Here is a 230,686-nt window from a genome sequence, read left to right on the forward strand (position 1 = left end):
GGGTGTCCACCGCGAGGTGGAATCCAAAGGAAGCTGGAGGCAAACTTCCGGCCCAAGGAACACGAACATCATCAGGCATAGGATACGGGATGAGTCTGCTAAACAAGACGAAGTCCAATTAACTACACGGACGTACCAATGTAAATGATGTGGGTATATGGAAGGAAAGTGAATCGTCTTACCGTGGGAGGTCTCATGGACGTGAGGAGATGCACTTCGAATCACGGTTGAAACAAGATTTATCATGAGAAGTCAGCAGACGCCATAGTACCGCGAACAGTCGACGGTTCGAGGGAAGGGCTGAACCTTAGGAGGTGAAGTCAATGAAAGTTACCGAAACAGGAGCCAAGGGCAGCCAACTTCTAACGGAAGACTCTTTGCAAAAGAATAGTGCGGAACACGAAGGATATGCGGGAGTGCACAGTCCTGCGAGGATAACCGAAACCGACGACACCAACGCAACCGAGTCGAAGGACCGGTTGCTTGAGAAAATCGTTAGCAGGGACAACTTGAACGAAGCATTCAAGAGAGTCAAAGCGAACAAGGGATCGCACGGAATCGACGGGATGGGAGTAGATGAACTTCTACAATATCTCAGAGACAACGGCGAGACCATCAAGCAACTGATCTTGGGCGGCAAGTACCGCCCGAATCCCGTTCGAAGGGTAGAGATTCCCAAAGAGAACGGAAAGAAGAGAAACCTTGGCATCCCAACAGTGGTTGACCGAGTCATCCAGCAGGCAATCGCCCAAGTGCTTACGCCAATTTATGAGAGGCAGTTTTCAGACAACAGCTACGGATTCCGACCCAAACGGAGCGCACACCACGCGATGAAACGAAGCCAACAATACGTGCAAGAGGGATATCGTTACGTGGTGGATATGGACTTGGAGAAATACTTTGACACCGTCAACCAAAGCAAGCTTATCGAGGTGCTTTCAAGAACGATCAAAGACGGACGAGTGATCTCGCTCATCCATAAGTATCTCCGGGCGGGAGTCGTCGTGAAGCATAAGTTTGAGGACACGGAAATCGGCGTACCGCAGGGAGGGAACCTAAGTCCGATTCTCAGCAATATCATGCTGAATGAATTGGACAAGGAACTGGAAGCAAGAGGACATCGATTCGTGCGATACGCAGACGATATGCTCATATTCTGCCGGAGCAGGAGGAGTGCGGAGCGTACCCTGACGAAAATTCTCCCTTACATCGAGAAGAAGTTGTTTCTCAAGGTAAACCGGGAGAAAACGATTGTGGACGATGCGACAAAAGTTAAATTTCTTGGCTTCTCATTCTACCAGAGCAAAGGGGAAACGCGGGTCAGAATCCATCCCAAATCCGTATCCAAGATGAAAGCTAAAGTGAAAGAGCTAACGTCGAGAAGCAACGGAATGGGCAACACCGACCGGGCGCTGAAGCTTAGGCGTTACATCATGGGATGGGTAAATTATTTCAAGCTTGCTGACATGAAACAACTACTCCAAACCACTGATAAATGGATGAGAAGGCGTATCCGAATGGTCTTCTGGAAGCAATGGAAACGAGTGAGGACGAAACTCGAAAGGCTTATATCGCTCGGAATTCATGAACAGAAGGCGTGGGAATACGCAAACACAAGAAAGGGCTATTGGAGAATCTCCAATAGCCCAATCCTCTCGAAGTCCCTCGGTAACAATAGGCTGAAGAACCTCGGATTCCTTTTCTTTTCTGATTATTATCGACAAGTTACTGCGCATTCCTAATGGAACCGCCGTATACCGAACGGTACGTACGGTGGTGTGGGAGGTCGGCTGCCCAATTAATGGGTAGCCTCCTACCCGATTTATCCGAAGGAAAAAGCTCGTTTGGCATCCAGCAGACAGTAGGGGGTACGGATGATGAAGAAGACAGATAAGCATACAGATAAGAATAAAGAGAAAGAGACGAAGAACGAGGACAAGAATGAGAAGGGCGTTAATGAGCGGCGGAAAAACAGACCCGAACGCCATCTTGGCGTCCATTCGGTAGGAGCCAGGCTGTTTGCCGTGTTGTTTGCGGCGATGGTAGCGGTTTCGACGATTCTGGGCGTCGTCTCCTATCAGACGGCTAAGGGAATCATCAAAAGCCAGGTCAGCAGCGCTTCCCGACAGGCGGTGAGCCAGGCGGCAGACAAGCTAGACTTCCTGTTCGCCGAATACGAAACGTCCTCCCGGCAGTTGGCTGTAGACCAGATGCTGAAAGCTGATCTGGAGACGGTTGCCCTGCCGGAAGAAGAGACCGGAACCGTACGGAGGACGGAAGCGGAGAAACGGATCAAGCAAAAGCTTGATGGACTCGCCGGTTCGGACGACCGGCTGGCTGGCGTCAGGCTGGTCTCTGTCCAGGGAAGGACAGCTTACCAATCTTCGGGTTCGCCGGCTTACCGGGCAGACGAAGCCGTTGCCAGCCGGCTGAAGCAAGTCGATCAAAGCGGAGGGCAGCCGGTTTGGTTCCCGACGATGGTGCAAGGTTTCTTTGACAACAGCACGGAGCCGGTGTTCGCCATGGGCAGGCTGCTGAAAAATCTGCAGAAGCCGGAGGCAGCTTTTATCCTGCTGTACGAGTTCAAAGCTGCTTCGCTGGACAAGGTATTGTCCGGTCTCGGCATTGGAACGAGCGGGGAGACGCGGCTTCTGTCCCCGGACGGCGGCATCGTTTATGCCGCGGAAGACAAGCTGCTCGCAACCAGCTCCGATATCCGGCCCGGGAATACCGAAGGGAGCAACGCGGTTAAAGGGCAAGGGCAGCAAGCCAAACAGCAGGAAGGATTCACGATTCAACAGGATAAGAAGGGCAGGGCGCAGTGGGTTGTTTACCGCCAGCTCGGAACCAACGGTTGGACCCTGGTTGGGTTTGCGCCGGAGCGTGATTTCCTCAGCGCAGCCAACCGTCTGCTGCTGATTACGCTGGCGGTTACGCTGGGGGCGGCTGCGATGGCTGCCGGGGTTGGCTTTTATGTGGCGCGTATGGTCCGCAAACCGCTGGGCCAGCTCTACGGTTTGATGGAAGAGGCTGAACAAGGTGATCTGCAGGTCCGAACCTCCTTTAAGTCCCGGGACGAATTCGGCTTGCTGGGACAAAGCTTCAACCGGATGATGGAGCGCATTTCCGGTCTGGTTGGACAAGCACACGGGTCATCGGAAGGGGTGCTGCGCACCTCCGAGGAGCTGGCTCAGGCAGCGCGCCGGACCTCTGAAACGGCGGGGGAGGTGGCTGGCGTTACGCGGGAAATCGCGGTTGGCGCAGCCTGCCTGGCCGAAGACGCCGATAAAGGCGGCGAGGTGGTCGAAGCCGTCGGCGAAGGCATGGAGCGGATGAGCGAAGCCAATCGCAGGATGGAGGGAGCAGCCCGCAGGGTATCCGCTATCAGCGGCGAAGGCTCCGGCTACATGCGCGAGCTGGTTGAGAAGACGGAAGCCGCCTCCTCCATGGCCGGCGAATTGAACCTTACGGCTGACAAGCTGCGCAGAAATACGGAGCTGATCCGGTCCATCCTGGCGCCTATGTCGGAGATGACCAAGCAGACGCAGATTCTGGCGCTGAATGCCTCTATCGAAGCGGCCAGGGCCGGCGAAGCAGGCCGGGGGTTCAAGGTGATTGCGGAGGAAATCCGCAGGTTGTCCGAGCAGTCCGAGGCTTCCATTAGCCATGTAGCGCAAATGATCGAGGAAATCGGGAGCGACACGGAACAAACAGCCGGCGTCGTTTCCAAGATTTCCCCGCTATTTGCAGGGCAGCTCGGCTCTGTGCGGGAAGCTGCCGGTATATTCGGCAGCGTGGCCGAGGAGATGGAGCAGTTCCTGGCGCATATAGGCCGTTCATCGGCGGCGCTGGAAGAGCTGACCTCTGCGCAGGAGGTTTTGCAGCGCACGATGTTCAGCGTCGGGGCTTCGGTGCAGCAGACGAGCGCGGCTACGGAAGAGGCAGCGTCCATGTCCGCGCTTCAGTTTAAGGTCAGCGAGCAGCTGGTCGAGCTTTCCGCGCGGCTGGAGGGGCTGGCTGGTTCGATGCAGCGGTCGCTGGTGCATTTCCGCAAAGAAACCTAAAAAAAAGGCGGTCCCAAAGTCTATAGAGACTAGGGATCGTCTTTTTTCTGAAGGGGGGAGAAGCTGATTTAATCCCTGCGGGGCTGGTCAGTCTTCCTTCGCTGGACCCAGCACGGCGAAACCGAATGCGGGAAGCCGCACCATCTCCTGGCCGTTCTCTTCTTGAAGCTGTACGGAACCAGAAGCAAAGAGGGTTCTCCAGCAGGCGGCAGCAGAAGGCGGAGCAGAGCATTTGCCCGCCTCCAGGCTTCGCCCTGTCCGCTTAGGCAGTTGAAAGGCCTGAGCTTGATCAGCCTTGTTGATCAGCACCAGCACACGGTCACGGTTCAGCCGGCGTTCGTACGCCAGCAGGGTACCCTCCCCGCCGGTCTCCTTAAAGTGGATGCTCCCCGTCCTTAAAGCCGGGTGGGCCTTGCGTAGCGCGATCAGCGTCTTGTAAAAAGCAAACAGCTCCTGGTCCTGCTGCTCCGGCTCCCAAGGCATACATTTCCGGCAGTCCGGGTCGGCCCCGCCGTCCAGACCGTATTCGTCGCCATAGTAGATGCACGGCGTTCCGCTGTAAGTAAACTGGATCACGGCCGCCAGCTTCATCTTATCCTTGCTGCCTTCGCACAAGGTAAGCAGACGCGGCGTATCGTGGCTGTCCAGCAGGTTGAACAGCACCTCGCTGGCCTGACGGGGATACCGGGACAGCTGCATTTGAATCGCGTTCGCAAGCTCGCTGGCGTTCAGCGTGCCGCGCGCCACAAAATCCAGCACCGCATCGGTGAACGGATAATTCATCACGGCGTCGAACTGGTCGCCCTGCAGCCAAGGCGAGGCTTCATGCCAGATTTCGCCTAGAATGTAGGCGTCCGGGTTGATCGCTTTAACCCGGCTGCGGAATTCCCGCCAGAAGTGGTGGTCCACTTCATTGGCGATATCCAGCCGCCAGCCGTCGATGCCGATTTCGCGGATCCAGTATTCGGCGGTGCCCAGCAGGTACTCCTTCACCTCCGGATTTTCGGTGTTCAGCTTTGGCATATGCGGCTCGAAGCTGAACGTATCGTAGTTGGGGCGGCCGTCCTTATCGGTCAGAGGGAATTCATGAATATGGAACCAGTTCTTATATTTGGATTGTTCGCCTTTCTCAAGTACGTCCACGAACGGGGCGAAGGTCCGCCCGGCATGATTAAACACCGCATCCAGCAGCACGCGGATGCCGCGGTCGTGGCAAAGCTGGACCAGCTCCTTGAGCTTTTCGCCGTCGCCGAAGTGAGGATCAATTTTCCGGTAGTCCTCGGTGTCGTATTTATGGTTGGTTGCAGCCGCAAAAACCGGCGTGAAATAAATGGCCGTAATGCCCAGCTCGGACAAATGGTCCAGGTGGTCGATGACGCCCTGAAGGTCCCCGCCGAAATAATTGTCGGCCTCCGGTTTGCCGCCCCAAGGCTGCACGTCCTCCGGATCGTTGTTCGGGTCGCCGTTGGCAAACCGCTCCGGAAAGATTTGATAGAACACGGCATCCCTTACCCAGGCCGGTGTCCTGAAGACGTCAACCGGGTTGATAAACGGGAAATCAAATAACCGGTCAGGTTTACCCGGCCGTTCGTCGTGGAAATCATTTTCCGTCATCCACACGGACTCATGGCCATTCTGGAGCAGAAATCCGTATTTTAATCGGCGGAAGGGCGGCTGGACTTCACATTCCCAATAGTCGAATCTCTTGTCGGACAGAACAAGCTTCATCGGCACAAGCTCCTCCGTTTGATCCCAGGCATATTTATCGCCGACCCAGGCGTGGACTTCAGTCATATCGCCTTTTTTGGCGCGGAGCCGCAGATGGAGCGTATAGTCGTCATAAGCATAAGCCCAGTTCATTTTTGGACGGTGATAGACAGCTTCAAGCAGCATCGAATTCCTCCCAGCATGGATTTAAATAAGGACTTGCGCAGCAAAAAAACATAAACGGACGAAGGATAGGATTTCCAAACCATCCTTCGCAAATTCCACAGATCTGCGTGCAATCCGCAGAAAAACACAACAATTACAAGAAATGTGATACCTAAACCTTTGTTATCCGTATATACTTAATATAATGCTGAATAAAGGTGGTGAATCTGCCCTATGCATATGTGGACGATCTGGTTGATCGCAGCAGGCGTTCTGTTCGTTCTGGAAATGTTTACGCTTACGTTCTATTTGCTGTGGATTTGTCTGGGGGCGGTCGCGGCGCTGCTGATTTCGTTAGTGCTGCCCGATGCGATTCTTTTGCAGGTGCTTGTCGGCTGTATAGTGGCTCTTGTGTTAACCGTCTTTACCAAACCGTTGTCCCGCAGACTCCGGACTTCCCGGGGATTTCAGGATGCGGGCACCGAGCTCATCGGACGGCAGGGCATTGTCGTTGAACCGATCGAGCCGGGACATTACGGCATCGTCAAAATCGGCGGCGATACATGGAGCGCTACGGCTCCGGTTTCTCTGGGGAAAGATGAACGCGTGAGGGTTATGAAGATGAGCAGTACAAGAATTGAAGTGGAGAAATGGGAGGAGATTCTTTAATGCAGTGGATTGTTATCGTAGTTATTCTGGTTGTCGTCATCGCTTTCATCGCGCTGACGGTGAAGGTTGTCCCGCAGCAGCGGGTAGGCGTTGTGGAACGTCTCGGTAAATTCAACCGTTTGCTGAATCCGGGCCTTAATATCCTTATTCCGGTTATTGATCAAGTAAGGATCTATCACGATTTGCGGATCCAGCAGGCCAACGTGCCGCCGCAGACGGTTATCACGAAAGATAATGTTCAGGTGCAGATCGACTCGATTATTTTCTATCAGGTCGTGAATCCGGAGCAGGCAACTTATGGCATTTCCGATTATGTCTACGGGGTGCGCAATATCTCCACGGCTACCATGCGTCAAATCATCGGTAAGCTGGAGCTGGACGAAACGTTGTCCGGCCGGGAGAAAATCTCCAACGAAATCCGTATCGCCCTGGACGAAGCCACCGAGAAGTGGGGCGTTCGCATCGAACGGGTGGAGGTTATCGACATCCAGCCGCCAACCGACATTCAGGAAGCCATGGACAAACAGATGAAGGCCGAGCGGAACAAACGGGCGATTGTGCTGGAGGCGGAAGCAGCCAAGCAGGATATGATCCTTCGCGCAGAAGGGGATAAGCAAAGTAAAATCCTCAAGGCTGAAGGCGACAAGGAAGCGCGCATCCGCGAAGCGGAAGGTCTGCGTCAGGCACAGGAGCTGGAAGCGCTCGGTCAGGCGAAGGCAATCGAAGCTGTAGCGGCCGCCGAGAAGCAGCGGATCGAGCTGATCCGCAGCGCAGGTCTGGACGAAACGGTGCTGGCCTACCGCTCCTTCGAAGCGCTTGAGGAAGTGGCCAAAGGTCCGGCCAACAAAGTATTCATTCCGTCCAACGCGGTGGAAACGCTGGGCAGCCTTGGCGCTGTAGGCGAGCTGTTTAAAGAGAAGAAAGCTTGAGTATCGACAGCATTTGATTGGACTAAGGGCCCCACACCTTCGAAAATCCTCCTGTACTCCAGAACGGAGTGCAAGGAGGATTTTCTTTTTTGCGGCTAAGGGGACAACAAATAGCATCCCGAAATCGGGGAACAGCCAACAGCAAGCGGCAAGCGGCGAATGGCGAATGGCAAGCGGTGAACGGCGAACGGAAAAAGCCCGGTCAAGGGGGTTCTTGACCGGGCTTTTGTTAGGCTGCCAAAACGGAAGTTTGATTCCGGCTGACAGCAATCTTGTTATAGCTAAGGTTGGCAGCTTAGCGTTTATTAGCGTTTAGTTACACGGTGTGTTACTCTGCGGTTTTCCCGCTGTTGTCAGCTTCTTTGGCCTGAGTCCGGCCCTGCAGCCGGGCCAGCTCTTCATCAACCTGGCTGGAGTATGCCGGGTTGCCGCTGTAAGAACTGCTGGAACCGCTGGCGGCAGCCGAAGCTTCCCAGCCGTTGATCTTCTCTTCCATGCGCTCGAAGCCGCGCGCGGCCGAACCTGTATCCAGGCCCCGGCTGAATTGCGGGTGAGCGGAGGCTTTCAGCTCGGAGGCTTTGCGGGCACGTTCCGCAAGCTCCTCACGTTTCTTTTTGAGGCGTTCCAGCTCCTCTTTGCCCATTTCGAGCTGCGTTTCCAGCTCAGCAATCCGCTGGCTGACGGCATCCGCTTCTGCGGCCAGGCGGGAAACCTGCTCCGTATAATGAAGTTTGGCTTCAACCGCTCTGCGTGCGGCCAGCTCATCGCCATCGGCAATAGCCTGGAGAGCCAGCTGCTCTTTCAAGGTGATTTGACGTTCGGCATCCTCGCGTTTGGCCTGCAGGATACGGGCGGAGGTTTTGGCGGCGTTCAGCTCGCTGCTCGCGTCATCCAGCTCTTCCTCCAGGTTGCGCAAATACTGGCCGGTCATGACGACCGGGTCCTCCAGCTTGTTCAGGGCTTCATGCAAAGTGGCTTTTGTAATATTGGCAATTCGTTCAAATAAACTCATGTTCATCTCTCCTTGGAAGGGATTTTTGTGAAGCAGCTCATTTTTAATATTTCGATGAGTAGGAATCGTCGATGTCATACCAGCCGACAGGCTCATCCGGCACAATCAGGCTGGCGATCAGGTAAATGGCCACGACTGCGCCGAAGCTGCAGAAGGCAGCAATGACAACGGCTAGCCGAATAATCGTAGCGTCAAACCCGAGCCACTGGGCAAGTCCGCCGCACAAACCCGAGATTTTCTTATCTTTTCTGGAACGGTATAATTTACTCATTCCTGCATCCACTCGCTTTCTCGTTCATTTGTTATGTCTTTATCTTAGTCTGTTCAGACCTTCTTCAAAACGGCCCGCAGACGGTTTGTGGACTGGACCTTGGTCGGGGAGCGGCTCGGTCCCGGAGACGGGGGGACATCCTGAAGGCCCGGACTATTTGCGGAAATATAGTCTGAAAAAAAGGAATTTACCGTATAACTGTAAAAGAAGATTGGCAGAGTAAGTCAGATAAGGAAAAGGTAGAGAAGGTTAACCTGAGAGTGGGTTAGAAATAGGGAATGAAAAAGGAGTGACTTTCATGAGTATAGTGGTCATTAACGGCAGCGGCAGGGAGGGAGGAAATACGGAGGAGCTAACCCGGCTTGCGCTTCAAGGGCTTGAATATAAGGAGATTGTTCTGCGCGAGAAACAGATTCTGCCGATTGTCGACCAGCGTCATACGCCAGGCGGGTTCGACCCGGTGAATGATGATTATGATGCGGTGATTCAGGAAATGCTCGCGGCCGATGTGCTTGTTTTTGTATCTCCCGTGTATTGGTACAGCGTGTCGGGCCTGATGAAAAATGTGTTCGACCGCTGGTCCCAATCCCTGCGCGATCCGAGATTTGTTGATTTTAAAACGAAGATGGCGGAGAAGAAGGCTTATGCCATTGTGGTGGGCGGGGACAACCCGCGCATTAAAGCCCTGCCGATGATTCAGCAGCTGAAATACACGTTTGATTTTGTCGGTTTGCCGTTTGAAGGGTATGTGCTGGGGCAGGCTTCCAAACCCGGCGATATCCAGAATGACCGGCGAGCTTTGGCTGAAGCCGCTTGGCTGAACGACCAGCTGAAGGCTCAGGTCAACGTCTAAGCAGTTAATTCGATATAGCGAAAAAAGAAAGGCAGACCCGGGAACGGAGCAGCGAAAGGAATCGCTCTCCTGCTTCCGGGTCTGCCTTGTTTAGTTATGTTTTGCGGCGGCCGTTCTGAACGGCAAACCATAAAGCGGCCAGCGATACGATCAGGGCTACGATCGTAATGATCAGCGTCACCGTCTGCATGACGTTGTTTGAGGAACCGCTTGCGGCAGTTGTGCTGTCTGCGCCGGCCTTGGCGCTTGCGTTGTCCCCGGAAGCGGCGGTTCCGGCATTGGTGTCCCCGCTGCCTGCATTGCCGGAATCTCCGGCTGCTGCATCATGGCCGTGACCGGCGTCAGCAGAGGCTGCACCGGCAGCAGCCGAAGTGATTTTGGTGATGGAATGCGGGTTGTCGCCGCCTTCCTCGCCCGTCCACTCGACGACCGTACCGTCGCTGTAGTATTGGAAAGCATCCCAGGCCAAGTCGCTTTCATTAGCCGGATTCTTGGCTACAAAGCTGAATTGCTGAAATTGTCCGGGTTCGATGCCGCTTCCGGCGTCGGCTTCCCAGGTAATCGTCTTGATTTTGCCGCTGTCATCCTTATCCGTTGTTGTCTTCCAGCCTGGAACCGGCTGATATTGCTCGAGTTCGGCCTGCTCGGGCACCTTGAGGGCAACCTTGACCGTAGGCAGATCTTTTTCAGTAGGTACTTTCATGGTGTAGGTTTCCCAGGCGTCCGGAGCGGACTCGGCCGGTTTGACGGTAACGTGGGCGCTGGCAATCCCAGCGAACAGCAGGGCCCCGGTCAGAGCGGTCGACAGGATGGAGGCGAAGCGCAATGATTTTTTGAATGCCATGTCAGAAACTCCCCTTTAAGAACGGAATATGGATATCTATAGATCATCTGATTAGCGGCGGCTTATGGAGCGCCAGCCTTAAACGTGAAGCTGCCGTCATACGTATCCAGCGATTTCAACAGCACATGATATTCGGCGCGCCAGCGGCCCGGCATAAGGAGCGAAGCGTTGCCTTCAAGCTGGCTGGCATCGGTTAAAGTAACCTCTTCTTCCATGTTGGACATTTCCAAACAAATTAATCTAATCGTAATCTGCTGGACCTCGGCGGGCTGGCCGTTGACGTCGGTAACCGTTGCTTTGAAATGATTATTGCCTACTTTGGCAGGTGCAACATCAATTAAAGTGGTATAGCCGGATTTGGCCGTCTCCGAATGCTCGTAAGGTCCGCCTTTTGGCGCTCCCGGAGACAGGTTGGTCAATACGGCCGCAAGTATCAGGGCGGCAATCCCGGCAGCCCATTCAAGCTTAACCGCCCGTCCAAGGCGGCGTTTGGCCCGTCCCCTGAGGAAGTTCGTCAGGGCGAAGGAGAGCATCGCCAGCATAATTGCTGCTTTAGCGATCAGAATCCAGCCGTAAGTCGTATTGAACAAGGCATTCAGATCGGGCAAATAAATGATGCTGCCGTAAAGCCCGCTGAATAGCAGCACGACCGCGCTGATCGACCCGGTATCAGTAAAACGTCTTACCGTATCCGGATAAAGCGTGCCGCTCTCATCTTGGGCGGCGGCTTTGGGAAGCATAAAAGCCATCACCAGCAGTCCGCCGACCCAAACCGCAGCCGCGCTCAGATGCAGGAAGTCCGCCGCGCTGGCGGCCAGGCGGGACGGAGCGGTTGCCGGATGCCCGATCATGGCTTTCATAGCGGCTATAGCTGCCGCATTAAGCAAAGCCAGGAAACCATACATCCGGCGGCGTTTCACGTAGTCGCGCGACCATAACGCATAAACCAGAAAGGCAAGCGGGAGCAGCAGCAGGGTCTGCACCCACCAGAGGGTACCGAACAAGCCCTCCTTCAGCGTCTCTCGGAACCATTCCCCCTGCCACAGCGTAAGCCAGTTCGCTCCGGTCTCAAGCCGGATTTGCAGAGGCAGGCTGAACAGGATGCCCAAAACGGTCAGAATTGAGCCGGTCAGCAGGAGCAGACGGAATCGGCCCATTTCGAACGCTTCGGCGCGGAAGGCACGCGGGAACAGCCACAGCGGAAAAGCCAGGCCGCCCGCAAGCAGCATAAGCCCGCCGTACAGGAGCCAGCGGATGATCACCTGATCGGCGCCGGGAGCCCCCCCTGCGGACAAGTCCCCGGCCGCCAAAGCGGCAGCGGCGGCACCCGCCGCGTCGCCGACGGCGAAAGGAACGGTGCCCGAGATCGGATGGCCGTCACCGGAGATTACTCTCCATCTGGCGACGTAGACCCCTTCGGGCAGGTCCTTCTCGAGCTTCACCGACAAACCGGCGGGATTATCCGCGTCGATGACCGGCTCCCCGCTGCTCACCTTCTGTCCTTTGTTATTCAGGACGCTGAGTGCAAAAAAGGAAGGGTCGAAGGCTTCATTAAACAGCAAGTGCACCTCGGTTGGCGCTGTCTGCAAAGCCTGTCCGGAAGCCGGCTCGGATTTGATGATATAAGCATGGGCAAAGCTGGCCGCCGGAACGAGCAGCTGGAACAGGAAAAATAGAAGAAAGGCGGCAAACGCGCCGGTTACATACTTTTTGGGCATAAAATTACCTACTCTCTCGGAACTCGTGTTTGTTCAATTTAACACGGAGCGCCAGACAAATCATGACCAAATCGGGCTATGAACTATTTAAAATTTGAAAAGACCTGTGTCTATCCTGTGAAAGATGGGCGGGGCATTGCTGCTGCTGGGCATACGGATGATAAAAACTAACCTTATTTCTGTATGCCCTAACAGATAGCGGGTTTAAACCAAGTATTTTTAAACTTGTTTTATATAGGGGGTGGGGGTATAATGGAAAGCGTAGCAGGGAGATCACAGAACAAACTGAAGTGAATAGTTCATTTTTTTAATAAGGAAGTGAAGTCCGTGGCGCAAAGTAGCGGAGGCCATCCGCATGTAGAACAGCAAAGCTGCCATAACGGAGCGGACAAGAAGCCGGCCGAGCGGCGCAGCCACCATTCGGAAGAGATGAAGGGCAAGCTTGTGGCCCGCTTGAACCGGATCGAAGGCCAGATACGCGGCGTGAAAGGCATGATCGAGAAGGATACGTACTGCGATGATGTGCTGAACCAAATTGCGGCGATTCAATCCGCGCTGAATGGCGTTGGCAAACTTTTGCTGGAAGGCCATATGAAGAGCTGTATCGTGGAACGCATTCAGGATGGCGAAACCGAGGTTTTGGATGAGCTGATTGTAACAATTAATAAATTGATGAAATAACAATATTTTGGGAGGTTTTTTGACTATGAAGACAGTTACTCTGCAAGTAGAAGGCATGTCCTGCAATCACTGCGTGAAAGCGGTAGAAGGCGCGGTTCAAGAGGCTGGAGCGACAGGCAAAGTGGATCTGGCAGCTAAAAAAGTCGACGTTACTTATGATGACAGCAAGCTGGATCTGGCTAAAATCAAGGAAGCCATCGAAGACCAGGGCTACGATGTCGTGAACGGCTAACCGCATGTGATCGGATGCCTTGACTGTAAGACTCCCGTTGCTCCCTGTTTTTAGGGGGATACGGGAGTTTGTCCTATTGACTATGGACAACGTTTTGACGATATGATTATAATATGGGTTGTATAACCCGCAATTTCATAGACATGGGGAGCTGGATGAAGGCCGGCTGAGAGTGCGTCCCAAGCAAGACGCTGACCCTTATACCTGATCTGGATAATGCCAGCGTAGGAAGAGCTATTGTCAATTTGTAAGACTTTCATTCATTTGACAGGATGCAGGCGCCCCGACCGGGCGCCTTTTTTGGCGTTAAATCCTAAGTTTCAGGAGCGGGAACCCAAATCAAGAGGGAGCGAACAAGAAGTGAAAGCAAACAAGCTAGGAGCTTTGCTGCTGTCCGGGATACTGCTGCTGGCAGCAGCGGGCTGCGGTTCAAACGGAGCAAGCAACGTGGCAGGCAATACCGCCGGGAGCAATGCGGAAAGTGCGGCGCCGTCTACGGACGCCAAGGATTTGAAGGACATTAAGGTGGTGCTCGACTGGACGCCAAACACCAACCATACCGGCTTGTATGTAGCCCAGGAGCTTGGCTACTACAAAGAGGAAGGCCTGAACGTGCAAATCGTGCAGCCGGATGAAGGCGGAGCCGATGCGATGATCGCCTCCGATGCTGTTCCGTTTGGCATCAGCTATCAGGAAAGCATTACGCAGGCTCAAACGCAGGGTGTGCCGCTGGTTTCGATTGCGGCAGTGATCCAGCATAACACCTCCGGTTTTGCCGCCCCGGCGGACCGGAACATCAAATCGCCGAAGGATTTTGAAGGCAAACGTTATGGCGGCTGGGGTTCCCCTGTGGAAGAGGCGGTTATGAAATCCATCATGGATTTGCAGAACGCCGACGTCAGCAAGGTGAAGAACATCAACATCGGCGACGCGGATTATTTCACGGCCGTGAAGCGTGATGTTGATTTCGCCTGGATTTATTATGCCTGGACCGGTATTGAAGCCGAGCTGCGCGGCGAGAAACTGGATATGCTGTATGTGAAGGACTACTCGAAGGATCTGGATTATTACACGCCGGTCATCGCTACGAATGAGAAAGAGATTCAGCAAAACCCGGAGTTGGTCAAAGCTTTTATGAAAGCCACTTCCAAAGGCTATGAATATGCCATCGCCCATCCGGCCGAAGCGGCCGACATCTTGATCAAGGCTGTGCCCGACCTCGATCCGAAGCTGGTCAAGGCCAGCCAGGAATGGCTGAGCCCTCGCTACCAGGACGATGCCGCAAGATGGGGCGAGCAGAAGGAATCTGTCTGGACCGGCTACGCCAACTGGATGTACGAGCGCAAGCTGCTCGACAAACCGCTCGACGCTTCCAAAGCGTTCACGAACGACTTCCTGCCTGAATCTTAATTGAGGATGAGGAGCTTAGAGGAGTCACTTAGTCTGGGCCTGGTAGTCAGTGGATAGACGAAAGCCGCTCCAATGGGTGCGCAGGATCAGGAATTAACAGGGTTAAGGGTTAATTGGATTAAAGAACAAAGGGCAACCCAACTTAGAAGTAGAATTTAAGCAGTATGTGTTAAAAAATTAAAACAGGATCGAATTCAAACGATCCTGTTCCATTTTTACCAATCTCACAAAAAAGGGACAAATGAAGCCTATAACAGCACGGCGGGAACTTAGGAGATGTCCATGACAAAATAATGAGTCCAGCCAAACGTAACTGGCGGAGAGCTGAATGATTCCGAAGAAGCGTAAGCGCCCGTCTGAAAGCTTTCCGAAGGAAAGCTGCATCGTAAGCATAGACTGTTCCCGGATTTTATCGTATTAATAAAATTTTGAAGGAATCCGGGAACAACAGCGGTCGTAGGAACATTCGGATCGCAGCCCCGCGCCAGGGCGTAACTTATTATTTTCCACTAGCTATCTCAAATGATCCGCACAGCTCCAACCCTTCATTTGTCCATTTTTCCCACTCCCACCTGAAAGCGAGGAATCCCTCATGGCCAACGCACTTGTAAGCATTCAAATCATTCCGAAGACCCCGAACGGGGAAAGTGTCATCCCTTATGTGGACCGCGCCATTGAAGTCATTCAACAGTCCGGCGTCAAACATCAGGTCAATGCGCTTGATACGACGATGGAAGGCGAACTGACCGAGCTGCTGGACATCGTGCGCCAAATGAACGAAGCGGTTCATGAATTCGGCAGCGACAGCATCATTTCGCAGATCAAAATCCTGTACGGGCCGGACGGCGTCAGCATGGACCAATTAACGGAGAAGTATCGTCCATGACCTCGGTTCGAGCCGTTTGGAAAAGCGTGTGGCCGCCCCTCGTGGCGGTCCTCTTGTTTTTACTGGTGTGGGAGGCAGCGGTTGACGTCTTTCATGTGGAAAAATGGATCCTTCCCAGCCCGTCCGATATCGGCCATGAGGCGGCGACCGGCGCTTCCGGCTTGTGGGAGCACACTAAAGCTACGCTTGCCCTGACGCTGGAAGGCTTTGCGGTAGGGTCGATTATTGGTCTGATGGTGGCCGTGCTGCTGCACCGGATTCCTTTTGTGAAATCGGCGCTTTATCCGCTGCTGATCCTCAGCCAGAACGTGCCGACGATCGCGCTTGGCCCGCTGCTGATGATCTGGTTCGGGTTCGGCGTGCTGCCGAAGCTGATCCTGATTACGCTGGTCTGCTTTTTCCCGGTTGCTGTCGCGGCTATGGACGGGCTTGCCCGAACCGATCATGTGATGCGCAATTACATGGAGATGGCCGGGGCGACCAAGGGACAGATTTTTCGGAAGCTGGAGTTTCCTTATGCGATTCCGTCCATGCTCTCGGGCCTTAAAATTTCGGCTACTTATAGCGTCATGGGCGCAATCATTTCCGAATGGCTCGGCGCGGAGAAGGGCATTGGCTACTATATGAAAATGCAGAAATCCACGTTCCGGACGGACCGCGTATTTGTAGCGATTCTGATCATTGTGGTGATCAGCTTGGCGATGTTTGTGGCCGTGGCGATCGTGGAGCGCCTGCTGTCGCGATACAGCCCGCCGCGCCGGAAGGGCGGCTGATTTATGGGGCCTTTACCGGGACAGACAAGAATTGAGCCCAGGCGATGGATATTACTTCTTTTAACTTCTCCATTAGCGGTGATTCCGGAGGAATAAGTTCTGCTCAACCAAGGAGTATTTATTGTTAAGGATTCATAAGCGGGAGGAGGGGAATTAAACGAAATGTATTATGATGACGATGGAAGTTATTTGGAGGCTCTTCCGGATAAATTAAAAAATAGTAAATTACCCAAGGGTATTACGTGGTTTGAAGACCATGTACATTTCGATACATTAAGAGAAGCCTCTGAATGGGTACTATCTGATTCTTACAATAAAATAGGTCATGATTACAATGGATACATCTCAACTGATCCTAAGTTAGTCCATGCCCTTGTTTATGAATTAGTCAGACATAGAAGATACGAAGGGAAAGTACGCGTTTGGGAATATGGCCTTAATGGAAAATACTATCATCTCTTATGGATAGAGCAATAAGTGTTAAATTAGCTATCAGTAAGTTAGGGGAGGAGGAGGCCAGGATGGCAGTAGAAAAACAAGAGGGGAAAGCCGCTTTGGATGAACCGGGCACAGCCGGGGGAGCAGCCGGAACAACCGCAGCAGGCAGCAATACATCAGGCACGACCGGCCCCCAGACCGTATTGGAGGTGACCGGTTTAAGCAAAACCTACCGGGAAGGCAAATCGGCGGTGCAGGTGCTGGACAACATTAACCTGACAGTGGCTGAGGGCGAATTTGTATCCATCGTCGGACCCTCCGGCAGCGGAAAAAGCACGCTCTTCCACCTCATCGGCGGACTGACGCAGCCGGACGCAGGCCGGATCGCTCTGCGCGGCCGGGAGATCACGGGCGAACGCGGACATATCGCGTACGTTCCGCAGCAGCCCGCGTTGTTCCCCTGGCGCACCACCCTGGACAATGTAGCGCTGGGGCTGGAGGTCGCGGGCACGCCGCTGCGGGAAGCGCGGGCGCAGACGCGGGAATGGCTGGCCAAAGCCGGGCTTGCCGGCTATGAAGAGGCCTACCCGCATATGCTGTCCGGCGGCATGCAGCAGCGGGCGGCATTCCTGCGGGGGCTGCTCAGCCCGCAGGAGCTGATGGCGCTGGACGAACCGTTCAGCGCCCTGGACGCCTTGACGCGCAGCGACATGCAGCATTGGCTGCTGGAGCTGTGGGAGAAGAACCGCCGTTCGGTGCTGTTCATCACCCACAGCATTGAAGAGGCGCTGCTGCTGTCGGACCGGATTGTTTTGCTGTCCGGCCGGCCGGCCAGGGTACTGCATGAATTGACGGTTCCGTTCCCTCGTCCTCGCCAGGCCGAGATGGCCGAAGAACCCGAATTTCTGCGCCTCCGCCGCGAGATGACGGAGCTGATGCGAAGCGAGCAGCGGATCATGCAGGAGGGGAAGGCGGGCTCATGAAAGCAGAGAAAGCAGAGGTGTATAACAGACGGATTCCTATGTTCGATGCGCATATTCACCTGGAGCAGTACAGCGGCGAGGACGCTGCATCCATGCTTGCTGGAGCGGAAGGGGACGCCATAAAAGGACTCGTGGCCGTATCCATGAACCTGGAATCCTGTCTCCGCACGAAGGAGCTGGCCGCCAAATACCCGGCCCTGGTGAAGCCGGCCTACGGCTTTCATCCCGAACAGCCGGTTCCTTCGGAGGAGGAGCTGGACCGGCTGCTGGCCTGGATCCGGCTCCATGCCGATGAGATGACGGCGGTAGGGGAAATCGGCCTCCCGTATTATCTGCGCAGCGAGAAAGAACAGACGGGGGATGCCTTTGATCTTCAGCCTTACATAGAGGTACTGGAGCGGTTTCTGGCTTTGGCCGCGGAGCTGGACAAGCCTGTGGTGCTGCATGCCGTTTATGAGGACGCGGACCTGGTTTGCGACCTGCTGGAGAAATACGGCATCAAGCAGGCCCATTTTCACTGGTTCAAAGGGGCAGAGAAAACCGTTCGCCGTATGGCGGACAGCGGCTATTTCATTTCCTTTACCCCGGATATCCTGTATGAGCAGGAAATCCGCCAATTGGCGCTGCTTTATCCTCCGGACCAGATCATGGCTGAAACGGATGGTCCCTGGCCTTTTGAAGGGCCTTTTGAAGGACAGCAGACGCATCCGCGGATGATTCATGACGTTGCCTCGGCTTTAGCCGAGCTGTACGGATGGACGTATGAGGCAGCCGGATTAAAGCTGCTGGAGAATACCCGGTGTTTCTATCGGATATAAGAAATCCAATGTCCTGAATAGGAAAATAAAAACCCGTATAAGCTACCCGGAGCAGGCAAATCCTTGTCTAGCTCCTTTTTGGCTTATGGGGGTTTCTTTTTGTTAAAGTAGAAGGATAAATTACATTCTTGACAATATCATAGAAACCCGATAGGATTTAATCAATAACCGACTGACTAGTCAATCAGGTGGGGGTGAGCACACATTGAGCGCAGACAAAGAAGCTCAAATCAGCAATGAACGCAGGGATCAAATCCTGCAAAGCGCCCTGCGCCGGTTCGCTAAGGACGGCTACCATGCGACCAAGATTTCCGATATTGTAGCAGAGGTTGGCGTGGCACAGGGGACCTTCTACTGGTATTTCAAGAGCAAGGAAGCCATTGCGCTGGAGATTGTGAAGGAAGGGCGCGAGCAGCTGCTGGAGGTCATCGCCCAAGGGTACCGGCGGAAAGCGGGAACGGTACAGGACATGGTGCATGCTTCCGAAGCCCTGCTGGACAGGCTGTTTCAATTTGCCGAATCCAACCGCTATCTCATGGAGCTGTTTTTCGGCGGAGGAGGAACGATCGAACCGATCCGCAAAGCCATCGGAGAAACCCGGGCGGCGATGGAGAATGCTTTTCTCCAGAATATCCGCAGAGCTATTGAGCTCGGCATGCTCCCGGCTACCATAGATGCCGAATTCCGCGCAGCGCTGATCATGAGCTTGATCGAAGGCGTCATTTCGCGCTGGCTGTTCGGGTTTGCCCTTCCAGACAGCGGCATCGCCTCAAAGACAGCTCAAGAGCTGGCGGCTGAAACGGCCCGGTTTGAGTTTTTCGGGCTGCTCGGTGTTTAGCGGGGAGCTGCCGCAGGATTTTTTTTCGAGAAACCTCCTGTCGTTGCTGGTTCCCTATTACACACGAAGCACGCCTAAATTGTATTGATGTTTTTAATCGATGCTTTTGATCCCCACCAGGATCACTTATAACAAAGATAATAGGAGAGAAAACCCATGTTGAACAAAAAGAAAACCAGAAAACCTATGTTTCTGACTTTATCCGTTCTTCTGCTTGTTGTTCTGGCGCTTGCAGGCTGCGGCTCCAACAATAAGAGCAACAACGCTCAAAGTGCGGCCAGCGAAGCTCCGGCCAGTGCATCTGCCGACAGTTCGGCTAACAGCAGCAGCGATGACAACCTTTTGAACCAGATCAAAACAGCGGGTGTCATGAAGGTGGGTTTGATGGGCACTTATGCGCCTTACAACTTTCTGAACGATAACAAGGAAATCGACGGTTTTGACGCTGATATCGCGAAAGAAGTAGCTAAACGCATCGGCGTTAAAGTGGAATTTGCTCCGCAGGAATTCTCCGGCTTGATCCCAAGCCTTCAGGCAGGCAAAATCGACGCGATCATCAGCCAGGTAACCATTACGGATGAACGTAAACAGCAGATCGATTTCTCCCAGCCTTATATTACGAACCAGGTAAAAATTATCGTTAAAGAGGACAACAACTCCATTACGAAGCTGGAAGACTTCAAAGGAAAAAATATCGGCGTAGGCCTCGGAACAAACGACGAGTCTTATCTGCGGAATGAAGTTTTGCCGAAAGTGGGCAAGTTCAACATCAAAACTTACGACGACGTCATTACTTCCCTTCAGGATCTGAATGCAGGCCGGATTGATGCTACGATCAACAACCTGTATGCCCTGAAACCGATTGTCGACAAAAACGGATTTAAAATTAAAGCGGTAGGCGACGCCATTAAATCCGACCAGGCCGGCATTGCAGTCCGCAAGGACAACCCGGAATTCCTGGCCGCCCTGGATCAGGCGCTGACAGACATGAAAGCTGACGGCACTTATAATACCATCTTCAAAAAATGGTTTGGCGAAGAACCGCCGGCTGAGTAAGAAAAGTGAAAAGGGACAAGGTCATGAGGAATGTTTATTCTGACATGGCCTTGTCGTCTTAACCAAGGAAACAAAAGGGGATTTAAGAGACAATGAACCTGGTATGGGATAACTTGCCTTTTTTGTTCAAAGGCGCTTATTATACGCTGCTGGTTACCATCGTATCCATGTTTTTCGGACTCATTATCGGTTTGGTGGTCGCTATCGCCCGATTAAAAGGAAACCGCCTGATCCGAGGAATCGCGCGTGTCTACGTTTCCATCATCCGCGGTACGCCGCTTCTCGTCCAAATCTTTATCGTTTATTACGGCCTTGTAGATTATGGCCTTACACTAGGGCCGTTAACAGCGGCTTATGTGGCGTTAAGTGTGAATGTAGGCGCCTACTTGTCTGAAACCTTCAGGGGGGCCATTCAGTCTATCCCCAAAGGACAGACCGAGGCGGCTTATGCGACAGGCATGACGGGCTGGCAGACGATGAGAAGAATCATTCTTCCTCAGGCCGCCCGGGTGGCTATCGCACCTATGGGCAATACGTTTATAGGGATGCTGAAAGAGACGGCGCTGGTTTCAGCAATTACCGTAACCGAGCTGCTGCGTTCCGCACAGCTGCTGGTTGCCCAATATTATGTCAATATGCCTTTTTATATAGGGATAGCTATTATGTATTGGGTGATGAGCACCGTCTTTTCGGCCATCCTGAATGCGGCCGAGAAGCGGCTGTCCAAAGTTTATTGAGGCCGGAGGTAGAGTGACCTATGATTCAAACTACAGGACTGTCCAAGTCTTTTAACGGATTAGAAGTTTTAAAAAGCATTGATCTCCGCGTGGCCCCCAAAGAGATCGTGGTCCTGCTCGGTCCGAGCGGCTCCGGCAAAAGTACGCTGCTGCGGAGCTTGAACGGACTTGAGGAGCTGGACGGCGGATCGCTGGAGGTGAACGGGGTGCGGGTGGAGGCGTCCATGCCATCCAAGAAGAAACAGGCAAACTTCCGGGAGATCCGCCGTCACACGGGCATGGTTTTCCAGCAGTTTAACCTGTATCCGCACAAAACGGCGCTGGGCAATGTCATTGAGTCGCTGCTCACGGTGAAGAAGATGAAGAAAGAGGAAGCGGTGAAGATCGGCGAACAGCTGCTGGGCCGGGTTGGCCTGCTGGCCAAGAAGGATGAATATCCGTCCCGGCTGTCCGGCGGCCAGCAGCAGCGGGTGGCTATTGCCCGCGCGCTGGCGATGGAGCCGGCGCTGATGCTGTTTGACGAACCGACCTCTGCGCTGGATCCGGAGCTTGTCGGCGAGGTGCTGGAGGTTATGCGGCAGCTGGCGCGGGAAGGGATGACGATGGTTATCGTCACCCATGAAATGAAGTTTGCCCGTCAGGTCGCAAACCGGATCGTGTTTATGGACGGCGGCGTGATTGTGGAAGAACAGGAGCCGGAGATCTTTTTCCAGCATCCGGAGTCCGAAAGAGCCAGAAAATTTATCAACCAGCTGCAGGAGCACTAGAAATACAGAAAGTACTAAAAAATACAGAAAGCAGGTAATCATCATGAAAGTCATGACAACTTGGAATGGAAAACGTTTGTTTACTTCAGTCGGGGATTCCGGCTATCCGGTCGGTATGGACGCTACGCCGAAATACGGCGGGGACGGCAAAGGGGCAACCCCTATGGAGCTGCTGCTCGCGGGACTCGCCGGCTGTATCGGCATTGATGTCACCATGATTCTGGACCAGTTCCTCGGACAGATCACATCGCTGGAAATCGAGGCCGACGGCACACGTAAAGAGCAGAACCCCACGGGCTTTACTGCCATTGAGCTGATCTTCTGCGTCGAAGGGGAAATTCCGGATTACCGGATTTGGAAAGCCATCGAGATGGGCAAAGAGAAATACTGCGCCGTATCCGATTCCTTAAAAGCCGATATCAGCTTTAAACTGATCCTGAACGGTCAGGAAATTGCCCGGCCTTAAAGGGAATTCAAAACCTCAAATCCTCAAATCCTACCTTTATCAAAGTTGAAGTGGTGGACCCAGGATTTAAGGAACTCGCCAACAAAGCGGAAATGGCTTTAGGCACCGGCAGCGTCGATCAGGATTGGGTTACCGCCAAAGATCTGAAGAAGGCGTTCGAGGACCTGAACACAAAATGGGCTAAAGCAAGAAGAGAGCTTGGTTATTAAATGTGAAATTAAAAGTGGAACACATAAAAACAGCGCCGCCCGATGACCGGGCGGCGCTGTTTCTATTAAGGAATTAAATAAACGGGATTTTGAAAGCAGCCGTCAATCAGCTTGAGGCCGTCTCCGACATCACGATCCGTTTTCTCCGTTTCGCCTGCCGCCGTTTGTGATTCCGGTTGTGGAAGAACGTAATCACATAATAGGAGATGACCATGGACAATATGCCGAAGATCGACATGCCGATCAAAATATGCAGTCCCCCGTGCAAAACAGCTTTGACGGCCGAGAAGTCTCCCTGGAAGACATCCATAATGGAAGCTTCCTTGATCGTGCCTGAGGCGGAAGAAGACGGATAAATCCATTCACCTAGCTTCTTCGCAAAAGGCATTAAAATAATGGGCAGGAAAGTCAGCTTCCCGACTACATTGCCAATAATCGCGGCCGGAACGGAACCTCCGGCAAGCTTAACGGCAGGATAAAAAATCAAGTACACCAGACATGCGCTTGAAATGACGATCATTTCAAGGCCGAAGCCGATGGAGAAGCCCAGCGATATTTTCTTCACGCCGCCCGGCGTACGGAACAGGCGCAGAAAATTCAGTTTAAAGGCTCTATATAGACGGTTTGGAAAACTTCTTTTGTTTCTCATCACTTCAAAACTCCTGTCCCCGATCCTTGTGAGATCCTGTATGTCTAGATCTATTATATCACAAGCAACGGGTACACGTTAGCGGACGCTTATTCCATTTTGAAGCCGCGGTTGTACAAATACTCGCGCATGTGCGGCCGGGACAACGCGGTGATTTTGTCCGCCATCAGCCGCGTCCAGGCCGTATCGCGGGCGCCATGGGTCCGTTCGGAGATGTACTGGACCATCGTATCGTCATAGGCGTCCAGATGGCTGTCTGCTTTCTCCTTATCGAAACGGTCGATGTGCAGCACAGCTTCAAGCGGCAGCCGCGGGCGAACCACCGGCGTCTGATCGGGATAGCCCAGGCACATGCCAAAGACCGGGTAGACCAGTTCGGGCAGCTCCAAAAGCTCGCTGACCTCGGCAATCCGGTTGCGGATGCCGCCGATATAAACGATGCCCAGACCCAGCGATTCAGCAGCAACGGCCGCATTTTGGGCTGCCAGGGCAGCGTCGACAGTCGCGATAATGAAATTCTCCGTGAGGCCTTCGTGGGATTCCAGCTCCGGTGTATATTTGTCGGCCGCGTCCTTCAGACGGTGCAGGTCAGCGCACCATACGAGAAATACCGGGCATTCTTCCACGTAGGCCTGCCCGCCGCAGAGCTCGGCCAGCTTGCGTTTGCGCTCCGGGTCTTTAACGGCGACCACGCTGTAAGCCTGAACGTGGCTGGAGCTGGAGGCCATTTGCCCGGCTGAAACGATTTGTTCAAGCGTGGAGCGTTCGACGGACTGGTCGGTATATTTCCGGATAGACCGGTGGCGCATTAAAAGTTCAATGGTCGGATTGGGTGCATTCATTAGAATTAACCTCCACTCAGTTCAGAATCAGTTTCTAAAGGGATCAACTTTCCCGCTTATAAGTCCATTAAACGAAAGGCACTGGCCCGGTCCGGCGTACCCGGGAACGGCGTACCTAGTCTTCTTTAGCTTGCACTTGACCGGTCTTGCGTATGCAAAAAGCTGGCAAAGACAGCCCGGTTCCTCATCCGGTACAGGTAAGTCCAAAGCGCTGCCCCTCCAATGAAGATATACAAGCAGGGGCCGGACAAGGCCAGCACGGCAGCGGGCTTGAGGCAGAAGACGAGAAGAACTCTCAGAAGAGCTTCTACTAGCAGTAAGATCCCCCAAACGGCGGTCATACATCTAAACATGGCTCTAAGCCGAGGATGGCCCCAATGCTCAGCGAGACGGGCAGACACCGGTTTGGCCAAGAACCTTCCAGCCAGCCAGAAGAGAAGCGGTTTGTCCAGGCTAAGAGATCCGATAAAAAGCAATCCGATAACTCCCGTAACCAGGGATTCCCGCACCAGGATAAGCCGTTCGTTTCCGCCCAGCAGGGCTGCCAAGGCGCTCAGCACCAGGCTGACCAGCATCAGAAAGCCGAAGGCATCCAGTCTCCGGTGCCGGACTAAATGCCAGACGTTGTCCAGCAAAGGGATCAAAGAAGCCGCCAGCAGCGCGGCAAAAGAAGAGTAGTGCCTGATTAGGATGGAGTACACCAGAAACGGACAGACCGCATTGATGCATAAGGTTGCAGTTAGGACTGCCATTTGGGAGTAGCTTCGTACGTTAGCAATAGACAAAGGAATCACCTATCAACAGGAATATTTATCCCATTGATTATAGGCCCTATTGCAGGGATTTGAACAGTAGCCCAAAGATGTCCTCCATTTTAAGGGTGGGATCGGACTCATTTGCAACCACCTTCTGAACACGAAGCCCATAGGAAAAAACGATGAAGGATGCCGCCAATCTTCCGGCGTCCAGTTCGGCAGGGATCGCGCCAGCCTGCTGGCCGATGGCAATCCACCGCTCGGCAAGCTCTACAGAATGACGATAGAGCTCATTCAAAATAGCCGTTACTTTCGGTTGGTCCGATTGGGCAAGCAGGTAGGTAAAGATTTTGTTGCTCACGCTGTCTTTGCTTGCACCGTTCATTAGGCCTTCGGCAAGCGCCCGTGTGGGCGTAGCGGCATCTCGTTCTCCGGCTGCCTCGACGGCCTTCTCGAAGCTGGCGTTCATGGATTCCATACGGGAACGGAGAATAAGGCCAAAAAGCTCATCTTTGCCGGATACATAATGGTAAATGGCGCCTTTAGACAGCCCGGAGCGGTCGATAATATCTTGAAGAGTTGTTTTGCGGCAGCCTTTTTCCCCGATCAGTGTCTCCGCTGTATCGAGGATGAGTTTAAAGCTGCCGGTAACGGCAGGTTGTTCATTCATCAGGAAGCCTCCTCGGCATTTTGAACGTATTGGACAACCCTATTATATACCAACGGTCGGTTTGCAACAAATAAACGCCTCGACCTGCTTATTTGGCCTGCAGGTTTAATTTCCCCCCGCCGGTGCTGGCCACGCCAAGCTCGGGATTGCCTACGGACTGCTTAAGCAAACGACGGTAGCTGATAAACATGGATAAACGCCATACAAACGTGAAAATAACAAGCACTGCGATGTATTCCGCGAGCATTAACTCGATATCCGGCCGATGCTGCGGAGTTAGCAGCGGATGGCTGTGAAACACATAGTTCCGAAGTTCATAACGCACATACGGTAAGCCGAACAGGAACAAATAGAACAGAAGGTTGGGTTTCATTTTAATTTCGCCCAGGCGGTCACGGCTGAAACGGCTAGTTAACATATAGGGTATCGCTACGATCATACCGAGGGCAACCACCCACAGCAGCTGAAGGAAGCTTCCTCTGGACGCCATACAGTAAGCAATCCAGGGGACAGGAGCAAACAGCATCCAATCGCCAAAGAGCAGTTTATAACCTTTTCCCGCCACTGGCCTTCTCGTTTGCAGAAACTGACGCAGCGTCATCCAAATAATCATCATCCAAACGCCATAACCAATCAAATCCCATTGATGTTGTGTCATTTTAAATCTTCTCCTTAAACTGTATTTTCAGTGTTTAATCTCAAGCATACCGCAAGTCGGTTTGTTAGATTTGATTATAGGTACCGACCGTCGGTCTGTCAAGCAAATGTTGTGCGAGGAAACGAAATATTTTTTTCAGGCAATCGCAGAAGAGGATCAAAGGGGATTTGCCCAAATCGTAATTATCCGGGGCAAACCCTGCGAACCTAGGATTTGGAAACCGCAGAACGGCTGTCCCCCTCTAAAAATATTCCGCCCGGTTCTTTCCCGGGCATATTTTTTCCTTTCCTGCATAATCTATAGAGGATGAAGAAAATTTGGATAGCCGGAGTTGTTTGCTTTTTTCTGGCAAAGGGGGTATAATGAATGTAATTGATAACGGTTTTAAAGGGATATTCACGTATTGAAAAGAGTGTCACTTTGAATGGAACTTTTTTCAATGTGTGAATTTTTTTTTGCATCGTCAGATGAATTTTTTGGCTCCCTCCGGGGGGATTGGGGTTCACTGCGGGGAATGAAAAGGAACATATTAATTTACTTTAGGAGGAATTCACCCATGGAAACTGGAACAGTTAAATGGTTTAACGCTGAGAAAGGCTTTGGTTTCATCGAAGTTGAAGGCGGAAGCGACGTATTCGTACACTTCAGCGCAATCACAGGCGAAGGCTTTAAAACGCTTGACGAAGGTCAACGCGTTCAATTCGATATCGTTCAAGGCAACCGCGGTCCACAAGCCGACAACGTTGTTAAACTGTAAGAATGCTGCAGGACTCTGCCCTTAACAGACCAGTTAAGGGCAGTTTTCTTTTTTTTATTCTGAACTAGGAGGGAAAACATGAACTACCGTAAAAAAACGTTAGAAGAAATACCCCAGGAGCTTACGTCCATTTGGTCCTGTACGAGCGATGGCTGCAACGGCTGGATGAGGGATAACTTTGCGTTTGACTACACTCCCGTTTGTCCTTTATGCTCGGCATCCATGGAAAAGGGAACTAAGATGCTTCCCCTTCTGGTCAATAACAACGGTAACATTAAGGATTTGAAAAAAGGGGTCAACATCCAGAATTCTTAATGACAGAGGGCTTTAAATGAAAAACCGCGGGCACCTGATGGATGCTCTGCGGCTTTTTTTTGCCTTTGTTCAGTTGTACAAGGTTCTGCGTATATACATAAAATCAGTTTGTCTGCGATGCGGGCGGGTTAATGATATGGTATTCTTTCAACATGTACAGCCGCCAGCGGGTAATCATGCCGAACGCCAGCAGGAAGAAGAGGCCTGCCGTCTGCGGGATGGAGACGTATTCTTGAATGAATTCATGCAGAATAAGGCGCAGCACCAGCAGTCCCAGCAGGATGAAGGCAAAACCGGCGGAGCGCTGCACATAAACTTCGCTGCCGCGCATTTCGAATTTGGTCGTTTTGATCAGCGGGTAAGAGAAGACCAGCCAGCCTGCGGCAAAAGCGATCAGCCCCCACCAGAACGGAATCCGGGTGGCCGGATAGAGGAACATAAGAGCGCCGGTGGCCATGCCAAGCGGCGGAATGATGATTTTTCGAACGGTGACGGGACGGCTGCTTGCTTTGAGACGTACAAAAATCACCGACAGGGCAAAGACTGCGGTAACCAGGGTTACAAGGATGCGGAGCGTATTTGGACCAAAAATAGTGGTGACGTCCATAAGGGTCTTCCTCTCTATATAAGTTTGGTTTCAGGGCAATCCATTATTCGGAATAGAACGCAACCATTATAGCATATCCGGTTAGCAACTTCCCATTTGGATAGTGGAGGGGCTGCTGTTCTTGACCCGGAAGAGATGATATATTCATAAGAAAAAGGAGTGTAATCCTTCATGGTAGATCAAAGCAAGTCGGAGCAAGGCAATTGGCTGTTCTACATAGGTTCTTATTCGGAAGCGGATCAACCGGGCATTCACCTGGCTTCACTGAATCAAGCAACCGGGGAGATGAAGATCCTCGGCAGTACAGACGGCGTGGAGAATCCGTCTTTCCTGGCGGTGCATCCGGGAGGCCACCGTTTGTATGCGGTTACGGAGACGGATGAAGGCGAGCTGGTGGGCTACGATATTCTGGAGGATGGCTCCCTGAAGGAGCACAAACGTCTGCAGACGGGAGGGGAGCATCCTTGTCATGTGGCTTTTGCGCCGGAGGCCTATCTGGTGACGGTCAATTATACGGGTGCCCAGGTGAGCAGCTATAAGCTGGACGGGGAAGGCCGTTTGGAGGAAGTCCAGTCCAGGGTTCAGCATACCGGCAGCGGCCCGAACAAAGAGCGGCAGGAGAAAGCCCATACGCACTCGGCGATTCCCGACAAGAAGGGTAAGTTCGTCTACGTTTCTGATTTGGGCAAAGATCAGGTAGTCGTGTACGGCCTGGATCAGGGCAAGCTGGCGCACCGCGGGGCGGTTATGCTGCCGGCCGGCAGCGGGCCAAGACATTTTATCATCGATTCATCGCAAAAATACGCCTACGGCATCGACGAGCTCAGCAACACGTTTACCGTTTATAACTATAATGCCGAGGAGGGCGGGCTCGTGCCTGTTCAGCAGGTTTCGACGCTGCCGCCGTCTATTGATCCTGCGAACTGTACAGCAGCGGATCTTCATCTTTCCGCTTGCGGAGGTTATTTATATGGCTCCAATCGCGGAGCTTCCGATACGCTTGTCCGCTTTGTGGTCAACCGCGAAAACGGCCAGCTCAGCGATCCCGAGTGGTTCGATTGCGGCGGCAAGGTTCCACGCAACTTTGCACTGGTCGACAACCGCCTGCTGCTGTGCGCCAACCAGGACAGCGACAATATCGTATCGTTCCTTATTGATCCGGAGAACGGCAAGCTGAAGGAGACCGGTCATTCGCTGAAGGTGGGCAAACCTGTTTGCATAGCGGCATGGCACATTTCGAAAAGTGTGGACTAGTGGTGGATTCCATTGTTGGGACAGGTGGCTTAAATTTGCGAGTAAACTCAATTAGTATTTTGTAAAAAAGTAACTACCCCTCTATTTAATTAAGAGGGGTAGTTACTTTTTTTATGTCTATGACAAATGAAAAAAGTGCAATGTTATTAACATAAATATAGCCGCCTATTTCCGCTTGCCGTCCTTCATATATTCCTCCTAGGTAGTAATCGTAATAATCATATTGGGTAACCGTAATATTATAAAGATCCTAATCAATTTCAGCATAATAATCCCGTGTATTATAGGAAGAGACTTCTGGTGGATTTAACCAAATTTAATGCATTTTGGGTATAAGTACCAGATAGTTGTAATGTTCCGGTTACGGTTGTTGTTATTGTGGTATGGGATGTATGCCCTTTTGCGACACTGCAAAGGAAGGTTTGATTATTAATTGGGCCCACATTGTATCCTGCAATTTTAAGTGCTCCGATAGCGTATTCGCTTTTTACATAAACACGTCTTTCCCCTGCTTGAGGGGTGATTTCGCTAGGGGGTACCTTATTTTGTGAAGCTAATTTTGGATCAATAAATTCAATCTTTGCATCAAGATTAAGCCCAGTATCATAAGACTTATAACTGGAAACATTCTCAATCGTGGAAAGCGAAGCAGGGAAAGATTCTTGTGAAACTTTAGGAAGAGAAGTATCCTCCGCAAATGCTGATGGCATAACTGAGGAAAGTCCAAGCGTAATAGCAAAAGCATAACTTAAAAAACTTTTTTCATAATAATACCTACAATGTTTTTTTATCCTATAAATAGTAAATTTCTCAAAAACATATTTGGTAGTAATATATAAAAAAACAAAGGAGGAGGTATAAATTTGAATAAAGGTTGGACTTACCTGATATCCGTTATCCTATTATGCGGGACGCTAATCGTATGTACCTTTTTATACGGAAACTATAAGAAGGTGGATGATTTAACTTCAGGGGATGCTAAGGATTCAATTTCTGAGAATTCGGTATTAAATCTTGATGAAGCTGCTAATTATTTACGAATTTCCACCGATGATTTAAAGCAAGTTATTAAACAAGATGAGGAAAAAAGAAATGCAAGAGGACCTACCCATGCGTATGATCTTATTCCCTACGTCGATCTTAATGGCAATTTGATTTTTTATCGTCCCAACTTAGATAAATGGATTGATTTCAATACCTTAAATAAATAAGGCAGAATTGCGGGTTGAAAGCAGGATCGATCAAAATAACGATCCTGCTTTTTTCTTTTTATAATGGATCTGTTTCTTAAAAAAATCGTGATTTTTCTCTAAGAAAAAGGTTTGACAAGAGTTGGAAACTCTATATAATAGGCATATATACAACTAAACAGGTAGGTTTTAAGTGAATAAGGCTTTAGGCAGGATGAGGGAACGGTGCTCGGCAGACACGGGCTAACCCGGTTTGACCGGAGGGGCAGCAGGGAACTTATTCTCTTTTTTCTATAACCATTATTTAACGCTTTAGAGGGGTGAAACTTATGAAGAGAAATTTAAAGAAAGCGGTAATCGCAAGCGTAGTCCTCAGTCTGACGGTGGCTCTGACAGCCTGCGGCTCTAATGAAGACCAAGCCAGTGCGGACAGCAAAAAGATTGAACTGCTTAACGTTTCTTACGACCCCACGAGAGAGCTTTATGAAAGCTACAACAAAGCGTTTGCCGCTTATTGGAAAGAAAAAACAGGGCAGGAGGTAACCATCAAGCAGTCTCACGGCGGCTCCGGCAAGCAAAGCCGTTCTGTCATTGACGGTTTGAATGCGGATGTGGTCACCCTGGCGCTGGGTTATGATATTGACGCGATTCAGGAGGCTGGCCTGATCAACGAAGGCTGGCAGAGCAAATACGAGCATAACAGTTCGCCTTATACCTCAACGATCCTCCTGCTCGTTCGCAAAGGCAATCCAAAAGGGATTAAAGACTGGGACGATTTGATCAAAGACGGTGTTGAGGTTATTACGCCCAACCCTCAGACCTCCGGCGGTGCAAGATGGAATTATCTGGCCGCGTGGGAATATGCCATGCATCATAACAATGGGGATGAGGAGCAGACGAAGGAATTTATGAGAAAGCTGTTCGCCAACGTCCCGGTGCTTGATACCGGCGCACGCGGAGCTACAACAACGTTTGTGGAACGCGGCATCGGGGATGTGCTGATCGCCTGGGAGAACGAAGCGATGTTGTCTATGAAGGAGCTGGGCCAGGATAAGTTCGACATTGTCTACCCTTCCGAGAGTATTTTAGCGGAACCGCCGGTAGCCGTTGTGGACGACAATGTAGATAAAAGGGGAACACGGGATGCAGCCGAGGCCTACCTGCAATACCTCTATTCGGAGGAAGGGCAGACCATAGCAGCCGAGAACTATTACCGCCCTACACTGGAAAGTGTGAAGGAGAAATACAAGGACAAATTCAAGGATATCAAGCTGTATACGATTGACGAAGAATTTGGCGGATGGGCCAAAGCCCAGAAGGAACACTTCAGTGATGGCGGCATTTTTGATCAAATTTATACGCCGGGCAAATGAGGCCGAATAAATAGAGTTTATCGATGAGAGAACACAGTCTCATCAATTTTCTCAGGGAGGGATGGACAATGAAAGCCGCGGCTGTCCCGAATCGGGGCATTTTACCCGGATTCGGATTAACCTTAGGAATTACTATCTTTTATTTGAGCCTTGTGGTGCTGATCCCGATTTCGGCGCTGCTGTTTAATTCAACAGGCCTGACCTGGGGGAAATTTGCGGAGGTGGCCACAGATCCGCGGGTTATCGCCTCTTACAAAGTCAGCTTTCTGACGGCGGGGGCGGCAGCGTTAGTGGATGCAGTGCTGGGCCTGCTGCTGGCCTGGGTGCTGGTGCGGTATGATTTTCCCGGCAAAAATATATTCGACTCGCTGGTCGATCTGCCGTTCGCGCTGCCAACGGCTGTCGCCGGCGTCGCTTTGACCTCGATTTATGCCAAAACAGGCTGGATGGGCTCCTGGCTGGCCCAACTGGGGATTGAAGTAGCGTTTACACCGCTTGGTATCATCATCGCCTTGATGTTTATCGGCATTCCTTTTGTGGTCCGGACGCTGCAGCCTGTGCTGCAGGAGCTGGAAGCCGATGTGGAGGAAGCCGCTGCGACCCTGGGCTCGGGCCGGGTTCGGACTTTCTTCTCGGTCATTCTGCCGCAGCTTGCCCCGCCGCTCGTTACCGGATTTGCGCTTGCTTTTGCCCGCGGGATCGGCGAATACGGCTCGGTGGTGTTCATCTCCGGCAATATGCCGCTGAAGACGGAAATCGCCCCGCTGCTGATTATGTCTAAGCTGGAGAGGTTCGATTATGCCGGAGCTACGGCGGTAGCCATTATCCTGCTGCTGATTTCCTTCCTGCTGCTGCTGGGCACCAACCTGCTGCAGCGCTGGATGCGCAGAAATGCTGGATAAAAACGCAGAGTAATGTGAAGGTGAAATCAACAGGGAGGGAGAGAAGAATATGGCAGGAACGGTACCTGCATTGCAGGGCAAACCGCGGGTTTCGGCTGAACGAAATAAGAATACGGTTTCTTCCGGAGCCGTCAAGTGGAGTCTGATCGGCCTGGCTGCTTTAGTGATGTTATGGCTGATCGTGCTTCCGCTTGTGTCTGTCCTGTACGAGGCATTGAAGCAGGGCTTTGGCGTCTACGTTGCGGCGATCACCGACCCGGATGCGCTGTCAGCGCTTCGCCTGACACTGCTTGTTGCTTTGATCACAGTTCCTTTAAATACGCTGTTCGGGGTGACGGCTGCCTGGGCCATTACGAAATTTCGTTTTAAAGGCAAAGGGCTGCTGACCACACTTATAGATCTGCCTTTTTCGGTTTCTCCGGTCATCGGCGGTCTGATTTATGTGCTGATTTATGGAAAAAGAGGCTGGTTCGGCCCCTGGCTGGACGACCATAATATCCAGATTGTCTTTGCGCTTCCGGGAATCGTGCTGGCCACGCTGTTCATTACCTTCCCCTTCGTCGCGAGGGAACTGATTCCGCTGATGGAGGACCAGGGGCAGCAGGAGGAGGAAGCCGCTGTAACCTTGGGGGCGAAGGGCTGGAAGGTATTCTGGCATATCACTTTGCCGAATATCAAATGGGGCCTGCTGTACGGCATCATTTTGTGCAACGCAAGGGCGATGGGCGAATTTGGCGCTGTTTCGGTAGTGTCCGGCCACATCCGGGGCGAAACCAATACGCTTCCGCTGCATGTCGAGATTTTATACAATGAATATCAGTTTTCAGCATCGTTTGCCGTGGCTTCACTGCTGCTCCTGCTGGCGCTGGTGACTCTGGTGTTGAAGGCGTGGTTTACACGCAGGCATGCCCAGTAGAAGGATATCCCTTCAAAGGGACATTCTAAAGCGGGATGGCTGCAAGCTTCAAATGGCAAAAGAGAGAGCCTAAGACGGAAATCCGCTTAGGCTCTCTTCTTGTTTAGGCTTCTCAAAATTACAGCTATTATCGTTGCTTCCTTATTAGCTTGCATTCTAAATCTGCTACTAGGTTCTGCTAGGATGCTTCTAAGATTTTGTTTGTCTTAAAGCTTTGTTTTGCGGGTTTGCTCTATGGTCTGGTCTGGCTAAGGCCGCTCAGCCTTTAACGGCTCCGGCGGTCAACCCGCTGACGATGTATTTCTGACAGAACAGGTATAGAATGAACACCGGCAGGGAGGTCAGCACCAGATCGGCGAAGATAAGGTTCCAGTCCCGGCTGAATTTGCCATAGAAGTTGTAGACCGAAAGCGGCATCGTCCAGTTCGAGCTGTCGGTCAGGAAATAGAGCGGGATGGTAATGTCGTTCCAGACAGACATGAAGACCATGATGGCTACGGTCGCGTTAACCGGCAGGATAAGCGGCGTCACGATTTTGAAGAACACGCTGAGCGTATTTGCGCCTTCCAGGAAGGCTACTTCGTCGAGCGCTTTCGGAATGGAGCGGATAAAACCGCTGTACAGAAAAACACTGAACGCGGTATTCAGAGAAGCATAGATAAAGATAACGCTAGTTATGCTGCCGTAAAATCCCAGCCACTGCACGACACGGATCGTTGTAATTGTGGACATAGGAGCAATGAGTCCCATAAAGAAAAACATGTACAGGAAATTAGCCGTTTTGGTTTCTCGGCGGACCAGAATGAAGGCGGCGGCAGAGGAAGTGAAAATATTAAGAATGGAAGATACGCCTGTGATCAGTATCCCGTTCAGGAAGGCCCGGCCCAGTCCGCCCTCCTTAAATACAGTTGTATAGTTGGAGAAAATCCATTCTTTCGGAAGACGAAGCGAAAATTTCAGTACCTCCGAGTTGTTCATAAAGCTGCCGAAGATCATGATCAGCAGCGGCAGAATGATGAGGAGGGAAGCCAGAATCAGAAGCCCTTCCACCAGATAGCGGCGCCAGGCGAGTTTGCTTGAATAGCTCATTATTCCGATACCTCCTTGCGGCGCATAAAGATCAGCAGCGGAATGGCAATGACGGTAACCGCGGCGAACAAAAGGGTGTTAACCGCTGTTCCGAGGCCCCAGCTGCCTTCGCCGAATGAACGCAATATGATGGTGCCGACAACCTGCGAGGCGTTGCCCGGGCCTCCGCCGGTCAGCACAAACACCTCCGAGAACACCTTGAGCCCGCCGATCAGCGTCAGCATCAGGTTGATATTGATGGCGGGGGTCAGAAGCGGAAGCGTAATGCTGCGGAAGCTTCGCCAAGCGCCCGCGCCGTCGATCGTAGCGGCTTCATAATAATCTTTGGAAATGGATTGAAGGCCGGCGAGATAAATCGCCATTTGGAAGCCTGCCTGCTGCCAAATGGATACCAAAGCAATAGTCCAGATGACCACCGAAGGATCGGTCAGCCAGTTCTGCGTCAGAAAGTGAAGCCCGACTGCGTCTAAAATCCGGTTGATCGTACCGTCCGCCCGCAGCATGGGAGTAAACACGATACTGATAACAAGAATACTCAGGATCGATGGAGAATAAAAAATAGCCCGCAAAATATTGCGCGTCTTGAGCCGCATATTTAAGCCAATGGCAAGGGCCATCCCGACGATGTTTTTGCCGATGACCGTGGCGACGGCGAAGATCAGCGTATTTTTTACAGCTAACAGCAGCGTTTTGTCGGTGAAGATCCGTTCAAAGTTGTCCCAGCCGATAAACTGAATGCTCGTCCGGTCCAGACGCCAGTCTGTAAAGGAGTAATAAAGACCGGCAATGGCGGGAATGACGAAAAATATGGAATAAATCAAAAGTGCGGGCCAAACCAGGTAATATGAGTATAGTCTTCTCGATATTTTCATCTCTGTTCTCACACCCCATCCTTTTTGCAGTAGGGAACAGGGGCCTTAGCGGCCCCCGCCACAACTTTGTAGTTTGTTCGGACAAGCTTCTCAGGAGCCTCAGAAGCCGTCGATGCCTTTATCCTTCATCAGCTGCTGGAATTTGTCGTCCCAAGCGGCGAGAACACCCTTCGGATCAAGTCCGCCGGCGAATTCATCCTGGAGCAGACGGTACAGCTCACTGCGGTCCACAAGCATATAAGCATCCGTAGTCAATACCGTTTTCTTAGGCGTGATGTAGTTATCCACGATTTCCTGTTTGTATTCCGGCAGCTCCGGCGTTTGAACGTCGTTAAAGTTGGAGACGAAACGCTGATCGTCTACGATCTTCTGAGCCACGTCTTTGGAGGCGAGGTAATCAAGGAATTTTTTCGCTTCCGCCATATGTTTGGCTTTCTTCGGAATGAACAGCTGACCGCCGAGCGGACTGGCGCCGAGCTTGGCATTAGCAGCATAAGGGATCGGGAACAGTCCCATATGCATATTTGGATCTTTGGCAATAACGTCCTGGATCAGCCAATCGCCCATAAACATCATGGCTACTTCCTTGCCCAGGAATTTACCTACAGCCATATCATAGCTGTCGCTGAGAATATCGGCGTTGGTATAGCCCTTTTGATAGATTTCATACTGCTGCTGCAGAATGTTCTGGAATTCCGGAACGTCGGACCATTTTTTCTTATTGGCGTTAATGTCGTCGAACAATGTAGGTTCATTTTTGTCCGCATAGTCTGCAAAAGCAGCCGCCGGCCAGATGTTAGCGGCCCAGTTGTCTTTATAAGGCATAAATACCGGCGTAATGCCTGCCGCTTTGATTTTTTCACAGACAGCGAGGAACTCCTCAAAGCTGTTTGGAATCGAGAGCCCCAGCTCTTTGAAAATGTCCTTGTTATAGACAACCCCCTGCATCCCGGTGTCTTGGCTTAATTGAAAGCTGTAGACATGGCCGTAGGCGGAGAGCACGTCTTTATTTAAAATGCGGCTGACCCACGGTTCATTGTCGAGAATTTCGAAGTTTCTTTCCAGATTGAGGTCCGTTGTAGCACTTGCAAGATTGTATTGCACAATATCCGGGGTCTCATCCACTGCCAGCTTGGTTTGAAGAACAGTAGCCGTTTGTTCAGCCGGCAGAAGCTGCAGATTGACTTTAATGCCGGTTTCCTTCTCAAAGGCATCAAGCAGATCCTGCTGGACAAATGCTGAGTCCTGTGAGCTTTTGGAAATGGCCAGCTCAATTTTCACTTTATCTCCGCTCCCGGCGGCTGCGTTTGAGCTTCCTGAATTGGAGCCGCAGGCTGCCAGCGTTAAAGTCATGAAGCCGGCGAGCACCCCTGCACCGAGCTTCTTCATTTTGTTGTACATGTAATCTCCCCCTGAGAATAAAGATAAATGACGATACGAGAATCCAGATTTTCATAACAATTGAATCCGCTTACATGGATTGATTATAGAGGGGAAGCGGAGGAAGGTACATGTTCCTGCTTTACTCTTTGTGTGTAATATTCTGAACCTACATCCTTACTTGTCCGTTCCCCGATTTATATTGTACAGTAGGAGAATCTAAAGAGGCGGGGAGGGGTAACGTTGATGGCTGGTAAAATCAAAGCAGGGGCCGGTGGCCGTCAGGCCAGCCTCCAGACCAAATTTTTGTTAGCGTTTACTTTCCTTCTGCTCATAGTGCTAGGCTGCTTCTCGGTGTATGTCAATCTTGTCGTTGTCCGGCCCTTGAAGGAGAAATCGGAAGCAGAAATGCAGCAATCGGCTGCCAAAATCAGCGATCAGCTGAATCTGTATGTCAACAGCCAAAACCAGCTATCCCAGCGGATTCTGGCGACACAACAGGTGTTCACGCTGCTGCCGCAGGATGAATATAGCCTGATGTCGCCGGAGTGGCTGAGCCGCAGCCGCAAGCTTAGGGAAATCATGTTTCAAGCAATCGGACCGAGCATGGATATCGAGGATATGGCCGTTTATGATAGGCGCGGAAATCTTTATACTTCCTATCTGGGAGCATCGTGAAGCATGGATGTCGTGCGGCCGTTCCTGAAGGAAAGTTGGGAATATCCCAGCTGGATCGAAAGCGCTTATGCCCTGTACCGCACGCCGGAGGGACCTGTCTTTTTTATAAGAGCGATCATGGATCAGAACGGTCATGTATTTGGTTACCTGGCTATTCAGCTGAAGCAGGAATACCTGAGCAGGGCAGCGGCCGGCAGCACCGGAAGCGAGGTTTATGTTCTGAGTCAGGACGGCCAGCTCATTTACAGCTCGGTGGAAGAGGAAGGGCGTGGGACGGCGGAGCTGCTCAAAACGCCGGATTTCACGAAGCCGGACCAAGCGGCGGGCGTGTACCTCAGCGGCGGTACCCACTATGTAGCCTACAACCAATCTTCTACTACAGGCTGGACCGCTTATACCCTTACACCGAAAAAGGTTATTTTAGGACCGGTAAACTCGGTTTTATATATCTCGATGCTGCTGATAACTTCATTGCTGCTGTTCTCGTCGGTTTATATTTATTTGTCAGCACGGAATCTGCTGCTTCCGATCCGGAAGCTGCGCAGTCAAATTTTGCGAATTGATTACAGCAATCTGAATATGAAGGTAGAAACGCGTTCCTCCAACAATGAGCTGCTGCAGCTGAACGAGGCTTTTCGTGAGCTGCTTGACCGGCTGCAGGCTTCCAGGGAGCGGGAGAAGCTGGCTGTACAAGAAGAAGCCAAAGCGCGGAATTCCGCGCTCCAGGCCCAGATCGCTCCGCATTTTATCCACAATACGCTTTATTTGATCAGTATTGCGGCAATGGAAGGGAGAAATGAGGTGGTTTCCGAAATGTGCAAGCATTTGTCCGAAAGTCTGAGGTATATCGTGTCTGCCCCTTACCAGCATGTAAGCCTCACGCAGGAGCTGGAGCACGCCAAACATTACCTGATGCTGGTCCAGCCAAATTTTGAAGATGATCTGGTATGGCATGTGGACGAAGAGGCGGCCTTCGAGCAGGTTCGCCTGCCCCGGCTCGTCATTCAGCCGTTCGTGGAGAACTGCATCGAGCATGCCTTTAAAACAGCCGATCCTCCGTGGAGAATCGAGGTTAAAGTGAAGCTGTATAACGGGCTGTGGGCCGTAGAAATCAAGGATAACGGAAGAGGATTTGAGCCGGACAAAATCCGTGAAATTTTGGACAAGGTGAATCGGACCGGCAGCGGGGAAGAGCGGGAAAGCCTGGGTTCAGGGACGGCCGGGGACATTGCCGGACTTGGCAATATGGGGATTGTCAACACGGTACACCGCTTGAAGCTGATGTATAAGAACCGGCTTTTCTTTAATTTGTATAACCACTCAGACTATGGAGGAGGAGCGGTCATTCAAATTATCGGGTCCTTGTCCAAAGACTTTTATTGAAAGCGGTTGAATGGAAGAGCTGCCAAGCAAGAGTGAGGCTAGAAAGCGGTATAGGGTTGAAGGAGGACTTTGTTGGATGTACAGCATTATGATCGCAGAGGACAGCAAACCGATATTACGTCACATTCAGCGGATGGTTCAAGCTATGGAACTCCCCGTACGGGTTGCCGCTACAGCTTCCAACGGCCTTGAAGCACTGGAAAAACTCAAGTCCCAGCCCGCCGATATCCTGCTGACGGATATCCGCATGCCCAAGCTTGACGGACTGGAGCTGATCGAGCATAGCAAGCAGGCGAATCCAAGGCTGCTTGCTGTGCTGATTACCGGCTACAGCGACTTTGAGTATGCCCGGAAAGCGGTCAACCTTCAGGCTTTTGATTACCTGCTGAAGCCCGTGGAGGAGCAGCAGCTGACGGAGGTTTTGCAGCGTCTGGTAGAGAAGCTTGAGGAGCGGCAGCAAAGCGACCGCAGATTGTGGGAGGGGGCTGTGGAGCCCCGTTTCCTCGCCTCTATGGTATTTGGCGCTGACTTGTATGCCGGAGACAAATTTATGCTGCTGCTTGGCCGCCGGCCGTTTGCGCTTGCGGCTGCATGGACTGAAGCGCGTATCCGCACGGCCTTGGAGAAGGCTTATGATTCCGGCAGCTTTTGGCTGCTGCCTGCGGCTCGGCCGGAGCAGTTCCTGCTGCTGGGAGACGAAGCTGACCTGAAAGCGGAAGGTTCCGCAGAGCTTTGGGCGGAACAGGTATCCGGCATTCTGGAGGCTGACGGTTTGCCGGCTGTGGTTCTGGCTGAACCGAGTCCTGCCGGGATTCTGTTGTTGAATACGATCTACGGCAAGCTGGATCGTTTGATGCGGGAGCAGCTGACCGTATCGGGCACGTTCGCCGAAACGTCTTGCAGCTCAAAGGCGGAAGAGCATCTGCTGACCGGAGGAGAAGCAGATAAGCTGACGGTCTATACTCAGCTTGCCGACCTGCTTGCGAACCGGCAGAAGGACAGATTTCTGCTGCTGCTCCGTCAGCAGCTGCCGAACTTGCAGGGCGGACAGGTCCGGCTGGCGGAGCTTGAACGGTTTGTCCGATTCCTGGCGGATGCCTTCAGCGTTGCGCTGGAACGCGAGCGGCCGGAAGAGACGGAGGCCGATCCGGGGGAAGAAGTACGCAGGATGCTGGCAAGCGAAAGCCTGGAAGCCTTTGAGGACGAGCTTCTCGTTTGGGAGGCCGGCAAATTCGAGCTGCTGCTGGAGCCAAACCGCAAAAGCGGAGAAGAACTGTTCGCCCAGCTCGACGCCTACCTAAAGAGTCATCTGTATGCCCAGCTCACCATATCGGATGCAGCCAGTCATTTCTACGTAAGTCCATCCTATATCAGCCGGATCGTCAAGCGGTATTCAAACAGCACATTCGTGCATTATTACATGGATCTCAAAATGGCTGAGGCCCGGCGCCTGCTGGTGACCGGCCAGAATGCGAAAATCAAGGATGTGGCGGAATTGCTGGGATTTGAGGATCAGCATTATTTTTCAAAGGTGTTTAAGGAGTATTCGGGCTGCAGCCCTACGGAATACAAGGACAAAGGAACCTCCGCGGATTTGTAGGCATCCGTCTGCCAAGGTCTTCTTGCAACACGGGGCGGAGACATGAAGGATAGGTTAGGCATTGGTAGAAGGACAGCAAAGGACAGCAAGAAACGGCAAGAGACGGCAAGAGACAGCAAGAGACAGCAAGAGACAGCCAAAAGGCCCTTTCGGTTTGCATAAGCAGCCCGAAGGGCCTTTTGTTGCCTTGGCCATAAATGGATCGCTCAGACAGAGCCGTTGTCCTCTTCTTTTAGCTCGCTGCCGGAAGAAATCAGGGGAGCAGACGAAGAAGTACCGCCGTCCGTTCTTGCCAGCTCATAATGCCCGGCAAACGGGCGGGATCTCCGTGATCTGCCCTGATTCCAGAAGCCGAGCGGGAAGATCAGGATCTGCAGAGCAAGCGCATAAGGCGCGGCGGCCAGCCCGGCGCTGTGTACGGCGAACAGGGCAGCGATGATAAGCGCCAGCAAGATCCGCAGTCCGCCGTTGCGAGAGGGTCTGCGGTTCACCAGCAGCACCTGCCCGAGCATAAGCAGCGAGAACAGACCGGAAACCGTTCGTGCTATCAGACAAGTGACAGTCCAGCCGTATTCATCGGTAGTATCAGGGGCAAGCATAGACAGATCCCGGGCAAGCCAGATGCCGAGTGCAATACCTGCGGAGAGCAGGACAAACGGCAGAGCCGGACGGATCAGCCGGATCAGGGAGCTGCCCCAGCCGGGCTGTTCGGCGTTGTGCAGCAGCGCTTCATATTCATCCGTGAGCTGTCCTGATTCACGGGTCATAACGCGAAGGATCGGCTCCAGCCGGGAGGAGTCTCTTCTTCTCATATAAACGCCGATCTGCTCCCGCAGGCCGGGCGAAACGTAAGGCGCAGCCTGACAAGCTAGCAGGCGGCCTGCCAGCTCCGTATCCTCTTCCGGCATGACGTCCAGGGAATGCGAAGAACCCGCATGCTCTTGGTTCAGCTTTCGTCTGATTTCATATTCAGCATCCGCGTACCGTTCGAGGCTCTCACGCAGCCTGTCCAGCCGGGTTTCGTCGCTTCGCCGCCAAATCCGCTGGGCCGCCACATACAACCAAGCGAACAAAATGATGGCGGCAAGCAGCACGGCGGCCCGCAGCGGGTAATGGTCAATCCAGTACAGTCCATCCGTAAGGAACACCAAGCTCACTCCTCTTGACCTCTAATATTTCCACTATTGCACAACAAAGCATACAAATTCAAGCCAAGCGGGTATATAAGTTACATATTTAAGACAATCCCTGGTCTTGTCCAGATATGGAGGCGGCTGTTATGGCGATCGGCGAAATTACATTAAAGCTAGTCATTGGTTTTGTGGGGCTGTGGGTGATGACGAGATGGCTAGGCAAAAAGGAGATTTCACAGCTGACCCCCTTTGACTTCATATCCTCCATCATGCTGAGCGAGCTGGTGGGCAATACTATCTACGACGAAGAAACCGGGATCATGAAGCTGCTGTATTCGCTGCTGCTGTGGGCACTGCTTTCCTTCCTGTTTGAAAAAGTAACCCAGCATTTCCGGAAATGGCGGCAGGTCATGGACGGCAGGCCATCCATTCTCATCCGGCACGGAAAAGTCGATTTGAAGGAAATGCGGCGCAATAGCGTGGACTTTGACCAGCTGCGGATGCTGCTGCGGCAGCAGAATGTTTTTTATATCGGAGACGTCGATTATGCCATCTTCGAAGCTGGCGGTACCTTGAGCGTCATGAAGAAATCCGGTTCAGAAACCGTAACGCGCAGCGATTTGAACCTGCCTGACAAACCTGGAGAGCTTTCTTACAATTTAATTGAGGATGGAGAAATCGTTGAGGAGAATCTGGAACTGATCGGACGCACCAGGGAGTGGCTTGTGAAGCAGCTGGAGCAGCAGGGGTACAAGGAACTGGACGAAATCGCTTATGCCGAATGGCAGCGGAGCGGAGGGCTTTATGTGCTGGAATATAAAGAAGGCTCGCTGAAGCAGCCGGAGGGCGAACTTTAACACGGGGAGCTTGGTCGAAACAAAATTTGAAAATTTGGTTTCGAAATGAAGTAAATTGATGGTAAAAATATTTTTAGCGAAATATAAACTTATCATTTCCTTTCGTGTTATAATCCTTATTGGAAATAAAGAGAACGTTTTGTACGGATTTGGAGGCGGAGGAGGACTTAGGTTGACTGCTGATGTAATTGAAATTTTCCTGATTGCCATCCTTGCGGGGGTGGTCGGATCCATTCTGGGCCTCGGGGGCGGCATTATCGTGACGCCTGCGCTGACGCTGCTGTTCGGTGTAGACATCAATCATGCCATCGGGGCCAGCATTATTTCCGTCATCGCCACGTCCAGCGGTTCGGCGGTTGCTTACATTCGCGACAAAATTACGAATTTGCGGGTAGGCATGTTTCTGGAGGTGGCCACGACGGTCGGGGCTATAACCGGTGCTTTTTTGGGGGCGCTTATCGCTCCGAAATTTTTGTACGTCATTTTTGCCCTGCTGCTGCTCTATTCGGCTTATGCGATGATCAAGAAGACAAACCAGGAAGTGCCGCAGAACGTGCGTCAGCATCCGCTGGCAGTTAAACTCCAGCTGCAGGGAGAATATTATGACAAGGCCATGGGCCAGACGGTGGCTTATAACGTAGATCGCGTGCCGCAAGGCTTTGGCGTGATGTACGGGGCGGGAGTTATCTCCGGTCTGCTGGGCATTGGCAGTGGGAGCTTTAAGGTCATGGCGCTTGATGTGTTCATGAAAATGCCGCTCAAGGTGTCCACAGCAACCAGCAACTTCATGATGGGCGTAACGGCTGCGGCCAGTGCGGTTATTTATTTGTTCAGAGGCGATATTAATCCCGTGATCTCGGCTCCGGTTGCTTTGGGCGTCCTGATCGGTGCTACGGTGGGATCGCGCCTGATGCAGCGCATGAAGAGCAAAACCATCCGCAAATTGTTTATTCCGGTCATGATTTATGTGGCGGCGCAAATGCTTTATACAGGCTGGAGGGGTTAAGCGATGGATGGGTCCAAAGTAAAAACAGAAGCCGCAGCTGCGCAGAACACCAGCCGGATCGCCGCTGTTGAGCTTGCGGTCAGCAAAATGCTGCGCATCGGTATTTATGTCGCTGCAGCAGTTATCATTATTGGCCTGCTCTGGCTGCTGATTACCGGAGAGGGCGGTTATCCCAAGGATACGTACCCGACCAGCTTTATGGGCATTATTAACGGCGTTGCGGATTGGAAACCTGTAGCGGTAATAGAGGCTGGTCTGCTGCTGCTGATTCTGACGCCGGTGCTGCGCGTGTTCGTCTCCCTCTTTGTGTTCCTTCAGGAAAAAGACTACCGCTTTGTCGCCATAACGGCGCTGGTGCTGGTAATTCTGATTATCAGCTTTGCGCTGGGCAAAGCCGGCTGAGAAGAAGGCCGAGACAAGCAGAGCCAGACGCTCATGAGTGGCGGACACCAAATACGGAGCGCTGCTCCATAAGCGAAGAAAGCAGGAGTCTTGGACTATCTGCTTTTTTCTTTTTCATGAAAGGAAGTTCCGCCCCCGACAGAAACTTGTGTTTGAGACTAGAGTGTGTTCATAATTATGGGTAAATTAGGGTAGTGGAATAGTACAAGCGGCTGCAGGCGCATAAGCCGGGCCGAGGAAGAGGGATAAGAATGAAAATCGCTATATTTGGTGCTACGGGCACAATAGGGAGCCGGATCTTGAAAGAAGCTTTACGCCGCGAGCATGAGGTGACGATGGTCGTCAGGGACCCGTCCAAGCTGGCTGAAGCCACGCCGAACGAACGGCTGCATGTGAAGAGAGGGGACTTGCTGATGCCGCAGTCGGTAGCGGAAGCCGCTGCCGGTCATGAGGTGGTGATCAGCGCTTACGGTCCGCGTTTTGGGGCGGAGGACGAGCTGCTGGAGGTAGCGCGTTCCCTGGTCGAAGGGGTGAAGAAAGCCCATGTCCACCGGCTGTTGGTGGTCGGCGGAGCGGGAAGCCTTGAGGCCTCGCCGGGCGTTCTGCTGATGGATACGCCGGCTTTCCCGGAGGAGATTAAACCGCTGGCCAGAGCCCACGCGAAAGCGTTGGAAATCTATCAGGCTTCGGATATCGATTGGACCTATTTGAGTCCGCCGGCAGCGATCGAGCCGGGAGACCGGACGGGCATGTTCCGGATCGGCACAACCCGCGTGATTCTGGACGAGCTGGACAACAGCCGGATTTCGGCGGAGGATTATGCGGTTGCCCTGCTGGATGAAATTGAGGATGCCCAGTTTATCCGGGAGCGGTTCACGGTCGCTTATTAGGCAGCTGCAGCTGGAGAGTTCCAGCATCAAAGGGAATGAAAGGAATAAAGGTTGGGGGAATCGCCATGCGGATTGTAAGCAGGGAACAAATGCGGGCGCTCGACAAGGCCGCGATCGAAGGTTTGGGCATTCCGGCGCTCGTACTAATGGAAAATGCCGGGCGGGCGATCGCGGAGGAAGTGATCGCTTTCTGCCGGAAGCGGGGAAGCTCCGCAGCGGCAGGGAACGATGAGCCGGCAGGGGGGTGGACCGCTGCCGGCGGATACGGTTCGCCCGTGATCAGAGCCCAAAGACGGCTGGGGGGCGGCGATGCCGCAGTTAGGCCGGAAAGGTGGCTGATCCTGGCCGGGAAAGGTAATAACGGCGGAGACGGGATTGTCTGCGCCCGGCATTTAAGGGCCGCCGGGATTGAAGCGGACCTGCTGTACGCCGACGAGCCGCAGCGGCTTTCGGGCGAGGCGGCGGTGCAGCACGGCATTGCCGAAAGGCTGAACCTGCCTTTCGAAGTTTATGAGCCGGGGCGGACGGATTTCACGTCCTATACCGGCATCGTGGATGCGCTGCTCGGTACCGGGAGCAGCGGGGCGCCGCGCGGACGGTATGCGGCGCTGATCGGGGAAGCGGCCGGAAGCGGCCTGCCCGTGGTGGCGGCGGATATCCCGAGCGGAATCGACAGCGATTCCGGCGAGGTTCCCGGCGCGTGCATCCGGGCGGACGTGACGGTCGCGCTGGGGTATTTGAAGGCCGGATTAACGCAGTATCCGGCCGCCGGGTACGCCGGCGAGGTGGTTGTCCGGGATATCGGCATCCCGGACGAGCTGGCCGAGCAGGCGGGCGGGGACGCTTTCCTGCTGACGGAAAGCGTGCTGCGCAGCAGGCTGGGTGCCGATCCGGCGGGAGCAAGGCATAGGCAGCCGGATGCGCACAAGGGCAGCTACGGCCATGTGCTGCTGGCCGGAGGAAGCATGGCCATGACCGGCGCGTGTCTGCTCGCCGGGCGGGCCGCTTTGCGCGGCGGCTGCGGCCTCGCGACCTGGGCGCTGCCTGAAGGCACGCTGCCGTATGTGCTCGGGGCCGTGCCCGAGCTGATGCTGGCCCCGGTCGGCCAGGGCGGCGACCGGCATTGGAGCGCGCCTGCAGCCGCCGATGTGCTGCGGCTGCTGCAGACGCGTGACGTGCTTGCCGCCGGACCTGGTCTGGGCCGGTTCGCCGGCGACACGGACTGGCTCCGCGCCTTATGGGAAGGCGCGGACAAGCCGCTTGTCCTCGACGCGGACGCGCTGAACATCCTGGCGGCGGCGGACGGCCTCCATGCCTGGCCGCGCCGGGATGCGCCGACGATCCTGACGCCGCATCCCGGCGAAATGGCCCGCCTCGCCGGCATGCCCACGGCCGAGGTCCAGCGGGACCGCCTCGGCCTGGCCCGCCGCTTCGCGGCCGAGCACGGGGTCACCCTCGTGCTCAAAGGCGCCCGCACCGTCGTCGCGGCGGCGGACGGCCGCGTCTTCGTCAACGCGACCGGCAATCCCGGCATGGCGACCGGCGGCACGGGCGACGTGCTCACCGGCCTCATCGCCAGCCTGCTCGCCCAAGGACACGATGACGTCGCGGCGGCCTGCCTCGGCGTCTACCTGCACGGCGCCGCCGGGGACAAGGCGGCTGCCGCGCGCGGCAGCGCAGCTTCGCTGCTGGCCGGCGACCTGATCGACGCGCTGTGACCCGCCGCGATGTGCTGTGGCGCGTTGTGACTGACCGAGTGCCACAGGAATAAAATCACTGCATTCTGGCCATGTTGGGGATAGAATTGGATCTGCCGTCGGCTATCTGCAACTTCCCCATTGACGGAAACGGCGGTTAGCGGTAAATTAGGCTATATTGAGGTTGTTTGTGTTTCCTATTTATGAACATCGAATCAGCTGTGACCAAGCCATGAGTGTTAAACCCGGGTCGTTCAGAGAATAAGCCAGTTATTGCTGAGAGGCTTTACGACACGATTAATTCTCCCTACTTGCGAGCTGCGCCTGCTGCTTGTGCGGCCTGTGCGCCGGTTCATCCCCGTTATCGGATTTTGAGAAAATGCCTTTGCTGTTAACCGGTGGCCGATTAAGGGCCGGGCATTTGAATTAGGGTGGTACCACGAACGCATTCGTCCCTAGGGAGATGCGTTCTTTTTTATTTTCAGAAGGAGGAATTCAGAGATGAGACAAGACAAATTATTGGTCCCTACGCTAAGGGAAGCGCCAGGGGACGCGGAGGCGAACAGCCATAAGCTGCTGCTTCGCGGCGGTTACATCCGCCAGCTGGCGGCGGGGGTTTATACGTATTTGCCGCTCGGCTGGAGAGTGCTGAGAAAGGTATCCAATATCGTACGCGAGGAAATGGACCGCACAGGCGCCCAGGAGCTGCTGATGCCTGCGATGCAGCCTGCCGAGCTCTGGCAGGAGTCTGGCCGCTACCATGTATACGGCCCTGAGCTGATCCGCCTGAAGGACCGCAACGACCGTGAATTTGCCCTTGGACCTACCCATGAGGAAGTCATTACGACCCTGGTTCGCAATGAGGTTACCTCCTACCGCAAGCTGCCTATGAATCTGTACCAGATTCAGACGAAATACCGCGACGAACGCCGTCCGCGTTTCGGCCTGCTGCGCGGCCGGGAGTTTATGATGAAGGATGCTTATTCCTTCGACGTGAACTGGGAAGGACTGGACAAGGTTTATAAAGAGATGTATAACGCCTACAGCCGGATCTTTACCCGTGTTGGCCTGGATTTCCGCGCGGTGGAAGCAAATGCCGGTTCCATCGGCGGCGAAGGCGAGAACCACGAGTTCATGGCGCTAGCCGACATCGGCGAAGATACCATCGTAAGCTGCACAGCCTGCGATTATGCGGCGAACCTGGAGAAAGCCGAAGCGGGCTTTACGGAGGTTCCGCGCAGGGATGAAGGAGCGCCTGCCTTTGAAAGAATCCACACACCGGGCTCCGCTTCCATCGCCCAGCTGTCTGAGGCTTTGGGCGTACCTGCGAATCAGCTGGTGAAGACGATGATCTATGTAGCCGATGGCAAAATCGCAGCCGTATTGATCCGCGGCGATCATGAAGTTAATGAGCTGAAGCTGCAGGAGGTGCTGGGCTTTGAAGACATCCGTCCGGCTGAAAGCGAAGAAGTGGCGGCGGCCGGCTTTGTTCCCGGTTTTGCCAGCCCTGTGGGCCTTGATGTGACGGTGATCGCAGATCGTGAAGTCATGAACGTGGCCAGCTGGATCGTGGGTGCCAACGAGAAGGACTACCATTTGAAACATGTCATTCCAGGACGTGATGTGAAGATCACGAAGGTAGCTGATGTCCGCAATGCGACCGAAGGCGATGTTTGTCCTCGCTGCGGCAAGCCGCTTCAATTCCACAGAGGCATCGAAGTCGGTCACGTCTTCAAGCTGGGCACCAAATACAGCCAGGCGCTGGGCGCTACCTTCCTCGATCAGGAAGGCAAATCGCAGACGATGATTATGGGCTGCTACGGTATCGGCATTTCCCGGATTCTGTCCGCCATTACCGAACAGCGTTCGGACGGCGGCAGCATGGTCTGGCCGGTCAGCATTGCGCCGTTCCATGTTCACCTTATTCAAATTGCGGCGAAGGATGAAGCGCAGCGCCAGCTGGCTGAACAGCTTTACGAGCAGCTCCAGGCCGCAGGCATCGAAGTGCTGTATGATGACCGTGACGAACGTGCGGGCGTGAAGTTTAAAGATGCCGATCTGATGGGCATGCCAATCCGTGTAACGGTCGGCAAACAGGCCGGTGAAGGTCTGGTTGAGTTCAAGAACCGCGCCGAGGACCGGAATGAGGTTTATACGGCCGAGCAGGTGATGGCTGAGGTTCTGCGTTTCGTTAAGCCTTAACGCAGACTTAAAGTCAGCTCCTGTTCCTGGACCTCAGACAATGTTTAATGAGATTAATTAAATCAAGGACAAGAAGACCCTGAGGGAGAATGCCTCAGGGTCTTCTTTCTCTTTCTTTGGATTGGAGACACCCGGTTCAGCTGAGAAAGAGACGGTTTTGCCGGCCTTCTCTTTCGTTAAGCGGCGGCGGCCCTTCCGTTAAGTCGTTACCATCTGTCCGCCGTTCACGTGCAGCACCTCGCCGGTGACGAAGGAGGAGCACAGCTCGCTGGCCAGGAAGACGTAAGCAGGAGCTAACTCATAGGGCTGTCCGGCCCGTTTCATGGCAGACTCTGTACCGAAGGTTTTGACCGTCTCGGCATCATAGCTGGATACGATAAGCGGCGTCCAGACCGGGCCGGGAGCTACCGCGTTGACGCGAATGCCCTTGTCTACGAGCTGCAGGGCCAAAGAGCGGGTGAAGCTGACGACGGCTCCTTTGGTCGAAGAATAGTCGACCAGGTCTTTGTTTCCCTTATAGGCCGTGACAGAGGTGGTGTTGATGATAGAAGCCCCGGGCTTTAAGGAAGGCAGCGCAGCCTGCACTAAATAGAAATAGGACAAGATATTGGTTTGATAAGTCTTGTATAACTGTTCCTCGGAAATGTCGGCGATGCTGTCCTGGGGGAATTGAACGCCATGATTGTTGACGAGGACATCAAGTTTGCCGAAGGCGGCCAGGGTTCTGCGAACGACCTCCTCGCAGTTGGCTTTGACGCGAAGATCCGTTTCAAGCAGCAGGCAGCGCTGGCCGTGCTGCTCAATCGCCTTTTTCGTGACCATGGCGTCGGATCTTTCATACAGGTAAGCGATAGCTACATCCGCGCCTTCTTTGGCAAAAGCAACGGCTGCAGCGCGTCCGATGCCGCTGTCTCCGCCTGTGACCAAAGCGATTTTGCCTTCCAGCTTGCCGCTGCCTTTGTAGTGCGGATTATCCCAGATCGGCAGGGGCACCATTTTGCTTTCAATGCCGGGCTGGCGGTCCTGATGCTGGGGAGGGAAGGTTAGAATCTGTTCCTGGCAGACCATTTCGGTTCCATAATGAGGGTATTTCTGATTCATGTGAGAGGGGGAACTCCTTTCTGGGCGTTTATACTATGGGATAGGGTATGCAGCCAAGGCGGAAGGGGTGCTTGCCGTATTGGGATGTAAAAGTCCCGGATTTGCAACTGCAGGTTCGGATGCTCTTTAGTCCTGCCGGGAAGGCCTTTCCCTTCGACTTTCCCCTTTTTATCGCTTATGATAATAACCAAATCTTATTTCTTTTAAATGATGCTGGGAGGGTAAGGGATGATTCAATTTCCAAAACCGGATGTGGAGCAGTTTTTCCAAACTTATGTCATTCGGGATTTCACGGTAACACCGGATGAGCAGCGGCTGATCTTCAGCAGCAACCTGAACGGCAAACCTAATTTATGGGGAATGAACCTGCCGGACACGTATCCTTTTCCGCTGACTTACAACAACCAGAACGTTAGCGACATCAAAGCCGATCCTAAGGGGCGGTTTATACTGGCCGGCTTCGACCGGGACGGGGATGAGAATTACCACGTGTATGCGCTCCCTCCGGAGGGCGGACAGCTAATGAAGCTGATCGAAGGCGAACCGGCGGATAAATTTTATATCGCGCATTTGACTGAAGACGGCGAACGGCTGTATTACGTGACTTCCCGGGAGAATCCAAACTTTATGAACTCCAGGCTGCTTCATCTTGAGACCAGGGAAGACAAGCTGCTGTATGCGGGAAAAGAGAAAGCGACCTTTCTGGCGGCGGTCAGCCCCGATGAGAGCAGGCTTGTCCTGACCCAAATGTATGCCAACACGCACCAGCTGGCGTTTGTGCTGGAAGACGGGGAAGAGACTTATTTATCCCCGAACCCTGAGGCGGTGCAGGTCAGTCACAGTTTCGAGTTTATCGACAATGACACGCTGGTGTACATAACCAACTTTGAAAGCGAATATGCCTACGTGATGAAATACAGCCTGAGCAGCCGCGAATTTGAAATTGTATGCCAAATCAGCGGCGAATCAGTAAACGATATCAAGTGGCATAAGGAATCCGGCCGCTTGTATATCTGGACGGAGCGGGGGACCGAACACCGCATGTATATGAAGCCGCTGGAAGGCGGTGCAGCCGAGCCGGTTGAGCTGCCGGTTGACGTAGTAGAGAAAGCGATCGTGGCGAAGTCCGGCACGGTATATATCCTGGGGCGCGGAGCGGTTCAGCCTTTTAACATTTACAGCTATACAGATGGTAAATGGACGGCGCTTACGCACAACCGGGTCACCGGGCTGACGCAGGAGGATCTGGTTTATCCGGAGGTAGTCCGGTACACGTCTTATGACGGACTTGAAATCGAAGCTTTGCTGTTCAGGGCGAAACCCGAAGCGGCGAATGGCTATACGATTTTCTGGCCGCACGGCGGGCCTCAGGCCTCGGAGGGCAAATTTTTCAGGGCGATGTTCCAGTTCATGCTGGCCTATGGCTACAATATCTTTGCCCCTAACTTCCGCGGCAGCACGGGCTACGGCTCTGAATTCGTCAAGATGGTCGAAGGGGACTGGGGCGAAGGACCGCGTCTCGACTGCGTGGCGGGCATGGAGTGGCTGTTCGACCATGGCATTTCGAGCAGGGAGAAGCTGTTTGTTGTCGGAGGCAGCTACGGCGGTTATATGACGCTGCTGCTGGCCGGACGGCATCCGGAATACTTCCGGGCGGCCGTGGATATTTTTGGCCCCAGCAATCTGTTTACGTTCATTAACTCCGTGCCTGAGAACTGGAAGCCGATGATGGAACGCTGGCTGGGCGATCCGGAGCGGGACAAAGAGCGTCTGACCAAGGACTCGCCGATTACTTATTTGAAGCAGATGGTCAAGCCGATGCTGGTCATTCAGGGGGCCAACGACCCGCGTGTGGTCAAAGCGGAATCTGATCAAATCGTGGCTGCGCTGAAAGAACAGGGCACCGATATTGAATATCTGGTGCTGGACGATGAGGGCCATGGCTTCTCCAAACGTGAAAATGAAATCGCGGTATATCGGCGGATGCTGGAATTCCTGAATAAACACCGGGAAGGCAGCGGCGCATAAAAGCTGGAGGGGCGGCCAATTTATGCCGGAGTATTTGACTTCATAACCGGATGGAGACGGTATTTGGCGATGGGAGCGGCAGTTCGGGCAACGGTGTGGCTGGCAAGCTGATGGGAGCAGGCAGCCGGCTGCTCACCGGAACGAGCCTGTTTATGACGGTGTTCACCCATGCTGGTTATGGCGGCCGCCGGTCCGTCACGTTTGCAGCCCCTTATTCCGGAAAAATCATCCCGCTCGACCTGCGCCGCTACGGCAGGAAAGTGATCTGCCAGAAGGATTCTTAACTGTGCTCGGCCAAAGGCGTTTGATCGGGATAGAATTTCAGCGCAAGCTGGGCACAGGATTCTTTGGCGGCGAAGGGTTGCTCTTTGCTACGCTTCGCGGCCCGGGCAGGGTTTGGGTACAGTCCTTGCCGTTTAACCGTACGGCGGACCGGGTGATCTCGGCCTCCCGGGTCGGAAGGATCGGCGGTTTGTTTAACGTGAAGTAGGAACATAAAGGGAGGTTTGTGACAAAATTTATAATTTGTCATTTGATACCCGGTGTGCTATGCTTAAGGAAGCTGAAGGACAGGAGGTGTTATACAGGATGAATAAAAAGGCAGCGACTCTCACCAAAACAGATATCTTGGACGCGGCGGAGACAGCCTTGCGCAAATATGGTCCGGATAAAACCTCCGTAACCGATGTAGCCAAACTGCTGGGTGTGAGCCATGGTACGCTGTATCGGCATTACGAAAGCAAAGCCGCGCTGAAAGAAGCGGTCACGGAACGCTGGCTGGATCAAATGATCAGTCAACCTCTGCTGCAGCTAAGTCAAGACCGGGCGCAGGTGGTTTATATTCCGGATCTGCTTAAAGCTTATATTCAGCGGCTGTTTCAGATGAAACGCGAGTTCTCCCTGCATGATTCCGAAATGTTCAAAATGTACGCCGAAGTGACGGAAGCGGCGGTGGACTTGATTGCCGAGCATATCTCCCAGATCTGTGGACATTTGGCCGCTATTGTACAGGCCGGAATCGACAAGGGGCAAATCAGGCCGGGAGAACCGGACAAGCTGGCACGGGCCTTGTTCCACGCTACGGCAAGATTTCATCATCCGGCGCATGCTTATGAATGGAAGGAACCGGGAATAGACAACGATTTCGAGCAGGTTTGGGGACTGCTTGCAGAAGGCTTTAAACGATAAAGCATCATGACTCTGGTTGATAACCGGAGCCATGATGCTTTTTAGGTTTGTTGGACGGAATAGGCCGGAGTTAGAAGGTAATGGCGGGCTGCCACAGCACCACCTGGCCGGAAGCCAGACTGGCCGGGATATCAATCAATCTTTGATTGGAGCTGCCGCAGTAGCGGAGGGAAGTATCCCGCAGCGTTTCTTCGAAACGTCCATCCACCAGCACGTGACAGCGGCGGAGCAGGGCATATTCGGCTGCCAAAGGGTCCGCAGTAAGCTCCTCGTAGGTGTAGCCTGTATAAATCCAGGTGTTAACTTCCCCTGCCTGCTCGTAGAGCCGGTCAAGAAAGCTGCCGACTTCGGCAGCGGAGAAAAAGGGATCGCCGCCCAGCAGGCTGATGCCGCTAAGCAGCGGATTTCCGGCAATCTCGCTGATGATTTCGTTCTGCCTCTGCAAGGTAAACGGCTCCCCATAGTTGAAATTCCAGGTGGCCGGGCTGAAGCAGCCTTTGCACCGGTGCCGGCAGCCGCTGATGAAGATCGAAGCCCGCAGGCCTTCGCCTTCATTGATCGATTCCGGGTAATAGCCGCATAAATTCATGGCGTATGTTTGACCCGGTCCCGCACCTCGGCTTGCTTAGCACTGTTAAACCGGGTCTGGAAATCCCCGGTCAAATAACCGGTCACCCGGCGCAGGCGGCGGATGTGCACATCTTCCTCATGGCTGCCGCAGGACGGGCAGATGGAGCCGATAATGCCCTCATAACCGCAGGCCGAGCAGCGGTCGATCGGGTGGTTGATGCTGAAGTAGCTGACCTGCTGGGACAGCGCATACTGCACGATGCTCAGGAACGCGGCCGGATTGCTGCGGGCGTTGCCGTTCAGCTCGATATAGGAGATGGCCCCGGCATTGCACAGGTCATGGAAACGCGCTTCGAGCTCGATTTTCCGGGCGGCCTGGATTTCGTAATAAACCGGAATATGGAACGAATTCGTGTAATATTCCCGGTCAGTAATGCCGGGCAGAGAACCGTAATACTGGCGGTCGCGTTTCGTGAATTTGCCGGATAATCCTTCGGCGGGAGTAGCGAACAACGTGATGTTCAAATCGAGCTCATCGCTTTTTCGGTCGCAATAAGCTCTCATGTAAGAGATCAGCTGCAAGGCTTTCCCGTACACCTGCTCGTCTTCGCCGTGATGCCGGCCGTACAGGGCTTTCATACATTCGGCAACGCCGATGAAGCCCAGCGACAGGCTGCCGTGCTTCAGCAGATCGCCTACCGGTTCATCCGGAGCAAGCTGCTCGCCGCCTTCCCAGACGCCTTCCCGCATCATGAAGTCGGAGGCTTTCGCCTTCTGCCTACGCTGGATATCAAAGCGGTGCAACAGGCCGTCCAGCGCGATGTCCAGATAATGATCGAGGGCGTGGTAGAAGCCTTGTTCATCGGCTTTTTTTCGCTTGCCTAACGCGGTTCCGTATTCGATGCCCAGCTTGACCAGGTTCAAGGTGTTAAAGGACAAATTGCCTTTGCCGGACAGCTTGTTCCGTCCGAAGCGGTCGCTGAGCACCCGGGTCCGGCAGCCCATCGTCGCAAATTCGGAGTCCGGATCGGATGGGTTGTAATACTGCAGGTTCAGCGGCGCATCCAGGTTGGCGAAGTTCGGATACAGCCGTTTGGCCGAGCATTCGGCCGCTTTGAGGAACAGCGCGTAATTGGGATCTTTAGGCGACTGGTTGACGCCTTGCTTGCATTTGAAGATCTGAATGGGGAAGATCGGCGTCTCCCCGCTGCCCAGTCCCTGCATCGTTGTTGTGAGCAGGGCGTCGATGACCATTTGTCCCTCCGGCGATGTGCAGGTTCCATAGTTGATGCTTGTAAACGGAATTTGTCCGCCAGCGCGGCTGGACATCGTGTTCAGGTTGTGGATCAGGCTTTCCGCGCCCTGCAGCGTTTCGATTTCGGTCTCCTTCAGGGCATAACGGTAAGATTTCGGATAACGGAGCTGGAGCTCGAAGTTGGACATGCGGATATCCTCCGGCTGCACGCCGTCTTCCTCTTCGAAATAGGCTAACCCTTTGCGAAAATATTTGCTGAACGACTTGGCCACGTAAGGCGCGAGGTCGTGGTCGATTTTGCTGGCGGAGACGCCGCCGTATTGGGCATTTTGCTGGGATTGGAAAATAATCGCGACCAGCGCCATGGCCGTCATGATCGAATTCGGCGGTCTGACGCTGCCGTTTCCGGTGTTAAAGCCGCCGCCCAGCAGCTTGTCGAACGGAATGAAAATGCAGTTGGTTGTGCCGATTGCGTATTGGTCCAGATCATGGACATAGACATAGTTGTCCTCGATTGCCCGGACGACAGACTTCGGCATAATAAAATGTTTGGCATACCATTTGGCGTATTCACTGCCAAGCTTGCTCATTTTTCCGGAAAAGCTCTCTCCGTTAAGGTTCGCATTCTCCCGGATCAGATCCAGATCTTTGCTGTCGATGATGTCCTCTCCCACCGCGATCATTTCGCGCAGCAGATGTTCGTTCGCTTCGTAAGTAGGTTGAAGTAGTGCCATATTTGCTTGTATCTCCCTTCCGAAAATGGTTGTCAAATTCGCTCTATGCGCATATTGGCATATAAGGTTGAAATGCCCGGCTGCGGCCGGTTTATGTAAGATGCCGCAGGGTAGCGGCACTTTGGAATAAGAGCATGTGTGGTTAACTTTTCACACTGTCCACACTATATATCGTTGATTCCGAATGATCATACAACAACATCTAGTGTTCGGCAATGATAAATATGTCACAATAGACAGTTTGGAAGCCCGGACGTCCTGTCCTGACTGGTCCGCGGGCAAATGTGAATTTTTTGCAAATTGGATTGTGGAGATTTTGGTAATTTCGGACGGGGACTGTTACAATATAGGCGACAAACAACGAACGAAGGAGTGGTCAAACGTGGCAATTGCAGAGGTAACGGTGCTTCCGGTGGGGACAGGTTCGACGAGCTTGAGTGCTTACGTGGCGGACATGCAGCGGGTGCTGGAGAGCCAGGAGGGGGTTCAGTTCACCCTCACCTCCATGAGCACGATTATCGAAGGGCCGCTGGACAAAGTATTCACCGCTATTCAGGCTTTGCATGAATCGCCTTTTGCGCAGGGGGTACAGCGGGTGTCGACCTCGATCAAAATCGACGACCGCCGCGACAAAGAATCCTCCTCCGAGCAGAAGCTGCGTTCGGTCCGGGAGAAGCTGTAAAGCCGAAACACAAAGAAGCGGCATTGGATAGCGCAGAAGCTATTGTGGGAGAACGGGCAAGCGAGCAAGCAGGAGAAAAGGGGCGCTACCGGGAGAATAGGAAAGAAAACCGGGGATAAAATAAGTAAGAACCGGCTGCTTGCTGGCGTCCCGCTTTGTTTGTCCGTTGAAAATGGGATGCCTGAACTATATAATAATTTATACGGCTGTTCTAATTATGCTGGTGTAGCTCAGTTGGTAGAGCAACGCACTCGTAACGCGTAGGTCGGGGGTTCGAGCCCCTTCACCAGCATTCCATAAAGGCAGTCAGGACGCGGCTTTCCGGGATTTCGGAGGGCCGCGTTTTTTAGCGCGATAACATGCAGTCTGGATGCATACCACGTAATAAACTTTATCCAAAACTGGAAACCATTAAGCGGACTCCTGTAGCATAGTGTGTCTCTCTTTTTATCAAAATGAAGGGGAGAAAAAAATTACAACATCTATGGTGATGTAAGGAGGAGTTCCTTTGTATTTCTATAAAGAGGATTTAATCAATATTATTGTTCCGGACAAACCGGACCCGGAGGCGGCAAAGGTTCTTCAGGAAACACTCGGCGGCCGGTTCGGCGAGATGCGTACGATGATGCAGTTTTTCTTCCAAAGCAGCAATTTTCGGGGGAATGCTTTGCAATACCGGGATTTGATTAGAGGTGTGTTCCTGGAGGAAATCAGCCATGTTGAGCTGGTTCAGCACACGATTAATCAGCTGCTGACAGGCTCTGGGGAAGAACCGCCTGGAAATGGCGGCCCAAATGGGGCTCCGCTTCAGGAGGCCATTAAACATGCCAACCCTCACCATTTTATTATGGGAGCTCAAAGCTCTCTGCCGGTGGATGCTGCAGGCAATCCGTGGAACGGGAACTATGTATACAGTCATGGCAATCTGATCAGTGATTTGCTGGATAACCTGGTGCTTGAATCTACGGGGGTGCTGCAGAAATCCCGAATTTATGAGATGAGCTCCAATAAGACCTTCCGGGAAACCCTCGCCTTTCTGATCGTCCGTGACAATGCGCATCAAAATGCGTTTGCCAAGGCGCTTGAAACGCTTGGAGTAGAGTGGGGCAAACTGTTCCCTGTGCCTAACTATGACATTAACAAATACCCCGAATGCCAGAAGTATGTGGATATGGGCTTTCATAATGCGCAGTTTAATTTCCGGCTTGATCAGACGCGCATCGGGGAGATCTTCAGCGGGCAAACGCCGAGCCGTAACGGCGGCACCTTGAAGGTGATTGATCCTCCGCAAGGGTTTCCGGTTCCCGTCATGCCTGAAATGCCTAACGAACACAGCCCGGGATTATACGATCTTAACGCTTAATCCAGGGAGTATCCCTATTACAAACATGAAAAATAAAAAGCCCGTCTGACCTGATCAGGTTAGGCGGGCTGTTTCAATTTGACACTTACTGATTCGGCACTTATAACCGATTTGCTTGCCAGAAATTACGAACGCTCCGAACTTCTTCTGCGGAGTCCGGCCAAGCCGAGTAATCCCAGAAGTCCGAGCCAACCCCAATCGGTATGGTTATTACCGTCCGTTGCATAGGTTCTGACATTATTGGCTTGCATATGGCCATTTGTGTTGTTGGCGTTGACGGTGTCATTTGTTCCGTAAGCAGCGGCAGGAATAGCCATTAAGGCAGATACTACTGCGGCTAACAGCAGGGCTGTTAATTTCTTTTTCACCAAGATTCACCTCCAATGTTTGTGTCACCCATAACTTTTGCTAATGAATGCTGTTATATACATTGGATTTGAGGAATTTGGAGCAGATACTCTTCTTCTAATTGCCTTTAACCAAAAGCACCGCGAAAATCATCGACAATAAAAGAACAACCACCAGACTGATCAACTGAACGATATTATCGTACGGGGAGGGAAGATTAACGTAATTAAAGATCCAATTTCTCAGCACATAGAAGAATAGCTGGAACAACCCCCAGAAGACCAACGCTAAAAGGAGACTTCTTTTAAATTTTTTTATAAGTCACCGCATTTCGGACCGCTGACGCCAAGCGGATGATGCCCGGTTCAATGTCATACGCACCAGGACGGGCGTATGTGAGCCGCATGTATCCAGCTTCGGCGCCGTACACGCTGCCGGGTACAAAAGCGACGCCCTGCCGGAGCGCTTCGTCCAGCAGCCGGCTGTCGGTTACTTCGGGCACAATTTTGCACCATAAATGCAGGCCGCCCTGCGGCACGGTGAATTCAACCAGATCGCCGAGATGTTTGCGCAGCGCTTCGGCCGCCTTATCCCGTTTCCGGATAAGCTCCTGCCGCAGCTTATCCATATGCGGATCGAAATACCGCGACTCCATGAACTCGGCGGCAATTTGCTGGGGGATTACACTGAAGCCAAGATCCATCTGCCGCCTGGCGTCGGCCAGCCGCTTGATGACGGAAGACGGGGCCACGATCCAGCCGATCCGCAGGCCGGAGGCGGCGATTTTGGAGAAGGAGCCGATATACAGCGTGTTCACCGCGTCCGATTCCGCTTTTAAGGGGGCCGGTGAGTTTATGTCATAGGCCGTAAGGCTAAATTGGTCATCTTCAACGATCGGCAGACGGAGTTTGCCTGCGGTCTCGAGCAGCAGCCTTTTTCGTTCCTGTTGAAGCAGCGTTCCGGTCGGATTCTGAAAGTTGGGGTTGACGAACAGCATTTGAATCCGATATTTCTTCTGCAGGGTGCGCAGCCCCTCCGGTCTGACGCCATGCTCGTCCACAGGCAGGCGGTACATCCGCAGGCCGGCCGATTGGAACATAGATAAGGACAAGGCATAAGAAGGAGATTCAACGGCGACGGCGTCCCCTGGCGACAGCAGGCATTGGGTAATCAGGTACAAGGCCTGCTGCGACCCGCTTGTAATGAGAATAGAATCGGGTGAGGCATCGATCCCTCTATACTTCCTAAGGAAGGCTGACAGAGCCCTGCGGAGAGGAGGAAAACCCAGGATGCTGTCATTTTCAGGTTCAGGCTGGTAAATACAGTTCCTCATGATTTCATTGATCTCCTGAACCGGGGATAAATTCAGCGACAGCTTGCCGCTTGCAAAATCGATGATCGACGGGTTCTGAGCCAGCGCTTCCCGAATATGGCGCAGAAACGGCGTGTTGGGCAGAAAAATGCCATTCTCGGCATACCGGTGCCACTCCGGCGGAAGCGTTTGATCCTTCCGGCCGCGATGGAGGCTGACCCGCGTTTTGCTGCCGGGCCGGCTTTCGATGAAACCGTGCGCCCGGAGTTCGGTATAAGCCTGGACGATCGTGCTGCGGTTCACGCCGTACAATTCGGCAAGCTTCCGTTCGGAGGGGAGAGGGCTTCCCGGTGAATATTCGCCCTGGTTAATTAAATGCTGCAGCCGGTCCGCAATCTGGAGATAGATCGGCGTTGGACTCCGGCGGTCGGGTTTCCACACAATAAACACCTGCTTTACAAGTCCTGGTCCTTTTTGTCCCATCGTATCACAAGAGGCCGGAGCCGAACAGCAGTCCGAATACAAATTGGGTGGCGTTATCTTTTGGAAACTGGCTGGTGCAAAAGAGAAGACGCTCCACTATAATCTGTAATTGATAATAATAATCATTCACAATTAAGAAGGAGATCAAGATGAAGAACAACATTGCAACCCTTATTCTTGCTCTATCCCTGTTAAGTCTTGTGGTAGCCGGATGCGGCTCTGCTAACGATAAGACAAATGCCGCCCAGGCTGGGGGCGCATCAAATGCGGCCGAGGCCATGAACGCGGCGAACACGGCTTCTGCTGCTCCGAATAATGCTTCAAATACCGGAGCAGGAGCACCTGCAGTCGGGAATACGTCAATCGAGGTGCCTAACGAGTGGAACACGTTAAAAGTTACCGAAACGCCGCAGCAAATCGTCACGCTGGACTTCTCATTTATTGATACGCTGACCAGTCTGGGGATAACGCCGGCAGGGAATGCCGGAGTAGGCACAACCAAAATCCCTGAATATCTGGACGGGATGCTGAAGTCCGGGGTAGCTGACGTTGGGGAAAGAAAAGCGCCGAATCTGGAGGTCATTCAGTCCCTGAAGCCGGATTTGATCATTGCCAGCGTAGACCGGCACAGCATGATCCGCAAGGAGCTGGAGGAGATCGGGCCGACGGTTGCTTTTGATGATGCGAGCTACGACCAGATTATCGGCAATTTACATAACATCGCCAAAATCGTTGGTAAAGAACAGGAAGCTGATAAGGTGGAGGCGGACTTGAATGCCAAAATGGAACAGGTCAAGCAGCAGTTGACCGGAAGCCCTTCGATTATTGTGGCGGGATTTTTTGATGATGAATTTACGGTATGGGTCAAAGATTCTTTCGTGGGTTCGCTGCTGAGCCGCATCGGGCTTGATTACGCCTATAACGGCGGGGTCTCTAATCTGGAGGGGAAAGGCGAAGGAACGAAGATGACGCTCGAACGGGTTCATGATCTTAATCCGGACTATATCATGGTCTACGGGGATAAGACGGACAAGCTGAAGTCCAATCCGTTATTCAAAGATTTGAAGGCGGTAAAAGAAAATCATCTGATCGAGGTGGACCGCAACCTCTGGTCACGCGGACGCGGGCCGATTGCCGCAAGCAAAATTATGGATGAGGCGCTTGCCCATCTGAGTGCGGCGAACAACGACTAAATAAGGAAAGTTTCAATTAAGGAGAGTTTCTAAAATGGGCCGTCTGCAGCACAAGTACACAGCGCGATCGAAATCCCGGCTGTGGAATTCGCCGCTAAGCATGTTTATGATCATGGGCCTGCTGCTGCTGGCAGTGGCAGCCCTGAGTTTAACGTACCGGGTAAGCGGTCTCGCTTGGAGGCCGCTCTTTTTCCCTTCCGGAAGCTCTGAGGATGTACTGCTTGGTTATACGATCTGGCAGGTCCGGCTTCCCCGTCTGCTGCTGGCTGTCTCGCTTGGAGCGGTGCTGGCCGTGGCCGGCTGTCTCCTGCAGGTGATGACCCGCAACAAGCTGGCCGATCCGGAGATCATGGGGTTTAATCAGGGGGCTTCCTTCCTGGCTGCGGTCTCCCTGTTGTTTGCCGGCGGGGCTGATTCTACCGGCATAGTTCTGCCTGCCGCTTTAATCGGGGCTGGGATCTGCGGACTGCTGGTGTTATTGATTTCGGGCTACAGCAACAAATACAGCGGGAGCGACCCTTCAAGGCTGGTGCTGGCAGGGGTGGCGATCAGCGCGTTTATGGGTTCGCTTACGACAGGTACGATCCTGCTGTTTGAAACGCAGTTGAACGAAATTTTATACTGGATGGCCGGAAAGCTGTCAGGTGCGGCATGGAGAGATAATTATCTGGTATGGCTGCTGGATATCCCGGTCGCAGCGGGCGCTTACCTGTTGGCAGGCAGAATGAACGTGCTCGAGCAGGGGGACGAGGTGGCCTCGGGCCTGGGCATTCACGTCGAGCGGACCCGGATGCTGCTGGGATTTCTGGTGATTGTGCTGTCCGGGAGCGCGGTCGCTGTCGCCGGGCCTATCGGTTTTGTGGGCCTTATGGTTCCGCATATGGCAAGGCGGATGGGCGGCGTGAACCATAGGGTGCTGCTGCCGCTGTCAGCGGTGATGGGGGCGCTGCTTCTGTCCCTTGCCGATTTTGCCGCCCAGTGGGTGGACTATCCGTCCGATATCCCGGTAGGGATTATTACGGCGCTTTTGGGCGTGCCGTTTTTTCTTTATTTATTGCGGAGGAGAAAGGGAGGACGGGCATGAGAATCAGACGTTTTACCGGCCTGGCAGCCGGGCTCCTCTTGCTTCTGCTGGCTTCGGCCTTGTTGAGTCTGCGGTTCGGCGCTGTCAATACGCCGGTTTCCGCTATTCTTCAAGAACTTAGCAGCGGCGACTGGATGGTGCTGAAATACCGCCTGCCGCGGCTGATTCTTGCCGTGCTGGTAGGCATCAACATGGCCGTATCCGGTTCGATCCTGCAGGGCATAACGCGCAATCCGCTCGCTTCTCCTGAAATTGTCGGCGTGTCGGCCGGGGGCGGGCTTGCAGCCGTCGTGGTCCTGCTTGGCTTCCCGGCCTTTGGTGCATCGGCGCTGCCGCCGGCGGCTTTCGCAGGCGCGCTTATTGCGGCGGTTATTGTCTATTTGGCCGCTTATCAGAAAGGCGGCATCCAGCCGATGCGGCTGGCTTTGACCGGCGTGGCGATTTCGACGGGATTTCAAGCGCTGATCACTTACATGATCGTGAAATACGCCCTCGATTCGTCCCAGGCGCTTGTCTGGCTGAAAGGCAGCCTGTATGCCCGTTCCTGGCAGCATGTAGAGCTGCTGTGGCCCTGGACGGCTGCGGGACTTATCGTTGCCGGAATCTATGTCCGCAGCTTAAATGCGCTCCAGTTGGACGAAGAAACGGTCAAAGGACTGGGCCTGCGGCTTCCGTTCTTGCGTTTGATCCTCTTGGCGGCCGCAGTAGGCCTCGCGGCAAGCGCGGTCGCTGTTGCAGGGACGATTGGATTCGTCGGCTTGGTCATTCCGCCGCTGTCCAGGCTGCTGGCGGGACCGGACAGCCGTTATTCGCTGCCGGTTGCCGCCCTTTTGGGAGCACTGCTGGTCACCTTGGCGGATTTGGCCGGGCGGGTCATTTATCCGCCGCTGGAGATTCCGGCCGGACTGATCACTGCTTTGATCGGTGCGCCTTATTTCATCTATGTGCTGCTTAGACGGCCAACGAGGTAAGGTGTGTATTGGACTTCTCATCTTTCATAAAATTTCCCCTCTTGGAAAAGCTATGATCCAAGGAGGGAGAAAACTTGGGAATTTGGTTCGGCTATATCAGCTTGTTTGTTTTTCTTATGGTCATTGTTTTTATGCCCAAAATTCTGTCACTCAGGGAGATATATCTCACTTGGGGGTGGATGTCATTTTTGACGCTGTTTACGGACCTGATCTTTGGGGCTGTGCTGGATCTTTATGACTTTGTTGGGCCTGGGATAAGCTTTGCCGATCTCTTCCTGGAAGCCGCACTTCCCGCTTCTTATGGCATTATTACAGCTAATTTTCTCCCTGAGAAGAACTCCAACTTCATCTGGTATCTGCTGGGGGTCATCGTTACCGCCTTGCTCTATGAATGGCTTTCCCTGGAGGCCGGGTATCTGGTTTATAAAGGCTGGAAACTGATCTATTCCATTCCGGTTTACATTTTGGGGACGCTGTTCCTGCGATGGCATTTGCGGTTTATCCGCAGCGGGAATTGACTACTTTGTTCCATTTACGTAAAAAAGCAAAAGGCAAAGCAGAAGGTGCGGGACACCTTGCTTTGCCTTTTTGTTGCGGGATCAGGAAGTGCAGCCCGTCAGACCTGCCGGACTTCCTTCTCCTGCAGCTCGGGACTGCTGTCGTAGAAAGTCTTCAACGTCCGCAGCACCGGGAACATGTACATCCACAGAACCGCTACAACCAGCGTTCCGAAACCGCCGATAATCGTCGCCGCCACCGGACCGACCAGTTTAGCCATCGTGCCGGACTCGAATTCGCCTAGCTGGTTCGAGGTGCCGATAAACAGCATGTTGACGGCGTTCACCCGGCCCTGCATTTCCTGTGGTGTATTGAGCTGTACCAGCGTAGAGCGGATAACCACGCTCACCACGTCCGATGCGCCGATCAGGAACAAGGCGAACAGGGAGAGGGCAAGGCTCTTGGAGACCGCGAACAGAACCGTGGCCAGACCAAAGACGGCCAGCGAGCTGAACAGATATTTACCGATTGCATGCTGGATCGAATAGCGGGTCAGCACAAGGGACATCAGCAATGCCCCCACTGCCGGCGCAGTCCGCAGCAGTCCCAGCCCCCAGCTCCCGGTGTGCAGAACATCTTCGGAGAAGATCGGCAGCAGCGCCGTGGCGCCGCCCAGCAGGACGGCGAACAGGTCCAGTGAAATGGTGCCCAAAATGATTTTGCGCTTGAAGACAAAACGTAGCCCGTTCAGCAGCGAGTCGATGCTGATGGCTTCAGCTTTGCGGACGGTCCGTTTGGCCTTGATGGACAAAATCAGGAAAGCCGAAATCAGCAAGGCGGCTATGGACGTAAAATAAACGGTGGACGGCCCCCAGTACAGCAGCAGCCCCCCTAAGGATGGGCCCACGATGGAGGCGGTTTGACCGGCCGATGCTGACCAGGCCGCGGCCTGCGGCAGCTCTTCTCTATCCACCAGATCGGGAACCATCGCGGAGTTGGTTGGATTCTCAAACGAGCGGGAGGCTCCTAAAATGGCGGCGGCAATCAGAATATGATAGCTCTGAATCCAGTCGCCGAGGGTCGAGATGACAAGCATAGCTACGACGCCGCATTCGATAAGCTGGCAGATAAAAATGATTTTGCGCCGCTCGAAGCGGTCCGCTACCTGTCCGGCGATCAGCGTTAAGAGCAGCATCGGGATAAATTCGGCCAGTCCGACCAGCCCCAGGCTGAAAGCATCATGGGTTAAGGCATACATCTGCCAGCTGATTACGACGGTTAACATCTGAAACGACGTGGTGGTAAAAATCCGCGCCAGCCACAAATGGCGGTAGGAGCGGTTGGTTCTTAGTACGGATGGATTCGAAGCGGCTATGATAAACTCCTCCTGCTAGGTTTGTAATGATGGATCTCGGGATGCTCCTGCTTGATCTTCTGATAGTCTTCCCCATACTTCAAGGTCAGCTCGGGCCCAAAGTCCTGCTCAATGCGCAACATAATGACATCATGCCGATAGGCATTGCTGAGCAGGTCTACGATGCTGGGGTGGTTGCTTTCAAGCACGGACTTCTCAGCATCCGCTCCAAAGCTTCCGACCAGGGCGCCTTGGTTGTCGGCCAGCAAAGTAAAGTGGCGGATTGAGCCGGTCGCGCCTTTTGGTATGCTATGAATCGTAATATTCTGAAGAGCGGTATGGCATTCTCCCATGACGATCAGATGAACGGATACCTTTCTTTGCTCCGCTTCCAGCAGCGCGGTCTCGAACTGATGCAGATCTTCGGCCCACACATCTACCCAAATACTGTGCTCCGCATTGGCAATCAAACGCCGGATCGTCTGCCGGATCAGCTTGTCCCCTTTCCAGTTGGCGAAAAAAGGAGGAGCGCTTGGCGGAGCCTCCAATTCGCTGACGAGTGTCCGCGCGGTCCGGTCAAAGTCGGACTGCAGCAGCTTTACGACCTGCTTGATCGGCACGGCCTCGAACAGTACGGGATCGCCTTCGAGCATTCGGCAGAGGCCTTTCTCATGAAGAAGGCGCAGGGCGGCATATACATTGCTCCGCGATACCGAGACATGCTTGGAGACTTCATAACCGGAGCAGCGGGATTTCTGATGCAGAACCAGATAACATTTCGCTTCAAGTTCGGAGAGGCCCAGCTTTCGCAATTGTTCGATCATATACATCTTCCATTCCGGGATTTTATAGTGTTATATTAGAATACTACTATTAAGCTGTCAATAAAATTTTAAGTAAATTTCTGATCAGGGGAAGGGAACAGCTTGTTTGATAATATACCCTATATGGGTATACTATTGCTGACCGCATGGAACCTAAACCATAGAAGACAGGAGTGTCAGAGATGAAAAAATATTTCGTATTGCTGGCGGCCGCTGCGCTGCTTCTGAGCGGTTGCCAGAATCAGAAGGATAACGGTGTGAACGGCACGGCTTCGGCACCTGACGCAGCCGTATCAGCGGCCCAGCAGGATTCCGGAGGGCATGACTCCGACATGCATCATTCCGGGAGCAGTCTGCCGGAGGGGCTGAAGACGAAAGCGAATCCGACTTATCCGGCCGGGACCAAGGTCATCCTGGAAGCGGATCATATGCCAGGGATGAAGGGAGCGGAAGCTACGGTCGTCGGCGCTTATGATACAACGGCTTATGCCGTGACTTATACGCCGACTACCGGAGGGGAGCCCGTTAAGAATCATAAGTGGGTGATCCAGGAGGAAATTAAGGATGCCGGCAGCGCCGTGCTGGAACCAGGCACTCAAGTGACGATTGAAGCCGATCATATGAAAGGAATGAAAGGCGCCAAAGGAGTCATTGAATCGGCTGAACCTACGACTGTATATATGGTGGATTATAAACCGACAACGGGCGGGCCTGAGGTTAAAAACCATAAGTGGGTGGTCGAAAGCGAATTGAAGGCCGTGTCCAAGTAACCGGGTGCTTTTGAGAGTCTGAGATGAAACAGTCCTGAAGGGGAATATATTATTGAGGAAGCGAATCTGTTACGTTCGAAGACGGGATACGGGCCATGCTGCTCACCGTCTTCGTTCATTCATCAATTGTCCCCAAATATGAACAATCTTGCACAATTTGTCCTTGACGTGTTTATTGCGGCTCAATTTCAGACAAATTTATAAGGGTGAACTGGCGCTAGGCGTAAACTTTTACTGCCGTTCGCTCAAATCAAAGGAGGTTCTTGCATGAGACTTCACAATAAAGTAGCAGTCGTAACCGGCGCAGCTTCCGGCATGGGCAAGCAAATCGCTCTATTATTCGCCAAGGAAGGAGCCAAGGTGGTCGTCTCGGATCTGAACGTAGAGGGAGCCGAAAGCGTAGCCAAGGAAATTACGTCCAACGGTGGAACGGCGACAGCCATCAAAACCAACGTAGCTCTGGAAGAGGACATTCAGCAGCTGGTTGATAAGACGGTCAGCACGTATGGTACGGTCGACATCCTGATTAACAACGCTGGAATCATGGACAATTTCGAGCCGGCAGGCGACATTGTGGACGCCAATTGGGAGCGGGTATTTGCGGTGAACACGACCAGCGTGATGCGGGCTACCCGCAAGGTGCTGCCGATTTTTCTGGAGAAGCAGAGCGGAGTGATCGTGAATGTCGCTTCCGTAGGCGGATTGTATGGCGCACGGGCCGGAGCCACCTATACAGCTTCCAAACATGCCGTGATTGGCTTTACGAAAAATACCGGCTTCATGTATGCCCAAAACGGCATCCGCTGCAACGCGATTGCGCCGGGCGGCGTGGAGACGAATATCGGCTCGAGCATGACGAATATCAATCCGTTCGGCGCTTCCAGGCAAGGTCTTGGCATGGCTCTGAACCCGCGCACCGGCAAGCCGGAGGAAATTGCACAGGTGGCGTTATTCCTGGCCTCGGACGAATCCAGCTTCGTGAACGGAACGGTCATTACGGCAGATGCCGGCTGGACAGCTTATTAACCGGTTAACCCAAGGAGGGGCATTTATTATCCCGCCCTGTTTAAGAAAAGTGCCCAGAGGGGCGCTTTTTTTATGTTTTCAGGAGAATGGGGCTCGGATCAACCAGGATTGAAAAGGGAACTCTAGTTCGTATATAATAAGAACAAATGTTCTTATTTAAGGTGGTGATTAAATGCTTCCGGATCTGCAGCGCAAGCTGCTCAGGATTCTGTTTAATTTCTCTACACAGCAGAGGAGGATGCCGAACTGGCCGGAGCTGGAGCGGAAGACGGGGCGCAGAAAGCAGGAGCTTGCGGCCGCGCTGGGACAGCTGCAGGAGAAAGGTTTTATTGCGTGGACGTGGAGCGCGGAGACCGTGCGTTCGCTAAAGCGGATCGCCGGACAGGAGCCGGATCCGCAGGATATTGTCCTGCTGCAAAGCCGGGAACCCGAGGAGAGAAAGCCGGAAGCCCGGCAGTCTTTTTCGAAAGGGAATGCGGAGAGCCGGACCCGCTACTGGACTCAATATTAAGCAAGGGATAGGCGGATGAGAATAGAGAATTTTTTAGGAAAATTTAAGGTTTCTATCATGTCAATTTCAGCTTGCCGTCTTATTCTTAACACATCCCCTTTTGAATAATAGCCTTTGAGTGGCTATTCTTTTGTTTAGAACGGCATGTCTGGCCTTAAGGCACCAGCCATGATCCGAACATCTTCCCGTCCTGAAGGAGGGCGGAGGATGTTCTTTTTTTTGTCCAAATTCGGCATAAATCGCTTTCCAAGTTCCGGTATAAGAGATTAAAGCAAGCAAAGGCCGGGTAAACATGTTGCACAGTGACTAATCCGAATTGAGGTGATGAGGATGAATCGGAGAAGGGCTTCCGAGCTGGTGCAGCAATTCATCTTTGTGGGACCTGCAGCTGTCTTTTTTGCAGTGATTGTAGCGGTTCCGTTCCTGCTGGGGCTGTATTATTCCTTTACGAGCTGGAACGGCATTGCGAAGCATGCGGATTGGGCGGGCATACGCAATTATGTCCACATCTTCACGAAGGACCCGTCCTTTCTGAACGCGTTCTGGTTCACCGTCAGATTTACGGTGCTGGGGCTGATTCTGACGAATCTGCTCGGGTTTGTGCTGGCTTATGTGCTGACGCGCAAGCTTTTTACGCGCAATGTGATGCGTACCGTGTTTTTTATGCCCCACGTAATCGGCGGCTTGCTGCTGGGTTTTATTTGGCAGTTTATTTTTGTGCGGGGGTTCGCCTCCATCGGCCAGGCCACGGGCTGGTCGTTCTTCAACCTGCCTTGGCTGGGAACGGAAAGCACCTCGTTCTGGTCGATCGTTATCGTATTCGTCTGGCAGAATGCCGGATATTTGATGGTCATTTACATTTCGGCCCTTAATAATGTGCCTAAAGGTCTGACGGAAGCGGCCCGCGTTGATGGGGCGGGCAGATGGCAGGTGCTGCGGCATGTGCTGATCCCGATGGTGATGCCTGCGGTGACGGTTTGTTTGTTCCTTTCGATTTCGTGGTCATTCAAGCTGTTCGATCTGAACTTGTCGCTGACCAAAGGCGGACCGTTTAAGGCTACCGAATCAGTGGCATTGAACATATATAATGAAGCCTACACCCTGAGCCGTTATGGCATGGGTTCGGCTAAAGCGATCATTTTCTTCATCGTGGTTGCTTTGGTTTCCGTCCTTCAGGTATGGGCCACAAAACGGAAGGAGGTAGAGGTATGAGAAACATGAGAACCCAATCTTTGCGCAGCGGCTATAGCGTGCCCATGGTGGTCGTGGAGATCCTTATCGTGCTGCTGGGTCTGCTGTTTCTGGTGCCGTTCTACTTCCTGCTCGTCAATTCTGTTAAGGAATACGGCAGCATTCTGACGGACTCGGCCGGCTGGCCGGCGGCGTTCCATTGGAGCAATTACCGGGAGGCCTGGAAAGCAACAGAGTTCCCTAAGGCGTTCCTGAACTCGTTAATCGTGACCGTAGTCAGCAATTTGCTGCTGTCGCTGATCTGTGCGATGGCCGCTTATAAAATGGTTCGCAGACCAACCCGCTTCAACAAGCTCCTTTATTTGGCTTTTGTCGCGGCGATGGTGATTCCGTTCCAGGCGATCATGATTCCTCTTGTGAAGGTGCTGAGCGGCCTGTCCCTCATGGACAGCACGGCAGGCCTGATTCTTGCTTATCTCGGCTTCGGGGCACCCATCACGGTGTTCCTGTTCCACGGATTCGTTAAATCCGTTCCGGTGGATATCGAGGAGGCGGGCAAGGTGGACGGGAGTTCGCCTTACGGGATCTTTTTCCGGATTGTTCTGCCTCTTATGCAGCCGATTATTGTAACCGTCATTATCCTGAACACACTCTGGATCTGGAACGACTACCTGATGCCTTACCTCATTCTGCAAAGTCCGAACCTGGCGACGATTCCGATTGCGACCTATGCTTTCTTCGGCCAATATACCAAGCAGTGGGATTTGGCGCTTCCGGCACTGACGCTGGGTATTGCGCCGGTGGTGATCTTTTTCCTCGCGATGCAGAAGTACATTATTGAAGGGGTGTCGGCCGGCTCGGTAAAAGGGTGAAGAGGCTGGCGTTCAATGACCCGGTTGGCTGATTAAGGGAATAAGGGATTCAGGTGATAAACGATTAAAGGGATTAAGAGATTAAGCGATTAAAAGGATAAACCAGCCCGTCTGAAGGCCTTGGCAGGCTCGGATAACGGTAGACGGGATGGAGCGAACGGAGGGATTTGCGGTGCAGGTGAATCACAAGGTGCGCAGAGTGTTTCAAATAGGTGGACTGCTGCTGGCGACGGTGCTTGCTGCGGCCGGCTGCAGCAGCGGCGGGAAAGCGGGTTCGGCTGACAGCGGTGGCACGAAGACGATTCATATTTTCCAGTTCAAGGTGGAAATTGCAGACGCTTTGGACAAGCTCAAAGCCGATTACGAGAAAGAGCATCCCGGCATCAAGCTGGATATTCAGACCGTCGGCGGGGGCAGCGATTACGGGGCTTCGTTGAAGGCAAAGTTTGCTTCAGGCGAACAGCCGGATATTTTTAACGTTGGGGGTTATGTGGAGCGTGACATGTGGTTTGATTATCTGGAGGACTTGAGCGACCAGCCTTGGGTCAAGGATGTCAAGGACGTGGCCAGAGAGCCGATGACCCGGGAAGGGAAGCTGTACGGCATGCCGATGAACCTGGAGGGTTACGGGTTTATGTACAACAAGGACCTGTTTGCCAAAGCAGGGATCACCAAGCCGCCGATGACTATCGATGAGCTGAAGGAAGCCTGCGAGAAACTCCAGGCCATAGGCGTTACGCCATTTGCCAACGGTTATCAGGAATGGTTTGTGCTCGGCAACCACAATGTGAACGTGGCGTTTGCGCAGCAGAAGGACCCGGGCGCTTTCATTCAAGGGCTTACGGACGGCACGGAGAAATTTGCCGGAAACCAGGTGTTTGAGGAATGGGCCAATCTGCTTGATTTGACGCTGAAATACGGCAATAAGAACCCGCTTTCGACCGACTACAACACCCAGGTGACGATGTTCGCGAGCGGCCAGGCCGCTATGATGCAGCAGGGCAACTGGACCCAGGTTCAGCTCGACGGCATCAACCCGGATCTCAAGCTTGGTTTTCTGCCGATGCCTATTGACAACACGCCGGGCGACAACGACAAGCTGTATGTAGGCGTGCCGAACAATTGGGTGATCAACAAGGAATCTCCGGTGAAGCAGGAGGCCAAGGATTTCTTGAACTGGCTGGTCACTTCCGATACCGGGAAAAAATATATCACCAAGGAATTCAAATTTATTCCCGCTTTTAACAGCATTAAGGGCACCGAAGAGGACCTCGGTCCGCTTGGCGCTGAAATTCTCAAATACACGGATGCGGGCAAGACGCTGACCTGGAACTGGGCCCGGATGCCGAACGGCATGCCGCAGGAGCTTTCAAACACGATCCAGGCTTATATCGGAGGCAAAATCGACAAGCAGGAAATGTTTGAGCAGTTCCAGACGAACTGGGATAACTTGAGTGTGCAGTGAGTAAGCCTAAAGTTCGAGAGAGAGGAACAACAGTTGGCTCCATCCGATAAGGATTTTGAAAAAAAGATAAACGGCAAATTTTTATTGATAAAGCACGCCGAAGTAGCTGGAAGACGCGGGATGGAGTATGGGGTCCGGCGTCTTTCAGCTATTTCTGGAAAGTTCAGAATTTGTTTAGATCTCTCCGCTAATATGGTTACTTGAAGTGACCAATTTTATGGAGAGAGGGGTAAAGCGCTTAAAATGAAGAAAAAAGTCGTGCTGCTGCTGAGTGCAGTGCTGCTGCTGGCGCAAATTTCTCAGATGCTGGGAATTATAAGCCGTGTGCAGGCTGAGGACATTCAGCAGAACCTTATCACAAACGTAGCTCTGACGGTGCTGGACGAATCGGGCCAAACGGTGACTGGCACCGTTTATGAGCAAGGGGCCCCCGTGCAGCTTGATTTTGATTGGGAGCTGCCGAATGCCAGCGGATATGGGGACGGGGCTACGTTTACATTTGACCTGCTCCCGGAGAATGTTTTTGCCATCCTTAACGATATTGAAGGCGAGCTGCCGCTGGAGGACGGCGAAAGCGTGGGCACCTTTAAAGTGGACTGGGATACCAACAAGATAACCATGACATTTAACGACTTCATTTCGCTTTATGACGACGTCCACGGGAAAATTACGATTAAAACCAAGTTCGATAAAGACAAAATGGCTGGAAGCACTCATCAGGTAATTAATTTCCCGGTTCAAAGCGGGGAACAAACGGTTGAACTTGATTTTAAACCGGATGTCAGTTCGACAATCGATAAGTCGGGAACGCCGGACAAAGCGCTTAATGCGCAAAATATCAATTGGACCGTGAACGTTAATAAAAAGCTTGAAACGGTACAGCATGCCGTGGTCACCGATCCGATCCCCTACGGTTTAACGCTGGATACCGACTCAGTGAAGGTTTATAACCTGGCCGTCAACCTCGATGGCTCCGTAAGCGTTACAGATGCCGTCGATAGCGGTCGTTTCCAAGTGGGGAAAACGGAGGACGGCAATGATTTTCAAATCCTATTTACGGATGAAAACATCAGTACGGCCTATCAGATTCAGTACTCCACCCATATTGACGGGGGGGCAAGCTTTACCAACACGGCCGTATTAAGCGGAGATGGATATACGCCTGAATCGGCGAGCGCAACGGTTAACGTAAGCCGGGGGGCTGAGCTTGCCAAGACGGCAGGCAACTATGACAAAGTTACCCAAACGGTAAACTGGCAGATCCAGTTTAACTACGGCGAGGAGAATGTTGCCAAGGAGGATGCGCGGCTGACCGATTATTTTAATGATACTCAGCAGCTTGTGCCGGGATCATTAAAGGTTTATAACGTGACTTTTGGAAGCGGAGGCGATCCGGTTAAGGGCAGCGAATATTCGGGTTTCGTGGTTGAGGATCCTGCCCCTGAGGAGGGGAAAGAAGGGTTCTCCCTGCAGTTTAACTCCGATATTCATTCGGCTTTTATAATTGAATACCAAACGAAAGCAAAGGAGCCCGTCTTTCAAAACACGAACGTAAATAATACCGTGACTTGGGGAACTTATGAAGCTTCAGCCAGTAAAGGGCTGGAGCAGGTATTTGGCATCAAATATTTTGATAAAGCCAATTATGCGGCTCAAACGGCTGACTGGCATATAGACATTAACGGGAACAACGTCTTAATGAACAATGCCACAATCAAAGATGAGTTCACAGGGGGCGGGCTGGAGCTGGATCCGACAACACTGGAAGTCAGAAATGCTTCCGGCGATTTGGTAGATCCTAGTGCCTATACCGTAACCTATACAGGAGATCCTGCCGATTATACGCAAGGGTTTGAGCTGAGCTTCGCAAACGCTATTAACGAAAAATATTCGATCAGCTATACAACCAAGTATACGTTCGCGAATCTTACTTCCGGGGATACCTTCCCTAATAAGGCAGTCCTGACCTGGACGGACGCCAAAGGTGAACAGAGCTTGACCACAACAGCTGGTTTTAATCCCAACCCTTATACGAAAAGCAATGGTTACAAGAGCGGCGCTTATAATCCGCTAACCAAAGAAATTACCTGGACAATTGGCGTGAATTATAACCGGAAGCAGCTTTCGGAAGCGTCAGTAGTAGACGAGCTGGAAGCTAATCAGAAATATATTCCCGGTTCAATCGCTGTATACGAGATGAATATTGCTGAAGACGGTAAGGTTACTCAGGGAAGCCCTGTTGAAGACGGCAGTTATACTGTGAATTATAATCCCTCTTCCAACAAGCTGACCGTCGGTTTTAATTCTACAATCAACAGCGCATATATCCTGGTATTTAAGACAAGCCTCGCAGGGAACCTGATTAACACTAAAGTGGACAATACAGCCATTCTCATGAATGGCAATGTTCAGGAGTCCAAAGGATTGGATAGTTCGGTCAATATCCCTCACGGCGGGGAATATGTAAGCAAAACGGGCAAACAAAACGGAGAAGTGGTCGATTGGCAGGTGGATATCAACCGCAACCAGTCGACTGTCAGCGATGCTCAATTAATTGACACGCCTAGCACTAACCAGATTCTGCTTCAAGACTCATTCCATTTGTATTCCGCCTCGGTTGATGAAAATGGCGAGATCGGTAAGGATGAGGAAATGGCCAAGGGTACCGATTACGCCCTGACGTTTGAGAATAATGAACAAGGGGTCCCTTCTTTTACCTTGAGCTTTATGAAAGAAATTTCAGAACCCTATATATTGGAGTATCAGTCCCTGATTAACGCCAATGATGGGGAGAGTCTGACCAACAGCGTTAAATTCAAAGGCAACAATACGGAGACGATTGATAAGGAAAGCAATCAGTCCATCATCGTAGGTGTCTCCTCAGGTTCCGGCAGCGGAAGCGGAGTTCGGGGATCGCTTACAGTCATTAAAGTGGACAAGGAGGATGCCAATCTTGTATTGCCGGGTGCTGAATTCAAGCTGGAGCGGAAGCTGAACGGCAAACGGATCCTTATCGGCACCCAAACTACCGACGAAGAGGGCAAGGTAACTTTCACTAAGCTCCTTGCGGGAGATTATGTGCTGACGGAACTGACGGCACCTTCGGGTTACACCATTGATACACCTGATTACGACCTGACGATCAGTTCTTCAAATCTTAATCCAGTTCAGCAAGTAAGCGATACAAAGATTCCGGATCCAACACCAACACCAACACCGACACCAGCGCCATCAACCGGCGGGGGCGGTTCCACGCCTGAACCGACACCTACGCCGACACCGGCACCAAGCGGAGATCCGTCTCAGGCTCCTGGGGAAGCAAGCCCGACACCGGTGCCAACGCCAGTGCCGAGCGAAGGCCCGGCACCGTCTAATGACACAGTCGTCACCATTAAAGGTACGCCAATCAGCGGGGTTATCCCAGTGCCCGACGGAGCTGCGCCAAGAATCGGCATGCAGCCGAAGCATGGGCAGGCAGCTGTTAAGCCTGACGGTCGCTGGACTTATACGCCAGATGGAGAATTTACCGGCAAAGATAAGTTCTCTGTTGTTATTCAGCTGCCGAACGGAGAAGAAGAGATTACAATTGCGGTGGACGTAGTGCCGAAAGGCGGGGTTACCCTTTCCGCTGGAGGCGGAGGAGGCACAGGGACTCAACCTCTGCTGCCGCAAACGGGGGAAGGGAGCCATTTGGGGATTCAACTGGCTGGTTTGTTCTTCGTCCTGCTGGGTGTGACAGGCATTTGGGTTATTCGAAGAAAAAGAATGAAAGTAAACAAGGCAACGAATTAGCGAATAAAAATAACAAAGAGCCTGCCCGGATATAGGCAGGCTCTTTGGATTGTATCGGAAGCGACCTCCGGCAGCTCACGATTTCGGGACCAAAGCGGATAGGCCGCCGCTGGTGTTGCCGTCATCGAGCCGCGCCTTTACGATAAGGCGGTGCGTCGGATTGACAAGGGGATCACAAGTAATCAGCGTCAGCGTCCGTTCCTGATCGCTGCCCTCAAGTACCGAAACCTCGGTTGGTTCAACGATGGAAATGTCATAAACCGTATAGGTTTCGGTTTGTCCGTTTCGGAGTTTTATTTCAATCTTATCTCCTGCGGTTATTTCATTTAGGCGGTTGAACAACCGTCCTTTCGTGTGAGCCCGGTGTGCCGCAATCGCTGCATTTCCGTTTTGTCCCAGCGGCGCCGTTTCCGTCAGATGGGCTGCGGCGTATTTCATGTTTTTTTTGGTTGCCCCTTCAAGGATAGGCAGCTTTACATCTATTTTATCAATCGTAATAATACCGAGAGCATTTTGGTCCTCGAGCAGCTTGGCATCTACGTTCCCGGCAGGACTGACGTCCGACTCGTCCTCTCCTTCATCCAGAAGACGGTTCAAACGGTTAAAGCTGTTAAGCAGTAACTTCTCATGTTCGGCATTGCTGCTCTGTGCGGATAGATCCGCCGGCCCCTCCATCTGCCTGAGAAGCTGATCCTGTTTCCAATCGTAATAGGATTCCCGTCCCATAGGAAAGAGGATTAGCAGAACGCCTACAAGAATCAGCAAATAAGATAGCTTTTTCATCGCTTTTTGACAGGCCCCCCGCCTAGTATTGAATGCGAAGAGTATAGCCGGAACGTATAGACAAAAAATAAACAAGAGCCAGCCTCCAGCCGGCAACAAACAGTAGAGGTTAAATGGAACTGGTCCATCCCGGATTCTGAAGACGCCATTCTTTGAACCAGGAGGCTGCTTTGGCAGGAACGTTAATTCCCAGATCCTGCTCAAATAGCAGGGACAATTTATTGTACTGATCTTCCACCGCCTGAAGTTCCCCCAAGCGGCTGAAGATCTTCATCAGTCCAAGATGCCCCTCCTCGGAATAGGGGTTGATAATAACAATTTTTTGGAACAGCTTCAAAGCCTCCGCATATTTCCTTCGTGCGGCGTAGAAGTCGGCCAGCTCTATAGCGTGATTCATCCATAAAGCGCGAAGCCTCTGTTGCTCGCCCGCTGCCCAAGGATAATCGTATTCGCCAAAATAGTCGCCTGTATACCAATCGGACCAGCCTTGATGGTCCGCAGCATTTTGATCCTTAATTTCAGGAGCACTAAGAATTCCGTTCTCTAGTACATCCACATCTACCGCGATATTCCCCAATTGAAGGACATAACCTTCATTGCCGGGTTTATTGATGATTTCCGCTTGAATGCGGGCTTGCTTCAAACATTGGCGTACATGATAAATAGTGGTGTATAAATGAGTCGAAGCCTTTTTGAAATCATATTCCGGCCAAAACTGCTGGAGCAGAGCATCCTTACTGACGAACCGGTTGCGGTTATGCAGCAGATAAGCGAATAACTCCTGCGCTTTACTCGTCCGCCACCGGAGAGGAATTTCGGAGCGGGCCGAGGGATCTTGAGCAGCCGAAATTAGGCGCAGGCTGTGGAAGCAGCAAAATATCCGTTCTTCAGCCCCGGCTTCCTGCTGCTCCTGTTGCGAATGAAGGGACAGTCTATCAGCTAGTCTTTGGATCGTTTTCTCCAAACGGGATTTCTGGACCGGCTTCAATACATAGTCCAGCGCGTTCAGTTCAAAGGCTTCAATCGCATAGGCATCGTAGGCCGTGACAAAAACAACATTCGCTTCAGGGCAAGCTTGCTGCAGCATTTCCGCGGCCTGCATACCATTTAGCCCGGGCATGGCAATATCCAGGAAAATGACGTTTGGATTATATTCGGATGCGATTGTAATGGCTTGAACAGGATCTGTATAACTTTCAATGGATTCTATATCCGGAAGCTGCCATAACAGATTCTCCAGGTGCCTAAGCGCCAGGTTCTCGTCATCAATCAGTAGCGCGCGAATCATGCGAGTATCACTCTCCGTGACTTATAACAGTAGACAATCAACAGGATAATTGCTCCAATAGTTTAATAGTATAACATGTTTAAAAATTTAATCATCTTTTTCCTTTCGTTTTGGAACTGAGAAGGAAACCCGGGTGCCCTGCCCCTTCGCGCTGGAGATGGACAGGCCATGTCCAAACAGCTTTTGGAGTCTCCGGTTTGTATTACGAAGCCCAATTCCCCTTCCAGGACTGTTAGGCGATGAGGCAAGCAGCTCTTTCACCTCGAATTCCTCCATGCCGACCCCATCATCCGAGACGACAAAAAGGGTATATTCTGCATGTTCAGTAATTACGATGTCCACACTGCCTCCGCTGGAGCGGGCCAAAACGCCGTGCCTCAGGGCATTCTCAACCAAAGGCTGAAGTGAGAGCGGCGGCAGCTTCAGAAGTGGATCGACTGCCGGGTCTATGGAAAAGGAGACGTTGAGCCGGCCCTCAAAACGTTCGCTCTGAATATAGGCATATGAGCGGACCAGTTCCAATTCATACTCCAGCGGAACAAGTTCTTCTACATTCCAGAAATCAAAGCTGATTCTCAAATAAGAGCTGAAAGCATCAATCAGCCTGTTCATTCTATCCGTATCAATGCTGCTTAATGCCGTAATTGAATTTAGCGTATTAAACAGGAAATGCGGTTCGATCTGCGCCTGCAGATAGGCAGCTTCCATGTGTAGATGCTCTTCAATGCTTCTCTTCAAATCGCTTAAGGCTTTGACCCGGTATTTCAGTTCCAGCGCATCCACCGGCTTGGACACATAGTCGTTTGCGCCAGCGGTAAAGCCGGAATAAATATCTTCCGGACGATTCCGGGCAGTCAGCAAGAGAACGGGCAGCTCGGATAAGGAAAATCGTTGACGTATGATCCTCACCAGCTCATAGCCCGACATGTGGGGCATCATGACATCGGCGATCACGAGATCCCACTTGGTTTCATTCAGCTTGGTTAGCGCTTCGCTTCCGCTTAAGACGGAGGTTATATGATAATGGTCCGGCGAAAGAATTTTCTCCAGAATTCTTAAATTAACAGGATCGTCGTCTACAGCAAGAATTCGGTATTTGGCCGAGAAAGTCTCAGCGGAGTTCCCGTTTTGATAAAATTCAGACGCCGCCGCGGTTTCCTCGCTTGTCCCAAGCGTTGCTTCCTGTTTGGGTGTTCCGGGCAACAGGAACAAAGAGGACTGAAACGGCCTTGTCTGTTCTCCGGCCATTTCGTAATCTCTAGCGTTGGAGGAAGTGTCTCGCTCCACTGAAATAGGCAGGGAGAAGCTGAAGGTGGAGCCTATTCCGGGGGAGGATTGAAGGCGTAAAGCCCCTCCGTGCAGCTTGACCAGCATTTGGCTGATGCTCAGGCCAAGACCAATTCCGCCATGTATTTCAGAAAGCTCCTGCTCTCCTTGAGCATAGGCATCAAAAATCCGGAACTGTTCAGATTCCCCGATTCCGGGGCCGGTATCGGCTACGTGAATGAAGGCTGTTGTCCCTTCTTCATCTTGAGTAGCGTATATGCGAATAATCCCTTCTTGAGTGAATTTAATGGCATTATGGACCAAGTTAAAAAGAACCTGGGTCAGCCTTTTTTCATCCCCGAACACTTTGGGGAAATCATCGCTGATCTCCATCCGTAGTTCGACGGATTTTCCGGCAGTTAAATAGTGCAGCATATCCATAACGCCGGAAGCCAGAGATTGCATACTGACTGCGGCTGGATGCAGCTTGATCCGCTGCTCGCGGAGCTGGACCAGGTCGAGCAGATCGTTAACGAGCAGCGCCATTCGCCGTCCTACCTGGGTAAGCAGCGTCAACTCTTTCCTGTCCTCGCCGGTCAGCATGCTTTGCTTGCTGTTTAACACGGATTCCGCGATATTGATCATTCCGTGCAGCGGGGTGCGCAGCTCATGAGAGGTGTTGGCAAGGAATTGGTCTTTGGTTTTATCGGCCTCCTGAAGCTGATGTGCAAGCTCCTCCGTTTTCCTAACAGACTTGAAATATCTCACAAACCAGTAAGTACCCAGTCCAAGAAAGGCGAACAGGATGTCAAACGGGTAAAAAGCCAGGGGTGCCATATTATGACCTTTAAGTACTCCCCATATCGAACTTGAGGTCAGGCTGCATGCCGCGAGCAGCAGAAAAATAGCGCTGCTGTCCGTTCGAATGACGTAACGGAACAAAGGAACAGGAAGTCCCAAAATGGTGCCGGAGATGAAAATAGTAAATAACAGTCTGTCCAGGTTAGTAGGATTAAAGGGCGATAGCAGCGTAAACAGCATAAATATTCCAGCAGGAATAATATATAGGAGAAAAAACTTCCTCCACTTGAGTTCAACAAACCAGAACGCAGTAATGAAGACCAGCATTAAAGAAGTGCCCGTATAAGAGATGATCCTGAGCTTCTGAAACCAAAAATAATTAATAGGCAGCCATATTAAGAGCAGTTTATCATCATCAAGAGAAATGCCTAGGGTTGAAAAAAGCATCAAAAGGATAAAAAACAGCAGCAGAGTCTGCTTCCGGTTAAATATATAAATAATAGCCATATATAAGGTATGCAGAATCATGACCACAAGGATGACAAGCTCGAAACCTACAGAATACAAACGTTCGGAATCCGCCTTGGACTGGGTTCCAAGCTTGATGGAATGAATAATTCCTCCTTCTGCCGGCGAGTCGAAATTGCTGGCGAGAATCAGCAGATCGATCTGATGATCGAGTGGTTCGAGCACTGCAGAATAAGTAATGTCTTTGGGTGTATACTGTTCAGGCGTTTCGGCCGGGTGTCCAAATTTAGCGATCTGCTCCCCGTTGGCATAGACCTCCGAGGAAGCCTTAATGCTGTTAATCAAAATTTCGTAAGGCTCTTTAAGTTCCTCCGATGTCAAAATTTTTAGATGATAGGTTCCGTAACCGTAAGCCGAATCTCCATCAAAGGAAGAAGCCCAATTGCCGGGAACTTCAATGAGTTCCGGGTTATCCGGAATTTGAATTTGGCCATTCTGCGGCCGCAGAAGCTGATTGGGGAAGAAGTCCCACTCCCCGTCAAGAGTGATGGTTGGCCGGTCCTTAAGCGGCCAATTTCGAAGATCCAGGACGCCATTTGTGACATGCGGCTGGTCGCCCGGATTGTGGGCGGCGTTCCATAACAAATGAAATCCGGTAAGAACAAGAAGAAAAGTGACAAGAATCAGACAAGTTTTTTTTATTGACATCATAACAGCCAATTATTTCGACAATAAGAGTGTAATTCCTGCATAGGATAGAAATCGTCCTAGACAAAATAAAAAGACAATTCCACGTTGATCCGCAGGAACTGTCTAGATGAAAGGCCTAACACCGCTTTCACGCTTTTACCGCTACCAGTGTAAATGTCTTGGGAATGCCTTTGTCGAAGACGTCGGACGACAGGTTCGGAAGTTCTTCCAGGAGGCGGAGATACAGGCCGGCTGAAGCCACAGCGGTCACGATTTCGCCGAGATTCCAGTGGCGGAGCATCACTTTTTGCACCTCCGGCTGTTTGCTGTCGTCCGGCAGGAATTTAAAGAAGGAAATTTCAGTTTCCTTTAAAGAGGAATCAAAATAATCGCCGTCCACCTTATGTTTGCGGATGTTGGCTGTTGTCCCTCGGGAGGAGATCAGTTTGGTCGATACGGGATGGAAGTCCTGTAGCACCAGCTTGCCACCTTCGCCCAGCAGAACGCGTACGACTTCAAACAACGGAACCAGATCGGTGAAATAATGCAGGATGCCAAACTCCATAAAAACGATGTCATAGTCGCCGGTGAGCGTTTCTTCCGGAAGGTCAAGCACATCAGAGACAACGTATTGCAGGGGAACGCCTGCAGCTGCAGCGAGCTCTAAAGCGTAGTGTTTGTTCTCCTCCGAGAAATCGGCGACGGTAACGTCTGCGCCGAGCAGGGCAAGGGCTACGGCTTTATTGCCGCCTGAACCCATCAGGTTGATGATTTTTTTGCCGGAGACCTCGCCCATGTAATCCAGCACCTTGCCCAGCCGTTTCTCCGGCGCGCTGCGCAGCTTGGCTGCGGCCTCCTCCGGAGTGCCGAAACGCTGTGACCAGGCGGCGTAAGTACCGGTGTTCCAGGCTTTATGATTCTGCTGATATTGCTGCTCCTCCACGTAAATCCTCCTTAAAATGGACGTAAGCGCCAACCAATAACTGCTTGGCTGACGCTTACTGTTTGTATGGTTAACCGTACCTTCTGTACACGTAAAAAGGCACCTGGTTCCTTCCAAGGCTAAAACCTTCAATCTCAAACTTCTAAAACAACAAAAGCCCTACCTCTCTTCTGTCCTTGCGGCTCCGATGACCGCGCCAGTGTGAATCAGAAACTGCTTAAATTCATACTCTTAGGGTTCATCAAATAGGAATTTATATACCGGAAACGGTATTCAAGGAGGGTTGAAGCCAAATGAGGAATTCAAACTAACGTTAACATACTAAATATAAATTATACATTCTGGGATGAAATAAGTCAAGAGTTATATGTGTGTAAAAAATGTTTACTGCATAGGCCAAACCGGTTAATGGTAATAATAGGAGTAAATCGAAATTAGGGTCTGATGAACAAGGAGGCGAGCGGATATGAATGAACATTTTTGGTACATTGTAATTCTGGGCCTGGTTGGTGTGATCGGCATTGTAGGTGTAGGCTGGTTTATGGTGATGCTGGGCCGTGAAGAACGCGGGGCGCGCTAATGGGTAAGTCAGATCGAACCTTATAGCATCGGAAGGCTGTTGTTCTCTGAGGAGAGCGGCGGCCTTTTTATTTGGTCGATTTTCGGACGGGGAGGAGAGAAACTGGGATAAGCCGGATAAATGTGATCGGCTGTGAGCCTCGCCAGGTACGTTTGCGGGAAAGCAGAAGATCAAACGAATGGAAGGGGAAAGTTGATCACGGAAATAAAGGACTGCAGGTGTGGGGCGAAGAAATATTAAGATGCACAAGGGTTCGTGAATATGCGGGATACGGTGACAATTATGAAGTTCGGGGATAAGGCATTAAGAGCCATTTATGCGAAGTTCGGATAAATGGTGTTAGGTGAAACCAATGCAAGATCATAATTAAGGAGCAGAGCCTACAATGATTGAACCAACTATCGAATCAGTAAATGTTCTATTTCAGGAACATCAAATGAATGATGAAATTGTAAGTTTTCAAAGACTATCAGGAACAACTTCTGGATTAGTTTTAAGATTGGAATCAAAGCACGGAAGTAAATACATCCTGAAATTTGATAATCCAAATCAAATTGAATTAGTTAAGCAACTGATTGATACCTATAAGAACTCAGTATTATTACCGAAAGTCCTTTTATCAGCCAAAGACAGTTCATATTTTGTTTATACATTCCTCGATGGAACAACTCATTTTAATCGTGGTCCCAAGAGTAATTGGATGAAAATCTTAGTTGTGGATTTACTCAACAAATACGTAGAACATAATGAAATAAATACATGGGGAAGAATAGAATACCCACGAGAGACATGGAAAGAATTTAATGAAATAAGTATTGAAGAAACAAGGATGAATCTAGGGAATGTATTATCAATTGAAGACTATAATTACGTTAAATTAAAAGCAAGAAAACTATTTTATGATGATTCAAAGCAAGGAAATAAATATTTGCTACACGGGGATACAGGTGTTCATAACTTTGTCTATAATGATGAAACATTAATTGGAGTAATTGATCCATCACCAATGGTGGGACCAATTACTTACGATTTTCTATATGCGTTTTGTTCTTCTCCTGATGATATTAATTCTGAAACATTGTTTGCAGCATCGGATTTACTTGAACATGGCAATAAGGAAAGAACTAGATTGATTGAAGAAACTCTGATCCATCTATATTGTCGAATAGGGCTCAGTGTACGTCATCATCCGAATGATTTGACCGATTATTTACAAGCCTGGGGATATTGGAAACAATTATGTAAGCAAATCGAAGAGGGCATTGGCATCATCTAACACCATGTTCACGCATCGGGGCATGCGCCCCTCGGTCCGGCCGGAGTTAGAAGCGGAATCGGAGAGGCAATTTCAGTAGCAGGGAAGCGAATTCAGCCGGACACATCCTTCTACCTAACCGCATCGCGGCCGCCCCTCCGGGGCTTAAGGTGGAAGGACGTCGTGAACACAAGAACGTTATAGGAAATATCCGCAAACACAATAAAACCATCCTGGGGTGAAGCATGGAAGATTGTATCTACTGCAATATTACTCAAGAAAGTAATCATGAAATTCTATTAGAAAATGATTTGTGTATTTACTCATTAATGAAAGATCAGGAAATACAAGGGGCTGGGATAATTGTGCCTCGAAGCCACAAGGAAACAGTATTTGATTTGAGCCAGGAAGAGTGGAATGCGACTTATCTGTTACTTCATGAGGTCAAATTCTATATAGACAATAAATATAAACCAGATGGATATAATGTGGGTTGGAACTGTGGGTCAGTAGGAGGACAACATATATTTCATTCTCATTTACACGTCATACCAAGATATTCGGATGAACCTTATGCAGGCAAAGGAATCCGATATCTATTTAAGAGTGAAATAAATAAAAGGAATGGAAACAGTTAGACACTTTGTGGGCAATTCAAGAAGGCGGATACATCTTATAACAATGTGTTCACGCATCGGGCGTCCGCCCTCGATCTGCAGAAGTGGATCCGAAGAAGTAGATGCTGCAGACACATCCATTCCCCTAAGATAAGAGCTATCTAAGGGGAATGGACGTCGAGAACACAAGAACGTTAGACGAAATACTTGCTGTTTAAAACCATAATCAGTTTGTTAATCTGATTGAAATAAAGGCTCCGTAATTGAAAGCGGGGTCGATGGAGTAAGGATAAAGGGCATATTGTGAAGGCAATTTCGATGAGGTTGTATAAAGGCTGTATTATACATGTGAGTTCGAAGAAGCTGTATAAAGAGCCGTAACATACAAGCGAGTTCGATGAAGTTGTATTAAGTTGTATTAAGCAAGCAGATTCAATGAAGTTGTATAAGGAGCCGTATAATGCAGGCAGATTCGATGAAGCTGTATGAAGGGCGGTATCATGCAAGCAAAGTCAATGAAGCTGTATAAAAGAAGATAGTATTGAAAGTAAACCACGGAAGATGAATGTAGCTCCTCAGGAGGGCAAGTACATCGTCTAACACCGTATTCACGCGTCGGGGCTATCGCCCCTCGGTTGTCCAGATGTATAATCATGGAAGATGCTCAGACAACAAATGACCCAGCCTAAGATAAGAGCTATCTAAGGCTGGGTCATTTCGTGAATACAAGAACGTTATAAGAAATTGGCGCAAATCGGAGGAACAATAAATGAATACATACGCACATTTCGTATCAAAAAAGACAACTCAAGGAATTAAAATTTTTAGACATCATACTGAATTTCATTCATTTAACGGTCCTGGAAAAGCGATTGGTCTGATTGTAATGATGAATCCAGGGGATGCAAGACCAATTGATGAAATAGAATTTAATAAATTGCAGAATAGTGAGTATGAAATTCCAAAGCCAATCTTAACAAAACCAGACAATACAATGGCTAAAGTCATGAGAATGGTCCCACAAGCCTATGAATATAATAAGATTTCTCTTCCTAATAAATATACAATTCATGTTGAGAATATCTTCAATATTAGAGAAAAGAATAATAAGAAAGCAAAGTTGCTTGCAAGAGATTTAGTTCAAGTAAACGATCTAATGTTTAAACGAAGAGAATTGAATAATGACTACAATTTTGTTTTTTTCGCTTGGGGGAAGCTGAATGTTGGAATCGATCGTCAACAAGAATTACTGAATAGCTTTCCAAATGCAATTATTGTTAATACTTTGAATCACAAAGGAAATATTCTGAATGTAGAGTATCCTGTACACCCTCTATATATGAAAACTGAGTATTTCTTGGAAGCTACCAAAGGTAAAATAGATAGTCTCTTGGGTTGATCGAAGAAGGCGCCAACATCTTATAACATAGTATTCACGCTTCGGGCCTGACGGCCCTTGGATCGCCAGAAGATAAGAAGCAAGGAAGCGGATCAGGCGATCAACTCCTGCGAGGCTAAGTCTTCGACCCGGCGCTTTCGCGCCTTAAGCCTCTCGGGTTCGTGAATACGGGAACGTTAGGCGAAATTAATTCTTGCAAGGATGATGATAATGATGTTCTGGAAATCCCCAGAAGTAATAAATGAAGAGCAATTAAAATCGACAAAAGATATGGTAGATAAGTGGCTAATATTAATTGACAAGATTAGGGAGAATCTTCTTCAAAACTCTACTATTCTTGAAAACAATAAAGACTATGCAAATCAAAGACATATAATATTGTCAGAGTTAAGTATGGCCCAATTTTTTACTTTCAGTTCAATATCAACATTAATTTCGAATGCACATTATTCGGATGCATTCACGTTGTTAAGAGTATTATACGAAGGACATTTACATTTATGGAATTTGTGGAATTGTGATGACGAAGAGTTTCAAAAATACGTAGCCTTAGTGGTAATGCATGAATGGGGAGTAGCCAACGAAGTTCTATCTATAAAAGATACTATACTTAAAGAAGAATACTACAGTAACGAGAGGTTAAATACCTTAAAACAACGTTATGATGAGGCAAGACTGTTATTCAATTGCAGGGAAGGCAAGATCCCAAAGAACTATACAACCAAGACGATATTAAAGCTAGCTCAAGAAGTTGATGAATCAGAAGGTGGTAAACCTTTTAGGCAATTAATGCATAGCAGGTTATACTCGTCTGGGTCGGAATATGTGCATCGCAGTTTCTATGGATTGCGAGAAGGATATGCAGTAGTAGAACACAATGGAAAACATGTATTGTTGCCAAATCCGCGTAGAGGGATAGAGACTTGTTGGTGGGCGACCTCCATAGAATTAGATACAGTAATATGGCAATCAATTTTTTTGGGAGTAGAGGATGTTACTAAGATAATGAAAGAACTTAGAAATGAAGTAAGAGAGTTAGCTAAAGAATGGTTGTTATGAGGGAGGAATTAACTTCGCCTAACAATGTGTTCACGCATCGGCGGACAAGCCGCCTCGTTCCCGGAAGATAAGTCGTAGAAGCATATGCCGGGACACATCCATTCACCCAACCGCATCGCGGCCGGCTGAGATCGTGCTAGTCGCACGACTCTGGCAGCTTAGGGTGAATAGACGTCGTGAACACGGAAACGTTATAGGAAATTCCGGCAAACAAGATATAAACCATAAAACCCGAACAAACATTCTATCGAGAACTAGCTATGTGTGGTAGAATAAGGGAGTACAATTGAATCTTGGGTGGGCATGGTTTCCCTTCGAAAGGAGGTGAGGCCATGGAAGTTAAAGATGCAATTCAGATTATGTTCCTGTTTGGAATGTTTATCCTTGCACTTTTAACATACATCGGGAATAACAACAAGAGAAAGTAAAAACCCACCCATAGGTTGACCGCCGACGGTGGGTTTTATTACCTGTAGCTTAGAAGGGAATAAACCATCCAAGCCAATTGTATAGCCGAGTGTTAGCCGCACTCGGTTTTCTTATACAAATGATACCATATCTACAAGACGATGAAAACCCGTAATAAAAAAACTGAATGAAAGACCTGATTAAAGATTATAACCCTTTCAAAGGAGATTTTATAAGTATTTCGAAGAGGGCCGGAACATCCTATAACACAGTATTCACGCTGCGGGCCATACGGCCCTTGGTCTGCATGAGGATTTTCGAGGAAGTTAAATCAGCAGACAACCCTGCACTGGCTAAGTCCGTCGGACCCGGCAGCTTTCGCTGCCTTAAGCCAGCGAGGGTTCGTGAATACAAGAACGTTATCGGAAATTCGATTTTTCAACAAAACATAGCAATTTATGGAGGTTGATGAATTGCTTTGTAGAATAAAACATATTATGAAATACTTCATCAAGAAGAGAGAAGGTTCGTCGGAATGCAGACAGAACGTTTTAGTAAATTAAGAAAATCAGAACTCGCAAAAATATTTGAAAAAAAAGATATAGTAGAGATTTGGAGGAAAATTGTAAAAAATCAACTTCGAAGTATTGATCTTAAAGATCTTTTTGATCATTATGATTTCAATTACAATATTGATGAAAGAGCTACATCTATACGCAATGATATCTTAAGTGGAAACTATAAAGTATCTCAAGCACTTACCTATAGAATTGAAAAGAAGTTTGGTGTTTGCAGACATCTAGTTACTCCGCAACCTTCTGATGCATTAGTTTTTCAAGTGTTAGTTGAAAAACTATCAAAAGAAATATTAATTAATCAACCCTCCGAGAATGCCTTTTATTCAAGAGACAGACATAGTATCTCAAAACCACATACTACTGATGAGTATAAATTTAACTGGCGGCAGCAGTGGAAGAATTTACAAAAGAAAATTTATAATTTCACTGAGGACAAGGAATTCATCCTTGTCACAGATCTCTCAAATTACTACGACAGCATCGACATAAGGGAACTAAGAAAAGTATTTTCCAGTTACTCTAAGATAAATGAAGTAGTAATCGACCTTGTTTTTCGAATAATTGAAGATATCTCTTGGAAGCCAGATTATCTCCCTTATTCCTCAAGAGGATTACCTACCACCAATATTGAAGGTGTTAGGTTGCTTGCTCACTCTTTTTTATTTGAAATTGATGAAGTTATCAAACAGAAAACAAACAATAGCTTTGCACGTTGGATGGATGATATTACAATTGGTGTCGATTCACGTAAACAGGCTATAGAAATAATCAGCGCAGTATCTGACATGCTAAAAAGTAGAGGGCTAGCATTAAACCTTTCCAAGACAAATATTTATAATGAAAAAGAAGGGTATTATCATTTTCAAATTGAGGAAAATAGGTATCTTGATAGTATTGAAAAGGTTAAAAAAACCGACTCCAACTATAAAGAAATATGCAAAGAGCTTCATAAAAAATTTAAAGCTCATTTTAAAGACCAAGGAGCAAAATACTGGGATAAAGTCACTAAACGATATATAACTGCATACGGGCGGCTAGGATCCCCAAAATTACTAACAGAGTTAACCAAGCTATATGTTGAATATCCGAATTTAAGAGAGAATCTTCTAATATACTTGCAAAATTTAGGATATAACAAAGTTACTTCTTCGAAGGTTTTAGAGATAGTGGAATTAATTGATATTTTCGATGATATATCTTTGTATCAATTATGTTATTTGCTAACCCAATGGGAAATACCAACTAATGATGAGGCTCGGAAATTTTTAAGAGGATTTGAAGAGCATATTACTAAGTTTTCTTTTGAAAGAAAAATTCCTTCGGATTTTTATTGTTTGTTATGGTTTAAAACAAAATACAATCACCCAGAAGAATTGTTAAAATTTGTTGTTAAGTATAAGAATCTATGGCAAACGGATACCTTCTTACGTAGGCAAGTAACTGCAACCATATCTAGGTTACTAATAACCAATAGCAAAATTTCTGAAGAACTTTTATCAAGTCAGATTTCATCGGGTGTTCCCAATACAGTAACATTAGCGAGTCAGATAATGATGTTTAATGATTTAGAAAAGTTAGACAACAAACTCATATTTTATTTATTTCCAAAATCAACACAAAGGCCATATCCCCTCAGTAAGTTTCTTGTGTTGTGTTCGGTATTAAATTCGGAAAAAATTCGAAATGATAAAGTGGTTAAAGAAAAAATAAAAGCTCATATAAAGGATCCATATTATCTTGAGCGTTTTGCAGTAATCTGAGGCCTTGAGCCGTAAGGATTTTCGGACATAAAAAAGGGACTTCACCCCAACTTGGAGAAGTTTTCAAGTGACCAAACCCAAAAACCTCAAGGATGGAGGAAGTCACTTTGTATATTCTCCAAGAATGTCTGTTTTCCTTCGAAGAACTTTTAAAAATTCAACCCAAGGAGAGATTGCCGATCTTCTTCAGCTCTCTCGATCTGAGACCGTATGCCAAGGAACTGAGAAGCCGTTCACCCCGAGGCGCTGAGGGATACTGCAGACAAGGTATTCTACGAGCACTCTTGGCTGCGCCGCTTGAAGGAATAAGTACCTTTTCAGGGTTGCATAAGCGTTTGGATACGGATCTCCGGTTTCGTTATCAGTGTGGTCTTCCGCTGGATCGAGAAGCTCCTTCCATATCCACATTAAGCCGAGTTTTCTCAGAACTGACGAGAAAGGACTTGGCAAAACGGCTTTTTGAGGATTTGGTCACACGCTGTCAGCAGGAAGGTATCATAGAAGGCAGTAACGTCGCCATAGACAGCGCCGCTCTCCGCGCTTACGAGAAAAAGCAGCCCAAACGCAAAAGCGAGCAAACGGGTAATGCGAACTGGGGCGCAAAAATTGATTCCTTCGGCAATAAAATCACATGGTTTGGTTACAAAATTCATCTGGCGGTCGATACGAAAAGTGAATTGCCGATCGCCTTGGAAGTAACGCCGGCGCATGTCAATGATGGAGAAATGGCGCCGGGCCTGATCGAGAAAACAGCGTCCAGGACGAGCACACGATTTTTCATACTCGATGCGGGCTACGACCAAATGAAAGTTTATGAGGCCGCCCGCAACGTCAAGGCACAAGCCATCATTCCCCTTAATCTTCGGGGGGAGAAGGAACCGCCTGCTGGCATGACCTCGAACGGAACACCGTGCTGTTCCATGGGTTATGCGATGACATACTGGGGAGTTGACGGCGATATGCATAAATTTCGCTGCCCGCATGCCACGGGTAAAGTCGACTGTCCGCTTGGCATGGCTGCCTGCTCGTCTTCAAACTATGGAATGGTCGTCAAAGTAAATGCGAAGGATGATCTCCGGCGATACAGCATCCCTCATCGGGATACAAAGCGTTGGAAGGAACTTTACAATGAACGAACCAGCGTAGAACGCTGCAACTCCCGATTGAAAACCTATTTGACGGCAGACGCCGCACATGTCCGGGGCATTCAGAAAGTCACAACTCACCAGTATTTGAATGCCATTGTTCTGCTTGCATCTGCGCTCGCCGTTTCTCATCATTCAAAACGGGCTGCCGCTTAAAAAACGAGCTGTTCTAAAATTCTGCAAGTCTGCCCTTTTCTTCATCCATATAATACCATTTTCGAAAATTACCCCTTAACGACAGTGAATATGCTATCGCTTCTTCTCTGAAACGGAATTATGCAAAACACTCATCTTAAATGGTTAGATACTCAATTTAATGTTAATTAACTTCTTTTGCAACTCAATGATGAATCGAACTTCCGATAACAATGTATTCACGTTTCGGGGCCCTACGGCCCCTCGGTCCGGCGGGAGTAAGATGTAGATTCGAAGATGCAATTGGCAGTGGCGAAGAAGCGGAATCAGCCGGACACACCCGCACCACCTAACCGCATCGCGGCCGCCACTTCGTGGCTTAAGGTGGTGGGGCGTCATGAATACAACAACGTTATAGGAAATTCCGGCAAACTGTATAAATGCGAACGAACATTCTGTTAATGAATGGGTATATACGGTAGAATGGGGAAGTACAATTGAATCTTGGGTTGGCATGGTTTCCCTTCGAAAGGAGGTGAAGCCATGGAGGTTAAAGATGCGTTGACAATAATGTTCCTTTTCGGAACGTTTATCCTTGCCCTCTTAACATACATTAATTCCAACAACAAGAGAAAGTAAAAACCCACCCCAAGGTTGACGGCCGAAGGTGGGTTTTGTTCCTTAAATGACTTAGAGGGGAATAAACCATCCAAGCCAATTGTATAGCCGAGTGTTGACGCACTCGGTTTTCTTATAACGATCATAACATATACGGAATTGACTGAAAACCAAGAAAATGAAGTGTATAAAAAAACTGTATAAAACCTGTATAAAACCTGTATAAAAAAAGGGATTACTTGTACTGTCTTTTTATTAACAAATCTAAACTAACTGAGAACGATAGTTGAATGTTGTGAGAGAACATACTTGCAGGTATTCGCATCTTATAACACAGTACTAACGCATCAGGGCGTATGCCCCTCGGTCAGCAGAAGTTATTGACAAAGAAGCAGATGCTGCTGACAACCCTGCGAGCCTAAGTCTAACGACCCGCTGCGCTATTGCTCCAACTTAAGGCTCTCGGGTTCATGAATATAGGAACGTTATATGAAATTCCATCAAGTGCTAATAAAAAACCTAACGAACGGATCATTGACGATGTGGCTGTCATAGGACCAATTAATGAAGAAGATGCAACGGGAAATGATCAATTCAAAAAGATCAAAGATTCTTCACTGTAGCTAATCTACTTCGCATAACATAATATTTAGGGAGATCATCTATGAAGGGTAAGATCCTCTTATTAATTTTTATTACGATAGTAATTTCATCTTGTCAAAATATGAGTCAATCGACTGCCTTGAACAGCAAAACTAAATCAAATATTGAATTCTGAACAGCCTCCTGATGTGGCGAGTAGCGTTGGGAACTATGATTTGACTGGAGAATTTTACGATCAAATGCTTACTAATTGAATCTCAGAAAGACTGGTTACAGTATCACTTAAAGGAAACCAAATTTGTAGAGAAGGCATTTATTAATAAGGGTGACCTTGGATCACAAGGATCGATAAGCTTAGCGAAGGTTATAAGGGAGAGGATTAGGGAAAGAACCATGCAATTATTTGAATATCGATATTTGCTAGATGGTGAAGTTGAGTTTTTATACCAAAGTAAAAAATAGTTGGATTCTTGATGAAAGGTTTTTAGTCATTTCGTAGAATATATATGTGTTAATTAAGGAAGCTTACCCGTGCAAGTCAATCGGATCATGACAAACATCCATACAGATTAAATTGAAAAAGCAAAGTGGTTTTACCCTGATTTATTGGGACTTCATATTGGCAAACAATCTGGCGGACGCCCCAGCCGTTCTTTGGATGACAAGGAAACGAACATGATGTTGCGAAAATGATAGGCCTCTCTATCGTTACGGGATTATTTATTTCGGCATAGTCAGTAATAAAATGATCATTTCTCACTCGTATGGAATATTAGGGTACAATGGGGAAGGTTATTGAATTTTCCGCTTGTATAAATCGGAGGGAATTGTTATGGCAGAAATAACAACGAATACTGATCATTTTGAGAACATCATTTTTTTTAATAATTTTTTAGTATTTGGCCTTTTAGCGATTCTAATTATAGTCATTGTATGGTTGTTTATAAAAAGATCTGTGGAAAAAAGCGAAAACAGGGATTAAACATACTGCTTTGGTACATAGGAAACAGGATTGGAGGGGGATTAAGGAATGTCTGGATTTATAATAAAACCTCTTGATGAAGGTACATGGGATGATTTTGCCCGGCTGGTAGAGAAGAATAATGGGGTGTGGGGCGGCTGTTGGTGTATGGCGTTCCATGAGGAGGGAGTCGGACGCAATAAATCTGCTTCTCAAAATCGTGCTGAGAAAGAATGCCGGGTCCGGGAAGGACGAGCTCATGCTACTTTGGTTTACGATGGACCGGACGTGGTGGGCTGGTGTCAGTTTGGGACTTCCGACGAGCTTCCGAGAATTAAACATAAGCGGGAGTATCTTAAAGGTCTTACCGAAGCACCGTGTTGGAGAATTACCTGTCTCTTTGTAGATCGAAATTATAGAGGACGCGGCGTAGCTTCAGCTGCCCTGGAGGGTGCTTTGAACGAAATAGCCAGGCTCGGAGGCGGGACGGTTGAAAGCTATCCGGAGGACGCCGAAGGCCGAACGGTTTCAGGGTCTTTTCTATACAACGGAACAACAACGTTATTCGAACGTCAAGGATTCCATCGGACGCGGCGTCTCGGGAAAAATCATTGGGTCATGAGCAAAATGATAGATTATAGCCTTTTTACGAATGATAATTGAAGGCAGGAAAGGGATTGGGGTGCCGGTAATAATCACTAAAGCCGACCCTTTTAGCCTTGCGATTGGAGCTGATCATCTGCTAATGTACATCGTTCTATCCATTGGATTTCTATTCTCATTAGCCGCAAACTTCAGGCACAAGGAAGAAGAATATTTGAATAGCATTCTACTAACAATTATGGCGTATAGTTTCTTATTTATGATCGTAAGGCTGAATAATACATTAATGCCTCACTACAGTAAAACTCCAATAACCGTTCTGGCGTTGATTTCCCTAATTACTTTATTGATCTATCAATTTAGGCAATCGGATTTGAACAGATAATCTTAACCCTCCAGGAGATGATCATGAAACGGCTTCTTTTCATATTGTTCATGCTGGTAACTATGCTGTGCGCAGGGTGTTCTGACTTGAAAGTTGGACACGGCTTGAAATCTATTGCCCTTGACTGTGTAGAAAGTCCGAGTCTGAGCAATAGGGATTGCAAGAACCAGTTTTATGATGACGATCAGACATTGAAGAAATTTAAAGCCGCGATCGAGAAGGCGAACAGGATTCCAGGTGCGTTGGATTATCAATCCGAATATACAATGACCCTTGCTTATAAAAATGGCAATCAAAGCGTTTTTTATTTCTCGCTGACCTCTAATCGGGATTATAACGGATTAATAGTGGAGCAATCCAATTCGGAGAACGGTTATTCGATCCCTAAAGATAAGGCCAATGAATTAAGGGACATTGTTTATAGATAAAATGAACAACGCCTACTCCCTGCCTCACGCCTTTTTCTTCCTATGAAAAAATACAGCCATTTAAAATGAAGCTTTCTGCCGCTCACCAGCCGGCAGGTATGGCTTCTCTTTTTTTATGTCCGAGCAAAACCGGTTCTCTTCCCCGCTTATCCGGCGTTTGTCTCTCAACCCAACACCATGAAATATAAAAAATATGCAAGTACCTTAGTAGTTTTGTCCACTCCATCTATAAGAGTTATCAATATACTAACTTAGAAAATACTTGGAGGTGAATTACTAATGAGTACTTTTTTGGATTCTAGAAGCTCAATGAACTCCAATACCGTTGGAGCGCCAGGAGTGGCATTGACCCCTACGCCTGCTTTATTCGGCATTATCGGTCTTCAAACGCAGGGTGTAGCCAATCCGCTTGTTACGCTGTCAGGCTCTGTTGGGATCAGCGGGGACTTCGGAGACACGTATACCGTTCAAATCGTTCGGGGAGCAAGCTTTTCGCCGGCGAATGTTATTTTTACGGCTTCAGGAGTAGTAACAGCCATGGCAACTACACAGGTTGTTTCTTTCGCAGCACAGGATCTTCTTGCTCCTGCTGCACTGGAAACGGTGTATACCGCATTTGTTTCTGGCGTTACTACGGCCATCCGCAATGGTCCGGAAGTATTTATGGGTACTGCTACTGCACTGTAAGGCAGTTCACTAAACAAAGGGGCAGGAAGCCATTCCTGCCTCTTTTTATAGTGTGCCACGCATGGCGATTAACTAGGTGGTGAAAGTCCACTGTGGGGGTTTGTAGTTACCAACCACTAGCCAAGAGCAAGGGTGTCCACCGCGAGGTGGAATCCAAAGGAAGCTGGAGGCAAAAGCACGAGCCAAGGTACACGAACTGGATTTGAGGCAGGAGCAGTCGGATGAGTTGCCCATACACAACGAAATCCAAAGCCGCCAAGGGCTAATCCTGTAGACTCCAGTGGTTGCGGGCGGAAAGATGACGTTCTTATCTGGGGAGGCCTGCCGGATAGGCAAGAAAAAAAAAAACTTGTAACCGTAGCCGAGAGGCTACGCTGAACCGGCAGGAGTCAGCAGAGGCCATAGTACGTAAGCTGTTGCAACAGCCTACGGAAGGGCTGAACCGAAAGGAGAGAGGAAACCGATGCGTTCGTACGAAGAGCAACGACAGCAGAATATCTCGCCAGAGAGCTTGCGGCAAAGAGAAGCGGTGAAGCCGCCAGGGTATGCCGGAGCGCCGAGTTCTTTGTCGGCACAAGTCGCCCCTTCCTCTCGCGAAGCAAAGAACAACTTGCTGGAGCGAATGCTCGAAGGAGATAACCTTCGGCTCGCCTATAAACGAGTGGTAGAGAACGGAGGAGCGCCCGGTGTGGACCAAGTAACGGTAGCGAATCTACAAGCTTACTTGAAAACACACTGGGAATCGGCGAAAGCTAAACTTCTAGCAGGTACCTACAGACCTGCGCCAGTCAAACGGGTGGAAATCCCCAAACCCGGAGGCGATGTACGGCTGTTAGGCATCCCGACCGTGATGGACCGCTTTCTCCAGCAAGCCCTTTTACAAGTCATGAACCCGATCTTTGACACGCAATTCTCGTGGTATAGCTATGGCTTTCGACCGGGAAAGAGTGCCCACGACGCCGTGAAACAAGCCCAAAGATATATCCAAAGCGGCCTGAGATGGGTCGTGGATCTCGATCTGGAGAAATTCTTTGACCGGGTAAACCACGACATACTGATGGCAAGAGTGGCGCGGAAAGTGGAGGACAAAAGAGTGCTGACACTGATCCGTGCCTACCTGAACGCTGGAGTGATGGTAGATGGAAAGCTGGAGCGCAGCCGAGAAGGAACGCCGCAGGGTGGGCCCCTGAGTCCGCTTTTAGCGAACATATTGCTGGATGACTTGGACAAGGAGCTAATGGAACGAGGACTGCGATTTGTCCGCTATGCGGACGACTGCAACATCTTCGTCGCCAGCAAACGTGCGGGCGAACGCGTCATGGAGTCGGTAACACGCTTTGTAGAAGGAAAGCTGAAACTGAAAGTGAATCGAGAGAAAAGTGCGGTAGACCGCCCGTGGAACCGAAAGTTCCTCGGCTTTAGTTTCCTGAGGGACAAGAAAGCGACAATTTGTTTAGCCCCACAAACCATCTCGCGATTCAAGGAGAAGGTACGGGAGCTGACGAGCCGAACGCGGTCGATGTCCATGGAAAACAGGATTATGCAATTAAACCGCTACCTCATCGGCTGGATTGGATATTTCCGAATCGCATCGGCGAAGAGCCACTGTGAAAGATTCGACCAATGGATTCGCAGGAGATTACGCATGTGCCTCTGGAAACAGTGGAAACGGGTGGGAACCCGAATCCGCGAACTGCGAAATCTAGGCGTTCCAGAGTGGGCTTGCTTTGCGATGGGCAACTCTAGACGAGGTGCATGGGAAATGTCCCGAAACACAAACAACGCCCTTCCGACTTCCTACTGGGAAGCGAAAGGGCTGAAAAGTTTGCTTTCTCGTTATTTGGAGCTTTGTTAACCTTTTGGAACCGCCGTATGCGGACCCGCATGTACGGTGGTGTGAGAGGACGGGGGTTAGTCACCCCCTCCTACTCGATCAGATGAACGGAGGCGGGATTCAATGAGGAAGCTTAAATTGCTGTTGATTACGCGGGACTTCAGCCGGCATATGGAACGGAGCTTCCATTACTTTTATCAGGAGCTGCTGCCTTATGCAGATATTGCGCTTCATTTCGAGGACGGCGACATTTCAGTCATTCTCAAACAGCTGCCCTTTACGCCTGACTTTATCCTTCTTAACGATTATCGAAATACCCACTGCCCGAGAATAGAAGGCCTTTCTCGTCTGTCCATCCCCTGGGGCATTATCATGCATGACCTCCACTTTGATGTTAAAGGGCGCAAAGCCTTCATCCAGCAGAATCAAGTGCCTGTCATCTTCACGATGTACCGCAGCGCTTTTATTGACAGGTATCCTGAACTCGTTTCAAAAATGAGATGGCTGCCGCATTTCGCTCATGCTCCCATTTTTCATGATTACAATCAAGCAAAAAGCATTGACCTGCTGCTCATGGGATTCGTAGAACAAAAATATTATCCGCTGCGCTATCAGATGCTCAATCATTTCCAAGGCCGTCCGGGGTTTGTTTATCACGAGCACCCTGGTTATCTGCAATTCCCCTGCGGCACGGATGCCTGGATCGGCGAGAACTATGCCAAAGAAATCAACAGGAGCCGGATTTTCCTTTCATGTGACTCGATTCTTCATTATCCGCTGCGCAAATATTTTGAGGTGCTTGCCTGCAATACGCTGCTGCTCGCGCCCTGCAATGAAGACCTCTTGGCCTTGGGCTTTGAACCGGGAAAACATTTTGTTTCCATAACGGAAGAAGATTTCAGGGAGCAAGCCGATTTCTACAGTGCCCGGCGGAACCAGGCGGCGGTGCTGAAGATAGCGCGGCAAGGTTACGAATTTGTCCATAAACGGCATACTTCCGCTATTCGTGCGGCGGAGTTTATACAAATGGTGCGCTCGATGATCCGCACCGGAGCATAAATATCCTGTAGTCTTTCAGCCATACGATAAAGGACCGTTTTCCTCTCTCTTGAGCAGATCGTCCATACCTTTTCTTGTATTCTTTCATAAATTATATAGAAGTTTAGCACCGGCTATGCAAACTACATGTGGCCTCAACAAGAGGATCGAACATCGCCGCATCGGTTTCCTAGACAAATTTACAGGTGGGGATCTGCGTTTGAACTATCTATCAGACTCCGCGAATGATAGATCTGCACCCAAGGAGGAGGAAGTATGTTTCGTAACAAAACTATCCTGATTACAGGAGGAACGGGGTCGTGGGGGCGAAAGCTGGCGGAAGCCCTATTAGAAGAGCATCCCAAAGAGCTCAGAATCCTGTCCCGCAACGAATATGCGCAGGTTCTGATGAAGAGGGAACTTCATCAGGATCCTCGTCTGCGGTTCGTTATCGGAGACATACGAGATTATGAGGCCGTTGAAGAGGCGTGTCATAAAGTTGATTATCTGTTCCATTTAGCGGCGCTCAAGCATGTCGATATTTGTGAGGAACAGCCGAGCGAAGCGCTTAAGACAAATGTGCTTGGAACTGAAAATATCATTCGTGCGAGTATTAAGCAGCGGGTCAAGAAGGTCATTAATGTCTCTACGGACAAAGCCGTCGATCCTATGAACACATATGGTTTAACCAAGGCTCTTGGGGAGAAGTTAATGATCCGTGCTAATCTGCTTACTGACCGTACCCGGTTTGTTTGTGTGCGGGGAGGCAATGTGCTGGGAACGAGCGGCAGTGTTGTGCCGTTATTTTTGGATCAGATTCGTAAGGGCAAAGAAGTAACGATTACCCACCATGAAATGACCCGTTTCTTTCTTACCATTACAGAAGCGATCCGGCTGTTAGTGATTGTGGCCAAAGAATCAGTAGGTGGGGAGACCTTTGTCATGAAGATGAAGGCTTGCCGGATTGTCGATCTTGCCAAGGTTTTAATGAAGCTTTCGGGAGGCAAGTCATTGCCTTTCCAAGAGATCGGCATGCGCCCCGGAGAAAGACTGGATGAGCTGCTTATTTCCAAAAACGAAGTGCCTTATACCCGCCAGTTCTCCGAACAATATTATATGATTCTTCCTTCTTCCAGCGTATATGGCAAATATGAACGGTATGCCCATTTAAACAAGGTAGCTTTTGAAGAGTATCACTCCAACACGGAATTAATGGATGAAGAAGCGATCGCAGAGTTATTAAGAGAGGGGGGATATAAGTGGGAAATCGTCTAAAAAAAGTTGCCGTTGTCGGGCTTGGTTATGTTGGGCTGCCGCTGGCGCTTGCATTCAGTAAACAAGGATATAAAGTGACCGGCATTGATTTGGATGAGAGGAAACTTCAGCTCCTGAAAGAAGGAAGAAGCTACATTCAGGATATACCAGATCAACAAGTGAAAGAGTCCGCCCAAAGACGGCAGTTTTCTGCAACGAGGGAAATGCACCGTTTAAGAGAAGCCGATGTTATTATCATTTGCGTTCCGACGCCGTTAAACGGGGATGATGAGCCGGACCTGACTTATTTGATGCAGGCGGCAGCCAGCATCCGTGATCATCTTCGCCGCGGACAGATCATCGTGCTTGAGAGCTCTACCTACCCCGGAACGACTAGAGAAGTTTTGAAACCCCTGCTGGAGCAAAGCGGTTTAAGCGTAGGAACAGATGTATTTCTGGGATATTCGCCAGAGCGTGTTGATCCGGGCAACCGGCACTATCCGCTTGAAGTCATTCCCAAGGTAGTCAGCGGAATAACGGATAAGTGCGCCAGAGCAGTTGAGGACGTATATAAGACAGTCTTTCAAACGGTGGTAAGGATTTCATCCACGGATGCCGCCGAAATGACTAAGCTGCTGGAGAATACGTATCGTTTCGTCAATATCTCCTTTATTAATGAAATCGCTCAGCTCTGCAACAGCATGGGCATAGATGTCTGGGAGGTTATTGAAGCGGCCCGCTCCAAGCCGTTTGGCTTCTCGGCTTTCTTTCCAAGTCCCGGGGCGGGCGGACATTGTATTCCCGTCGATCCGCTGTACCTGCAATGGAGAGCTAAGCAATTCGGAGCAACGAGTTCCTTTATTGCCGCTTCAAGAGAAATCAACCATAGAATGCCCCGATATATCGTGGAACGGATCAAGGAAGCTTTATCCCGAGAGTCCTTATCGGGTGTGAAGATTCTGGTAGTAGGAGTCGCATTCAAGCCGAATATTGATGATACCCGGGAATCCAGTGCCATTCAATTGATTGAATGCCTTCAACAGGACGGAGCGGCAGTGTCTTATTATGATCCTTATGTGCATGAGGTAAGGGTGCAAGGGAAGCTGCTGACCAGTGTCCATATTTCCGGGAATCCAGTCAGTCAGTCCGAATATGACTGTGCGATTATTGCCGTGAACCATGAGGGTCTCCCGCTCCAGCAGCTTATAGATCAAATACCGCTTGTCTATGATACCCGGAATGCTTTGAAAGGCATGCAAGGGACAGCAAAAGTTATACGGCTTGGCGGGGGAACCCCGGATTCGGAGGGGAATGCCGGGATTCCGCTTCGTGATTAACTGTTCTAATCAAAGAGAACAAGAGAAAGAAAGCCACCGGCCTGACAGCCGGTGGCTTATGACTATAAAGGACGAGTAACTCGACGTGTATAATAAGCTGATCAGAGTGAATATTTAACTGAACCAAAGGGGGGGCCATGCTTCCATCCTGCGGATATTCCTTTCAAAACTTCTCTTTTAACAGGAGGTTTCGTCCCTTCCCAAAATCAATGCCGATTTTGCCGGTCAGATCCCGGACCATCTGCGCCAGAACGACGGCATTAACCCCGCAGGATATAAGGGCAATGTCAAAAGAGTCGGGATAGGCCATTAACCATTTTTGAATCCTTGCCATATCTTTATAATGCGAGAAGGGCAGGGCATTAACAATGTGAAGTCCATAAGGCTTGCTCTCCAGCACCTTGCGGAATTCGCTGGCTTTGGAGGTAATGATAAGCACTCTATGTTTGCGGAGCATATCCCAGAATCCGGGATAAATGGCCAGCTTGCGGTTAAGGCTTGCATGGCAGATGCTGCGAGGACGAATGTTGAAGTAGGTGAACACCTGATCCGTCAATTCTCTTTTTAAATATTCACGGACTCCGATCGTTTGGTCGCCTGGGGGGAGAATGCCGACGATATCGGCTTTTTTCAGCACAGCTACCATTTCATCCCTCAAGGCGATATTAGGCAGAGTTACACCTTTCTTCCCCATATTGGCTTTTTTTGCCCATTCCTCTTGAAGCACCTGTTCTATCGTCCAAACGGAATTTTGAGCCAAAATCAGATTTTCCCCGTCCCCGATTCTCACGAAGGATAAAGGTTGTTTATGATCAAGTGCCGTCCGAATCCTTTCGAGCATATCGTTAAAATGGAGCATACCAGGGATCATTCCTCCTAAACGGTAGTGTTTTGAATATATCCTATGGCTGCCCGGACCAGAGCGATTGGACGGACACAAGCAAGAAGTCGAGAAGGAGGACTGTCATTGATAACAGTCAGTTTGTGTATGATTGTCAAAGATGAAGCAAAGGTGCTCAGCCGCTGCCTTGATTCTGTACGCGACTTGGTGGATGAGATTATCATTGTTGATACCGGTTCCTCAGACCGTACAAAAGAGATTGCGGCCGGTTATACGGACCGTGTACTGGATTGGGAATGGACGGATGATTTTGCGGCTGCCCGCAACTATTCGTTTGAGCAGGCAACGAGGGATTATATCATGTGGCTTGACGCCGATGACGTGCTCTACGAGAAAGACCGCGCCAAGTTCGCGGAATTAAAGCAGTCGTTGTCCTGGGAACCGGATGCTATTATTTTTAATTACGATCTGGCGTTTGACCCGAATGGCAATGCGATTGCCAGCTCACGCCGGTACCGTTTGGTCAAACGGAGCCAAGGTTACCGCTGGTTTAACCCGGTGCATGAATATTTGAATGTGAAGGGCGGTAAAGTGCTGGACACGGACATCGCTGTATCCCATCACCGCGAAGGCGACCATTCGGCAAGAAACATGGCGATTTTTCAAAAATGGATCGAAAAGAGCGGCAAGCTGGAAGGCCGTACTTTGTTTTTTTATGCAAATGAGCTGCTCGATCAGAAGCGGTATCCGGAGGCTGCGGCTTGTTACGAGACGTATTTCGGGGAGCCGATCGGTTACCGGGAGGACCGGATTGCCGCGTGCGCGAAGCTTGCCGAATGCTACCACCATCTTGGACAGAAGGATAAGCAGCTGGATATGCTGCTTAAATCGTTCCAATATGACGTTCCACACGCCGATATTTCCTGCGCGATAGCCGGGTGTTTCGAGGCAAAGGAGGAGTGGGGGCTTGCGGTCTACTGGTATAACCGGGCGCTGGAGTCCCGGCTGCCGGAAGGCTATATGGGGGTAGTGAACGCAGCCTATCAGACATGGGTGCCCCATGTTCAGCTTTGTTTCTGTTATGCACGGCTTGGTCTCCTGCAGCAGGCGTTAGAGCATAACAATCACGCCCTTTCGTATCTGCCGGGCGAAGCCAATCTGCTGGAGAACAAGAAGCGGCTGGAGCAGGCCCTCGGCTTTACAGCGTCTACGAACCTTTCCGAAGGCACAAATACTGAAACCCCCGACAAGGAATAAATGAAAACAGAAAGACGCCCCGCTAAATACGCGAGGGCGTCTTTCCATTAAATCGGGTTGTGGCGGTCAGTCCAGCTATAACAACGATTTAAAAAAGGCCTCCCACTCTCTCTTGCAGACATCCCAAGACCACTGATGAACAACCGTGTTTCTCACATTCCGCCCCAGCTTCTCGCATTCGCTAGGATAGCTCATTAATTTCATGACCTCTTTCCTGATCGCATTTGCCGTCCGGGGGATGATGATTCCGTTCACTTTGTTGCGGATCAGCTCGGGCACAATTCCGACTTGGGTCGAAATAATAGGCACTCCGCAGGAGGCAGCCTCCAATACGGGAAAGGGAATGCTTTCCGTCCGGCTGGAACAAATCAGGCAGTCGAGCCGTTGGTAATATCCGATCATTTGTTCACGCGGAACATATTGTTCCTTATAGGTTCGGATATCAAGTTCGACCTTCAAGCCTTGTAATGCGGACCGAACCAGATCATATCCCTTCAACTCGCGGCGGGAAGGGAGATCAATTCTTCCTACCCAGCCTACTCTAAAAGAGTTGTTCTTCCTGCTGGCGGCCGGTTTGAAAAGAGCTGTATCAATGCCTACCCTTGTCCTGCGAACAGGCAGGTAGGGCTTGAACAAACGGATGATTTCTTCTGAATAAGTGTTCACACCACGCATGCTGCGGATAAAACGCAAAAGCTCCCCCGGGAATCTGCCGCTGGCAAGATAGGACTCATAGGGGACCAGTGAGCTTATGCCGGTTGCCATTTTCTCCAAGGGGATTCCGGCTTGATGCAGTCTCTGGGCAATCGAAACCGCCATCGGGTAGATGAGGTCATATTTAGCTGTATGGGCAGCCGTCACATTCGAATAATAGTCGATTTCAAATTGAATTCCATTTAAGCGGAGAGCGGATAAGTCTTTGGCAATATGATCAAATGCCCAACCGGGATAATCGGCGACCAACAGGATTTTCATGTTATCGCGTCCTTCCTTATCTATGGATCTACGTTCCTAATAATTTATGAAAACTACCATGAACTTGAATGGGTAAAGAGAAAAATATTCATCCCGAGCAAGTAGAAAGGCCGTTCCTTCCTGCATGACCCTACATATTCTGTAGGGAATGGTTTTCTGGAAAATGCTTCGAAGGAGGATTAGTAGTGCATATTCTTGTAACCGGCTGTGCCGGATTTATCGGGTTTCATGTTTCCAAGCGACTGCTAGAGGACGGCCACGTCGTCGCCGGGTTTGATAATTTGAATGATTATTATGAGGTTTCACTTAAGAGAGATAGATTGAAGCAGCTGGATCACCCCAATTTCCTATTCGTACAAGGAAGCCTGGAGGATCAGGGGGCCCTGAAGCGGTTATTCGAACAGTTTCGTCCCCAAACCGTTGTTCATTTTGCAGCTCAGGCAGGAGTGCGGCACAGCCTGGATCACCCTCATACTTACATTCAGTCCAATGTCGTAGGGTTCCTGAACGTGCTGGAGAACTGCCGTCATCTGGGCATTCGCCATCTCATCTACGCCTCTACAAGTTCCGTGTACGGTCTCAATAAGACTATGCCGTTCTCGACGGAACAGCCGGTTGATCATCCCATCAGCCTGTATGCCGCGACCAAAAAATCCAACGAACTTATGGCGCATGCTTACAGCCATCTGTTTGGACTGCCCACAACGGGGCTGCGTTTCTTTACGGTTTATGGCCCTTGGGGAAGACCGGATATGGCTTTATTTCGCTTCACCCAAGCTATATTGGAGGGCAAACCGATTCAATTGTTCAATTACGGCAGAATGAAAAGGGATTTTACTTATATAGACGACATTGTGGAAAGCATTGTCCGGCTCATTCCGCTTCCGCCTAAACCGGACTCCAATTGGAGCGGCGAGCTTCCGATTCCCGGAGCCAGCTCAGCTCCCTACAAAATTTACAATATCGGCAACCATAACCCGGTTCCTCTGATGGATTTCATCATGGCTTTAGAAGAGAAACTCGGCTTAACCGCTTCAATAGAACTGCTGCCGCTCCAACCCGGCGATGTAACCGAGACCTATGCAGACGTGACGGACTTGTTTAAAGTGACGGGTTTTAAACCGCGGACCTCCATTCGGGAAGGGATTGGCCGGTTCGTGGATTGGTATACCGATTATTACGGCAAAGACGGGGGGCCGAAGAAATGAGGATTTTGTACGTTGCCCCCAGCTCCCGCGAAGGTGGATTGCAGACCACTCTGCGGAACCGGATCCGTGCTCTTAGGGCTCAAGGAGTCCAGTCCGAAGTTGTTTTTCTGGAGAAAAGTGAAGGGGAGTATATTTTTAAAGATATCGTTCATTATTATTTGCGGAGCCCAGGTGAGTTTCAGAAAAAGATAATAACCGGAAATTACGATGTGATCTCCTTTATTTATACGCTTCATTTTCTTCCATGCGTTCCGAGAACTTATAAAGGTAAGGTTCTCTACGAAGTTAGAGGATGGAACCGGGAAATTGCCGCTACCTTGCAATCCATCAGCCGCCATAGAAGGGTTCATGCTGTCATGTGTATTGCCAAATATTTAAAGCCGCTGGTCATGGCTCATGTACCGCCTTATGTTCAGGTTCTTGTAGATGGAAACGCCGTTGATCCTATGTTTCATATGATTGCTCCCGGGGAACGGAAATGGAAGGACTGCCCCAGCCCGGCAGGAGGGCGTAAAGTTGTTGCGTTTGCAGCCAGAATGGAAAGAAGCAAGAACTGGTTTGAATTTGCGCGGATTTGCGGCCAGCTAAACAAGATAGACAAAATAGAGCCTTGGTTCATCTGCAATCCTACCAATAGAGAGGAACTGGCGAAGGTTCAGCAGGAGTGTATGAGGAATGGTTTGAAGGATATCAGCCGTTTTATGTACAACATCCCGAATCATTATATGCCGGAGGTTTTCTCGGAAGTCAGACGCTCCGGCGGCATTATCCTCTCGCCTTCTCTCCGCGAAGGGCTCGGCAATCATATTCTTGAGCCCATGGCTGTCGGCGTGCCCATCGTTAGCTCAGACGTCCCCGGGAAAAATGAAATCATTACGCATAGGGTAAACGGCTTGTTGTATAAACCCGGCAACATTGCGCTGGCTGTACAATATGCAGCTGGGGCCATGGGGGATGAGAAGCAGCGGGCTGCTTTGATCGCCAATGGATTAACTACGATCAGGGAGGAGTACAGCCCTTCCGTATACGCGAAACGATATTTGGGGTTATTGGCCCGAATCTAGCCGATCAAGCTATCCCCTAAGGTCATCGCACTTGCATGTTCACCGAAAGCACCCTAAAGGAAAATAAGACAGTGAAACCCCCTCTTCCGACAGAAAGAGGGGGTTGTCTATTCCCCAAATTACGGCGTTGGTGTTCCGCCATTGGCATTCAGCGTCTCGCCACTTACGTAACTCGATTCCGGACTAGCGAGGAACACGTAAGCAGGCGCCATCTCGGCAGGTTGGCCTGGACGGCCAAGCGGTGTTTGGCTGCCAAATTCCTTCAGCACCTCTTGCGGCTGGCCGCCAGTAATTTGCAGCGGAGTCCAAACCGGTCCCGGGGCGACGGCATTAACGCGGATGCCTTTGCTGGCAACCTGCTGAGCCAGGGACTTGGTGAACGTATTGATCGCCGCTTTGGTGGTCGCGTAGTCCAGCAGAATCGGCGACGGCTTATAGGCTTGAATGGACGTTGTATTGATGATGCTGCTTCCCGGTTTCATCTGTTTCAGGGCTGCTTTGCAGATCCAGAACAGGGAATAGACATTGGTTTTGAACGTCTCGTCGAACTGCTCGTCGGTCAAGTCGGCGATGTCCTTTACGAACTGCTGCTTGCCTGCCACATTCGCCAGAATGTCCAGACCTCCGAACTCCTGAACGGCTGTAGAGACAAGCTTCTCACAATAAGTTTTGTCCTTCAGATCTCCCGGCAAAGCGACCGTTTTGCGTCCGGCTTCCTCTATGAGCGCTACCACCTGCTTGGCATCCGCTTCTTCTTCCGGCAAATAGGAGAGGAGAACGTCGGCGCCTTCACGGGCAAAAGCAATGGCCACTGCGCGCCCGATCCCGCTGTCCGCCCCGGTTACAATCGCTTTGCGTCCGGCCAGCCGGCCTGTGCCGCGGTAGCTTTCCTCGCCGCAATCCGGAACAGGCGTCATTTCCTTTTGCAGTCCAGGCGCCTTTTGCTGCTGCTCAAACTCCGGTCCAGCCTTGGGATATTGTGTTGTCGGGTCCTGCAGGGTATATGGATCAGTCATGGTGGTACCTCCTTTAAGAATAGAAAGTTTCAACTTTCGTTATAGAGCCTTGGCATAGTCTGTCTGTGCAAACCCACAAGTATGTAACCGGGAAGCTGCTCTTTTAAACATAAAGCATGCTTCCCTACAGCAGATCGCCCGGATGTGTCTTCCTTCACTGAAAGCCTCTGGACAGCCAAGGTATAATAATATTCGCTCAAGTCGCCTAAGATTTAGGCAATTAAAAAGTAAGAAATTTCTCTGGAAAATGTGATCTTTTTAACAGTTCAAGTGAAAAAAATCACAAATAATAGAGATATAGATTTTCATGAGAGAGGAGTGACGGTGATGCCGTCATTGCAGCATGAAGAAACCGGGCTGGCGCTCAGGAGAACGGTGATTATCGCTATTTTTGCCGCTGTAGCCGTTGTGCTCAGTTTGCTTGAAACGCTGGTTCCGATCAATGTTTCGGTGCCGGGAGCCAAGCTGGGACTCGCTAATATTATGGTGCTGACTTGTCTTTATTTTATGCGGGGCAGAGATGCCTTTGTTGTGGTGGTTCTAAAAACTCTGCTTACTTCCTTTATCTTTGGCACGTTCTCCAGCTTCCTGTTCAGCTTTCTTGGAGCACTGTTCAGCTTTGGCGTCATGTGGCTGTTGCTTAAGCTTGGCAGGGGCAGGCTCAGCCTGATCGGCATCAGCGTGGCGGGCGGAATCGCCCATAACTTCGGGCAGCTTGCGGCGGCATCCATCGTCATTCGCTCCTCGGTAGTGTTCTATTATCTGCCCATGCTGGTGCTGCTGGGACTCGGTACAGGGATTGTGGTGGGAATTGCGGTCAGGGTGCTGGTGCCTGCGCTGGCTAAGCTGTCTTTATTTGAAGGTTTTCTGGGAGTGGATGCGTGATGGAGACCAACCGTGCAGGCCAAGAAACAGCTCCTGTTTCCGGCACTACGGAGCCTGTCCTGAAGTTTGAGCAATTGTCTTACGCTTATGGGAAAAAACGTGAATATCCCGTTCTGCTGAACGCGGCGGGCAGCCTGGAGGCTGGAAGCTGGGTCAGCCTGGTCGGCCCCAACGGGTGCGGCAAATCAACCCTGGCCAAGCTGCTCGGCGGGCTGCTCAGACCGCAGGCCGGGCAGATCTGGATCGAAGGGGAAGTTTTGACGCCGCTGTCGGCTCACCGGCTGTGTCGTAAAGTCAAAATGGTGTTCCAGAATCCGGAGAACCAGTTTATTGGATCCACAGTGGAGGAAGACATAGCTTTTGGGCTGGAAGGCCAATGTCTGCCGCGCTGTGAAATGCGGAGCCGGGTGGCCGAATATGCCCGGAAGCTGGGGATTGAGGCCCTGCTGCACAAGCATCCGGGAGAGCTGTCAGGCGGGCAGAAGCAGCGGGTGGCTATCGCTTCGGTGCTGGCGATGCAGCCAAAGCTGGTGATTTTTGACGAGGCCTCCTCCATGCTGGACGAGAAATCCCGCAAAGAACTGCTTCAGGTGCTGAAGGATTTAAGGGCATCGGGGAATTATACCCTCCTCTCCATTACACATGATCCCGATGAAGTGCTTCAGAGCGACCGTGTGCTTGTGTTGGACAACGGCGGCATCCGGGAGGACCTGCGGCCGGAAGGGCTGTTTGCCAGGGAGGATTTGCTTGCGGCCTGCCGGCTGTCGCGTCCATTCCGGATACAGATGCAGCAGGCGCTTGGCGATTATGGAATCCGGCTTTCAAACTCTTTGAAGGACGGATCGCTGGAGGAGATCCTATGTCCGCTACTTTCGAGAATGTAAGTTTCGCTTATGATGATAAGACGCTGCTTCGCCAGCAGGCGCTGAGTGAGGTGAATCTGCAGATCGAACCGGGCAGCTTTACGGCGGTAGCTGGGCCTACAGGCTGCGGCAAATCAACGCTGCTGCAGATGTTCGGCGGACTGCTGGAGCCGTCGGCAGGCCGCATCCAGGTGTTGGACACCGTGCTTCAAGCCGGAACCAAATCCCCGAAGCTCAAGGAGCTTAGGCGCCGGGTGGGGCTGGTCTTCCAGTTCCCCGAGCATCAGCTGTTTGCAGAGACGGTGGAACAGGATTTGTGTTTTGCCCCCTTAAACTTCGGGCTGCCGCTTGCAGAAGCCAAGCAGCGAGCCGTGAGGGCGCTGCGGCAGATCGGGCTGCCGGAAGAGCTGCTCAGCCGAAGCCCTTTTGAATTAAGCGGCGGTCAGATGCGCAAAGCGGCTATCGCTGCGGTGCTGGTGATGGACCCGGACATCCTGGTCTTGGATGAACCGGGGGCTTCGCTGGACCCGGCCAGCCGCGGCGAGCTGACCGAGCTGCTGCTGAAGCTCTGCCGGGAGCAGGGCAAAACGGTGATCGTTGTGACGCACCGGATGGATGAACTGCTGCCCTATGCAGACCGCTGGATTCTGATGAAGGAAGGCAGCAGCTTGTTTCAGGGCACGGCGGCAGAAATGGTGCGTAAGCTGCCGGTGCTGGAGGCGGAGGGTTTAGAGCTGCCGGAGTGTATGCATTGGTGGCATCGGCTGGATGAGCATTTTGATCTGCGTAACGAACAGCCGGTCTTTACGGCCGCTGCGCTGGCTGAGCTGACGGCGAAACTGCTGAAACCAAAGGGACAGAGGCAGGAGAAGGCCGATGCAGAGAAGGTCGAATCTGGCAGTGGCGTAGAGGTTAACGATATGAACAACATGAACGGCAAGAACATTAACGGTATTAATGAATTTGGCGGTAATAGCACCGGCGGCGTCAATAAAGCTGATGGAGTGGGCCGATCCCTCAAGCTTAAGCCCCATCTTGCTGCTATTCCAATTCCAATAGAGATTTCGGGAGGTGCAGGAGGATGAGAAGCAAGCTGCTGATCGGCCGAACGATAGATACGGGATCTTGGATTCACGGTCTGGACCCGCGGGCCAAGCTGACCGCGATGCTGGTCTATGCCGCAGCGATCATCGCGCTTCGCTCCTGGGCAGCACTGCTGCTGGCCGCCTTGTTCTCCTTGATCCTTATGGCGGCTACACGTATCCCTTATAAATATTACGCCAAGGCGGCCAAACCGCTGAGGCTGCTGATGGTGTTTATTTTCATCCTGCAGGTATTGACCGTCTCGCAGGGCAAGGTGCTGCTTCAGGCCGGACCGCTTTTGGTGTCCGGAGGAGGGCTCAGCGCGGGCGGGCTGTCGGTGCTGCGAATGGCGCTGTTTATTTCCTTCACCGCACTGCTTACTTTCACAACTACGCCGGGCAGGCTTAACCAGGGACTGGACGGCATGCTTAAGCCGTTCGCCCGGCTGAAGCTGCCGGTCCGGCGGCTGACGCTGATGGCGGGCCTTGCGCTGCGCTTCATTCCGACCATTCTGGAGGAAAGCCAGAGGATTCTGAAAGCGCAGGCGGCCCGGGGCGCCGATCTTAGAGAGCTGCCGCTGCGTGAGAAAGCGAAAATGCTGATTTCGCTGCTTGTTCCAGTAACCGTTGGAGCCTTTAGACGGGCGGAGGAGCTGGTCATTTCCATGGAGGCACGCGGATTCGTCCTAGATGCGCCGCGGACGGAATATTACGAGCCATCATGGGGCGCAAGAGAAAGTGGATTTGTTGCCCTTCACGTTCTGTTGCTGGCCGTTGTGCTGTTGGTATAAAAGGAAGCCCGGAAGAAAACGAAACAAGAAGATGACATGAGAACATGAGATATGGGGGAGATCGGAATGGCAAGATTTTTTAACGGCAGGGAAGTGGAGCTTCTGGCTCCGGCAGGGACCTTTGAAATATTCAAGCAGATCATCCAAGAAAGCTGCGACGCCGTCTATTTCGGCGGACCTTCATTAAATATGCGGCTGATGAGGAAGGGCTACAATTTCACGCTGGAGGAAATGGCGGAAGCCATTCAAATTGCCCATTCTCTCGGCAAAAAAGTCTACGTCACCGTCAACAATATGCTGAACGAACAAGAAATGCAGGAGACCGCCGATTACCTGAAGTATTTGGACGAAATCGGACCCGATGCCTTGATTGTGCAGGATTTTGCCGTGTTGTCCCTGATCCGCAAGCTGGGTCTCAAGCTGAAAGTCCACTCCTCGGTGATGATGAACGCCCACAATATCGAAATGGTGCTTGCCCTGAAAGAGCTGGGCGTAACACGTGTGGTGACCTCCCGCGAAATGGACCTGCATACGACCCGGGAGCTGTTGCTGGCTACGGATATGGAGCTTGAATATTTCATCCACGGCGATATGTGCAGTGTGCATGGGGCGAACTGTTATTTCAGCTCCGCCATCTTCGGCAACAGCTCGAACCGGGGACGCTGCCTGAAGCCGTGCCGGTGGGAATACCGCGTGAAAAAGGACGGCAACGTGTATCCAACCGAATACCCGCTGGCGGCCAAAGATATGTTTATGTACGAGCATATTCCCGAATTGATACAGGGCGGAATCACCTCCTTCAAAATCGAAGGCCGGATGCGGGACGCCGAATTTGTGCAGATGCTCGTCCGCAGCTACAGCGATGCGATCGACCGCTATCTCGACGATCCTGTCGGCTTCGAACGCAGTGTAGACACGCCTTCCTTGTTCGAGCATCGCAAACGGGACTTCTCGACGGCTTATGCCTTTGGGCGTCCGGGCCTGGATTTCATCAACCGGCGGTATGAGGGAACCGGAAAATTTTACAGCACGGGTAAAGTATTCAGCACGCCAACAGCCGAACGCGAGCTGGAGGAGGAGCGGATCAGCCAGATTCGCAGCCGTCTGGCGGAGGAGAAACGGGAGATAACGGGCGCCTTGCGCGGCGAATTGTCCGTGCATGTGAACAACATGGAGCAGGCTAAAGCCGCTTTGGCTGCCGGCGCTGATCATATCTACCTGTCCGGCGATGTGTTTGAGCCTGACCGTCCTTTTACGAAAGCCCAAATCAAGGAGCTGGGAGCGCTGAAAGGCGCAGCCAAGCTGTACCTGGGTCTGCCCCGCATGATGCGGGAGCTGCATTTTGCCCAATATGATGCGCTGCTGAGAGGGGAGCGGCTGCCGATCGACGGCATCCTGGTGACGAATATCGGGGCTATCCGCCGCTTCGCTTCCGCAGGATATCCGATGATCGGGGATTACAACCTCAACATTTTGAATCAGACGTCCGGCGACTTTTACCGGGACAGAGGGCTGGAGCGCTTCACCCTGTCCATGGAAGCCCCGCTTGAGGAGCTGGCCGAGCTGCTGCGCAGCAGCCGGGGACCGATAGAGGCCATTGTGCACGGTTCTCCGGCGCTGATGTACATGGAACATGATCTGTATGAAAATGCCGAGGTCTTCCAGCCGATGGCTCAGGAAGATAATGAATACGTGCCAAATGATGTGCTTGTGCTGATGACGGATAAAGGGGAAAATCCCGTGTACCGCGACACGCACGGCCGCTGTCATCTGATGATGGCGAAGGAGCTGTGCCTGCTTCCGGCCGTCAAGGAGCTGCTGGAAGCCGGGTTAACCCACTTCCGGATTGAAGGGGCCGCTTACCGCAATATCGGACATTTGTCCGAGGTCGTTGCTGCTTACCGGCGTGCGCTGGATCGTCCGGATACCGCCGGCGAGGAGTTTGCGGCGCTTAAGCCGATCTATGCGGGTTATACCGCGGGAGCGCTGCATTTTAACGGTACGACCAGAGGAGCAGAAGCAAGAACGGAGGTGCTGGCATGACTGCATTTATTGGACCTGAAGCGATCGTTAAGAAGAGACAGAAGTATTTCTATCCCTGCACCAGTCATTTCTACCGCAAGCCGCCGCAGCTGGTCAGAGGTTCGATGCAGTATTTGTACGGCCATGACGGCGTCCGTTACACCGACTTCTACGCCGGGGTTTCGGTCGCGTCCTGCGGTCACTGCAACCCTTACGTTGCGGCCAAAACGGCGGCTCAGCTGCGCGAGCTGCAGCATACGTGCACGATTTATTTGACCGAGCAAAATGTTGAGCTCGCCGAGCGGCTGGCGGCTGTCCTGCCGGGGGACATCAGCCGCAGCTTTTTCTGCAACAGCGGCTCGGAGGCCAACGAAGGCGCGCTGCTGCTGGCCCGGATGCACACGGGCCGCCGCAAGTTCATTGCGCTCGAGAACGGCCTGCACGGCCGGACGTACCTGACGATGAGCGTAACGGGTATGGCCATGTGGCGGACGGATCCGGAGCTGGCGAAGGATCAGGATGTGGCTTTTATCCCGCGCCCGTTTGAGCAGGGCGGGGACAACGAGGCAGCGGCGCGGCGTTCGCTGGCGGCGCTGGAGGCGCTGCTCGCGGAGCGGGGCGGCGAGTTCGCCGCCATGATCGCGGAGCCGATCCAGGGCAACGGCGGCATCGTGGTGCCGCCGGCGTGGTATTTCCCCGAGGTGAAACGTCTGCTCGGGCAGTACGGCGTGCTGCTGATCGCGGACGAAATCCAGACGGGGTTCGGCCGGACCGGCCGCATGTTTGCGATGGACCGCTGGAGTGTCACCGCCGACATTGTTACGGTCGCCAAAGGGCTGGGCAGCGGCATCCCGGTCGCGGCATTCTGCACGACCAGCGAAATCGCGGCCAGCCTGGACCGTCCGTCCGCGTCGACATTCGGCGGCAACCCTGTGTCGTCGGCGACCGCCATCGCGGTGCTGGACTTTATCGAAGGCCACCGGCTGGTACAGCGTTCGGAGGAGCTTGGCGCACAGCTGCGCGAAGGACTCGAACGGCTGGCCGCCGAGTTTCCAGAGATCATAACGGATGTCCGGGGCGAAGGCCTGATGATGGGGCTTGGCATCGCCGAAGACCGGCCGGAGTTGGGAGCCCGGCTGACCGACGATCTGCTGGAAGGCATGAAGAACCAAGGCTATCTGATCGGCAAAAACGGCGTCGGCCGCAACGTGCTGGCCTTCCAGCCGCCGCTCGTCATATCGGCGGCGGACATTGCGGGCATGCTGACCGCGCTGGCCGCGGAGCTTGCCGCTCTGGAGGAGCAGGGAGTGGAATCGGGAGCGAAGGAAGCGGCTGCCGGCGAATCATCCGGGCCATTCCCTACCTCTGCAGCTCCAGCCAATCGAGAAGGGCGGTGACGGCATGTCCACCCTGTCGCTTGTCTACCGCAAGGCAAAGCTGTTCGGCGAGCTGGTCATGTTTTCCCATACCTTGTTCTCCCTGCCGTTTGCGGTGATCTCCATGGTATGGGCGGCCCACGGCATCCCGTCCGGGCGGACGATGTTATGGGGGCTCATTGCACTGGTGGCGGCCCGGAACGGGGCCAACGCCTTTAACCGGGTCGCCGATCAAACCTTCGACGCCATGAACCCGCGCACCGCCGGGCGTCACATGCCGCGCAAGCAGCTGCGCTCGAAGGAAGTGCTGATATTTGTAGCCGTCAATTACGCGATCTTTATCGGCGCATCCGCCATGCTGAACACGCTTTGCCTGGCGCTTTCGCCCGTGGCCATCTTTCTGATTTCGTCGTATTCCTATACGAAACGGTTTACGTATCTCAGCCATCTGTACCTGGGCTTTGTCATTGCCTCTGCGCCAATCGGCGCCTGGTTCGCTGTTACGGGACATTTTGCGTTCACGCCGTTTGTGCTCGGCACCGTGGTCATGCTTTGGATCGCCGGTTTTGACGTCATCTACGGCACCCAGGACATCGAATTTGACCGTTCGATCGGCTTGTGGTCGATACCGAGTTATTTCGGCCTGCACAACGCTCTTTGGATCGCCAAAGGCATGCATGCCATCATGGTGTTCCTGCTGCTGTTCCTTTATGTCTGGCAAGGACTGGGCTGGCTTTACCTGATCGGCATCGCAATCGCCGTGCTGCTGCTCCTGACGGAGCATAACCTGATCAAACCAACCAATCCGAAGCTGATGAAAATCGCCTCCTACAACCTGAACCAGGTCATCAGCATGACGATTCTGGCTTTCACTCTGGTGGATTATTTTATCTCTTAAAGCCGGATAAGAAACAACAAAGAAGAGTGCGGCATCTGCTGCACTTTTTCTTTTGGGAACGCTATTTTCGTAAAAATTGCTGCTACTTAGTTAGATGAGGTAAAATAGAATTTACTGTTACTTCAACAAACTATTTGGACAGGTTAGTAGAAGGGTGTTGTTTTCATTTACCTTTAATAAAGGGGAGTATCTATGAAACAAGGCAGAATTATTATCATTACGGGTTCACCAGGGACTGGTAAAAGTACAACGGCATCCATTGTTGCTAAAGCGTCTATTTTACTAAAGTCGGTACATATGCACACGGATGATTTCTATCACTATATTCAAAAGGGGGCAATACCTCCATTTTTACCAGAATCACAAGAACAAAACTTAATTGTTATTGAAGCTTTTTTGGAGGCTGCAAAACGTTTTGCACGTGGTGGATTCGATGTGATTATAGATGGAATTGTTGGTCCCTGGTTCTTAGAGCCGTGGTTAAAAGCCGTACACGACAATTATGAAGTACATTACATTATCTTAAGAGCAGCTAAAGAAGAAACAATGAAACGAGCAATCAATCGTTCTAAATTGGACGAAGATGCCAACATTGAATTGGTAGAAAAAATGTGGGAGCAATTTAATAATTTGGGTCCCTATGAATCCAATATTATTGACACAACAAATCAATCAATAGAACAAAGTGTTTCAACAATAAAAGCTGTGATTGAAAAGAAATCTTCTTTACTCACATTATGATGTGAAACAAAAGTTAAACAGACGCGGAACGATAGTTGAATCCCAGCCTATAAGGCCCCTCGTCAATTCGTTCATACCAGGGAATCCATAAAGACAATAATGGCGCCAGTAAACTGATTGCCGGGATGATGAATCTCGCGGACCGGGTTGTCATGATTGGATAGTTTACTCCCATTTTCACGAGTGTAGAAGTTCGTTCAACAAGGATGGGCTTGCATAACCCTTTACCTCTATACTCTATCCCTACACTATACCCCAGTTGGTCTGCTCTGCATCCTGTTCGATCCTATGCAAAAAAAACAAAGCCAAAGTCCCGCATCCGCGGAAACTTCGGCTTTCATTTGGTGCCGGGAGGAGAGCCTCCATAGCGGCTCCGTCCCCCGATTCTGCTGCCTGCTGCCGTGCCTGATTTGACCTTAATTAACCTGAATTAACTCTGGACACGGACAGCCGCGCATTCACTCAGCCGCTGCTAATGGCTCCGGCAGCCAAAATAATCGAGCAGCGTGAACAGGTCCCTCTGCGCCTCAAAGCTCTCCAGCCCGGCGGCAATCTGCCGGGCTTCCTCGAGCAGCCGAACGCTGTACGCTTCGGCTCGCTCCAGACTGCCGCTGCTCTTGATCGCAGCGACCACGCCTTCGACTTCGCTCTGCGGCGTCTCCGGCCCGATCCGCCGGATGCGCGGCGCAAGCTCTGCATCCTCCAGCGCAAACAGCACCGGCAGCGTGACCTGGCCGCTGCGGAGGTCGCTGCCCGCCGGTTTGCCGAGCTGCTCCTCCGTTCCCGTGAAGTCCAGCAGGTCGTCACGGATCTGGAACGACAGGCCGAGCTTGTCGCCGAACTCGTACAGCTTGCCTGCAGCGGCTTCGTCCGCGCCTGCCGCCTGGGCACCGATGCGCAGGCAGGCCGCCATAAGCAGGGAGGTTTTATTGCGCGACTTCTCCAGATATTGATCGAGTGTCAAGTCATAGTCATAAGCGTGTTTCAGCTGCTGGTATTCCCCGAGACAAAGCTTGCTGGTCGCCACCGAAGAGAGGTCGAACACATAACGTTTGCGGTCGGCCGAATACTCGGCAATCAGCTCGACCACCCGGGCAGACATGTAGCTGCCGATATGCACGGCCGGATAAATGCCGGTCTGCGTATGGGTGGCCGGACGCCCGCGGCGGAGAGGGGAATTGTCGAGCATATCGTCATGAATCAGCGAAGCCGCATGAATGAACTCGGCCGCCGCGGCCAGCCGCCAGATTTTCTTCTTGTCGGAAGACGGTCCGAACCGGCTGCCGACAATGACCATCAGCGGACGGAGCCGTTTGCCGCCTGAAGCGATCAGCGAAGTGATGGCTTCAGCTACAACAGAGGAGCGGCTGACGTCGGGATCATGCTTCACGATGTTAACAATCTCCCGGTCGACGGATGGCAGGTGGATCTGAAGGGCTTCATTGAGCTTCATAACGTTTCTCTCCTTTCAAGATTGCGAGAGCCTTCAACTGAAGGGCTTCTGCTGCATGGCTTCCGCTACATGGCTTCGGCTACATGGCTTCGGCGGCCAGCGGCTGGGCTGCTTCCTGCAGCATTTTGTTTTCAGTACGGACAAAACGGGACAAACCTTGAACCAGCAGTTCATCTTGTGGCCGCCCTTCAGCCCGGCCGATCTGCACCTTTTTGATAGCCGGAGCCAGCAGGGCCACAAAATCATATTCCTCCCATTTCAGGGCCAAATCCAGGTACAAGCTATATAGATAATCGCCATCCAGCAGATTCCGGGCCAGCCGGCTTTCTGCATTCGCGCATTCCTCGTGGTATTTCATAGCCAGCCGTACGGCTAAATAAAGGGCGAGAATCCGTGCCGAGCGAAGGGGAGGCAGCGGGCTGGCCGCCAAAATCCGGGCGGCATCACTAAGCAGCTGTGAGACCTCCGAGGCCTCCGGGGCAATGCCGGATTCCGGCGCCAACTGGGTTTGCAGGAGCCTTGAGGCGTCCTGGATAAGACTGTTATTCATCGTTAGTCGCTCCTTTCCTTCGCGGGACACGGGCCTTTCGGACCCGAACCTATTAACAGGGGTTCCATCTAATTCATATTACGTAAATCAAGATCACCGTGTTTCAGGATCCATCAAAATCGCTCGGCCCGAATATAGAAAGAGCCGTGCGGAGTTCCGCACGGCTCCGGCTTTTTCCTACTCATTTGGCAGCCTGCCCGATTATTTCGATTGTCCAGCTGAAGCGGATTTGCTTCCCGATGCTGGAAGCGCCGGTTTGCGCAGGGCGCCGAGCTCCGGACCTTCTTCGGTATAGAGATACCATTTCCGGACAAGCGGAATGCCTTTCCAGTGTTTCTTCAGCCAAGGCAGTACATAGTAATCCAGGCCGAATACGCTGCCGGATCCGCCGATCAGGGCAATGCCTGCGGCCAGGTACCACAGCATTTCCGTCGAGGCCATGCTGGAGGACCAGATCATGACGCCGAGGCCAACGGTAGCAATAGAACTGATAGCCGTGAACAGGCCGACGATCAGCAGAACGCCGATGGCGAGCTCTGCAAGCACCATGCAGAACTGGAACACGCTGGCGAGAGCGGTAAAGCTGCCGTCTGAATGATAGAAAAAGATATCCATAAACCCGTTTACCATATTGGTGATGAAATGCGGAACAGGCATGGCTTCAACCGCTTCCTTGGCGCTTCCGACAGCGGAAGCGGCGCTTTGGGCATCAACGGTTGTTGAGACAGCACCGGCGGCTTCACTGGCTGCGGAAGTGGCGTCAGCGGCTTTGGAAGATGCCGGGATCAGGAAGATCGTGTTCGGATGATTCCAGACTTTAGGCAGCTTATCCAAACCTTCCGAAAGCCATTTGTAGCCGACGAACAGACGAAGCGGCAACAGCCAGAAGTTCGGGGAGCGTTTCGAGAAATGCCCGCCCACAAAACTTCTGCGGTTGTTCACATGGAAGAACTCGTGCATCATGTAAGTCCAAACCTTGTTGAAGCCGGCTACGGTGAACAGATAATATAGGTTGATCATATGTTTGAAGAACATGGCCAGGAAGCCGCTGACCTGGAACATTTTGTTCGGCATGCCTACATTGGCTACGCCGTAACGGCTGCCGATGCTGACCATCGTGCCGTGGAAGCCAGGCTTGTAAGATTTCTTCGGCTGGCCGGTAATTTCCGCATGAATGTTATGGGCGATAATCGGTCCGGCCTGCTCGGCATTTTCAACCATTTGCGGCACGGGGCGGGTTTCGCCTTCCGGAATGAAAAAGATATTGTCGCCGACGATATAAACGTTATCATGATCAACGCTTTGCAGCTTGTCGTTGGTGACGATCCGTTTGCGTCCTTGCTGCTGGACATCCAGATTGCCGACCAGATCCGAGCCTTCGACGCCTGCAGTCCAGACGATCGTGTCCGCTTCCAGCTCTTGTTCGCCCAGCACAACACTGCCTTTGTTTACGCCGGTAATTTTGGCGCTGGTAATGATCTCGACGCCGCGTTTCTCCAGATAACGGGCCGATTTCTCAATCAGCTTATCCGGCAGAATCGGCAGAATTTTTGGCGCCATATCGGCAACCACCAAACGAACGTCCGCCCGGTTGAAGTTGTATTCCCGGCAAAGCTCGTCGCGGTATTCGGACAGCTCGCCGATCAGCTCAATGCCTGTAAAGCCCGCACCTACGACAACAAAGCTAAGCATTTTGCGGCGTTTACCTGCGTCGGTTTCTTTGGAAGCCAGGCCAAACATCGTGCGGACCTGCTCCTTGAGGCGGATGGCATCTTCGTAAGACCAAAGCGTCAAAGCATTTTCCTCTGCACCCGGAATCCCGAAGAAGGATGGTTTACAGCCGGTACCGATAACAAGATAATCGTAATCGTAGGTGACTTCGGCAGAGCGCAGCTGGTTCGCCTTAAAGTCGATGGATTCAATATTATCAAGCACGACATCTACGTTTCGTCCTTCGAACATCTTTTTCAGTTCGATCCGGATGGCGTCTTCCGGTGTCCGGTTCGCAGCAACCTCATGCAGCTCGGTCAGCAGGGTATGATAAGGGTTGCGGTCAATCAGCTGAATTTGTACATCACGGTTTTTCTTGAACTTTTTGGCCAGGTGCTTGCCGGTTACGACACCGCCGTAGCCGCCGCCAAGAATTACGATTTTCTTCATTATACTCACCTTTTCTATTTGAGCTGGTCTCTCCAATCAATCCGGACTTCCCCGGAAAAACCCTTTATTTTGCTTGTTCCAGCAGCTTGGCTGCCATATCAAAATAATCTTTCAAGTGGATCGAAGCGCCGGAGATGGCATCCGTCGTTCCGTCATCCTTGAAGGTAACGGCTGCCGGATCCTGTTTCTCCACCAGGAAAGCTTCTGCTTTCTCGGCTTCCTCATGCCATTCGGCAGCGGCGCCTCCAGCTTTCATGCCATATTTGCCAGCGATGGAATAGGCTTTTTTGTCTTCGCCTTTCTCGTTAACACCGCTGAAGTTGGCATGAATGATATTTCCTCCGGCGATGACAAGGTCGGTTGTTTCCTTCCAGCCGGTTTCAGGGTCAAAGCTGTCGCCTTCGGCATGGTAAGTGCCGTCTTTATAGGGGCCCATTTGGATAGGACCGGCACTGAGCGCTTTTTCAGCCAGATTCACGAGGTCTCCGACATGGATGGATACACCGGAAATAGCGTCCGTTGTTCCATCGTCTTTAACGGTGATCGCCTTGGGATCCTGCTTCTCGATCAGGAACTGATCGGCTTTCTCGGCTTGTTCGTGCCATTCCGAGGAGGCGCCTCCGGCTTTCATGCCGTATTTGCCTTCTTTGGAATAAGTCACCTTGTCCGGACCGATGTCTTTGTTGATACCATTCCAGTTGACGTCTGTAATTTTGCCTCCGCTGACGTTAAGGAGCACGTAATATTGCCAGCCGGTTTCAGTATCAGGCTCGCCGATGGCATAATAAGTGCCGTCTTTGTATTGCCCCTGGTCAACGCTTGCGCTTGCATTTGAGCTGTTAGCGGCGTTTTGGGAAGCATCGGCAGAAGCGGAAGGGGCCGCATTATTGCTCGCCGAATTGCTGTTGTTGTCGCCGCAGCCTGCGAGCAGGCCAATCAGCAGCGCACTGCTGATCACTACGGATGTTTTCTTCATGTTCATAAGTCTTGACCTCCAACATATTGAAATATAAGGCTGATGACGGATCATTCAGCCTCTGGAGGCCGTATAATCCGGTATACTGATTGCAAAGGCACAGCCTTTTCTACTTGTTCGATGGCATCTTATCATATCAAATTGTAATAAATATGTGAAATAAATCACATGTGATGTGATAAATGGAACCCTGCCGCTTGCGGACAGGGTTCTCCCATTAAATAATGGTGAGTCAAATGGAGATGTTTGCCTTATTTCTTGAGCCTTTCCAGCGGTGGGTCCTGGGTTTGCGGCTCATCCGTCTCCAGTTCCTTCTCCTTCTCCTTCTCTGTCTCCGTTTCCGTCCCGGCCCTTGGCCATTCCACGTTCTCCTTGGCGGCTTTGGGCGTCGGGTCCGGAATCAATTCGGGCTCCGGGGAGACCGGGCTGAGCGAGGTATCTTGGAAGCTGAAGACCTTCTTGATGCTGGCCCGTTCGGCTTTTGGGCCTAAAATGTACAGCGTATCTCCTTCCTGAATAACCGTTTCGCCCAGTGGAGTAACGATTTGTTCCCCGCGGATGATGGCTGTAACCAAGACATTTTGGGGCAGCCCAAGCTCGCGGATCGGCCGGCCGACCGCCTTCATCCCGGCATGAATGTGGATATGGTTAATCTCCGAGCGCGTTTTCCCCAGAGAGACCAGCTCCAGCAGGGAATGCCCGTGCCCGCTCCCTTCCTCGGAAAGGCCAAGCCTGCGGGCCAGAGGGGAGATGGTAGGGCCTTGAACGGCTGCCGATGTCAGAATAACAAAGAAAACCACGTTAAAAAATAACTGGCCGTGCTCAAGGCCGGCAAGCAGCGGGTAAGTAGCCAGCACGATGGGCACGGCGCCCCTTAGCCCGGCCCAGGATAACAGCAATTGTTCCCGAAACTTGAATTTGGAGAACAGCAGGGCGGCGAGCACACCTGCCGGTCTGGCTATAAGCATGAGGGTCAGGGACAAGACCAGTCCGGGCAGAAAGATGCCGAGCAGATCTGCAGGGAAGACAAGAAGTCCCAGCAGGGTGAACATCGTAATCTGCATAATCCAGGCGAAACCTTTGTTGAATTGTAAAATGGATTGCCGGTAAGTCAGGTCGCTGTTTCCCAGCACGAGGGCCATGACGTAGACGGCAAGCAGTCCGCTGCCGTGGGCAACGGAGGTCAGCCCGTAAGTAAGGACAGCGAAGGCAACCGCCATGACAGGGTATAGGCCGGAGGAGTCAAAGTTGATCAGGTTGATGCTTTTGACGGCAATCCAGCCAAGCAGCAGGCCGGCAGCCAGACCGATCCCCATTTCCAGGACGAAGGACAACAGCAGCTCCCATATTTCTTGTTCCGGATTCTGAATCCAGCTGATCAAAGTAACGGTGAGAAAAACGGCCATCGGATCGTTGCTGCCAGACTCGGCTTCCAACGTCGAAGTAATCCGTTCTTTGATGTTCCTGCCGCTCAATACGGAGAATACGGCAGCGGCATCCGTAGAACCGACAATGGCCCCAAACAGCATTCCTTCTGCCAGAGATACATTCAGGATATAATGGGCAGCAAATCCGATAAGCACAGTGGTAACGACGACGCCGGCCGTGGCCAGCGAAAGCGCCGAACCGATGATCGGCTTGATGGTCACGAATTTGGTCTGCATCCCGCCGTCCAGCAGAATCACAACCAGCGCCAGGGTGCCGACAAGCTGGGTCAGGAAGGGATTGTCAAAATATACAAAACGGCTGAGGATCATGCCTGCCGCAATAAAAAAGACCAGAGCGGGCAGTCCGAATTTGCTGGAGAATTTGGTCGCTACTACCCCGACTAGCAGCAAAACAGCCAAAAGGATCACGATTTGTTCAGTTAATATGGTCAATTCCATAGAAGCAGCCCCTTATCTTATGGCTTTCCTATCTCAATCTATATACGTAATTAGACGAAACAGGAGAGGGGCGAAACAAGCAACCCGGATCGCAAGGGGGGGGGAAGGTTTTACCTGTCAAAAGAAAGGGCTTTTTTGTCAATAAAAACGGGCTCTAAACCGATAATAGTTATAGTAGCGGCTTCATTATTACTAGACTGCGGAAAGAAGGAACGTGCCTTTGGAAGTCTACCGGAAATTTATGCAAAGACTCTATATAACTTACCTAATAGGCTCATTCCTGTTTATGGTCAGTCTTGGAGGCCTTCTTGTTTTTAGCAGTCTGCACATTCCGCGTAGTCAGTTAGCTTGGCTGTCTTCGGTTTTTTTGGTTTCTGCCGTGATTATGACGATTCTGGATATTCTGGTATTTATAAGAGATACGAAACCGGCAAGCCGGCTATTTAAGAAGGAGCCTCTTCCTTGGCCGGAATTCCGCGAAATCTACATGCAGATTCACCGTCTCCCGTTTCTGACGGTCAAACGTATTGCCGGTCCCCGAATGGCTGGTTTCTCTTTTCCGGTGATCGCTCTTACGTTTTGGCTTATCTATAAGAAATTCCTTGCCCTTCCGGTTTGTTTCCTAGTAATCGGCGGAATATGCGCCGTATTCATGGCCTTTCTGCAGGCACTCATCGAATATTATTTGATCTCATGGGCTTCGAGGCCGCTGATTATCGAAGCGTTTCAGATCAGTGAACGAAATTACGGGCGCCGAATTTCACTTGAAGGACAGGTGATGATGTCCATCCGCTACAAGTTCCAGCTTGGGGCATTTATGATCGGCATTTTCCCGCTTTTGCTCTATGGGATTGTCATCCAGATCGGGTTTGGCGGCTGGGAACAAGCGGGCAGCGTTTACTGGCAGCTGGCCGCAATGACTTTAGCCGCAGGACTGGCTTTCTCCTACATCGGTTCCAGGCTGCTTGCCAGGGAAATGGAACGTCCGATTCTACATCTATATGAGATGATGGACAAGGTGAAGTCCGGTGATATGAATATTCAGGCGAAGGACTTGTTTGCGGATGAATTTGCCAAACTCATCTCAGGGTTTAATCATATGCTTGAGGGGATCAAGCTGCAAAATGCCCGGAGCGAACAACTGATTGAAAGTTATTTCTCTACGCTTGCGGCAGCGCTCGACGCCCGGGATCCCTATACAGCCGGCCATTCGCAAAGAGTAGCTGAATATGCGGTGCATATCGGCATGCTGGCGAGGCTGCCTGAACAGATGATGGATGAACTCCGGAAATCGGCTCTGCTGCATGATATCGGCAAGATTGGTACACGCGACGCCGTGCTGCTCAAGGATGGTGTTCTGACAGAGGATGAGTTTCATCAAATTCAGCAGCATCCGGTGCAGGGCGAAATGATTTTGCAGCGGATCGAACCGGTGGATGCTATGGCCCCGATCCTGCCGGGAGTAAGATCCCATCATGAACGGTATGACGGGCTTGGATACCCGGATCATCTCAAAGGGGACGAAATTCCGCTGTTTGGCCGGATAATTGCCGTAGCCGATGCCTTTGACGCCATGACTTCCGACAGGCCGTACCGCAAAGGGATGGATACGGACACCGCAATCGGCATTTTGGAGAAAGGCCGGGGAACGCAGTGGGATCCCTATTTTGCAGGGCTTTTTGTAGAGGATTACAGGCAGAAGAGAAATAATGATTAATGGAGTCCGTCCGAATGTGCGGGTTCCTTAAGACGCGGAGCACTTCCGAAGACAACCTGAGCCGGCTGCGGAAGTGCTCCGCATTTCTTTTATGTGAGGCTGATCGGTCGATCTCAAGGAAACAAAGGAGCAGGGGCTCAGGTTCAGGGGAAAATCAGCGGGTTAATAAAGAAATAGAAAGCTGGCTGATCTTGCAATCTGCTGATAAACAAAGGAGTGACTGGACATGGATCACAACGTGTTGAAAGGCAAATGGAACCAGTTGAAAGGTGAAGCCAAGAAGCAATGGGGAGATCTGACCGACGATGATCTGGATGTTATCGCCGGTGAGAAAGACAAACTGGTTGGCAAACTCCAGGAGCGGTATGGGCACAGCAAGGAAACTGCTGAGAAGGAATTTGACAACTGGGTGCGGAGCCGGGGATAAAGCCCCCGGGAACATCAGCGAATAGAGGCGATTTCGCATGTACAAGTCCCATGTGGCAGAAGGCAGATTATTGGAGCTGCATAATGATTATGTAGTAACGGTTCAAGGGGATATGATCAGCACCTATCACCGCAGGTATTATATGCTGCCTGAAGAGGAGCTTTCAGCGGAGGCGCCGGCCGACCCGTCAGATGAGAAGCTGGAGGAAGCCGCCTTTGACAGGCGGACTGAACGTAAAAGCAGAAGGGAACGGAAAATAAGGTGGCCGCATTTGTCGCTGCCGGCCTTTCTAAGCAAAGACGCGAATCGGGCTTAAAGATTCGCGTCTTTTTGATCTGTTCCGAGGCACGGCTTCATGATATGATAGGATAAATGTAATATGTTACAAATTGTTACTTTTTGTTTTTTTTAGCCGTATTCTCGGAAATCTAGCTGCAATTTGGATTAAATATAAGGTGCAGAAACTAAGTTCGCTGGCATAACAGGCAGCGGTATTCTTAGCAGCTTCTGCATGCAGCCGGGAGTGATAGGATGAATGAATAATGACATGGGAAACGCGTTTGCTATAAATTTAAGTATTCTGGTCACTATCGCCTACCTGGCTAATCTGGTTTATAAGTACGTCTTGATAGTTGCTCCGGGCAAAATCAAATATGTCGTTTCCTTGCTGCTGATTTTCTTCTCCGCATACGCATCCATGTATTTCGGCTTTGAGCTTGGGGAGGATGTGATCTTTGATCTTCGGTTTGTTCCGCTGATCATCGCCGCGCTCAGCTACAAGAAACCTTACACGATTGTGTTTGTCGGAGCGGGAGTTGGGCTGTGCCGCTTGTTATTCGGTATCAATGCTGCCTCCTTGGCAGGATGCACGAATATGATCATTTTGGGGGTTGTGGCGGCGCTGCTGAAATTGTGGTTTATACGTCATCGGACAGGCTACAGCATTCAGGCTTTTGTTTTTATTGTTATTATCAACGTAGTCAATCAGCTGAACATTGCGGTTCTAGGAGTCATTCCTTTCAATTTCTATATGGTTCATATCGTTCCAGGGACCCTGCTTATGGGCACAGCTCTCAGCACCGGGTTTGTCTTTATGTTCCGAGATTCGCAGCTGGAACGAAGACGCAATCAGGAGCTGAAGGAAACCAACACCTTGATGATGCGGCAGACAGAGGAGCTCCATAAAGCCAAAATTGTACTTGAGGAGCGGGCCAAGCAGCTGATGCTGGCCTCCCAGTATAAGTCGGAATTTCTAGCCAACATGTCTCATGAGCTCAGAACGCCGCTGAACAGCATTATTAATTTGGCGCAGCTGATTTCAGAGAACGGAACAAGCAAGGACGGCGAGCGGGATCAACAGGCGGATGAGGAAACAGCTCTATACGGCGAAATTATATACAAGTCCGGACAAGAGCTGCTTCAGCTGATCAATGATATTCTGGATCTGTCGAAGGTGGAAGCGGGCCGTCTGGAAATTACACAGGAAGAGATCAGCATTTGCGAGATTCCCGATCTGGTCTATCTGCCTTTTGAGCTGCTGGCCCAGCGGAAGGGGATTCAATTTCGGGTTCATCGCGATGAGAGCCTGCCGAAGACGATGTATACCGATGGCCAAAGGGTACAGCAGATTCTGCGGAATTTGCTGTCGAACGCCTTTAAATTCACCTCCCAAGGCGAAGTCAGCCTGACGATGCGGAGGTCGGAGCAGCGCGATCAGGTCCGGGGAGACTGGATTGTGTTTGAAGTTCAAGATACCGGGATTGGAATTCCGGAGGACAAGCATCATACCATCTTTGAAGCCTTTCAGCAGGCAGATGGAACGATCAGCCGCAAATATGGGGGAACCGGCCTCGGGTTGTCCATCAGCCGGGATCTGGCCCGCTTGCTGGGCGGATTTATCCGTATGGACAGCAAGCAGGGACTGGGCAGTACCTTCTCGCTTTTCCTGCCGCTGAAATGATACAATAACCCTGTCTATAGTTTGAATAATCGTTAAGTAAAGGATGGGATCTTAGCCATGAAGAAATCAGTTATCGCCACAACAAACGCCCCTGGAGCGATCGGCCCGTATTCGCAAGGGGTTTCCATCGGGGATTTGGTTTATACCTCAGGTCAATTGGGCATGGATCCTGCAACCGGTGCGTTGGCTGATGGAGTTGCCGCACAAACGGCTCAATCCCTGCGTAATGTACAAGCTATTTTGGAAGCTGCCGGAAGCGGGCTGGACCAGGTTGTGAAGACAACCGTTTTCCTGAAAGACATGAATGACTTCGTGAACATGAACGAGGTCTACAGCACCTTCTTCACCGAGCCTTACCCGGCGCGCAGCGCCGTTGAGGTCGCCCGTCTTCCGAAAGATGCGCTGGTGGAGATCGAAGTTATCGCACTCAAGAAATAAGTCCGTCCCGGAACACTAAACGGGGATACCGAAACCTTTCATTGTAAGCTGACCTCCGATTTCTGTCGGGGGTCAGCTTATTTTTCGGACTATATACCTATCTCTGACGGACTCATTTGCCTTGAGTTTTGTTGAAACCTGTTTTTAAACGAGCAGCTTAATGTATAATATAATATTAAGTTCTCAAACGGAGATAGACAGGAGAAAGCAATGAATCAATGTCTATATGGAATTTGGCTTGGCGATGTGTTCTTCAGCTTCTCTGGAGAAATATCGGAATCAAAAGTAGATGCCTGGGTGATGACGATGCGCCGTCTTCAAACGGAAGCCGGTGAGAAGCCGTTTCAGCAGGCTGCGCTGCGGCTGGCCGAGCTCAGATGGCCGGCGGCCGTGCTGAGAGGGGAGGCCCGGCGCGGCGAACGGCGGCTGCTGACCGGACGAAGCCTCGAGGGTCTGGCCCTGTCGCCGAGGGATACCTGGAAGATGCTGTTTGCCTGGGAAGACAGCGGGCTGGAAGCGCAGGGAATAACGCCGGGCGGTGAAATGGCCTACTGGCGTGAAGCGGCCCGTTTTGCCGAGGAGCTCCTTCAGCGGGGACGGATTACGCCGGGCTCCAGGCCGGCAGTTCCTCCGGGCGGCCGCAGAAGAGGGACTCTTTCGGCGATCCGCGCCGTCTGGTGTCCGCTGCTGGAGCAGCCGGAGGATGAGGAGCGCTTTCGGCTGCTCGCCGCTGCGATGCCTCCGATCGGCTTGGCCCAGATCAGGCCTACGGCGGAGGAAGAGACGCAGTCGATTGAACAGCGCCAATTGACAGTGCTGCATTCTTTTATGACTGCGCTGATTGATGTGAAGGTGCAGGAGGCGGTGCAGGAGCTTGGCAAAGAGCTCAGAAACGCCCGTGCTAATTATAGAAGAGGAACTTCCCCGCTTATTGAGCTGTGGTGGAACAATTTGACGGGTTCCGGTTATCCGGCTGAAATTCAGGGAAGTACGTCCGAAATCGCTGAGTTGGAACAGGTAATAGCGGAGGCGGGAGGCGGACAGCCGCCGGAACTTGGCGAAGAGGGCGCGGAGGCCCGTCCCGTTCTCGGGCTCTGCCTGCGTCTGGAGCCACCGGAGATCTGGGAGGATCATCCTTACTGGATGTTGTCTTTCTGGGCGGAGAGCAAGGAAGATCCATCCCTGCGGCTTGCGGCGGATGGCATCTGGAATCATCCGGAGCCCGATCTGTCCTTCGGCGGCAAGCTGTACAAGGACGTGCAGACCGAGCTGCTGCTTTGTTTGTACAAAGCGGCGGAATGGTCACCCGAGATTCGTGAGGCGCTGCAGAATCCCCGCCCTGAAGGGACGGAGCTGAATCAGGAAGAGGTGTACCAGTTCCTGACCCGGTCGGTGCCGCTGCTGAGACGTGGCGGAGTCACGGTGCAAATGCCGTCTAGATGGACCAAAGAAGGCAAGAAACGCGCCGGCGTAAAGCTGCGGACGGGCAGCTGGGAACCAAAGGAAGCGGACCGGGGACTGAAAGCCGGAGTAGGCATGCAGCAGCTGGTTACCTTTAAGCTGGAAGCGGTGCTTGGCGACCGGCTGCTGAGCCAGAAGGAGCTCGAGGAGCTGGCTGCCTCCAAGGTGCCGCTGGTCTTTTTCCAGGGAGAATGGATTGAAATTGACGTTAAGGAAATCCGCCAGGTCCTTAAATATATGAAGAAACAGGAAGACGGCAGCATGACCTTTGCCGAGCTGATGCATCTTGCGGCGGATCCGGAGCTCGATGGACAGTGGGAAGGCATGTATATCGCCGGGTTTGAAATGGAGGGCCTGTTAAAGGCTCTGGTGCAGGGGGAAACGGCAGCCAACCTGGAGACGCGGCCGGTGCCCAAATCGCTGCAGGGAACGCTGCGCCCTTATCAGGAAAGGGGATTCCAGTGGCTGTCTTTAATGAGAAAGCTGGGGTTCGGGGCGCTGCTTGCGGATGATATGGGCCTTGGCAAGACGATTCAAGTGATTACTGCTATGCTGGACGGCGATCGGGAGGAAGGAGCCTACCTGATTATTTGCCCGACATCTTTGCTTGGGAATTGGCAGCGGGAGCTCAGCCGTTTTGCGCCTGAGCTGACCGTTTATATTCACCATGGAGGCAAAAGGCTGCACGGGGAGGCGTTTATCCGCGCCTGCAAAACCTATGATGTGGTACTGACGACCTACCAGCTGGCGGGACGGGATTCAGCTGAGATGAAAGAGCTGTACTGGTCGGCGATCGTGCTGGATGAGGCGCAGTACATTAAAAATTTCGGTACGAAACAGGCGCAGAGCGTCATGAAGCTCAGGGCGCCTCAGCGCATCGCCATGACGGGAACGCCGGTCGAGAACCGGCTTGGCGAGTTATGGTCGATCTTTCAGTTCCTGAATCCCGGTTATCTGGGGACGGCTGCCGCCTTCCGGCGCCAATTCACGGCCGGTGCAGACGAGCATCCCGAGGAGCTGGCGCGGCTGCGCCGGCTGGTAGCGCCTTTCCTTCTGCGGCGGCTGAAGAGCGATCCGGACATATCCAAGGATCTGCCGCAGAAGATCGAGATGAAATCCTACTGCAGCCTGACCGCAGAGCAGGCATCGTTATATAAGAACGTGACCGATGAACTGATGTCCAGAATTCATGACAGCCAGGGGATCGCCCGCAAAGGGCTGGTCTTGTCATCGCTTACCCGGCTTAAGCAGATTTGCGATCATCCGGGCCTACAGTCGGAGGGGATAGCAGCCGCTGCGGCCAGATCAGGGGCTGCAGGGCGTTCCGGCAAGCTGGAACGGCTGCTGGAGCTGGCGGATACGGTAACGGAGAACGGCGAGGCTGCGCTTATTTTCACGCAGTATGTGCGGATGGGTGAGCTGCTTGTCCGGCAGATTGGCAGCCGCTACGGGTTTGAGCCTTATTTCCTGCATGGCAGCGTACCGAAAAAGGAACGCGATGAAATGGTGCGCACGTTCCAGGAAGGCTCGGGACCCCCGCTGTTTATCCTTTCCTTGAAAGCGGGCGGTGTAGGCCTGAATCTGACGCGTGCCAACCACGTCATCCATTATGACAGATGGTGGAATCCGGCCGTGGAGAATCAGGCGACCGACCGAGTCTTCCGGATAGGCCAGGAGAAAAATGTAGAGGTTCATAAGCTGATCTGCCAAGGCACGCTTGAGGAAAGAATTGACGAGCTGATTGAACGGAAAAAGATGTTATCCGAGCAGGTTGTAGGCTCCGGCGAACAATGGCTGACGGAAATGTCGGCAGAGGAGCTGCAGGATCTGATCACGCTGCAGACCGTGGAGTGGTCGTAGTTCTAACAAAAAGGGGCAATCATCTATGGCGAAGGAAAAGGCGGCAGCCGGCAAGATTCAGTTAACGGCCGCGCCGGGGGAATGGAAAGCGGAATGGATCGCTTCAGGCTCTCCGCAAGGGCAGAGATCGGCCGAACAGGCGGAGGAGTCTGCGCAGGCAGGCGGCTGCTCGCTAGTGCTGCCGATCCGGCGGGCCGATGAAGGTCTGACAGGCCGGGTTCTGGGCTTGCTCAAAGAGAAGCCAATGCTGTTAGCGGCATTGCTGGCGGGCCCTGCTGCGGCCCTGTCAGAGGAATTGGCGCAGCTGCTTCCAGCAGAGCCGCCTTTGGCTTCGCCGCCCCCTGCAGGCGGGACGGGGGAAGGCGCACAGCCAGCGGCAGAGCCTGGCTGCGCCTGCGGCAGCGGCGGCTGCAAGTATGCCGCCGCGCTGCGTGAGGCGGCGCTGTCCGGCTGGGGCACGGACATGCGCCTCGCCCTTACGGCGCTGGATCTCGCGCCGGAGAAGCTGGCCCGCGCGGTGTTTGCCGCATGGGCCGAAGAAGGTGCGCCCGAACCCGGCGCGCCTGCGGAGCCGGCCGCAGCGCAGCGCGCGGCCGGCAGTGCGGCCCCCCGCCCGGCGGGCTCGGGGCCCGGCATCGCCGAATGGCTCAGCACAGCCGCCGCCAAAGGCGCGCTGCATGAGCCGGGCCCCGGCTTTGCCGAAGCCCGCGGTCTGCCTGAGCCTCAGGCAGACCCGGGCGGCGGGGCCGCGGCCAGCGTGCGCAGCTGGCTGGCCGGCAGGCTTCCGGCCGTCCCGGCGGCGGACGGCCTGGATTTGATCGTGCGCCGGGCCGCTCAGCGGGCGGCCGGCCTGCACGCAACGACGAAACGCCCGGGGAGATAACCCCGGGCGTTTCGTCATCCCGCAAGCTCGCAGCGTCATCCCGCAAGCTCGCAGCGTCATCCCGCAAGCTCGCAGCGTCATCCCGCAAGCTCGCAGCGTCATCCCGCAAGCTCGCCTACAGCAGGCATAACAAAACAACGCGCTGCTCCCGGCAGCGCGTTGTTGCAGCCGGCTTAATCCCTGCCGGCAGGCCCTTCAGACAGCGCAATGATTTCCTTGCGCAGGCCAAGCATTTTTTTGTCAAGTTCGTCTGCCGCGCGGGCGGCTTCGGTCAGTTCCTTGATGACGTGGGCTGGAACCTGTTTGTCGTATTTGTAGAACAGAATGTGCTCCATGCTGGCCCAGAAATCCATGGCTAAAGTCCTAAGCTGGATTTCAACCTTGATCCATTCCGGGCCTTCCATCAGAATGAGGGGAACGGCAACGATCAGATGCAGGCTTTGGTATCCGTTTGGTTTGGGATTCGCGATGTAATCCTTAATTTCCAGCACCTTAAGATCGTCACGGGTCTGCAAATGATCGACCAGGCTGTATATATCTTTTACAAAAGCGCACACAATGCGCATACCCGCAATGTCATGTATTTCACGGACCAGGTTGTCAGTGGTCAGAGCCAGGCCTTTTCGCTGCATTTTACCAAGGATGCTCTTTGGCTCCTTGATGCGGGTTTTGATATGTTCGATTGGGTTGTAGCCTTGGCGGTGCTTCCATTCCGACTGGAGCAGTTTGATTTTGTTATGGAGCTCTTCCAGTGCCATTTGGTACATCATCGGAAGCTGTTTCCAGTCTTCAAGCCCGGCGAGATGTTCGCCGCCCGCTTCCCAAAACTCTTTGATTGCTGCGGGGTTCAAAGTCAGTTCTTTGCCCGGTTCTTTCGATATGCTCAAGGTATCTACTCCTAATAATGAGCATCTTGCATGACTCCGCATGAAACGCTCTGCCCAAGCCGAGCCCGGAGAAGGGCTGAAACCGTCTGCGGCCTGAACCTTCGGGCGTCATAACTTCGAATGATGCAAAATGCAGAATGATAAAAATAACGCCACCCGGCTTTTTTATTGTACCCCGATTCCTTCTCCAAATCAAAAAGATTAAGCTGTCGGAAACGCTGGTCGGCAAGGTTTTCACAGAACGCTTCAAATCTGGTATGATAGTTAACGTTAACGGGGCCGTGGCTGTTTGGGCCATGTGATTTACCGTCTAAATTAGTGTAGAGCATCATACCTTGAATGAGAGACTAACGATGCGGCCTGGATCGGAGGATGAAAAAAATGAGTTTCTTGGATCGAATAAAAAATGGAGCTAATAAAGCGAGTGAACGCGCCCAGCATGTAGTTGAAATAAACAAATTAAACGGACAAATTTCTAATATTGAACGTGAAATGGGCATTTATTATCAACAAATGGGGCAGGTATTCTACGAAGGCTACCGTGCAAAGGACATGTCCCTTGCCGAGAAAGAAATGATGGACCTGGCCAAAACCTGCGATCTGCTTGCAGAAGAGCGGGATGAGCTGCGTCAGCGTATTGCCGCGCTGAGAAACGAACGTTTGTGTGAATGCGGGAAAGTGGTGCCTCAGGAGGCGATCTATTGCCCGTTCTGCGGCAGAAAGCTGAAGTCCCGCAGCGAGAGCCATAGCGGTGCCCGTTACCAGGCTGATGAAGAACCGGCAAGAGAGCCTGAGGAAGCGATGAGCGAGGCCGGAGCAGCTATGGAGACTATGGTCTATCGCGGGCCTTTGGTGAAGGAGGAGTCGGATTACGCGGGAGAACCGGTTTCGCGTGAAGAAGAGAAACGCCGTCAGCTGGAGCTTGAACGGGAGCGTGAGCGCCAGCTGGAGCTGGACCGCAGAATCCAGACCTGGAAGGAAAACATGATTCCGCCGAAGCCTGCTGCCGAGTCCAGAACCACCGAACCGAGAATAGACGAAACAAGAAGAGCTGAATCGAGAACGGACGAATCGTCTGATGGGGTTCTGAAATGCCAGATCTGTTCCACTACCCTGGCCAAAGGCACGCGGTGGTGTCCGCACTGCGGATCGGAGCAAATCTAGGCATGATCAGCGCAAACCGCAGCCGATCTTTCAGTTCCTTGAGTTCATAAAATCGCCTTAATTAAACGGTGTTTTTCCGGCGTTTGTTCCGTATTACTAAGTAAGTTAGCTCCTTCCGGATGGTTTACGCTTCGGATGGAAAAGCTGAAACAAGAGATCCTGGTTAGGGAGTGTGAAGGAACGTGGAATGCATCGTTTATTTTGATGTCGTCTATGAGAATGAGATCAAGGAGCTGCGCGGACTGATTTTTCTTGACGAAGACCGGCTGCCTGCCGAGCAGGATTACCTGAACATGTTTACGGACATGGGATATCAACTTCGGTTAGAGAAACAGGAGCCGCTGACCTTTGTCCCGGCAGGTCCTGGCGCTGAATACAAGGAGATTCGGATTCGCCGCCTGGATACGGGGAAAGAGGAGGACCATTACGAGGACCCGAACCTCAAAAATATGGTAGCCAACCTGCTGCCGAACAAACCCAAATCCATTTAACCCAGAAACCTGAAGCCTGTTTCCCTGTATCGGGAGGCGGGCTTTTTGCGATAGAATAGAAGCTGGAGGCAAGTATTGGACTGCTGTATTTTGTAAGAGACAAGAGAGCCGGAGGAGAATACCATGAAGCTGTTGATAGATAAAGTCATGCAGGAAGGAATTGTGCTGGATAACGAGGTTTTGAAGGTCGATTCTTTCCTGAACCACCAGATGGATCCGGTATTAATGCAGGAGATCGGGCGTGAATTTGCCCGGCTGTTCGCCGGACAATCCATAACCAAGGTATTGACCATTGAGTCGTCAGGCATCGCCCCCGGGATTATGACCGCGTTGGCACTGAATGTACGGCTGATTTTTGCACGCAAACGGAAGTCATTGACCTTGACCGAGGATATTTTTGTGGAGAAGGTTTATTCCTTTACCAAACAGGAGACGAATGAAATTACCGTGTCCAGGAAGTTTCTGGCGCCTGGCGATAAAGTGCTGATCGTGGATGATTTTTTGGCTAATGGAGAAGCTGCGTTTGGATTGGCGCGGATTGTGGAGCAGGCTGGCGCGGAGGTGGCAGGCATCGGCATCGTTATCGAAAAATCATTCCAGCCGGGCCGGCGTGTGCTCACCAAAGCGGGCTACCGCGTAGAGTCGCTGGTCCGCGTCGCTTCTCTGGCCGGTGGCAAGATCGAGCTGGTGTAGGTGGCGATATGACGGGAAAAAGAGTAACCAGTATGGACGTGGCCCGGCGGGCCGGCGTCTCCCGCAGCGTAGTATCCGCTGTCATTAACGGCACCCAGGGCATCGGCGTGAGCCGTGTGAAGCGGGAGGCGGTGCTGAAGGCCATGCGGGAACTGAATTACCATGTGGATGCGGGAGCCCGGGCTATGAAGACCGGCCGCAGCTCTTGTGTAGCCGTCTTCGGCGACACCTCCAACGCGTTGTTCCTGCAGCTGCTTGAAGGTTTGCAGCAGGCTTCCCTGCGTCATGGCTACCATGTGCTGCTGGTTGGTCAAGGCAGCGGCAGCACAAGCCGGGACGAACTGATCTCGCTTTATTTCCAGCGGCGTGTGGACGGAATTGTCACTTTGGATCACCTGGGATATGCGGATGAAGCGTGGGCGTCCAGCATACGGGAGCATCAGATTCCGTTTGTATCGGTTGAAGGCTATGCAGGGGTTGAAAATATTTATTCGGTAATAGCCGATTATTACGGCAGCGTCCGTACAGCCATGGCGTTTATGGAGAGCAAAGGAAGGGCAGGCGTCACTTATCTGCAAATGGAGGACGGGCATGGGCCCGAGAATTGGGCGGAAAGAGCCCGCCGGGAAGCTTATGCCGCTTTCTGCGCGGAGAGAGGCTGGGCGTACAGGGTGGAGAAAGTGCAACGTCAGGAGCCGGCGCAGATTCAGGCCGTTTTGGAGCATGACCGCTTGGCGGGTACTCCGATGGTATATCTCACAAACTGGATTGATGCTTCGCTTGAGGTCTACAGAGCTGCAGCCCGGCTTGACCTGAAGATCGGCCGCGATATTGCCGTCATGTCCTCCGATAATACCTATCGGGTCAGCTCGCGATTGGTTCCGGCGTTGACCGTTATGGCGGTGCCTTACAAGGAAATGGGCGAAAAGGCAATAGAGCTGCTGCTGGAACAGATTGAAGGCCAAGAACAGCTAAAAAGCCAAGCTGGCGAACAGGAACGCACGGCTGCCTCGTTACGGAAACATTGGCTGCCTGCCCGTCTGCTGGAGGGGGAAAGCGTATAGCCTGCCGGCCTAAGCCGTGCTGCGGCCCTCTGCCACCTACATGCCTATCTGGGAGGCAGCTAAGCAGCTTTCATTCCAGGCAGCGGCAGCTCACCAGTTGCGGATCTGCTTCTCGGCAAAGTCGCCGATCCAGGGCAGCTTTAGCCACTTACTCTGGAGGGAAGCGATGATCAGCGCCACCCAGAACAGGACACCTGCAATACTGAGCAGCGCAGCCAGGGCGATGCCCAGGATGGGGATAAAGCCGGCTACGGTATGGCTGACGATTAGACCGCCGAACAGCAGCACGGACTGCAGGGCATGGAACAGGACAAACCGGCTTCTTTTTTCAATAACGAGAAAAATAATCCCGCCAACAAACGGAAATAAGTGGCACAGAAAGGCGGCTAAGCTTTCAGGCAAGCCTGTAGAGGAGCGGAAAGGGGTCAAGGGCATACACCTTCTTGAGTCAAAGGATAAAGGGGACAGGACATGCGTACGATCCCCCTCTCCCTTTTAGTGTATGACAAGCTGCCCCATGTAAGAACGGTGGGGAAGACCGGCGGAGAAGGGGAGCCGATCAAGCCCCTCACCCTTCCTTCACCAGACGTTCCATCGTACACGTCACGCTCCCCGTGCTTCCGAGATCAAGACGGCGCTGCGGCGGCGATGACGGCGATCTTCTCCGGGCTGATGAAATGCCGGATCACGTCTTCAACAATCGCTCTGGCGGCGTCCGGCCGCCGCAGGCTCTCCAGCTCCCGGTAAAGCTCGCCTTCCGGCTGCCGGCTGAAGAACTGCTCGATCTGGCGGACCAGATCGGAGGGGCGGTGGGAAATAAAGGCGATGCCTTTCTTTTTCAAATAAAGGGCGTTGTTCAATTCCTGGCCCGGAACGGGCCGGAACAGAAACATCGGCAGGCGGCTTACCAGCGCCTCGGATAAGGTGATTCCGCCGGGTTTGGTGATGATGCAGTCGCTGACAGCCATAAGGCTGGCAATGTCGTTGACGAAACCGCAGACCTGCACCTCCTCCTGACCGGCGAAACGTTCCTGCAGCTGGGAGAACAGCTCTTTGTTTTTCCCGCAGACGGCGATGACGCGGCGCTCCCCGCCGGCGGTCAGGCGGCGGCAGATATCGGCGATATTCGGCATAACGCCGTAAGCCCCGGCCATCAGCAGGATTACGGGTTTCCCGTCCTGGCGTAGACGGGCTGCAAGCTGTTTGGCCGAACGCGCATCCGTAAGGGCGTCCTTATCATGTTTCGCTTCCGCGTTTATGTCCGCATGCAGATTAACATCCACTTCCAGAACCATATCCGCATCTTCGCTCCCGCCGTCCTGCTCCTGAGGCTCAAGAGCTCCGGAGAAGCCGGGACGCAGCGGAATACCGCTGGCCACTACACGTTCTTCCGGAATGCCTCGGGCTACCATTTCGTTCTTCAAATCCTGAGTCGCCACATAATAGCGGTTAACGGCAGGATGGAACCACCGGGCATGGATGTCAAAATCGGTAATGACATTAATGATCGGAATCGTCTGACCGGTTCGTTTCAGCAGCTTCGGCATCGTCAATTGGGGAAAAGTATGAATAACCAGATCCGGACTGATGCCGCCGACGATCTTGGCCAGCTTGCTGAGGCCTATGGAATGCAGCAGGCTGTAGAACGGCCGGTTCGGCGGGATTCGCCGCGTTGTGTTGTAGACCCATCCGTACAGGTAAGGGATGGTTTTGAAGCTTTGCATGTATACGAATTTGGTTAATCCGTTAAGCAGCGGATGCGCTTCTGCCATCAGATCGAGCAGAACCACATCGGTAATGCCTTGCTCATGAAAAGAAGATTCCATTGCTTTGGAGACCTGATAATGGCCGTCTCCGTAGCTTGCATATACAATCAAAACTTTGGGCTTTCGCATCAGCCGTCTCCTCCCGGGTAGCCTGATAAGGAAATCAATGGACTTTGCTAGGCGAATTCACCTGTTATAAGTATATACGCTAAAGGCGCCTATAGAAGAATTTGCCGATGAGGCGGACAATTCCTTCTCCCTTATTTTAACCCGAACCCAAACCGATAAATATATTATTGAGGATTGAAATATAAATCCGTAAAAGGTGAAAGCTGAAACACCGTAATGAATATGTTACAATATAGAGAGATAGGAGGCCGTTCCATTTTATCCGGATAAACATAAAGTGTTATCGGGTACCTGATCATCACCTGAGTTTGACAGCAAGCATTGATTCAGGCTTCACCTTGCCGGGTATGTAAATGTCAGATGCCTGCCGGTGGCAGGACAAACTAACCACTTCTAGATGAATACTTGCAGGATCTTTTCGGCGTTCTCATTTACGGAAGCAGTACCATTAGCGTTCTGGGAGGGAATCATATGGCAACGAAAGGTCATAATGAAGTAAAGGAAAGTTTGCGGGAGATGACAAGAATTTTCAGGCCGAAGGATCCCAAAAAATTTGTCAGGGAGTATGTTCGCAAGTACCGCATCATGGGCGGATATGAAGAAGAATTGACTCACCTTGTGGAAACGGAAATGGGTAAGCTGAACTCTTCAGTTTCCTGATGCGATCCTCTGACGGTCGGCCGCTATCACATTTGATATAGGACACTTTCAAACCGTCTCTCCGCTTTTATGCGGGGGGCGGTTTTTTTCTTCCATTCGTTAACATATATTAGAGCATTCAGGCCAGGCACAAGTCCGGCAGATATGAGATACACTAGTCGTATAGATGAAAAAGGAGGCGTTTCCCATGCCGAAAGTGGCTACGAAGAACGCTCAGCAGATTGAGCTGATCCGGGCAGCGGGACGCATATTGGCGGATTGTCATCGCGTGTTGAGAAAAGCCATTGCTCCGGGCATTTCCACGCAGCAGATCGACGAGTTTGTTGAACGGTTTATCACGGAACGCGGCGGCACAGCCGCGCAGAAGGGATATAGAGGGTTCCCCTTTGCGACATGCGCTTCGGTAAACGACGTGGTGTGCCACGGCTTTCCTACGAGAGAGCTGCTGCGCAGCGGGGACATCGTGACGATCGACATTGTGGTCGAGAAGGATGGGTGGATGGCCGATTCCGGCTGGACCTATCTGGTGGGTCAGCCTTCCCCGGAGGTTGAAAGATTGTATAAGGTGACCAAGCTGGCGCTTGAACGGGGGATCGCTGCTGCCGTTCCCGGCAACCGGATTGGAGACATCAGCTACGCGATCCAGCGGACGGCGGATGAGGCGGGCATCGGGATCGTGAAGCCGCTGGTCGGGCACGGGATTGGACAAATGATGCATGAACCGCCTGATGTTCCCAATTACGGACGTCCCGGAACCGGACTCAAGCTGCGAAAAGGCATGGTGATTACCATCGAGCCGGTGTTTACGCTGGGGGACACCGGCGCTGTGCTTTGGGAATCGGACGGCTGGACGATCCGCTCGGCGGACGGAACGCCGGGTGCCCAGTTCGAGCATACCCTTGCGGTTACCGACAAGGGACCAGATCTGTTAACCGAGCAGTCGTATAAATGACGGATTTTTATGATGGTTTTTAAAGGATGGAATCCATAATTGATCAGATCAATCAGCCGGTGCTTTGCGCCGGTTTTTTATGCCCAGAAACGGAAGGGAAGCTGGATAGGGTTTGGCCCGGGAATTTTCACCTCCTAAATGTTTGACAAATAAGAAGTGTGCTCATATACTGTGTATAAAGATATACACAGTATAACAGTGGAGCATGATTAAAAAATACAGCTAAGAGTAGAAACCAGGGGAAGGTGGCACTGCATGAGCGAGTTTTGGAGGGACAGTTTGTTTCTGTTCAGGAGAGAGTGGAGAAAAGACCGCAGACTTCTGCTCTGGAGCCTGTTTTTTATGGTCTATACCGGGGGCTGCATCAGTTTGCTGGTCTATTCAAGCCAGGAACGCGAAGCAGTGAAGTCGATGAATGTCCTGCTCGATTTCTTGTTTCTAATGATGGCTCCGATGACTGGATTCTGTTTCTCCCGCGGCCATCTTCATTATTTTAGGGATGATTCCTACACGCAGAAGCTGTATTACCTCAAAACGCTGCCGATTCGGCCTAACGTGATCATCAGCGCACGTTTGCTGCAACTGTTGGTCTACATCCTCATAAACAGCGTGCTGATGTATGGCACTCTTTATATCCTTACAGACGGATTGGATTCCAGCCTTGGATTTGCTGATTATATAGCCTTTGTCCTGACCTGGACAGGATACAGCTTTGCCGCAAGCGCTTATTACCTTTATTTCGAGTTTCTCCGCAGCGGCAAGGTGTATATGTGGATGAGTTTTGTCCTGATGGGATTGTGCGCATTGGCTGCGGTGGTGATCCTGCTGCTGGATGGAGGATTGGTCAATTATACGATTGATATGTCCGCTCGTTACAGATTGCTGTCACCACTCATGTGGGCAAGTTTGCTAATAGGCGCCGCGATTTTATACCTGTCAGGGAGACATATAGCCCAAAAAATAGAAACGAGAGACCTGGTTTAATCATAATGATTTACAGATAGGAGAGCAGGACAGGAGGTGCCACGGAGTGTGGATTCCCATACAGATTAATGAGAGCAGCGCAGAGCCGCTTTATCATCAGATCGAAACGCAGCTGCGTTCGATGATAGTCGGCGGACAGCTGGGCGAAGGCACCCTTCTTCCTTCCATACGCGAGCTGGCGGCTAGTCTTAACTGCAGTGCGATCACGGTCCGCCGGGTCTACCAGGACCTGGAGAGCGAAGGACTGCTGCGGACCAAGCAGGGGACAGGCACTTTTGTTGGCAAAGTGGAAGATGAGCAGCGCGGTACCTATAAACAAACGTTTGTTAAGGAGGCGCTGGAGGCTGCCATTGACAGTGCCCGGTCGGTTCAATACAGCAAAGAAGAATTAAAGCTGTTGTTTCTGGAAGTGCTGGAGAAGAAGTTTGAGGATACGGAGAAAGGCGGGGAGGCAAAATGACGGATTTGGCCATAAAGCTCAGCGGCATTGTCAAAAGCGGAAGGAGAAAGACGCTTGGTCCCATCGACCTTGATATTCCTTTGGGCCATGTGGTTGCAGTGGTGGGGCCTAACGGCTCCGGAAAAAGCACGCTTCTTCATTTGATGATGATGACGCTCCAGCCGGACGGGGGAACCTTGGAATGGTTTGGTCAGCGATATGAACGAACCCTGCCGATCGAACTGAAGCGTAAGATCGCTTATGTCCCAGAGGCTCCGATGTACGAGGAGAATCAGGCGACGGCAGAGGAGGCGGGAGGCTTCCGGGCGCACTGGTACCCCGAATGGGATGGAACAAGGTTCGAGGAGCTGCTGAACCGTTTTGGTGTGCCTCGCGGAATCAAACTTTCGAAGATGTCCAAGGGAGAACGCCGCAAGTTCGAGATCGCTGCAGCGTTAGCCTGCCGTCCCAAACTGCTGCTCCTGGACGAACCTTCTTCCGGGCTGGACCCTTTCGCCTGGCGGGAAATGATCGGCGGACTGCAGACCCTGCTGGCCGAAGAAGAGATCACGATTCTCATCTGCACCCATATCGTGGATGAGATCAAGCGGCTGGCTGATTATGTTGTCCTGATGCGGGATGGCCGGAGTTATGGGATGGTCGAGAAGGATGCACTGCAGGAATGTTTTCAGGAATGGTGGATTAGAGGCGGACACGAGGAGGTGAGGCAGCTTGGCGCTCTGGAGCTGGAGCAGGGACCGGATCTGATGAAAGTGCTGGTCAACTCGTCCGAAGCTGAAGGATTGGCGCATGAACTGCCAATTGAGGTGCTGAGAAGAAGGAGCATTGAGCTGGAAGAGGCTTTGGAGCTTTGGATGAAAGGGCATTTGCCCGAAGAACTGAAATGGAAGAGGGGGACGTTGTAATGGCAAAACCACTGGTTCTGAATCAGGTATTCAAGCAATTTGGAGACAAGACGGCCGTTAACGGAATTTCACTTGAGGTAGAGGAAGGGGAAATCTACGGCTTGCTCGGCGCGAACGGGGCTGGGAAAACAACGACGATGCGGATGGTGCTTGGGGTTATTTTTCCGGATGGGGGGAACATCTCTTATTTCGGCAAACCTTATGGCCCGGATCAACGTCATGAAATGGGTTATCTGCCTGAAGAACGCGGCCTGTACCCCAAGATCAAGGTCAGCGAGCAGATCACTTACCTGGCCCAGCTTCGCGGCATGTCGGCGAAGGAAGCTGACCAGAGTCTGAAGTATTGGCTGGATCGTTTCGAGGTGCCCGAGTATTACGATAAACGGATTGAAGAGCTGTCCAAGGGCAACCAGCAGAAGATGGGTTTTATTGCGGCCGTTGTGCATAAACCAAAGATTCTGATTCTCGACGAAGCATTCAGCGGCCTCGACCCGGTCAATGTGGAATTGCTGAAAGCCAATGTGAAGCAGCTGCGCAATGAAGGCACGAGCATCTTGTTCTCGACGCACCGGATGGAGCATGTGGAAGAGCTGTGCCGCAACATTACGATTTTGCACCGCTCGAACCCGGTCATCCAGGGGGATTTGCAGGAAATCAAGAAACGTTATCCGCGTGAATCGGTGATCCTGCGGACGACAGGCGCTGTGGAAGGGCTGGACCGGATCGGCGGCGTGACGCAGGTTGAACGCAAAGAGCGGGGGTACCAATTATCGATTTCAGATATTTCGGCGGCTAAGGCGATTTTGTCTACCGCTATGGCGCAGAGCGAAGTGGAGCATTTTGAAATCCAGGAGCCTACGCTCAACCAAATCTTCATCAAGGAAGTGGGGGAGTCCAATGAATAAGCTGGGTACCGTTATCCGTTTCTCTTTCATGAGCAAGATTCGCAAGAAATCTTTCCTGATTACGATGCTGGTCATTGCTATCCTGATTACGATTCTGGCCAATGTTCCGTTCCTGATTGATAAGTTTATGAACAAAGATGACAAGCCGCTGAATATCGGCCTGGTCTACGAACCGCAGCCGGCCATCGCCGAGAAATTCCGCCAGGTTTCGGAGCAATTGCAGAGTCCGGGCTACACCCTCGTTGACTATAAAGGCGAGGTCAAAGATGAGCAGCTCCAGCAGGATATAACCTCCAAGAAGCTGGATGCTTATCTGAAATTCAGCCAGGACCGCAGCGGCGGCTTTCCGGAAGTGACCTATGTATCCAAATCCGGGGACAATCCGGGTCAAGGTCTGTCAGCTTCTCTGCAGAGCGCCCTTCAAACGGTGAAAATGCAGACGATTGCCGGAGGTTCGCTCAGCGACAGCCAACTGGCAGAACTGGCATCGCCCGTTCAACTGAATGCGGAAAAGGCTGGCAGTGCAAATACGGCGGGGGGAGATCAAGACGGAAAATCCTCCGACAGCGCGAAGGTAGCTAATTATATTTACGTATACGTTCTGATCATCCTGTTCCTGATGATTAATACAACAACCGGAAGTATGATTGCCTCCGAAGTAACCGCTGAGAAAAGCTCGCGAATCATGGAGATCCTCATCACCAGCGTCTCACCGCTGGTTCAGATGTTCGGCAAGATCATTGCCATGTTCCTGCTTGGCTTAATGCAGATCGTGTTCTTCGCCGTGGTCGTGGTGGCGAATATCTCGATGCCGCATAACCGCGAAGCGATCAAAGGCCTTGGCGTCGATATTTCGCAGATTAGTGCGGACGTCTTCCTGTATGGGCTGGTGTTCTATATTCTGGGTTACTTCCTGTATGCGACTCTGTTTGCAGCGATCGGTTCCCTGGTCAGCCGGACAGAGGAACTGGGACAGGCGATCATGCCGATTACACTGCTGTTAATGGTTTCCTTCTATATCGGCATCTTCAGTATTGCAACGCCAAATACGATGCTGATCAAAATCGCCTCATTTATCCCGTTCACCTCGCCGATCTCCATGCTGGTGAGAGTAGGAGTAGGGGAGGTAGCCACATGGGAAATCGCCGTTTCGCTTGTGATTCTGCTGATCGCTACCTTCTTCTTCGGCTGGCTGTCGGCGAAGATCTACCGCACCGGCGTGCTCCTGTACGGCAAACGCCCTTCGCTCAAAGAGCTGGGCAAAGCGATGCGGGCTTATAAGATGTGAGGGGTAAGCGGGTTTATGTGTGATGTCATTATTAATGAGAATTGCATAAATATTCACATGTACAATGATATGTAATATTTTTCGGTTATTAAAAAGGTTGCTCCTAATTCCTAGGGCAACCTTTTTAATTGAATTTCAAGTAATATAGTTATTTATTCTCAAGCGAAAAACCTTTTAAGATAAATTTTTGAAGTAGATATAATCACAAGATATTGCTACCAGTCCCCTTTACCACTCGATAATCTAATCGGCATGGATAGTTGAATATAAAGAAAGTTACGCGAGTTAAATATAACTGATTGATTATATTCGTTATTGATTATATAATCTGTTATGAATTATAAGAGCATTTAAAGTGCCAGAGAGGAGGAATGTTAGTGAGCACTATTGATGAAATGTCAGATCATATGAAATTGCTCGCTGATAAAACAAGACTGACCATTATGGCTCTTTTAAAGGAACGGGAAATGTGCGTTTGCGACATCGTGGATATTTTGGAGACAAGTCAGCCTAATGTAAGCCAACATTTAAAAAAATTGAAATTAGGTGGATTGGTTCATGAAACCAAAAAAAGCCAGTGGGTTTATTATTCCTTGAACGTAGAAGATAAACCTTATCTGGAAAGTGTAATGAACCAGCTTCCTTGTATGAAATCTCAGCTTGAAGGCCGAACCGGCTTATCATGTGATTAACTTCCGGAGGTCCTATGCTAATTGTTGCTATTGTTATTTTTCTCGTTACGCTAACCTTCGTCATTTGGCAGCCAAGGGGGTTAAGCATTGGGTGGTCAGCAGCAGGGGGAGCCATTCTGGCTCTATGTTTTGGGGTTGTTCAACTTTCTGACGTATGGGACGTAACCCAAATTGTATGGAACGCTACTCTGACCTTTGTGGCCATAATTCTGATTTCACTCATCTTAGATGAAATTGGCTTCTTTGAATGGGCAGCCTTACACGTAGCCAGGTTTGCCAGGGGGAACGGCCGGCTGATGTTTGTCTACGTGATTTTGCTCGGAGCTGCCGTATCTGCTTTGTTTGCCAATGATGGAGCAGCCCTGATCCTGACTCCTATTGTACTTGCAATGGTGCGAGGTCTTAACTTTAATGAGCGAATGATTTTGCCGTTTATCATGGCAAGCGGTTTTATTTCAGACACGGCTTCTTTGCCGCTCATAATCAGTAACTTGGTGAACATCGTTTCGTCTGATTTTTTTGGCATTTCCTTTGTAGATTATGCCAGCAGGATGATTATCCCTACCCTGTTTTCAATCGCAGGAAGCCTGTTCATGCTGTTTTTAATGTTCAGAAAACGTATCCCTGTTCACTATGAAGTAGAGCAGCTTAAAGTCCCTTCTTCAGCAATCAAAGATCGACGATTGTTCCGCTTATCCTGGGTCATTCTTGCTGTTTTGCTTATCGCCTATATGTGCAGTCAGTTTATAAATATTCCAGTTTCCGTCATCGCTGGAATTGTCGCTGTGGTCTTTATCCTTTTTGCTCAAAGTAGTCCTCAAATCCATACTTGGAAACTTATTAAAGAGGCTCCTTGGGCCGTTGTAGTATTCTCCATCGGTATGTATGTCGTCGTGTATGGATTAAGAAATGTGGGTCTGACAGATGAATTAGGCAAATTATTTGAAGCCGTAAGCCAGCATGGATTGTTTATTTCTACAATAGCTTCCGGCTTTATAGCAGCTATTTTGTCGTCCATCATGAACAACATGCCTACGGTTATGATTGATGCGCTTGCGATTAAAGCAGCCTCAACAGAAGGCTTTATACGAGAGTCGCTTATTTATGCAAATGTGATCGGATCAGATTTGGGACCTAAAATTACGCCGATTGGTTCATTAGCTACTTTGCTTTGGCTTCATGTCTTGGCTCAGAAAGGAGTCAAAATTGGTTGGGGAACTTATTTTAAAATTGGCTTAATCTTAACCGTTCCGACACTGTTCATCACTTTGACCGGCCTTTACTTATGGCTATTCTTTATTAGTTCCACTTCGGTCAATTTATGGCTTGTCATTGCTGGAATTTTTGTTTGTCTCATAGCTGTTTGGTGGGGAGTACGGAAACTTTTGAATAGAAAAAGCCAACAGGGTATCAACTAAACAATACCTATCAAAATCAAGAGTAAAAGGGGAATTTAATTATGGAAAAGAAACCACTTGTTTATTTCTTGTGCACAGGGAATTCTTGCCGGAGTCAAATCGCAGATGGCTTTTTAAAAGCACTTGGTGGAGATAGATATGAAGTGAAAAGTGCGGGCTTGGAAGCTCATGGATTAAATCCACGGGCTGTACAAACGATGAGAGAAGCTGGTATTGATATCAGCAGCCATACCTCGGATGTAATCGATCCGGAAATCCTGAATCGCGCAGATTATGTGATTACGCTGTGCGGCCATGCGGATGAACATTGCCCAGTAATTTCTAATCCTAACGCTACAAAGTGGCATTGGGGTTTTGATGATCCTGCTAAAGCCACGGGTACGGATGAAGAGATTACGGCTCAATTCAATCAAGTTCGTGATGCCATTAAAAACCGGATTGCCCAGTTTGTTGAGACTGGAAAATGATTCTACTCAAGACCTTTAAGGAGAAGATCCATTATGGTTAAAAATTATCAGGCACTTATAGAAGATAAAATTTTTTTCGGTGGGGCAGCCGATGTTGAAGACATGTTTTACAACGAAGGCATTGAAGTAGTCGTTGACTTGCGTGGTGAAGCCTCAGAGCCGGCTTTGGCAAATGAGAAGCTTCAATGGGTCCAAGTCCCTTTAGAGGACCATGCTACAGGCCCTCAGGATGAGCTTTACCGTGAGGCGATAGACAATGTGCTGAAAGCTTATCATAGTGGGAAGAAAGTAGGATTCCATTGTGGTGGAGGTAGAGGCAGAACGGGAACTGTAGCAATCGGTACTCTTATTGAATTAGGCATAAGTAAAGACTTGCAGGAAGCGGAAGTCCTGGCGAAAACCATTCGTCCAAGCATCAACATTAAATCCTCCCATCGTCAATCCCTTGAAAAAATGTATTGATAAACGGAAAAAGAAGAGGTCTCCATAAAGGGCCTCTTCTTCATTTCTCCGAAGTGTAATATTACGAGCAACTCTTTGGTCCACATCCTGAGTCCTGAACCACAGGACCACAACATCCCGTTTCTTCTTGAGCTGCAAGATTATGTTTAGAGATCGAGCATACTCCAGTCTCAGGAAGTTTCAGTTTGACCTCACGAGCAGCCTCAAAATCACCGGCAATGGCAGCAACAACGCTTCTTACCTGCTCATAACCGGTTGCAAGCAAAAAGGTTGGAGCACGGCCATAACTTTTAGCCCCTACGATGTACAGATCCTTCTCAGGTTGCTGCAGTTCGGTTTCACCATGTGGCCGAACCGTCCCACAGCTATGAATATTAGGATCAATGAGGTTCGCTAACTGAGGAACACATTCAATTGCCGGATCAAAGGTATATCTTAGTTCACTCAGAAATGAGAAGTCCGGCCGTGATCCGGTGGCGACAATAATTTCGTCCAGGTTAAGAATTTGAGTTTGATCGCCGTTCTGTTTGCCGATAAGGGCAAGCTGCCTGGATTCCTGATCCTCTTTAATTTCCTGAACAAGAAAAGGTGTATGAACTTCCACGTTCCCCTCTTGAACAAATCGATACGCCTTCATTCCGAGTTCACCGCGTGCCGGAAGACCATCATTTTCGCCGCCTCCAAAGGCTTCATCTACTTGCTGTTTTCTCAAAATCCAATGGATCTTAGTCTGTTTCTCCTGCAACTGCAGCTGATGAAGAAGAGTAAGGGACTGTATAGCAGAATGACCGCTGCCGATGACAGCTACATTTTTGCCAGCATATTTTTTATACTCCATACCCAAAATATCTGGTATGCCATAACGAATATGTTCGCCATGTTTAAGCTCCCCATCAGAAACCTTTCCGTTTGCTGTCATGGAATTTGGAGATAGCCAAGTACCAGTAGCGTCGATGACTGCTGAAGCTTCGACTATTCCCGTTCGGCCTTCTTGAGTGTATTCCAAAATAAAAGGAGCTTTTTCTCTGCCCAGTGTCTTCATTTTGTCTATGTCTTTCCGGTAAACAGCCGTGACTTCTGTATTCAGAGAAACATTAGGCTTAATGGAGCTTAATTGGGATAAAGGGTTAAGATAGAGTTCCACCAAATCCTTTCCCGTCGGTAGATCATTTGAATTAGGTGCCTGCCAGTCGCTTTGCAAGAGCAATTCCCTGGCAACCGGATCTATATTAAACTCCCAGGTGGAGAACATGCGGACGTGTTTCCAGCTTAAGACCGAGGCTCCAACGGTTGATCCTTTTTCAAATAAAACAAATGGTAAATTTCTTTTTACAAGCTGTGCTGCAGCAGCAAGAGCCACTGGGCCACCGCCAATAATAGCTACAGGTAATTGTTTATTCATAATGTGTTCCTCCATAACTTTAAATTTTATTTGCACATTGCAAGTTTTTGTTTAAATAGTTCCCTACCAAATAGGGTAAGGGCTCTACTATATTTAGTTAAGTAATTAACTGCCCATAAACAGCTTCTCCATAATCATGACATCAATAAATTGACCGTCTAGGACGCCCTGGTTTTGAAAAACTCCAACTTCTCTATAACCTAATTTTCGATATAGACCTTGACCGCCTTGATTCGAGGGGAACGTAAAGAGAACAATTTTATAAAACTGATTCGCCTTAGCTTGTTCCTCTAACTCGGTAAGAAGAGCACTTCCCACGCCTTTCCCTCTATGGTCACGATCAATGTAAATAGACAAATCGGCTACCCCTGCATAAGCACAACGGAGGGAATAGGGGTTTAAGGAGGCCCAGCCAACCACCTTGCCTTGTTCTTCGGCAACAAGGATGACAAAACGATCCCTGTGCGAATCGTACCACTGCTGCATATAGGCCATATCTTTAGTTTCGTTTTCTAGAGTTGCGATTCGGTCCTCAATTCCTTGATTATAGATGCGCCGAATACTTTCCAAGTCTAAAGGTTGAGCTTGGCGTATCTTCATTGTTGTAGTTGACATTTTCTGGGACTCATGCATAAAGTACACTCCTTTTATTTGCATTTTGCAAGTATTATTTAAAAGCTATCACCCCTTGACGGGGCGGCAGCAATTATCTGACTTCGCCATGGCTTCATTCATCAGTTTAATGGACTTTAGAACCGTTTGGTGCTCTTCTTCACTCATATAAGAGAAAACTTCATCCAAAAAAGCATTCATTTGCTGATCAATGGTCGTAGCCACAAACTTTCCTTCCGTAGTGAGGGATAGGGTATATACTCGGCGATCGGAGGGATCAGGTGTTTTTTGAATCAAGTTCATTCGAACTAAAGATTGAATCTGTCTGCTAAACGTTGTAATGTCCGTGCCGAGGATGTCCGCAATTTGCTGCATCGAAGGTTGATGCCGACGATCCACTTCATACAGGATATGGCTTTGTACAGGGGAGATATCACACCCACCTACACTACAGCAGTTCTTATTGAGCAATCCGAAGCGACGAGTCATAATTTGAAACAGTTCACGTGCGTTTTCCAAAGTATGTCACCTCTTGGATCTAGTTATAGCTTATTTATTTGCAAAATGCAAGTAAAATTAAACGTTCTTTTAAAAGAATGCTTAATAATTCTAATGCTTATTCCTTTTCAGTTCGATCGATATTGTCCACACAGGATTGAACTAGAGGCAGGTTAGTTGAACAATAACTGCGGCAGATAATATTTTATTTTATCAAGTCTTGTTCAGCCCAATTTCCTTAAATAACTTTAACAGACCTTGCCAAAATGGGAGGCCACTGAAAAAGTCCATTTCACGAAAGAGGTACAGACCCTCAAGAAATTTGAGGAGTCTGTGCTTCTTTTTTTCGCTTATAATTAAGGCATCATGGAGAGCGGGTGAGCGGATGATTCGGCAACAACAATCATTGGTTTTAAGTCCATATGCAGGGTTGTATGACATCGTGGTGCCAAAGGACAATATGTTGCGCCAAATCAACGATCTGGTGGACTTCACTTTCATATACGATGAATTGAAAGATAAATACTGCTTGGACAACGGTCGCAGCGCGATCGATCCGATCCGCATGTTCAAGTACCTGCTGTTAAAAGCCATATTCGAGTTGTCTGACGTAGATATCGTCGAGCGCTCGAGGTACGACCTATCGTTCAAGTACTTTCTCGACATGGCACCAGAAGACCCGGTCATCGATTCGAGTTCGCTGACGAAATTCCGCAAGCTGCGGTTAAAGGACATGAATCTGCTGGACATGCTCATCGGCAAGACGGTGGTCCTCGCTGTCGAAAAAGATATCTTAAAAAGCAACTCGATCATCGTAGACGCGACCCATACGAAAGCAAGGTACAACCAAAAGTCTCCGCAAGAAATACTGCAAGATCGTGCGAGGAAGCTGCGCAAGGCCGTCTACGCGATGGATGAATCAGTGAAGGCGAGGATGCCGACAAAAAACACAACCGACGTACTGGAAGACGAAATTGAATATTGCCAGAAACTAATTTCCTTCATCGAGACGGAATCAGGGGTCGCTCAAGTACCTAAGGTGCTGGAACCGCTGAACCTGCTGAAAGAAACAGTGGAAGACGACGTAGAGCAGCTTCGTAGTACGGCTGACCAGGATGCTCGAGTGGGACACAAGAGCACAGATTCAGCGTTCTTTGGATACAAGACGCATCTGGCGATGACCGAGGAACGAATCATTACTGCGGCTGTTGTGACAACAGGCGAGAAGAACGATGGCAAGCAATTGCAGACGCTAATTGAAAAAAGCAAAGCAGCTGGCATGCAGGTGAAGACAGTAATTGGCGATACCGCGTACTCCGAAAAGGATAACATCTCTTACGCGAAGAATAACGAGATCGAACTTGTAGCTAAACTCAATCCACTCATCACGCAAGGCGGTCGGAAGAAAGAAGACGAATTTCTGTTCAACAAAGATGCCGGTATGTACGTATGCAAAGCCGGTCATATGGCAGTTCGCAAGGCGAGAACTGGGAAAAAGGGTGTAGGCGCGAACCAAACCGACACGTATTATTTCGATGTAGAAATTTGCAAGCGATGTCCGCTTAGGGAAGGTTGTTACAAGGAAGGTGCGAAGAGCAAAACTTATTCCGTGAGCATAAAATCTAACGAGCATAAGGAACAAATGGCTTTCCAGGAAAGCGAATATTTTAAGACGAAATCTAAAGAACGCTACAAGATCGAAGCGAAGAACAGTGAACTCAAACACAGGCACGGGTATGATGTAGCCACATCCTCGGGTCTTTTAGGTATGGAGCTTCAAGGCGCTATGGCGATATTTGTTGTGAACTTGAAACGGATACTAAAGCTTAGTGAGTAAGAAAACGGATAATGAGAGCATGAAAAGAGACATCAACCGGGATTCTCCCAAGATTAGATGTCTCTTTTGGTTTTTTAAGCAATTGTTAGTCTAAAAACCGGAAGTTCTTCAGTGGCCTCCCAAAATGGCAGGGTATATTTTTTTGTTCTGTTTTAAACTATAGTTTAAAATGGGGGAGCCGAAGTCAATTTATAACTAAGTATGAAGTAGTAAAATACCAGAGTTTGAAGATTTTTAGGAATTGTGCGTCGTTAGGCAACGTATGATTATTCATCCATTCGTCAATTATTTCCTTACAACTTGCATTTTTTTTCTTGTTAACGCCTGTAATGCCTATAATTTCATGACTACTATGACGAGAATATGCACCTAGTAAATTTGAAGCATTGAAAACTCCCAAAAAATACTTTTTCCAACTTTTGTTATTACTAAGTTGGTCAACGAGCGAATAAACTATTTGTCTCACATATTGGTGACGTTCTGTAGTTAATTTATCATATTCGTCTTTGTTTCTTTTTATATCATACGTAATTACTTCAAGAATGTTATTTAATCTCTTTATAAAGTCAGCTTGAAGAACATTGTTTATGTTAGCCCACTCGTATAATACACCGCTGATTTCCTTTTTAAGACGGCACCTTTATATAAATAATTAAAATTCAATATTCTATTTTTTCTTCTTCTGTTAGTTTGACCTGTTCAAAGGCTGAAATTTTATAAGATTGGAGGAGCTCATTCATTTGAATGGACCATAAATATTCTAAGAATGGGTTTACTTCTATGTATTTTTTAATCCCATTATTAACAATGTGAGTAGCATGTTTTAAGGCCTTTGATTCATGAGGATTAAAGTCCAGTTCGTTTAACATAGCCTCGATTTCATCAATCAGTAAATGTCCGTCTTTCCTAATTCTTAAAACGGCCAGGGCTTTTCTTCCTGAGGGCAGTTTATTTTCTTCCTTATAAGCGGAATTTGTAGCTTCAGCACCGGTCCTAATATTCTATTCAATCGCCATTATTCATGGTAAAATATTACTAAATTGAATGAATCACACAAAGGCCGAAGACCTCTAATCACCCAGAATCCTGCAGCAGGCTGTGATTGTGAACAGGAGGAAATCAAATGACTCGGAAAGCTAAACTCATCGCTATGATGACTGCGTTTCTGCTCAGTTTTGCAGGTGTGGGATACCTTTTTGACTTTAAGCCGGAGAATCTGCTGTATGCTGTGTTGATCGCGTTCCTTCCCGTTATCGCCATTCTTTCTTTCGATTACAGGATGAAATTGACCGAAGATGATTATGAGTATGATTACAGAAATTAATCCTTATTAACGGAAAATGACCGTTATCCGCTAAATGACAAAGCCCAAGGGAATTCCCTTGGGCTTGTCGTGTTTCATCTAAAATTCGTTGTTCAGTCTTCCTGCCCTTCATGCGACTCTGTTCTCCGCTCCGCAGCGCAGCTAATAGCGCCAATCACCAGACCCAAGCCAACTAGAACGGCACCTACCCATGGCAAAGCGCCGATGGAGAGCTGGTTAATGGTCCAACCGCCGATAAACGCCCCGGCTGCATTGCCGAGATTGCCTGCCGAGTGGCTGGAGGTAGAAGCAAGAGCCGGAGCTCCTTTGGCGAGATTCATGACGCGAATCTGCATGCCGGGCATTACGGCGAAGGAAGCCATGCCCCACAGGAAAATAGTCAGCACAGCCGCCACATGGCTGTGGATCGTAAAGGTCAGAATCGTCAGCAGCACGCTGGTGGTCAGATAAATGCCCAGCACGGAAGGCATCAGCTTCCAGTCGGCCAGCTTGCCGCCGATTATGTTGCCGATCGTAACGCCGCAGCCGAAGAGCACCAGAATCCAGGTCACATTGGATTCCGCAAAGCCGGTGATTTGCGTCAGCAGCGGAGTGATGTAAGTGAAGACAGCGAACAGCCCGGCATTGCCAAGCGCAGCGACGAACAGGAACAGCAGCAGCTTCGGCTTCACCAGAGCGCTGACCTGCTGCAGAATCCCGCCGGATTCGTCTTGTTTGATCTTTGGAATGAAGATCATCACGCCGATCAGAGCAACCACTCCCATCAGGGAAATGGTCGCAAACGAAGCACGCCAGCCGAGATGCTGGCCGATAAACGTACCGACCGGCACGCCGATAATATTTGCTATCGTCAGTCCGGCCATCATAATGGATACGGCGCCAGCCCTTCTGTCCGGCTTTACCAGGTTGGAGGCGATAACCGCTCCTACGCCGAAGAACGTTCCGTGTGTCAGCGCGGTAAGCAGCCGGGCTCCCATCAGAAAAGCATAGTTCGGCGCAATGACCGAAACGCCGTTGCCGACAATAAAGATGACCATTAGGAGGCAGAGCAGCAGCTTTTGCGGAATCCGGTGGGTCAGTATAGTCAAAATAGGCGCGCCAACCGCAACGCCAAGCGCGTACATCGTAATCAGCTGGCCCGCCGTGGGGATGCTGACATTTAAATCCTGAGCGACATTGGGCAGAATGCCCATGATCACAAATTCGGTCATGCCGATAGCGAAAGCGCCTACCGTCAAAGACAGGATCGAGATCGGGAAGGGATCTTTACGAACCTGTTTCGTAGTAAGCGGCTGAGGCTGAGATAATGCCATGATGAGTCAACCTTTCTGCATACAGTAAATAAATCTCCACTTGTTTATTTCTCTCTTAAGAACGCCCCGATAAATCTATATCATCATAATGATAATTCGGGCAAATAAGCAAGCAAATCTTTAAGTGTTTGGAAAGGCTGACTTCTCATTGTGGATCAACAAATAAGACCAAAGGGGGTCCCTTTGGCCGGATTAGACATCAGCTCGAATTCTGAATCAAACTCTGAATAGGAACTCTGAACAGGAACTCGAATCCTGAACACGAATTCAAACCCTGAACATGAACCCGGGTACTTCAGCCCGAACATGGTTTAGAATATTTTATTGAACAAGATAATTATCCCTATAATAGCTGCACAAATAGCCACCGTAATCAACAGATTCGAAATCTGCCGCCAAAGGCCCGGAGCGCCGTGATGATGAAGGTTATGCTGGTTCACGTCGTGGTTCGCCTTAAGCGCATAAGGGTCATTGGTGCCGGGATTAGTCGGAACGTTGAAATCCCCCAAGTCAGACATGTGGATCAACTCCTTTGTCGGGATATGGATCTGTATAATATCATTATACAACATATTCCAATTTCTGCCGAATCTAAAGTTAAGCTGCACACTCCTCATCCTCATCAAGCCAAACTCTAAATATGAACAAACAGAAAGGCGCTCACGACCAAAGCCTGAGCGCCTTTCTGTTATTAAGCATATTAAGCATATTAAACATTAAACTAAATGTATTAAGGATTAAGTGTAATAACGCATTTAGCGTATTAAGCGGAGGCCGTCCATCTTATGCAGCAAGTCAGGAAGGCTGGGCCGCTTTGCATTTGTCCTTAAACGGACAATCCCTCACGCAAATCCTGTTACCGGATGCGGTACATAAGGCTCTTCGAGCCGCTGGATTTCGTCGGCGGTCAGTACGATTTCGAGCGCCGAAACGGCATCCTCCAGGTGGTGAGTTTTCGTTGCGCCGATGATCGGAGCCGTTACAGGCTGCTTCTGCAGCACCCAGGCCAAAGCGATCTGCGCGCGGGGCACGCCGCGGGCTTCGGCAATTTCTTTGACGACTGCAGCCACTTTGCGGTCGGCTTCTTCGGTCGCCGTGTACAAGGTGCGGGCGAAGTTATCATTTTCCGAGCGCAGGCTGGTGTCTTCCCAGTCCCGGGTCAGACGGCCGCGGGCCAGCGGACTCCAAGGAATGACGCCGATATACCGGGCTTTGCCCGCTTTTACCACGTCATGGAGGGCCTCCATCGTTTCCTCAATCGGAGTATTGTAATCCCAGCGGTGAATTTGATATAAGTCCACATAGTCGGTGCCCAGTCGTTTCAGACTGTTGTCGATCTCCGACATAATCGCTTTGCGGGACAAGCCCCCGCCGTTTGGACCTGGACGCATAACGCCGTGTACCTTGGTCGCAATCACGACTTCATCACGGCTTGCGAAATCCTTTAAGGCTCGTCCAACGATTTCTTCGCTGGTTCCGTCCGAGTATACATTTGCTGTATCAAAGAAATTAATGCCAAGCTCCAAAGCCCTTTTAATAAAAGGACGGCTCTGCTCTTCATTCAGGGTCCAGGTGTGATTGCCGCGGTCAGGATCGCCGTAGCTCATACAGCACAAAGCCAGCCGGGATACCCGCATTCCTGTGTTTCCTAGTCTTACGTATTGCATGCGAATTCTCCATCCCTTCCATTCGGATTTGATTGGTTATGATTCCAGCATGTCACATAAGCGAGTGCTTATCTTTAGCTTAGAGGAGCAGCAAAGCGGATGCAAATATTTCCTGTGTTAAAAATTGCATACTTCATACTAGATTCCTACTGGCTGTAAATATTTTTTCACCGCTTGTCACAAATTGCCTTTTGTGAAAGTTATATAGGCAAAGGAGGTCATCCATTGAACAACGACAAAGAGGATCAACCGAGCCTGGATTTAAAGCTGGCTGTGGAGAAAGTCCAGTCGGGCGATATTTCTGCCTTTCCGATGATCATTCGCCATTTGCAGAAAAACATACTGCTGTATTGCTATTATCTGCTCGAGGATCAGGCCGAGGCTGAAGATGCTGCTCAGGACATTTTTATTAAATGTTTAAGGCGAATCCAGGATTATGTGCCTACAGCTTCTTTTTCCGCATGGGTTTATAAAATTGCTCACAATCATTGCATCGACTTAATCAAGAAGAGGAACAGAATGCGCCAAATGTTGTCACAGTATAGAAGGGAACGTGCTGAAGAAGATAAAGGGAACAAGTATACCGATCAAATTATTCAATTGTTAGAGAAGCTTAACACCGAAGAAAAAAGGATACTGCTGCTAAGAGCGCTTGAAGAATACAGTTTCGATGAAATAGGGGCCATTATGGATCTCAAACCAGCCACAGTCAGGAAGAAATACGAAAGAATCCGAAAGAAAATCGTAAAGAGAGAGGTACAAGGAGGGAGACAATATGAGCACTCGCTCAGAGGTTGATGATGTTCAAGATGTTCAATTAGAACGGATAGAACAGTTAATCCGAAATACCCCGATGGCAATCGATCTGACTGAACCCACTATGGAACGCTATAAAAATAGTAACGGTTCCTCTGGTGCTCGGCACGATAAACGTCAGAAAATAACGGCGATAATAGCTTCGGCGGCCGCCTTTTTTATCATTGTGATTAGCGGTAGTTTTGTTTCTCCCACCATGGCTGCATCAATTAAACATGGACTTGCTTCTATCTTTAATTTATCCGATGATTTAGGTTTGAAGTCGGCTGAAGACAACGGCCTTGTCACACATCTCGAAGCCAAAGATACACATCAAGGATTAACGCTCAAAGTACCCCTGGTAACCTATGACGGATCACGTGTAGCCATTGGTTTGGAGCAGGAGCAGGGACAAGAACAGGAACAGCAGCAGGCCGCTTTTGGGGGAACAGATTCCGAAGATGGGATCATAAATCGAATAAGTGATATAGACCTGTTCATTGACGGGAAGTCCATACAAACCTTCGCTCCGGATTCCTCAAACTCAATAGGGATCCTTCAATATCCGGGTAAGGACAACAATTCTTCTATTATGGAATTTTCTGATCTTCACAACCAAGGAGGGAAGGCATTCCCTTCCAACTTCAATTTAGGTCTGAATATTAAAGTGTCAGGAATAGAGGAGCCCTTTAGAATCCATATCCCGGTTGAGCGAAATACAGGGAGCTTTCTGGTTCTGCAGCCATCTGTAAGCAAACACTATAAAAATTTTGATTTCACCATCGATAAAATTGAGCTTTCTCCTCTTACAACCACAATAACAACGCATCTCAGGTTATTGGGAGATGCAGAGTTTGATGTACCAACAAGAAGTATGGGGATCGATGTGTTTGATGAGAAGGGAAATATATTCAACCTGTTAAGCGGCAATGGATGGAATGCAACGGGGGGGACCGAATTAGTGACCGAATATCGCTTTAATCCATTTCCCTCCACTCCTCAAAAGATTATTATTAAACCTTACTTCATGCGATTTAAGCAGGACAAAACAAGTTTCCAGCTTGATGAAGACGGATACCCGATTGTCGATTATATTCCTGAACTAGAGGTGACGCTGCTTTGTCCACCGGAGTCTCGTTAAACCCAGTAGAAAGCCGCGTTTTGCTTGCCACCTTCCCATCCATCATGTACTATCGGGTTTGAGGTGATAGAGATGACAACGGATCAACAACATAAGGACAAGATCGGGGTTTTATTTGTATGTCTCGGCAACATTTGCCGTTCGCCGATGGCAGAGGCGATGTTCCGCCATCTGGTTCAGCAGGAAGGACTTGCGGATCGCTTCAACATCGATTCGGCCGGAACCGGCGACTGGCATACCGGCAATCCCCCGCATCAAGGAACGCGGACTATTCTGGACCGGTACGGCATTTCCTATGAGGGGCTGCGGGCGAGACAAGTAGCTGCCAATGATTTTTCAGACTTCGATTATATTATTGCAATGGACGACTCCAACGTGAGCAATCTGCGCAAGCTGATGAAAGGCGCCTCCACCGAGGTCATCAAGCTGCTGGATCTCGTTCCCGATGTGAAGCTCAAAGATGTACCGGACCCTTATTATACCGGCAATTTCGACGAGACTTACGAGCTGGTGGGCAAGGGAAACAAGGCTTTACTGGGCCACATCCGGCGGGAGCATAATTTGTAAAGACAAGTAAGGGGCCAATCGAGGAATCGATCAGGCTCCTTTTTTCTTTGTCAGCTTCTCACAAAAATACATATCCCTCCCTACACACAATGGACACAAGTTTATTCTATACTGGCGTTAGCGGGAGGAAGTATAAGAGGATACATGGCGCGGTTCCGGCTCCTCCCGGGAAAATAAAGTCATACGCTTTGGTGAAAAAGGGAACGATGGGGTACAAAGAATAGAAGACCCTTAGAGGCGGAGTGAATGTTATTGAAGCGAAAAGTATTGCTGGTGGAAGACGACGCGCTGATGCGCGAGTTTATCACCGATTATTTCAAGAAGGAAGATTGGGACGTTTATGAAGCGGAAAATGGGGTGGCAGCACTCCAGCTGTTCGCCGAAACCAAAATGGATCTGGTCATCCTTGACATTATGATGCCGGAGCTCGACGGGTGGTCTACCTGCCGGGAGATCCGCCGTGAATCCAATGTGCCGATCATTATGATTACGGCCAGAACGGAGGACGACGACCAGCTGCTCGGATTTGAACTCGGCGCGGATGAATATGTCACCAAACCCCTGAGTCCACGGGTGCTGGTGGCCCGGGCGGCAGCGCTGATGAAGCGGGCCGAAAGCAGCGGGCAGAACCAAGGGGATCTGTTCGTCCAGGGGAGGCTTGCGGTCAACAAACAGTCGCATACGGTAAACGTAGCGGGAAATAAAGTCAATCTTACGCCCAAGGAATATGATTTGCTGTTGTTTCTTATCAACCATTACGGCAAGGTAATGCCGCGGGAATATATTTTGGACAGCGTATGGGGCTACGATTACTTTGGGGATTTACGTACGGTTGATACGCATATCAAGAAGCTGCGGGCCAAGCTTGGGGAAGAAGGCCGGTATATCGGCACGGTCATTCGCTCCGGCTATAAGTTTGAAGGCGACCTATGAGAATACGAGGCGTTGTATTCAAACTGTTTGCCGTGACCTCCGCGCTCATTCTAGTTCTATTCTCCCTGGTGATGCTGCTGGAGGGCTTGTTCTTTGAGCGGTTCTACCGCTCCAGCAAGCTCCACGATTTGTCGCAAAATATGCAGCTCTTTGCCCGGCAGCTTCAGCAAGAAGACAAGGGCGGCAGTGAGCAGGAGCTGGCCCGGATGCTGGGAACCTTTATGAACCGGAATGATGCCAGCACAGCTCTGTTGAACGGGGAATTCAACAGAGTAGCTATTAATCCTTATTTTATTCAGCTTCGGACGGCTGATAAATCCGTCACCGTGTTGTTCCCGTCTGAAGGAATGACTGTCCGCGATTTGCAGCTGAACATCCAGCCGGGCGACCAGCTGGTCGTGGACGGTATCTACATGGATGAGAAGGACACCGTGCTGCATCCGGTGGAGTTTCAGCCATCCGGGGCAGAGCCGGGGGAAGGGCTGATGCGGGTCTCCGGGACGGTGACCGATCTGATCCTGCCGGAGCAGCGCTCGTTTAATCCTTATTATCAGGATGCGCTGGTGGATAACGCGCTGAGAGATCTTGCGCCGCAAAGCCAGCCGGATCACCAGCTTAGCGATGGGAATCTCCTTAGGCGGGAGTGGACGGATGAATGGAGCGGTGTTGAATATGCGGTGCTCATCCAGCCGCTGCCTGAGCGGCAGACGCAGAGCGGGGAACAGCGTTACCTGTTGGCCATGACCTCGCTGCAGCCGGTCGGGGAAGCCGTAGGGACGCTCAAACAATATTTTGTGTATGCGGCTCCGGCCATTCTGCTGCTTGTGGTCCTGCTGTCCCTGATCTATTCCCGCATCGTATCGCGGCCGCTGGTCAAGCTGAACCGATTGTCCGAGCGGCTGGCCAGGCTGGATTTCTCGGCACAGCCGGATATCCGTTCCCGCGATGAATTCGGCACCTTGTCGCGCAACCTGGTTTCGCTGTCCCGCAATCTGGATGAGACGCTCAGGGAGCTTTCGCGGACCAACCGGCAGCTCAAGAAGGACGTGGCAGAGAAAGAACGTTCCGAGCAGCTCCGCAGAGCCTTAATCGCCAATCTCTCCCATGAGCTGAAGACCCCTTTGGGCATTGTAAAAGGGTTCGCCGAAGGGCTTCAGGATGACGTGGCTGAAGAGAAACGCGAGCGTTACCTCGCTTTGATCGTCAATGAGACGGATCGGATGAACGCCTTGATCCTCGACATGCTTGAGCTGTCCAAATATGAACTGAAGGCCGTCAAGCTGCATACGGAAGTGTTCCCGCTGAAAGAGCTGATAGAGACGCTGGCTGCATCCTTTTCGCAGCAGATGGAGAAGAAAGGGCTGACGTTCCGGATGGAGGCCCAGGGCGTAGGCGGAGGTGGAGAGCGTTACGTAATTGGAGATCCTGGCAAGCTGGAGCAGGTTATGCTGAACCTGTTAAGCAATGCCGTAAGACATGCAAGCCCGAACAGCACGATCCATATAAAGCTTGAAGCAGATGAAGCAGGAACCCTCACGGTCTGGATCGAAAATACCGGCGCTCCTATTGCGGAAGAGGATCTCGATCGGATTTGGGATCATTTCTACCGCGCGGAGCGCTCCAGGGACCGGAAGTCCGGCGGGACAGGGCTGGGGCTTGCGATCGTCAAACATATTCTGGAGCTGCACGGCAGCCGGTATGGCGCGGTAAATACCGCACAGGGCGTTGCTTTTTATTTTAGCCTGCAAGAATTCAAAGGAGATGATGAAGATGACTATAAATAGAACGATACTGGTGGGTTCAGCGCTGCTGCTAACCCTGATGATGAGTGCCTGCGGCAGACCCGAAGCCTCGGACGGGAATCAGGCTGGCGTGGGAAGTAATGCGGAGGCGGATGCCTCGCAAAACAGTCCAAACGGACCCGCCGCTTCGGCAGTTCCGTCGGCGGAACCGAATGACCCCTCCGCTCCGGCGGCATCTGAACAGCCGGGCGCCGGCAATTCGGCTGCACCTTCTTCCAATGAGGATACCGGGGCGGAGGAGGGCGGCAGCGGGGAGATCCTGATCATCATTGACCAGACTCCGAAGCCGACTGCGGAGGTTCGCAGCTTCGACTTTTCGATCCAGAAAGTGCCGGAAGGTTATACGCTTCAAGAAATGCAGTGGGTGTCGGACAAGAACAACATTTCGAACACGCCTCAAGAAGCCCTGCAGAACGGGCAGACGGGTGCTGACGGTTTCTATATCAGCGGTGACGGCCAGTTCTCCGGTTTCTTCTATCCGGAAGACATGAAAGGCGAAAAGGGCCAGGTTATCTTCCAGTTCCAGAATGATCAAGGACAAGAGCTCAGCTGGAAGAAAGAAATCGAGCTGAAATAACGGGCAAATATAAATAGCTTAACTAGCCGACTGGCGCCGGACTCATCTGGCGTCGGTTTTTCCTTTATAATAGCTTTAACGACAAGAATATTGGAAAAAGAGGTGTCCTTATGCAGCTCGAAGTCATCGCAACGTGCATCGAAGACGCCGTTACCGCCGAACAAGGCGGCGCGGACCGGATCGAACTTATCACCGCCATCGGCGAAGGCGGGCTGACGCCCGGAATCGGCATGGTCAAGCGGGTGGTGCAGACCGTCCGGATTCCGGTTCACGTCATGGTCCGTCCGCACAGCCGCTCCTTCGTATATAGCCAGCCGGATCAGGAAGTTATGGCGGAGGAAATCAAAGCGATCCGGCAGGCTGGAGCCGCCGGCATCGTCATCGGCGCATTAACGCCGGCGGGGCGGATTGACCAGGCAGCGCTGGAGCGCTGGCTGCCGCTGGCGGAAGGGATGAACGTGACCTTCCATCGGGCTTTTGACGAGCTGGCTGACTTGAACGGCGGGCTGGCAGTGCTGAAGGTTTACCCGCAGGTCAACCGAGTGCTGACCTCGGGCGGGATCAAACCCGCTCCGCAGGCGGTTCCTGCGATCGCAGAGCTGGTAAGACTGTCCGGACAGGAAGGGCCGGTCATTTTGGCGGGACATGGTCTGACGATTGAAGGCATTTCGGATTTCATTCAGGCTGCCGGTGTAGATGAAGTGCATTTCGGCACGGCGGTGCGCCGGGATGGAGACGGCTTGAAGGAGATCGATCCGGAGCGGCTGCGGGAGCTGGTTAATCGGCTTAAAGGTTAATCCGGTAAATGGACGGGGTAATGATGGCCGTAAATCTTTTTTTGAATCGGCTGGAGAATTCTGGCCGCGGCTCGAATGGGAAGGCACAAAAGTGGTAAAATAAAACAAAGGCCAAAGCCGGGAGCTTGACGCTGTATAAAGCGGGTTTTGGATCTGGAAACAGGCTGTCGGAATACCTTGATGATGCCCGAGCAGGTGAAGATGAAGACTATTCGAAGGGAGCCAGGACAATGAAGGATCTGTTTAACCGAGCGGTGTCACTCGGACTGGGTGTAGCGGCACAAAGCAAGGAGCAAATTGAGAAAGCGGTGGAGGAGCTCGTCAAGAAAGGCGAAATCACCCGCAGCGAATCGTCGGATGTGGTGAATGACCTGGTCGCCAAAGGCCAGGAGGCCAAACGGAATCTGGAGGTCATGGTCAACGAGCGTGTCCAGAAGCTGACGGGGGCTCATAACTATGCGACGAAAGAACAGGTTGAAGAGCTGCTGAGACGAGTTGAACTATTGGAGCAGAAGGTATTTGCGCATACCACAGGTCTAACTGGAACACAGGGACAGACGCCTTCTGGAGCTGCCGGGGATAAGGATGCTGCCGCTCCGGTTGAGGAGCTGGCAGACGAGCTGCAGAAACCGGACGATCGCCTATAACGGCGGAGTTTACCGGACAAGGAGGGGGGAGAGCGGACGATGAAGGCGGGGAAACGGGTAAGGCATCTCCTCCGTTACCGGGAAATTGCGTCGGCTCTGGTCCGCAACGGCTTCGGATATATTGCCCATGAACTGGGGTTCCCGGATCACAATCCTTTTAAGGGAAGGAAAGAAGAGGCCCAGCCGAAGACGCGGGGCGAAAGGATCCGCCTCATTCTGGAAGAGCTCGGGCCAACCTATGTGAAGATCGGCCAGATTGCCAGCACCCGTCCCGATCTGCTTCCGGCCGACATTATTGCGGAGCTGGAGAAGCTGCAGGATAACGTGCCTCCTTTCTCCTACGAAGCCGCTGCGGCTATCGTCGAGGAGGAATTGGGCGGCAGCATTGAAGAGCTGTTCCTGGATTTCGCCCGCGTGCCTATGGCGGCAGCCTCCATTGGACAGGTGCATGAGGCCGTGCTGCCGGACGGCTCAAGGGTGGCGGTTAAAGTGCAGCGCCCAAACGTGGAGCAGGTGATCCGGACCGATCTGGATATTCTTCTGGAGCTGTCCCGAATAGCCGAGGAAAGATTGGCATGGGCCAAGCATTACCGGGTCAGGGAAATTGCCGAAGAGATCGCCAAAGTGCTGAACGAGGAGCTGGACTATACGCTTGAAGCCAGGAACGGGGAAAAGATTTCGGCGCAGAGCCTGCAGTCCGGCAGCGTCAGAACTCCGAATCTGCACTGGGAATACTGCACCCGCCGGGTGCTGACGATGGAGTTCTTGACCGGAATTAAATTAACCGATGCCAAGAGGCTGGAAGTAGCAGGTGTAGACCGCAAGCAGCTGGCTAGCCGCATTGCTTCGGTCATTTTCCATCAGATCCTGGTTGAAGGCTTCTTTCACGGGGACCCGCATCCCGGCAATTTCCTGGTGCTGCCCGGCGGCGAGCTGGCGATGCTGGATTTCGGCATGGTTGGGCGGCTGTCGCCAAGCATGAAACAGCATTTTGCTTCGATGGTGATTGCCCTCCGGAGCCAAAGCTCCAAAGGGATTATCAGGGCCATAGCCGCAATGGGCATCGTCCCGGATGATGTGAACGAAGCCAAGCTGTTTGATGATGTAGAGCAGTTAAGGGAGCGGTATTACAACGTTCCGCTCAGCCAGATCAGTCTGGGCGAGGCGGTCAATGACCTGTTCCGGGTTGCCTTCCGGCACCGGATTAGGCTGCCCTCCGAGCTGACGCTGGTAGGCAAGGCACTGCTGACGATGGAAGGGGTGGTAACTGCCCTGGACCCGGACATCAGCGTATTCGATATTGCCGAGCCTTACGGCTTGCAGCTGTTAAAGGAACGGGTCAATCCGGTTAACGTGTTCAAGAAGTGGTCGGACAAAATCCCCGACTACTGGGACCTGCTGACCGATGTGCCCAAGAACATCAAGATCTTAAGCACGCTGGTCAAGAAAGGCAAAGTACAGGTCGAGCTTACGGTTCCGGAGCTTAATGCTTTTCTTCGCCGGATGGACCGGGTAAGCAATCGGGTCTCTTTCAGCATCGTCCTGTTGTCCTTCAGTATTTTGATGACGGGTCTGATCATTGCTTCTGCGATGAGCAGCCAGCAGTCGGTGCTGTGGAATTTCCCGGTGATCGAGATCGGCCTGATTATTTCCGGCGTTTTGGTGGCCTGGCTGATCCTGGCCATCTTCAGGTCCGGACGTTTTTAACGACGGGGACCGACCAGCTAACAATAGGAATAATTGGACAAAATAAGCCGCCGGCGCCTAGAGCTACAAGCTCTCGGATCCGGCGGTTTTTGTCATGCGGTAATCCGTGGGAGAGTACCCGGTCGTCTTCTTGAACATCCGCGAGAACAGCAGCTGATCCGCATAACCGACGGAGAAGGCGATTTCTTTGATGGAGAGGGCGGTTTGGGACAGCAGCTCGCAGGCTTTTTCCATCCGGTACCGGGTCAGGTACTGCTGCGGGGGCAAGCCGGTGGACGCTTTGAACAGCTGAGCGATGTATTTGCGGTGCAGACCGAGTGCCGAGGCCATATTCTCAATGGTAATCGGCTGCGTATAATGCCGCTGGATATAACAGATCCCTTGTCTGACGTAATCGTTGTGGATCTGCTGCTTCTGCGGCAGTGCAGGCTCCTGAATGTCCGGCTCCAGCAGAATGGACAAGAAGGCATAAAGGGCGGATGAGATGCGAAGCGGGTTGCTGTAAGGCTGCTGATTGGCATCAAACAGGCGGTTCAGACAGGCCCGGATTTCAGCGTCTTTGGAGCAGGAGATCACCGGATGCTCGCGGGTAAAGCCCGCCTGCCGGAGATAAAGCTCTGCCTGGCTGCCGTTAAAGGCTACCCAGGAATAATTCCAAGGGTCATTGTCATCGGCCTGATAGAAGCTGAGTTCCCCAGGAGTCAGAAGGAAAGCCTGGCCTGCTGATAAGCGGTGGGTTTCCCGAGGTGTCCGGTAGATGCCTTGTCCGCTGTGAATGTACAGAATTTTGTAATGGTCTTTAATCCCGGGCCCCCAGGAATGGCCGGGTAAGCACTGCTCTGTGCCGGTATAATAGAACTGGATGTCCTGGCCGGCGTCTATATAATGCTGGGCGATTTTATGCGGCTTGACAGTCATTTGACTTTCCTCCTACCTAAATGACATTTCTCCATACGATACTGCCATTCTATCATAGAAGAGGGTTCGTTATTTTACTAAAATGATATAGGAAACGTATTCATATCTGGAAAGGTGTGTTGGTTCATGGAATATACTTATTTGGGAAGAACAGGAATGAAAGTCAGCACCTTGTGTCTTGGAACGATGAATTTCGGTGTAGATACAGATGAGAAAGAAGCATTTCGTATTATGGATGCCGCGCTTGATGCGGGAATTACTTTTTTTGATACAGCAAATATTTACGGCTGGGGCGAGAACGCCGGTCTGACGGAGACCCTTATCGGCAGATGGTTTGCCCTGGGAGGAGGCCGCCGTGAGAAGGTGGTGCTGGCGACCAAGGTCCATGGTCAAATGAACGACGCGAACGATGGTCCCAATGACGAACGGGGGTTGTCGCTGTACAAAATCCGCCGCCATCTGGAAGGTTCCCTGCGCCGTCTGCAAACCGACCATATTGAGCTTTACCAGATGCACCACATTGACCGCCGCACCTCTTGGGAAGAGCTGTGGAGCGGGTTTGAAGCGATGGTGAACCAGGGCAAGGTCGATTACATCGGCTCGAGCAACTTCGCCGGCTGGCATTTGGCGAAAGCGCAGGCAGCCGCGGAGAAGCGGAATTTCCTGGGTCTTGTCAGCGAACAGCATTTATACAACCTTGTGAACCGCAATGCAGAGCTTGAAGTGCTTCCTGCAGCTCAGGATTATGGTCTGGGCGTCGTCGTCTGGAGTCCGCTGGCAGGCGGCCTGCTCGGCGGCAGCGCACTTAAGGCGGATAAAGGTAAACGTACAAGCCATGCTCAAGAGCAGATCGAACGCCATCGCCAGCAGCTGGAGCAGTATGCGAAGCTGTGCGATGAGCTCGGCGAGTCGCAAGCCAACGTGGCTTTGGCCTGGCTGCTGTCCAATCCGGCAATCACGGCGCCGATTATCGGGCCAAGAACGATTGAGCAGCTGGAGAATACGCTGCGTGCCGTAGAGATTAAGCTGGACCAGGCTGTGCTGGCTGAGCTGGACCGCATCTTCCCGGGTCCTGGAGGAGCTGCACCGGAAGCCTACGCCTGGTAAGAGGCCGTTAATCGGACAGTTATCAAACAGAGAGGGGTGAAGCCGCTTGAACAGGTATGCATTTGTAACCGGAGCCGACCGGGGAGTCGGGCTGGCGCTGGTAAAAGGGCTGCTGGCACGGGGATACACCGTGTTTGCGGGTCAGTACATGCCGGAGTGGACGGAGCTCGCCGAGCTGAAGCGGGAGCAGGGGGATTCGCTCCTGCTTGTTCCGCTTGATATTGGAAGTGGATACAGTGTTGGCGAAGCGGCCAAGCAGGTCACTGCCGTTACAGACCGGCTGGAGCTGCTGGTCAACGCGGCAGCCATTTTGGGCGACACGGAAGCAAGTATCGAAGATGAACTGAATTTTGAAGAGATGCAGCAGGTCTACAACGTAAATACACTTGGGGCGCTAAGGGTCACGAATGCCCTGATCGGCCTTGTGCTTAAAGGCGAAGGCAAGCTTGTGGTAAATATTTCTTCGGAAGCAGGAAGCGTCGAAGACAGCGAACGCACCGGCTGGTTTGCTTACTGCATGTCCAAATCGGCGCTCAATATGCAGTCCAAGCTGATTTTTAACCGGATAGCCCCTCAGGGGGGCAAGGTGCTGGTTGTGCATCCGGGCTGGGTACGGACCTATATGTCCGGCCAGCTCAGCACGGAAGGCGAATTGTCAGCCGATGAGTCGGCTGCTGCGATTCTCCGGCTGTCCGACGAACGTCTACAGCCCGGATACAAGCAGCAGGAGCTGTCGCTGATCGATTACAGCGGCAGGCAGATGAACTGGTAAACGTCATTATATTTTCAATTCAGGAGGTGCCCCGAGTGGAGGTCAAAACTTTGTTGCTAGGGGATCAAGAGCAGGCTTCCTACCACCCTTTGGAGGAAGTGAGAGAAACCTTAACGGCTCTGTTAGGGACGGACTTTCAAGTGGAAGCTGCGGAAGACCGCAGCCATTTGTCTGCAGACCGGCTTTCTTTATCCGAATATGGACTGTGTATCTCCTATACAGACAGCTGGCAGAGAGCGCCGCATGCCCGGGAAATCGCGGGACTCATCCAATACGTAGCCGGAGGAGGGGGCCTGCTGGCGATTCATAACGGCATCTCGCTTCAGGCCGCTCCGGAGCTGGCGCAGCTGATCGGAGGCAAATTTACCGGACATCCCAAGTATACCGGTCTGGAGTTTAGCCTGACAGAGGCCGAACATCCGGTCAGTTCAGGCCTGCAGGGGTTCATGCTGGACGAGGAGCCTTATCGTTTCGAGCTGGACCCGCTTGCTCAAGTCGAGGTGCTGCTGACTTACAGCCATGAAGGACAGGAATGGCCGGCGGCTTGGGCCAGAAATTATGGTCTTGGCCGGGTGGTCTTCCTGATGCCCGGACATCATCTTCCCTCCTTTCAGCATGAGGGATATCGGCAATGGATTGTACAGGCTGCCCGCTGGGCGGCAGGAAGGCTGTAAATGAAGAGGCCCAAATCCAGGAGAGGCAGCTCTCGGGGATTTGGGCCTTTAGGTTTCATACGGAGAAAAGCCGGTCTGAAAGAGACGGCTAATCGCTCCGTGGATAAGCTAAGCGTTCAAGCGTTTAATAAAGCTTCTGCAGGGCTTCCGGCGTAAACGTCCGGATTTCATCCAGCCGACCCTCGAGGATTTTCACCGCCCACTCCGGGTCGAGCAGCAGCGCGCGTCCAACTGCCACAAGATCGAATTCTTGGCGGCTCAGACGCTCCAGCAGTTCCTGAAGGTCCTTGAATCCGGCGCTTCGCCCTTCGCTAAAGAGAGCGGTGAATTCGCTGTCGAGACCAACAGAACCTACAGTAATGACGGGTTTGCCGGTCAGCTTCTTCACCCACCCGGCCAGATTCAAATCAGAGCCTGCAAATTCCGGCTCCCAGAAACGCCGGGTTGAGCAGTGGAACAGATCAACTCCCGCGTCCGAAAGGGCCGAGACAAGCTGGCCCAGCTTCTCGGGCGTATCGGCAAGCTTGGCCCCGTAATCACTCATTTTCCATTGAGACAACCGGAAGGCCACCGGATAATCGGGGCCAACGGCAGCGCGGACGGCCTTGATGACCTCAATCGCGAACTGGGCCCTCTTCATCATGTCCCCTCCGTATCGGTCTGTGCGGCGGTTTGTCTTCTCCCACAGGAACTGGTCGATCAGATAACCATGCGCCCCGTGAATTTCGACGCCGTCGAAGCCGATCCGCTTCGCATCGGCCGCAGCCGCAGCGAACGCCTGAACGACCTTGGCGATCTCCGCCTCGGTCATCGGCTCCGTAGATGGATTCCCCTCCAGGTCCAGTCCGGATGGGCCAATCGGCGGGACTTCCGGATTTGGACCGGAGTCCTTCTGGCGGGACATGCCGACATGCCAGATTTGCGGGAAGATTTTGCCCCCGGCATCATGAACCTGGCGAACGACCTCGGCCCATCCGCGCAGCGCTTCTTCCCCGTAGAAAAACGGCACATTCAGCGTATCGCCTGCAGCCGGATGAGGAACCAGGGTGCCTTCGGTGACGATCAAACCTACGCCATTTTCGGCGCGGCGGCGGTAATAGGCGGCGACATTTGCGCCTGGAACTCCGTGCGGCGACATCGCGCGTGTCATCGGCGCCATCACGAGGCGTGACGGCAGCCGCAGAGACTTGATCGTGATCGGCTCGAACAAGGCTTCGAAAGACGAAGAGTTGGATGGTGAATGACTCATGTAACTCGGCCTCCAATCATGTATAGTAAAGTTGGGTCATAGCTGTGAAACAAATGCTGCGAATAGATTGTACAATTTTTACAATTCCAAGTAAAATTTGTGGCGGAATGTTCCCTCTCATATAAACGGAATAGAAGAAGTCTGTTAGTCAGACTTGAAGAATGGAGGCTTGTATAAGAATGCCCTTCGGACAGCAATACATACTGCCGGCTGTTAAAACAGCCAAAGAAATGGAAGCGGTGCTGGACACTCCTTATGTGTATCTCGTCCTGCTTGGCGGCAGGCTGGCCCGTCTTCGGCCCCTGATCGAACTTGCAGAGCGGGCCGGCAAGCAAGTGCTGCTGCACGCCGATCTCGTAGACGAATTGAAAAATGATGAATATGCAGCGGAATATTTGTGCCAGGCGGTCAGGCCGGCTGGTTTGATCTCCACCCGGTCCAGCGTGGTCCAGAAAGCAAAGCAGAACAAGCTCGTCGCGGTTCAGCGCATGTTCCTGATTGATTCGGGAGCCCTGGAGAGCAATTACGCCTTGTTTGAGAAAAATCCCCCCGATTACATCGAAGTTCTGCCGGGCATCGTGCCTTCGCTGATTCAGGAGGTCAAAGCCCGCACGGGCATTCCGATTATTGCCGGCGGGTTCATTCGCACGCCTGCGGATGTCGAGGCGGCGCTTGCAGCGGGCGCACAGGCCATTACCACATCAAGACAGGAGTTATGGTGTGATTAATTAAAATTCAAAATAACGATAGCTGGACAAAACAGACCATGTTATACTGGAACCAACAAGTTGATACGGGTTGGAGACGAGGAGAAACCACGAAATTTGCCGGGACCGCCGCAGGGCCGGGCTGCTTTCGTGGTTTCTTTTTTTATTCCGTCAGCAAGAGAGGAGGCGGCGCTGAGTGGCCGCTCCGCTGCTCTTGGAGGTCTGCCCGTCACATATCCAAAGGAGGTTGTATGGATGAATGCTGGAACCCCTGTTAGCAGCCTTGTCCCTACTAAACGAGCTTTCTCCGCGTTCAGCCGGGAAGCGATTTTGCAGCAGCTCGAGGAAGGCCCGCTTGATGTTTTGATCATTGGCGGGGGCATTACCGGAGCCGGGATTGCCCTGGATGCGGCAAGCCGCGGCCTGAAGACGGGGCTGGTGGAGATGCAGGATTTTGCGGCGGGCACGTCGAGCCGGTCCACCAAGCTGGTGCACGGCGGCCTGCGGTATTTGAAACAGCTGGAGATTGGTGTGGTGGCCGAGGTCGGCAAGGAGCGGGCGATTGTATATGAGAACGGCCCGCATGTGACGACGCCGGAATGGATGCTGCTGCCGTTCTACGAGGGCGGCACGTTTGGGCCGCTGTCCACTTCGTTTGGCCTGCGGGTATACGATTTCCTGGCCGGCGTGAAGAAGTCGGAGCGCCGCTCCATGCTCAGCCCGGAGGAGACGCTCCGCAAAGAGCCGCTGCTGAAGCAGGAAGGGCTGCGTGGAGGCGGGTATTACGTGGAGTACCGGACCGATGATGCCCGCTTGACGGTTGAAGTGATGAAGAAGGCCGCCGAATACGGCGCGCAGGCCGTGAACTATACGAAAGTCGAATCGCTTATCTACGCGAACGAAGGCGGCGGTGAAGCGAAACTGACCGGCGTCCAGATCACAGATCTCCTCAGCGGACGGAGTTATCAGCTCCATGCCGCCAAAATTGTCAACGCGGCAGGCCCTTGGGTGGATACGATCCGCGAGCTGGATCGCTCGAAGTCGGGCAAGACGCTGCGGCTTACCAAAGGCGTTCACCTGGTCTTTGATCAAAGCCGCTTTCCGCTGCGGCAGGCTGTTTATTTCGATACGCCTGACGGGCGGATGGTGTTCGCCATTCCGAGAGGGGGCAAGACGTATTTCGGCACAACCGATACGAACTATGCGGGGGATATTGTCCACCCGCTGGCCGATCGGGCAGACCGGGATTATTTGCTGACCGCCGCCAATTTTATGTTCCCGAACCTGAAGCTTGAGAACGGGGATATTGAATCAAGCTGGGCAGGACTGCGTCCGCTGATCCAGCAGGAAGGCAAAGACCCTTCGGAAATTTCGCGGCGGGACGAGATTTTTCACTCGCCTTCGGGTCTCATCTCCATTGCCGGGGGTAAGCTGACCGGCTACCGGAAGATGGCGGAGCATGTGGTGGACGATGTCCTCCGCCGGTTAAGTGCGGAGGGCCGGCTGCAGAGCCGGGTTCTGAAGCCTGATTGCCAGACCAAGGATATCCGTATCTCCGGCGGGGATGTAGGGGGTTCGGCAGCGTTCAAGGCTTATCAGACATCAAAAATAGCCGAAGGCGAAGCCGCCGGGCTGACCTTGCGGGAAGCGCGCGAGCTCGCCGCCTTCTACGGTTCCAACGCTTCAGAGGTCTTCGCTTACGCCAGGGACGCCGAAACGCAGGCTTGGGCAGCACGCTGCGGTCTGCCGCTTGCTGCTGCGGCCCGGCTGGCCTATGCGGTCGAGCGGGAGATGGCCGTGAAGCCGGAGGATTTCCTTATCCGCCGCACGGGATGGCTGTTCTTTAACATCAGCGAAGCCCGCCGGATGAAGGAAGCGGTAATCGCCGCAATGGCCGAACGTTTGGGGTGGTCAACAGATCAGAAACTGGCCTATGCGGAGCAGATGAACCAATATTTGCGGGAAGCGGCGGACGCCGTGCAGCAAGTTCGATAAGTTTGAGGCAATAGGACTGACAGGCCGCAAGCCGAAAGCCGCAAGCCGAAAGCTTCAAGCCACAAGTCACAAGCTTCAAAGCGGTACGCTCCTTGTCTTTTCCACCTCTTCATGACATAATGAAATTTTGCCGTTTGTTTGGGTTTAAGAGATTGTTAACCTTGTTAATTTGGTGGAGGTAGGTCAAGCTAGTGAGCCGTTATCCTTTTGAATATGATCCTTCCCGTCCGTTCATCGAACAGGCGGGCGAATGGATCGGTGATGTGTTTTATGAAGTGCTGCCCGAAGCCGGATTTGAAATCCGGGACGAGCAGATTTATATGGCTTACCAGGTAGAACGGGCTTTTGCCGATAAAATGCCGATCTTTGCCGAAGCTGGGGTCGGGACGGGCAAGACGCTTGTTTATCTGCTGTACAGCATCTGTTATGCGCGTTATACACGCAAGCCGGCGGTCATCGCCTGTGCGGACGAATCGCTGATCGAGCAGCTGGTCAAGCCGGAAGGCGATATTGCCAAGCTGGCTCGCCATCTCGGTCTGGAGATCGACGCCCGGCTGGCGAAATCCCCGGATCAATATTTATGCCTGAAGAAGCTGGATCAGGCGCAGAATATCCAGGACGACAGCCTGCCGCTGGCCGAGCTGTACGGTACGATTCCCGATTTTGTCCATGCGCATGGTGCGCTTCAGGAGTTTCATCCTTACGGGGATCGGAGGGACTATCCCGATATGACCGATGAGCAGTGGGGCCGGGTCAACTGGGATTCGTTCCAGGACTGCTTCGCCTGCGAGCTGCGCCACCGCTGCGGGCAGACGTTGTCCCGTGATCATTACCGCAAAGCGGCGGATTTGATTATCTGCTCGCACGATTATTACATGGAGCATGTCTGGACTTACGAAGGCCGCAAACGGGAAGGCCAGCTGCCGCTGCTGCCCGAGCACTGCGCCGTCGTCTTTGACGAAGGGCATCTGCTCGAATCCGCGGCGATGAAGGCGCTGGGCTACCGGATGAAACATACGGTATTCGAGGAGCTGATCAGCCGCCTGCTTCAGAACGAAATCCGCGAAACGCTGGCCGTTCTGGTGGATGAAGCTATCCTGCAGAGTGAACGGATGTTTGCGGCCATCCGCCGCCAAAGCCATAAGGTGCCCGGCTCGGACCGGATGAGCATCGAGCTGAATCCGGCGCTGCTGCGCGAGGTTCACCGGCTGCGCACCGTCATTAGCGCCATCGAGGAGGAGCTTGTCTTTGAAGGCGAGCTGTACACGATCGACAGCTATCAGCTACGTATCGTCGAGGAGCATTTGGAGATGATGGGGATCGCCCTCCGGCTGTTTGAGGAGTCCGGGGCTTTAATCTGCTGGGCAGCCGAGGAGAAGGACGGCTTGACGCTCAGCGTCATGCCGCGCAACGTTAAGCAGGTGCTGGAGGAGCGCGTGTTCAGCCAGCGTATGCCGATTGTTTTCTCGTCGGCGACGATGTCGGTGGGCAAGTCCTTTTCGTTTATGGCCGATAGTCTGGGAATCAAGAATTACCTATCGTTCTCGGTTGATTCTCCATATGATTACGTAACGAGAATGAAGGCCTACATTCCTGAACCTCTTCAAGGCGGCTTTGAGGGGAAAATAAAACTCGCCTTGCGGTTAATCCGCCACACGGAGGGCCGGGCGCTGGTGCTGCTGCGGACGCAGGAGGAGCTTCGCCGCTTCAAGGCTGCGACAGCCGGCCTGCCGGAGCTGGCCGAATATCGCCTGCTGTTTGAAGGCGACCGGGAGATCAGCCATTTGATCTCGGCGTTTCAGAATGACGAACACAGCATCCTGGCCGCCGTCCGGCTTTGGGAAGGTCTCGACGTTCCAGGACCGTCGCTGTCGAACCTGATCGTCTGGTCCCTGCCTTATCCGCCAAATGACCCGGTATTCGCTGCTAAAAGGGCGGAGGCGGCTGATCCTTTTGCAGAGGTGGATCTTCCGTATATGCTGCTCCGTCTGAAGCAGGGAATCGGGCGGCTGATCCGTTCCAGCAGCGACGCAGGGATGGTCACGATTATGGCCGATCCGGATGAACATCCGGTTCACGACTACATTGGTTCCGTTCTGCCTAATGGCGTGGAGCTGAACAAGCTGGAGGAGACTGCGGCTTTATAGAGGCTCCGGGAGGATCGGCGCTGATAAAGCCGAATAGAATAACACTTATACGCAGCATAAGGGAGGGAATTGCCGTGTCAGCTCAGGAGATGCTGGACGTATACACAGCACAGAAGGTAAGAATAGGCAGCGTCAGCCGCCAGCAGGCGCATGCCGAGGGCTTGTGGCATCAGACGTTTCAATGCTGGGTGGTTGACAAACACGCTGATCCGGGCAATCCCGGACTTCTGTTTCAGCTCCGCGCGGAGGATAAAGATACCTTTCCCGGTAAATTGGATATCTCCTGCGCCGGACATTTGCTTGCCGGCGAGACGCCGGAGGACGGGATCCGCGAGCTGGAAGAAGAGCTGGGGATTAAAGCGGAGTTCCGGGATCTTCGTTACTGCGGCATGGTGGCGCAGGAGAGCTATATTTCCCCGGCGATTATCGACCGGGAGTTTAATCAAGTGTATTTGTACGAAAGCGGACTGCCGCTTGAGAAGTATTTTTTTCAAACCAGTGAAATATCAGGTCTTTTCTTCATCGGTCTGGCCGAATACAAAGCGCTGCTCAACGGAGAGTGCGATTACGTCGAAGCAAGGGACGGGGTCCGCCACGACCGCGGGCTGGATAGGGTGTACCGCTCTGTAGAGCGGTTCGGGCTTGAAGATTTTACACCCAATTCCGAGGCCTACTACAAGCTGCTGTTTGAAGCCTTCGGTAAATAACACCCGGCACCTGATTTTCCAAATATATGAAGCCATCAGTCACTCCTGTAAGGTATGCCGAATAGGCTGAAGCATATCTTTAGGGAGGGATTTGAATTGTACAGAAACAAACCGCAGCATTTGGCCTGGCATGAAACGTTAGAGCTACATGAACTAACCGCTTTTCAAAGCAACCATCTGGTTCTGTTTAAAATGCTTTTGACCGACGTTACGGATCCGGAATTGAAGGCTCTGTATGTAGAGACGATCAAATGTATTGAAGGCAATCTCAAGGAGCTGCTGAAGTATTATCCGAAGGCGCCGGAAGGCACCAGGGGAGAGTCCAAGGGCATGGATATGACGGGCGTTTATGCAGGCCTGCTGCTGGGATTCGCCAAAACGGCGATCCGTTCCTATGCAATTGGAATTACGGAAACCTCTACGCCTGCGCTGCGGGAGACGCTGCATAAACAGCTGGATAACGCGATCAAGCTTCATGCCAAGATTTTTCATTTCATGCAGGAACGCGGATTGTATGCGGCGTATGATCTTCCAAAGCTGCTGGAGAATGACATTAACCAGGCGAATAAAGCCATTTCTTTGTAACAGATCCGTGTGTGCCGGCCAAGAGAACTTGAGAACCTGCCAACCTTTTAAGGTTGAGCGGGTTTCTTGCTGTTTCATGAAGAGTCCCTGGCGGAGAAGAGGGAACAGAGCCTTATAGGTATTAAACTTCTTTTATTGGGAATAACATCAGCAGTTCTAAATAAACAATAAAGGAAGTGTATATATGAGTGACAAGGGACCGCTCCCTCTAACCTCCTCGGAGATGGGTTTGCTTTGGACGACCTATATCAACGATACAATGTCGGTTTGTGTCTTAAAGCATTTTATAAGCAACACCGAAGACCCGGAAGTCAAGACCCTTGTCGAATTAACGCTGGAATTTTCAAGCAGGCATGTGAAGCTCCTCAAAGAGCTGTTTAATAAAGAGAACTTTGCTGTCCCCAAAGGTTTTACTGAAGAAGATGTAAACGTTCGGGCCAAACGTTTGTTTTCAGATTATTTTTACCTCTACTACATCAAAAATATGGCGAAAGTCGGTCTGGCTGTGCACAGCCTGGCTTATTCTATGAGCATGCGCGCGGACATAAGAAGCTTCTACCATGAATGCCTGGAGCAGGTTACTCTTATGGATCAAAAAGCTACTGAGCTGCTGTTGGCTAAAGGTTTGTTCATCCGCCCGCCTTACATCCCAGTTCCGGAGAAAGCGGGATTTGTGGAGAGCACCCGCTTTCTGTCAGGCGGTTTTTTTGGCTTTCGCAGTAAACGCCCCCTTTCCACAATCGAAATCGGCCATTTATTCTCCAATGTGCAAACTAATGCTTTGGGTAGAGCGCTGTTAATCGGTCTCTCCCAGGTGGTTCAGTCGGAAGAAATCCGCAAGTATCTGAAGCGGGGAGCGGATATTTCAAGCAAGCATATTAAGATTTTCTCCGATTTCCTGCTGGATGATAACCTGCCCGCGCCAATGACCTGGGAGTCGGAAATTACGACATCCACGGAGGCACCGTTCTCGGATAAGCTGATCCTCTTCCATATGTCTCTCCTGGTGGCGGCAGGAACCGGGAACTATGGGGTGGCGACGGCGGCAAGCCCAAGAAAAGACATAGCGGCAGCCTATATCAGGCTTGCTGCAGAAATTGCTGCTTATGCCGAAGACGGGGCGGTTATGATGATCAAACACGGTTATCTGGAGGAGCCGCCAGAGGCGCCGGACCGTGAGGCATTGGCCCAATCCTGATCTACGGCGAATACCGTTGGAGAATGTTCGGTTTAATAGGGTTTAATTTGGAATAAGGCAATTAATCGAAGCCGCCGGGGACATCCAAGGTGGCTTTCTGGCGTTGCTGCCGGAAGCAGCGGATGTATTTTGGCTGAGAACAAGGTATACTCGGTAGTGATTACAAGGCTGTGGGAGGAAATCCATTGAATACTGAACATTTAGAGCTATCCCAAACGAACATTACTTTGATGGCCAAGCTGCGCATTATGGCAACCACGGACGTGCACGTCCATCTGCTTGGTTACGATTATTATGCTGATCAGGAAGCCCATCATAACGGACTTGTTTATACGTCAGCCCTGATCCGCCAGGCAAGGCTAGAAGCGCCAAACCATCTGCTGCTGGATAACGGGGATATTCTGCAGGGTTCCCCGATGGGCGATTATGAAGCGCAGAAAGCGGCGAATGCAGCAAATGCGGCGGCTGATCCCGCTGCAGGGAAAGCTGCCGGGGCCGCGCCTGGTAGCGGGGAAAAGAGCAGCATTCATCCGGTATTTAAAGCGATGAATTATCTTGGGTATGAAGCCGGGACACTGGGCAACCATGAATTCAATTACGGGCTGGAGTACCTGCAGCAATGCCTGGCCATGGCCGATTTCCCTTATACGAATGCAAATATTATCGATGCTGGCAGCGGGCTCCCGCTGTTTAATCCGTTTGTTATGCTGGACAAACCGCTTAAATGTGAGGACGGATCGGTAAGCACGGTGAAGGTCGGTCTGATCGGTTTTGTTCCGCCTCAGATTATGCAGTGGGACAAAAGCAACCTTGAAGGCAAAATCCAGGTGCGCGACATGCTGGAGACTGCCCGGGAATGGATTCCGGTCATGAAGGAGCAGGGAGCGGAAATCGTTGTTGCCCTGGTCCATGCCGGCTATGAGGAGCTTCCCGAAACCCCTTATATGGAAAATGCCGCACTTCATTTCGGACAGGTGCCGGATGTGGACGCGATTGTGTTCGGGCATGCGCACAAGCTGTTTCCCGGACCTTTCTTCGAAGGGAAGACCGGCGCCGACAATGAACGCGGTACGCTGCATGGCATTCCCGCTGTGGAGCCGGGTTATGCGGGAGAGCATCTCGGCATCATCGACCTGGAGCTGGAGCATCGGGACGGCAAATGGCGGGTAGCGAACGGCCGGGCCGAATGCAGACCGGTTTATGATACGGCGGCAGGCAAGCCGCTTGTGGAACCGGATGAGGAGCTGGCCAGACTGCTGGAAGACAGCCACCAGGAAGTGCTGGCTTATATCCGCGGAGCGGTCGGACAAACAACAGGACCGATCAACAGCTATTTCTCCCTGCTTGCAGACGACAGTTCGGTTCAGCTGATCAACGATGCGCAGCGGGACTACACCCGCAGACAGATGGCGGGTACGGTGTATGAAGGACTGCCCGTTCTGGCCGCTTCCGCACCGTTCAAGACGGGCGGACGCTACGGCCCGGCTCATTTCACAAGCATTCCGGCCGGCGGTCTGGCCATCAAACATATCGCGGACCTGTACAATTATCCCAACACGCTTCATGCCCTCCACCTGAATGGAGCCGAACTTAAGGAGTGGCTGGAATGGGCGGCGGGACTGTTTACGCAAATCGATCCGGATTCGGCTGAGGAACAGCCGCTTGTTAATCCGGATTTCCCGAGCTTTAATTTCGATGTGATCGACGGGGTCGATTATGTGATCGACGTAACCAAACCTGCGAGATACGATGCGGCAGGCAAGCTGGTTCACCCGGAGTCAAGCCGGATTGTAAGCCTGACTTATGAAGGCCGTCCCGTGGGGGCGGAGCAATTTTTTGTAGTAGCCACCAACAGCTATCGCGCGTTCTCGTCGGAGCTGGCGAATCCGGGCGGGCAGCGAATTGTGCTGGCTTCCACAGAAGAGAACCGTCAGGTGCTTACGCAGTACATCCGCGATACAGGCACGTTCCATCCTTATGCGGACGGCAACTGGAGGCTGCTTCCGACCGGAGGCCAACCTGTTATTACCTACTTGACCTCGCCAAAAGCTCTTGAAGCCGCAAAACAGTGGGAAGGGCTGCAATTTGAAGGAATAAACGAGGCCGGCTTCGCCAAATTCCGGGTGAACCTGGACCGGCTGAAGCCAAGTCATTAGGCATTTCATGGAGTCAACCTGGAATTAGATAAGACATAGACATCAATCGCTGGACCGCTTCCGTCAGGAGGCGGTCTTTTTTCTTTGGCTAAAGGGAATCCTGAAGAGGGGAATGGAAGTTGCGGCAGATCAGGAGCACCTTTGGTAAAAGCGGCAAAAGGTTAACGTTGACGTTAACGTTAGCGAATGTATATAATATTTTATATAATAAAAAGTTATAGTATAACAATTGTTATTATTCAAGGGGGTAGGAGGGGGAAACACCGGCATCAGGAAGGAGAGCACGCATGCTGTATAAAATTGATGAGGTGGCCAAAGAATGCGGCCTGACCAAACGGACGATCCGGTATTACGAGGAAATAGGTTTGCTGCCTTCTCCGCAGCGCAGCGAGGGCGGCATCCGGCTGTACAGCCAAAGCGACATCGACTTGCTCAAGAAGATCGTCAGCGCACGCGAGGTGCTGGGCTTCTCACTGCAGGAGCTGCAGCAGTACGTCCAATACGCCGAGGTGCTGGCGGGACAGAGGCAGGCTTATCTGGAGAAGATGAACAGCCTGAGCTCTGAGGAACGGAAGAGGAAGCTAACTGAAATTGATCGAACGGTTACGGATCAGCTGGAATTAATGGAACAGAAAGTCCGGAATATCCGCGGCTTCCAGGAAGAGCTGGCCGAGTTTCAGATGCTGGTGAGAGGGGCCTTGGAGAAGTTTGATGAAGGAAAAACCAAAATGGATGAATGAGATCTGGAGGTTGAACTGATGAGTACAGAACCACATCGTTCCGGAGAGCTGCAGAAGCGCTCCGGTATCTTATCGCAGCCCAAAGCCGTTTGGGCTGTTGCTTTTGCCTGTGTTATTTCGTTTATGGGGCTTGGTCTGGTTGACCCCATTCTGCCGGCGATTGCCGAGCAGCTGCATGCCAGCAAAAGCCAGGTATCCCTGCTGTTTACGAGCTATAACCTGGTAACTGGCCTGGCTATGCTGATTACCGGCGTTATTTCCAGCCGGATCGGTATTAAGTGGACACTGCTGACCGGCATGATCTTGATTGTTATCTTTGCAGGGCTTGGCGGCCTGTCGGGAACGATCGGCCAGATTGTAGGCTTCCGCGCAGGCTGGGGACTGGGCAACGCTTTGTTTATTGCCACGGCGCTGTCGGCGATTGTCGGATTCTCGTCTTCGGGAACGGCCAAAGCGATTATTTTGTATGAAGCCGCTTTGGGGCTGGGCATCTCGGTAGGTCCGCTGCTGGGCGGGGAGCTGGGCTCGATCTCTTGGCGCGGTCCGTTCTTCGGAGTCAGCGGGCTGATGCTCCTCGGCTTCCTGTTTGTATTGTTTGTCCTGCCTAAAGTGAAGAAAACTTCTAAAACCTCTTTGAAAGACCCGTTCAAAGCGCTGGCTTATCCGTCTTTGCTGACGCTCGGAATCGTGGCTTTCCTGTATAACTTCGGCTTTTTCACTTTGATGGCTTATTCGCCTTATGTTATGGATTTGGATGAGCATGGCCTGGGTTATGTATTTTTTGGCTGGGGCGTGCTGCTGGCCTTGTCTTCCGTGTTTATTGCTCCAAAAATTCAGCGCCGCTTCAATCTGGTTCCTTCTATCGGCTGGATGCTGACGTTGTTTGCGGTTGATTTGGGCGTTATGGCCATCGGCACGATCAATCACTCGCCGAACACGGTTATCGTGGCGGTTATTGTAGCCGGTTTATTCCTCGGTATCAATAACACCTTGATTACTACGGCGGTAATGCAGGCTGCGCCTGTAGAACGTTCAACGGCGTCTGCTTCGTACAGCTTTGTCCGCTTCCTGGGCGGGGCGGTATCGCCTTGGCTGGCCGGCAAATTGTCCGAGTGGTATACAGCGGAGCTGCCTTTCTGGTTTGGCGGGGCAATGGTGCTTGTAGCTGTTATTGTTCTGGTTGCCCGAGGCCGGCATTTGCGCGGCATTAACATGGAAGGTCATTAAATCAGAGGAGTGATCACGTTATGCTAACTCATATTTTAGTGCCGGTAGACGGTTCGGATCATGCTCTCCATGCTTTGGCTTATGCTAAAAACCTGCTCCTCAGCCTAAAGGACTCTCCGCGTTTGACCGTCCTTCACGTCAATCCGGACGTAACCATCAACGAACCGCCGGTTGGCGTGGAGCTGGATGAACAGATCGAGGCCGAAGGCAGCCGGCTGCTGGTCCCGGTTCAGGAGCTGCTCGCGGATTTGCAGAGCGATTATAATACGCTGGTGAAGCACGGCGATCCGGGTAAAATCATTTGCCAAACCGCCGCCCAGGAGATGGCCGACCTTATCGTGATGGGGACGAGGGGAATAGGTTTGATTTCCGAGCTGCTGATTGGATCTGTCAGCCATTATGTAATCCAGCATGCAGCATGTCCTGTTCTGACGACCAAATAGAAGAATAACCGAAGCGTTTATAGCGTGAGGAACCGGCCGTGCCGCCTGGAGATCCAGGTAGATCGGAGGCCGGTTCTTTTTTTGTCTATAGAACTAAACCGTTTTCTGGGTTACAATGTATTCCAGTAAAATCAAGGAGATAGACAATAACATGGTTACATTGGAGAGAATAAAGAAAGGCCAGGTACGTCCGGAGCTGGAGCTGATGAACTCCGATCCATATTTTAATTGGGTTTCCAAAGGAAAAAAGCAATTTACCCTGGAGGAAGCGCTGGAAGAGATTTATGAATCTGAAGCATTAGGAACCGAAAGGTATTTTATTGTGCTTAACGATGAGCGGATTGGCATTCTGGAGTTTCTAATGAAACATCCCAAGGACGATCAAACCTGGCTGGGTCTACTCCTGATCGGGAAACCCTGGCAGCGAAAGGGCTACGGGACGCAAACCTTCAAGCTGTTCCTGGCCATGATGCAGGAAAGGACGGTGTCCTGCATACGGATTGGCGTAACGGTTAATAATGAACCAGCTCATCATTTCTGGATTAGACAGGGGTTTAAGCCGATAGATTCGAACCAGAAAGAGGACGGCAGGGAAATTATAATATACGAACGGGTCATCTAGAGATTTTATCTAAAAATAAGGAAATTTATCTTTTAAGCGGTTACATAAAGGAATTCCGCTTTTGTATCAAAGCTTAGTTTCAGTTTATAATGGAAGTCTAAGTGTTGCATCGGACCTATTTTAAAATAACATTATGCAGACAAGACGGTCTTCCGGATGTCTGCTATTTGTTTTGACAAGAAGGAGGATTTATTCTTTGTTTTTCACACAACTTAAAAAGCACTGGTTCTCCAATACGCGGACTGATCTTTTATCCGGTATGACCGTAGCGCTGGCGCTGATTCCCGAGGCGATCGCCTTTTCCATCGTAGCGGGCGTCAGTCCGATGGCAGGTTTGTATGCCTCCATTACGATGGCGATCATCATTTCGCTTGCCGGAGGACGGCCGGGCATGATCTCCGCAGCCACCGGCGCGATCGCGCTTCTGGTAACAGGCCTTGTGAAGGACCATGGGGTCGAATATCTGTTTGCGGCAGCCGTGCTGGCCGGGGTCATCCAGATCCTTTTAGGCGTGCTCAAGCTTGGCAGATTCATCACTTTTGTCCCCCAACCAGTTATGACGGGGTTTGTCAATGCGCTGGCGATTCTAATTTTTATGGCGCAGCTGACCCATTTCAAAGGCCAGGGCTGGGTGATGTATGCTTTGGTGGCGCTGACGCTGGTCATTATTTACGTGCTGCCCCGGATTACAAAAGCGGTGCCTCCTGCGCTGGTTGCCATTATTATCATATCGATTCTGACGATTGCGCTTCATCTGGACGTCTACAAGGTTGGCGACTTGGGGAATCTGACCCGTGATCTGCCGACCTTTCATCTGCCGAACATCCCTTTTACTTGGGATACCTTTATGATTATTTTGCCTTATTCGATATCCATGGCTTTTGTAGGCCTGCTGGAATCGCTGATGACGGCCATGCTGATTGATGATTTGACGGACACCAGCAGCAACAAAAACCGCGAGATGCGCGGTCAGGGCATGGCGAACATCGTCACCGGCTTCTTCGGAGGCATGGGCGGCTGCGCCATGATCGGCCAGTCCATGATCAATATAAAATCCGGGGGAAGAACACGGCTGTCTACCCTGGTGTCGGGGGTATTCCTGATGATCCTGCTGGTTTTGCTGGGCAATATCGTCAAACAGATTCCGATGGCTGCACTGGTAGGCGTTATGATCGTTGTATGTATCGGAACCTTCGACTGGAAATCTTTAACGACCTTAAATAAAATTCCTTTGCCGGATGCGGTTGTGATGGTCGTGACGGTCATTGTGGTGGTAGCAACGGATAATCTGTCCATCGGTGTGGCGGTCGGCGTAGTGCTCAGTTCAGTCGTATTTGCCTGGAAAATGGCTGTTGTCCGTCTGACGGAATCGGCCGCTGAAGACGGAAGCAAGGTGTACTCCGTTTCCGGACCAATGTTTTTTGGCACGATGCATCACTTCGTGAACGAATTTAATGCGACTGAAGATCCGGAGCGGATCACCATCGATTTTTCCAGAACCCATATTTGGGATCAATCGGCTGTTAACGGCATTGCGAGGGTCATCGAGAAATACCGCCAGCAAGGCAAGGAAGTCAGCATCAAGGGGCTGAATGCCGAAAGCAAGGCGCTAGTGGAGCGGATTGGCCTTGCCGGAGCGGGCAGTCATTAGGCCGTTCCATGAGAAAGGGAACCAAGAGGACGGGACGGGAAAGATGGAACCCGATTAAAAGGTGCTGTCGCGGATGCGGCAGCACCTTTTAATCTTTGACCTGCGTGTCTCGGAACTCGTTAAGTTAAGCCAAGGCGCCGCGTTTCAGCAGACGTTTGATGCTGTTGTTGGCTTCCTTCAGCACCGTCGCTTTATCCAGGGTTGTCATCAGACCACGCTCCATGACTACTTTGCCGCCGATGATCGTCGTTTCGACGTCCGCGCGGGTGGCCGAATACACAATCCGGGAGATCGGGTCGACATCATAGGAAGGGAACGTATGAAAGTCCATCAGGTTAAGGATCGCCAAATCGGCTTGTTTGCCGACTTCGATGCTGCCGATCTCCTGCTCCATGCCAACGGCTTTGGCTCCGCCGATAGTAGCCATGCGGAAGACCGTGCGGGCATCCATCACAGTAGGACCGTGATGAGGTTTCTGAATTAAAGCGGCGAGCCGCATTTCATTAAACATATCCAGATTGTTGTTGCAGGGAGCGCCGTCCGCGCCAAGGCTGACGGAGATTCCCTGGGCAAGCAGATCCGGCGTTTCAGCGATGCCGGAGGCGAGCTTCAGGTTGGAGCCTGGGCAGTGGCTCACGCGGACGCTGCGGTCATGCAGGATGCGTTTCTCTTCTTCATCCAGCCAGATGCAGTGGGCCAGAATCAGCCGTTCGTTGGCCAGTCCGATATGATCGAGATAAACGATGTTGCGCATGCCAGTAGTGGCCTGCACAATATCGATTTCCCCGCGGTTCTCGGAGGCGTGGGTATGCACCATCACCTTGTACCTGGCCGACAAATCGCGGACTTCTTTCAATAACGGTTCCGTACAGGAAACGACGAAACGGGGGCAGAAGGCATAGCGGATTCTTCCGTCATCATAGCCGTCCCATTGCTCAAGCAGATAGACGCTTTCCTGCAGGGAAGCGGAGGTATCCTCCTGAAGCGGCAGCGGAATGTCGCTGTCCTTCCGGTCCATCATGACTTTCCCGGACAAGGCGCGGATGCCGCTTTCGGCAATGGCGCGCAGGGCGGAGCCGGTATGGTGGACGGTCTCCATATCGACGATCGTTGTTGTTCCGCTGGCGATCAGCTCGCCGATACCCAGCAGGGCGGAGTAATACACGGACTCTTCGTCGTGGGCCGCTTCCAGCGGCCAGATGCGATTCCGCAGCCAGTCCATCAGCTCCAGATCGTCGCCTTTGCCGCGGAACAAGGTCTGGCATAAATGGATATGTGTTTGCACGAAACCTGGAATCACCGTTCTGCCGGAGGCTTCCAGCGTCCGGTAAGGGCCTTCGGGAGCAAGCTGTCCGCCAACCGCGGCTATCCGTCCATTTTCAATCCAGATATCTCCATACAGAATATCCTCTGAAGCATTCATAGTAATGATTTCGGCGTTCCTGATCAGCAAATTCTCCATATGGCGTTCTCCTCCTCAGCTGCTGTAAATGGGTGTTTCTGTCCTCCGCACGGAGGTTCCGTGAGAAGCTTATTACCGATTATCGCGGAATCTGGAGCAGTTGAACAATGAGAATAACATATCGGCTTGATAACACTTTTTTATTCAGGGTCAGCCGGCAGCCGTCGTTGATGAAGAAAATGAAACTTTCATTGTCGTCATTTCGTCTATTATGGGAGTATTCGGGAGCTTAACGAAGTATTCCGGATCCTATTCAGGCATTTTCACAGAAAAGAGGGAAAGACCACATGGCGCAAACGGCGCTGCCCAAACGCCAAGAGTCGCGGGCGGGCAGAAACAGGAAGAAAAGAAAAAAGAAATTCGGATTTTTCCGTTTTGTATACCGGACAGTCATTTTATTTCTGATCTTGGGCATTATCGGCGTATGCTGGCTGTTCTTCACCAAATCCGGCGAGAACTTCCGCTATCTGGCGGCGGACACGCTGATTACAACCCAACATCGGCAGTGGGCGAAATATGTGATCGGGGAAGATGAGCTCAAGAAACGTGTAGCGGAATATACGCAGCAGTTTGAACAGATGGGCACGGAGAAGGATACCCATACGATCAGCATCCCTACCCCGGTGAAGGCGGAACATAAACCGCTGGTGCAGATCGAGGAGATTTCAGGCGCCAGCTACCATGGGTATATTATGACCGTCAATGACCCGACCAAAATTCGCCTCGGCGTTCCCGCTAAGGCGGGCAAAGGCGAGAAGGTATCGAGTATGGTCAACCGGCTTGGCGCGATTGCGGGGGTTAACGCTGGCGGTTTCGACGACCCGAACTGGAAAGGGAACGGTTTTAAGCCGATTGGTGTTGTCATCTCGCAAGGCAAACTTTATTACAATGGGCTTGGCAGCAGCGCTTCTACCCAGATAGTAGGGATAGATAAACAAGGCAAGATGATTGCAGGCCATTATTCGCTGAAAGAGCTCAGTGAAATGAATGTACAGGAGGCTGTCACCTTCCAGCCGAGGATTATCGTCAACGGCAAGGGACAGATCAAGAACCATAAGGACGGCTGGGGCATTGCCCCGCGTACCGCGATGGGACAGCGTGCTGACGGCGCGATTCTGTTCGTGGTCATCGACGGCCGCCAGCCGGGCTACAGCATCGGAGCTGATTTGTATGATGTCCAGAACATTATGCTGAAGCATGGCGCGGTTATCGCGGCAAATCTGGACGGAGGCTCCTCGACCGTGCTGGTCAAGGACGGAAGCATTCTGAACAAACCTTCCTCGCAGTACGGCGAACGTTATTTGCCTACGGCCTTCCTTGTCTTTGATCATCCGGAGAACGTGAAGGTGCCGAATGTTTGGCAAGGACTGAATCCAAAGGATATTGACGGCGGGAAGAAATAAACGCTTAGAGCGCGGCCGGTAAAAACAGTTCCCCGCAGACCATTGGGCTGCGGGGATTTTTTGTCTTTATCCGGGGAAGATAAAGGGCAGCGGGATGTTTAAAAACGAATAAAGAAAACTTTTCAGACTCATTGAAAAGATAACAAATAATAATGTAAAAAATCTTAACATATTAATTTACATCTCGATGACAACCCGTTAATATAGGATAAGTATGATAGTTTTGTGTCTTAGATAATATAACTTTAGGGGGATCTTACGAGTGAAAAACAAGCTTTCTCTTTTTGCCATGTTCGCATTGACTTTGGTGCTTCTGGCAGGCTGCGGCTCCAACAACAACTCGGCAGCAAACAACTCATCCGCTGGCAACACTTCAGGCAACGCCTCTACTGCACCGGCAGCTGATGCGTCGAAGGAAATCAAGGAGCTTAAAATTAGCTTTGTTCCATCCAAGGATCCAGGAGAGATCATTACGGCTACCGATCCATTAAAAGATATGCTGAAACAGCAATTGGCTACTGAAGGTTATAACGTTGATAAAGTGACTATTGATGTAGGTACAACTTACGAAGCTGTAGGGGAAGCGTTGACGGCCGGAACAACGGATGTCGGTTTCATCCCAGGCGGAACTTATGTCCTGTATGATGATGGCGCTGATGTAATCCTGACTGCTACACGCGCGGGCTTGTCGAACGATTCCGATAATCCGAAAGACTGGAACGACAACAAACCAACCCAGCCAACTGAAGATCAAGCAACTTACTATCGCGCATTGTTCTTCGCTGGTCCTTCTCCAAAGGGTCAAGAGCTGGCTGCTAAAGTAAACGCAGGCGAGAAATTGACTTGGGATGACCTGAACAGCGCTAACTGGGCTGTAATGTCGACTTCGTCTTCCGCAGGTTATATCTACCCAACATTGTGGCTGCAAAATAATTATCAAAAAGGCATCACCGATCTGGCTCATGTCGTAACATCCGATTCTTACGGCAGTTCCTTTGCCCGTCTTGCTGCTGGACAAGCTGACGTAGTTGTCGCTTATGCTGATGCAAGAAGAGATTTCGAGAAGCAATGGACAACAGACTTCGGCCGCGGCAAATCGATTTGGGACGAAACAAACGTAATTGGCGTTACAGACGGTATTTATAACGATACCATCAGCGTTAGCAAAAACGATCCGCTGATGACAGACGACTTCAAGAAAGCTCTGCAGGATGCCTTTATCGCCATCGGTCAAACCGAGGAAGGCAAAAAAGTCATCGCAATCTATAGCCATGAAGGCTACAAAGCGGCTCAATCCTCCGATTACGATGCGGAGAGAAAAGCTCAAGAAATTATCAAGTCTTTGAAGAAGTAATTCGTTGTCGCCTGGAAATTGATCAGGATTTTATTAAAAAAGGTGAGAGCATCATGCCTACATGATGCTCTCATCTTTTCCTAGTTCAAGAGAGTTAAGTCAAGTCTAAAGAGATCGGGGTAATTCCATGATAGAGTTCATTAATGTGGAGAAAAAGTACGCAAACGGAACGGTTGCTCTGCAAAATATCAATTTGACCATAGAGCAGGGCGAGTTCGTTGCGGTTATCGGCCTTTCCGGTGCGGGAAAGTCGACGCTGATCCGCTGCATCAACCGGATGCATGATATTACAGGCGGGCAATTGAATGTAGACAACGTTGATGTTGGCAAGCTGAGAGGAAGACAAATTCGTCGTTTCCGCAGAAGAATCGGCATGATCTTTCAATCCTTTAACCTGGTAACCCGGACAACCGTTCTGAAGAATGTGCTTGTCTCCTTTGTTCCTGACCTGCCGTTCTGGCGCAAGCTCACAGGGATCTATAACCGCGAGCACAAAATTAAAGCTTTGGAAGCGCTGGATAAAGTGGGGATTTTGGACAAGGCCTATATCCGCGTAGACCAGCTGTCCGGCGGTCAGCAGCAGCGGGTTGCTCTGGCGCGTACGCTGGCTCAGAATCCGGATATTATTTTGGCGGACGAGCCGATTGCTTCTCTTGACCCGGTAACGGCCAAGATGGTAATGGATGATTTTAAACGCATCAATCAAGAGATGAACATCTCCGTTATTATGAATATCCACCATGTGGAGGTTGCTCTTGAATATGCAGACCGCATTATCGGCATTCATAAAGGGGCAGTTGTATTTGACGGGGAATCGGCCCAGGTGACTAAAGAGATTCTGGACACCATCTATGGAGGTCAGGTCGAGGAGGCCACAGCTTCGCTGGAGGAGAGTCCTGCCCATGTATGATAAAATCTTCCCGCCTAAGAAAATTGTTCTTCCCGACGGTAAGGTTGTTTTAGAGAAGAGAACGCGTATCCCGCTGATCTTGCTCATCTTGATTGTTGCTACTTATTTTTCGGTGCAGCTGACCGATTTCAGCTTAAAGATTCTGTTCACTCGGATTGGTAATTTTTTTACGATTATCGGCAGCATGATTCCTCCGAAATGGAATTACTTTGACGACTTGCTCGGCGCGTTGTTTGCCACGCTGCAAATGTCATTGCTGGGCTCGGTGATAGGAGCTGTACTGGCTCTGCCTTTTGCGGTAGCGGCTTCGGCCAACATCATCCGCAACAGGGTTGTCGTTGCTGTATTTAAAGTTATCTTGAGTTTGCTAAGAACGCTTCCTACACTGGTAACGGCTCTTATCGCTACCTTTGTGTTTGGTCTTGGGCCAACAGCGGGGGTTGTAGCGATCCTGCTGTTCACGCTTTCCTATGTAGGGAAATTACTATATGAACAGATTGAAAACGTGGATATGGGCCCCTTTGAAGCCATGGAGTCGATCGGCATGTCCCGAATTGAAGCTTTCCGTTCAGCGATCATTCCTCAGGTCCTTCCGGGTTATCTGTCTACCTCGCTGTTTTGTTTTGAAGGTAACGTTCGTTACGCGGCGATTCTTGGTTACGTCGGCGCCGGCGGCGTAGGCCTTCTGATCAATGAGAATCTTGGCTGGCGCGATTATCCAAGCGTTGGCATGATTATCGTGGCGCTTGTCGTAACGGTGTATATTATTGAAACTGTCAGCGAGTATTTTAGAAAAAAGTTAATTTGAGGGAGAAGTTGTGTTATGACGACTGTAGAGAAGCAGCTTCTTGCTTCGCCAAAAAGAACCTGGTATTACCTTACGATTGCGGTCATCCTTATTTTGTTGATCGGCTGGTCCGCCATGGCCGTAACCTTCAAGGACGTGAACCAAAGCGGCCTCAAAATTGCAGGAAATATTATGAGGGGGATTGTGCATCCGGATTGGCATTTGCTGTTTAACGGAACCAAGCAGAGCGTGCCCTATCTGCTGCTGCAGACGGTAGCAATCGCTTTTCTGGGAACTATTGTAGGTGCGATTGTATCTATCCCGCTTGCTTTCCTGGCTGCTTCCAATATTGTGCCTAAACCTATTTCCTGGCTTACCCGGTTATTGCTGATTATTATCCGCACGATTCCCGCTCTCGTATACGGTTTGATGTTTATTCGCGTTTCCGGTCCAGGTCCGTTTGCCGGTGTTCTCACGATTGGGATTACCTCGATCGGGATGCTGGCCAAGCTGTACGTGGATGCGATTGAAGAGCTGGATACCCGTGTATTGGAATCCATGACCTCGATTGGCTGTACTACTTTCGAGAAAGTCCGTTACGGGATTATCCCGCAGCTGATGTCCATCTTTATGTCCGTAACCATTTACCGGTTTGACATGAACATGCGCGAAGCTTCCATTTTGGGCCTGGTTGGCGCCGGCGGGATTGGTGCTCCGCTGATCTTCGCCATGAACGGTTATAAATGGAACCAGGTCGGATCGATTTTGATCGGACTGGTTATCCTGATCCTGATTATCGAGCTTCTCTCCAACAAACTTCGTTCGAAGCTCATTAAGGGTTAAGACAAGCTGGATGGGGTCTTCATATCCAAAATTTAATAACATGATGCAGGTTAAGGTCTGAACTTCAACCTGCCGACCCGAAGAAGCCCAGCCGAAACGGTTGGGCTTTCTTGCGATTATTTACCGGCATTTGACCAGCAGCTTCTATTTAATAAAGACGCCGCCGAAAGGGATCACCTCGCGCAGAATCCGCTTGAACAAGCTTTCATTTTGCAGGCTGTCCTCCAGCTTGCGGCTTTCGCGTCCGGCTTGAAGCAGCACGGAGCCGAGGCCGGTTATTTTCCAATGATAGCTCATATGCTGGCTGGCCAAATGGTTGCCGTAAACAGCAAGCTCCATTCGCGCATTCTCCGGGTAAGCGATAACGCTGCTGGCTTGCACATAAAGCGGTTCCGAAGGATGCAGGGCGGCTTCGACGACATGGCCCTCCGTCAGCAGGCCGATCTGGCCAAGACCGGAGAACTTCATTTTAATGGCATCACGGGTGATGAGCATGTTCTTGACGCTCAGGATTCGGCTTTGTATCGTCACGCCATCCGTGTAATAGAAGAGGTGTCTATAGTCGTACAGCAGGTCGCTCCCCGTTTGAAGCTCGACAGGCTTCAGGCTGTATCCGGGAGGCAGGACGGCGATGAACTCGCAGGGCCCCGTCAGGTCGGCGCGGATGAGCTTGTGCTTCCGGTACATGCCTTTCACGTCCATCAGCCGGTCTGCCCGGCCGGCTGAAGCCCCGCGATAAGCGATGATCTGACCGGGGTGCAGAACATGAGCGGTTTCGCCTTCCGACAGCCGGAAGGTGGCGGCTTCGCCTAAAGCTTGGAGCGACTCCGTTTCAAAGTGGATTTCCACGGTTTGTCCTCCTTGGATGTAATTTATTTGCGAAGCAGAACCCGGACCACACGTTTAAATACGAAGTAGCCGATAAACAATCCGATTGCGGAATAGAGCATAATGCGCAGCTTGTGGGAGGTTGCCTCGCGGGAAGCGTTGATTGCCTGCAGCGTCTGTACCGTTTCGGCAAGCTGACGGTTCTGAGCGGAAAGCTGTTCGTTCTGCGCAGCCAGCGCCTCGCTTTGCTGCCGGTAGGTTTCCAGGCTGCTTTGGGTATCTTGAAGCTGCTGGGCAGCTTGATCGTAATTGTCCTGAAGGCGGTTAAGTTCGACTGGCACTTCGGAGAAACTTTTTATACCGTTATAAACGTCATTAAAATAATTCGCATGGGCGGAAGGGAGGTTAGCGTTTAAGAAAAACAAACCGGATAAGAGCAGGGTCAGAACGTAAAGGGAGCGGACGGCCAGCAGTTTTGTTTTCTTCATTCGGATCGCACTCCTTTCTCAGGCGGCAAACATAAGTAAAGGGCAAGCAGGGCTTGCCCTTATCTACTACTTAGTACGCAGCGGCACGGTCTAAAGTTTCCTGATATTGCAATTATTTATGACATTTTTCGCGTTTTTTTCAGAAAAAAAGGACGGGCCACCCGCCCTGCGCTGCTCAGCGCCAGAGAGGAACGGGTCTGGAAATGATCCCCTTTAATAGGCGAAGCGCTTCCGGTATTTCCGCGGGGACACGCCTTCGTATTTCACGAAACAGGAGGTGAAATACGCCGACTGGTTAAAGCCAACCTCCTCGGCGATCCGCGCGATGGACAAGTCGGTCTGCATCAGCAGCAGCTTGGAGCGTTCCACGCGGTAACGCACCAGATAAGCAGCAGGGGAGCAGCCGAATGCCTTCTGCATACAGCGGGCGATATAAACCGGATGGAAGTTGATGCTTTCGCCAAGCGCCTTGGCGGTTACTTCCTCCCGGTAATGCTCGCGCAAATAAGCAGCGGCCCTTTCGGCGCAAATCATTTGCGCAGACGGAGCTTCGCTGGCGGCGAAATCAGCCAGCTGGCGCAGCACCTCTTGGAACAGCAGCTGCTGTTTGAAACGGCTGCCGGGCAGGTGGAGCGATTTGCCGAGCAGGGTCAGCTCCTCCAGCACTTCGCCGAATTTGCCCGGCTGAGGCAGGCTTACGTACTGCGGTATAAGCTGGGTGAAGGGGGTTATCGTCATGGTCGGCAGAAACACTGGCAAGTCGGACACGTTATGCTCCGGGCGATGTTCAGGAAGCTGCTCCTGAAGAGTCCATAGACCGGTCGTCTGGAAATGCAGCCAGAAATAAAAGGTGTCCTCCCGGCATTCGGCCGTTGAATAATGATAGCGGTCGGGTGCCAGAATCAGGCAGTCACCGGAGGAGACCTCGTAATCCCGGCCTTCCTCGCTGATATAAATGCAGCCGCTCCGCACGAACAGCAGGTCAAATACACCTGTATTCCGTCTGCTCACATGCCGGGAGCCCACAGGCAGGCGTTCATAATCACAGGCAATAAAATGCGGAAGCGGAGGGATCGTGAACTCCAGCATAAACATAAATAATCTATCCTTTTCTGAAGGGAGATATGGTTGGAATTTTGAAACTTTAGGTTGTAAAAATGATAGTTCCGATTCAGTATACCATCTATAATTTGTTTCAGACAAAAATGTGAAGGAGCAAAGAGCGCTGCTCTTTCTTTCCCTTCGGGAGGTTGTAATGTTGAAAAAAGAATCGCCCCATAAATTCTCATTATGGATGCTCGCCTGGCCCATCTTCATCGAGCAGTTTCTCCAGTTCCTGCTGGGGGCAGTCGATACGCTGATGGTCAGCCATCTGTCGGATGACGCCGTGGCAGTGGTTGGGTTCTCCAACCAGCTGTTCAACGCGCTGACAACCTTGTTCGTGACGGTGGCGAGCGGGGCAGGGATTCTGATCGCGCAGAAGATCGGCTCCGCTAAAGAGGAGGAAGCCCGGACAGTCGGCATAATCGGATTAAAGGTAACGGCTTTGATCGGACTGGTTCTAAGTGTGGTCCTGATTGCCTTCCCTGGGCCGATCGCCCGAATCCTGCAGCTGCCGGACGAATTAATGTCCTTGGGAGAAACCTATATATCCATCGTTGGCGGGGGGATGATCCTGACGGCGCTGATCGCGGTATTGAGCACCGAAATTCGCAGCACGGGCAACACAAAAGCGCCGATGCTGATCGCGGTGGGCATGAATCTGATTCATATCGCACTCAACTATTGTTTTATCTTTGGCAGATTTGGTTTTCCGCAAGCCGGGCTCGCCGGGGTGGGCGTGTCTACGGTAACAAGCCGTACGCTGGCCTGTATCGTGTTGTTTATTATTTTCCTGAATGCTTTCAGCCGGAAAATTAACTTTAAAGATCTTCGCTTGTTTGATCGCAAGCTCTTTAAAGAGATTATGGACATCGGCTGGCCGCTGGGCGTCAACTCGGCCAGCTGGTTTTTCTCCCAGCTGGTGATCTTTTCGTTCCTGGCCATGCTTGGTGCAAAAGAGCTGGCCGCCCGGACGTATATGAATACGCTGGAATCGTTCTGCTTCCTGCTTGGTTTCTCGGTTGCGCTTGCGCTGCAAATTCAGGTCGCCCACCTCTTCGGCGGGGGACGAACCAAAGAAGCCTACAAGGCTTCTTATAAAGCGCTGGCCATCGGGCTTCCGCTGGTAACGCTGAATGCTCTGATTCTCGTCTTCTGCGGCCGCAGCCTGCTGGGTCTGTTCACGGATGATCCGGTCATCCTGAACATCGCGGAATCACTGTTATGGCTCAATATGCTGCTCCAGCCGGGGAAAATGCTCAACATGGCCCTCGGCAACTCGCTGAATGCCGTCGGCGATGCCCGATACACGATGACGGTATCGCTGATTGTCATGTGGATTGTAGCCGTTTGCGGCTCTTACCTGTTAGGCGTGTCCGCCGCTTGGGGCATCACGGCCATTTACAGCTGTATGATCGCTGATGAATACACGCGCGGAGTATTTTCGTTTGTACGCTGGAGAGCCCGTAAACGGCTCCGCATCAAGGAGCAGGAGATGGAACACGAAGCTGCGAACCAGCAAAGCTGGAACGGGGGCAGCGGAGGCAAGCCGGCCGGGGCTGTTTTTTTCAGCTGAATAAAACAGCGGCTCAGCCATCGCCATCCCATAAGGGTTCTATAGAACATGGGCATCTTTCCCGGAAAGGGAGGGGTGCCTTTTTGCTATGCCTGTTCATATTAAGTTAACATAAAGGGGATATAGTTAGTTCTCACAGAGGCTGCCCGACTACAAGAAAGATTACTTTGCGGCCGGATAAAGGGGAGATTATTTACAAGATGTACAGCTGGAAAAGCTTTTTTCGTTTGATCGGTGATACCCGTCCATCCAAAGCGAAACTGGGGATTGCCTTGGGGTTGTCTTTGATTTCCACGATTGGCGGGCTTGTCGTGCCGCTGCTTACCCGTGATTTGGTGGACGGATTTTCATTGCAGAGCATTACGCCGCTGTCGGTGATCCTGATGGTGTTGGCATTTGTCGCCCAGGCGGTATCCGGCGCGGTTTCAATTTATTTGCTGAATCATGTTGGACAAACGGTGGTGTCGCGGCTCCGGGACCGTTTGTGGTCGAAGCTGCTGTCGCTGTCGCTGCCATATTACAATGAACACCGGACCGGTGATACGATTTCGCGTATGACCAATGATACGGCTGTTGTCAGAGGGTTAATTTCGGAGCATATTTCCGGCTTTGTGAACGGTGTAATTTCGGCGATAGGCGCGATTGTGATTCTGCTGTTTATGGATTGGAAAATGACGCTGATCACCTTCGTGGCGGTGCCTTTATGTGTCGCTGTCATCGCGCCGGTCGGCCGCCGGCTGTATCTCATTTCCAAAGATACGCAGGACGAAACGGCTTCCTTCACGACTACGCTGAACCAAGCTTTATCCGAAATTCGGCTGGTTAAATCGTCGAATGGTGAGCGGGTTGAATACGAGAATGGGCAGAAAGGGATCACCAAGCTGCTAAAGCTCGGCATTGCCGAAGGGAAAATGCAGGCGATTATTTCGCCGCTGACGATGTTTGTGATCATGCTGATACTGGTTGTCATCATCGGTTACGGCGGCATGCGTGTGACCCAAGGACAAATGACGGCAGGTTCGCTTGTTGCTTTCATCCTTTATTTATTCCAGATTATATTTCCGGTTACCCAGGTGACACAGTTCTTTACACAGCTGCAGAAAGCCAAAGGGGCCACACAGCGAATTATAGAAACGTTGGAAGCCGAGGAAGAAGACATTCATACGGGCGAAGAGCTGACCCGCCTGAATGAGCCGATTGTGCTGGAGGAGCTGAGCTTCTCTTATCCGGGGAGCGATGAAGCGACGCTGGAGCGGATTTCCTTCAGGGTGGAGCCAGGGAAGGTAACGGCTATCGTCGGACCGAGCGGCGGGGGCAAAACGACCTTGTTCTCTTTGGTTGAACGATTCTATCAGCCTACAAGCGGCGTCATGAAGCTCGGCGGAACCGAGGTATCCAGGTATTCGCTGCGCTCCTGGCGCGGACGGATCGGTTACGTATCCCAGGAGAGTCCGCTGATCGCCGGCTCGATCCGGGACAATGTCCTGTACGGCCTGGAGCGACAGGTGACTGAAGACGAGCTGAATGAAGCGCTGCGTATGGCCTACGCCGATATCTTCATCCGCGATTTCCCGGATGGTATGGAGACGCAGGTCGGCGAACGCGGCGTCAAGCTGTCCGGCGGCCAGCGGCAGCGGATCGCGATTGCCCGGGCGATTTTGCGTAATCCTGACCTGCTCATGCTGGATGAAGCGACTTCCAGTCTCGACAGCAAATCGGAAGCGATCGTCCAGGAGGCGCTGTCGAATCTGATGAAGGGGCGGACGACGCTGGTCATTGCCCACCGCTTGTCCACGGTAGTGGATGCGGATCAGATTTTATTTATCGAGAAGGGACGGATCACCGGGCGGGGAACCCATGCCCAGCTGTATGAGGTACATGACTTATATCGGGAATTTGCGGATCATCAGCTCAAGGTTCGGGCCTGATCCACGTATGAAGCGGGAGCGGAACGCGATTTAGCGTTTCGTTCCTTGTTTTTTTGTACAAGGCTGCCGTGCTTCCGGGGGATGCTTTCTCAAATTGGGAAAAATATTTCTTCAAAGAATCTGATACATTTCTTCTGCGGCGTCCGTCTTTTATACAGCTGCGGCAAGAAAGGAGGCTGGAACCATTGACGATTCCGGAATCGGCGACATTCAAACAACTATTCTACCAGCATTACCCCGCGGTGCTGCGCAAGCTGACCGGCCTGCTGGGGGATAAAGCGATAGCGGAGGATTTGGCACAGGAAACGTTCTTGAAAATGTACCGCCAGCCGCCGGATCAATTGGATTCGGCGGGTGCATGGCTGCACCGGGTTGCCACCCGGCTGGCTTATGACTATATGGGCAGCGCTGCCAGGCAGCGTAAGCTGACAGAGCGGCAGGAGCTGCTGCTGGGAGCCGAGGGGGCAGCAAGCCCGTCCGGTGAAGAAGAGCTGATTCGTCAGCTCGATCAGGAGGAGGTCCGGGGCTGGCTGCAGCAGCTGCCAGAGCGTGACCGTAAGGCACTCCTGCTGCGGTATTCGGGTTATACGTATGCCGAGATTGCCCATGAGCTTTCCATCAGACCGCCTGTGGTAGGCACGCTGCTGGCCCGGGCAACGGAGCGGCTGCGCAAACGTGCTGGCGAATCGGCCCATATGGAGCAGGAGTCTTCCTTGGAGCAAGGGCTTCGATGAAACAACAGGTAAAGGAGATGAACAAAGATGGCCAAAGAACAATCAGAGATGAACAAGGTGCAAATGATAGAAGAGACAGATAAGGCTTGGTATCGGCTGATGAAGACGCTGGAGCAGGAACCGGCCAATGATTACTGGGAACAGGCTGACCGAAAGGGCGGGATCCCGGCTGCTTCCAAGGAAAGAGTCGAGACTTATCGGCTGCAGGAGGAGCTTAACACGGCTCAGGGTTCGGCCTTGATCGAAAGTGGAGCTGCTGCTTCGGGAATGAAGCTGGAGAACGAAGTTCATGTAGACCGTGGGGCAGCACAAGCAGCACAGGCAGTGCACAATTCGCCTGCAGCCAAACCGCGGAAACGCGGTAGCGGCAGAGCGCGCAAATGGACGGCTTTGGCTGCAGCCGCGGCTGTGGCAGCTGTAGTGACCGTAACTCCGGCCGGTAACAAGGCGCTGGCTTCCATTCTGGGACAATTCAGGATGGAGCAGGTAACCGAAGTGAACGAGAAGGATATGGAGCAGCTGTTCAACTCGGTCTTCCAGTCGGGGATTTCGGACAAAGAGATTAACCGGTTTGGTACCTTTACGGTGGAGACCGGCAAGGGGTATGGAGAATTGACAGCTCAAGAGGCAACCAAGGAGGCCGGCGTTCCGATGCTACCTGAATCGGTGACCGGGAAGCAGCAGCATATTTACGTGAGCCCCGGCAGCAAGCTGAGCTTAACCATGAAGGTCAATGAAATCAATAAAGTCATGAAGCAGCTGGGAGCAAGCAAGCTGTTCCCGACCAGCATAGATGGCAAAACGATTACGCTGGAATCATCGCCGATCGTTTATTACAATGTGGCGCTGGGCAACAAGGACATCGTCGGAAATTTATCGCAAACACGGGTTCCTTCCGTGTCAATTGACGATACAGCCGATGTGCATGAGGCGCTTGAGGCCGTTATCCAGTTCCCGCTCCTGCCGCAGCAGCTTAAAGAGAGCCTGCAGCAGAGCCAGTTCCTGACTACGGGCGAAATACCGCTGCCGGTATTTACCCAGGACGGAACCCAAACGCAGCAGATCGCCATAGGTCAGACTAAAGTGCTGCTAAACACCCATCATTACCAGGATTCCAAACAGCTCGAAGCGATTTGGGTGAAGGACGACTCATTATTTACTTACAGCATCTATATTAATAATGAGCAGACCGGAGCCGAGAAGCAGTTCCGCACCAAATTGCAGGAGTTGGTTGAAGCGTGATTGCTATTCAGACTGAAGGTTTAACGAAACAATTTCATAACGGCCGGGGGTGCCGCGATGTATCCATCACGGTGCAGGAAGGGGAAGCCTTTGGCTTCCTCGGCCCCAACGGCGCAGGTAAAAGCACGCTCGTCAAAATGCTGGTCGGCCTGATCTTCCCAACGGAAGGTCGGGCTTCCCTGTTTGGCGAGCCTGTCGGCAGTCTGGCTGCCCGGCGCCATCTTGGTTATTTGCCTGAGCTGTACCGGTATCAGGAGTGGCTGACCGGCGAAGAGGTCGTGCGTCTTCACGCCAAGCTGTGCGGATTATCCCGCAGTGAAACGAACCGTAGGGTTCCGGAGCTGCTGGAGCGGGTCGGCATCGGTCTGCGTTCAAAGGATCGGGTCAAGGGTTATTCCAAAGGCATGCAGCAGCGTCTGGGTCTGGCCTGCGCACTCGTCAGCGATCCGAAGATTCTGTTTCTGGACGAACCCTCGTCGGCCATGGACCCGATCGGACGAAGCGAGGTCCGGCAGCTGCTGCATGAGTGGAAAGCGGAGGGGAAGACGATTTTCCTGAATTCGCACCTTATGGAAGACGTAGAGGCCATATGTGATCGTGTCGCGCTGCTGAATAACGGCGAAGTTCTGCAGCAGGGCAGGGTTGAAGATGTGCTTCATCAGCGGCCGGTTTGGCAAATCAGGGTCGGCGGCTTTACGCCGCCTATGCTGGACTGGCTTCGGGAAGAAACAGGCTTCACCATTCAGGTGGCCGGATTGAAAGTGGATGGTTCAGCCGTGCTTGAAGCGGAGCTCCGGAATGAAGAGCAGGCCGGATGGCTTCATGCTCTGGTGATGGAGCAGGGCATGACGCTGTACGAAAGCGCACGCGCCAAAACGCGGCTTGAGGAATGGTTTGTCGCCGAACTTGCCGGCAAGAGCCACAGGGGGGAAAAGGCATGAGCATTATTCTTCGTATGACCTGGAAGGAGCTGCTGCGTAAACGGGTCCTGCTGTTGACCTTGATTATGACCGCGGCTTTCCTGGTCGCTTTCTGGTTTATCGCTTCCTCTATTGGAGGAGAGGTAGGGCTCAGCGGACTAAATGATGCCGATAACTCGCAGCTGCTCGGCAGATTCAGCCGGGGCTTATTTATCGTTAGTTTAGGTTTCTTCTTTGGCTCATTTGTGCTCGCGTTTTTGTCCATCTTCAGTTCATCTTCAGTTATCTCTGGAGAAGCGGAGCTGGGTGTCATGCAGGCCTTGATGCCCCGTCCCCTTGCCAGATGGCGCTGGTATGCAGGACGCTGGCTGGGATACGTCTCGTTTGGCCTGCTTTTTGCTTTGCTGCTTTATTCCGCTATTCTGATTATAGCGGGAATACATGCCGCGGTGCCAAGGGAATGGAGCTCATTGATCATCTCCTATTTACTGTTTGCTGCGGTTGTCCCTTTGCTGGTATCCGTATCCATGCTCGGCTCCGGATACCTTTCCGCCGTAGGCAACGGCGTTTTGATGACGATGCTGTATGGAGGCGGCTGGCTTGGCGGGATGATCGACAAGGTTTCGTCCCAGCTCGGTTCATTTGGCGCTACTATCGGCGATTCTTTAGCGACCATTTCAGGGCTGCTGTCGCTGGTGATGCCGGCTGACGGCCTACAGCGGTTCGTGATGGACCGGTTGTACAATTTTTCTTCTTTGCAGGAGTTTTTTGATCCAAACACATATGCCGGAGGACTTTTCTCCATCTTCGGTATTGGAATGGCTCCTCCAAGGGCTTTTCTGTGGTATGCGCTCTGCTACACTTTGGCCGCACTGCTGCTCGGCTTGTGGCGGTTTCAGAAGAAAGACCTATAGAAGACGGGCTGACTGAGTCCAACATGTTTGTTATCAAGCAAACTAAAAAATACCCCTTACACGGTACAGGAACATGACTGCCGGTAAGGGGTATTCTCATTTGAAGCTGAACAGGCTTCAGGCGTTCAGGACGAGGCTTTTTCCGAATAAAGCTTCCGGTACTGCCCGGGCGTATGCCCTGTTTCTTTCTTGAATTTGCGAATAAAGTTAGGCGTGTCCTGATAGCCGACGGTTTGGATAATATCCTTCAGCGGTTCATTCGTTGTCGTCAGCTTGTGAATGGCCGCGGCGATTCTCTTCTGCCAAATATATTGCACAAAGTTGATGCCCACCGCTTCTTTGAAAGAACGGCTGAAATGGGAGACTGAAATGGAGTATTTGCTGGATATAAACTCAAGGCTCAAGGAGTGATCCATATAATTACTGTCGATATAGCTGACGATTTGATCCATAAGGGAGTGCTCTTCTTTTTTCTCGTTTTGCTCTACCCAGGTGCAGATTCGGGCACATAAAACCCGCAGGCGGCGGTTTAATTCCTCGGCGGACTGGAAAGCGTCCTGTCCTGGAATATCGCTGACAAGGCCTTCTACCCCGAGCTCAAGCCCGGTTTTGATGACCGTATTTGCGATATCAAAGTAGACGCACCTTGCCAGCTTCAGGCAGAATCCGGCCTTCTGCAGCTCCTGTATCGCTTCGTCCACGGTCTGGGCGGCCACGGTAAAGCTTCCTTGTTTTAAGCTTTGGGACAGCTTGAGCAGCAGATTTTTGGAAATCCAGCCTGCTTCGCTTGGCGACTCGGCGAGTTCCTCAAAGAAGGTAACGCTGCCGCTGCCGGCGGAAACCCGCGAATCAAAGGCCGAACAAGCTTCAATGAAGGACTGGTTAAGCTGAGCCGGACTGGCATAACAACGTCCTATGCCCATCACCGAATGGATCTTGAAGGCGGCATTCAGCTGATTCTGCAAGGTGTCCACGATGCCCCGCACCTGCTTCGGCTCCTTGTACCCCTCCCAAGGGTCAAAGCTGACAATCAGGGCAATCTGATCGGGCTTTGGCAGCTCCACACTATGAACAAAGGCAGCATGCTCCTTGAAATCAGCTTTGGAGAGTGCCGTCATGATATGCTGCCAGTTCGGCGGAGAGGTTTGAGCTTCGCCGTATTCCCCGCGTCCTACCACAATAACAAAGTGACGGCTGCCTTCGAAATGAAGGTTGATGGACTTCGCCAGCTCGGCTGGAAGGCTTTCCAGATTGCCGTATTTCAGCAGCATCAGCAGAAAGTGATTTCGGGCATAAGGCTCCTGAAGATCCGCCTTTGAGCTGTATTCGTGCAGGGCGGTGCGGATGCGCTCCAATTCATTTCTTTGCCCATTGCTGCCTGTCATGTCCTCCTCGGCGGCGGCTCCGGCTTTGGAATTGGCGAATTGAAGCAGATCAAAGATAGGATTGTATTGCCTGCGCGCCAGCAGCAGGGCTGCGATAGAGCCGGCCGCAAGGACAGCGGTAAAGATCATGAGGATCAAACTCCTGATATGCAGCACATTGCTGAAGAATTGAGAGCTGGGCATCATGGTGACGAACTGCCAGTCGTTCTGCTCCGATTTGACAGATACGACAGAATTAGCCTCGCCGTTGACATGCAGACTGTGAATGCCAGGGGTCAGCTTCGTCAGCTCCTGCAAATCCTGCTTGGGGAGCTCGCTTTCCAGATTGTAATTGGCGGCCAGAACCTGACCGGTGTTATCAAAGATAAAAGAGGAGCCCTGGTAGTTGCCGAGGATAGAATGAATCAGCGCCGTTAATTCCGATTCCTTAATCAGGAACATTAAAGTACCGTGCGGGTTCGGGCTGTTCGGTGTAATCGGCATCAGGAAAGCCAGCATGGACTGGTTTAATGAGGCATTTTTGCCCACAAGGTTAACCGGACGTACGGAAGGAAACTTGACCTCGTTCAGATCCTCAATGACCTGACTGCCCTGCCAGTTGCGAAAGCTGAATTTCTCGGTAAACACCTCAAGACGGGACATGCCCGCGGTGGAGAAAATACTGTTATCGTTGTGGAAATACAGGAACATTTCGTTAATCAGCGAACTGGTGGATTTGTAATTTTTGAGCGTATTGATGGCATAACGGCCATAATAGGGATCATGCACCTGATAGCGGGTCAATTGTTCATCATAGGATACCCGTGAGGCAATGTCATTGAGCTGATTGACCAGGTTATTTACGACGGATTTGGTCTGATTCAGCTGATTCAAATGGGACTGTTCGATTTGACTGCGAAGATTGTTAACGGCGCTGTTATAAATGATGACCGTCAGCAGAATGAGAGGAATCATTAGGATTAACAAGTAGGACGAAATGTACTTTAGGAACAGGCGCGATTTGAAGTAGTTGAGCTTCATTTCCATTTCCCCTTGTCACTATTTTTAAGTAAAAATGTAATAGAGTTTGGTTAATAAAGCAAGAAATTTAAACAACTCGGCCAAGCGGCTGAGTATGTCATTTTTGAGGTTGCCCCCTCCTGAATGGAAGGATGACTATAACATAAACCCTACATAATCAAGCGAGTGTGATATTTAATGTATGCGATTACATGAAAATCTTAGCACAAAAAATACATGTTTAGCCAGACAGCCTATTACTGGATAGGTAATATTTGATGACATGAAAAACTGTTAAAGAGGCCTTTGGACTGAGAATTTAAGTCAAAACTACATATTTACGAAACGGACCTGTTTCTATAGACTTCGATTTACACCCGGTTAACACAGGTTTGACACTTCCGCCCCTGGCGGAAAAAGCGCTAGAGAACCTATGTCAGATAAAATGACAAAAATGCCGGATGTTTCTAATCTGTATAAAATGCTCCCGCCGGCTGAAGGCTGCCGGCAGCGTTCATTTTATATCTAATAGTGAGAGGAGTAAGAGGATGGAGGATAATGCACAAGCTGTACTGGATGCTCCAGTGATCCGAACCAAGAAGACAAGAAGCAAAACCTGGCGAAACATCCTGCGAAATTGGCAGCTCTATGTCTTTATCGCCCCGGCATTTCTAAGCATCGTCATATTCAGTTATTTCCCCATGTACGGGATTCAGATTGCGTTCAAGAACTTTATTCCCGTGGATGGAGTTTGGGGCAGTCCTTGGGTCGGCTTCGATCATTTCGTTCGTTTCTTTAATTCCTATTACTTCTGGGACCTGCTCTGGAACACGCTGAGCATCAGTCTGTACGGACTGGCTGTCGGGTTCCCGCTGCCGATTATTCTTGCACTTGCCTTTAATGAAGTGAAAGACGGCTTATTCAAACGTACGGTGCAGACGGTCACTTATGCCCCGCACTTTATTTCGATGGTCGTGATGGCCGGTATGATCATTACCTTCCTGTCTCCTTCCTCGGGGATGGTGGTCCATCTGATTGAGGCGTTTGGTCTGACGGCCCCGGATTTCCTTACCGATCCAAGGTGGTTCAAAACGATGTATGTGCTGTCGGATGTATGGCAGAGCACAGGCTGGGGCACGATCATCTATTTGGCGGCTTTGACAAGCGTTGATCCGGGGCTGCATGAAGCGGCTATTCTGGACGGGGCTTCACGGTTCCAGCGAATTCGCCATATCAATATCCCGGCGATAATCCCGACCATTACGATTCTGATGATTCTGAATATGGGCGGACTGCTTGGCGTAGGCTTCGAGAAAATTTTGCTGCTGCAAAATCCGCTGAATATGGAAGCGTCCGATGTGATTTCAACCTTCGTGTACCGTTCGGGTCTGCTCAATGCCCAATACAGCTTCTCGACCGCGGTAGGTTTGTTCAACTCTGTTGTTAACGCTATTCTGCTGATTTTGGTGAACCAGATCGTCCGGCGCACCAGCGAAAACAGCTTATGGTAGAAGAAGGGAGTGGCCGCTCGTGATTACGACTATCAAAGAAACCAAGCGTGACCGGTTTTTCCTGACCTGCAACTATATCTTTCTGTTTATGGCCTTCGTGATTGTGGCATATCCCGTACTCTATATTATCAGCGCGTCGATCAGCAATCCGAAGCTTGTTGCCTCTGGCGAAATGTGGCTGTGGCCCAAAGATATTACCTTTGAGGGTTATCAAAGGGTGTTCCGGGATACCCAGATCTGGGTCGGCTATGGCAATACCATTCTGTATACCGTTATAGGCACACTCGTCAATCTGATCGTCACGATCCCGGCGGCATATGCGCTGGCCAGGAAAGATTTTGTCGGCCGCAACTTCTTTATGGCTGTGTTTATGGTGACGATGTTTTTTGGTGGGGGACTGGTGCCGACCTACCTGCTCGTTAAGAATTTAGGACTCGTCAACAGCATGTGGGCGCTGATTCTGCCGGGAGCTACCTCTGTCTGGAATCTGATCGTCTGCCGGACGTTCTTTCAAAGCGCCATTCCGAAAGAAATGCAGGAGGCGGCTGAGATTGATGGCTGCAGCAACTTCCGTTTATTCTTCCGGATCGTTCTGCCGTTATCCAGCTCGATTATCGCGGTAATGGCCCTGTTCTTTGGAGTTGGACACTGGAACAACTATTTCTCGGCGATGATTTATTTGAACGACCATGGCAAATACCCGCTTCAGCTCGTATTGCGCCAAATTCTGGTGCTGCAGGAGATGTCCGCCCAAGCGGGTGCTTTAAACGCCTCTACGGCAACAGCACTCAACAACAAAGCGGAAGTAGCGGCGCTCGTCAAGTATGCCGTGATTATCGTTTCAACCCTGCCAGTAATCATCATTTATCCGTTTCTGCAGCGGTATTTCGTGCAAGGTGTCATGATTGGCTCCGTCAAGGGCTGATTTTGCCATACAAAACAAACAAATAGGAGGTACATTTATGCAAAAGCTGCAACAAAAAGGGGCTCTCGTATTAAGTCTCATCCTGCTGGTTTCCCTGCTGTCTGCCTGCGGTTCGTCGAATAACAAAACGGCCGAAGGCAGCGGCAACAGCGGCGCTGCAGGTTCATCGAACGCTGCAAGCGAGGTCAAGAAAGACGGTTTTCCAATTGTCGACACGCCTATCACGTTGACGATGATGGCTCCCGATTCGGGTATGGCGGATTGGAATACCATGCCGGTTGTTAAGGAAATGGAGAAGCTGTCCAACATCAAAGTTGAGTTCCAAACGGCTCCGATTGACAGCTTTGCTACCAAAAAGAACCTCGTATTTGCCAGCGGCGATTTGCCGGATATGCTTTATGCCGCTGATCTTACTCCTGCCGAGCAGGTGACGTATGGCAGCCAGGGCGTGCTTATTCCGCTGGAGGATCTGATCGACAACTACGCGCCTAACCTCAAGAAGATTTTGGACGAGAACCCGAACATTCGTAAAAATATCACGACAACCGACGGTCACATCTACGCGCTGCCTTTCATTGATACAGCTGCGGTTTGGTACCGGGGGCCGATGTGGTACAACGGGAAGTTCCTGAAGGCGCTTGGGGCAACCGAGCCAAAGACGACGGAGGAGTTGTATACGCTGCTGAAGCGTGTTAAAGAAGAAGATCCGAACGGCAACGGCAAAGCGGACGAAATTCCGCTGACCTCGGTTAAGCTTGACGATCTGCGCATGTATTTCTTCGGTTTCTGGGGCATGTATGATACGGAGATTTATGCCGACAAAGAAGGCAAAGTTCATTATTCGCCTCAAGAAGAAGGTTATAAGGGATATCTGACCTTCATGAATCGTCTCTGGAAAGAAGATCTGCTGGATCATGAAACGTTCTCTCAGACAGATGACCAGAAGAAAGCCAAAGGCAAAAACAATCAGGTGCTGCTGTTCAGTGACTATATGGCCTACTTTACACTGGGCGGGGATCCAAGCGAAGAAGATCCAATGATGACGCCGGTTGCCAGCGAAATTGCAGGTACGCCGGTATATGGCAAACATCCGGGCATGTCGGCTAACGGCACCTTTGCCATCACGAAGAGCAACCCGAATCCGGAAGCAACGATGCGCTGGATTGATTATCAATACGGCTATGAAGGCGCAACGTTGTGGACGCAGGGCCCGGAAGGCACGCTTTGGAAATATAAAGACGAAGCTACCCACGAGAAAGAATGGCTGCCTGTACCGGGCGGCGGCGACCGCGAAGAATATCGCGGTACAATTACGCCAAACTACGGCATCCTGACGCCGGGGGTTAACCTTACCGAGATGACCAACGGTCTGAGATCCGATTTCGACGACTGGATTCAGAAGCAAAATGAAGAGAAGCTTGTGCCGATCGGCAAGGTTCCATTCCCGAACGTCTATTTGACGAACGACGAACAAACCGAGGTTTCCGCGCTGCTGTCTGATCTCGAAACGTATGTGACGCAGATGGAAGCGAAGTTTGTGACCGGCCAGGAGCCGCTGTCCAACTGGGATAAATATATAAGCCAGCTGCAGAAAATGGGCAGCGACCGGGTTCGCGAGGTGTACCAGGCGGCTTATGACCGCTGGAACAGCAATCAGTAAGACAGTGAATATCTGACGGCTGCGCCGAAATTTGAACAAGTTCAGGCCAAGGTAAAGTCCGATAAAGGACAGCCGATAACAGCTGAATAACAAAAATCAAATTGGAAGAGGGGGATATCCCCCCTTTTTCATTAGAGAGGTGAAGCATCGTGGACGACAGATGGAGCCGTACGGCCCGGTTCAGACAGGACCGCTTCGGCATGTTTATCCATTGGGGGTTATATGCTATCCCTGCACGGGGCGAGTGGGTAAGAAGCCATGAGCGGATCAGCAATGAGCAGTATCAGCCTTATTTCGAAGCATTTAATCCCGTCCGTTACAATCCGAAAGAATGGGCGAAGGCGGCCAAAACGGCCGGACAGAAATATGCGATCCTGACTACCAAACATCACGACGGCTTCTGCCTGTTTGACAGCCAGCTGACTGACTATAAAGCAACAAACACGCCTGCCGGACGCGATCTGGTTCGGGAATTTGTGGAGGCATTCCGGGCCGAGGGCATCGGTATCGGGTTCTATTATTCGCTGATTGACTGGCATCATGAGGACTATCCGGCATACGGCGACCGCATTCACCCGATGCGAAGCAATGAGGCTTACAAGGATAAGGATCACCAGTTCGAGCGTTATCTTGAATATATGCATGGCCAAGTCCGCGAACTCCTGACCGGATACGGGAAAATAGACATCATGTGGTTTGATTTCTCTTATGATGAGATGACAGGGGAAAAGTGGAAAGCAGCGGAGCTGGTGCAAATGATCCGCAGCCTGCAGCCGGACATTCTGATCGACAACCGGCTTGGCGGCCACATTAAAGCTGCGGAGCCCGAAATCTACGCCGGCGATTTCTATTCGCCGGAGCAGATCGTTCCGCCCGGAGGCGTGGTCAACGAACTCGGGGAGCCGCTTCCTTGGGAGGCCTGCATCACCCTCAATGATAACTGGGGGTATCATGCCGGCGATCCTCACACCAAATCAGCCAGACAGGTCGTGCGGACGCTGGTTGAATGCGTGAGTAAAAACGGCAACCTCCTGCTGAATGTCGGCCCCGACGCAAAAGGCGAAATTCCTGAAGCCTCCCTTGACGTATTGAGCAAAGTCGGCCGCTGGATGGAACGAAACGGGGACAGCATTTACGGCTGCTCCGCCGCCAATCTTCCCAAGCCGGAGTGGGGCAGGTATACGCAGCGAGGCAGCCGGCTGTACGCTCACGTCTTTGACCGCGGCATCGGCCCGATCTATTTCGCCGGCCTCAAAGACCGGATCAGACGGGCCCGTCTGCTGGCCGACGGCTCGGAACTCCAAGTGAGCGTCCCTTGGATGGCGGAGCAGTATTCGGATATAGAAGGTGGAGCTTTCATCCACCTGCCTGGCGCGGAGTCAGACGAGGATATCGATACGGTGATCGAGCTGGAGCTTGCGGATTAAAGGTTGTTAGTAAAATGCAAAAAATGCTTGCTCGAAGATGTTAGCGGAGGGGTACGGGCGAACACTGCTCTACAATTATTCTTTCATTCTTTCTAGGAGGGAAATCATGAGCGATCTGAGAACGACGGAAGCGGAATCCGCCACCCAGGAGCCTGTCTCTCAAGAAGAGACCGTGGTCCAGGAAGGCGTCCACAACTACAGCAGCGAACGCGACTGGGTCAAACCTGAAGACCCGCTCCTGCTGGAGCGTCTCGAATGGTTCCAGGATCAGAAGCTTGGCCTGATGATGCACTGGGGGCCTTATTCCCAGCTCGGGCTGGTCGAATCGTGGGTGCTGAGCGACGGTGATGCGGACTGGGCCAGACATGACGTCGACTGGGGCGTGGACGGCGAAGAGCTGAAACGCGAATATTTTGCACTGAACAAAACGTTTAATCCGATCCGTTTCCAGCCCGAGCAATGGGCGGAGCTGGCGGCCGACAGCGGTTTTAAATATTTGACCTTTACGACCAAACACCATGACGGGTTCTGCATGTGGGATACCCATACGACCGACTACCGGATTACGGGGCCGGAGTGCCCGTTCCATACCCATAAATATGCGGACATCTGCAAGCAGCTGTTTGATGCCTTCCGGGCCAAAGGTTTGGCGATTTCGGCGTATTTCTCCAAGGCGGATTGGCATACGCCTTATTACTGGGCGCCGGGCATGGAGAGAGGCAGCCAGATGTGGCGCGGTCCGTCCTACGATCCCAAGGAATACCCTTGGCTGTGGGAGCAGTTTGTCCAGTTCACGCATGATCAAATTATGGAGCTGATGACCCGTTACGGGCGGATCGATATGCTTTGGCTGGATGCGGGCTGGGTCAACGCCCGCCGGGATCAGGACATTCGCCTTGGCGAAGTCGTGGAGAAAGCAAGGGAGATTCAACCTTGGCTGCTCACCGCAGATCGGACCGTAGGCGGACCTTATGAAAACCTGATTACGCCGGAGCAAACCCTGCCGGAGCGGCCGATGAACGTGCCTTGGGAAAGCTGTATCACCCTGGGAACTTCGTTCTCCTTCGGTTATGAGGATAAATACAAAACGCCGCGCCAGCTGGTGCACCTCCTGGTTGAAATCGTGGCCAAGGGTGGTAATCTGGCGCTCAATGTCGGCCCGCAGCCGGATGGGCGCCTGCCCAAGGGAGCCATTGCCGGCATGAAAGGGCTGGGGGCCTGGTTGAAGGTGAACGGGGAAGCGATCTACGGGACGCGGGTCTGCGAACCTTTTTCGGCCGGGAATATTCGTTTGACACGCAAGGGAGACACGGTTTATGCCATTAACCTTTATCCGGATGAACAATCCAGAGTTCCAGGCAAGCTGCTGATTCCTCTGCAAATGGATGCGGAGCGTATCGGTTTGGTCGGCGGACCGGAGCAGCTGGCCTTTACCCGGACGGCGGAAGGGATTGAAGTCGAGCTTCCGGAAGGTCTCCGAAGCGGCGAAACGCCGATTGCCCATGTGCTTCGGATTCGATGACGAGGCAGCATAGGCTGCAAGAATGTCCAGCAGGAACGGAGGGGAGAACAAATGAATTTAAGCGGAGTACCGGAGCCCAATCTGACTTACGCTCCCAATCACTACATCTGCCGCAAAGCTCCCGGCAAGCTTGTGCTGGATGGGCGGCTGGATAAGCCTTTTTGGGCGGGAGCCGAATGGACGGAGGATTTCGTTGACATTGAAGGCGATCTTCGGCCCAAGCCGGCCAAACGGACGCGGGTGAAAATGCTGTGGGACGACGACTATTTTTATTTCGGCGCGGAGCTGATGGAGGATCAAATCTGGGCGACGCTGACGAAGCGAGATTCGGTTATTTTTTACGATAATGACTTTGAAATCTTCATCGATCCGGACGGCGATACACACCAGTATTACGAATTCGAAGTTAACGCGCTGAACACGGTGTGGGATCTGCTGCTCATCAAGCCTTACCGGGACGGAGGCCCGCCGGTCAATGGATGGGATATTCAAGGCTTGCAGACAGCGGTCTACATCGACGGGGAACTCAACAAGCCGGGTGCGGCTAATCGGATGTGGAGCGTGGAAGTCGCCATGCCGTGGTCGGTGCTGAAGGAATGTGCTGCAGAAGGGAGACCGCCCGAGGCGGGGCAGTTCTGGCGCGTCAACTTCTCGCGGGTAGAGTGGCGGACGGAGGTTAAAGACGGTGGATACGTCAAGGTATTGAACCCGGCAACAGGCAAACCTTACCCGGAGGAGAACTGGGTCTGGTCGCCGCAGGGCCTCATTAACATGCATTATCCGGAGCTGTGGGGATATGTGGTTTTTGCAGAGGGAGATAAGCCAGCAGGCTTTGAGATTCCGAAGGACGAATACATCAAATGGAAGCTGAGACGGCTGTATTACCGGCAGCGCAATCATTTTGCCGAGACAGGAGCTTTCTCGGAAGATCTGGCCGTACTGGCCGGAGATTTCCTGGAGGACGTGCGGCAAATCCGGCCGCGTATCGAAACGACAACCCGGACGTTCCTGATTTCCGCGCCTTCGGCGGATGGAACCGGCACTTTCTATATCCGTGAAGACGGAAAATTGTGGAAGGAGTGAGTGAACCCTATGGAGCTGAAAACCCCGGTATTTTCGCTGAGTGAGCAGGAGCTGCTGAACATGGAGCAGCGGTTTAAGGAGAAGCTGGACATTGGCAGTGCGCGCCGGCAGGAGCTGTTCGGCGTATTCGACGAGCCTTTGACGGCAGAGGAGCGTTTCTCGCTGCAATTCTTGTATGCTTACATGCCGTTAAACGACATGGCGGACTACAGCGGGGAGTTGTTTCTTTCGCATGTCCGGCAGGCGCTGGCAACCCGCAGACAAATGGAGTGGGGCAGCCGGATTCCGGATTCTGTTTTTCTGCATTTTGTGCTGCCTTACCGCGTCAACAACGAAAATATCGAGGACTACCGCAGGGTCATCCATGAAGAGCTGGGTCCCCGCGTTCAAGGGCTGACCATGGAGGAAGCGATTCTGGAGGCCAATTACTGGTGCCATGAAAAAGCGACTTATATCGGCAGCGACCTGCGCACACTTTCGCCGATCGGCATGATCCGCAGCGCCAGAGGACGCTGCGGGGAAGAATCGACGCTTTGCGTGTCCGCACTGCGCAGCATCGGGATTCCGGCACGCCAGTGCTACACGCCGCGCTGGGCCCACTGCGACGACAATCATGCCTGGGTCGAAGCCTGGGCCGATGGCAAATGGCATTATATCGGCGCCTGCGAACCGGAAGCGCGGCTGGATCAAGGCTGGTTCAGCGGCCCGGCGCGGCGGGCGATGCTGGTGCATTCCCGCGTGCCCGCGCAGTATACCGGGCCCGAGGACATCACGTATTCCGACAAGTGGCATACGGAGATCAACCTGCTGGACAACTACGCGCCTGCCCGCACGATCACGGTCAGCGTCAGGGACAGCAGTGGTGCAGCGGTGTCCGGCGCTACCGTTCAGTTCTTGCTGTACAACTATGCCGAGCTGTACCCGCTGGCGCAGCTGGAGACGGACACGCAGGGAGAAGTCAGCTTCAAAACGGGCTACGGGGAGCTGTTTGTCCGGGCCGCTCATAAGGATCGGTGGGGGCAATGCCAATTGACCGCTGCGGAGGCCAAACGTTTGGAGATCATGTTAAGTCAAACCGGGCAGCCGCAGGCATCCGAAGATTTTATCATGGTGCCGCCGCCGGAAATTCCGGATCCCGAGCTCGCGCCCCTTACGGAGGAAGCGCTGGAGCGCCATGCCGCCCGGGTCGCGGAAGGAGCCGCCATCCGTGCGGCTTACGAAGCCACTTTCATAAGCGAACCGGAAGCCGTAGAATTGGCGCGCGGACTCAAGCTGCCCGAAGACCGCGTGTGGGCCGTATTGGAGAAAGCGCGCGGCAATTCGCAGGACATCGCTGCTTTCCTTAAGGAGCAGTCGCCCATACATGGAGAATGGGCGCTTAAGCTGCTGGAAGCGCTGAATGACAAGGATTTGATCGACACCGGCAGGGAAGTGCTGGTGGATCATCTGGAAGGGGCTATGCCGCTGCTCGGCGGACAGGAAGAGGAGGTCTTCAGCCGTTATATTTTGCGGCCAAGAGTGTATTATGAAATGCTCACGCCTTACCGGAAGGCGATCCAGGCTGCATTTACGGCAGAGGAAGCCGCGGAATTCCGCGAGGACCCTTCACGTTTGGTAGAGTTTCTAAATCAGGAATGGGAGATTCGGGACGATTTGACCCACCTCCGCGGGAAAGCAGCGCCAGGCGGCACCTTCGCCTTGAAGAAAGGCGACTCCGGTTCCATTGATCTTTGTTTCGTGGCGGTTTGCCGCAGTCTGGGCATCCCGGCAAGGCTGCATCCCAGCGAGCTGTACCCTCAGTATAAAGCTGAAAGCGGATGGCAGGTCGCCGAGTTTGAAGGTCATCCACGGACGATAGCCAGCTCCAAGCAGGACACCCGCGAGACCGGCACCCTTTGTTTGATAAGCGAGTCAGAGTCCGGCCCGGAGGCCTCCTATAATGAAAACTTTACGTTGGCCAGACTGGAGAACGGAATTTATAAAACCTTGATTTACCCGCACGCCAAAAAAGATTTCGCTGAGCCGCTGGAGGTTGAAGCCGGCGAATACCGGCTTACCACGGGCATCCGGCTTAAGGAAGGCACCGTCTACGGCCGGTTCGCCTATTTTGAGCTGCAGCCCGGCAAGGAAATCACGGTGCCGATTACTTTCCATCAGCCGGAGCAGGCTATTCCGGTGTTGGGACAGGTCGATCCGGCAGCCGGATTTACGGCCGGTAATGAAGGGGCAGGCATCATCCGGCTTGGGGACCAGGCTGCGGACAAAGGCGCCGTGGTCGCCTTTGTGGACCCGTCCCGCGAGCCGTCCAAACATCTGCTGCGGGAATCGGCCGAGCTGGCGGAGGCTTTTGATGCGGCCGGCGCTCCGCTTCTGTTCGTAACGGGTGGCTTGGATATGGCGGCATTAGCGGAGCTGGAGGCTGCCCATCCGGGGCTTCCCTCCATCGCCGGCTTTGTGCTGGACCCGGCAGGCGAAAGCCTGCAGGCTTTCGCCAAAGCAGCCCCCCTCGGCGGCTCGGGATACCCTTATTTGTACGTGCTGGACCACGGGTGCCGCATCCGGTATCAGGAATCGGGATACAAACCCGGCAGCGGCAAAGAAGCGCTGGGCATTCTGACAGGCATTCAATCTAATTAGGGAAGGTGATCCTAAGCATGGAGCCTACATCATTTGATCAGCCGGAGCAAACGGCGGCACTCAGACAGCCGGAATTGGCCAATAAGGAGACGGCACAGCTTAAGCCGTACCGGGTAGTTGGTTATGTCGGCGACCGCGATTTGCCGGGATTAAACCGGGAAGATGCCATGAAGCTGACCCACTTAAATATCGCGTTTGGCCATGTCAACAACGATGAAATTCAGACCGGGCATCTGATCAGCCTGGAGCTGCTGTCCGGAATCAAACGGATGAACCCGGGCCTTGCCGTCCTGCTGTCAGTCGGAGGCTGGAGCGCCGGCGGGTTCTCCGAAGCCGCCTCGACGCCGGAAGGCCGGCTGAGGATGGCTGCCTCCGCTGTTAGAGTTGTCACGGATTACGCCATCGACGGGATTGACCTGGACTGGGAATATCCCTGCTACTCGGAGGCAGGCATCGCGTCCAGTCCGGCAGACAAAACCAACTTCACGCTGCTGCTCGCCGCAATCCGCGAAGCTTTGGACGTGGCAGGCGCCAAAGACGGACGCCATTACCTGCTTACGATTGCGGCTGGTGCCGACCAATATTACCTGGATGGCACCGAAATGGACCAGGCGCAGCAATACCTGGATTACGTGCAGTTGATGACCTACGACATGCGCGGCGGCTTCCAGACGTTAACCGGGCATCATACCAATCTCTATACGGGAACAGGGGATTTGTTCCGGATCAGCGCCCATGCTTCGGCGCAAATGTTTATCCGGGCCGGGGTACCTAAGGAGAAGCTGCTGCTGGGCGCCGCTTTTTATTCCCGCATGTGGAAGGAGGTCCCGAACCACAATCAGGGCCTCTATCAGATGACCGCCAGCTCCGGCGGGTACGGGCCCGATTACGGCGAGCTGGCCGCCAAATATATGGGCAAAAACGGCTACCAACGTTATTGGGATGATGAAGCCAAAGCGCCTTATCTTTTTGACGGCAGCACGTTTATTACTTATGACGATGAGCAGTCGATCGCCTGCAAATGCCAATATATCAAAGAGCAGGGGCTGGGCGGAATCATGTTTTGGGAATACAAATGCGACCCGGACCGTGTCCTTTTGAACGCAATTGACCGGGCCTTTGCACAGGAGAAGCTTTCGTCCTCCCATTAACAGCTGCCAAAGTGGAATGAACTCTCTGAAACAGCTATCAAAAAGTTTCTGCCCAAAAAGGCGCCGGTCTATATGATCGGTGCCTTTTTTGTTGTCTATTTATTTTTTGTAATTAATTGATATTTTTATGTAAATAAGCTTTTGATTTGTTCTGTTACTATGATCCATATACAAACGGAAAAGGGGCTTATTATATTCTGCAGATCAAATCGAAGTTGTCCCTGATATATAGCCGGATATATAAATACCCCTAAGAATTTGAGGGGAACAGCCCATCGGGCTGCCCTTCATTCTTAGGGGTATCGTTAACTGAAAAAGGAAGGATTCCTTTTTCTCTTAAGTCTCAGCGAGCTTACTTCGCAGCGTTGTAACGTTTCTCAACTTCGTCCCAGTTAACAATATTCCAGAAAGCGGCGATGTAGTCAGGGCGTTTGTTTTGGTAGTTCAGGTAGTAAGCATGCTCCCAAACATCCAGACCCAGGATAGGTGTAGCACCTTCCATGATCGGGTTGTCTTGGTTAGGCGTGCTGGAAACGACCAGTTTGCCGTCTTTCACGGACAACCATGCCCAGCCGCTGCCGAAGCGGGTAGTAGCTGCTTTAGTGAAATCTTCTTTGAATTTCTCGAAGCCGCCAAGCTCGCTGTCGATCGCTGCAGCCACGTTGCCTTTAGGAGCGCCGCCGCCGTTTGGCCCGATAACTTCCCAGAACAGGGAGTGGTTGGCATGGCCGCCGCCATTGTTGCGGACAGCTGTGCGGATGTTTTCAGGAACAGCGTCCAGGTTAGCGATCAATTCTTCAACGGATTTGCTTTGCAGTTCAGGAGCGCTTTCCAAAGCAGAGTTGAGGTTGGTCACATATGTATTATGGTGACGGTCGTGGTGGATGTTCATTGTAGTTTCGTCGATATGCGGTTCGAGAGCGTTAGCTGGGTAAGGCAATGCTGGCAATTGATGAGCCATTATAAATTCCTCCTCAAAGTGGGTATTAACTTGCTTACAACAGACATTGTAAAGAACTTTCCCAACTTAGTCAACAACTATGTATCATAAGTTGCGGATTTAAAGGCCGGCTGTTCGAGAACCGGCTGTTTAATCCGAGCTTTTAAATTCCTTTATTCCTCCTGCGCTTTCCGGGAAATCACGTAAGTACAGCAGCTCCCGCCTTTGGCCAAACATTCAGTCCGCTGAACGTCCGTGCCGAGCAGAGACTGGAACAGCTCAAGCTCGCAGCTGCAGGCGTGATTATAGACATTGGCCACCTGGAAAATCGGGCAATTGTACTCCTTCAGCACAAATTGCCCGTTATCCAGCTCTTCGCATTCGGCCATATAGCCGCCTTCATTCTGCATATCTGCCAGTAGGCGGACTTTCCCCCGCAGATCCTCGCCGGACATCTTAGGTTCATAATTCCGCATCAGCTTCAGCTTCCGGCGTTCAAACAGCCGGCCAACCATATCTTCACCGGCTTCTTCAGCAAGCTCGCCAAGCAAATCCAGGGCCACCTTATGATACGTTTTGGGAAACATTCCGTCGGCATGTTCAGTCAGTGCATAAACGGACGTCGGCCGGCCCATCGTCTGCCGCTGCAAACGAGGTTCAATGAGGTTGTCTCTCTCAAGCGTCCCCAAATGGCGGCGAACCGCCATTTCAGTAATGCCGAGCTCGGCCGCCATTTCCTTGGCCGTTAACGGTCCGCGGGTTTTCAGCAGATGGAGCAGGTATTCCCTTGTCGGCATTTCTTTCATTTTGTTCAAAGAGAAACCTCCGTCTTCTCATAAATGTAATTGGCAGGTGCATGCTCGCGGCATTCGGAAGAACAGAAGCGGTGATGAGTCTCCTCGCATTCCTCGCAGCAGACATGCTGCAAATTGCAGGTCGGGCAGTTGATGTAACGATCATGCGTTTTGCCGCAGTGGTAACATTTCGCAATGACCACGTCTTCTTCGGTGCGGTTAATCGGCACGGAGATGCGTTCGTCGAACACATAACATTTTCCGTCAAACAAATGGCCCTGCACTTCGGGATCCTTGCCATAGGTCACGATTCCGCCCTCAAGCTGGTTGACGTCCTGGAAACCTTCGTCGATCAGGAAGCCAGTCAGCTTCTCGCAGCGGATACCGCCGGTGCAGTAAGTCAGCACCTTCTTGTCCTTGAACTGGCTCATATTGGCGCGGATCCATTCAGGGAATTCCCGGAAGGATTCAACATCGGGACGGATAGCGCCGCGGAAATGGCCGATTTCGTATTCATAATCGTTGCGTCCGTCGATGACAACTACGTCTTCCTGCTGCAGCTGCTCGTGAAATTCTTTAGGCGAAAGACGTTTGCCGAATTTGGTATTCGGATCAAGCGGATTCTCGTATCGGAAAGTGACCAGCTCCTGCTTATGGCGGACGAACATTTTTTTGAACGTATGGCCTTCGACCTCGTCGATTTTAAAGACGGTATCCGCAAACAGGGGATTGCTGCGCAGGTCGTTCATGTATTGCTCGGTCTGCTCCCAGGTGCCGGAGACGGTTCCGTTAATGCCTTCCGAGGCGATCAGGATACGGCCTTTGAGTCCCAGATCCTTGCAGTATTGCAGATGCTCGGCGGTGAAAGCCGCCGGATCTTCAATGTGAACAAATTTATAATAAAGCAACACGCGATAAGTTTGATTATTCAAGTTGATTTAACTCCTGTTCTAATTAAGTGATAATGATCGATTTTAAGACAATAAAAATAGTTAGTCAACATATAAGTATAGAAAGTGTAAAATTGGCAGCATGAAAAAAACACCCGGCCGCCGCCCAACATAGCGGCTTCCGGATGTCTGTGAACTAGCAATCTTTATTCAATCGCTGATTCGGCAAAGCGGAACTAACTTGCGGTTATTTGTCCGTCCGGTCCGGCAGCTGCTTCACATAGCTGTCGGAGAGCTGGAGCAGCTTCAAGGCCCGGTTATATTCGTCTTCTGTCGTCAACGCCTGGCTGACTCCGTCTTCCGCCAGCGGCAGCTGCTCCCCGTCCTCATACCAGACGCCTGGCATAAACAAGGCCTTGTCGTTCAGGAAGGAGCCGGAAGGCAGATAATATCGTTCAGGCAGCAGGTTATAGGACTGATTGACAATATCCTGGCCGAAATGGATATGGTTATCGAGCGAAATGCCAAGCAGGTTAGCCGCAGTTGGCATAATGTCCACTTCGCCGCCGACATGGTCGATCACCTGAGGTTCGGTGTCCGGAACGGATATCATCAGCGGAATGTTGATCATATCAATATTGCCGTATTCATGGCCGTAGATTTCCTCCATCAGATCCATTTCTTTTTTGCTGAGCGAATATTTAGGAAGACCCTGGTGGTCGCCGTACAGCATGATGACGCTGTTATCCCAAATGCCGGTATCCTTGAGGCCTTGAATAAATTGACCCAAAGCCCAGTCTGCATAGTTCTGAGCACGGAGATAATCGCCGACCATCGTATCCTGGTAACGTTCCGGCAGCTGAATCTTATCCAGCTCGTGCGGAATGGTAAACGGATGATGCGCGGTCATGGAGATCACCTGAGCATAGAAAGGTTTGTCTGCCGCGTCCATTTTTTGCAGCTCCGGCAAAGTCTTTTTATACAAAACCTCGTCTATAGGTCCAAAAAATACGGTGTCTTCCGTGCCATAAAACTTCTGATCATAATACCGGTTCCAGCCGAGGGCCTTGTACAGCTCGCCGCGGTTCCAGAATTCCACGATGTTGGTGTGGAACGTAGCCGTATCATAATTATTCTCCTGCATCAGCTTCGGTAGGCTCGGCAGCTGCTTATCCGGATAGTTCTGGGTGGCCGCTTCGTTTGGCGGAATATAGAAGGAGGTATTCACGACAAACTCGGCATCAGAGGTATTGCCTTGACCAACCATCTGATAGAAATGCGGGAAATACAGGCTTTCACTGGCCAGCTTATTTAGGTTCGGCGTGATTTCCTGACCGTCAATCTTCAGGTTGATCAGGAAATTCTGCAGCGATTCCATCTGAATGATAATCAGGTTTTTCCCTTTGGCCTGGCCAAAATACACGGGATTCTCCAGCTTGGAGGTGCCTTTTAGCTCATTGATCTTGTCCTGGGTGATTTGGTTAGGATCCACCAGGTTTTCTTTCTGAGACGCAAGTACGGTGTAAGCTTCGTAATTCAGAATGCCCATCGCTTCCGCTTTCTTGATCTCATTCATGCTGGCCCGGTTTGGCCAGGTGTTAAGCAGGCAGACGGCAAGAGCCAATACGAAGACAGTCGACACGAGTCCCCGATTTGTACGGCGAGGCGGCTCCTGATGTTTGTTGCGTCTTGCTCTGCGGATCAGATAGATCCCGATCACTACGATATCCAGGAAGATCAGCAGATAATATGGAGCCAGAAGCGAAAATACGCTGTTGCTGACCGCCGTAACCTGATTGACCTGCTGCAGGGCGTGGTACGTAGCGATGACGCCATAATATTTGTGGTACATAATGACAGCAAAGAAAAGTCCGGTTAAAAGCAAATTGACGATCAGATAATATAACGTCTTGCGTTTGGAAGCGAAATATTCAACAAGACAAAATGTAATCCAGACGAATGGAAGTTCTTTCAAAATCGGCGATAACGGAGGGATGCCGTCAAAAACGGCCGTCCATGCCAGATAGCTCTTCACAATCATGATCAGGGAGAAAATCCAGAAAACCTTCAGCCCGCTGAACGCTTTGAAGAGACGGTTTTGTGATGACACTTGAGTAACCTGCCTTTCCATGACATTTTTGGTCCAAAAACAATATATCTATCATACTCCAAATGAAGGACACAATAAAATGCATTTTCACCGTATTAGACGACCAAAAGCGGCGTAAAGTTGTAGAAGCAGAGGATAAATCACGAAAAATTGGAAAATTGGCCGCAATTAAAACGAAAATGGGAAATATCTGGAATATTTATTTAAACTGAAATATGCCTCTTGACTCTCCATCCATGAATTGATACATTAGCGGTATCCTAATTGACGGGAGAGATTTTGATGACGGTGATCGTTCTTAACTAAGCAATTTCATAGCGATGAGTTACGGTGGAAGGCCCCTTTGCGAGAAAAATGACCGTAAAGGAGCTCGTTTTTCCTCTGCCCGGATTCATCCTGAAATTAGTTAAGAACACACGGACCATCATTGTCGCCCGTTTACGGCCTTGATCGGAACATGATTCAGCAACCGTGCTGTCTTTGCAGCACGGTTTTTTTGTTGAATTTTGCTTCTATCCAAGGCTGGAGTCTATCCGGGGCAAGGAATGAATTCGTTCATTCTTTGCCCCTTTTTTGCGTTGTCAAATCAAAGGAGGAATGGAAACAAAATGGATCAAGCAGCACTGCAAACTTTAGGTTATGAAGAAATGGTTCAAGAATTGATGCGTTTCGCGGTTTCTTATGAAGGACGCAGGCGGATCGCCGAGCTGGTCCCGGAGGAGAAGCTTGCCGTCGCGGAGCGGAAGCTGGCCGAAACTGCGGAGGCTAATGCGATTATTGCTAAAGGGGCTAGTGTGCCGCTGCCTTCCCTGGAAGGGATCGAGCTGGTTATATCCCTGCTCGGCAGCGGTTATCTGTTTGGCGAGCAGGATTTTGCGGCAGTTGCCCAGTTCCTGCGCAGCTGCAGTCAGCTGAGAAAGTACATGGCCGGCAAAATGGAGCTTGCGCCCCTGGTCGCTTCCTATGCGTTGTCTCTTTGCGAAGAGCAGCGCCTCCAGGACGAGATCAACCGCTGCATCCGGCATGGGCGGATCGAGGACAGCGCCAGCAAGGAGCTGGAGAAAATCCGCCGCAAGATGAATACGCTCAAGGAACGGATTCATAAACGGATGCAGACCGTGCTGTCCAAATACAGCTCCCTGCTGCAGGAGCAGCTGATCAGCACCCGGGACGGGCGGTACGTTATTCCGGTCAAAAAGGAGTATTACCGTCAGGTGAAGGGAACGGTGCTGGACCAGTCGACCAGCGGCCAAACCGTATTTGTAGAGCCTGAAGAAATCTCGTCTCTGCAGTTTGAGCTGAATGTTCTGCTGGGCGATGAAGCGAGAGAGGAAGCAAAAATTCTGGCGATGCTCTCCTCCATGCTGGAGGCCTCTGCGGCGGAACTTAAGCAGAACATCGAGATTACAGGGACGTATGACTTTATTTTCGCTAAGGGAAAATATGGGGCATCCATCGGCGGGCGGGCCGTTCCGCTGAACGCGGGCGGCGAAATACGCCTGGTGGGCGCTAAACATCCGAAGCTGCTGCAAACGATGGTGCCGCTGGACATTTCTTTGGGCGGCAAAACCAAAGGCATGATTATTACCGGCCCGAATACCGGCGGCAAGACGGTTGTACTGCGGACGATCGGGCTGCTGACGCTGATGGCCCAGTCGGGGCTGCTGATTCCCGCTGAGGATGGATCCCGTGTCGCTGTGTTCCAGAATATTCGGGCTGTCATTGGCGACGGGCAAAGTCTGGAGCAGTCGCTGAGCACCTTCTCCGCCCAAATCTCCAGCTTGTCCCAAATGCTGGAGACAGCGGACGGCTCCAGTCTGATGTTGATCGACGAGCTTGCTGCGGGCACGGATCCGGCCGAAGGAATGGCGTTATCCATCGCTATTTTGGAAGAGCTTGGCCGCAAAGGGGCAATGGTTGCCGTCACCACGCATTTTAACGGACTGAAGGAATTTGCCGCCCAAACGCCCGGCTTCTGCAACGCCCGCATGGAGTTTGATCCGGTATCTCTGAAGCCGCTGTACCGGCTGACCATCGGTGAAGCGGGGCAAAGTTATGCGCTTGAAATCGCGCGGAGGCTCGGGATGGACGGCGGCGTTATTGAACGCTCGCGGCAATTGATTCATCATACTGCCGGCAGACAGGCAAGCAGGCAGGACGAGGCGAAGGCGGCAATCCCGGTAATGCCGGTAATGCCGGTAATGTCGGAGAGTCAGGAGGAACTGCTGGCAGAGGAGCCGGAATCGCCTCCTGAGCCTGAACCGGCAGGGCAGGAAGAAATGTCCGTGAATCAGCGTCCGGCCTACGAAATCGGAGATGCAGTCTGGATCACTTCCCTAAACAGAATGGGGATTGTATGCGCGCCGGAGGACAGCCGGGGAATGCTTGGCGTTCAAGTGCAGAAGCAGAAGCTGAAGATCAACCATAAACGGCTCAAGCCGTATATCAGCCGAAGCGAGCTTTATCCAGGAGAAGATTATGATTTGGATATCGTATTTGAATCGAAGGAGAATCGCAAGCTGAGCAAACAATTCGGCAAACGGCATGTGGAGGGGAGAGCCATCATTAAAGATGGTGAATAAGTTGAGAAAAGAAATACAGCCCGCATCGGCTTCATGACCGTGGCGGGCTGTTCTTTTCTTATAAAAGGATCAGGAGAACTTGACGCTGCTGACCAGAATCTCAACAAAAGCTTCCAAAAATGTTTTGTCTGTTTCATCAAAGCGGCCGCGCAGCGGGCTGTCGATGTCCAGCACACCGATCAAACGGCCATCCTGGACGATAGGCACAACAATTTCACTGTTGGTTGCAGAATCGCAGGCGATGTGGCCGGCAAAAGCGTGCACATCCTCGACCACAATCGTTTCGCGCTGCTGTGCCGAGGTGCCGCATACGCCACGTCCGAGCGGAATCCGGATGCAGGCTGGCAGTCCCTGGAACGGACCCAGCACCAGCTCCTTGCCGTCATATAAATAAAATCCCGCCCAGTTGATATCCTGCATAACAAAATTCAGCAGGGCGGATGCGTTGGCCAAATTGGCTACGGAGTTTGGTTCGCCTTCAATTAGGCCTTTAAGCTGCGTTAGTGCAGATTCATATACTTGCTGGCGGTCGCCAGTGGGAGTAGCTGCCTGGAACATGTTTAAAACCCCTCGCTTTTTTAAAAATAGAATCTATTTGAAGTGAAGATATTCATCCATCTTATTCTTAGTTAACAGTATACAGGATCGCCGGGACTGTCAACCGGTTAAGCGGACAGCCCTCCGGGCCGCGCCGGTTTGTTTCCTGTCTCGCTCTTGCGGGTAATGACATTCAAACGACGCCAAGACGAAGGGAGAAATAATCATGCGAGCCGATATCCAGAATTTGTTCATTCGCATTCATATGCTGCACGATGCCAAAGAGGAAGATTTAAAGGTTGGCGACACCTTGCTCGAATTAGAACGCAGGGGTTACCGGATCGGCGAACGGGAAGTGAAGCTTGAGCTTGAGAAACTGGTGGAAGACAACTTTTTGACTCCGCATGACGATATCTATTCGATTACAGGCGCTGGTCTTGAAGAGCTGAAAGAAATCCAGACGGTGCTGGCCGAGCTGTGTGGTGCCGTCCTGGATGGACATGAATGGCAAACAGCAGCTGTTAAAACAACGAAATAAACCCGGAAGGCCCGGAATCAGGTAAAGCACTCCAAAATGGAGTGCTTTGTAATTTCCAATTCCGGAAAAGTGATTTTTTGGCATCAGCGTTTATAATTAGGAAAACTGCTAAGAAGGGAGGGATAGATAATGACTGCCCAGACATCTTGTTCCGAATTTCGGCCGGCAAGGCCTAACAAACGTATCAATGAAGAGCTTAACAACATCATCGAGAATTTAAGGCGAGAGTTGGTCGAGGTTTCGGCAACCAGCGGCTTCACAAGCGAGATTGTACTAGAATTAAGCCAGCGTCTGGATAAGTATATCGTCCTTGCCCAGAAACAGATGAAGAACGGAAAGACCGGTACCGGACTTGAGCATTGATCCTGGATCGGTTTTGTACATAAATATTAAAGAACCTGCGGCCTGGATCGGGCTGCAGGTTCTTTAATATTTGCGCCTGTTCTTATCCTCCTAATTGAGGGGTTCTTACTTTCCATATCGCTGCTTTGGGAGCGGGAGCATATTCCTCCTCAGGGAGACATTCATCAATGAACGCCTGAAGTTCTTCTTTGTAGCGTCTGGGATCCTTCTGATAAGAAGTGGCGTGAGCAGCGCCGGGAATGAGAACCAGACGTTTGGGCCCCGGCTTGGCTTCAAACATTTCCTGGCTCATCGCTGGCGGTACGTAACGGTCGGCAGATCCGTGGATGAATAATACGGGCAGCGTTGTTTGCTTCACCGACCGGATTGGACTGACCTGCTCCAGCCGAAAGCCTGCTTTGGTTTGAAGCTCCCGGTTCAGGAGGCGGATAAAGGGAAAGGAGGGGAGCCGGATAATTTTAGCAAGCTGATAACGAATCAGTTTATTTAGATCGGAATAAGGACAGTCGGCTACCGCAAATTTGACGGCAGGATCAGCCATGCTTAAATACTCCAGCACGGTGGCACCGCCCAAAGACTGGCCGTGAAGGCCGATTTGGATATCCCTTCCGTACTGCTCCAGCAGCCAGTTCACCCAGGCCTCAAGATCGTGTTTCTCCAGGAAGCCGTAGGTCGTGTATTTTCCCTGGCTTTTGCCATGTCTGCGATGGTCAATGAGCAGCAGATTAAAGCCTTTTTCCTCAAACAAAGCGCCAAACTGCAGGGAAGACCGCAAAGACATCGTATAACCGTGAGCTATAATGGCCCATCTCTTGGAGCCGGGGTAAGGAAGGAATAACTGGGCGTTCAAGCGGAGCCCGTCAATAGAGGTGGTTTGAACCTCTCTCGAGGCCATGGACTCATATTTCTCTTTCGTGAATACGCCGGTGCGCAGCAAATAGTCAAGCAGGTTCTCGTCCGGATACCGGTACAGGCGCATCTGGGTGACCTGGCGGAATCCGTATCGGGTTATCACGGTGATCAACAGCCAAAGGGCCAGCAATCCCAAAACGACAATGGCGGCAATCATAGAAGGATCCCCCTTTATTGCAATCTTTACCATCTATTAATACCCAAATTCAGACAAATTTATCAGCGGTTAGACGGATGGAGGTATTTCGGATGAATGCGGTGGTGGCGGTTCAGAGACGGCCGGTCTGCGGGTAGCGAAAGCATGGACCGCCATTCCCCCGGTGACAAGAATCAAACCCGCGATTCCGTACAAGTCTGGCCACGGAGCCGATAGAAACAGCACCTCTGCGCCGAGCGTAAACATCACTTCAAACGATTGGGTAGCTTCAACCCCGGCGAGCCGCATCGGGTGAGCCTGAACCATTTGAGTAGCTTGGAAAAAGAGGACGGTAGCCGCAACTCCGGAAAATACAGCAACCAGCAAGGAGCCGGTAAGCTGGCTGGATGGAGGCGGGCCGGACGTGACGAGGGCATAAAGCGATAGGAGCAGCCAGAAAGGCATGCTGCATATCGTCATTGCCAGCACACGCTGGGTAGCATTCAGCCGTCCGCCGCTGATCTGCATCAATTTGCGGTTGCCGGCCGGATAGGCCGCACTGGCGATGATAATCGGCAGTGCCCCCAGCAGAAGCTCCTGATAATGGAGCTTAGAAGATTGGCCGATCTGAACAAGCATGACGCCGGCCACAATCACAGCCGAAGTGATCAAAGCGGCGGCAGGGGCGACTTTTCGATAAGCGGAAGGGAGAAGGGACCAGCTGAGTCCGGGCTCGAGCAGCGGCGAGATCAGGAGTCCGGAGATGATGGTAAGCTGCCAGGTGGAGGCAATCAGCCAGGCCGGACCATACATGGAAGCGAAACAGACGGGAGCATAGAACAGAACGAATCCGACAAAACTCCAGAGCAGCCATACGCGCGAATTCCGGCGGATCTCGCGCAGGACGGGACTTAATCCGCCGCCGAAGGGTGCGATCAGCAGCAGGATTGGAAGCATCATTTCATAACGGAGGGAAGCGCTCCAGGCCCAGCTTCCGCCGCCGGTACTCATAAATCGGTTGAGAATGAACGTGAAGGCAAAGAAAAAGGCCGATAATATTCCGATCAGCAAGGGTTTCACAGGGGCTTCACTCCTCTCGGAATCTTGTTCTTGTCTATTGATTGTTGGATTAATTCTATTGTAGCAAAGAGCTCAAGGAATGACGACTTGCCGCTGCGGGTCAGCTTTAGGACAAACTCTTGGCGGGGACAGTGCGGCGGCGTTATTTTTTGACGTCAGGCCCGGCGTATGATTCAATTTGTATTAGTGAAATTGACGAACCAGAAGAAAGGAGCGCAGCGGATGGAATACCGGTGTGAAGGATATATCCCCGTTCTCTCCACCCCCCGTTTGAAACTCCGCAGGCTGGAGAGAGCCGATGCGGAGCCATTGTTTGAATATTGGAGCGATCCTGATGTCGTTCAATATATGAATGTTCCTCCGTTTGCCGATGTCGGGGAGACAGCGGAGATGATTAACTGGCTGAATCTTCTGGCTGAGACGGAGGACACGATCCGCTGGGGCATTGAGTTGAAGGACAGCGGAAGATTGATCGGCAGCTGCGGATATAACAGCTGGCAGCTTGAAGGAGCTTACCGGGCCGAAATCGGATACGAGCTAGGCAAGTCTTATTGGGGCCAGGGCTACATGCATGAAGCGCTTCTTGCCATGTTTGAGTTCGGGTTTAACGTAATGGGGCTTAACCGGATCGAGGCGCTGCTATATCCCGTAAATAAATCCTCCGTCCGCCTGCTGCAGAAGCTTGGGTTCCAAAGGGAAGGACTGCTGCGGGATTACCAGCGGGCAGGGGACCGTTTTGTCGATTTGGATATGTATTCAATGCTCCGCAGAGAATGGGAACAGAGGTCGGGGGCTAACGCATAAAAAAAGCCGCCTCTCCGCATTTTATATAAAAAGGGGAGGTGGATGAATTGGATAAACCGCTTCAATTGGATCAGCATTCGCTGGTTCAAGCCTGGCAGCAGCAGCTTCCGGAGATGATTGGCCCGGGCGATTCTACAGTAGTTCTGGCTGACAATGCAAACCCACAGGCGATTAACGTGCATATCAACGCGGCAGGCCATCAAATGTATGCTTTTGATTTCAGATGCACGTACAAGGACACGAGGGAGCTGGACATTGCGCTGGTCGATGTTGAAATGGCCGGACGTCCCATTGACGAGCACAGTGATGCGGTGCAGGAGCTGATTAATGACTATACGCGCCATATCCATGAGTGCGCTCAGGTGCTTCACAACGTGACCGATCCTTCCTAACAGACAGAAGCTAAGGAGAAGATAAAATGAGCAAAACAAACGGACGTGTCGATCAAACGCTGATTAACGAAGTCCATGATCTGGAGACAACACCGGTTAACGGTCATCAGGCCCAGCAGCTTAATCAGGACCGCAACGATCGCAGACATATTACCAGCGAGAACCGGGATAAAAATACGGACATGGATCCTTCTCATCAATAGGGATTTCCAACCATAAACCGTTGACCCGCTAACGGATCTACGCCAAAAATCCTCCGGAAGAGTCCGGAGGATTTTTTGGGCTGTGGCAGGTTTTTACCTTGTTTCGTTCTATTTGCGGGGCAGGGGCGGAAGCTTCTCCGCTTCAGTACCCATCTTTTTCAGCAGCCCGATCATGACTTGTTTCTCCTGGTCATTCAGGCCACTAAGCGCATGGTCAATCCGGTCCTCGAACTCGGGATAAAGCTGATCCATCATCTCTTTGCCCTTTGGAGTCAGCTCTGCAAAAATAACCCGCCGGTCACGGACGCAAGGCGTGCGATGCAGCAGCCCTCCGGCTTCCAGCTTGTCGATCACATAAGTCACGTTCCCGCTCTGCAGCAGCAGCTTGGCGCCAATTTGCTGGATCGGCTGAGGCCCTTTATAGTACAGGACCTCCAATACGGCGAAAGCCGTCGGATTGAACCCCTGCAGCTTGCTGGCCGTGACCGCGTGTTCGTTAACGCTCTTAAAGGATTTTGCCAGAACACGGTACAAATGCAGCGACAATTCCGCTTGATGTTCCTCTGCCTTCATCATCTTCATCCCGCCTTATTTTAAATGGTATTTGAACGTGGGTTAGAGCTTTATGTACCTGTATCTTAAGCCGTAGGCCAGAGTGGAAAAAATATAATTTATCACAATTTGGGCTATTTTTTGTGTTTTTGTTCTCAGGCTTCCTTCTCAGGCTGCAAAACAAAATACGGCTGCGGAAGCTCCGGCAAATCAGCCTCCGGACGGATGGAGCAGGACCTTGTTCCTCCTACAATGAGATTACGAATTCATTGACGGGAGTTGTTGTACGATGAACAACCATGTACGGGAAACGGCAGAACAGCCGCTGCTGAAAAATAAGACTTACCTTTCGCTGCTGGGCTCGCAAATCGTATCCAATCTGGGAGAATGGCTGACCATATTGGCCATCTTGACGCTGGTCGGCCTGAAGTGGGACGCTACCCCTTGGCAGATCACGGGGGTAACCTTGTGTATGCTGCTGCCGGTGCTGCTTGGCGGGCCGCTGGCGGGCATGCTTGCCGACCGGGTTGAACGCAAACAGATTATGATCTGGGCGGACATCATACGGATTTTTGTGGTTCTGGGCATGGCCTTTGCCCAGGAGTTATGGCAGATGTACCTTTTATTGATCACCAAAAGCGTCTTTGACGTCATGTTTGGCCCTGCCAAAAGCGGGAAGATCAAAGAAATCGTACCTCGAAGCCAGCTGGAGCAGGCGGTTTCGTACAGCGCGATTATCGAGCAGAGCGCCAAGATCGCAGGTCCCGCTCTGGGCGGGCTGCTGACGGCTGTGTTTGGCCTGCAGGCCTGCTTTATGCTTAACGCTTTAACCTTTCTGATTTCGGCCCTGTTTCTGTTCCGCGTGCCAAGCCGCAGCCGTCTGCCGCTTATAGCGGGTGAAGAGCAGGGGGCTTCACCGGAGGGAGGGCAGGAAACGAAGTCTTCCGCCAAACAGGGATTTTTCAAGGAGCTGGCTGCCGGCATCCAGACGATCGCCGCAATTCCGGTATTGGCATATGGCCTGCTGGCGCTTGCTATGGTGTTGGCCGTCCTGCAGATCGCCGATTCCCAGACCATTGTCCTGTTTCGGGATATTAAAAATATGCCCGATGATATGCTGGGCTGGTGTATCGCTTTAAGCGGCGTAGGTACATTGGCAGCTGCGGTTGTCGTACGCTTACTGAAATCCTGGTCACCGCTTGCCAAGATGGGCACGGGTTCTGCGGTTATGGGAATTATGTTTTATGCGGCTAGCGTAGTAGCCCAGAATGGAGATTTTGGCACCATGCTCGGGAAATTGTCCATGATGCTGTCTTTTATGATTGTAGGTCTTGGTGCGGGAATGACCTTTATCCCGTTTCAGGCGGAGCTGCAGAAACGTACGCCGGAACGGCTGACGGGCCGGGTATTCGGCACGGTCAACAGCATCTTGTCCTCCGCTTCCTTGATCGGACCGCTGCTCGGCGGCTACCTGGTCACCACCTTCGGCGCTTTTGCCGCCTTTAGGCTATCCGGAGGCCTGGTTGCCTTGCTGGGGCTACTGCTCCTCTGCACCAAAGTTGTTATTATGAAAAGAGATCGTTTGGTCCATGCGGACGCATGAAGAGCGGATCGAACGCTATATAGGGAACTGGCGTGCTGCCGGCTGGAACAGCATTTGCCGGAGCTTGCGCACCGACGCACCGCCCAATCACCAATAGCAGCAGTAAGAACCCTCCCGCAGTACTGGCTTCCAGTAATTGTGGGGGGGTTCCTTTCCTGTGATGCTGCATTCTTTAACCGCTGCCCGCCATGACCATCCCGTTAAAGATACGGGCGCCCAAAGTTATACCCCGGCGGTGATCTGGTTCCACAGAATATCATGGAAGAAAAAAGTACCGGAGGAGCAGCAGCTTGAGCAGCAGGACGACGAAAACGGCGATAAAGGGAGAGCTGTTAATCATTTTTGGTATTGCGGACCACAAATGCCATAAAAGAACACATGAATCATATCCTCTGTAAACGCTTCGGGATCCTCACTCTGATTGACCAGATCCAGCATTTTTTCGTACTGCTCCGTTATCATACCTACATATAGAAGCACCATTTGGACGGACACTTTCTCTGAAATTTCTCCCCGCTGCTGGCCCTTCTGCACAAAATGGGTGATCAAAGGAATGGCACGTTCCTCATACTGCTGCTGGATAAATCGGTTAATTTCAGGGTCGGCTTCGATCAGCTGCTTGAGCGCGGAAGGGGTGAAGGGCAGCTTTAACCGGCTTTTTTGAAAAATAATGTATTCGATTTTTTCCTTCAGCGGCGCATCGCCCGTCAGCACGCTCTCATATTCCTCCATCAGCATGGAGACAAACTCCTTAAACACTTCGCGGAGCAGTGCTTCTTTGCTTCCAAAATAGTTGTATATGGTGACCTGCGAAACTTCCGCTCTGGCTGCGATATCCTTAATGCGGATTTGCCGGGGTTCCCATTCGCCCAGCATTTCCAATACCGTTTGTTTGATCTTTTGTTTAATCTGCATTGCCCGCTTCTCAAATCCATTCATTTCTTACGAACCATCCTAACTTTTTTAAAATAGGTCATCGGCTTGATCGAATGAACGAAGAATATCGGCTCTCGCCGGTTCGATCTAATTAATGAAATTATAACACAAAAATATTTCATGAAATGTATTGACGGTGGAAAGCGGCAGGCGTATGATCCGATTATGAAATATTTGAACAATAATATTTCATAAATTTAAACGTCCATTGGAGGCGCTGGTATGCTGAGCGTTGAACATGTAACCAAAATTTTTCCGAACGGGAGAGGCATTCGGGACGTCACCTTTTCGGTCCGCCGCGGCGAAGTGTTCGGTTTCCTGGGGCCGAATGGAGCCGGCAAATCGACGACGATTCGGCATATTATGGGCTTTTTGAAGCCGGATCAAGGCTCCGTAAAGGTATGCGGCTACGACACGTGGAAGGAACAGGGGCGCTTTCAAAAATATATCGGCTACCTTCCCGGCGAAATTGCGTTTATCGAGGGGATGACCGGCAAAGCGTTTCTGGATTTTATGGCAGGCATGCAGGGCGGCGTCGATCCGGCTTGGCGCGACGAACTCATCCGCCGGCTGCAGTTTGACGTCCGAACGCCGATCCGGAAAATGTCCAAGGGAATGAAGCAGAAGGTCGGGATCGTTGCCGCCTTCATGCACCGGCCGGAGGTCATTATCCTGGATGAGCCGACGTCAGGGCTGGATCCGCTCATGCAAAAAGTGTTTATCGAGCTCGTGCTGGAGGAGAAGGCAAAGGGGACGACCTTCCTGATGTCCTCGCATAATTTTCCGGAAATTGAACGGACCTGCGATAGGGCAGCGATCATCAAGGACGGCGTGATTATTGCGGTCAAGGATATCCATGATTTGCAGTCGATGCAGCGCAAGCTGTTCGAAGTGACGTTTGAGACGGAGCAGGAGCTGGACGATTTCATGAAATGCGGCCTGAAGATCGATTCCCGGGAAGGAAACCGCGTGCGGGTAGCCGTTCAGGGAGACATGAACCGGTTTATCCGCGAAACCGCCCGCTTTCACGTCCGCAATATCGATGTGTTCACGCAGAACCTGGAGGACATTTTTATGGATTATTACGATCGGGAGGGTCAAACGCCATGAATATGCCGCTGTACAGACAAATGCTTGCGATTAACCTCAAAATGTTCATGAATTATGCCGTCGGATCGGCCTTTTATATCTTGTTGATGTTTTGGGTTTATCCGGGAATCGCCAAAAACAGCAGCAGCTTGAATTCGCTGATCGATGGGATGCCGGAGGGCCTGGGCAAGGCGTTCGGCCTGGAAAACGGCTTCGGCAGCATCGGCGCGTTTATATCCGGTGAGTACTACGGCCTGTTGTATCTGCTGATTCTGTCCATCTTCTGCATTCTCGTATCCACGCAGCTGATCGCCAAGCTTGTCGACCAGGGCTCGATGGCGTACCTGTTGTCGGCGCCCACCACCCGCACGAAGGTAGCCCTGACCCAGGCGGCCGTGCTGCTCTCCGGGCTGGTGCTGATTTGCGCGGTCACGACACTCGCCGGGTTTGCCGGGTACGCCTGGTTTATCGGGGATTTGGGGGATTTCGACAGCACCGGCTTTGTGCTGCTGAATGCAGGCGCCCTGCTGCTGTTCTTCTGTATCGGAGGCATTTCTTATTTGATTTCAGCCTGCTGCAATGACGAGAAGCGGGCGCTGA

Annotated in this window: 214 protein-coding genes, 1 tRNA gene, 1 pseudogene and 1 riboswitch (1 of these 217 running past the window's edge); of the genes and pseudogenes, 154 read left to right on the forward strand and 62 right to left on the reverse strand. The window is 51.5% G+C overall.

Annotated elements, in window-relative coordinates:
- Nucleotides 1-323 precede the first annotated feature (323 nt).
- A complete protein-coding gene (gene ltrA, locus AWM70_RS20855; protein ID WP_068693838.1) occupies nt 324-1,742 on the forward strand; it encodes a group II intron reverse transcriptase/maturase in 1,419 nt (472 codons plus the stop codon).
- A 132-nt stretch (nt 1,743-1,874) separates the two neighbouring features.
- On the forward strand, nt 1,875-4,064 hold the full coding sequence (locus tag AWM70_RS20860) for a methyl-accepting chemotaxis protein (RefSeq protein ID WP_237167770.1): 2,190 nt from the start codon (nt 1,875-1,877) through the stop codon (nt 4,062-4,064).
- 87 nt (nt 4,065-4,151) lie between these two features.
- Here AWM70_RS20860 and AWM70_RS20865 read toward each other — a convergent pair whose 3' ends face one another.
- A complete protein-coding gene (locus tag AWM70_RS20865) occupies nt 4,152-5,957 on the reverse strand; it encodes a glycoside hydrolase family 13 protein (RefSeq protein ID WP_083180465.1) in 1,806 nt (601 codons plus the stop codon).
- A 219-nt stretch (nt 5,958-6,176) separates the two neighbouring features.
- Between AWM70_RS20865 and AWM70_RS20870 the strand changes: the two genes are divergently transcribed.
- Together AWM70_RS20870 and AWM70_RS20875 are read left to right on the forward strand one after the other, a co-directional pair.
- Nucleotides 6,177-6,605 carry an NfeD family protein gene (locus AWM70_RS20870; RefSeq protein WP_237167771.1) on the forward strand — a complete coding sequence of 143 codons (429 nt, stop codon included), beginning with the start codon at nt 6,177-6,179 and terminating at the stop codon, nt 6,603-6,605.
- Nucleotides 6,605-7,534, forward strand: coding sequence for an SPFH domain-containing protein (locus AWM70_RS20875; protein ID WP_083180466.1), 930 nt, complete (start codon nt 6,605-6,607; stop codon nt 7,532-7,534). The genes AWM70_RS20870 and AWM70_RS20875 overlap by 1 nt, the downstream gene beginning before the upstream one ends.
- Before the next feature lie 328 nt (nt 7,535-7,862).
- Here the strand turns inward: AWM70_RS20875 and AWM70_RS20880 are convergent, their stop codons facing one another.
- The gene (locus AWM70_RS20880) at nt 7,863-8,546 is read right to left on the reverse strand and encodes a PspA/IM30 family protein (RefSeq protein ID WP_068699687.1); all 684 of its coding nucleotides are present in this window, start codon (nt 8,544-8,546) and stop codon (nt 7,863-7,865) included.
- A gap of 43 nt (nt 8,547-8,589) precedes the next feature.
- A complete protein-coding gene (locus AWM70_RS20885; RefSeq protein WP_068699689.1) occupies nt 8,590-8,817 on the reverse strand; it encodes a PspC domain-containing protein in 228 nt (75 codons plus the stop codon).
- 298 nt (nt 8,818-9,115) lie between these two features.
- Here AWM70_RS20885 and AWM70_RS20890 point away from each other — a divergent pair, with 298 nt between their 5' ends.
- Nucleotides 9,116-9,670, forward strand: coding sequence for a flavodoxin family protein (locus AWM70_RS20890; RefSeq protein WP_068699692.1), 555 nt, complete (start codon nt 9,116-9,118; stop codon nt 9,668-9,670).
- 94 nt (nt 9,671-9,764) lie between these two features.
- Here AWM70_RS20890 and AWM70_RS20895 read toward each other — a convergent pair whose 3' ends face one another.
- Nucleotides 9,765-10,514, reverse strand: a complete 750-nt coding sequence (locus tag AWM70_RS20895; protein WP_068699694.1) for a YcnI family copper-binding membrane protein — start codon at nt 10,512-10,514, stop codon at nt 9,765-9,767.
- Between the two features lie 62 nt (nt 10,515-10,576).
- Nucleotides 10,577-12,232, reverse strand: a complete 1,656-nt coding sequence (locus AWM70_RS20900; RefSeq protein ID WP_068699696.1) for a copper resistance protein CopC — start codon at nt 12,230-12,232, stop codon at nt 10,577-10,579.
- 327 nt (nt 12,233-12,559) lie between these two features.
- On the opposite strand from AWM70_RS20900, the gene AWM70_RS20905 reads away from it, so the two are divergent.
- The 13 genes from AWM70_RS20905 (at nt 12,560) to AWM70_RS20965 (ending at nt 22,317) form a co-directional block, all read left to right on the forward strand.
- Nucleotides 12,560-12,913, forward strand: a complete 354-nt coding sequence (locus AWM70_RS20905) for a metal-sensitive transcriptional regulator (RefSeq protein WP_068699698.1) — start codon at nt 12,560-12,562, stop codon at nt 12,911-12,913.
- Nucleotides 12,914-12,938: 25 nt separating this feature from the next.
- Nucleotides 12,939-13,145, forward strand: a complete 207-nt coding sequence (locus AWM70_RS20910) for a copper ion binding protein (protein WP_068699700.1) — start codon at nt 12,939-12,941, stop codon at nt 13,143-13,145.
- 134 nt (nt 13,146-13,279) lie between these two features.
- Nucleotides 13,280-13,393: riboswitch (TPP riboswitch) on the forward strand.
- Nucleotides 13,394-13,505: 112 nt separating this feature from the next.
- Nucleotides 13,506-14,555, forward strand: coding sequence for an ABC transporter substrate-binding protein (locus AWM70_RS20915; RefSeq protein WP_068699702.1), 1,050 nt, complete (start codon nt 13,506-13,508; stop codon nt 14,553-14,555).
- Nucleotides 14,556-15,147: 592 nt separating this feature from the next.
- Nucleotides 15,148-15,441, forward strand: a complete 294-nt coding sequence (locus AWM70_RS20920) for an MTH1187 family thiamine-binding protein (RefSeq protein ID WP_068699704.1) — start codon at nt 15,148-15,150, stop codon at nt 15,439-15,441.
- Nucleotides 15,438-16,214, forward strand: a complete 777-nt coding sequence (locus AWM70_RS20925) for an ABC transporter permease (RefSeq protein ID WP_068699705.1) — start codon at nt 15,438-15,440, stop codon at nt 16,212-16,214. Before AWM70_RS20920 ends, AWM70_RS20925 begins: the two co-directional genes overlap by 4 nt.
- 162 nt (nt 16,215-16,376) lie before the next feature.
- Nucleotides 16,377-16,691 (forward strand): hypothetical protein, encoded by a 315-nt coding sequence (locus AWM70_RS20930; protein WP_083180468.1) that lies wholly within the window; start codon nt 16,377-16,379, stop codon nt 16,689-16,691.
- A gap of 44 nt (nt 16,692-16,735) precedes the next feature.
- Nucleotides 16,736-17,635: an ABC transporter ATP-binding protein gene (locus AWM70_RS20935; RefSeq protein WP_083180469.1), complete on the forward strand. Its 900-nt coding sequence runs from the start codon at nt 16,736-16,738 to the stop codon at nt 17,633-17,635.
- Nucleotides 17,632-18,453, forward strand: a complete 822-nt coding sequence (locus AWM70_RS20940) for a TatD family hydrolase (RefSeq protein ID WP_237167772.1) — start codon at nt 17,632-17,634, stop codon at nt 18,451-18,453. Before AWM70_RS20935 ends, AWM70_RS20940 begins: the two co-directional genes overlap by 4 nt.
- A 205-nt stretch (nt 18,454-18,658) precedes the next feature.
- Nucleotides 18,659-19,291 (forward strand): TetR/AcrR family transcriptional regulator, encoded by a 633-nt coding sequence (locus tag AWM70_RS20945; RefSeq protein WP_068699707.1) that lies wholly within the window; start codon nt 18,659-18,661, stop codon nt 19,289-19,291.
- A gap of 156 nt (nt 19,292-19,447) precedes the next feature.
- Complete coding sequence (locus AWM70_RS20950; protein ID WP_068699709.1) at nt 19,448-20,347, forward strand: substrate-binding periplasmic protein; 900 nt, start codon at nt 19,448-19,450, stop codon at nt 20,345-20,347.
- Between the two features lie 92 nt (nt 20,348-20,439).
- Complete coding sequence (locus AWM70_RS20955; RefSeq protein ID WP_068699712.1) at nt 20,440-21,084, forward strand: amino acid ABC transporter permease; 645 nt, start codon at nt 20,440-20,442, stop codon at nt 21,082-21,084.
- Nucleotides 21,085-21,104: 20 nt separating this feature from the next.
- On the forward strand, nt 21,105-21,851 hold the full coding sequence (locus tag AWM70_RS20960; protein ID WP_068699714.1) for an amino acid ABC transporter ATP-binding protein: 747 nt from the start codon (nt 21,105-21,107) through the stop codon (nt 21,849-21,851).
- 43 nt (nt 21,852-21,894) lie between these two features.
- Nucleotides 21,895-22,317, forward strand: coding sequence for an OsmC family protein (locus AWM70_RS20965; RefSeq protein WP_068699716.1), 423 nt, complete (start codon nt 21,895-21,897; stop codon nt 22,315-22,317).
- A gap of 315 nt (nt 22,318-22,632) precedes the next feature.
- On the opposite strand, the gene AWM70_RS20970 is transcribed toward AWM70_RS20965, so the two are convergent.
- The 5 genes from AWM70_RS20970 to AWM70_RS20990 form a co-directional block, all read right to left on the reverse strand.
- The gene (locus AWM70_RS20970; RefSeq protein WP_068699718.1) at nt 22,633-23,175 is read right to left on the reverse strand and encodes a DUF2062 domain-containing protein; all 543 of its coding nucleotides are present in this window, start codon (nt 23,173-23,175) and stop codon (nt 22,633-22,635) included.
- A gap of 89 nt (nt 23,176-23,264) precedes the next feature.
- Complete coding sequence (gene nfsA, locus AWM70_RS20975) at nt 23,265-24,017, reverse strand: oxygen-insensitive NADPH nitroreductase (protein ID WP_068699720.1); 753 nt, start codon at nt 24,015-24,017, stop codon at nt 23,265-23,267.
- Between the two features lie 125 nt (nt 24,018-24,142).
- Nucleotides 24,143-24,769, reverse strand: coding sequence for a VC0807 family protein (locus tag AWM70_RS20980; protein WP_068699722.1), 627 nt, complete (start codon nt 24,767-24,769; stop codon nt 24,143-24,145).
- A gap of 79 nt (nt 24,770-24,848) precedes the next feature.
- Nucleotides 24,849-25,442, reverse strand: a complete 594-nt coding sequence (locus tag AWM70_RS20985; RefSeq protein ID WP_068699724.1) for a TetR/AcrR family transcriptional regulator — start codon at nt 25,440-25,442, stop codon at nt 24,849-24,851.
- 88 nt (nt 25,443-25,530) lie between these two features.
- Nucleotides 25,531-26,100 carry a CcdC protein domain-containing protein gene (locus tag AWM70_RS20990; RefSeq protein WP_068699726.1) on the reverse strand — a complete coding sequence of 190 codons (570 nt, stop codon included), beginning with the start codon at nt 26,098-26,100 and terminating at the stop codon, nt 25,531-25,533.
- A gap of 556 nt (nt 26,101-26,656) precedes the next feature.
- Here AWM70_RS20990 and AWM70_RS21000 point away from each other — a divergent pair.
- Together AWM70_RS21000 and AWM70_RS21005 are read left to right on the forward strand one after the other, a co-directional pair.
- A complete protein-coding gene (locus AWM70_RS21000) occupies nt 26,657-26,857 on the forward strand; it encodes a cold-shock protein (RefSeq protein WP_068699733.1) in 201 nt (66 codons plus the stop codon).
- 78 nt (nt 26,858-26,935) lie between these two features.
- Nucleotides 26,936-27,172 carry a cold-shock protein gene (locus AWM70_RS21005; protein WP_068699734.1) on the forward strand — a complete coding sequence of 79 codons (237 nt, stop codon included), beginning with the start codon at nt 26,936-26,938 and terminating at the stop codon, nt 27,170-27,172.
- Nucleotides 27,173-27,275: 103 nt separating this feature from the next.
- Here AWM70_RS21005 and AWM70_RS21010 read toward each other — a convergent pair whose 3' ends face one another.
- On the reverse strand, nt 27,276-27,779 hold the full coding sequence (locus tag AWM70_RS21010) for a CcdC family protein (protein WP_068699736.1): 504 nt from the start codon (nt 27,777-27,779) through the stop codon (nt 27,276-27,278).
- A 171-nt stretch (nt 27,780-27,950) separates the two neighbouring features.
- On the opposite strand from AWM70_RS21010, the gene AWM70_RS21015 reads away from it, so the two are divergent.
- Nucleotides 27,951-29,033, forward strand: coding sequence for a lactonase family protein (locus AWM70_RS21015; protein ID WP_068699739.1), 1,083 nt, complete (start codon nt 27,951-27,953; stop codon nt 29,031-29,033).
- 281 nt (nt 29,034-29,314) lie between these two features.
- On the opposite strand, the gene AWM70_RS23345 is transcribed toward AWM70_RS21015, so the two are convergent.
- Complete coding sequence (locus AWM70_RS23345; protein ID WP_151208786.1) at nt 29,315-29,743, reverse strand: hypothetical protein; 429 nt, start codon at nt 29,741-29,743, stop codon at nt 29,315-29,317.
- A gap of 153 nt (nt 29,744-29,896) precedes the next feature.
- On the opposite strand from AWM70_RS23345, the gene AWM70_RS21020 reads away from it, so the two are divergent.
- From AWM70_RS21020 to cysW, 4 genes are all read left to right on the forward strand, one after another.
- Nucleotides 29,897-30,244: a hypothetical protein gene (locus tag AWM70_RS21020; protein WP_068699741.1), complete on the forward strand. Its 348-nt coding sequence runs from the start codon at nt 29,897-29,899 to the stop codon at nt 30,242-30,244.
- A 308-nt stretch (nt 30,245-30,552) separates the two neighbouring features.
- Complete coding sequence (locus AWM70_RS21025; RefSeq protein WP_068699743.1) at nt 30,553-31,596, forward strand: sulfate ABC transporter substrate-binding protein; 1,044 nt, start codon at nt 30,553-30,555, stop codon at nt 31,594-31,596.
- A gap of 68 nt (nt 31,597-31,664) precedes the next feature.
- A complete protein-coding gene (cysT, locus tag AWM70_RS21030; protein ID WP_068699745.1) occupies nt 31,665-32,498 on the forward strand; it encodes a sulfate ABC transporter permease subunit CysT in 834 nt (277 codons plus the stop codon).
- Between the two features lie 49 nt (nt 32,499-32,547).
- Nucleotides 32,548-33,414, forward strand: coding sequence for a sulfate ABC transporter permease subunit CysW (gene cysW / locus AWM70_RS21035; RefSeq protein WP_083180470.1), 867 nt, complete (start codon nt 32,548-32,550; stop codon nt 33,412-33,414).
- Between the two features lie 258 nt (nt 33,415-33,672).
- On the opposite strand, the gene AWM70_RS21040 is transcribed toward cysW, so the two are convergent.
- The 3 genes from AWM70_RS21040 to AWM70_RS21050 form a co-directional block, all read right to left on the reverse strand.
- Nucleotides 33,673-34,503 carry a carbohydrate ABC transporter permease gene (locus AWM70_RS21040; RefSeq protein WP_068699747.1) on the reverse strand — a complete coding sequence of 277 codons (831 nt, stop codon included), beginning with the start codon at nt 34,501-34,503 and terminating at the stop codon, nt 33,673-33,675.
- Nucleotides 34,503-35,375: a carbohydrate ABC transporter permease gene (locus AWM70_RS21045; RefSeq protein ID WP_068699749.1), complete on the reverse strand. Its 873-nt coding sequence runs from the start codon at nt 35,373-35,375 to the stop codon at nt 34,503-34,505. Before AWM70_RS21045 ends, AWM70_RS21040 begins: the two co-directional genes overlap by 1 nt.
- Before the next feature lie 99 nt (nt 35,376-35,474).
- Complete coding sequence (locus AWM70_RS21050; RefSeq protein ID WP_068699751.1) at nt 35,475-36,776, reverse strand: ABC transporter substrate-binding protein; 1,302 nt, start codon at nt 36,774-36,776, stop codon at nt 35,475-35,477.
- Between the two features lie 225 nt (nt 36,777-37,001).
- Between AWM70_RS21050 and AWM70_RS23985 the strand changes: the two genes are divergently transcribed.
- The 3 genes from AWM70_RS23985 to AWM70_RS21060 all read left to right on the forward strand — a co-directional run bounded on the left by AWM70_RS23985 (nt 37,002) and on the right by AWM70_RS21060 (nt 40,416).
- On the forward strand, nt 37,002-37,433 hold the full coding sequence (locus AWM70_RS23985) for a hypothetical protein (RefSeq protein ID WP_237167773.1): 432 nt from the start codon (nt 37,002-37,004) through the stop codon (nt 37,431-37,433).
- Nucleotides 37,434-37,436: 3 nt separating this feature from the next.
- A complete protein-coding gene (locus tag AWM70_RS21055; protein WP_237167774.1) occupies nt 37,437-38,816 on the forward strand; it encodes a cache domain-containing sensor histidine kinase in 1,380 nt (459 codons plus the stop codon).
- Between the two features lie 76 nt (nt 38,817-38,892).
- Nucleotides 38,893-40,416, forward strand: coding sequence for a response regulator (locus AWM70_RS21060; protein WP_068699752.1), 1,524 nt, complete (start codon nt 38,893-38,895; stop codon nt 40,414-40,416).
- 206 nt (nt 40,417-40,622) lie between these two features.
- On the opposite strand, the gene AWM70_RS21065 is transcribed toward AWM70_RS21060, so the two are convergent.
- Complete coding sequence (locus AWM70_RS21065) at nt 40,623-41,564, reverse strand: hypothetical protein (RefSeq protein ID WP_068699755.1); 942 nt, start codon at nt 41,562-41,564, stop codon at nt 40,623-40,625.
- Between the two features lie 131 nt (nt 41,565-41,695).
- On the opposite strand from AWM70_RS21065, the gene AWM70_RS21070 reads away from it, so the two are divergent.
- The 6 genes from AWM70_RS21070 to AWM70_RS21095 all read left to right on the forward strand — a co-directional run bounded on the left by AWM70_RS21070 (nt 41,696) and on the right by AWM70_RS21095 (nt 48,603).
- Nucleotides 41,696-42,406 (forward strand): DUF421 domain-containing protein, encoded by a 711-nt coding sequence (locus AWM70_RS21070; RefSeq protein ID WP_068699756.1) that lies wholly within the window; start codon nt 41,696-41,698, stop codon nt 42,404-42,406.
- A gap of 172 nt (nt 42,407-42,578) precedes the next feature.
- Nucleotides 42,579-43,412, forward strand: coding sequence for a sulfite exporter TauE/SafE family protein (locus tag AWM70_RS21075; protein ID WP_068699758.1), 834 nt, complete (start codon nt 42,579-42,581; stop codon nt 43,410-43,412).
- A gap of 3 nt (nt 43,413-43,415) precedes the next feature.
- Nucleotides 43,416-43,814 carry a DUF1634 domain-containing protein gene (locus AWM70_RS21080; protein WP_083180472.1) on the forward strand — a complete coding sequence of 133 codons (399 nt, stop codon included), beginning with the start codon at nt 43,416-43,418 and terminating at the stop codon, nt 43,812-43,814.
- A 251-nt stretch (nt 43,815-44,065) separates the two neighbouring features.
- Complete coding sequence (locus tag AWM70_RS21085; RefSeq protein ID WP_068699760.1) at nt 44,066-44,704, forward strand: NAD(P)-dependent oxidoreductase; 639 nt, start codon at nt 44,066-44,068, stop codon at nt 44,702-44,704.
- A 65-nt stretch (nt 44,705-44,769) separates the two neighbouring features.
- Nucleotides 44,770-46,422 (forward strand): bifunctional ADP-dependent NAD(P)H-hydrate dehydratase/NAD(P)H-hydrate epimerase, encoded by a 1,653-nt coding sequence (locus AWM70_RS21090; protein WP_068699763.1) that lies wholly within the window; start codon nt 44,770-44,772, stop codon nt 46,420-46,422.
- A 480-nt stretch (nt 46,423-46,902) separates the two neighbouring features.
- On the forward strand, nt 46,903-48,603 hold the full coding sequence (locus AWM70_RS21095; protein ID WP_068699765.1) for a proline--tRNA ligase: 1,701 nt from the start codon (nt 46,903-46,905) through the stop codon (nt 48,601-48,603).
- Between the two features lie 198 nt (nt 48,604-48,801).
- Here AWM70_RS21095 and AWM70_RS21100 read toward each other — a convergent pair whose 3' ends face one another.
- Entirely contained in the window at nt 48,802-49,704 is a 903-nt protein-coding gene (locus AWM70_RS21100) for an SDR family oxidoreductase (protein WP_068699767.1), read from the reverse strand.
- A gap of 228 nt (nt 49,705-49,932) precedes the next feature.
- Here AWM70_RS21100 and AWM70_RS21105 point away from each other — a divergent pair, with 228 nt between their 5' ends.
- From AWM70_RS21105 to AWM70_RS21115, 3 genes and pseudogenes are all read left to right on the forward strand, one after another.
- Nucleotides 49,933-51,732, forward strand: coding sequence for a S9 family peptidase (locus AWM70_RS21105; RefSeq protein ID WP_068699768.1), 1,800 nt, complete (start codon nt 49,933-49,935; stop codon nt 51,730-51,732).
- 50 nt (nt 51,733-51,782) lie between these two features.
- Nucleotides 51,783-52,222 (forward strand): annotated as a pseudogene (locus AWM70_RS21110) (AIM24 family protein); the annotation flags it as partial.
- A gap of 98 nt (nt 52,223-52,320) precedes the next feature.
- Nucleotides 52,321-52,920, forward strand: a complete 600-nt coding sequence (locus AWM70_RS21115; protein WP_068699770.1) for a TetR/AcrR family transcriptional regulator — start codon at nt 52,321-52,323, stop codon at nt 52,918-52,920.
- Nucleotides 52,921-52,990: 70 nt separating this feature from the next.
- On the opposite strand, the gene nrdG is transcribed toward AWM70_RS21115, so the two are convergent.
- Complete coding sequence (nrdG, locus tag AWM70_RS21120) at nt 52,991-53,509, reverse strand: anaerobic ribonucleoside-triphosphate reductase activating protein (protein WP_068699772.1); 519 nt, start codon at nt 53,507-53,509, stop codon at nt 52,991-52,993.
- A complete protein-coding gene (locus AWM70_RS21125) occupies nt 53,506-55,479 on the reverse strand; it encodes an anaerobic ribonucleoside triphosphate reductase (RefSeq protein ID WP_068699774.1) in 1,974 nt (657 codons plus the stop codon). Before AWM70_RS21125 ends, nrdG begins: the two co-directional genes overlap by 4 nt.
- A gap of 382 nt (nt 55,480-55,861) precedes the next feature.
- On the opposite strand from AWM70_RS21125, the gene AWM70_RS21130 reads away from it, so the two are divergent.
- The 3 genes from AWM70_RS21130 to AWM70_RS21140 all read left to right on the forward strand — a co-directional run bounded on the left by AWM70_RS21130 (nt 55,862) and on the right by AWM70_RS21140 (nt 57,524).
- Nucleotides 55,862-56,161 carry an MTH1187 family thiamine-binding protein gene (locus AWM70_RS21130; protein WP_068699776.1) on the forward strand — a complete coding sequence of 100 codons (300 nt, stop codon included), beginning with the start codon at nt 55,862-55,864 and terminating at the stop codon, nt 56,159-56,161.
- 219 nt (nt 56,162-56,380) lie between these two features.
- A tRNA-Thr gene (locus AWM70_RS21135) sits at nt 56,381-56,453 on the forward strand.
- A gap of 216 nt (nt 56,454-56,669) precedes the next feature.
- Complete coding sequence (locus AWM70_RS21140; RefSeq protein WP_068699778.1) at nt 56,670-57,524, forward strand: manganese catalase family protein; 855 nt, start codon at nt 56,670-56,672, stop codon at nt 57,522-57,524.
- Between the two features lie 125 nt (nt 57,525-57,649).
- Here the strand turns inward: AWM70_RS21140 and AWM70_RS21145 are convergent, their stop codons facing one another.
- Together AWM70_RS21145 and pdxR are read right to left on the reverse strand one after the other, a co-directional pair.
- Nucleotides 57,650-57,892 carry a WGxxGxxG family protein gene (locus AWM70_RS21145; RefSeq protein WP_068700937.1) on the reverse strand — a complete coding sequence of 81 codons (243 nt, stop codon included), beginning with the start codon at nt 57,890-57,892 and terminating at the stop codon, nt 57,650-57,652.
- A 284-nt stretch (nt 57,893-58,176) separates the two neighbouring features.
- The gene (gene pdxR, locus AWM70_RS21150) at nt 58,177-59,625 is read right to left on the reverse strand and encodes a MocR-like pyridoxine biosynthesis transcription factor PdxR (RefSeq protein ID WP_083180473.1); all 1,449 of its coding nucleotides are present in this window, start codon (nt 59,623-59,625) and stop codon (nt 58,177-58,179) included.
- Between the two features lie 191 nt (nt 59,626-59,816).
- Between pdxR and AWM70_RS21155 the strand changes: the two genes are divergently transcribed.
- The 4 genes from AWM70_RS21155 (at nt 59,817) to AWM70_RS21170 (ending at nt 63,433) form a co-directional block, all read left to right on the forward strand.
- Nucleotides 59,817-60,860, forward strand: a complete 1,044-nt coding sequence (locus AWM70_RS21155) for an ABC transporter substrate-binding protein (RefSeq protein WP_068699780.1) — start codon at nt 59,817-59,819, stop codon at nt 60,858-60,860.
- A gap of 34 nt (nt 60,861-60,894) precedes the next feature.
- Complete coding sequence (locus AWM70_RS21160) at nt 60,895-61,944, forward strand: FecCD family ABC transporter permease (RefSeq protein ID WP_083180474.1); 1,050 nt, start codon at nt 60,895-60,897, stop codon at nt 61,942-61,944.
- Nucleotides 61,941-62,915 carry a FecCD family ABC transporter permease gene (locus tag AWM70_RS21165; RefSeq protein ID WP_068699782.1) on the forward strand — a complete coding sequence of 325 codons (975 nt, stop codon included), beginning with the start codon at nt 61,941-61,943 and terminating at the stop codon, nt 62,913-62,915. The genes AWM70_RS21160 and AWM70_RS21165 overlap by 4 nt, the downstream gene beginning before the upstream one ends.
- 74 nt (nt 62,916-62,989) lie before the next feature.
- On the forward strand, nt 62,990-63,433 hold the full coding sequence (locus AWM70_RS21170) for a hypothetical protein (protein ID WP_083180475.1): 444 nt from the start codon (nt 62,990-62,992) through the stop codon (nt 63,431-63,433).
- Between the two features lie 98 nt (nt 63,434-63,531).
- On the opposite strand, the gene AWM70_RS21175 is transcribed toward AWM70_RS21170, so the two are convergent.
- Nucleotides 63,532-64,698 carry an MFS transporter gene (locus tag AWM70_RS21175; RefSeq protein WP_237167775.1) on the reverse strand — a complete coding sequence of 389 codons (1,167 nt, stop codon included), beginning with the start codon at nt 64,696-64,698 and terminating at the stop codon, nt 63,532-63,534.
- Between the two features lie 86 nt (nt 64,699-64,784).
- Nucleotides 64,785-65,591, reverse strand: coding sequence for a TrmB family transcriptional regulator (locus AWM70_RS21180; protein WP_068699785.1), 807 nt, complete (start codon nt 65,589-65,591; stop codon nt 64,785-64,787).
- Nucleotides 65,592-65,773: 182 nt separating this feature from the next.
- Between AWM70_RS21180 and AWM70_RS21185 the strand changes: the two genes are divergently transcribed.
- The 7 genes from AWM70_RS21185 (at nt 65,774) to AWM70_RS21215 (ending at nt 75,218) form a co-directional block, all read left to right on the forward strand.
- A complete protein-coding gene (locus AWM70_RS21185; protein WP_068699786.1) occupies nt 65,774-66,361 on the forward strand; it encodes a YdhK family protein in 588 nt (195 codons plus the stop codon).
- A 267-nt stretch (nt 66,362-66,628) separates the two neighbouring features.
- Nucleotides 66,629-67,387: an SDR family oxidoreductase gene (locus AWM70_RS21190; protein ID WP_068699788.1), complete on the forward strand. Its 759-nt coding sequence runs from the start codon at nt 66,629-66,631 to the stop codon at nt 67,385-67,387.
- Nucleotides 67,388-67,559: 172 nt separating this feature from the next.
- Nucleotides 67,560-67,898, forward strand: a complete 339-nt coding sequence (locus AWM70_RS21195) for a hypothetical protein (RefSeq protein ID WP_068699790.1) — start codon at nt 67,560-67,562, stop codon at nt 67,896-67,898.
- Between the two features lie 330 nt (nt 67,899-68,228).
- Nucleotides 68,229-69,110 carry a carbohydrate ABC transporter permease gene (locus tag AWM70_RS21200; protein ID WP_068699792.1) on the forward strand — a complete coding sequence of 294 codons (882 nt, stop codon included), beginning with the start codon at nt 68,229-68,231 and terminating at the stop codon, nt 69,108-69,110.
- A 44-nt stretch (nt 69,111-69,154) separates the two neighbouring features.
- Nucleotides 69,155-69,961, forward strand: a complete 807-nt coding sequence (locus AWM70_RS21205; protein ID WP_206093491.1) for a carbohydrate ABC transporter permease — start codon at nt 69,155-69,157, stop codon at nt 69,959-69,961.
- Between the two features lie 148 nt (nt 69,962-70,109).
- Nucleotides 70,110-71,426 (forward strand): ABC transporter substrate-binding protein, encoded by a 1,317-nt coding sequence (locus AWM70_RS21210; RefSeq protein WP_083180476.1) that lies wholly within the window; start codon nt 70,110-70,112, stop codon nt 71,424-71,426.
- Nucleotides 71,427-71,669: 243 nt separating this feature from the next.
- On the forward strand, nt 71,670-75,218 hold the full coding sequence (locus AWM70_RS21215) for a collagen binding domain-containing protein (protein ID WP_068699794.1): 3,549 nt from the start codon (nt 71,670-71,672) through the stop codon (nt 75,216-75,218).
- Between the two features lie 75 nt (nt 75,219-75,293).
- Here AWM70_RS21215 and AWM70_RS21220 read toward each other — a convergent pair whose 3' ends face one another.
- From AWM70_RS21220 to AWM70_RS21235, 4 genes are all read right to left on the reverse strand, one after another.
- Nucleotides 75,294-76,001 carry a class D sortase gene (locus AWM70_RS21220; protein WP_068699796.1) on the reverse strand — a complete coding sequence of 236 codons (708 nt, stop codon included), beginning with the start codon at nt 75,999-76,001 and terminating at the stop codon, nt 75,294-75,296.
- A gap of 109 nt (nt 76,002-76,110) precedes the next feature.
- Nucleotides 76,111-77,289, reverse strand: a complete 1,179-nt coding sequence (locus tag AWM70_RS21225; protein ID WP_083180477.1) for a response regulator — start codon at nt 77,287-77,289, stop codon at nt 76,111-76,113.
- A gap of 87 nt (nt 77,290-77,376) precedes the next feature.
- Entirely contained in the window at nt 77,377-80,535 is a 3,159-nt protein-coding gene (locus tag AWM70_RS21230; RefSeq protein ID WP_068699797.1) for a hybrid sensor histidine kinase/response regulator, read from the reverse strand.
- A gap of 127 nt (nt 80,536-80,662) precedes the next feature.
- Nucleotides 80,663-81,457 carry a class I SAM-dependent methyltransferase gene (locus tag AWM70_RS21235; protein ID WP_068699799.1) on the reverse strand — a complete coding sequence of 265 codons (795 nt, stop codon included), beginning with the start codon at nt 81,455-81,457 and terminating at the stop codon, nt 80,663-80,665.
- A gap of 965 nt (nt 81,458-82,422) precedes the next feature.
- Between AWM70_RS21235 and AWM70_RS21240 the strand changes: the two genes are divergently transcribed.
- From AWM70_RS21240 to AWM70_RS21305, 16 genes are all read left to right on the forward strand, one after another.
- Nucleotides 82,423-83,313: a phosphotransferase gene (locus AWM70_RS21240; protein ID WP_068699801.1), complete on the forward strand. Its 891-nt coding sequence runs from the start codon at nt 82,423-82,425 to the stop codon at nt 83,311-83,313.
- A 224-nt stretch (nt 83,314-83,537) separates the two neighbouring features.
- Nucleotides 83,538-83,930 (forward strand): HIT family protein, encoded by a 393-nt coding sequence (locus tag AWM70_RS21245; RefSeq protein ID WP_068699803.1) that lies wholly within the window; start codon nt 83,538-83,540, stop codon nt 83,928-83,930.
- A gap of 748 nt (nt 83,931-84,678) precedes the next feature.
- A complete protein-coding gene (locus AWM70_RS21250) occupies nt 84,679-85,308 on the forward strand; it encodes a hypothetical protein (protein ID WP_068699805.1) in 630 nt (209 codons plus the stop codon).
- A 210-nt stretch (nt 85,309-85,518) separates the two neighbouring features.
- Nucleotides 85,519-86,367, forward strand: a complete 849-nt coding sequence (locus AWM70_RS21255) for a DUF5677 domain-containing protein (RefSeq protein WP_068699807.1) — start codon at nt 85,519-85,521, stop codon at nt 86,365-86,367.
- 332 nt (nt 86,368-86,699) lie between these two features.
- A complete protein-coding gene (comI, locus tag AWM70_RS23015; protein ID WP_071784179.1) occupies nt 86,700-86,795 on the forward strand; it encodes a competence inhibitor ComI in 96 nt (31 codons plus the stop codon).
- 515 nt (nt 86,796-87,310) lie between these two features.
- Nucleotides 87,311-89,113, forward strand: a complete 1,803-nt coding sequence (locus AWM70_RS21260; RefSeq protein WP_068699809.1) for an RNA-directed DNA polymerase — start codon at nt 87,311-87,313, stop codon at nt 89,111-89,113.
- A 107-nt stretch (nt 89,114-89,220) separates the two neighbouring features.
- Nucleotides 89,221-90,414, forward strand: a complete 1,194-nt coding sequence (locus AWM70_RS21265; RefSeq protein ID WP_016311143.1) for a transposase — start codon at nt 89,221-89,223, stop codon at nt 90,412-90,414.
- A 522-nt stretch (nt 90,415-90,936) separates the two neighbouring features.
- A complete protein-coding gene (comI, locus tag AWM70_RS23995) occupies nt 90,937-91,032 on the forward strand; it encodes a competence inhibitor ComI (protein WP_229752580.1) in 96 nt (31 codons plus the stop codon).
- A gap of 449 nt (nt 91,033-91,481) precedes the next feature.
- Nucleotides 91,482-91,634, forward strand: coding sequence for a hypothetical protein (locus AWM70_RS23590; RefSeq protein ID WP_169823485.1), 153 nt, complete (start codon nt 91,482-91,484; stop codon nt 91,632-91,634).
- A 1,010-nt stretch (nt 91,635-92,644) separates the two neighbouring features.
- A complete protein-coding gene (locus tag AWM70_RS21270; protein WP_068699810.1) occupies nt 92,645-93,238 on the forward strand; it encodes a GNAT family N-acetyltransferase in 594 nt (197 codons plus the stop codon).
- A 387-nt stretch (nt 93,239-93,625) separates the two neighbouring features.
- Nucleotides 93,626-93,991: a YhfM domain-containing protein gene (locus AWM70_RS24405; RefSeq protein ID WP_472461979.1), complete on the forward strand. Its 366-nt coding sequence runs from the start codon at nt 93,626-93,628 to the stop codon at nt 93,989-93,991.
- Between the two features lie 279 nt (nt 93,992-94,270).
- Nucleotides 94,271-94,678 (forward strand): hypothetical protein, encoded by a 408-nt coding sequence (locus AWM70_RS21285; protein WP_068699816.1) that lies wholly within the window; start codon nt 94,271-94,273, stop codon nt 94,676-94,678.
- A 463-nt stretch (nt 94,679-95,141) separates the two neighbouring features.
- On the forward strand, nt 95,142-96,533 hold the full coding sequence (gene ltrA / locus AWM70_RS21290) for a group II intron reverse transcriptase/maturase (protein WP_068693337.1): 1,392 nt from the start codon (nt 95,142-95,144) through the stop codon (nt 96,531-96,533).
- A 102-nt stretch (nt 96,534-96,635) separates the two neighbouring features.
- A complete protein-coding gene (locus AWM70_RS21295) occupies nt 96,636-97,571 on the forward strand; it encodes a glycosyltransferase family protein (protein WP_068699818.1) in 936 nt (311 codons plus the stop codon).
- A gap of 255 nt (nt 97,572-97,826) precedes the next feature.
- Entirely contained in the window at nt 97,827-98,825 is a 999-nt protein-coding gene (locus tag AWM70_RS21300; RefSeq protein ID WP_068699820.1) for an SDR family NAD(P)-dependent oxidoreductase, read from the forward strand.
- Nucleotides 98,810-100,141 (forward strand): nucleotide sugar dehydrogenase, encoded by a 1,332-nt coding sequence (locus tag AWM70_RS21305; protein ID WP_068699822.1) that lies wholly within the window; start codon nt 98,810-98,812, stop codon nt 100,139-100,141. The genes AWM70_RS21300 and AWM70_RS21305 overlap by 16 nt, the downstream gene beginning before the upstream one ends.
- Nucleotides 100,142-100,304: 163 nt before the next feature.
- Here the strand turns inward: AWM70_RS21305 and AWM70_RS21310 are convergent, their stop codons facing one another.
- Nucleotides 100,305-101,000 carry a GT-D fold domain-containing glycosyltransferase gene (locus AWM70_RS21310; RefSeq protein WP_237167777.1) on the reverse strand — a complete coding sequence of 232 codons (696 nt, stop codon included), beginning with the start codon at nt 100,998-101,000 and terminating at the stop codon, nt 100,305-100,307.
- A 108-nt stretch (nt 101,001-101,108) separates the two neighbouring features.
- On the opposite strand from AWM70_RS21310, the gene AWM70_RS21315 reads away from it, so the two are divergent.
- Nucleotides 101,109-102,239, forward strand: a complete 1,131-nt coding sequence (locus AWM70_RS21315) for a glycosyltransferase family 2 protein (RefSeq protein ID WP_237167778.1) — start codon at nt 101,109-101,111, stop codon at nt 102,237-102,239.
- Between the two features lie 75 nt (nt 102,240-102,314).
- Here the strand turns inward: AWM70_RS21315 and AWM70_RS21320 are convergent, their stop codons facing one another.
- The gene (locus tag AWM70_RS21320; protein WP_068699829.1) at nt 102,315-103,214 is read right to left on the reverse strand and encodes a glycosyltransferase family 4 protein; all 900 of its coding nucleotides are present in this window, start codon (nt 103,212-103,214) and stop codon (nt 102,315-102,317) included.
- 185 nt (nt 103,215-103,399) lie between these two features.
- Between AWM70_RS21320 and AWM70_RS21325 the strand changes: the two genes are divergently transcribed.
- Together AWM70_RS21325 and AWM70_RS21330 are read left to right on the forward strand one after the other, a co-directional pair.
- Nucleotides 103,400-104,422, forward strand: a complete 1,023-nt coding sequence (locus tag AWM70_RS21325) for an NAD-dependent epimerase (protein WP_068699830.1) — start codon at nt 103,400-103,402, stop codon at nt 104,420-104,422.
- Nucleotides 104,419-105,486, forward strand: a complete 1,068-nt coding sequence (locus tag AWM70_RS21330) for a glycosyltransferase family 4 protein (RefSeq protein WP_068699832.1) — start codon at nt 104,419-104,421, stop codon at nt 105,484-105,486. Before AWM70_RS21325 ends, AWM70_RS21330 begins: the two co-directional genes overlap by 4 nt.
- A gap of 119 nt (nt 105,487-105,605) precedes the next feature.
- Here the strand turns inward: AWM70_RS21330 and AWM70_RS21335 are convergent, their stop codons facing one another.
- On the reverse strand, nt 105,606-106,502 hold the full coding sequence (locus AWM70_RS21335; protein WP_068699835.1) for an SDR family oxidoreductase: 897 nt from the start codon (nt 106,500-106,502) through the stop codon (nt 105,606-105,608).
- A 327-nt stretch (nt 106,503-106,829) separates the two neighbouring features.
- Between AWM70_RS21335 and AWM70_RS21340 the strand changes: the two genes are divergently transcribed.
- The 8 genes from AWM70_RS21340 to AWM70_RS21375 all read left to right on the forward strand — a co-directional run bounded on the left by AWM70_RS21340 (nt 106,830) and on the right by AWM70_RS21375 (nt 115,160).
- Nucleotides 106,830-107,387 carry a Gx transporter family protein gene (locus AWM70_RS21340; RefSeq protein WP_068699836.1) on the forward strand — a complete coding sequence of 186 codons (558 nt, stop codon included), beginning with the start codon at nt 106,830-106,832 and terminating at the stop codon, nt 107,385-107,387.
- On the forward strand, nt 107,387-108,271 hold the full coding sequence (locus tag AWM70_RS21345; protein WP_083180479.1) for an ATP-binding cassette domain-containing protein: 885 nt from the start codon (nt 107,387-107,389) through the stop codon (nt 108,269-108,271). Before AWM70_RS21340 ends, AWM70_RS21345 begins: the two co-directional genes overlap by 1 nt.
- Complete coding sequence (locus AWM70_RS21350; protein ID WP_068699838.1) at nt 108,247-109,335, forward strand: ATP-binding cassette domain-containing protein; 1,089 nt, start codon at nt 108,247-108,249, stop codon at nt 109,333-109,335. Before AWM70_RS21345 ends, AWM70_RS21350 begins: the two co-directional genes overlap by 25 nt.
- Nucleotides 109,332-110,123 (forward strand): energy-coupling factor transporter transmembrane component T family protein, encoded by a 792-nt coding sequence (locus AWM70_RS21355; protein ID WP_068699840.1) that lies wholly within the window; start codon nt 109,332-109,334, stop codon nt 110,121-110,123. The genes AWM70_RS21350 and AWM70_RS21355 overlap by 4 nt, the downstream gene beginning before the upstream one ends.
- 66 nt (nt 110,124-110,189) lie before the next feature.
- Complete coding sequence (locus AWM70_RS21360; protein WP_068699842.1) at nt 110,190-112,166, forward strand: peptidase U32 family protein; 1,977 nt, start codon at nt 110,190-110,192, stop codon at nt 112,164-112,166.
- On the forward strand, nt 112,163-113,542 hold the full coding sequence (locus AWM70_RS21365; RefSeq protein ID WP_083180480.1) for an aspartate aminotransferase family protein: 1,380 nt from the start codon (nt 112,163-112,165) through the stop codon (nt 113,540-113,542). Before AWM70_RS21360 ends, AWM70_RS21365 begins: the two co-directional genes overlap by 4 nt.
- 4 nt (nt 113,543-113,546) lie before the next feature.
- Nucleotides 113,547-114,419, forward strand: coding sequence for a UbiA-like polyprenyltransferase (locus AWM70_RS21370; protein ID WP_068699844.1), 873 nt, complete (start codon nt 113,547-113,549; stop codon nt 114,417-114,419).
- A gap of 192 nt (nt 114,420-114,611) precedes the next feature.
- Nucleotides 114,612-115,160, forward strand: coding sequence for a P-loop nucleotide/nucleoside kinase family protein (locus tag AWM70_RS21375; RefSeq protein WP_068699846.1), 549 nt, complete (start codon nt 114,612-114,614; stop codon nt 115,158-115,160).
- A gap of 472 nt (nt 115,161-115,632) precedes the next feature.
- On the opposite strand, the gene AWM70_RS21380 is transcribed toward AWM70_RS21375, so the two are convergent.
- From AWM70_RS21380 to AWM70_RS21400, 5 genes are all read right to left on the reverse strand, one after another.
- The gene (locus tag AWM70_RS21380) at nt 115,633-116,613 is read right to left on the reverse strand and encodes a polyprenyl synthetase family protein (protein ID WP_068699848.1); all 981 of its coding nucleotides are present in this window, start codon (nt 116,611-116,613) and stop codon (nt 115,633-115,635) included.
- Between the two features lie 79 nt (nt 116,614-116,692).
- On the reverse strand, nt 116,693-117,163 hold the full coding sequence (locus AWM70_RS21385; RefSeq protein WP_068699850.1) for a hypothetical protein: 471 nt from the start codon (nt 117,161-117,163) through the stop codon (nt 116,693-116,695).
- Between the two features lie 201 nt (nt 117,164-117,364).
- Nucleotides 117,365-119,323 carry an NAD(P)/FAD-dependent oxidoreductase gene (locus AWM70_RS21390; protein ID WP_083180481.1) on the reverse strand — a complete coding sequence of 653 codons (1,959 nt, stop codon included), beginning with the start codon at nt 119,321-119,323 and terminating at the stop codon, nt 117,365-117,367.
- A 64-nt stretch (nt 119,324-119,387) separates the two neighbouring features.
- On the reverse strand, nt 119,388-120,305 hold the full coding sequence (locus tag AWM70_RS21395) for an FMN-binding protein (protein WP_335582136.1): 918 nt from the start codon (nt 120,303-120,305) through the stop codon (nt 119,388-119,390).
- A gap of 245 nt (nt 120,306-120,550) precedes the next feature.
- Nucleotides 120,551-122,185, reverse strand: a complete 1,635-nt coding sequence (locus AWM70_RS21400) for a potassium/proton antiporter (RefSeq protein WP_068699852.1) — start codon at nt 122,183-122,185, stop codon at nt 120,551-120,553.
- A 385-nt stretch (nt 122,186-122,570) separates the two neighbouring features.
- Here AWM70_RS21400 and AWM70_RS21405 point away from each other — a divergent pair, with 385 nt between their 5' ends.
- The 6 genes from AWM70_RS21405 (at nt 122,571) to AWM70_RS21430 (ending at nt 130,048) form a co-directional block, all read left to right on the forward strand.
- Nucleotides 122,571-123,902 carry an HD domain-containing phosphohydrolase gene (locus tag AWM70_RS21405; RefSeq protein ID WP_237167942.1) on the forward strand — a complete coding sequence of 444 codons (1,332 nt, stop codon included), beginning with the start codon at nt 122,571-122,573 and terminating at the stop codon, nt 123,900-123,902.
- Nucleotides 123,903-124,128: 226 nt separating this feature from the next.
- Complete coding sequence (locus AWM70_RS21410) at nt 124,129-124,329, forward strand: CsbD family protein (RefSeq protein ID WP_068699854.1); 201 nt, start codon at nt 124,129-124,131, stop codon at nt 124,327-124,329.
- 37 nt (nt 124,330-124,366) lie between these two features.
- On the forward strand, nt 124,367-124,645 hold the full coding sequence (locus tag AWM70_RS21415) for a hypothetical protein (RefSeq protein ID WP_068699856.1): 279 nt from the start codon (nt 124,367-124,369) through the stop codon (nt 124,643-124,645).
- A gap of 219 nt (nt 124,646-124,864) precedes the next feature.
- Nucleotides 124,865-126,289, forward strand: a complete 1,425-nt coding sequence (locus tag AWM70_RS21420) for an ATP-binding protein (protein WP_237167779.1) — start codon at nt 124,865-124,867, stop codon at nt 126,287-126,289.
- A 57-nt stretch (nt 126,290-126,346) separates the two neighbouring features.
- Nucleotides 126,347-126,727: a RidA family protein gene (locus tag AWM70_RS21425; RefSeq protein WP_068699858.1), complete on the forward strand. Its 381-nt coding sequence runs from the start codon at nt 126,347-126,349 to the stop codon at nt 126,725-126,727.
- A 210-nt stretch (nt 126,728-126,937) separates the two neighbouring features.
- Nucleotides 126,938-130,048 carry a DEAD/DEAH box helicase gene (locus AWM70_RS21430; RefSeq protein WP_068699860.1) on the forward strand — a complete coding sequence of 1,037 codons (3,111 nt, stop codon included), beginning with the start codon at nt 126,938-126,940 and terminating at the stop codon, nt 130,046-130,048.
- Between the two features lie 57 nt (nt 130,049-130,105).
- Here the strand turns inward: AWM70_RS21430 and AWM70_RS23600 are convergent, their stop codons facing one another.
- Together AWM70_RS23600 and AWM70_RS21440 are read right to left on the reverse strand one after the other, a co-directional pair.
- Nucleotides 130,106-130,684 (reverse strand): hypothetical protein, encoded by a 579-nt coding sequence (locus tag AWM70_RS23600; RefSeq protein WP_169823487.1) that lies wholly within the window; start codon nt 130,682-130,684, stop codon nt 130,106-130,108.
- 420 nt (nt 130,685-131,104) lie between these two features.
- Nucleotides 131,105-131,701: a GTP pyrophosphokinase gene (locus AWM70_RS21440; RefSeq protein WP_237167943.1), complete on the reverse strand. Its 597-nt coding sequence runs from the start codon at nt 131,699-131,701 to the stop codon at nt 131,105-131,107.
- Nucleotides 131,702-132,199: 498 nt separating this feature from the next.
- Here AWM70_RS21440 and AWM70_RS21445 point away from each other — a divergent pair, with 498 nt between their 5' ends.
- The 4 genes from AWM70_RS21445 (at nt 132,200) to AWM70_RS21460 (ending at nt 135,230) form a co-directional block, all read left to right on the forward strand.
- Nucleotides 132,200-132,982 carry a hypothetical protein gene (locus tag AWM70_RS21445; RefSeq protein WP_068699864.1) on the forward strand — a complete coding sequence of 261 codons (783 nt, stop codon included), beginning with the start codon at nt 132,200-132,202 and terminating at the stop codon, nt 132,980-132,982.
- 182 nt (nt 132,983-133,164) lie between these two features.
- Nucleotides 133,165-133,473 carry a hypothetical protein gene (locus tag AWM70_RS21450; RefSeq protein ID WP_068699866.1) on the forward strand — a complete coding sequence of 103 codons (309 nt, stop codon included), beginning with the start codon at nt 133,165-133,167 and terminating at the stop codon, nt 133,471-133,473.
- 123 nt (nt 133,474-133,596) lie between these two features.
- A complete protein-coding gene (locus tag AWM70_RS21455) occupies nt 133,597-134,166 on the forward strand; it encodes a xanthine phosphoribosyltransferase (RefSeq protein ID WP_068699868.1) in 570 nt (189 codons plus the stop codon).
- 8 nt (nt 134,167-134,174) lie between these two features.
- Entirely contained in the window at nt 134,175-135,230 is a 1,056-nt protein-coding gene (locus tag AWM70_RS21460) for a LacI family DNA-binding transcriptional regulator (RefSeq protein WP_068699870.1), read from the forward strand.
- A 90-nt stretch (nt 135,231-135,320) separates the two neighbouring features.
- On the opposite strand, the gene AWM70_RS21465 is transcribed toward AWM70_RS21460, so the two are convergent.
- Both AWM70_RS21465 and AWM70_RS21470 read right to left on the reverse strand, forming a co-directional pair.
- A complete protein-coding gene (locus tag AWM70_RS21465) occupies nt 135,321-135,659 on the reverse strand; it encodes a DUF4870 domain-containing protein (protein ID WP_068699873.1) in 339 nt (112 codons plus the stop codon).
- A gap of 197 nt (nt 135,660-135,856) precedes the next feature.
- Nucleotides 135,857-137,125 carry an MGDG synthase family glycosyltransferase gene (locus AWM70_RS21470; protein WP_068699874.1) on the reverse strand — a complete coding sequence of 423 codons (1,269 nt, stop codon included), beginning with the start codon at nt 137,123-137,125 and terminating at the stop codon, nt 135,857-135,859.
- A gap of 471 nt (nt 137,126-137,596) precedes the next feature.
- Between AWM70_RS21470 and AWM70_RS21475 the strand changes: the two genes are divergently transcribed.
- The 11 genes from AWM70_RS21475 (at nt 137,597) to AWM70_RS21525 (ending at nt 146,318) form a co-directional block, all read left to right on the forward strand.
- Nucleotides 137,597-137,785, forward strand: a complete 189-nt coding sequence (locus AWM70_RS21475) for a hypothetical protein (protein ID WP_068699876.1) — start codon at nt 137,597-137,599, stop codon at nt 137,783-137,785.
- A gap of 187 nt (nt 137,786-137,972) precedes the next feature.
- Nucleotides 137,973-138,737 (forward strand): type I methionyl aminopeptidase, encoded by a 765-nt coding sequence (map, locus tag AWM70_RS21480; RefSeq protein WP_068699878.1) that lies wholly within the window; start codon nt 137,973-137,975, stop codon nt 138,735-138,737.
- 255 nt (nt 138,738-138,992) lie between these two features.
- Nucleotides 138,993-139,721: an ABC-2 transporter permease gene (locus AWM70_RS21485; RefSeq protein ID WP_151208787.1), complete on the forward strand. Its 729-nt coding sequence runs from the start codon at nt 138,993-138,995 to the stop codon at nt 139,719-139,721.
- A 46-nt stretch (nt 139,722-139,767) separates the two neighbouring features.
- The gene (locus AWM70_RS21490) at nt 139,768-140,181 is read left to right on the forward strand and encodes a GntR family transcriptional regulator (RefSeq protein WP_068699882.1); all 414 of its coding nucleotides are present in this window, start codon (nt 139,768-139,770) and stop codon (nt 140,179-140,181) included.
- On the forward strand, nt 140,178-141,086 hold the full coding sequence (locus AWM70_RS21495) for an ATP-binding cassette domain-containing protein (protein WP_068699884.1): 909 nt from the start codon (nt 140,178-140,180) through the stop codon (nt 141,084-141,086). Before AWM70_RS21490 ends, AWM70_RS21495 begins: the two co-directional genes overlap by 4 nt.
- Entirely contained in the window at nt 141,086-141,991 is a 906-nt protein-coding gene (locus AWM70_RS21500; protein ID WP_068699886.1) for an ABC transporter ATP-binding protein, read from the forward strand. Before AWM70_RS21495 ends, AWM70_RS21500 begins: the two co-directional genes overlap by 1 nt.
- Complete coding sequence (locus AWM70_RS21505; protein ID WP_068699887.1) at nt 141,984-143,279, forward strand: ABC transporter permease; 1,296 nt, start codon at nt 141,984-141,986, stop codon at nt 143,277-143,279. Before AWM70_RS21500 ends, AWM70_RS21505 begins: the two co-directional genes overlap by 8 nt.
- 371 nt (nt 143,280-143,650) lie before the next feature.
- Entirely contained in the window at nt 143,651-143,971 is a 321-nt protein-coding gene (locus tag AWM70_RS21510) for an ArsR/SmtB family transcription factor (RefSeq protein ID WP_418303192.1), read from the forward strand.
- 14 nt (nt 143,972-143,985) lie between these two features.
- A complete protein-coding gene (locus tag AWM70_RS21515) occupies nt 143,986-145,389 on the forward strand; it encodes an arsenic transporter (protein ID WP_068699891.1) in 1,404 nt (467 codons plus the stop codon).
- 41 nt (nt 145,390-145,430) lie between these two features.
- A complete protein-coding gene (arsC, locus tag AWM70_RS21520) occupies nt 145,431-145,856 on the forward strand; it encodes an arsenate reductase (thioredoxin) (protein ID WP_068699893.1) in 426 nt (141 codons plus the stop codon).
- Nucleotides 145,857-145,889: 33 nt separating this feature from the next.
- On the forward strand, nt 145,890-146,318 hold the full coding sequence (locus AWM70_RS21525; RefSeq protein WP_068699898.1) for a protein-tyrosine phosphatase family protein: 429 nt from the start codon (nt 145,890-145,892) through the stop codon (nt 146,316-146,318).
- A 61-nt stretch (nt 146,319-146,379) separates the two neighbouring features.
- On the opposite strand, the gene AWM70_RS21530 is transcribed toward AWM70_RS21525, so the two are convergent.
- The 3 genes from AWM70_RS21530 to AWM70_RS21540 form a co-directional block, all read right to left on the reverse strand.
- Nucleotides 146,380-147,720 carry an NAD(P)-binding domain-containing protein gene (locus tag AWM70_RS21530; RefSeq protein ID WP_068699900.1) on the reverse strand — a complete coding sequence of 447 codons (1,341 nt, stop codon included), beginning with the start codon at nt 147,718-147,720 and terminating at the stop codon, nt 146,380-146,382.
- Between the two features lie 105 nt (nt 147,721-147,825).
- On the reverse strand, nt 147,826-148,353 hold the full coding sequence (locus AWM70_RS21535) for an arsinothricin resistance N-acetyltransferase ArsN1 family A (protein ID WP_237167780.1): 528 nt from the start codon (nt 148,351-148,353) through the stop codon (nt 147,826-147,828).
- Between the two features lie 48 nt (nt 148,354-148,401).
- The gene (locus tag AWM70_RS21540; RefSeq protein WP_068699902.1) at nt 148,402-148,851 is read right to left on the reverse strand and encodes a MarR family winged helix-turn-helix transcriptional regulator; all 450 of its coding nucleotides are present in this window, start codon (nt 148,849-148,851) and stop codon (nt 148,402-148,404) included.
- Between the two features lie 364 nt (nt 148,852-149,215).
- On the opposite strand from AWM70_RS21540, the gene AWM70_RS21545 reads away from it, so the two are divergent.
- Nucleotides 149,216-150,667 (forward strand): IS1182 family transposase, encoded by a 1,452-nt coding sequence (locus AWM70_RS21545; RefSeq protein ID WP_068698817.1) that lies wholly within the window; start codon nt 149,216-149,218, stop codon nt 150,665-150,667.
- Nucleotides 150,668-151,326: 659 nt separating this feature from the next.
- On the opposite strand, the gene AWM70_RS23605 is transcribed toward AWM70_RS21545, so the two are convergent.
- A complete protein-coding gene (locus AWM70_RS23605; protein WP_068699904.1) occupies nt 151,327-151,536 on the reverse strand; it encodes a hypothetical protein in 210 nt (69 codons plus the stop codon).
- A 254-nt stretch (nt 151,537-151,790) separates the two neighbouring features.
- Here AWM70_RS23605 and AWM70_RS21555 point away from each other — a divergent pair, with 254 nt between their 5' ends.
- Complete coding sequence (locus AWM70_RS21555) at nt 151,791-151,991, forward strand: hypothetical protein (RefSeq protein WP_068699906.1); 201 nt, start codon at nt 151,791-151,793, stop codon at nt 151,989-151,991.
- A gap of 92 nt (nt 151,992-152,083) precedes the next feature.
- On the opposite strand, the gene AWM70_RS21560 is transcribed toward AWM70_RS21555, so the two are convergent.
- From AWM70_RS21560 to AWM70_RS21570, 3 genes are all read right to left on the reverse strand, one after another.
- Complete coding sequence (locus AWM70_RS21560) at nt 152,084-153,304, reverse strand: MFS transporter (RefSeq protein WP_068699908.1); 1,221 nt, start codon at nt 153,302-153,304, stop codon at nt 152,084-152,086.
- A 311-nt stretch (nt 153,305-153,615) separates the two neighbouring features.
- Nucleotides 153,616-153,822, reverse strand: coding sequence for a hypothetical protein (locus AWM70_RS21565; RefSeq protein WP_237167781.1), 207 nt, complete (start codon nt 153,820-153,822; stop codon nt 153,616-153,618).
- 324 nt (nt 153,823-154,146) lie between these two features.
- The gene (locus AWM70_RS21570; protein WP_068699910.1) at nt 154,147-154,971 is read right to left on the reverse strand and encodes an aldo/keto reductase; all 825 of its coding nucleotides are present in this window, start codon (nt 154,969-154,971) and stop codon (nt 154,147-154,149) included.
- Between the two features lie 225 nt (nt 154,972-155,196).
- Between AWM70_RS21570 and AWM70_RS21575 the strand changes: the two genes are divergently transcribed.
- The 9 genes from AWM70_RS21575 to AWM70_RS21615 all read left to right on the forward strand — a co-directional run bounded on the left by AWM70_RS21575 (nt 155,197) and on the right by AWM70_RS21615 (nt 163,937).
- Nucleotides 155,197-155,769 (forward strand): RNA polymerase sigma factor, encoded by a 573-nt coding sequence (locus tag AWM70_RS21575; RefSeq protein WP_068699912.1) that lies wholly within the window; start codon nt 155,197-155,199, stop codon nt 155,767-155,769.
- Nucleotides 155,747-156,907, forward strand: a complete 1,161-nt coding sequence (locus AWM70_RS21580; RefSeq protein ID WP_068699914.1) for a DUF4179 domain-containing protein — start codon at nt 155,747-155,749, stop codon at nt 156,905-156,907. The genes AWM70_RS21575 and AWM70_RS21580 overlap by 23 nt, the downstream gene beginning before the upstream one ends.
- Nucleotides 156,908-156,979: 72 nt before the next feature.
- Nucleotides 156,980-157,474, forward strand: coding sequence for a low molecular weight protein-tyrosine-phosphatase (locus AWM70_RS21585; protein ID WP_068699916.1), 495 nt, complete (start codon nt 156,980-156,982; stop codon nt 157,472-157,474).
- Nucleotides 157,475-157,726: 252 nt separating this feature from the next.
- The gene (locus AWM70_RS21590) at nt 157,727-158,407 is read left to right on the forward strand and encodes a response regulator transcription factor (protein ID WP_068700961.1); all 681 of its coding nucleotides are present in this window, start codon (nt 157,727-157,729) and stop codon (nt 158,405-158,407) included.
- Nucleotides 158,404-160,191, forward strand: a complete 1,788-nt coding sequence (locus AWM70_RS21595; protein ID WP_068699918.1) for a sensor histidine kinase — start codon at nt 158,404-158,406, stop codon at nt 160,189-160,191. Before AWM70_RS21590 ends, AWM70_RS21595 begins: the two co-directional genes overlap by 4 nt.
- Complete coding sequence (locus AWM70_RS21600) at nt 160,178-160,786, forward strand: hypothetical protein (protein WP_237167782.1); 609 nt, start codon at nt 160,178-160,180, stop codon at nt 160,784-160,786. The genes AWM70_RS21595 and AWM70_RS21600 overlap by 14 nt, the downstream gene beginning before the upstream one ends.
- 110 nt (nt 160,787-160,896) lie before the next feature.
- Nucleotides 160,897-161,583, forward strand: coding sequence for a copper homeostasis protein CutC (locus tag AWM70_RS21605; protein WP_068699922.1), 687 nt, complete (start codon nt 160,897-160,899; stop codon nt 161,581-161,583).
- A gap of 230 nt (nt 161,584-161,813) precedes the next feature.
- A complete protein-coding gene (locus AWM70_RS23025) occupies nt 161,814-162,230 on the forward strand; it encodes a phasin family protein (RefSeq protein ID WP_206093397.1) in 417 nt (138 codons plus the stop codon).
- A 39-nt stretch (nt 162,231-162,269) separates the two neighbouring features.
- Nucleotides 162,270-163,937, forward strand: coding sequence for an ABC1 kinase family protein (locus AWM70_RS21615; RefSeq protein ID WP_068699926.1), 1,668 nt, complete (start codon nt 162,270-162,272; stop codon nt 163,935-163,937).
- A 63-nt stretch (nt 163,938-164,000) separates the two neighbouring features.
- Here the strand turns inward: AWM70_RS21615 and AWM70_RS21620 are convergent, their stop codons facing one another.
- Nucleotides 164,001-164,855 carry an AraC family transcriptional regulator gene (locus AWM70_RS21620; protein ID WP_068699928.1) on the reverse strand — a complete coding sequence of 285 codons (855 nt, stop codon included), beginning with the start codon at nt 164,853-164,855 and terminating at the stop codon, nt 164,001-164,003.
- A gap of 126 nt (nt 164,856-164,981) precedes the next feature.
- Here AWM70_RS21620 and AWM70_RS21625 point away from each other — a divergent pair, with 126 nt between their 5' ends.
- Genes AWM70_RS21625 through AWM70_RS21635 form a run of 3 tightly spaced genes read left to right on the forward strand, consistent with a single transcriptional unit; the run spans nt 164,982 to nt 167,408 of the window.
- On the forward strand, nt 164,982-165,962 hold the full coding sequence (locus AWM70_RS21625) for an aldo/keto reductase (protein WP_068699930.1): 981 nt from the start codon (nt 164,982-164,984) through the stop codon (nt 165,960-165,962).
- A gap of 46 nt (nt 165,963-166,008) precedes the next feature.
- Entirely contained in the window at nt 166,009-166,734 is a 726-nt protein-coding gene (locus AWM70_RS21630) for an SDR family NAD(P)-dependent oxidoreductase (RefSeq protein ID WP_068699932.1), read from the forward strand.
- A 35-nt stretch (nt 166,735-166,769) separates the two neighbouring features.
- Entirely contained in the window at nt 166,770-167,408 is a 639-nt protein-coding gene (locus AWM70_RS21635; RefSeq protein ID WP_068699934.1) for a ThuA domain-containing protein, read from the forward strand.
- Nucleotides 167,409-167,532: 124 nt separating this feature from the next.
- On the opposite strand, the gene AWM70_RS21640 is transcribed toward AWM70_RS21635, so the two are convergent.
- The gene (locus AWM70_RS21640) at nt 167,533-168,657 is read right to left on the reverse strand and encodes an NADH:flavin oxidoreductase (protein WP_068699936.1); all 1,125 of its coding nucleotides are present in this window, start codon (nt 168,655-168,657) and stop codon (nt 167,533-167,535) included.
- Between the two features lie 179 nt (nt 168,658-168,836).
- Between AWM70_RS21640 and AWM70_RS21645 the strand changes: the two genes are divergently transcribed.
- The 12 genes from AWM70_RS21645 (at nt 168,837) to AWM70_RS21700 (ending at nt 182,835) form a co-directional block, all read left to right on the forward strand.
- Nucleotides 168,837-169,385: a glycerol-3-phosphate responsive antiterminator gene (locus AWM70_RS21645; RefSeq protein ID WP_068699938.1), complete on the forward strand. Its 549-nt coding sequence runs from the start codon at nt 168,837-168,839 to the stop codon at nt 169,383-169,385.
- Nucleotides 169,386-169,619: 234 nt separating this feature from the next.
- Entirely contained in the window at nt 169,620-171,359 is a 1,740-nt protein-coding gene (locus AWM70_RS21650; protein WP_068700963.1) for a glycerol-3-phosphate dehydrogenase/oxidase, read from the forward strand.
- A gap of 191 nt (nt 171,360-171,550) precedes the next feature.
- Entirely contained in the window at nt 171,551-173,506 is a 1,956-nt protein-coding gene (locus AWM70_RS21655; protein ID WP_068699940.1) for an ATP-dependent DNA helicase, read from the forward strand.
- 74 nt (nt 173,507-173,580) lie between these two features.
- Nucleotides 173,581-174,213, forward strand: coding sequence for an NUDIX hydrolase (locus AWM70_RS21660; protein WP_083180483.1), 633 nt, complete (start codon nt 173,581-173,583; stop codon nt 174,211-174,213).
- A gap of 96 nt (nt 174,214-174,309) precedes the next feature.
- Nucleotides 174,310-174,798 carry a spore coat protein gene (locus AWM70_RS21665; protein WP_237167783.1) on the forward strand — a complete coding sequence of 163 codons (489 nt, stop codon included), beginning with the start codon at nt 174,310-174,312 and terminating at the stop codon, nt 174,796-174,798.
- A gap of 184 nt (nt 174,799-174,982) precedes the next feature.
- Nucleotides 174,983-175,996, forward strand: a complete 1,014-nt coding sequence (locus AWM70_RS21670) for a DUF3231 family protein (RefSeq protein ID WP_068699943.1) — start codon at nt 174,983-174,985, stop codon at nt 175,994-175,996.
- 185 nt (nt 175,997-176,181) lie between these two features.
- Nucleotides 176,182-178,152 carry a bifunctional 2',3'-cyclic-nucleotide 2'-phosphodiesterase/3'-nucleotidase gene (locus AWM70_RS21675; protein ID WP_335582137.1) on the forward strand — a complete coding sequence of 657 codons (1,971 nt, stop codon included), beginning with the start codon at nt 176,182-176,184 and terminating at the stop codon, nt 178,150-178,152.
- Nucleotides 178,153-178,439: 287 nt separating this feature from the next.
- Nucleotides 178,440-178,892, forward strand: a complete 453-nt coding sequence (locus tag AWM70_RS21680; protein WP_068699945.1) for a MerR family transcriptional regulator — start codon at nt 178,440-178,442, stop codon at nt 178,890-178,892.
- An 18-nt stretch (nt 178,893-178,910) separates the two neighbouring features.
- Entirely contained in the window at nt 178,911-180,119 is a 1,209-nt protein-coding gene (locus AWM70_RS21685) for an MFS transporter (protein ID WP_068699947.1), read from the forward strand.
- 20 nt (nt 180,120-180,139) lie between these two features.
- Nucleotides 180,140-180,562: a universal stress protein gene (locus AWM70_RS21690; protein ID WP_068699948.1), complete on the forward strand. Its 423-nt coding sequence runs from the start codon at nt 180,140-180,142 to the stop codon at nt 180,560-180,562.
- 151 nt (nt 180,563-180,713) lie between these two features.
- Complete coding sequence (locus tag AWM70_RS21695; protein WP_068699950.1) at nt 180,714-181,184, forward strand: GNAT family N-acetyltransferase; 471 nt, start codon at nt 180,714-180,716, stop codon at nt 181,182-181,184.
- 196 nt (nt 181,185-181,380) lie between these two features.
- Nucleotides 181,381-182,835 carry a SulP family inorganic anion transporter gene (locus AWM70_RS21700; protein WP_418303193.1) on the forward strand — a complete coding sequence of 485 codons (1,455 nt, stop codon included), beginning with the start codon at nt 181,381-181,383 and terminating at the stop codon, nt 182,833-182,835.
- A gap of 124 nt (nt 182,836-182,959) precedes the next feature.
- Here the strand turns inward: AWM70_RS21700 and AWM70_RS21705 are convergent, their stop codons facing one another.
- On the reverse strand, nt 182,960-184,297 hold the full coding sequence (locus tag AWM70_RS21705; protein WP_068699952.1) for a 5'-deoxyadenosine deaminase: 1,338 nt from the start codon (nt 184,295-184,297) through the stop codon (nt 182,960-182,962).
- Nucleotides 184,298-184,584: 287 nt separating this feature from the next.
- Here AWM70_RS21705 and AWM70_RS21710 point away from each other — a divergent pair, with 287 nt between their 5' ends.
- From AWM70_RS21710 to phnE (AWM70_RS21730), 5 genes are all read left to right on the forward strand, one after another.
- Nucleotides 184,585-185,700 (forward strand): phosphodiester glycosidase family protein, encoded by a 1,116-nt coding sequence (locus AWM70_RS21710; protein WP_068699954.1) that lies wholly within the window; start codon nt 184,585-184,587, stop codon nt 185,698-185,700.
- Between the two features lie 262 nt (nt 185,701-185,962).
- A complete protein-coding gene (locus AWM70_RS21715; protein ID WP_068699956.1) occupies nt 185,963-187,054 on the forward strand; it encodes a phosphate/phosphite/phosphonate ABC transporter substrate-binding protein in 1,092 nt (363 codons plus the stop codon).
- Nucleotides 187,055-187,181: 127 nt separating this feature from the next.
- Nucleotides 187,182-187,964, forward strand: a complete 783-nt coding sequence (phnC, locus tag AWM70_RS21720; protein WP_068699958.1) for a phosphonate ABC transporter ATP-binding protein — start codon at nt 187,182-187,184, stop codon at nt 187,962-187,964.
- On the forward strand, nt 187,957-188,772 hold the full coding sequence (gene phnE / locus AWM70_RS21725) for a phosphonate ABC transporter, permease protein PhnE (RefSeq protein WP_068699960.1): 816 nt from the start codon (nt 187,957-187,959) through the stop codon (nt 188,770-188,772). The genes phnC and phnE (AWM70_RS21725) overlap by 8 nt, the downstream gene beginning before the upstream one ends.
- Nucleotides 188,773-188,787: 15 nt before the next feature.
- A complete protein-coding gene (gene phnE / locus AWM70_RS21730) occupies nt 188,788-189,594 on the forward strand; it encodes a phosphonate ABC transporter, permease protein PhnE (RefSeq protein ID WP_068699962.1) in 807 nt (268 codons plus the stop codon).
- A 144-nt stretch (nt 189,595-189,738) separates the two neighbouring features.
- On the opposite strand, the gene AWM70_RS21735 is transcribed toward phnE (AWM70_RS21730), so the two are convergent.
- From AWM70_RS21735 to AWM70_RS21745, 3 genes are all read right to left on the reverse strand, one after another.
- Nucleotides 189,739-190,443, reverse strand: coding sequence for an AIM24 family protein (locus AWM70_RS21735; protein WP_068699964.1), 705 nt, complete (start codon nt 190,441-190,443; stop codon nt 189,739-189,741).
- 23 nt (nt 190,444-190,466) lie between these two features.
- The gene (locus tag AWM70_RS21740) at nt 190,467-190,910 is read right to left on the reverse strand and encodes a hypothetical protein (RefSeq protein WP_068699966.1); all 444 of its coding nucleotides are present in this window, start codon (nt 190,908-190,910) and stop codon (nt 190,467-190,469) included.
- Nucleotides 190,911-191,123: 213 nt separating this feature from the next.
- Nucleotides 191,124-192,005: a helix-turn-helix domain-containing protein gene (locus AWM70_RS21745; RefSeq protein WP_068699968.1), complete on the reverse strand. Its 882-nt coding sequence runs from the start codon at nt 192,003-192,005 to the stop codon at nt 191,124-191,126.
- A gap of 160 nt (nt 192,006-192,165) precedes the next feature.
- Here AWM70_RS21745 and AWM70_RS21750 point away from each other — a divergent pair, with 160 nt between their 5' ends.
- From AWM70_RS21750 to AWM70_RS21775, 6 genes are all read left to right on the forward strand, one after another.
- Complete coding sequence (locus tag AWM70_RS21750; protein ID WP_083180486.1) at nt 192,166-193,587, forward strand: MATE family efflux transporter; 1,422 nt, start codon at nt 192,166-192,168, stop codon at nt 193,585-193,587.
- Nucleotides 193,588-193,787: 200 nt separating this feature from the next.
- The gene (locus AWM70_RS21755) at nt 193,788-195,515 is read left to right on the forward strand and encodes an ABC transporter ATP-binding protein (RefSeq protein ID WP_068700972.1); all 1,728 of its coding nucleotides are present in this window, start codon (nt 193,788-193,790) and stop codon (nt 195,513-195,515) included.
- A gap of 185 nt (nt 195,516-195,700) precedes the next feature.
- Nucleotides 195,701-196,249, forward strand: a complete 549-nt coding sequence (locus tag AWM70_RS21760) for a sigma-70 family RNA polymerase sigma factor (RefSeq protein WP_068700973.1) — start codon at nt 195,701-195,703, stop codon at nt 196,247-196,249.
- A 27-nt stretch (nt 196,250-196,276) separates the two neighbouring features.
- Nucleotides 196,277-197,491, forward strand: a complete 1,215-nt coding sequence (locus AWM70_RS21765) for a hypothetical protein (RefSeq protein ID WP_068699970.1) — start codon at nt 196,277-196,279, stop codon at nt 197,489-197,491.
- A complete protein-coding gene (locus AWM70_RS21770; protein WP_068699971.1) occupies nt 197,488-198,432 on the forward strand; it encodes an ABC transporter ATP-binding protein in 945 nt (314 codons plus the stop codon). The genes AWM70_RS21765 and AWM70_RS21770 overlap by 4 nt, the downstream gene beginning before the upstream one ends.
- Nucleotides 198,429-199,325 (forward strand): hypothetical protein, encoded by an 897-nt coding sequence (locus AWM70_RS21775; RefSeq protein WP_068699973.1) that lies wholly within the window; start codon nt 198,429-198,431, stop codon nt 199,323-199,325. The genes AWM70_RS21770 and AWM70_RS21775 overlap by 4 nt, the downstream gene beginning before the upstream one ends.
- A 125-nt stretch (nt 199,326-199,450) precedes the next feature.
- On the opposite strand, the gene AWM70_RS21780 is transcribed toward AWM70_RS21775, so the two are convergent.
- Complete coding sequence (locus AWM70_RS21780; RefSeq protein WP_068699975.1) at nt 199,451-201,730, reverse strand: helix-turn-helix domain-containing protein; 2,280 nt, start codon at nt 201,728-201,730, stop codon at nt 199,451-199,453.
- Between the two features lie 527 nt (nt 201,731-202,257).
- On the opposite strand from AWM70_RS21780, the gene AWM70_RS21785 reads away from it, so the two are divergent.
- The 8 genes from AWM70_RS21785 (at nt 202,258) to AWM70_RS21820 (ending at nt 213,625) form a co-directional block, all read left to right on the forward strand.
- Nucleotides 202,258-203,220, forward strand: coding sequence for an ABC transporter permease (locus AWM70_RS21785; RefSeq protein ID WP_068699977.1), 963 nt, complete (start codon nt 202,258-202,260; stop codon nt 203,218-203,220).
- Nucleotides 203,221-203,239: 19 nt separating this feature from the next.
- Nucleotides 203,240-204,145 (forward strand): carbohydrate ABC transporter permease, encoded by a 906-nt coding sequence (locus AWM70_RS21790; protein WP_068699979.1) that lies wholly within the window; start codon nt 203,240-203,242, stop codon nt 204,143-204,145.
- A gap of 37 nt (nt 204,146-204,182) precedes the next feature.
- On the forward strand, nt 204,183-205,805 hold the full coding sequence (locus AWM70_RS21795) for an extracellular solute-binding protein (RefSeq protein ID WP_068699980.1): 1,623 nt from the start codon (nt 204,183-204,185) through the stop codon (nt 205,803-205,805).
- Nucleotides 205,806-206,005: 200 nt separating this feature from the next.
- The gene (locus AWM70_RS21800; RefSeq protein WP_083180590.1) at nt 206,006-207,232 is read left to right on the forward strand and encodes an alpha-L-fucosidase; all 1,227 of its coding nucleotides are present in this window, start codon (nt 206,006-206,008) and stop codon (nt 207,230-207,232) included.
- A 106-nt stretch (nt 207,233-207,338) separates the two neighbouring features.
- Entirely contained in the window at nt 207,339-208,754 is a 1,416-nt protein-coding gene (locus AWM70_RS21805; RefSeq protein WP_068699984.1) for an alpha-L-fucosidase, read from the forward strand.
- A gap of 51 nt (nt 208,755-208,805) precedes the next feature.
- The gene (locus AWM70_RS21810; protein WP_068699985.1) at nt 208,806-209,837 is read left to right on the forward strand and encodes a carbohydrate-binding family 9-like protein; all 1,032 of its coding nucleotides are present in this window, start codon (nt 208,806-208,808) and stop codon (nt 209,835-209,837) included.
- 9 nt (nt 209,838-209,846) lie between these two features.
- Entirely contained in the window at nt 209,847-212,474 is a 2,628-nt protein-coding gene (locus tag AWM70_RS21815) for a transglutaminase domain-containing protein (protein WP_068699987.1), read from the forward strand.
- A 17-nt stretch (nt 212,475-212,491) separates the two neighbouring features.
- Nucleotides 212,492-213,625, forward strand: coding sequence for a glycoside hydrolase family 18 protein (locus tag AWM70_RS21820; protein ID WP_083180487.1), 1,134 nt, complete (start codon nt 212,492-212,494; stop codon nt 213,623-213,625).
- Nucleotides 213,626-213,977: 352 nt separating this feature from the next.
- On the opposite strand, the gene AWM70_RS21825 is transcribed toward AWM70_RS21820, so the two are convergent.
- The 4 genes from AWM70_RS21825 to AWM70_RS21840 form a co-directional block, all read right to left on the reverse strand.
- Nucleotides 213,978-214,586, reverse strand: coding sequence for a superoxide dismutase (locus AWM70_RS21825; RefSeq protein ID WP_068699989.1), 609 nt, complete (start codon nt 214,584-214,586; stop codon nt 213,978-213,980).
- Nucleotides 214,587-214,738: 152 nt separating this feature from the next.
- Entirely contained in the window at nt 214,739-215,380 is a 642-nt protein-coding gene (locus AWM70_RS21830) for a helix-turn-helix transcriptional regulator (protein ID WP_068699992.1), read from the reverse strand.
- Complete coding sequence (trhO, locus tag AWM70_RS21835) at nt 215,377-216,291, reverse strand: oxygen-dependent tRNA uridine(34) hydroxylase TrhO (RefSeq protein ID WP_068699993.1); 915 nt, start codon at nt 216,289-216,291, stop codon at nt 215,377-215,379. Before trhO ends, AWM70_RS21830 begins: the two co-directional genes overlap by 4 nt.
- Before the next feature lie 205 nt (nt 216,292-216,496).
- Nucleotides 216,497-218,290, reverse strand: coding sequence for an LTA synthase family protein (locus tag AWM70_RS21840; protein WP_237167945.1), 1,794 nt, complete (start codon nt 218,288-218,290; stop codon nt 216,497-216,499).
- A 677-nt stretch (nt 218,291-218,967) separates the two neighbouring features.
- Between AWM70_RS21840 and AWM70_RS21845 the strand changes: the two genes are divergently transcribed.
- Nucleotides 218,968-220,941 carry an endonuclease MutS2 gene (locus AWM70_RS21845; RefSeq protein ID WP_068699994.1) on the forward strand — a complete coding sequence of 658 codons (1,974 nt, stop codon included), beginning with the start codon at nt 218,968-218,970 and terminating at the stop codon, nt 220,939-220,941.
- A gap of 69 nt (nt 220,942-221,010) precedes the next feature.
- Here the strand turns inward: AWM70_RS21845 and AWM70_RS21850 are convergent, their stop codons facing one another.
- The gene (locus AWM70_RS21850) at nt 221,011-221,499 is read right to left on the reverse strand and encodes a GAF domain-containing protein (protein WP_068699996.1); all 489 of its coding nucleotides are present in this window, start codon (nt 221,497-221,499) and stop codon (nt 221,011-221,013) included.
- Nucleotides 221,500-221,704: 205 nt separating this feature from the next.
- On the opposite strand from AWM70_RS21850, the gene AWM70_RS21855 reads away from it, so the two are divergent.
- The gene (locus tag AWM70_RS21855) at nt 221,705-222,016 is read left to right on the forward strand and encodes a hypothetical protein (protein ID WP_068699998.1); all 312 of its coding nucleotides are present in this window, start codon (nt 221,705-221,707) and stop codon (nt 222,014-222,016) included.
- Nucleotides 222,017-222,145: 129 nt separating this feature from the next.
- Nucleotides 222,146-222,379 (forward strand): aspartyl-phosphate phosphatase Spo0E family protein, encoded by a 234-nt coding sequence (locus AWM70_RS21860; protein ID WP_068700000.1) that lies wholly within the window; start codon nt 222,146-222,148, stop codon nt 222,377-222,379.
- Nucleotides 222,380-222,461: 82 nt separating this feature from the next.
- On the opposite strand, the gene AWM70_RS21865 is transcribed toward AWM70_RS21860, so the two are convergent.
- Together AWM70_RS21865 and AWM70_RS21870 are read right to left on the reverse strand one after the other, a co-directional pair.
- Nucleotides 222,462-223,448 carry an alpha/beta hydrolase gene (locus AWM70_RS21865; RefSeq protein WP_068700002.1) on the reverse strand — a complete coding sequence of 329 codons (987 nt, stop codon included), beginning with the start codon at nt 223,446-223,448 and terminating at the stop codon, nt 222,462-222,464.
- 69 nt (nt 223,449-223,517) lie between these two features.
- Entirely contained in the window at nt 223,518-224,507 is a 990-nt protein-coding gene (locus tag AWM70_RS21870; protein WP_068700004.1) for a DMT family transporter, read from the reverse strand.
- 168 nt (nt 224,508-224,675) lie between these two features.
- Here AWM70_RS21870 and AWM70_RS21875 point away from each other — a divergent pair, with 168 nt between their 5' ends.
- The 3 genes from AWM70_RS21875 to AWM70_RS23610 are packed head-to-tail and all read left to right on the forward strand — an operon-like array spanning nt 224,676 to nt 225,906.
- The gene (locus AWM70_RS21875; protein WP_237167784.1) at nt 224,676-225,311 is read left to right on the forward strand and encodes a GNAT family N-acetyltransferase; all 636 of its coding nucleotides are present in this window, start codon (nt 224,676-224,678) and stop codon (nt 225,309-225,311) included.
- A gap of 47 nt (nt 225,312-225,358) precedes the next feature.
- Nucleotides 225,359-225,703, forward strand: a complete 345-nt coding sequence (locus AWM70_RS21880) for a hypothetical protein (RefSeq protein ID WP_068700007.1) — start codon at nt 225,359-225,361, stop codon at nt 225,701-225,703.
- A 26-nt stretch (nt 225,704-225,729) separates the two neighbouring features.
- Nucleotides 225,730-225,906: a hypothetical protein gene (locus AWM70_RS23610; RefSeq protein WP_169823488.1), complete on the forward strand. Its 177-nt coding sequence runs from the start codon at nt 225,730-225,732 to the stop codon at nt 225,904-225,906.
- A 108-nt stretch (nt 225,907-226,014) separates the two neighbouring features.
- On the opposite strand, the gene AWM70_RS21885 is transcribed toward AWM70_RS23610, so the two are convergent.
- The gene (locus AWM70_RS21885) at nt 226,015-226,482 is read right to left on the reverse strand and encodes a MarR family winged helix-turn-helix transcriptional regulator (protein WP_068700009.1); all 468 of its coding nucleotides are present in this window, start codon (nt 226,480-226,482) and stop codon (nt 226,015-226,017) included.
- 265 nt (nt 226,483-226,747) lie between these two features.
- On the opposite strand from AWM70_RS21885, the gene AWM70_RS21890 reads away from it, so the two are divergent.
- Together AWM70_RS21890 and AWM70_RS21895 are read left to right on the forward strand one after the other, a co-directional pair.
- Complete coding sequence (locus AWM70_RS21890) at nt 226,748-228,061, forward strand: MFS transporter (RefSeq protein WP_068700011.1); 1,314 nt, start codon at nt 226,748-226,750, stop codon at nt 228,059-228,061.
- A gap of 157 nt (nt 228,062-228,218) precedes the next feature.
- Complete coding sequence (locus AWM70_RS21895; RefSeq protein WP_068700012.1) at nt 228,219-228,431, forward strand: hypothetical protein; 213 nt, start codon at nt 228,219-228,221, stop codon at nt 228,429-228,431.
- Here the strand turns inward: AWM70_RS21895 and AWM70_RS21900 are convergent.
- Nucleotides 228,398-229,000, reverse strand: a complete 603-nt coding sequence (locus AWM70_RS21900; protein ID WP_068700015.1) for a TetR/AcrR family transcriptional regulator — start codon at nt 228,998-229,000, stop codon at nt 228,398-228,400. The genes AWM70_RS21895 and AWM70_RS21900 overlap by 34 nt on opposite strands.
- 219 nt (nt 229,001-229,219) lie before the next feature.
- On the opposite strand from AWM70_RS21900, the gene AWM70_RS21905 reads away from it, so the two are divergent.
- Together AWM70_RS21905 and AWM70_RS21910 are read left to right on the forward strand one after the other, a co-directional pair.
- On the forward strand, nt 229,220-230,107 hold the full coding sequence (locus AWM70_RS21905; RefSeq protein WP_068700017.1) for an ABC transporter ATP-binding protein: 888 nt from the start codon (nt 229,220-229,222) through the stop codon (nt 230,105-230,107).
- A protein-coding gene (locus AWM70_RS21910; protein WP_068700019.1) for an ABC transporter permease subunit crosses the window boundary here: on the forward strand, nt 230,104-230,686 show its 5' portion. Its footprint extends 230 nt past the window's final position; the window shows 583 of its 813 coding nt (coding positions 1-583); its start codon is at nt 230,104-230,106; its stop codon lies off the right edge, out of view. The genes AWM70_RS21905 and AWM70_RS21910 overlap by 4 nt, the downstream gene beginning before the upstream one ends.

This window comes from Paenibacillus yonginensis (genome assembly GCF_001685395.1).
In the GTDB taxonomy this organism is placed as follows: Bacteria; Bacillota; Bacilli; order Paenibacillales; family Paenibacillaceae; genus Fontibacillus; species Fontibacillus yonginensis.

Coding starts and splice junctions, on each gene's coding strand:
- AWM70_RS21470 (WP_068699874.1), bottom strand. CDS start 137,125: ATGCGAAAGCCCAAAGTTTTGATTGTATATGCAAGCTACGGAGACGGC.
- AWM70_RS21295 (WP_068699818.1), top strand. CDS start 96,636: ATGAGGAAGCTTAAATTGCTGTTGATTACGCGGGACTTCAGCCGGCAT.
- AWM70_RS21350 (WP_068699838.1), top strand. CDS start 108,247: ATGTCCGCTACTTTCGAGAATGTAAGTTTCGCTTATGATGATAAGACG.
- AWM70_RS20865 (WP_083180465.1), bottom strand. CDS start 5,957: ATGCTGCTTGAAGCTGTCTATCACCGTCCAAAAATGAACTGGGCTTAT.
- AWM70_RS21310 (WP_237167777.1), bottom strand. CDS start 101,000: ATGCTCCATTTTAACGATATGCTCGAAAGGATTCGGACGGCACTTGAT.
- AWM70_RS21025 (WP_068699743.1), top strand. CDS start 30,553: ATGAAGAGAAATTTAAAGAAAGCGGTAATCGCAAGCGTAGTCCTCAGT.
- AWM70_RS21080 (WP_083180472.1), top strand. CDS start 43,416: ATGGATGGGTCCAAAGTAAAAACAGAAGCCGCAGCTGCGCAGAACACC.
- AWM70_RS21415 (WP_068699856.1), top strand. CDS start 124,367: ATGTACAAGTCCCATGTGGCAGAAGGCAGATTATTGGAGCTGCATAAT.
- AWM70_RS21215 (WP_068699794.1), top strand. CDS start 71,670: ATGAAGAAAAAAGTCGTGCTGCTGCTGAGTGCAGTGCTGCTGCTGGCG.
- arsC (WP_068699893.1), top strand. CDS start 145,431: ATGGAAAAGAAACCACTTGTTTATTTCTTGTGCACAGGGAATTCTTGC.
- AWM70_RS21395 (WP_335582136.1), bottom strand. CDS start 120,305: ATGAACATGAAGAAAACATCCGTAGTGATCAGCAGTGCGCTGCTGATT.
- AWM70_RS21340 (WP_068699836.1), top strand. CDS start 106,830: ATGCCGTCATTGCAGCATGAAGAAACCGGGCTGGCGCTCAGGAGAACG.
- AWM70_RS21650 (WP_068700963.1), top strand. CDS start 169,620: ATGAATGCTGGAACCCCTGTTAGCAGCCTTGTCCCTACTAAACGAGCT.
- AWM70_RS21825 (WP_068699989.1), bottom strand. CDS start 214,586: ATGGCTCATCAATTGCCAGCATTGCCTTACCCAGCTAACGCTCTCGAA.
- AWM70_RS21055 (WP_237167774.1), top strand. CDS start 37,437: ATGGATGTCGTGCGGCCGTTCCTGAAGGAAAGTTGGGAATATCCCAGC.
- AWM70_RS21165 (WP_068699782.1), top strand. CDS start 61,941: ATGAGAATCAGACGTTTTACCGGCCTGGCAGCCGGGCTCCTCTTGCTT.
- AWM70_RS21360 (WP_068699842.1), top strand. CDS start 110,190: ATGGCAAGATTTTTTAACGGCAGGGAAGTGGAGCTTCTGGCTCCGGCA.
- AWM70_RS21485 (WP_151208787.1), top strand. CDS start 138,993: ATGAGCGAGTTTTGGAGGGACAGTTTGTTTCTGTTCAGGAGAGAGTGG.
- AWM70_RS21780 (WP_068699975.1), bottom strand. CDS start 201,730: ATGAAGCTCAACTACTTCAAATCGCGCCTGTTCCTAAAGTACATTTCG.
- AWM70_RS21005 (WP_068699734.1), top strand. CDS start 26,936: ATGAACTACCGTAAAAAAACGTTAGAAGAAATACCCCAGGAGCTTACG.
- AWM70_RS21320 (WP_068699829.1), bottom strand. CDS start 103,214: ATGAAAATCCTGTTGGTCGCCGATTATCCCGGTTGGGCATTTGATCAT.
- AWM70_RS21105 (WP_068699768.1), top strand. CDS start 49,933: ATGATTCAATTTCCAAAACCGGATGTGGAGCAGTTTTTCCAAACTTAT.
- AWM70_RS21905 (WP_068700017.1), top strand. CDS start 229,220: ATGCTGAGCGTTGAACATGTAACCAAAATTTTTCCGAACGGGAGAGGC.
- AWM70_RS20985 (WP_068699724.1), bottom strand. CDS start 25,442: ATGAATGAACAACCTGCCGTTACCGGCAGCTTTAAACTCATCCTCGAT.
- AWM70_RS21815 (WP_068699987.1), top strand. CDS start 209,847: ATGGAGCTGAAAACCCCGGTATTTTCGCTGAGTGAGCAGGAGCTGCTG.
- AWM70_RS23345 (WP_151208786.1), bottom strand. CDS start 29,743: ATGCCATCAGCATTTGCGGAGGATACTTCTCTTCCTAAAGTTTCACAA.
- AWM70_RS20895 (WP_068699694.1), bottom strand. CDS start 10,514: ATGGCATTCAAAAAATCATTGCGCTTCGCCTCCATCCTGTCGACCGCT.
- AWM70_RS21885 (WP_068700009.1), bottom strand. CDS start 226,482: ATGATGAAGGCAGAGGAACATCAAGCGGAATTGTCGCTGCATTTGTAC.
- AWM70_RS21855 (WP_068699998.1), top strand. CDS start 221,705: ATGCGAGCCGATATCCAGAATTTGTTCATTCGCATTCATATGCTGCAC.
- AWM70_RS21745 (WP_068699968.1), bottom strand. CDS start 192,005: ATGTTTATGCTGGAGTTCACGATCCCTCCGCTTCCGCATTTTATTGCC.
- AWM70_RS21625 (WP_068699930.1), top strand. CDS start 164,982: ATGGAATATACTTATTTGGGAAGAACAGGAATGAAAGTCAGCACCTTG.
- AWM70_RS21405 (WP_237167942.1), top strand. CDS start 122,571: ATGACGATTCTGGATATTCTGGTATTTATAAGAGATACGAAACCGGCA.
- AWM70_RS21670 (WP_068699943.1), top strand. CDS start 174,983: ATGAGTGACAAGGGACCGCTCCCTCTAACCTCCTCGGAGATGGGTTTG.
- AWM70_RS21595 (WP_068699918.1), top strand. CDS start 158,404: ATGAGAATACGAGGCGTTGTATTCAAACTGTTTGCCGTGACCTCCGCG.
- AWM70_RS20930 (WP_083180468.1), top strand. CDS start 16,377: ATGTATTATGATGACGATGGAAGTTATTTGGAGGCTCTTCCGGATAAA.
- AWM70_RS21535 (WP_237167780.1), bottom strand. CDS start 148,353: ATGCATGAGTCCCAGAAAATGTCAACTACAACAATGAAGATACGCCAA.
- AWM70_RS21570 (WP_068699910.1), bottom strand. CDS start 154,971: ATGCAATACGTAAGACTAGGAAACACAGGAATGCGGGTATCCCGGCTG.
- AWM70_RS21795 (WP_068699980.1), top strand. CDS start 204,183: ATGCAAAAGCTGCAACAAAAAGGGGCTCTCGTATTAAGTCTCATCCTG.
- AWM70_RS20940 (WP_237167772.1), top strand. CDS start 17,632: ATGAAAGCAGAGAAAGCAGAGGTGTATAACAGACGGATTCCTATGTTC.
- AWM70_RS21060 (WP_068699752.1), top strand. CDS start 38,893: ATGTACAGCATTATGATCGCAGAGGACAGCAAACCGATATTACGTCAC.
- cysW (WP_083180470.1), top strand. CDS start 32,548: ATGGCAGGAACGGTACCTGCATTGCAGGGCAAACCGCGGGTTTCGGCT.
- AWM70_RS21375 (WP_068699846.1), top strand. CDS start 114,612: ATGAAACAAGGCAGAATTATTATCATTACGGGTTCACCAGGGACTGGT.
- AWM70_RS21420 (WP_237167779.1), top strand. CDS start 124,865: ATGAATAATGACATGGGAAACGCGTTTGCTATAAATTTAAGTATTCTG.
- AWM70_RS21690 (WP_068699948.1), top strand. CDS start 180,140: ATGCTAACTCATATTTTAGTGCCGGTAGACGGTTCGGATCATGCTCTC.
- AWM70_RS21300 (WP_068699820.1), top strand. CDS start 97,827: ATGTTTCGTAACAAAACTATCCTGATTACAGGAGGAACGGGGTCGTGG.
- AWM70_RS21865 (WP_068700002.1), bottom strand. CDS start 223,448: ATGATTGCCGCCATTGTCGTTTTGGGATTGCTGGCCCTTTGGCTGTTG.
- AWM70_RS21620 (WP_068699928.1), bottom strand. CDS start 164,855: ATGACTGTCAAGCCGCATAAAATCGCCCAGCATTATATAGACGCCGGC.
- AWM70_RS21000 (WP_068699733.1), top strand. CDS start 26,657: ATGGAAACTGGAACAGTTAAATGGTTTAACGCTGAGAAAGGCTTTGGT.
- AWM70_RS21765 (WP_068699970.1), top strand. CDS start 196,277: ATGGCCAAAGAACAATCAGAGATGAACAAGGTGCAAATGATAGAAGAG.
- AWM70_RS21460 (WP_068699870.1), top strand. CDS start 134,175: ATGACGGGAAAAAGAGTAACCAGTATGGACGTGGCCCGGCGGGCCGGC.
- AWM70_RS21255 (WP_068699807.1), top strand. CDS start 85,519: ATGATGTTCTGGAAATCCCCAGAAGTAATAAATGAAGAGCAATTAAAA.
- AWM70_RS21445 (WP_068699864.1), top strand. CDS start 132,200: ATGAGTTTCTTGGATCGAATAAAAAATGGAGCTAATAAAGCGAGTGAA.
- AWM70_RS21125 (WP_068699774.1), bottom strand. CDS start 55,479: ATGGCACTACTTCAACCTACTTACGAAGCGAACGAACATCTGCTGCGC.
- nfsA (WP_068699720.1), bottom strand. CDS start 24,017: ATGAATGCACCCAATCCGACCATTGAACTTTTAATGCGCCACCGGTCT.
- AWM70_RS21710 (WP_068699954.1), top strand. CDS start 184,585: ATGGCGCAAACGGCGCTGCCCAAACGCCAAGAGTCGCGGGCGGGCAGA.
- AWM70_RS21180 (WP_068699785.1), bottom strand. CDS start 65,591: ATGATCGAACAATTGCGAAAGCTGGGCCTCTCCGAACTTGAAGCGAAA.
- AWM70_RS21705 (WP_068699952.1), bottom strand. CDS start 184,297: ATGGAGAATTTGCTGATCAGGAACGCCGAAATCATTACTATGAATGCT.
- AWM70_RS20955 (WP_068699712.1), top strand. CDS start 20,440: ATGAACCTGGTATGGGATAACTTGCCTTTTTTGTTCAAAGGCGCTTAT.
- phnE (WP_068699960.1), top strand. CDS start 187,957: ATGTATGATAAAATCTTCCCGCCTAAGAAAATTGTTCTTCCCGACGGT.
- AWM70_RS20885 (WP_068699689.1), bottom strand. CDS start 8,817: ATGAGTAAATTATACCGTTCCAGAAAAGATAAGAAAATCTCGGGTTTG.
- AWM70_RS21225 (WP_083180477.1), bottom strand. CDS start 77,289: ATGATTCGCGCGCTACTGATTGATGACGAGAACCTGGCGCTTAGGCAC.
- AWM70_RS21800 (WP_083180590.1), top strand. CDS start 206,006: ATGTTTATCCATTGGGGGTTATATGCTATCCCTGCACGGGGCGAGTGG.
- AWM70_RS21070 (WP_068699756.1), top strand. CDS start 41,696: ATGGCGATCGGCGAAATTACATTAAAGCTAGTCATTGGTTTTGTGGGG.
- AWM70_RS21100 (WP_068699767.1), bottom strand. CDS start 49,704: ATGAATCAGAAATACCCTCATTATGGAACCGAAATGGTCTGCCAGGAA.
- AWM70_RS20965 (WP_068699716.1), top strand. CDS start 21,895: ATGAAAGTCATGACAACTTGGAATGGAAAACGTTTGTTTACTTCAGTC.
- AWM70_RS21755 (WP_068700972.1), top strand. CDS start 193,788: ATGTACAGCTGGAAAAGCTTTTTTCGTTTGATCGGTGATACCCGTCCA.
- AWM70_RS23600 (WP_169823487.1), bottom strand. CDS start 130,684: ATGCCGGGCCCCGAGCCCGCCGGGCGGGGGGCCGCACTGCCGGCCGCG.
- map (WP_068699878.1), top strand. CDS start 137,973: ATGCCGAAAGTGGCTACGAAGAACGCTCAGCAGATTGAGCTGATCCGG.
- AWM70_RS21750 (WP_083180486.1), top strand. CDS start 192,166: ATGTTGAAAAAAGAATCGCCCCATAAATTCTCATTATGGATGCTCGCC.
- phnE (WP_068699962.1), top strand. CDS start 188,788: ATGACGACTGTAGAGAAGCAGCTTCTTGCTTCGCCAAAAAGAACCTGG.
- AWM70_RS21505 (WP_068699887.1), top strand. CDS start 141,984: ATGAATAAGCTGGGTACCGTTATCCGTTTCTCTTTCATGAGCAAGATT.
- AWM70_RS21335 (WP_068699835.1), bottom strand. CDS start 106,502: ATGACTGATCCATATACCCTGCAGGACCCGACAACACAATATCCCAAG.
- AWM70_RS21585 (WP_068699916.1), top strand. CDS start 156,980: ATGACAACGGATCAACAACATAAGGACAAGATCGGGGTTTTATTTGTA.
- AWM70_RS21820 (WP_083180487.1), top strand. CDS start 212,492: ATGGAGCCTACATCATTTGATCAGCCGGAGCAAACGGCGGCACTCAGA.
- phnC (WP_068699958.1), top strand. CDS start 187,182: ATGATAGAGTTCATTAATGTGGAGAAAAAGTACGCAAACGGAACGGTT.
- AWM70_RS20900 (WP_068699696.1), bottom strand. CDS start 12,232: ATGCCCAAAAAGTATGTAACCGGCGCGTTTGCCGCCTTTCTTCTATTT.
- AWM70_RS21775 (WP_068699973.1), top strand. CDS start 198,429: ATGAGCATTATTCTTCGTATGACCTGGAAGGAGCTGCTGCGTAAACGG.
- AWM70_RS21175 (WP_237167775.1), bottom strand. CDS start 64,698: ATGTTAACCGTCGTAATCAGCTGGCAGATGTATGCCTTAACCCATGAT.
- ltrA (WP_068693838.1), top strand. CDS start 324: ATGAAAGTTACCGAAACAGGAGCCAAGGGCAGCCAACTTCTAACGGAA.
- AWM70_RS21695 (WP_068699950.1), top strand. CDS start 180,714: ATGGTTACATTGGAGAGAATAAAGAAAGGCCAGGTACGTCCGGAGCTG.
- AWM70_RS21160 (WP_083180474.1), top strand. CDS start 60,895: ATGGGCCGTCTGCAGCACAAGTACACAGCGCGATCGAAATCCCGGCTG.
- AWM70_RS21015 (WP_068699739.1), top strand. CDS start 27,951: ATGGTAGATCAAAGCAAGTCGGAGCAAGGCAATTGGCTGTTCTACATA.
- AWM70_RS23025 (WP_206093397.1), top strand. CDS start 161,814: ATGAAGGATCTGTTTAACCGAGCGGTGTCACTCGGACTGGGTGTAGCG.
- AWM70_RS21565 (WP_237167781.1), bottom strand. CDS start 153,822: ATGTCTGACTTGGGGGATTTCAACGTTCCGACTAATCCCGGCACCAAT.
- AWM70_RS21205 (WP_206093491.1), top strand. CDS start 69,155: ATGGTGGTCGTGGAGATCCTTATCGTGCTGCTGGGTCTGCTGTTTCTG.
- AWM70_RS20925 (WP_068699705.1), top strand. CDS start 15,438: ATGACCTCGGTTCGAGCCGTTTGGAAAAGCGTGTGGCCGCCCCTCGTG.
- AWM70_RS21495 (WP_068699884.1), top strand. CDS start 140,178: ATGACGGATTTGGCCATAAAGCTCAGCGGCATTGTCAAAAGCGGAAGG.
- AWM70_RS21455 (WP_068699868.1), top strand. CDS start 133,597: ATGAAGCTGTTGATAGATAAAGTCATGCAGGAAGGAATTGTGCTGGAT.
- AWM70_RS20880 (WP_068699687.1), bottom strand. CDS start 8,546: ATGAGTTTATTTGAACGAATTGCCAATATTACAAAAGCCACTTTGCAT.
- AWM70_RS21600 (WP_237167782.1), top strand. CDS start 160,178: ATGACTATAAATAGAACGATACTGGTGGGTTCAGCGCTGCTGCTAACC.
- AWM70_RS21560 (WP_068699908.1), bottom strand. CDS start 153,304: ATGGCATTATCTCAGCCTCAGCCGCTTACTACGAAACAGGTTCGTAAA.
- AWM70_RS20875 (WP_083180466.1), top strand. CDS start 6,605: ATGCAGTGGATTGTTATCGTAGTTATTCTGGTTGTCGTCATCGCTTTC.
- AWM70_RS21850 (WP_068699996.1), bottom strand. CDS start 221,499: ATGTTCCAGGCAGCTACTCCCACTGGCGACCGCCAGCAAGTATATGAA.
- AWM70_RS21245 (WP_068699803.1), top strand. CDS start 83,538: ATGGAAGATTGTATCTACTGCAATATTACTCAAGAAAGTAATCATGAA.
- AWM70_RS21260 (WP_068699809.1), top strand. CDS start 87,311: ATGCAGACAGAACGTTTTAGTAAATTAAGAAAATCAGAACTCGCAAAA.
- comI (WP_229752580.1), top strand. CDS start 90,937: ATGGAGGTTAAAGATGCGTTGACAATAATGTTCCTTTTCGGAACGTTT.
- AWM70_RS21380 (WP_068699848.1), bottom strand. CDS start 116,613: ATGAAGCTCAATGAAGCCCTTCAGATCCACCTGCCATCCGTCGACCGG.
- AWM70_RS23985 (WP_237167773.1), top strand. CDS start 37,002: ATGGCTGGTAAAATCAAAGCAGGGGCCGGTGGCCGTCAGGCCAGCCTC.
- AWM70_RS23605 (WP_068699904.1), bottom strand. CDS start 151,536: ATGTTAAACGAACTGGACTTTAATCCTCATGAATCAAAGGCCTTAAAA.
- AWM70_RS21390 (WP_083180481.1), bottom strand. CDS start 119,323: ATGAAGAAAATCGTAATTCTTGGCGGCGGCTACGGCGGTGTCGTAACC.
- AWM70_RS20920 (WP_068699704.1), top strand. CDS start 15,148: ATGGCCAACGCACTTGTAAGCATTCAAATCATTCCGAAGACCCCGAAC.
- AWM70_RS21785 (WP_068699977.1), top strand. CDS start 202,258: ATGGAGGATAATGCACAAGCTGTACTGGATGCTCCAGTGATCCGAACC.
- AWM70_RS21875 (WP_237167784.1), top strand. CDS start 224,676: ATGATTCAATTTGTATTAGTGAAATTGACGAACCAGAAGAAAGGAGCG.
- AWM70_RS21685 (WP_068699947.1), top strand. CDS start 178,911: ATGAGTACAGAACCACATCGTTCCGGAGAGCTGCAGAAGCGCTCCGGT.
- AWM70_RS21190 (WP_068699788.1), top strand. CDS start 66,629: ATGAGACTTCACAATAAAGTAGCAGTCGTAACCGGCGCAGCTTCCGGC.
- AWM70_RS21440 (WP_237167943.1), bottom strand. CDS start 131,701: ATGATGTACCAAATGGCACTGGAAGAGCTCCATAACAAAATCAAACTG.
- AWM70_RS21195 (WP_068699790.1), top strand. CDS start 67,560: ATGCTTCCGGATCTGCAGCGCAAGCTGCTCAGGATTCTGTTTAATTTC.
- AWM70_RS21840 (WP_237167945.1), bottom strand. CDS start 218,290: ATGATTGTGAAGAGCTATCTGGCATGGACGGCCGTTTTTGACGGCATC.
- AWM70_RS21250 (WP_068699805.1), top strand. CDS start 84,679: ATGAATACATACGCACATTTCGTATCAAAAAAGACAACTCAAGGAATT.
- ltrA (WP_068693337.1), top strand. CDS start 95,142: ATGCGTTCGTACGAAGAGCAACGACAGCAGAATATCTCGCCAGAGAGC.
- nrdG (WP_068699772.1), bottom strand. CDS start 53,509: ATGAATTTATGCGGCTATTACCCGGAATCGATCAATGAAGGCGAAGGC.
- AWM70_RS21090 (WP_068699763.1), top strand. CDS start 44,770: ATGCGGATTGTAAGCAGGGAACAAATGCGGGCGCTCGACAAGGCCGCG.
- AWM70_RS21285 (WP_068699816.1), top strand. CDS start 94,271: ATGAGTACTTTTTTGGATTCTAGAAGCTCAATGAACTCCAATACCGTT.
- AWM70_RS21155 (WP_068699780.1), top strand. CDS start 59,817: ATGAAGAACAACATTGCAACCCTTATTCTTGCTCTATCCCTGTTAAGT.
- AWM70_RS21525 (WP_068699898.1), top strand. CDS start 145,890: ATGGTTAAAAATTATCAGGCACTTATAGAAGATAAAATTTTTTTCGGT.
- AWM70_RS23610 (WP_169823488.1), top strand. CDS start 225,730: ATGAGCAAAACAAACGGACGTGTCGATCAAACGCTGATTAACGAAGTC.
- AWM70_RS21615 (WP_068699926.1), top strand. CDS start 162,270: ATGAAGGCGGGGAAACGGGTAAGGCATCTCCTCCGTTACCGGGAAATT.
- AWM70_RS21475 (WP_068699876.1), top strand. CDS start 137,597: ATGGCAACGAAAGGTCATAATGAAGTAAAGGAAAGTTTGCGGGAGATG.
- AWM70_RS21645 (WP_068699938.1), top strand. CDS start 168,837: ATGCCCTTCGGACAGCAATACATACTGCCGGCTGTTAAAACAGCCAAA.
- AWM70_RS21365 (WP_083180480.1), top strand. CDS start 112,163: ATGACTGCATTTATTGGACCTGAAGCGATCGTTAAGAAGAGACAGAAG.
- AWM70_RS21810 (WP_068699985.1), top strand. CDS start 208,806: ATGAATTTAAGCGGAGTACCGGAGCCCAATCTGACTTACGCTCCCAAT.
- AWM70_RS21095 (WP_068699765.1), top strand. CDS start 46,903: ATGAGACAAGACAAATTATTGGTCCCTACGCTAAGGGAAGCGCCAGGG.
- AWM70_RS21050 (WP_068699751.1), bottom strand. CDS start 36,776: ATGTACAACAAAATGAAGAAGCTCGGTGCAGGGGTGCTCGCCGGCTTC.
- AWM70_RS20935 (WP_083180469.1), top strand. CDS start 16,736: ATGGCAGTAGAAAAACAAGAGGGGAAAGCCGCTTTGGATGAACCGGGC.
- AWM70_RS21010 (WP_068699736.1), bottom strand. CDS start 27,779: ATGGACGTCACCACTATTTTTGGTCCAAATACGCTCCGCATCCTTGTA.
- AWM70_RS23590 (WP_169823485.1), top strand. CDS start 91,482: ATGAATATAGGAACGTTATATGAAATTCCATCAAGTGCTAATAAAAAA.
- cysT (WP_068699745.1), top strand. CDS start 31,665: ATGAAAGCCGCGGCTGTCCCGAATCGGGGCATTTTACCCGGATTCGGA.
- AWM70_RS21425 (WP_068699858.1), top strand. CDS start 126,347: ATGAAGAAATCAGTTATCGCCACAACAAACGCCCCTGGAGCGATCGGC.
- AWM70_RS21045 (WP_068699749.1), bottom strand. CDS start 35,375: ATGAAAATATCGAGAAGACTATACTCATATTACCTGGTTTGGCCCGCA.
- AWM70_RS21580 (WP_068699914.1), top strand. CDS start 155,747: ATGAGCACTCGCTCAGAGGTTGATGATGTTCAAGATGTTCAATTAGAA.
- AWM70_RS21410 (WP_068699854.1), top strand. CDS start 124,129: ATGGATCACAACGTGTTGAAAGGCAAATGGAACCAGTTGAAAGGTGAA.
- AWM70_RS21845 (WP_068699994.1), top strand. CDS start 218,968: ATGGATCAAGCAGCACTGCAAACTTTAGGTTATGAAGAAATGGTTCAA.
- AWM70_RS21605 (WP_068699922.1), top strand. CDS start 160,897: ATGCAGCTCGAAGTCATCGCAACGTGCATCGAAGACGCCGTTACCGCC.
- AWM70_RS21040 (WP_068699747.1), bottom strand. CDS start 34,503: ATGAGCTATTCAAGCAAACTCGCCTGGCGCCGCTATCTGGTGGAAGGG.
- AWM70_RS20890 (WP_068699692.1), top strand. CDS start 9,116: ATGAGTATAGTGGTCATTAACGGCAGCGGCAGGGAGGGAGGAAATACG.
- AWM70_RS21900 (WP_068700015.1), bottom strand. CDS start 229,000: ATGAATGGATTTGAGAAGCGGGCAATGCAGATTAAACAAAAGATCAAA.
- AWM70_RS21115 (WP_068699770.1), top strand. CDS start 52,321: ATGAATAAAAAGGCAGCGACTCTCACCAAAACAGATATCTTGGACGCG.
- AWM70_RS21355 (WP_068699840.1), top strand. CDS start 109,332: ATGAGAAGCAAGCTGCTGATCGGCCGAACGATAGATACGGGATCTTGG.
- AWM70_RS21680 (WP_068699945.1), top strand. CDS start 178,440: ATGCTGTATAAAATTGATGAGGTGGCCAAAGAATGCGGCCTGACCAAA.
- AWM70_RS21510 (WP_418303192.1), top strand. CDS start 143,651: ATGTTAGTGAGCACTATTGATGAAATGTCAGATCATATGAAATTGCTC.
- AWM70_RS21230 (WP_068699797.1), bottom strand. CDS start 80,535: ATGATGTCAATAAAAAAAACTTGTCTGATTCTTGTCACTTTTCTTCTT.
- comI (WP_071784179.1), top strand. CDS start 86,700: ATGGAAGTTAAAGATGCAATTCAGATTATGTTCCTGTTTGGAATGTTT.
- AWM70_RS20990 (WP_068699726.1), bottom strand. CDS start 26,100: ATGACACAACATCAATGGGATTTGATTGGTTATGGCGTTTGGATGATG.
- AWM70_RS21530 (WP_068699900.1), bottom strand. CDS start 147,720: ATGAATAAACAATTACCTGTAGCTATTATTGGCGGTGGCCCAGTGGCT.
- AWM70_RS21345 (WP_083180479.1), top strand. CDS start 107,387: ATGGAGACCAACCGTGCAGGCCAAGAAACAGCTCCTGTTTCCGGCACT.
- AWM70_RS20980 (WP_068699722.1), bottom strand. CDS start 24,769: ATGGCAGTCCTAACTGCAACCTTATGCATCAATGCGGTCTGTCCGTTT.
- AWM70_RS21385 (WP_068699850.1), bottom strand. CDS start 117,163: ATGAATAACAGTCTTATCCAGGACGCCTCAAGGCTCCTGCAAACCCAG.
- AWM70_RS20870 (WP_237167771.1), top strand. CDS start 6,177: ATGTGGACGATCTGGTTGATCGCAGCAGGCGTTCTGTTCGTTCTGGAA.
- AWM70_RS20910 (WP_068699700.1), top strand. CDS start 12,939: ATGAAGACAGTTACTCTGCAAGTAGAAGGCATGTCCTGCAATCACTGC.
- AWM70_RS20950 (WP_068699709.1), top strand. CDS start 19,448: ATGTTGAACAAAAAGAAAACCAGAAAACCTATGTTTCTGACTTTATCC.
- AWM70_RS21515 (WP_068699891.1), top strand. CDS start 143,986: ATGCTAATTGTTGCTATTGTTATTTTTCTCGTTACGCTAACCTTCGTC.
- AWM70_RS21085 (WP_068699760.1), top strand. CDS start 44,066: ATGAAAATCGCTATATTTGGTGCTACGGGCACAATAGGGAGCCGGATC.
- AWM70_RS21640 (WP_068699936.1), bottom strand. CDS start 168,657: ATGAGTCATTCACCATCCAACTCTTCGTCTTTCGAAGCCTTGTTCGAG.
- AWM70_RS21210 (WP_083180476.1), top strand. CDS start 70,110: ATGGAGCGAACGGAGGGATTTGCGGTGCAGGTGAATCACAAGGTGCGC.
- AWM70_RS21240 (WP_068699801.1), top strand. CDS start 82,423: ATGATTGAACCAACTATCGAATCAGTAAATGTTCTATTTCAGGAACAT.
- AWM70_RS21220 (WP_068699796.1), bottom strand. CDS start 76,001: ATGAAAAAGCTATCTTATTTGCTGATTCTTGTAGGCGTTCTGCTAATC.
- AWM70_RS24405 (WP_472461979.1), top strand. CDS start 93,626: ATGCTGTGCGCAGGGTGTTCTGACTTGAAAGTTGGACACGGCTTGAAA.
- AWM70_RS21555 (WP_068699906.1), top strand. CDS start 151,791: ATGACTCGGAAAGCTAAACTCATCGCTATGATGACTGCGTTTCTGCTC.
- AWM70_RS21330 (WP_068699832.1), top strand. CDS start 104,419: ATGAGGATTTTGTACGTTGCCCCCAGCTCCCGCGAAGGTGGATTGCAG.
- AWM70_RS21740 (WP_068699966.1), bottom strand. CDS start 190,910: ATGAAGAAAACAAAACTGCTGGCCGTCCGCTCCCTTTACGTTCTGACC.
- AWM70_RS20860 (WP_237167770.1), top strand. CDS start 1,875: ATGATGAAGAAGACAGATAAGCATACAGATAAGAATAAAGAGAAAGAG.
- AWM70_RS21200 (WP_068699792.1), top strand. CDS start 68,229: ATGAATCGGAGAAGGGCTTCCGAGCTGGTGCAGCAATTCATCTTTGTG.
- AWM70_RS20960 (WP_068699714.1), top strand. CDS start 21,105: ATGATTCAAACTACAGGACTGTCCAAGTCTTTTAACGGATTAGAAGTT.
- AWM70_RS21890 (WP_068700011.1), top strand. CDS start 226,748: ATGAACAACCATGTACGGGAAACGGCAGAACAGCCGCTGCTGAAAAAT.
- AWM70_RS21545 (WP_068698817.1), top strand. CDS start 149,216: ATGATTCGGCAACAACAATCATTGGTTTTAAGTCCATATGCAGGGTTG.
- AWM70_RS20970 (WP_068699718.1), bottom strand. CDS start 23,175: ATGAGAAACAAAAGAAGTTTTCCAAACCGTCTATATAGAGCCTTTAAA.
- AWM70_RS21270 (WP_068699810.1), top strand. CDS start 92,645: ATGTCTGGATTTATAATAAAACCTCTTGATGAAGGTACATGGGATGAT.
- AWM70_RS21500 (WP_068699886.1), top strand. CDS start 141,086: ATGGCAAAACCACTGGTTCTGAATCAGGTATTCAAGCAATTTGGAGAC.
- AWM70_RS21400 (WP_068699852.1), bottom strand. CDS start 122,185: ATGGAATTGACCATATTAACTGAACAAATCGTGATCCTTTTGGCTGTT.
- AWM70_RS21860 (WP_068700000.1), top strand. CDS start 222,146: ATGACTGCCCAGACATCTTGTTCCGAATTTCGGCCGGCAAGGCCTAAC.
- AWM70_RS21430 (WP_068699860.1), top strand. CDS start 126,938: ATGAATCAATGTCTATATGGAATTTGGCTTGGCGATGTGTTCTTCAGC.
- AWM70_RS21185 (WP_068699786.1), top strand. CDS start 65,774: ATGAAAAAATATTTCGTATTGCTGGCGGCCGCTGCGCTGCTTCTGAGC.
- AWM70_RS21805 (WP_068699984.1), top strand. CDS start 207,339: ATGAGCGATCTGAGAACGACGGAAGCGGAATCCGCCACCCAGGAGCCT.
- AWM70_RS21370 (WP_068699844.1), top strand. CDS start 113,547: ATGTCCACCCTGTCGCTTGTCTACCGCAAGGCAAAGCTGTTCGGCGAG.